Source organism: Paenibacillus sp. FSL R5-0914 (assembly GCF_038004525.1).
GTDB lineage: Bacteria > Bacillota > Bacilli > Paenibacillales > Paenibacillaceae > Paenibacillus_AQ.
The window spans coordinates 230,686-461,371 of the sequence record NZ_JBBORH010000001.1; the positions used below are offsets into that span (position 1 = coordinate 230,686).

204 protein-coding genes, 1 tRNA gene, 1 pseudogene and 5 riboswitches (1 of these 211 cut by a window edge) are annotated in these 230,686 nt (G+C 45.3%); of the genes and pseudogenes, 61 read left to right on the forward strand and 145 right to left on the reverse strand.

What is annotated here, in order from left to right:
• Positions 1-25 precede the first annotated feature (25 nt).
• Together MKX60_RS00905 and MKX60_RS00910 are read right to left on the reverse strand one after the other, a co-directional pair.
• Positions 26-1,117 (reverse strand): D-alanine--D-alanine ligase, encoded by a 1,092-nt coding sequence (locus MKX60_RS00905; RefSeq protein ID WP_076285873.1) that lies wholly within the window; start codon positions 1,115-1,117, stop codon positions 26-28.
• 22 nt (positions 1,118-1,139) lie between these two features.
• On the reverse strand, positions 1,140-2,171 hold the full coding sequence (locus tag MKX60_RS00910) for an amidase domain-containing protein (protein WP_445667148.1): 1,032 nt from the start codon (positions 2,169-2,171) through the stop codon (positions 1,140-1,142).
• A gap of 270 nt (positions 2,172-2,441) precedes the next feature.
• On the opposite strand from MKX60_RS00910, the gene acnA reads away from it, so the two are divergent.
• Positions 2,442-5,183, forward strand: a complete 2,742-nt coding sequence (gene acnA, locus MKX60_RS00915; protein WP_076285875.1) for an aconitate hydratase AcnA — start codon at positions 2,442-2,444, stop codon at positions 5,181-5,183.
• 132 nt (positions 5,184-5,315) lie between these two features.
• Here acnA and MKX60_RS00920 read toward each other — a convergent pair whose 3' ends face one another.
• Positions 5,316-6,059, reverse strand: a complete 744-nt coding sequence (locus tag MKX60_RS00920; RefSeq protein WP_042184662.1) for an IclR family transcriptional regulator — start codon at positions 6,057-6,059, stop codon at positions 5,316-5,318.
• 271 nt (positions 6,060-6,330) lie between these two features.
• Between MKX60_RS00920 and MKX60_RS00925 the strand changes: the two genes are divergently transcribed.
• Positions 6,331-7,371, forward strand: coding sequence for an alpha/beta hydrolase (locus MKX60_RS00925; protein WP_341058883.1), 1,041 nt, complete (start codon positions 6,331-6,333; stop codon positions 7,369-7,371).
• Between the two features lie 188 nt (positions 7,372-7,559).
• Entirely contained in the window at positions 7,560-8,738 is a 1,179-nt protein-coding gene (locus MKX60_RS00930) for a Fe-Mn family superoxide dismutase (RefSeq protein WP_341058884.1), read from the forward strand.
• A gap of 121 nt (positions 8,739-8,859) precedes the next feature.
• Here the strand turns inward: MKX60_RS00930 and folE are convergent, their stop codons facing one another.
• The 5 genes and pseudogenes from folE to MKX60_RS00955 form a co-directional block, all read right to left on the reverse strand.
• Positions 8,860-9,453 carry a GTP cyclohydrolase I FolE gene (folE, locus tag MKX60_RS00935; protein ID WP_341058885.1) on the reverse strand — a complete coding sequence of 198 codons (594 nt, stop codon included), beginning with the start codon at positions 9,451-9,453 and terminating at the stop codon, positions 8,860-8,862.
• A 45-nt stretch (positions 9,454-9,498) separates the two neighbouring features.
• Positions 9,499-9,750 (reverse strand): YneF family protein, encoded by a 252-nt coding sequence (locus tag MKX60_RS00940; RefSeq protein ID WP_042123938.1) that lies wholly within the window; start codon positions 9,748-9,750, stop codon positions 9,499-9,501.
• A 130-nt stretch (positions 9,751-9,880) separates the two neighbouring features.
• Positions 9,881-11,077, reverse strand: a pseudogene (gene queG / locus MKX60_RS00945) (tRNA epoxyqueuosine(34) reductase QueG); the annotation flags it as partial.
• A gap of 36 nt (positions 11,078-11,113) precedes the next feature.
• A complete protein-coding gene (gene lepB, locus MKX60_RS00950) occupies positions 11,114-11,722 on the reverse strand; it encodes a signal peptidase I (protein ID WP_076285881.1) in 609 nt (202 codons plus the stop codon).
• A gap of 190 nt (positions 11,723-11,912) precedes the next feature.
• Positions 11,913-12,332 carry a GNAT family N-acetyltransferase gene (locus MKX60_RS00955; protein WP_036676822.1) on the reverse strand — a complete coding sequence of 140 codons (420 nt, stop codon included), beginning with the start codon at positions 12,330-12,332 and terminating at the stop codon, positions 11,913-11,915.
• A gap of 479 nt (positions 12,333-12,811) precedes the next feature.
• Between MKX60_RS00955 and MKX60_RS00960 the strand changes: the two genes are divergently transcribed.
• Positions 12,812-13,420: a superoxide dismutase gene (locus tag MKX60_RS00960; RefSeq protein WP_076285882.1), complete on the forward strand. Its 609-nt coding sequence runs from the start codon at positions 12,812-12,814 to the stop codon at positions 13,418-13,420.
• Positions 13,421-13,847: 427 nt separating this feature from the next.
• Here the strand turns inward: MKX60_RS00960 and mutY are convergent, their stop codons facing one another.
• Positions 13,848-15,167: an A/G-specific adenine glycosylase gene (mutY, locus tag MKX60_RS00965; RefSeq protein ID WP_341058887.1), complete on the reverse strand. Its 1,320-nt coding sequence runs from the start codon at positions 15,165-15,167 to the stop codon at positions 13,848-13,850.
• A gap of 37 nt (positions 15,168-15,204) precedes the next feature.
• Positions 15,205-15,603 (reverse strand): holo-ACP synthase, encoded by a 399-nt coding sequence (gene acpS, locus MKX60_RS00970; protein WP_341058889.1) that lies wholly within the window; start codon positions 15,601-15,603, stop codon positions 15,205-15,207.
• A gap of 207 nt (positions 15,604-15,810) precedes the next feature.
• Between acpS and MKX60_RS00975 the strand changes: the two genes are divergently transcribed.
• The gene (locus MKX60_RS00975) at positions 15,811-16,632 is read left to right on the forward strand and encodes an alpha/beta hydrolase (protein WP_341058891.1); all 822 of its coding nucleotides are present in this window, start codon (positions 15,811-15,813) and stop codon (positions 16,630-16,632) included.
• 86 nt (positions 16,633-16,718) lie between these two features.
• Here the strand turns inward: MKX60_RS00975 and nadE are convergent, their stop codons facing one another.
• The 3 genes from nadE to MKX60_RS00990 form a co-directional block, all read right to left on the reverse strand.
• A complete protein-coding gene (gene nadE, locus MKX60_RS00980) occupies positions 16,719-17,528 on the reverse strand; it encodes an ammonia-dependent NAD(+) synthetase (RefSeq protein ID WP_042184646.1) in 810 nt (269 codons plus the stop codon).
• Between the two features lie 168 nt (positions 17,529-17,696).
• Complete coding sequence (locus MKX60_RS00985; protein ID WP_042184644.1) at positions 17,697-18,131, reverse strand: BrxA/BrxB family bacilliredoxin; 435 nt, start codon at positions 18,129-18,131, stop codon at positions 17,697-17,699.
• Between the two features lie 116 nt (positions 18,132-18,247).
• Positions 18,248-19,870, reverse strand: a complete 1,623-nt coding sequence (locus MKX60_RS00990; protein WP_143764114.1) for a two-component system sensor histidine kinase NtrB — start codon at positions 19,868-19,870, stop codon at positions 18,248-18,250.
• Positions 19,871-20,147: 277 nt separating this feature from the next.
• Between MKX60_RS00990 and MKX60_RS00995 the strand changes: the two genes are divergently transcribed.
• Complete coding sequence (locus MKX60_RS00995) at positions 20,148-21,416, forward strand: BaiN/RdsA family NAD(P)/FAD-dependent oxidoreductase (protein WP_076285885.1); 1,269 nt, start codon at positions 20,148-20,150, stop codon at positions 21,414-21,416.
• Between the two features lie 66 nt (positions 21,417-21,482).
• On the opposite strand, the gene MKX60_RS01000 is transcribed toward MKX60_RS00995, so the two are convergent.
• The 3 genes from MKX60_RS01000 to MKX60_RS01010 form a co-directional block, all read right to left on the reverse strand.
• Complete coding sequence (locus tag MKX60_RS01000; protein ID WP_042184640.1) at positions 21,483-22,745, reverse strand: ABC transporter permease; 1,263 nt, start codon at positions 22,743-22,745, stop codon at positions 21,483-21,485.
• Entirely contained in the window at positions 22,742-23,482 is a 741-nt protein-coding gene (locus MKX60_RS01005; RefSeq protein ID WP_042184638.1) for an ABC transporter ATP-binding protein, read from the reverse strand. Before MKX60_RS01005 ends, MKX60_RS01000 begins: the two co-directional genes overlap by 4 nt.
• Before the next feature lie 201 nt (positions 23,483-23,683).
• Positions 23,684-25,027 (reverse strand): MFS transporter, encoded by a 1,344-nt coding sequence (locus MKX60_RS01010; RefSeq protein ID WP_076285886.1) that lies wholly within the window; start codon positions 25,025-25,027, stop codon positions 23,684-23,686.
• 343 nt (positions 25,028-25,370) lie between these two features.
• On the opposite strand from MKX60_RS01010, the gene MKX60_RS01015 reads away from it, so the two are divergent.
• Complete coding sequence (locus MKX60_RS01015) at positions 25,371-25,838, forward strand: MarR family winged helix-turn-helix transcriptional regulator (protein WP_042123913.1); 468 nt, start codon at positions 25,371-25,373, stop codon at positions 25,836-25,838.
• Positions 25,839-25,952: 114 nt separating this feature from the next.
• Here MKX60_RS01015 and MKX60_RS01020 read toward each other — a convergent pair whose 3' ends face one another.
• From MKX60_RS01020 to MKX60_RS01030, 3 genes are all read right to left on the reverse strand, one after another.
• A complete protein-coding gene (locus tag MKX60_RS01020; RefSeq protein ID WP_076285887.1) occupies positions 25,953-27,461 on the reverse strand; it encodes an MDR family MFS transporter in 1,509 nt (502 codons plus the stop codon).
• Between the two features lie 24 nt (positions 27,462-27,485).
• On the reverse strand, positions 27,486-28,046 hold the full coding sequence (locus MKX60_RS01025; protein WP_341058895.1) for a GNAT family N-acetyltransferase: 561 nt from the start codon (positions 28,044-28,046) through the stop codon (positions 27,486-27,488).
• A gap of 184 nt (positions 28,047-28,230) precedes the next feature.
• Entirely contained in the window at positions 28,231-28,512 is a 282-nt protein-coding gene (locus MKX60_RS01030; protein ID WP_076285888.1) for a hypothetical protein, read from the reverse strand.
• 227 nt (positions 28,513-28,739) lie between these two features.
• Here MKX60_RS01030 and MKX60_RS01035 point away from each other — a divergent pair, with 227 nt between their 5' ends.
• Complete coding sequence (locus tag MKX60_RS01035; RefSeq protein WP_042184630.1) at positions 28,740-29,219, forward strand: GAF domain-containing protein; 480 nt, start codon at positions 28,740-28,742, stop codon at positions 29,217-29,219.
• A gap of 87 nt (positions 29,220-29,306) precedes the next feature.
• On the opposite strand, the gene MKX60_RS01040 is transcribed toward MKX60_RS01035, so the two are convergent.
• From MKX60_RS01040 to MKX60_RS01050, 3 genes are all read right to left on the reverse strand, one after another.
• Positions 29,307-31,739 (reverse strand): glycogen/starch/alpha-glucan phosphorylase, encoded by a 2,433-nt coding sequence (locus MKX60_RS01040; protein WP_076285889.1) that lies wholly within the window; start codon positions 31,737-31,739, stop codon positions 29,307-29,309.
• A gap of 98 nt (positions 31,740-31,837) precedes the next feature.
• Positions 31,838-32,941, reverse strand: coding sequence for a glucose-1-phosphate adenylyltransferase subunit GlgD (gene glgD, locus MKX60_RS01045; protein WP_042184625.1), 1,104 nt, complete (start codon positions 32,939-32,941; stop codon positions 31,838-31,840).
• Positions 32,942-33,063: 122 nt separating this feature from the next.
• A complete protein-coding gene (locus tag MKX60_RS01050; protein WP_042184623.1) occupies positions 33,064-34,227 on the reverse strand; it encodes a glucose-1-phosphate adenylyltransferase in 1,164 nt (387 codons plus the stop codon).
• A 463-nt stretch (positions 34,228-34,690) separates the two neighbouring features.
• On the opposite strand from MKX60_RS01050, the gene MKX60_RS01055 reads away from it, so the two are divergent.
• The 3 genes from MKX60_RS01055 to MKX60_RS01065 all read left to right on the forward strand — a co-directional run bounded on the left by MKX60_RS01055 (position 34,691) and on the right by MKX60_RS01065 (position 37,669).
• A complete protein-coding gene (locus MKX60_RS01055; RefSeq protein WP_076116779.1) occupies positions 34,691-35,374 on the forward strand; it encodes a response regulator transcription factor in 684 nt (227 codons plus the stop codon).
• A complete protein-coding gene (locus tag MKX60_RS01060; RefSeq protein WP_341058896.1) occupies positions 35,371-36,954 on the forward strand; it encodes a sensor histidine kinase in 1,584 nt (527 codons plus the stop codon). Before MKX60_RS01055 ends, MKX60_RS01060 begins: the two co-directional genes overlap by 4 nt.
• Before the next feature lie 148 nt (positions 36,955-37,102).
• Entirely contained in the window at positions 37,103-37,669 is a 567-nt protein-coding gene (locus MKX60_RS01065; RefSeq protein WP_076116777.1) for an FAD-dependent oxidoreductase, read from the forward strand.
• 374 nt (positions 37,670-38,043) lie between these two features.
• On the opposite strand, the gene galU is transcribed toward MKX60_RS01065, so the two are convergent.
• The 11 genes from galU to MKX60_RS01120 all read right to left on the reverse strand — a co-directional run bounded on the left by galU (position 38,044) and on the right by MKX60_RS01120 (position 48,940).
• Positions 38,044-38,955, reverse strand: a complete 912-nt coding sequence (galU, locus tag MKX60_RS01070) for a UTP--glucose-1-phosphate uridylyltransferase GalU (RefSeq protein WP_076300159.1) — start codon at positions 38,953-38,955, stop codon at positions 38,044-38,046.
• A gap of 20 nt (positions 38,956-38,975) precedes the next feature.
• On the reverse strand, positions 38,976-39,956 hold the full coding sequence (locus MKX60_RS01075; RefSeq protein ID WP_339800147.1) for a glycosyltransferase family 2 protein: 981 nt from the start codon (positions 39,954-39,956) through the stop codon (positions 38,976-38,978).
• Positions 39,957-40,034: 78 nt separating this feature from the next.
• Entirely contained in the window at positions 40,035-42,197 is a 2,163-nt protein-coding gene (locus MKX60_RS01080; protein ID WP_341058897.1) for a glycosyltransferase family 39 protein, read from the reverse strand.
• Positions 42,198-42,415: 218 nt separating this feature from the next.
• Positions 42,416-42,961: a DUF1697 domain-containing protein gene (locus MKX60_RS01085; protein WP_076285894.1), complete on the reverse strand. Its 546-nt coding sequence runs from the start codon at positions 42,959-42,961 to the stop codon at positions 42,416-42,418.
• A 28-nt stretch (positions 42,962-42,989) separates the two neighbouring features.
• Positions 42,990-43,808, reverse strand: coding sequence for a phosphotransferase family protein (locus MKX60_RS01090; protein ID WP_341058899.1), 819 nt, complete (start codon positions 43,806-43,808; stop codon positions 42,990-42,992).
• Between the two features lie 14 nt (positions 43,809-43,822).
• Positions 43,823-44,119, reverse strand: a complete 297-nt coding sequence (locus tag MKX60_RS01095; protein ID WP_042184604.1) for an antibiotic biosynthesis monooxygenase family protein — start codon at positions 44,117-44,119, stop codon at positions 43,823-43,825.
• A gap of 19 nt (positions 44,120-44,138) precedes the next feature.
• Entirely contained in the window at positions 44,139-44,765 is a 627-nt protein-coding gene (locus MKX60_RS01100; RefSeq protein WP_076285896.1) for a hypothetical protein, read from the reverse strand.
• Between the two features lie 126 nt (positions 44,766-44,891).
• Positions 44,892-45,998, reverse strand: a complete 1,107-nt coding sequence (locus MKX60_RS01105; RefSeq protein WP_076285897.1) for a GerAB/ArcD/ProY family transporter — start codon at positions 45,996-45,998, stop codon at positions 44,892-44,894.
• Between the two features lie 26 nt (positions 45,999-46,024).
• The gene (locus MKX60_RS01110) at positions 46,025-46,237 is read right to left on the reverse strand and encodes a hypothetical protein (protein WP_341058901.1); all 213 of its coding nucleotides are present in this window, start codon (positions 46,235-46,237) and stop codon (positions 46,025-46,027) included.
• Positions 46,230-47,393 (reverse strand): Ger(x)C family spore germination protein, encoded by a 1,164-nt coding sequence (locus MKX60_RS01115; RefSeq protein WP_341058904.1) that lies wholly within the window; start codon positions 47,391-47,393, stop codon positions 46,230-46,232. Before MKX60_RS01115 ends, MKX60_RS01110 begins: the two co-directional genes overlap by 8 nt.
• Positions 47,390-48,940: a spore germination protein gene (locus tag MKX60_RS01120; protein WP_341058905.1), complete on the reverse strand. Its 1,551-nt coding sequence runs from the start codon at positions 48,938-48,940 to the stop codon at positions 47,390-47,392. The genes MKX60_RS01115 and MKX60_RS01120 overlap by 4 nt, the downstream gene beginning before the upstream one ends.
• Before the next feature lie 222 nt (positions 48,941-49,162).
• Between MKX60_RS01120 and MKX60_RS01125 the strand changes: the two genes are divergently transcribed.
• Positions 49,163-49,480, forward strand: coding sequence for an MGMT family protein (locus MKX60_RS01125; protein WP_341058907.1), 318 nt, complete (start codon positions 49,163-49,165; stop codon positions 49,478-49,480).
• Here the strand turns inward: MKX60_RS01125 and MKX60_RS01130 are convergent.
• The 8 genes from MKX60_RS01130 to MKX60_RS01165 all read right to left on the reverse strand — a co-directional run bounded on the left by MKX60_RS01130 (position 49,477) and on the right by MKX60_RS01165 (position 56,296).
• Positions 49,477-50,178 (reverse strand): DUF1361 domain-containing protein, encoded by a 702-nt coding sequence (locus tag MKX60_RS01130; protein WP_341058909.1) that lies wholly within the window; start codon positions 50,176-50,178, stop codon positions 49,477-49,479. The genes MKX60_RS01125 and MKX60_RS01130 overlap by 4 nt on opposite strands.
• A gap of 231 nt (positions 50,179-50,409) precedes the next feature.
• Positions 50,410-52,188, reverse strand: a complete 1,779-nt coding sequence (locus MKX60_RS01135; RefSeq protein ID WP_076300154.1) for a SulP family inorganic anion transporter — start codon at positions 52,186-52,188, stop codon at positions 50,410-50,412.
• Between the two features lie 99 nt (positions 52,189-52,287).
• A complete protein-coding gene (locus MKX60_RS01140; protein ID WP_042123860.1) occupies positions 52,288-52,614 on the reverse strand; it encodes an ArsR/SmtB family transcription factor in 327 nt (108 codons plus the stop codon).
• A gap of 73 nt (positions 52,615-52,687) precedes the next feature.
• The gene (locus MKX60_RS01145; RefSeq protein WP_341058911.1) at positions 52,688-53,065 is read right to left on the reverse strand and encodes a hypothetical protein; all 378 of its coding nucleotides are present in this window, start codon (positions 53,063-53,065) and stop codon (positions 52,688-52,690) included.
• Positions 53,066-53,126: 61 nt separating this feature from the next.
• Positions 53,127-54,695: a phospholipase D-like domain-containing protein gene (locus MKX60_RS01150; RefSeq protein ID WP_341058913.1), complete on the reverse strand. Its 1,569-nt coding sequence runs from the start codon at positions 54,693-54,695 to the stop codon at positions 53,127-53,129.
• A 173-nt stretch (positions 54,696-54,868) separates the two neighbouring features.
• Positions 54,869-55,162, reverse strand: a complete 294-nt coding sequence (locus MKX60_RS01155; RefSeq protein ID WP_076300151.1) for a putative quinol monooxygenase — start codon at positions 55,160-55,162, stop codon at positions 54,869-54,871.
• A gap of 27 nt (positions 55,163-55,189) precedes the next feature.
• The gene (locus tag MKX60_RS01160; protein ID WP_042184583.1) at positions 55,190-55,831 is read right to left on the reverse strand and encodes a nitroreductase family protein; all 642 of its coding nucleotides are present in this window, start codon (positions 55,829-55,831) and stop codon (positions 55,190-55,192) included.
• Between the two features lie 36 nt (positions 55,832-55,867).
• On the reverse strand, positions 55,868-56,296 hold the full coding sequence (locus MKX60_RS01165; protein ID WP_042184581.1) for a MarR family winged helix-turn-helix transcriptional regulator: 429 nt from the start codon (positions 56,294-56,296) through the stop codon (positions 55,868-55,870).
• Between the two features lie 163 nt (positions 56,297-56,459).
• On the opposite strand from MKX60_RS01165, the gene MKX60_RS01170 reads away from it, so the two are divergent.
• Complete coding sequence (locus MKX60_RS01170; RefSeq protein ID WP_341058915.1) at positions 56,460-57,239, forward strand: carbon-nitrogen family hydrolase; 780 nt, start codon at positions 56,460-56,462, stop codon at positions 57,237-57,239.
• Between the two features lie 71 nt (positions 57,240-57,310).
• On the opposite strand, the gene MKX60_RS01175 is transcribed toward MKX60_RS01170, so the two are convergent.
• Positions 57,311-58,240 carry a lipoate--protein ligase family protein gene (locus tag MKX60_RS01175; RefSeq protein WP_341058917.1) on the reverse strand — a complete coding sequence of 310 codons (930 nt, stop codon included), beginning with the start codon at positions 58,238-58,240 and terminating at the stop codon, positions 57,311-57,313.
• A gap of 177 nt (positions 58,241-58,417) precedes the next feature.
• Between MKX60_RS01175 and MKX60_RS01180 the strand changes: the two genes are divergently transcribed.
• On the forward strand, positions 58,418-59,302 hold the full coding sequence (locus MKX60_RS01180) for a CHAD domain-containing protein (protein ID WP_341058918.1): 885 nt from the start codon (positions 58,418-58,420) through the stop codon (positions 59,300-59,302).
• Between the two features lie 22 nt (positions 59,303-59,324).
• Here MKX60_RS01180 and MKX60_RS01185 read toward each other — a convergent pair whose 3' ends face one another.
• The 9 genes from MKX60_RS01185 to MKX60_RS01230 form a co-directional block, all read right to left on the reverse strand.
• Entirely contained in the window at positions 59,325-60,530 is a 1,206-nt protein-coding gene (locus tag MKX60_RS01185; RefSeq protein ID WP_341058920.1) for a Ger(x)C family spore germination protein, read from the reverse strand.
• Positions 60,527-61,618 carry a GerAB/ArcD/ProY family transporter gene (locus MKX60_RS01190; RefSeq protein WP_341058921.1) on the reverse strand — a complete coding sequence of 364 codons (1,092 nt, stop codon included), beginning with the start codon at positions 61,616-61,618 and terminating at the stop codon, positions 60,527-60,529. Before MKX60_RS01190 ends, MKX60_RS01185 begins: the two co-directional genes overlap by 4 nt.
• Before the next feature lie 27 nt (positions 61,619-61,645).
• Positions 61,646-63,388 carry a spore germination protein gene (locus tag MKX60_RS01195; RefSeq protein WP_341058922.1) on the reverse strand — a complete coding sequence of 581 codons (1,743 nt, stop codon included), beginning with the start codon at positions 63,386-63,388 and terminating at the stop codon, positions 61,646-61,648.
• 181 nt (positions 63,389-63,569) lie between these two features.
• Positions 63,570-64,007, reverse strand: coding sequence for a carboxymuconolactone decarboxylase family protein (locus MKX60_RS01200; RefSeq protein WP_076285910.1), 438 nt, complete (start codon positions 64,005-64,007; stop codon positions 63,570-63,572).
• 85 nt (positions 64,008-64,092) lie between these two features.
• Complete coding sequence (gene sigJ, locus MKX60_RS01205) at positions 64,093-64,968, reverse strand: RNA polymerase sigma factor SigJ (RefSeq protein ID WP_076300146.1); 876 nt, start codon at positions 64,966-64,968, stop codon at positions 64,093-64,095.
• 215 nt (positions 64,969-65,183) lie between these two features.
• Positions 65,184-65,510, reverse strand: a complete 327-nt coding sequence (locus MKX60_RS01215; protein WP_042184566.1) for a thioredoxin family protein — start codon at positions 65,508-65,510, stop codon at positions 65,184-65,186.
• A gap of 38 nt (positions 65,511-65,548) precedes the next feature.
• Positions 65,549-65,941: a MerR family transcriptional regulator gene (locus tag MKX60_RS01220; protein ID WP_076285912.1), complete on the reverse strand. Its 393-nt coding sequence runs from the start codon at positions 65,939-65,941 to the stop codon at positions 65,549-65,551.
• Between the two features lie 148 nt (positions 65,942-66,089).
• A complete protein-coding gene (locus MKX60_RS01225) occupies positions 66,090-66,725 on the reverse strand; it encodes a ThuA domain-containing protein (protein ID WP_076285913.1) in 636 nt (211 codons plus the stop codon).
• A 42-nt stretch (positions 66,726-66,767) separates the two neighbouring features.
• Complete coding sequence (locus tag MKX60_RS01230) at positions 66,768-67,490, reverse strand: SDR family NAD(P)-dependent oxidoreductase (protein WP_076300144.1); 723 nt, start codon at positions 67,488-67,490, stop codon at positions 66,768-66,770.
• A 227-nt stretch (positions 67,491-67,717) separates the two neighbouring features.
• On the opposite strand from MKX60_RS01230, the gene ytxJ reads away from it, so the two are divergent.
• Positions 67,718-68,044, forward strand: a complete 327-nt coding sequence (gene ytxJ / locus MKX60_RS01235) for a bacillithiol system redox-active protein YtxJ (protein WP_042123836.1) — start codon at positions 67,718-67,720, stop codon at positions 68,042-68,044.
• Complete coding sequence (locus MKX60_RS01240) at positions 68,041-68,280, forward strand: glutaredoxin family protein (RefSeq protein ID WP_042184561.1); 240 nt, start codon at positions 68,041-68,043, stop codon at positions 68,278-68,280. Before ytxJ ends, MKX60_RS01240 begins: the two co-directional genes overlap by 4 nt.
• A gap of 201 nt (positions 68,281-68,481) precedes the next feature.
• Here MKX60_RS01240 and MKX60_RS01245 read toward each other — a convergent pair whose 3' ends face one another.
• The 6 genes from MKX60_RS01245 to MKX60_RS01265 all read right to left on the reverse strand — a co-directional run bounded on the left by MKX60_RS01245 (position 68,482) and on the right by MKX60_RS01265 (position 76,032).
• A complete protein-coding gene (locus MKX60_RS01245) occupies positions 68,482-70,806 on the reverse strand; it encodes a histidine kinase (protein WP_341058923.1) in 2,325 nt (774 codons plus the stop codon).
• A 202-nt stretch (positions 70,807-71,008) separates the two neighbouring features.
• Positions 71,009-71,617 carry a potassium-transporting ATPase subunit KdpC gene (gene kdpC, locus MKX60_RS01250; protein ID WP_076300181.1) on the reverse strand — a complete coding sequence of 203 codons (609 nt, stop codon included), beginning with the start codon at positions 71,615-71,617 and terminating at the stop codon, positions 71,009-71,011.
• 55 nt (positions 71,618-71,672) lie between these two features.
• Positions 71,673-73,706: a potassium-transporting ATPase subunit KdpB gene (kdpB, locus tag MKX60_RS01255; protein WP_341058924.1), complete on the reverse strand. Its 2,034-nt coding sequence runs from the start codon at positions 73,704-73,706 to the stop codon at positions 71,673-71,675.
• Positions 73,707-73,722: 16 nt separating this feature from the next.
• Positions 73,723-75,399 carry a potassium-transporting ATPase subunit KdpA gene (gene kdpA / locus MKX60_RS01260; RefSeq protein ID WP_341058925.1) on the reverse strand — a complete coding sequence of 559 codons (1,677 nt, stop codon included), beginning with the start codon at positions 75,397-75,399 and terminating at the stop codon, positions 73,723-73,725.
• A gap of 12 nt (positions 75,400-75,411) precedes the next feature.
• Positions 75,412-75,489 (reverse strand): K(+)-transporting ATPase subunit F, encoded by a 78-nt coding sequence (gene kdpF, locus MKX60_RS31620; RefSeq protein ID WP_076285959.1) that lies wholly within the window; start codon positions 75,487-75,489, stop codon positions 75,412-75,414.
• Between the two features lie 126 nt (positions 75,490-75,615).
• The gene (locus MKX60_RS01265) at positions 75,616-76,032 is read right to left on the reverse strand and encodes a hypothetical protein (RefSeq protein ID WP_076285918.1); all 417 of its coding nucleotides are present in this window, start codon (positions 76,030-76,032) and stop codon (positions 75,616-75,618) included.
• 190 nt (positions 76,033-76,222) lie between these two features.
• Positions 76,223-76,412, reverse strand: a riboswitch (cyclic di-AMP (ydaO/yuaA leader).
• Between the two features lie 420 nt (positions 76,413-76,832).
• Positions 76,833-76,998: riboswitch (cyclic di-AMP (ydaO/yuaA leader) on the forward strand.
• Positions 76,999-77,131: 133 nt separating this feature from the next.
• On the opposite strand from MKX60_RS01265, the gene MKX60_RS01270 reads away from it, so the two are divergent.
• The 3 genes from MKX60_RS01270 to MKX60_RS01280 are packed head-to-tail and all read left to right on the forward strand — an operon-like array spanning position 77,132 to position 78,641.
• A complete protein-coding gene (locus MKX60_RS01270; RefSeq protein ID WP_339268511.1) occupies positions 77,132-77,623 on the forward strand; it encodes a hypothetical protein in 492 nt (163 codons plus the stop codon).
• 16 nt (positions 77,624-77,639) lie between these two features.
• On the forward strand, positions 77,640-78,149 hold the full coding sequence (locus tag MKX60_RS01275) for a hypothetical protein (RefSeq protein WP_094877483.1): 510 nt from the start codon (positions 77,640-77,642) through the stop codon (positions 78,147-78,149).
• Positions 78,150-78,188: 39 nt separating this feature from the next.
• On the forward strand, positions 78,189-78,641 hold the full coding sequence (locus MKX60_RS01280; RefSeq protein ID WP_341058926.1) for a hypothetical protein: 453 nt from the start codon (positions 78,189-78,191) through the stop codon (positions 78,639-78,641).
• 151 nt (positions 78,642-78,792) lie between these two features.
• Here the strand turns inward: MKX60_RS01280 and MKX60_RS01285 are convergent, their stop codons facing one another.
• The 13 genes from MKX60_RS01285 to MKX60_RS01345 form a co-directional block, all read right to left on the reverse strand.
• A complete protein-coding gene (locus MKX60_RS01285) occupies positions 78,793-78,984 on the reverse strand; it encodes a hypothetical protein (protein ID WP_042123819.1) in 192 nt (63 codons plus the stop codon).
• A gap of 34 nt (positions 78,985-79,018) precedes the next feature.
• Positions 79,019-80,308, reverse strand: coding sequence for an ABC transporter permease (locus tag MKX60_RS01290; protein WP_076285923.1), 1,290 nt, complete (start codon positions 80,306-80,308; stop codon positions 79,019-79,021).
• Positions 80,301-81,203 (reverse strand): ABC transporter ATP-binding protein, encoded by a 903-nt coding sequence (locus MKX60_RS01295; protein ID WP_341058927.1) that lies wholly within the window; start codon positions 81,201-81,203, stop codon positions 80,301-80,303. The genes MKX60_RS01290 and MKX60_RS01295 overlap by 8 nt, the downstream gene beginning before the upstream one ends.
• Positions 81,204-81,207: 4 nt before the next feature.
• A complete protein-coding gene (locus tag MKX60_RS01300; RefSeq protein ID WP_410477456.1) occupies positions 81,208-82,065 on the reverse strand; it encodes an ATP-binding cassette domain-containing protein in 858 nt (285 codons plus the stop codon).
• Between the two features lie 91 nt (positions 82,066-82,156).
• Positions 82,157-82,552 carry a GntR family transcriptional regulator gene (locus MKX60_RS01305; RefSeq protein ID WP_341050498.1) on the reverse strand — a complete coding sequence of 132 codons (396 nt, stop codon included), beginning with the start codon at positions 82,550-82,552 and terminating at the stop codon, positions 82,157-82,159.
• 60 nt (positions 82,553-82,612) lie between these two features.
• Entirely contained in the window at positions 82,613-83,341 is a 729-nt protein-coding gene (locus tag MKX60_RS01310) for a hypothetical protein (protein ID WP_076285927.1), read from the reverse strand.
• 841 nt (positions 83,342-84,182) lie between these two features.
• Positions 84,183-84,647, reverse strand: coding sequence for a DUF420 domain-containing protein (locus MKX60_RS01315; protein WP_042123812.1), 465 nt, complete (start codon positions 84,645-84,647; stop codon positions 84,183-84,185).
• A 26-nt stretch (positions 84,648-84,673) separates the two neighbouring features.
• The gene (gene ctaG, locus MKX60_RS01320) at positions 84,674-85,594 is read right to left on the reverse strand and encodes a cytochrome c oxidase assembly factor CtaG (protein WP_341050502.1); all 921 of its coding nucleotides are present in this window, start codon (positions 85,592-85,594) and stop codon (positions 84,674-84,676) included.
• An 82-nt stretch (positions 85,595-85,676) separates the two neighbouring features.
• On the reverse strand, positions 85,677-86,003 hold the full coding sequence (locus tag MKX60_RS01325; protein ID WP_042184535.1) for a cytochrome C oxidase subunit IV family protein: 327 nt from the start codon (positions 86,001-86,003) through the stop codon (positions 85,677-85,679).
• Between the two features lie 5 nt (positions 86,004-86,008).
• On the reverse strand, positions 86,009-86,635 hold the full coding sequence (locus tag MKX60_RS01330; RefSeq protein ID WP_042184533.1) for a cytochrome (ubi)quinol oxidase subunit III: 627 nt from the start codon (positions 86,633-86,635) through the stop codon (positions 86,009-86,011).
• Positions 86,632-88,479 carry a cytochrome c oxidase subunit I gene (ctaD, locus tag MKX60_RS01335; RefSeq protein ID WP_076285960.1) on the reverse strand — a complete coding sequence of 616 codons (1,848 nt, stop codon included), beginning with the start codon at positions 88,477-88,479 and terminating at the stop codon, positions 86,632-86,634. The genes MKX60_RS01330 and ctaD overlap by 4 nt, the downstream gene beginning before the upstream one ends.
• A gap of 127 nt (positions 88,480-88,606) precedes the next feature.
• Positions 88,607-89,653, reverse strand: a complete 1,047-nt coding sequence (gene coxB / locus MKX60_RS01340) for a cytochrome c oxidase subunit II (RefSeq protein WP_076285929.1) — start codon at positions 89,651-89,653, stop codon at positions 88,607-88,609.
• A 398-nt stretch (positions 89,654-90,051) separates the two neighbouring features.
• On the reverse strand, positions 90,052-90,240 hold the full coding sequence (locus tag MKX60_RS01345; RefSeq protein WP_042123803.1) for a hypothetical protein: 189 nt from the start codon (positions 90,238-90,240) through the stop codon (positions 90,052-90,054).
• A 470-nt stretch (positions 90,241-90,710) separates the two neighbouring features.
• Here MKX60_RS01345 and MKX60_RS01350 point away from each other — a divergent pair, with 470 nt between their 5' ends.
• From MKX60_RS01350 to MKX60_RS01360, 3 genes are all read left to right on the forward strand, one after another.
• Positions 90,711-91,727: a serine hydrolase domain-containing protein gene (locus tag MKX60_RS01350; protein WP_341058928.1), complete on the forward strand. Its 1,017-nt coding sequence runs from the start codon at positions 90,711-90,713 to the stop codon at positions 91,725-91,727.
• 92 nt (positions 91,728-91,819) lie between these two features.
• On the forward strand, positions 91,820-92,158 hold the full coding sequence (locus MKX60_RS01355; RefSeq protein ID WP_060626766.1) for a DUF4870 domain-containing protein: 339 nt from the start codon (positions 91,820-91,822) through the stop codon (positions 92,156-92,158).
• A 111-nt stretch (positions 92,159-92,269) separates the two neighbouring features.
• The gene (locus tag MKX60_RS01360; protein WP_339244546.1) at positions 92,270-93,226 is read left to right on the forward strand and encodes a diacylglycerol/lipid kinase family protein; all 957 of its coding nucleotides are present in this window, start codon (positions 92,270-92,272) and stop codon (positions 93,224-93,226) included.
• 101 nt (positions 93,227-93,327) lie between these two features.
• Here MKX60_RS01360 and MKX60_RS01365 read toward each other — a convergent pair whose 3' ends face one another.
• The 4 genes from MKX60_RS01365 to MKX60_RS01380 are packed head-to-tail and all read right to left on the reverse strand — an operon-like array spanning position 93,328 to position 95,923.
• Positions 93,328-93,921 carry a xanthine phosphoribosyltransferase gene (locus MKX60_RS01365; protein ID WP_042123794.1) on the reverse strand — a complete coding sequence of 198 codons (594 nt, stop codon included), beginning with the start codon at positions 93,919-93,921 and terminating at the stop codon, positions 93,328-93,330.
• A 42-nt stretch (positions 93,922-93,963) separates the two neighbouring features.
• Positions 93,964-94,266 carry a hypothetical protein gene (locus tag MKX60_RS01370; protein ID WP_042184527.1) on the reverse strand — a complete coding sequence of 101 codons (303 nt, stop codon included), beginning with the start codon at positions 94,264-94,266 and terminating at the stop codon, positions 93,964-93,966.
• Between the two features lie 22 nt (positions 94,267-94,288).
• On the reverse strand, positions 94,289-95,107 hold the full coding sequence (locus tag MKX60_RS01375; RefSeq protein ID WP_341058929.1) for a TrmB family transcriptional regulator: 819 nt from the start codon (positions 95,105-95,107) through the stop codon (positions 94,289-94,291).
• 33 nt (positions 95,108-95,140) lie between these two features.
• Positions 95,141-95,923, reverse strand: a complete 783-nt coding sequence (locus MKX60_RS01380) for a zinc ribbon domain-containing protein (RefSeq protein ID WP_341058931.1) — start codon at positions 95,921-95,923, stop codon at positions 95,141-95,143.
• A gap of 305 nt (positions 95,924-96,228) precedes the next feature.
• Here MKX60_RS01380 and MKX60_RS01385 point away from each other — a divergent pair, with 305 nt between their 5' ends.
• Positions 96,229-96,903 (forward strand): GTP pyrophosphokinase, encoded by a 675-nt coding sequence (locus MKX60_RS01385; RefSeq protein WP_042193221.1) that lies wholly within the window; start codon positions 96,229-96,231, stop codon positions 96,901-96,903.
• Positions 96,904-97,003: 100 nt separating this feature from the next.
• Here MKX60_RS01385 and MKX60_RS01390 read toward each other — a convergent pair whose 3' ends face one another.
• Positions 97,004-97,807, reverse strand: coding sequence for a hypothetical protein (locus tag MKX60_RS01390; protein WP_149644614.1), 804 nt, complete (start codon positions 97,805-97,807; stop codon positions 97,004-97,006).
• Between the two features lie 32 nt (positions 97,808-97,839).
• Positions 97,840-100,926 carry a DEAD/DEAH box helicase gene (locus tag MKX60_RS01395; protein ID WP_076285936.1) on the reverse strand — a complete coding sequence of 1,029 codons (3,087 nt, stop codon included), beginning with the start codon at positions 100,924-100,926 and terminating at the stop codon, positions 97,840-97,842.
• A 499-nt stretch (positions 100,927-101,425) separates the two neighbouring features.
• Between MKX60_RS01395 and MKX60_RS01400 the strand changes: the two genes are divergently transcribed.
• Positions 101,426-102,202: a tryptophan-rich sensory protein gene (locus MKX60_RS01400; RefSeq protein ID WP_341058932.1), complete on the forward strand. Its 777-nt coding sequence runs from the start codon at positions 101,426-101,428 to the stop codon at positions 102,200-102,202.
• A gap of 83 nt (positions 102,203-102,285) precedes the next feature.
• Here MKX60_RS01400 and MKX60_RS01405 read toward each other — a convergent pair whose 3' ends face one another.
• The 5 genes from MKX60_RS01405 to MKX60_RS01425 all read right to left on the reverse strand — a co-directional run bounded on the left by MKX60_RS01405 (position 102,286) and on the right by MKX60_RS01425 (position 106,601).
• The gene (locus MKX60_RS01405) at positions 102,286-102,666 is read right to left on the reverse strand and encodes a RidA family protein (protein WP_042184517.1); all 381 of its coding nucleotides are present in this window, start codon (positions 102,664-102,666) and stop codon (positions 102,286-102,288) included.
• 93 nt (positions 102,667-102,759) lie between these two features.
• Positions 102,760-103,425, reverse strand: coding sequence for an oxidoreductase (locus MKX60_RS01410; protein WP_341058933.1), 666 nt, complete (start codon positions 103,423-103,425; stop codon positions 102,760-102,762).
• Positions 103,426-103,445: 20 nt separating this feature from the next.
• Positions 103,446-104,720 (reverse strand): MFS transporter, encoded by a 1,275-nt coding sequence (locus MKX60_RS01415; protein WP_081382976.1) that lies wholly within the window; start codon positions 104,718-104,720, stop codon positions 103,446-103,448.
• 95 nt (positions 104,721-104,815) lie between these two features.
• Positions 104,816-106,228: an ATP-binding protein gene (locus MKX60_RS01420; RefSeq protein WP_341058934.1), complete on the reverse strand. Its 1,413-nt coding sequence runs from the start codon at positions 106,226-106,228 to the stop codon at positions 104,816-104,818.
• 169 nt (positions 106,229-106,397) lie between these two features.
• Positions 106,398-106,601, reverse strand: coding sequence for a CsbD family protein (locus MKX60_RS01425; protein WP_042184513.1), 204 nt, complete (start codon positions 106,599-106,601; stop codon positions 106,398-106,400).
• Positions 106,602-107,048: 447 nt separating this feature from the next.
• Here MKX60_RS01425 and MKX60_RS01430 point away from each other — a divergent pair, with 447 nt between their 5' ends.
• The 4 genes from MKX60_RS01430 (at position 107,049) to MKX60_RS01445 (ending at position 111,560) form a co-directional block, all read left to right on the forward strand.
• Positions 107,049-107,939, forward strand: a complete 891-nt coding sequence (locus MKX60_RS01430) for an FMN-binding protein (RefSeq protein WP_076285940.1) — start codon at positions 107,049-107,051, stop codon at positions 107,937-107,939.
• 48 nt (positions 107,940-107,987) lie between these two features.
• Positions 107,988-109,868 carry an FAD-dependent oxidoreductase gene (locus tag MKX60_RS01435; RefSeq protein WP_042184509.1) on the forward strand — a complete coding sequence of 627 codons (1,881 nt, stop codon included), beginning with the start codon at positions 107,988-107,990 and terminating at the stop codon, positions 109,866-109,868.
• Between the two features lie 244 nt (positions 109,869-110,112).
• Positions 110,113-110,562: a hypothetical protein gene (locus tag MKX60_RS01440; protein ID WP_042184507.1), complete on the forward strand. Its 450-nt coding sequence runs from the start codon at positions 110,113-110,115 to the stop codon at positions 110,560-110,562.
• Positions 110,563-110,579: 17 nt separating this feature from the next.
• Positions 110,580-111,560, forward strand: a complete 981-nt coding sequence (locus tag MKX60_RS01445) for a polyprenyl synthetase family protein (protein WP_076285941.1) — start codon at positions 110,580-110,582, stop codon at positions 111,558-111,560.
• 682 nt (positions 111,561-112,242) lie between these two features.
• Here the strand turns inward: MKX60_RS01445 and MKX60_RS01450 are convergent.
• The 10 genes from MKX60_RS01450 to MKX60_RS01495 all read right to left on the reverse strand — a co-directional run bounded on the left by MKX60_RS01450 (position 112,243) and on the right by MKX60_RS01495 (position 123,588).
• The gene (locus tag MKX60_RS01450; RefSeq protein ID WP_341058935.1) at positions 112,243-113,127 is read right to left on the reverse strand and encodes a UbiA-like polyprenyltransferase; all 885 of its coding nucleotides are present in this window, start codon (positions 113,125-113,127) and stop codon (positions 112,243-112,245) included.
• 39 nt (positions 113,128-113,166) lie between these two features.
• The gene (locus tag MKX60_RS01455; protein ID WP_341058936.1) at positions 113,167-114,453 is read right to left on the reverse strand and encodes an aspartate aminotransferase family protein; all 1,287 of its coding nucleotides are present in this window, start codon (positions 114,451-114,453) and stop codon (positions 113,167-113,169) included.
• Positions 114,454-114,550: 97 nt separating this feature from the next.
• Positions 114,551-116,476, reverse strand: coding sequence for a peptidase U32 family protein (locus tag MKX60_RS01460; protein WP_341058937.1), 1,926 nt, complete (start codon positions 116,474-116,476; stop codon positions 114,551-114,553).
• A gap of 49 nt (positions 116,477-116,525) precedes the next feature.
• Positions 116,526-117,317, reverse strand: coding sequence for an energy-coupling factor transporter transmembrane component T family protein (locus tag MKX60_RS01465; RefSeq protein ID WP_341050531.1), 792 nt, complete (start codon positions 117,315-117,317; stop codon positions 116,526-116,528).
• A complete protein-coding gene (locus MKX60_RS01470) occupies positions 117,310-118,215 on the reverse strand; it encodes an ATP-binding cassette domain-containing protein (RefSeq protein ID WP_042184495.1) in 906 nt (301 codons plus the stop codon). Before MKX60_RS01470 ends, MKX60_RS01465 begins: the two co-directional genes overlap by 8 nt.
• The gene (locus MKX60_RS01475) at positions 118,206-119,060 is read right to left on the reverse strand and encodes an ATP-binding cassette domain-containing protein (protein ID WP_341058938.1); all 855 of its coding nucleotides are present in this window, start codon (positions 119,058-119,060) and stop codon (positions 118,206-118,208) included. Before MKX60_RS01475 ends, MKX60_RS01470 begins: the two co-directional genes overlap by 10 nt.
• 29 nt (positions 119,061-119,089) lie before the next feature.
• Entirely contained in the window at positions 119,090-119,647 is a 558-nt protein-coding gene (locus MKX60_RS01480; protein WP_042123757.1) for a Gx transporter family protein, read from the reverse strand.
• Entirely contained in the window at positions 119,631-120,020 is a 390-nt protein-coding gene (locus tag MKX60_RS01485; RefSeq protein WP_042184493.1) for a NusG domain II-containing protein, read from the reverse strand. The genes MKX60_RS01480 and MKX60_RS01485 overlap by 17 nt, the downstream gene beginning before the upstream one ends.
• A gap of 729 nt (positions 120,021-120,749) precedes the next feature.
• On the reverse strand, positions 120,750-121,685 hold the full coding sequence (locus MKX60_RS01490; protein ID WP_076300179.1) for an alpha/beta hydrolase: 936 nt from the start codon (positions 121,683-121,685) through the stop codon (positions 120,750-120,752).
• Between the two features lie 172 nt (positions 121,686-121,857).
• Positions 121,858-123,588: a choice-of-anchor A family protein gene (locus tag MKX60_RS01495; RefSeq protein WP_341058939.1), complete on the reverse strand. Its 1,731-nt coding sequence runs from the start codon at positions 123,586-123,588 to the stop codon at positions 121,858-121,860.
• A gap of 110 nt (positions 123,589-123,698) precedes the next feature.
• A riboswitch (cyclic di-GMP riboswitch) is annotated at positions 123,699-123,789 on the reverse strand.
• 492 nt (positions 123,790-124,281) lie between these two features.
• Here MKX60_RS01495 and MKX60_RS01500 point away from each other — a divergent pair.
• Positions 124,282-124,674 carry a hypothetical protein gene (locus MKX60_RS01500; RefSeq protein ID WP_042184484.1) on the forward strand — a complete coding sequence of 131 codons (393 nt, stop codon included), beginning with the start codon at positions 124,282-124,284 and terminating at the stop codon, positions 124,672-124,674.
• Between the two features lie 255 nt (positions 124,675-124,929).
• Here MKX60_RS01500 and MKX60_RS01505 read toward each other — a convergent pair whose 3' ends face one another.
• The gene (locus MKX60_RS01505; protein ID WP_341058940.1) at positions 124,930-125,166 is read right to left on the reverse strand and encodes a hypothetical protein; all 237 of its coding nucleotides are present in this window, start codon (positions 125,164-125,166) and stop codon (positions 124,930-124,932) included.
• 115 nt (positions 125,167-125,281) lie between these two features.
• A complete protein-coding gene (locus tag MKX60_RS01510) occupies positions 125,282-125,404 on the reverse strand; it encodes a hypothetical protein (protein WP_256716360.1) in 123 nt (40 codons plus the stop codon).
• Between the two features lie 230 nt (positions 125,405-125,634).
• Here MKX60_RS01510 and MKX60_RS01515 point away from each other — a divergent pair, with 230 nt between their 5' ends.
• On the forward strand, positions 125,635-127,668 hold the full coding sequence (locus tag MKX60_RS01515) for a peptidase G2 autoproteolytic cleavage domain-containing protein (protein ID WP_081393191.1): 2,034 nt from the start codon (positions 125,635-125,637) through the stop codon (positions 127,666-127,668).
• A 513-nt stretch (positions 127,669-128,181) separates the two neighbouring features.
• Here the strand turns inward: MKX60_RS01515 and MKX60_RS01520 are convergent.
• Positions 128,182-128,253 (reverse strand) — tRNA-Thr (locus tag MKX60_RS01520).
• 95 nt (positions 128,254-128,348) lie between these two features.
• The gene (locus tag MKX60_RS01525) at positions 128,349-128,657 is read right to left on the reverse strand and encodes an MTH1187 family thiamine-binding protein (protein ID WP_076285946.1); all 309 of its coding nucleotides are present in this window, start codon (positions 128,655-128,657) and stop codon (positions 128,349-128,351) included.
• Between the two features lie 374 nt (positions 128,658-129,031).
• Positions 129,032-129,266: riboswitch (cobalamin riboswitch) on the forward strand.
• Between the two features lie 217 nt (positions 129,267-129,483).
• On the opposite strand from MKX60_RS01525, the gene MKX60_RS01530 reads away from it, so the two are divergent.
• The 4 genes from MKX60_RS01530 to MKX60_RS01545 all read left to right on the forward strand — a co-directional run bounded on the left by MKX60_RS01530 (position 129,484) and on the right by MKX60_RS01545 (position 135,643).
• Positions 129,484-131,469, forward strand: a complete 1,986-nt coding sequence (locus tag MKX60_RS01530) for an anaerobic ribonucleoside triphosphate reductase (RefSeq protein ID WP_341058941.1) — start codon at positions 129,484-129,486, stop codon at positions 131,467-131,469.
• Positions 131,466-131,981: an anaerobic ribonucleoside-triphosphate reductase activating protein gene (nrdG, locus tag MKX60_RS01535; RefSeq protein ID WP_076285948.1), complete on the forward strand. Its 516-nt coding sequence runs from the start codon at positions 131,466-131,468 to the stop codon at positions 131,979-131,981. Before MKX60_RS01530 ends, nrdG begins: the two co-directional genes overlap by 4 nt.
• Positions 131,982-132,036: 55 nt before the next feature.
• On the forward strand, positions 132,037-134,370 hold the full coding sequence (locus MKX60_RS01540) for a ribonucleoside-diphosphate reductase subunit alpha (protein WP_042184468.1): 2,334 nt from the start codon (positions 132,037-132,039) through the stop codon (positions 134,368-134,370).
• Between the two features lie 241 nt (positions 134,371-134,611).
• Positions 134,612-135,643 (forward strand): ribonucleotide-diphosphate reductase subunit beta, encoded by a 1,032-nt coding sequence (locus MKX60_RS01545; protein ID WP_036682584.1) that lies wholly within the window; start codon positions 134,612-134,614, stop codon positions 135,641-135,643.
• A 171-nt stretch (positions 135,644-135,814) separates the two neighbouring features.
• Here MKX60_RS01545 and ssuE read toward each other — a convergent pair whose 3' ends face one another.
• Positions 135,815-136,363, reverse strand: coding sequence for an NADPH-dependent FMN reductase (gene ssuE, locus MKX60_RS01550; protein WP_042184465.1), 549 nt, complete (start codon positions 136,361-136,363; stop codon positions 135,815-135,817).
• 497 nt (positions 136,364-136,860) lie between these two features.
• Between ssuE and serS the strand changes: the two genes are divergently transcribed.
• Together serS and MKX60_RS01560 are read left to right on the forward strand one after the other, a co-directional pair.
• Positions 136,861-138,147, forward strand: coding sequence for a serine--tRNA ligase (gene serS / locus MKX60_RS01555; RefSeq protein ID WP_341058944.1), 1,287 nt, complete (start codon positions 136,861-136,863; stop codon positions 138,145-138,147).
• Between the two features lie 434 nt (positions 138,148-138,581).
• Positions 138,582-146,390, forward strand: a complete 7,809-nt coding sequence (locus MKX60_RS01560) for a 5'-nucleotidase C-terminal domain-containing protein (RefSeq protein ID WP_341058945.1) — start codon at positions 138,582-138,584, stop codon at positions 146,388-146,390.
• 84 nt (positions 146,391-146,474) lie between these two features.
• Here MKX60_RS01560 and MKX60_RS01565 read toward each other — a convergent pair whose 3' ends face one another.
• From MKX60_RS01565 to MKX60_RS01615, 11 genes are all read right to left on the reverse strand, one after another.
• Positions 146,475-147,113: a histidine phosphatase family protein gene (locus MKX60_RS01565; RefSeq protein WP_076285207.1), complete on the reverse strand. Its 639-nt coding sequence runs from the start codon at positions 147,111-147,113 to the stop codon at positions 146,475-146,477.
• Positions 147,114-147,149: 36 nt separating this feature from the next.
• Positions 147,150-147,953, reverse strand: coding sequence for an aminoglycoside N(3)-acetyltransferase (locus tag MKX60_RS01570; protein ID WP_076285206.1), 804 nt, complete (start codon positions 147,951-147,953; stop codon positions 147,150-147,152).
• Positions 147,954-148,101: 148 nt separating this feature from the next.
• Complete coding sequence (locus MKX60_RS01575) at positions 148,102-149,664, reverse strand: response regulator (protein WP_341058946.1); 1,563 nt, start codon at positions 149,662-149,664, stop codon at positions 148,102-148,104.
• Positions 149,661-151,562, reverse strand: coding sequence for a cache domain-containing sensor histidine kinase (locus MKX60_RS01580; RefSeq protein WP_341050569.1), 1,902 nt, complete (start codon positions 151,560-151,562; stop codon positions 149,661-149,663). The genes MKX60_RS01575 and MKX60_RS01580 overlap by 4 nt, the downstream gene beginning before the upstream one ends.
• 127 nt (positions 151,563-151,689) lie before the next feature.
• Entirely contained in the window at positions 151,690-153,390 is a 1,701-nt protein-coding gene (locus tag MKX60_RS01585) for an extracellular solute-binding protein (RefSeq protein WP_076285203.1), read from the reverse strand.
• 110 nt (positions 153,391-153,500) lie between these two features.
• Positions 153,501-154,391 carry a carbohydrate ABC transporter permease gene (locus MKX60_RS01590; RefSeq protein WP_076285202.1) on the reverse strand — a complete coding sequence of 297 codons (891 nt, stop codon included), beginning with the start codon at positions 154,389-154,391 and terminating at the stop codon, positions 153,501-153,503.
• Between the two features lie 18 nt (positions 154,392-154,409).
• Positions 154,410-155,396, reverse strand: coding sequence for an ABC transporter permease (locus MKX60_RS01595; RefSeq protein ID WP_081382970.1), 987 nt, complete (start codon positions 155,394-155,396; stop codon positions 154,410-154,412).
• 217 nt (positions 155,397-155,613) lie between these two features.
• Positions 155,614-158,841, reverse strand: coding sequence for a cellobiose phosphorylase (locus MKX60_RS01600; RefSeq protein WP_341058947.1), 3,228 nt, complete (start codon positions 158,839-158,841; stop codon positions 155,614-155,616).
• Positions 158,842-158,869: 28 nt separating this feature from the next.
• On the reverse strand, positions 158,870-160,207 hold the full coding sequence (locus tag MKX60_RS01605) for a glycoside hydrolase family 30 protein (protein ID WP_339244500.1): 1,338 nt from the start codon (positions 160,205-160,207) through the stop codon (positions 158,870-158,872).
• 305 nt (positions 160,208-160,512) lie between these two features.
• On the reverse strand, positions 160,513-161,532 hold the full coding sequence (locus MKX60_RS01610; RefSeq protein ID WP_042184444.1) for a LacI family DNA-binding transcriptional regulator: 1,020 nt from the start codon (positions 161,530-161,532) through the stop codon (positions 160,513-160,515).
• Between the two features lie 52 nt (positions 161,533-161,584).
• The gene (locus MKX60_RS01615) at positions 161,585-162,067 is read right to left on the reverse strand and encodes a hypothetical protein (protein ID WP_341058948.1); all 483 of its coding nucleotides are present in this window, start codon (positions 162,065-162,067) and stop codon (positions 161,585-161,587) included.
• A gap of 362 nt (positions 162,068-162,429) precedes the next feature.
• Here MKX60_RS01615 and MKX60_RS01620 point away from each other — a divergent pair, with 362 nt between their 5' ends.
• Entirely contained in the window at positions 162,430-163,155 is a 726-nt protein-coding gene (locus MKX60_RS01620) for an HNH endonuclease (RefSeq protein ID WP_341058949.1), read from the forward strand.
• Between the two features lie 104 nt (positions 163,156-163,259).
• Here MKX60_RS01620 and MKX60_RS01625 read toward each other — a convergent pair whose 3' ends face one another.
• The gene (locus MKX60_RS01625; RefSeq protein ID WP_042184438.1) at positions 163,260-163,457 is read right to left on the reverse strand and encodes a YwbE family protein; all 198 of its coding nucleotides are present in this window, start codon (positions 163,455-163,457) and stop codon (positions 163,260-163,262) included.
• A gap of 61 nt (positions 163,458-163,518) precedes the next feature.
• Between MKX60_RS01625 and MKX60_RS01630 the strand changes: the two genes are divergently transcribed.
• Positions 163,519-163,821, forward strand: coding sequence for a hypothetical protein (locus MKX60_RS01630; protein WP_339244493.1), 303 nt, complete (start codon positions 163,519-163,521; stop codon positions 163,819-163,821).
• Positions 163,822-163,849: 28 nt separating this feature from the next.
• Here MKX60_RS01630 and sdaAA read toward each other — a convergent pair whose 3' ends face one another.
• The 3 genes from sdaAA to MKX60_RS01645 all read right to left on the reverse strand — a co-directional run bounded on the left by sdaAA (position 163,850) and on the right by MKX60_RS01645 (position 166,317).
• Complete coding sequence (gene sdaAA / locus MKX60_RS01635) at positions 163,850-164,728, reverse strand: L-serine ammonia-lyase, iron-sulfur-dependent, subunit alpha (RefSeq protein WP_042184434.1); 879 nt, start codon at positions 164,726-164,728, stop codon at positions 163,850-163,852.
• Positions 164,725-165,435, reverse strand: coding sequence for an L-serine ammonia-lyase, iron-sulfur-dependent subunit beta (sdaAB, locus tag MKX60_RS01640; protein ID WP_339244491.1), 711 nt, complete (start codon positions 165,433-165,435; stop codon positions 164,725-164,727). Before sdaAB ends, sdaAA begins: the two co-directional genes overlap by 4 nt.
• Before the next feature lie 300 nt (positions 165,436-165,735).
• Complete coding sequence (locus MKX60_RS01645; RefSeq protein ID WP_340973896.1) at positions 165,736-166,317, reverse strand: DUF4269 domain-containing protein; 582 nt, start codon at positions 166,315-166,317, stop codon at positions 165,736-165,738.
• 129 nt (positions 166,318-166,446) lie between these two features.
• On the opposite strand from MKX60_RS01645, the gene MKX60_RS01650 reads away from it, so the two are divergent.
• Together MKX60_RS01650 and MKX60_RS01655 are read left to right on the forward strand one after the other, a co-directional pair.
• Complete coding sequence (locus tag MKX60_RS01650; protein WP_341058950.1) at positions 166,447-167,346, forward strand: SDR family oxidoreductase; 900 nt, start codon at positions 166,447-166,449, stop codon at positions 167,344-167,346.
• A gap of 32 nt (positions 167,347-167,378) precedes the next feature.
• A complete protein-coding gene (locus MKX60_RS01655; RefSeq protein WP_094874201.1) occupies positions 167,379-167,834 on the forward strand; it encodes a hypothetical protein in 456 nt (151 codons plus the stop codon).
• A gap of 7 nt (positions 167,835-167,841) precedes the next feature.
• On the opposite strand, the gene MKX60_RS01660 is transcribed toward MKX60_RS01655, so the two are convergent.
• The 9 genes from MKX60_RS01660 to MKX60_RS01700 all read right to left on the reverse strand — a co-directional run bounded on the left by MKX60_RS01660 (position 167,842) and on the right by MKX60_RS01700 (position 180,273).
• A complete protein-coding gene (locus tag MKX60_RS01660; protein ID WP_341058952.1) occupies positions 167,842-169,482 on the reverse strand; it encodes an NAD(P)H-hydrate dehydratase in 1,641 nt (546 codons plus the stop codon).
• Between the two features lie 46 nt (positions 169,483-169,528).
• Positions 169,529-170,161 carry an NAD(P)-dependent oxidoreductase gene (locus MKX60_RS01665; protein WP_341058953.1) on the reverse strand — a complete coding sequence of 211 codons (633 nt, stop codon included), beginning with the start codon at positions 170,159-170,161 and terminating at the stop codon, positions 169,529-169,531.
• 218 nt (positions 170,162-170,379) lie between these two features.
• Entirely contained in the window at positions 170,380-170,793 is a 414-nt protein-coding gene (locus MKX60_RS01670; RefSeq protein WP_341058954.1) for a GNAT family N-acetyltransferase, read from the reverse strand.
• A 244-nt stretch (positions 170,794-171,037) separates the two neighbouring features.
• Complete coding sequence (locus MKX60_RS01675) at positions 171,038-172,177, reverse strand: glycoside hydrolase family 88 protein (RefSeq protein ID WP_405175483.1); 1,140 nt, start codon at positions 172,175-172,177, stop codon at positions 171,038-171,040.
• Between the two features lie 42 nt (positions 172,178-172,219).
• On the reverse strand, positions 172,220-174,175 hold the full coding sequence (locus MKX60_RS01680) for an alginate lyase family protein (protein WP_076285189.1): 1,956 nt from the start codon (positions 174,173-174,175) through the stop codon (positions 172,220-172,222).
• A 79-nt stretch (positions 174,176-174,254) separates the two neighbouring features.
• Positions 174,255-175,877, reverse strand: a complete 1,623-nt coding sequence (locus tag MKX60_RS01685; RefSeq protein WP_179085801.1) for an extracellular solute-binding protein — start codon at positions 175,875-175,877, stop codon at positions 174,255-174,257.
• A 58-nt stretch (positions 175,878-175,935) separates the two neighbouring features.
• Positions 175,936-176,796: a carbohydrate ABC transporter permease gene (locus MKX60_RS01690; protein WP_076285188.1), complete on the reverse strand. Its 861-nt coding sequence runs from the start codon at positions 176,794-176,796 to the stop codon at positions 175,936-175,938.
• Positions 176,797-176,806: 10 nt separating this feature from the next.
• Positions 176,807-177,727, reverse strand: coding sequence for an ABC transporter permease (locus MKX60_RS01695; RefSeq protein WP_256716358.1), 921 nt, complete (start codon positions 177,725-177,727; stop codon positions 176,807-176,809).
• Positions 177,728-178,008: 281 nt separating this feature from the next.
• Positions 178,009-180,273, reverse strand: a complete 2,265-nt coding sequence (locus tag MKX60_RS01700; protein WP_076285186.1) for a helix-turn-helix domain-containing protein — start codon at positions 180,271-180,273, stop codon at positions 178,009-178,011.
• A 254-nt stretch (positions 180,274-180,527) separates the two neighbouring features.
• Between MKX60_RS01700 and MKX60_RS01705 the strand changes: the two genes are divergently transcribed.
• Positions 180,528-180,836, forward strand: coding sequence for a hypothetical protein (locus MKX60_RS01705; protein WP_341058955.1), 309 nt, complete (start codon positions 180,528-180,530; stop codon positions 180,834-180,836).
• 107 nt (positions 180,837-180,943) lie between these two features.
• On the opposite strand, the gene MKX60_RS01710 is transcribed toward MKX60_RS01705, so the two are convergent.
• The 4 genes from MKX60_RS01710 to MKX60_RS01725 form a co-directional block, all read right to left on the reverse strand.
• On the reverse strand, positions 180,944-181,168 hold the full coding sequence (locus tag MKX60_RS01710; RefSeq protein WP_042184406.1) for a YezD family protein: 225 nt from the start codon (positions 181,166-181,168) through the stop codon (positions 180,944-180,946).
• Positions 181,169-181,279: 111 nt separating this feature from the next.
• Positions 181,280-182,143, reverse strand: coding sequence for a sulfate ABC transporter permease subunit CysW (cysW, locus tag MKX60_RS01715; RefSeq protein ID WP_042184404.1), 864 nt, complete (start codon positions 182,141-182,143; stop codon positions 181,280-181,282).
• Between the two features lie 523 nt (positions 182,144-182,666).
• Entirely contained in the window at positions 182,667-183,521 is an 855-nt protein-coding gene (cysT, locus tag MKX60_RS01720) for a sulfate ABC transporter permease subunit CysT (RefSeq protein ID WP_076285184.1), read from the reverse strand.
• Between the two features lie 100 nt (positions 183,522-183,621).
• Positions 183,622-184,749 carry a sulfate ABC transporter substrate-binding protein gene (locus MKX60_RS01725; RefSeq protein ID WP_042184400.1) on the reverse strand — a complete coding sequence of 376 codons (1,128 nt, stop codon included), beginning with the start codon at positions 184,747-184,749 and terminating at the stop codon, positions 183,622-183,624.
• Between the two features lie 388 nt (positions 184,750-185,137).
• Here MKX60_RS01725 and MKX60_RS01730 point away from each other — a divergent pair, with 388 nt between their 5' ends.
• Positions 185,138-187,405 (forward strand): poly(ethylene terephthalate) hydrolase family protein, encoded by a 2,268-nt coding sequence (locus MKX60_RS01730; protein ID WP_341058957.1) that lies wholly within the window; start codon positions 185,138-185,140, stop codon positions 187,403-187,405.
• Between the two features lie 129 nt (positions 187,406-187,534).
• On the opposite strand, the gene MKX60_RS01735 is transcribed toward MKX60_RS01730, so the two are convergent.
• A complete protein-coding gene (locus tag MKX60_RS01735; protein ID WP_341058958.1) occupies positions 187,535-188,584 on the reverse strand; it encodes a lactonase family protein in 1,050 nt (349 codons plus the stop codon).
• A 249-nt stretch (positions 188,585-188,833) separates the two neighbouring features.
• Here MKX60_RS01735 and MKX60_RS01740 point away from each other — a divergent pair, with 249 nt between their 5' ends.
• From MKX60_RS01740 to MKX60_RS01750, 3 genes are all read left to right on the forward strand, one after another.
• A complete protein-coding gene (locus MKX60_RS01740; protein WP_042184394.1) occupies positions 188,834-189,094 on the forward strand; it encodes a GlsB/YeaQ/YmgE family stress response membrane protein in 261 nt (86 codons plus the stop codon).
• Between the two features lie 235 nt (positions 189,095-189,329).
• Positions 189,330-189,830, forward strand: coding sequence for a CcdC family protein (locus MKX60_RS01745; RefSeq protein WP_076285181.1), 501 nt, complete (start codon positions 189,330-189,332; stop codon positions 189,828-189,830).
• A gap of 172 nt (positions 189,831-190,002) precedes the next feature.
• Positions 190,003-190,965 carry an L-lactate dehydrogenase gene (locus tag MKX60_RS01750; protein ID WP_341058959.1) on the forward strand — a complete coding sequence of 321 codons (963 nt, stop codon included), beginning with the start codon at positions 190,003-190,005 and terminating at the stop codon, positions 190,963-190,965.
• 71 nt (positions 190,966-191,036) lie between these two features.
• Here MKX60_RS01750 and MKX60_RS01755 read toward each other — a convergent pair whose 3' ends face one another.
• Positions 191,037-193,283, reverse strand: a complete 2,247-nt coding sequence (locus MKX60_RS01755) for a heavy metal translocating P-type ATPase (RefSeq protein WP_341058960.1) — start codon at positions 193,281-193,283, stop codon at positions 191,037-191,039.
• Positions 193,284-193,515: 232 nt separating this feature from the next.
• Here MKX60_RS01755 and MKX60_RS01760 point away from each other — a divergent pair, with 232 nt between their 5' ends.
• Positions 193,516-194,277, forward strand: coding sequence for a CPBP family intramembrane glutamic endopeptidase (locus tag MKX60_RS01760; RefSeq protein WP_149646218.1), 762 nt, complete (start codon positions 193,516-193,518; stop codon positions 194,275-194,277).
• Between the two features lie 57 nt (positions 194,278-194,334).
• Here the strand turns inward: MKX60_RS01760 and MKX60_RS01765 are convergent, their stop codons facing one another.
• From MKX60_RS01765 to MKX60_RS01780, 4 genes are all read right to left on the reverse strand, one after another.
• Entirely contained in the window at positions 194,335-194,700 is a 366-nt protein-coding gene (locus MKX60_RS01765; protein ID WP_042184384.1) for an ArsR/SmtB family transcription factor, read from the reverse strand.
• A 109-nt stretch (positions 194,701-194,809) separates the two neighbouring features.
• Positions 194,810-195,544 (reverse strand): ABC transporter permease, encoded by a 735-nt coding sequence (locus MKX60_RS01770; protein WP_076285177.1) that lies wholly within the window; start codon positions 195,542-195,544, stop codon positions 194,810-194,812.
• Positions 195,545-195,546: 2 nt separating this feature from the next.
• A complete protein-coding gene (locus tag MKX60_RS01775; protein ID WP_076285176.1) occupies positions 195,547-196,263 on the reverse strand; it encodes an ABC transporter permease in 717 nt (238 codons plus the stop codon).
• Positions 196,260-197,171 carry an ABC transporter ATP-binding protein gene (locus tag MKX60_RS01780; RefSeq protein ID WP_341058961.1) on the reverse strand — a complete coding sequence of 304 codons (912 nt, stop codon included), beginning with the start codon at positions 197,169-197,171 and terminating at the stop codon, positions 196,260-196,262. The genes MKX60_RS01775 and MKX60_RS01780 overlap by 4 nt, the downstream gene beginning before the upstream one ends.
• A 454-nt stretch (positions 197,172-197,625) precedes the next feature.
• On the opposite strand from MKX60_RS01780, the gene MKX60_RS31625 reads away from it, so the two are divergent.
• A complete protein-coding gene (locus MKX60_RS31625; protein WP_445670735.1) occupies positions 197,626-197,772 on the forward strand; it encodes a hypothetical protein in 147 nt (48 codons plus the stop codon).
• Between the two features lie 374 nt (positions 197,773-198,146).
• Here the strand turns inward: MKX60_RS31625 and MKX60_RS01790 are convergent, their stop codons facing one another.
• The 5 genes from MKX60_RS01790 to MKX60_RS01815 all read right to left on the reverse strand — a co-directional run bounded on the left by MKX60_RS01790 (position 198,147) and on the right by MKX60_RS01815 (position 203,223).
• A complete protein-coding gene (locus MKX60_RS01790; RefSeq protein ID WP_341058962.1) occupies positions 198,147-199,202 on the reverse strand; it encodes a hypothetical protein in 1,056 nt (351 codons plus the stop codon).
• The gene (locus tag MKX60_RS01795; RefSeq protein WP_339799955.1) at positions 199,192-199,767 is read right to left on the reverse strand and encodes a sigma-70 family RNA polymerase sigma factor; all 576 of its coding nucleotides are present in this window, start codon (positions 199,765-199,767) and stop codon (positions 199,192-199,194) included. Before MKX60_RS01795 ends, MKX60_RS01790 begins: the two co-directional genes overlap by 11 nt.
• 801 nt (positions 199,768-200,568) lie before the next feature.
• Complete coding sequence (locus MKX60_RS01805) at positions 200,569-201,984, reverse strand: HAMP domain-containing sensor histidine kinase (RefSeq protein WP_341058963.1); 1,416 nt, start codon at positions 201,982-201,984, stop codon at positions 200,569-200,571.
• Positions 201,981-202,655, reverse strand: coding sequence for a response regulator transcription factor (locus MKX60_RS01810; RefSeq protein WP_341058964.1), 675 nt, complete (start codon positions 202,653-202,655; stop codon positions 201,981-201,983). The genes MKX60_RS01805 and MKX60_RS01810 overlap by 4 nt, the downstream gene beginning before the upstream one ends.
• Before the next feature lie 148 nt (positions 202,656-202,803).
• Positions 202,804-203,223: a pyridoxamine 5'-phosphate oxidase family protein gene (locus tag MKX60_RS01815; protein WP_076300096.1), complete on the reverse strand. Its 420-nt coding sequence runs from the start codon at positions 203,221-203,223 to the stop codon at positions 202,804-202,806.
• Positions 203,224-203,384: 161 nt separating this feature from the next.
• Here MKX60_RS01815 and MKX60_RS01820 point away from each other — a divergent pair, with 161 nt between their 5' ends.
• The 6 genes from MKX60_RS01820 (at position 203,385) to MKX60_RS01845 (ending at position 209,776) form a co-directional block, all read left to right on the forward strand.
• Positions 203,385-204,599 (forward strand): MFS transporter, encoded by a 1,215-nt coding sequence (locus tag MKX60_RS01820; RefSeq protein ID WP_341058965.1) that lies wholly within the window; start codon positions 203,385-203,387, stop codon positions 204,597-204,599.
• 80 nt (positions 204,600-204,679) lie between these two features.
• Positions 204,680-206,131 (forward strand): hypothetical protein, encoded by a 1,452-nt coding sequence (locus tag MKX60_RS01825; protein WP_341058966.1) that lies wholly within the window; start codon positions 204,680-204,682, stop codon positions 206,129-206,131.
• Positions 206,132-206,280: 149 nt separating this feature from the next.
• A riboswitch (TPP riboswitch) is annotated at positions 206,281-206,391 on the forward strand.
• A gap of 160 nt (positions 206,392-206,551) precedes the next feature.
• Positions 206,552-207,601, forward strand: a complete 1,050-nt coding sequence (locus MKX60_RS01830) for an ABC transporter substrate-binding protein (protein WP_076285169.1) — start codon at positions 206,552-206,554, stop codon at positions 207,599-207,601.
• A 264-nt stretch (positions 207,602-207,865) separates the two neighbouring features.
• Complete coding sequence (locus MKX60_RS01835) at positions 207,866-208,159, forward strand: thiamine-binding protein (protein WP_036682688.1); 294 nt, start codon at positions 207,866-207,868, stop codon at positions 208,157-208,159.
• Entirely contained in the window at positions 208,156-208,917 is a 762-nt protein-coding gene (locus MKX60_RS01840; RefSeq protein ID WP_076300092.1) for an ABC transporter permease, read from the forward strand. Before MKX60_RS01835 ends, MKX60_RS01840 begins: the two co-directional genes overlap by 4 nt.
• 16 nt (positions 208,918-208,933) lie before the next feature.
• Complete coding sequence (locus MKX60_RS01845) at positions 208,934-209,776, forward strand: ABC transporter ATP-binding protein (protein WP_081382967.1); 843 nt, start codon at positions 208,934-208,936, stop codon at positions 209,774-209,776.
• A gap of 114 nt (positions 209,777-209,890) precedes the next feature.
• Here MKX60_RS01845 and MKX60_RS01850 read toward each other — a convergent pair whose 3' ends face one another.
• From MKX60_RS01850 to MKX60_RS01860, 3 genes are all read right to left on the reverse strand, one after another.
• Positions 209,891-211,441 carry a flavocytochrome c gene (locus MKX60_RS01850; RefSeq protein ID WP_076285167.1) on the reverse strand — a complete coding sequence of 517 codons (1,551 nt, stop codon included), beginning with the start codon at positions 211,439-211,441 and terminating at the stop codon, positions 209,891-209,893.
• 203 nt (positions 211,442-211,644) lie between these two features.
• Positions 211,645-212,394 (reverse strand): WecB/TagA/CpsF family glycosyltransferase, encoded by a 750-nt coding sequence (locus tag MKX60_RS01855; RefSeq protein ID WP_341058967.1) that lies wholly within the window; start codon positions 212,392-212,394, stop codon positions 211,645-211,647.
• 78 nt (positions 212,395-212,472) lie between these two features.
• Complete coding sequence (locus tag MKX60_RS01860; RefSeq protein ID WP_076285165.1) at positions 212,473-213,357, reverse strand: nucleotidyltransferase domain-containing protein; 885 nt, start codon at positions 213,355-213,357, stop codon at positions 212,473-212,475.
• Between the two features lie 183 nt (positions 213,358-213,540).
• Between MKX60_RS01860 and MKX60_RS01865 the strand changes: the two genes are divergently transcribed.
• A complete protein-coding gene (locus tag MKX60_RS01865; RefSeq protein WP_341058968.1) occupies positions 213,541-214,590 on the forward strand; it encodes a YncE family protein in 1,050 nt (349 codons plus the stop codon).
• 34 nt (positions 214,591-214,624) lie between these two features.
• Here the strand turns inward: MKX60_RS01865 and MKX60_RS01870 are convergent, their stop codons facing one another.
• Positions 214,625-216,148: a DHA2 family efflux MFS transporter permease subunit gene (locus MKX60_RS01870; RefSeq protein ID WP_042184348.1), complete on the reverse strand. Its 1,524-nt coding sequence runs from the start codon at positions 216,146-216,148 to the stop codon at positions 214,625-214,627.
• 193 nt (positions 216,149-216,341) lie between these two features.
• Here MKX60_RS01870 and MKX60_RS01875 point away from each other — a divergent pair, with 193 nt between their 5' ends.
• The 5 genes from MKX60_RS01875 (at position 216,342) to MKX60_RS01895 (ending at position 221,761) form a co-directional block, all read left to right on the forward strand.
• Positions 216,342-217,232, forward strand: a complete 891-nt coding sequence (locus tag MKX60_RS01875; protein WP_341058969.1) for a TetR/AcrR family transcriptional regulator — start codon at positions 216,342-216,344, stop codon at positions 217,230-217,232.
• 26 nt (positions 217,233-217,258) lie between these two features.
• The gene (locus MKX60_RS01880; RefSeq protein ID WP_042193184.1) at positions 217,259-217,948 is read left to right on the forward strand and encodes a response regulator transcription factor; all 690 of its coding nucleotides are present in this window, start codon (positions 217,259-217,261) and stop codon (positions 217,946-217,948) included.
• Complete coding sequence (locus MKX60_RS01885; protein ID WP_076285162.1) at positions 217,945-218,949, forward strand: sensor histidine kinase; 1,005 nt, start codon at positions 217,945-217,947, stop codon at positions 218,947-218,949. Before MKX60_RS01880 ends, MKX60_RS01885 begins: the two co-directional genes overlap by 4 nt.
• Before the next feature lie 114 nt (positions 218,950-219,063).
• The gene (locus tag MKX60_RS01890) at positions 219,064-219,825 is read left to right on the forward strand and encodes an ABC transporter ATP-binding protein (RefSeq protein ID WP_076285161.1); all 762 of its coding nucleotides are present in this window, start codon (positions 219,064-219,066) and stop codon (positions 219,823-219,825) included.
• A complete protein-coding gene (locus tag MKX60_RS01895) occupies positions 219,815-221,761 on the forward strand; it encodes an ABC transporter permease (protein ID WP_341058970.1) in 1,947 nt (648 codons plus the stop codon). Before MKX60_RS01890 ends, MKX60_RS01895 begins: the two co-directional genes overlap by 11 nt.
• Positions 221,762-221,819: 58 nt before the next feature.
• Here MKX60_RS01895 and MKX60_RS01900 read toward each other — a convergent pair whose 3' ends face one another.
• On the reverse strand, positions 221,820-222,365 hold the full coding sequence (locus MKX60_RS01900) for a GNAT family N-acetyltransferase (RefSeq protein WP_341058971.1): 546 nt from the start codon (positions 222,363-222,365) through the stop codon (positions 221,820-221,822).
• 69 nt (positions 222,366-222,434) lie between these two features.
• Complete coding sequence (locus tag MKX60_RS01905) at positions 222,435-223,106, reverse strand: O-methyltransferase (protein WP_076285158.1); 672 nt, start codon at positions 223,104-223,106, stop codon at positions 222,435-222,437.
• Between the two features lie 377 nt (positions 223,107-223,483).
• Here MKX60_RS01905 and MKX60_RS01910 point away from each other — a divergent pair, with 377 nt between their 5' ends.
• Positions 223,484-224,380, forward strand: coding sequence for a LysR family transcriptional regulator (locus MKX60_RS01910; protein WP_076285157.1), 897 nt, complete (start codon positions 223,484-223,486; stop codon positions 224,378-224,380).
• An 86-nt stretch (positions 224,381-224,466) separates the two neighbouring features.
• Here MKX60_RS01910 and MKX60_RS01915 read toward each other — a convergent pair whose 3' ends face one another.
• Positions 224,467-225,717 (reverse strand): MFS transporter, encoded by a 1,251-nt coding sequence (locus tag MKX60_RS01915; protein ID WP_341058972.1) that lies wholly within the window; start codon positions 225,715-225,717, stop codon positions 224,467-224,469.
• Positions 225,718-225,903: 186 nt separating this feature from the next.
• On the opposite strand from MKX60_RS01915, the gene MKX60_RS01920 reads away from it, so the two are divergent.
• The gene (locus tag MKX60_RS01920) at positions 225,904-226,479 is read left to right on the forward strand and encodes a TetR/AcrR family transcriptional regulator (protein ID WP_339244459.1); all 576 of its coding nucleotides are present in this window, start codon (positions 225,904-225,906) and stop codon (positions 226,477-226,479) included.
• 82 nt (positions 226,480-226,561) lie between these two features.
• On the opposite strand, the gene MKX60_RS01925 is transcribed toward MKX60_RS01920, so the two are convergent.
• The 3 genes from MKX60_RS01925 to MKX60_RS01935 form a co-directional block, all read right to left on the reverse strand.
• Positions 226,562-227,044: an NUDIX hydrolase gene (locus MKX60_RS01925; RefSeq protein ID WP_341058974.1), complete on the reverse strand. Its 483-nt coding sequence runs from the start codon at positions 227,042-227,044 to the stop codon at positions 226,562-226,564.
• Positions 227,045-227,077: 33 nt separating this feature from the next.
• A complete protein-coding gene (locus tag MKX60_RS01930; RefSeq protein ID WP_341058976.1) occupies positions 227,078-228,793 on the reverse strand; it encodes an ABC transporter ATP-binding protein in 1,716 nt (571 codons plus the stop codon).
• Positions 228,794-229,102: 309 nt separating this feature from the next.
• On the reverse strand, positions 229,103-230,686 hold the 3' portion of the coding sequence (locus tag MKX60_RS01935; protein WP_341058977.1) for a beta-L-arabinofuranosidase domain-containing protein. The gene runs 669 nt beyond the window's last position; only the last 1,584 of its 2,253 coding nucleotides appear in the window; its start codon lies beyond the right edge, outside the window — the gene reads right to left on this strand; the stop codon is at positions 229,103-229,105.

Below are 230,686 nucleotides of genomic sequence, written 5' to 3' on the forward strand. Positions count from 1 at the left end.
GGGATGAACCCGCTAGTAGCTTCAATTACTCGTTGTCATACTTAAGACCTTGTTTGAAATTATAGCGCTCTAAGGCTAACTCAATCATACGGTCTAACAGAGCTCTATAGGATACACCTGTCTCACGCCACAATAGCGGATACATGCTGTAAGGAGTGAAGCCAGGCATCGTATTCACTTCGTTAATTAGAATTTTACCATCCGATCTCCGCAGGAAGAAGTCCGCCCGGGTAATCCCGCTACCCTCAATCGCTCTAAAAGCGGTTATCGCGGACTCCCGCAAACGATCAGCAACTTCAGAATCTACTGGCGCAGGAATCATCATTTGCGATTTACCGTCCGTATATTTAGCTGCGTAGTCATAATATTCTCCAGAAGAAACGATTTCACCCGGAACAGAGGCCTCTGGCTCATCATTTCCGAGCACACCGACCTCTACCTCACGAGCATCCACGAATTCCTCAATAATGACTTTGGTGTCATAACGGAAGGCGAAATCTATAGCTTTTACAAGACTTTCCTTATCAGAAGCCTTAGAAATACCTACACTTGAGCCCAGATTAGCAGGCTTTACGAATACTGGATATCCCAGTTTATCCTCTACACCCACAATCAACTCATGGCTTTTTCTTTTCCAAGCGCTGATGTTAAAATAACAATATTCACACTGATCCAGACCTGCATCAGCGAATAGCTTCTTCATAACAACCTTATCCATCCCTGCCGAAGAGGCAAGAACACCAGCCCCAATGTAAGGAATATTCGCCATTTCGAACAACCCTTGAATTGTTCCGTCCTCGCCATACGTGCCGTGCAGCAGTGGGAACATAACGTCTACCGCTTTATCCGCACCGGATAGTCCACTAAATACTACATTCAGGGCTGTGCCCATATCTTCCGTTGCATCTGAAAGCTTGAGCTGCTCTACCTCACTATAAGGTGCCGATAACGTCTCTCCGACTTTCCACAAGCCCTGTTTTGAAATATAAAAAGGGATAATCTCATATTTATCGTAATCAAATGAGTTCATCACGGCAAAAGCCGTCTGTAGCGATACCTCATGTTCTCCGGATTTGCCCCCGTACACCAGCCCTACGGTTAGTTTTGCGTTCCCCATACCTTTACAACCTCTTTCTGTCTTATAAATAGTCGTTAATATGAAAAAAACGGTATTTCGTTTGTTCCGTCCATGCGTAGGAATCACGATAGTCCCAGAAGCGATGACGACTGCTAACTGTACGTGCATTCACAAGCGGCATGCCACCAGCATCAAAGGCTGTGACGATCGTGCTGTGCTGATATTGCCCGTTACCATCCCAGTCATATTGAATGATATCGCCCAGCATCAATTGCTCCGGCCGCTCCATGACTTCCGCACGCAAGCCACTGCTCCGGCTAACGCTCAAATAGCGCTGCAGACTGTCTGATACAGCCCAGCTATAACTCCACCATTCTTGTTTTCCTTGGTAGCCTTTGTACCACCAACCCGTTTCTCTTTTACCAGTATAGTTGATAGGCGCGCCCCCTGCAAAGAGGCATTGGGAGACATAATTCGTACAATCTACCTCAAATGTTTCGAACTCCGGATTCCCGTCTTTCCACCAACGATCAGCATAAGCCACCGCTTCTTCACGGTTGTAGCGAACCTCTCTTGAGCCCGAGATCTCACCAAGAATATTCCGGTTTAGAAGGGGCTGTGATGGCAGCGGAGCAGGCAAAGCTTCCCCCCATTTGGACAACCTGCCTGATAACTCCGCCTCAGCTCTATGAACTGTATTCCTTTCGGGAATGGTTCGTTCTATAGCAGCGATTTCCCAACCCCCTCCGTCCCGCACAAAGGTCAACCGCTCCAGCTCAACCCTATCCTCGCGGTGGTTAACGCCTCCTTTTTCATAATAGAGTGCACTATGCAGCGTAACCTCTGCTACCACCTCAGTCGGAGTCTGCCGGACGGTCCGTAAAGTCTTTACACCTGTTTCCCCACGCAGCGGAGTGATCCCACGAGCGGTATACCATTCAGCGATACGGCGTGAACGTTCCCCTTGCTCCACCAGAAAACGTGGATCTTTAACGGATACGGAAACTGTTTGCGATGAGGACTTAGGTTCCACCCTGGCCTTATTCACTTGATCTACATATACATATAGACTCTGCTTCCACTGTTGTTCCATTATACTCGCACCCCTTCATTCCCTTTTAACTACTGCTCTATGTATATGAAAGGAAACAGGCCGCTATACAGATCGCTTCAATTTACATGGTAGGGCATATGCTTTGCTTATAGCTTACGTTTTAGAGGTAACTCTAAATGGTTTCAGAGATGCGATATTCGGGCTTTATATATAGGAAAAAAAACTTTACTCCCCTCTTTGTAACCGTTATAATTAAATAACATGCAATGTGAAATTGAGTTTCAATAGATGAAACAAGGAGGCGCACATATGCCAAGCAAGGATCATTTCTCGTTGGCCCGCACCCTGGAATCAGGTGGCAAATCTTATCGCTATTATGATCTTAACTCCCTTGAGGAACAAGGATTGGGCTCTATCTCTTCCCTTCCTTTCTCGATCAAAGTATTACTTGAGGCGGCTGTTCGTCAATTTGACGGACGGGCGATTACAGAAGAACATGTGAAACAATTGGCTGATTGGTCAGGCGACATTGATCGCAATAAAGAAATTCCGTTTATCCCTGCTCGTATCGTACTTCAGGACTTTACCGGTGTTCCGGTAGTCGTAGATCTGGCAGCTATGCGTGACACCGTAAAGAAAGCCGGCGGAGATCCTAAACAGATCAACCCGCTCGTTCCCGTTGACCTTGTAATTGACCACTCTGTTATGGTTGATGCTTTCGGTACGGCAGACGCTTTGGAATACAATATGAACGTGGAGTTTGAGCGCAACGAGGAACGCTACCGTTTCCTTCGCTGGGCACAGACCGCTTTCAATAATTTCCGTGCAGTTCCTCCAGCTACCGGTATCGTGCATCAGGTGAATTTGGAGTATTTGGCTTCCGTAGCCACCACTAAAACTATCGATGGTGAAACTGTCGTTTATCCAGATTCCCTTGTTGGAACGGACTCCCACACTACGATGATCAATGGACTTGGTGTTGTGGGCTGGGGTGTAGGCGGTATTGAAGCTGAAGCAGGTATGCTCGGACAACCGCTCTATTTTGTTACACCAGATGTAGTGGGCTTCAAGCTTACAGGTAGTCTTATCGAAGGGGCTACAGCAACAGACTTGGCACTGACAGTGACTGAAATGTTGCGTAAAAAGGGCGTAGTCGGCAAATTCGTCGAATTCTACGGTCCTGGTCTTGCTAACATCAGTCTCGCTGACCGGGCAACGGTTGCTAACATGGCGCCAGAATACGGAGCAACGATCGGTTTCTTCCCTGTAGATGAAGAGACACTTGCTTATCTTCGCAGCACAGGTCGTCCAGATGATCTGGTAGAGCTCGTTGAATCTTATTACAAAGCACAAGGCATGTTCCGCACTTCGAATACGCCAGATCCTGAGTTCAGCGATGTAATTGAACTTGACCTAGCTTCTGTCGTTCCAAGCTTGGCTGGACCAAAACGTCCGCAAGACCGGATCGAACTTACGCATATGAAAGAAAATTTCGAAGGTATTATCCGTACACCTGTAGACAAAGGCGGTTACGGTCTCAGCGATGAGAAAATCGCCCAAGTTGTAGAAATAGAACATAAAAATGGCACCAAAAGCAAGCTGAGCACAGGCGCGGTCGTGATCGCAGCGATTACAAGCTGTACGAATACTTCCAACCCTAGCGTTATGCTTGGTGCAGGTCTTTTGGCGAAAAAAGCTGTGGAACGTGGTCTGACCAAACCAGCATACGTTAAGAGCAGCTTGACTCCAGGATCATTGGTAGTTACTGAATATTTGGAAAAAGCAGACTTGCTGAAGCCACTTGAAGCACTGGGCTTCTACTTGGCGGGATATGGCTGTGCTACTTGTATCGGTAACTCCGGTCCATTGCCTGAAGAGGTTAGCCAAGCCATCACTGATAACGATATGACCGTAGCTGCTGTAATCTCCGGTAACCGTAACTTTGAAGGCCGCGTACATGCTCAGGTCAAAGCCAACTACTTGGCTTCACCGCCGCTCGTAGTTGCTTACGCACTGGCTGGCACTGTAAATATCGATTTGCAGACTGAACCGCTTGGATTTGATCCACAAGGTGAGCCAGTATTCCTGAAGGATATTTGGCCAACTACTGCTGAAATTCGTGAAGCTATCGGTCTCTCCCTTAGTCCGGAGATGTTCCGTCGTAAATACGAGAATGTATTCACTGCTAATGAACGTTGGAATTCTATCCCTGTTCCACAAGGCGAGCTGTATGAGTGGGATGATAATTCCACGTATATTCAGAATCCGCCATTCTTTGAGCATCTGGCAGACGGTCTAGGAGACATCAAGGATATCAAGGATGCACGCGTTCTGGCGTTGCTTGCTGATTCCGTAACCACCGACCATATCTCACCTGCAGGTAATATCTCTACCTCTGGTCCTGCCGGCGAATATTTACGCGATCATGGTGTAGAACGTGCAGACTTCAACTCCTACGGCTCACGCCGCGGAAATCATGAAGTCATGATGCGTGGTACATTCGCTAATATTCGGATTCGTAACGCAGTAGCTCCAGGTACAGAAGGCGGAGTTACAACCTTCCTACCAAGCGATGAAGTCATGTCCATCTATGACGCTTCCATGCTGTATCAGGACGCTGGACAGAATCTCATCGTTATCGCCGGTAAAGAATACGGCACAGGAAGCTCACGTGACTGGGCTGCCAAGGGCACGCTTCTGTTGGGTGTTAAAGCTGTTATCGCTGAGAGCTTTGAGCGGATTCACCGCAGCAATCTGGTTGGTATGGGTGTGCTTCCACTGCAATTCCAGGAAGGCCACGGCTGGAGCAGCTTGGGACTGACCGGACGCGAGACCTTCAACATTACCGGTCTCGATAACGAGGTGACGCCAAGCCAAGATCTAACTGTTACCGCTACCCGTGAAGACGGTACTCAGTTCGATTTCCCTGTCACAGCACGCCTCGACAGTACGGTTGATATTGATTACTATCGCAATGGTGGTATTCTACAAACTGTACTTCGCCAAATGCTGGCGGATGCCACAGATTCTTCGGCTGTATCTGTAGAATAGGTTTATCGCATGACGCACAAGGGAGTGCCCTCTGGCCATTAAGGCTAGAGACACTCCCTTGTCTTATTATATTTGGATATTAAACGGCCAGCCTCCGATCATCCGGAGACTGGCCGTTTTTCTCATGTTGGGCTATGGAATCATCATGCCCATTTCACTTGCTGCTTCCTTCAAGATGGCGGCATACTCCACTAACGTATCCCTAGACAGGCGGCTGACCGGCCCTGACAGTGATAACGCCGCAATCACATTTCCACTACGGCCTGTGACAGGTACCGCCACAGCGGCCGCACCAGACTCACGTTCTTCGAAACTCGTGGCATACCCCAGCCGGATGATCTCATTAAGCTGATCTTTGTATACACTCTTCTCAACGTAATCCGGCCACTCCGAACTCTCCAGTAGCTCTCTCAACACCTCAGGTGGTGCATACGCTGCTAACACCTTACTCGACGCCCCTACAGATAATGGCAGCCTCGCACCGATCTGTGCGACTCTACGGATCGCCTGCTGGCTCTGTACCGCCTGAATACGTACGCGTTCAATACCATCCCTTAAGTAAAGACTTACCGTCTCACCGAGTCGATCTCTCAGCCGTTCCATAGATGGCAGCAATACCGCTGCCGACTCGTCAAAAGCAGGCAGATGCGTAGACAACTCCCAGATTCGTATACCCAACCTATATTTTTCTGTCGCCGGATTGCGAATAAGAAAGCCCTTTTCCTCTAGTGTTGCCAGCAATCTGTGGACTGTACTCTTATGTAAGTCAATCTTTGATGCGATCTCCGTTAACCCTAAATCTCTGTCCTGCGTAAAACAAAGTAATATATCAAGCGCACGTTCTACCGCGCGTACCGTTAGCTTTCGGTCCTCCACAGTAATCCCCCTTCGTGTTTCATCAAATGAAACGCGGTTACATTATAACTAACTCTATCTTAGTGCAAAACTCTACGGAAAGTCCAGTATATTCACTGAGCCGAAAAAGACTGGTCCGCACTTTACAGTTACATTACAAAACGGTCCAATTCATTGACTTTGTAAGTGCTTCAACTTACGATAAACATATTAAATATACTAATGCTTTAGTATCATTTTCGACAAATTATCCTAGGCACTAGTACTCACATCATACTTAGGAGGGGACCTTATGGATCTGACAACCAGCCGAGCCGGCACGTCAGTCTCCCGTCGTCCTAAACTACCTAAACAGGGCAGTTCATCACGACTATCGCTGCGGATGATCCGTGTTAAGCATATTATCGTTGCATTGCTATTATCTATATTTTTCTTTTTAGCATTTTGTTTTGTCTCGCTCCATGGCTACATCGCTTGGGTACTATCCAATCCAACCGTCGCGCCACTGTACTCCAATCCTATGATGGCCAAAGGCCTCGCCTACGAGGATGTATCCTTCCCAGCTAAGGATGGCAGTCGCCTGATGAACGGCTGGTATATTCCAGCCAAGGATGCCACTAAGACTATCGTGTTCAGTCATGGCTATGGTGCCAACCGCGAAGAGTCTTGGGTACCTATGTACGATCTCGCTCACTATGCACACAGTCTGAATTTCAATGTCGTAATGTTTGATTACGGATTTGCTGCCCAAGGTAATAAGGATATTGCAACCGGCGGCAAAAAAGAATCCCAGCAGCTTCTAGGCGCCATTGATTTCGCAAAGGAACGCGGGGCTAAAGAGCTCGTTGTTTGGGGCTTCTCCATGGGTGCTGGCACAGCACTGCAAGCAGGATTAGTATCTGAGGACATCGACGCGATGATTCTGGACAGCACCTTTTTGTTAGAACCAGACACGCTGTATCATAATATCAAGCAGAATATCGATCTGCCGCGCCAACCTTCCCTGGCGATCATGGAAATGCTGTTCCCGGTACTGAACGGTACGGGACTAGATCAGATTCCTTATGCAAAGGTTAAATCCAAAGATTATCCTTTCCCAATCCTTTTCATGCATGGAACCAAAGACGATAAAGCCCCTTATCCTATTGCCGAAGAACTAGCAGCAAATCAGAACAATCCGTTCTCTGATTCCTGGATCATTGAAGGTAGTCATCATGAGCTGTTGTTCCGCGAGCATCCCCGTGAGTATTTGCGGCGGGTCTCCGCTTTTTTAGGGAATGTCCATCTGGCCAAAAATAATAATGGCGATCAGCCGGCGATGGCAAGTAATTAACTAAGCGCTAATAACCATACGAACAGCCTCTTCCAGGGACAGAAAGAAATGTATCCTAGGAAGAGGCTGTTTTCATCCCCTGGAAAGAAAGAAGCCAAAGAGGCACTCTAAGTTTATGTTCTTCATAACCTTCCAAGACCGTTCATATAATGGACTGATAAAGACATATCACGGGAGGTTTTCTTGGCATGCTATATGTATACGGGCCGATGCTGCCAGTACGTATCCTGGAAGAAATCGTATTTTGGAAAACACAAGAGAAAGAGCATACCGAAGTCATCAAAGCGATCGTACCTAAATTAGAGGATCCTTATGTGAAACTCCTCGATGAATGGGCCGTTGTTTTTGGTGCAACTGAGCAGGCGGCACAGCAGCTATTGAATGCTGCCCTTTCCTCTTCTCCTCCGCCACAGGCAGAACTCACTGCGGAAACGGAGAAACTGCTACATATCTCCTGCAATCAATCCCAAGAGTTCGTCCGGCAGCTCTTTGCCATCATGGAGAGTAGCGCAGCGGTCAAAGCCGTCCCCCTTGCAACTACTGTGATTCTGCATATTATTCGCGAATCAGAATACTTCCTAGCCGTACTGCAGACACTCAGCTCGCCCGGAAAGCTATCACAAGTCATGCGCGATTACACAGAGGATTATGTCGTAAACATCGATACAGACGATACCATGCGGAATGATGGATTTTCTACTTTTACTGACACTGTTCCTGATATCCGCGATAAAAACGACGCGGTACCCATTGGCGGCCATACGCTACCTCCCTTGCCTTACGCCTATAATGCACTAGAACCTTATATTGACGAAAAGACGATGAGAATTCATCACGATAAGCACCATCAAAGTTATGTAGATGGATTAAACAAGGCTGAAGTTAAATTAGCAGATTCCCGTAAGAACGGTGACTTCGATCTCGTTAAACATTGGGAGAGAGAATTAGCCTTTAATGGTGCAGGCCACTATCTTCACACGATCTTTTGGAACGTGATGTCTCCGCAAGGTGGGGGCCGCCCAACAGGTGCTTTACTAGAAGCTATAGAACAAAGCTTTGGAAGCTATGAAAGCTTCAAGAAACAGTTCACTGAAGCTGCGAATAAAGTAGAAGGTGGCGGATGGGCCATTCTCGTCTGGAGCCCACGTAGCCATAGACTAGAAATTCTCACTGCGGAAAAACATCAAAATTTATCGCAATGGGACGTTGTTCCGCTCTTGGCCTTGGATGTATGGGAACATGCCTACTATCTGAAACATCAGAATAATCGTGCGGATTATATTAACGATTGGTGGAAGGTCGTCAACTGGCCATATGTGTCAGAGCGTTATGCCGCTGCCAGTAAACTTGCATGGAAGCCTTACTGATCTCTTACCACTTCGTAGAAGACATCACTTCTATTCGCTTATATTGACCCAAAAGGACCCATCGTTCACAAAAAGTGAATGATGGGTCCTTCTAATTTCGAGGCATAGACACCTCTATATACTATTCTTTAATCAAGTTCAGAAACTCCGCACGAGCGGCGACATCCTCCCGGAAGACCCCTCTAGTAGACATGGTTACCGTCTTACTTCCTGGCTTCTTCACTCCACGTGCGCACATACAAAGATGTTCACCTTCCACAACGACCATAACGCCGTGAGGGCTTAGTACCTCCGTCATAATATCCGCAATTTGCGTCGTAATGCGCTCTTGAACCTGCAAACGCCGACTCACTGCTTCAACTAGGCGAGCTAATTTGCTGAGTCCAGCAATCCGTCCGCTCGGAATGTATCCAATATGCACTTTACCGAAGAATGGAGCCATGTGATGCTCACATTGGCTGTAATAGACGATATCCTTCACGATCACTAGCTCTTCATGAGACTCATCAAAAGTAACACCGAGCGCCTCGCGGGGATCTATCGAATAACCGCCGAATATCTCCTCGTACATCCGCGTAACACGTGCTGGTGTTTCAAGCAGTCCCTCGCGGCCGGTATCTTCACCGATTAATTCTAATATTTTCTCAACGTGATACTCGATTTGCTCACGGTTCTCTGATACTTTACCGTTCACGTATTCATTGATGTTCCCCATGATGTCTCCCCCTTCCGCACCCGTATAATTTCTATCCGGACCCGGTTACTTACTTCTACGTTTATTCCCTTTAGCTGCTCCTGGTCGGGCGCCTGTCTGGTTCTGATTCTTCATCATCTGTTGGGCACGTTGCATTTGTTTCCCATTCAGGTTATAACCCATTTGTTTCGCAACCTTTTGCAGCATTTCAGGATCATTCTGCATAGTTGTCATTTGTCTGCGCAGATAATACACACCGATAAAAAATCCACCGATGAGACCTACGACCAATGTAATAATAGGTAATGCGATATTCATCTAAAGCCCACCTCTACACTCTATTGTCTGCATCGCCATATGGCACGCGAATCTATCATAGCATTTCGAGAACTGGACAGCAATTGGGAAAATGCAACCTGTCTATGATCTTTTTCCTTCATTAAACATCGCTGTCCTCTCGTGCCTGCTTCGCAGTAAGGAGCACATCCTGTGCCCGGCTCAGCATTTCTTTTACCGTGTCATGCTCTTCGCGCTCTAAAGCCGATTCAACAGCAGCTAGAGCCTCCTCACCACCGATGCGTCCCAGCGCCCAAGCAGCAGTGCCTCGCATCTCAGGCCGCGACTCTTTCAGAACAATTTCTGTTAGCTTTGGCACCGCTTCTACTTCCTTGAAATTACCGAGAGCGATGATCGCATTTCGTTGCATCGGCTTTTTGCCTCTCCAGGCAGCAGAGCTATTTCCGAATCTCTCTTTGAATTCACGGTTGCTAAGATCCAGGATTGGCATTAACAATGGCTTCACGATCTCAGGATCAGGCAGCATCTGAGGGCGATGATTCCAGTTCTTCCCTCGATTCTTGGGACATACAATCTGGCAGGTGTCACAGCCGTATAGACGGTTGCCAATCTTGGTCATGTATTCATCACTCAGAAATCCTTTGGTCTGCGTCAGAAAAGAAATACAAGCCTGCGCGTTAAGTTGACCCGGACCCACCAGCGCGCCGGTTGGACAAGCATCAATACACTTGGTACATTCCCCACAGCCTTCTTCAACAGGCTCATCCGGAGCAAAAGGAATGTTCGTAACCATCTCCCCTAGATAAATCCAAGATCCCCATTTGGGCGAGATGATGGAACAGTTTTTGCCGCTGAAGCCTATTCCTGCTCTTTCCGCAACCGCTCTATCTACCAGCACACCGGTATCGACCATACTTTCCAGCACAGCCTCCGGCACACGCTCATGAATAAAGTCCTCCAGCTTACTCAAGGCCTCCCTCAGCACATGATGATAATCCCTGCCCCATGATGCTCTGGCGAGAATACCTCTTCGTGCACCTGGCTCAGACTTCGGAGGATTCTCCATTTTGGAAGGATAGGCCACAGCAATTGAAATAATAGATAAGGGCTTGTCCCCAGAGCTCAGAGCGGGGATTGTCCTTTTATCCAGATCCGGTTCCTCGAAACCAGATTCATATCCTTTGTCTCGGTGGTCTTGCAAAATATTTTTCAGATATAAAAAAGGCTCTGCTGTAGTAAACCCGATATCATCAATACCGAGTGACGTCGCAGCCTCCTGAATCTCCGCTTTAAGCTGTGCCCACTTGGAAGGCGGGGGTGCATACGGTGACTGAAATGTATTGTTCATTTCCGCCTTCTCCTTTTCATGTTATCGATAAAATTCTTATAACCCTTTCAGTTTAGACAGCGGCCACCAGATATAATCCGCCCTGCCTACAATCATGTCCTGTGGGATGGAGCCGAAATAACGACTATCTTTGCTTGCTGAAGCATGACGGTTATCTCCCATGACAAAATAGTTTCCGCTCTCCACAGTTAACGCCGCGAAATCCGGGTCTTCAATCTCGGTATCTATATACGGCTCATTCACTATTTTTCCATTCACATATAACTGGTGATCCTTCACTTCTATGATATCTCCAGGTATGCCAATGACTCGTTTTACTAAAAAGTCCTTCCGACTCGGTCCAGTGCTAGGATCATGAAGAATGACGACATCCCCGTGTTTTGGGTTTACAAACATCAATGAAAGCTTATTAATAAAGAGCCTCTCACCTTCCACAAGCGTTGGCTGCATAGACTGACCTTTAACCGTTGATATATTGAACACAAAAATATTAAGAACCGACATTACCGCAAATACAACTACCGCTGTAAGCAACCAATCCTTCAATTCCGCGGCCAAACGACCACCAAAGCCTTTCTTTGATCTGGAGGATCTATGTCTTTGCTTCCGATTACGCATGAACTCTACTTGGGACTCCTGACTCAATATGTCACCTCTTATTCTCAATTATTGATGTCTATACTTGCAGATATTATAACAATAAAAAAGCATATCTCCCAGCCATTAGTAATGGACTTCTGGAAAATACGCTTGAGTATGAGTGAAACAGACTATATCATCAACTATAGTTCTATATTTAGTAAATGTTTCCGCTTACGCAGCTGAGTGATCAAAATTACCCAACAATGCTCAGCTTCCGGACAGATTTAAAAATTTGATTCTCGCTATATCCCATAGCTTCATACAATGGCAATGCAAAAGAATTATGCTCATCGACGGCTACGTAGATACCACTAACCTTACGAGCTTGAAACCTGGATTCCATAGCCGATACCAGACTCCTACCGACTCCTCTGCGGCGATAATCAGGATGTACAGCAATCCGGAAATAACAACCGTGGTTTTTCTCAATCGTACCAATCAGTGCTCCAACAATTTCTTCTTCATCTTCCGCAACTACAATGAGATCTGAATCCCATGAAAGCTGCCTGGAGAAAGGCTCGATAGTGTTCTCGAAACATTCTTCCGATAATGCTGTTTGCAGCAAATCAGTCACAGGGCTAACGTCGCTTAATTGAAAGGAACGAACGTGCATTCTTTAAAATCTCCCTTGTCTATGGCTTATGAATTTAACAAAAAGAAGGGGTTCCCTTAACATTGAGAAAATAAAAAAAAGCATCAAATACCGAGGAATACCTGCTTTTAAATCTATTAAAGCACACTTTTCTCGTGATATCATCATTTTTCTTTTGAAAGCGCTTAATATCAAGCGTTTACATTTTGGTTGAGATTCATTGTTTCATTATAAGGGTAATTATACAGAGTTATGTCTATGGGGTGACGGCTCTTTATTTTAACATTTTAAATACAATTGATGATCCTGTTTACACTCCCAACATACTTTATAAACATTTATGTTTGTTTAGTGTTGCATTATTGATCCAGATACTGTTTAATTAAAGTATCCTATTGGGAGATACCCTATAGTACATATCAACAATAAAGAATTTTGACGATAAACCGCCGAAGTTCTTTATCTATACAAATTCTAATATACTCAGGAGGGATTTTTCCATGGCATTTCAATTACCAGCACTTCCTTATGCAAACAACGCACTCGAACCACACATCGACGCTTTGACGATGGAAATTCACCATGATAGACACCATAACACATATGTGACTAATCTGAACGCAGCTTTGGAAAAGGCACCTGAATTGCAAAGCAAAAGCATCGAAGAACTTCTTACAGATCTGAACGCTGTACCAGAAGCTATCCGCACTGCTGTTCGTAACAATGGTGGCGGACACGCTAACCACACCTTGTTCTGGGAAGTTATCGGACCAAACGGCGGCGGCGCACCAACTGGCGCACTTGCAGCAGCTATTGACAGCGAACTGGGCGGATTCGAAAAATTCAAAGAAGATTTCGCAGCAGCAGCAACCACTCGTTTCGGCAGTGGCTGGGCTTGGCTAGTTGTTAAAGATGGCAAACTGGCAGTAACAAGCACACCTAACCAAGACAACCCAATCAGCGAAGGCGCTACTCCAATCCTCGGACTTGATGTATGGGAGCACGCTTACTACCTGAACTACCAAAACAAACGCCCTGATTACATCAAAGCGTTCTGGAACGTAGTAAACTGGGAAGAAGTTGGCAAACGTTACGAAAGCTCGAAATAAGGAATTAAATTCGGCTTGAGCTTATAGCTTAATAGCCAATTTAAAAAGGTATCCCCTGGCCTAATAGGCTGCGGGATACCTTTTTTTATGTTGCTCTACTGGGCAGAGTCCCCAAATAGCCTTCGTCTTACTATAATTAGGGAAAAACTCCCTAAAATTCAGCGATATTCTCCATAAACACTAGTAATAAGGGAAAACTTCCCTAAAAACCAGCGGTTCTGGAGCATAAATAAGATATTCACCGAATTTTTAGGGAGGTTTTCCCTAAAATGATTAAAAATAGGCGGAAAGGGCATAATTTCAGGGAATAATTCCCTAAAAACAATTTTGATCACTCTTGAGGTCATAAAACAACAGAAGCAATTAGATGTAAGCATAGTACATTCCATACTTTGCTTACATCCCATACTTCTACATCAAACATTCTCTACTTCCCCGCCTTCGCCAGCTCTTCCTGCTCATCGAAATAAAGATTCAGCAGCTTCAAGAAGACATTAGGGAACGCATAATTAGCCATGTCCTCACGGCTGATCCAGCGAACAGCTCCGCCATCCTCTGGACTAGCATTACCGTCCTCAAATCTCTCGACGGGCACGTTGCTGTCCATCTCTGGGAACAGGCCTGCATCCGCGGTGTAGGCTGCCCGTCCTTCTGCCGCTATTGGCAGCGGAAGGGCGTCCTCCTCCCTGCAGCGATACACCTGCAGGGTCCACACAATATGGCTGAAGATATGCTCAGCAGCCATCCAGTGCTCCTCAGGCCGGGCGGAGATCCCGGCCTGCCGCAGTGACCGGCGCAGCCGGTCCAGCGCCGCGGCCTCCGGCAGCCGCGCGCTCTTGGCGCCGCCTTCCGCTGGCGGCGCCTGCCAGTGCGGCAGCTCCCACATGCGGGCTAACAGCCCGCTTTGTGGCCGCTGCCGGATGAGCACTTGGCCCGCGTGGGCACCGCGGCCCTCGATTAAGGCCGCCAGCCGCTCCTCTGGGCGCGGCGGCTTGGCCTTGGTCTTGACGGGCAGCGAAGTCTCGCAGCCCGCCAGGCGCGCAGCACAATGCTCCATCACCGGGCAGGTTAAGCAGCTCGGTGATTTCGGGGTGCATACGAGCGCCCCGAGCTCCATAAGCGCCTGATTAAATGAGGCAGCTTCCCCCTCCGGGATCAGCTCAGCCGCCAGGCGCTCCATTTTCACGCGGGTGGGTCCCTTAGCTATATCATCCTCGATGAGGAAGTATCGGGACAACACCCGCATTACATTACCATCTACCGCTGGCTCTGGCCGATTAAACGCGATACTGAGAATAGCCCCTGCTGTGTAAGGACCCACTCCCTTTAAGCTGAACACCGCCTCACGGTCATTCGGTACCTGTCCCCCATAAAGCTCCTTTACCTGCTTGGCTGCATGCTGTATATTACGTGCGCGGGAATAATACCCTAAGCCTTCCCAACACTTAAGCACGTCTTCTTCAGGGGCGTCAGCGAGTGACTCTACCGTCGGAAAGCGCTCAATAAAACGATTAAAATAAGGGATTACCGTATCTACCCTTGTCTGTTGCAGCATAATTTCAGAAATCCAAATATAATAAGGATTGCGGTGCCTGCGCCAAGGCAAATCCCGCTTCTGCCCTTGATACCACTCCAGCAAATAATAACTGAAATATTGCTTGGCCTCCCGCAGCTCCTGATCTTTTTTATCTTGGTCTTCTCGTCCTTCTTCTCGTTCCTGCAAATCCTGTCGTTCTTGTTGTTTCATTGTAACTCTCCTTGCCCTTCTATAATCACGGTTCAATTCATGAACCTAGCTCCTCCACCACCGCAAAAGCTGAAGCCAAATCACGGCCATGCGTTATCGTAAGATGAATGGTATACTTCTGTCCTTCAGGTAGATCTAGTCTGCTCCAGGCTTCGCATGATAAGGTTACTTCCGGCTTACCTTTACGGTCAGGTAATATCTCAATATCCTGAAAACCAACCACATTACCAATGCCACAACCTAAAGCCTTCACAACGGCTTCCTTGGCAGCAAAACGCCCGGCTACGAACTCAGCCAACCTTCCACCTCGTTGCTCAGCAAGCTGGTACTCTTGCTTCGTTAGGATGCGCTGGTTGAATTTCTTGCCCTGTCCCCTGCGCATTACCTCTGAGATTCGCTCAATTTCTAACACATCATGTCCGATTCCGTAAATCAAAATTTCACGCTCCTTATGGACGTGTATCCTATACTACTTCAATAATGGTATGATCATTATACAGGTCATTCATTTCAATTTTAAATTATAGTCCTATAAGATTCTTTCTGCTATCTTAAAAGAAAATGGTTTGGAAGTCTATCTAGGCGCCTTCGTGATGGACTTGCTGATTTACTTCATTTATATATAGAGAGAGGGGATTACCCTATGCAGCATCGTAATTTCGAAATACCCGCAGGTGAAGACGCTGTTCTCCGCTGCTCACACTTTCCTGCCCAAGAAGCACCTAAGAGCCTTATCGTTATTGCACACGGCTACAAGGGCTTCAAAGATTGGGGGATGTTTCCTTACATAGCCACTACTCTCAGCCAAGATCATGAAGTGATCACCTTCAACTTCTCTCATGCTGGAATCGGAGAGGATCTGCTGCATTTTACCGAGCTTGAGAAATTCGCCCGCAACACCTTTCGTCGCGAGCTGAAGGACATGGAAATACTGTTGTCCTACCTTAGCCAGCACCCGAAATTCGGCAGCTTACCCTTATTCCTTCTAGGACATAGTCTTGGAGGGGGAATTTGTCTGGTCTACACGCTTGACCATCCCAGTGAAGTTAGCGGGGTCATCTCCTGGAACGGGGTTACGAAGCTCGATTTGTTGACGGAAGAACAAAAGCAGGAGATGAAGCAAACAGGACGAACCCATGTCCTTAATGCACGCACGGGCCAACAAATGCCGCTGGATGCTGTTATTTTAGAAGATATGGAGAACCAACAAGAACGTTATAACATCCTTGAACGCATGAAGACAGCGTCCTTCCCAGTTGTTCTTATTCAAGGCAGTCTGGATGGAGTACACCTCCGGCTAGGATCTGAGCAGCTCATTGAGCTCCGACCCGATATTAACTGGGTTCATATTCCTGAGGGTAATCATACCTTTGGTACTGTGCATCCTTTTTCCGGTACTACCCCACAATTGGAGCTTGCGATTGCTTCGACCACTAATTTTATCGATCAAACGCTGGCTAACTAAGATTCTTGTAGCTTATCCATCTCACAAAAAACCGCCACGAGAGCTGCTACAACGCAGACCCGTGGCGGTTTCTACTTCTACCTATTCTAAATTCCAGGAATGACATTGCGCTTATGCGCCGTTCTCCGGTAATAATTCTCGAGTTTCTCGGCTACCTCAGGGTTAACCTGTTTGCCTTCCAAATAATCGCTATTATCGTCATAAGTAATGCCCAGCTCGGTTTCATCCGTCTGCCCCGGCCATAAGCCTGCCGTAGGTGCTTTAGTAACAATATCCGCAGGCACACCAATATGAGCAGCTAATTGACGAACCTGACGTTTGTTAAGTGTGGATAGAGGTGTAATATCTACAGCACCATCCCCCCACTTGGTGTAGAAACCCGTAATGGCTTCTGAAGCATGATCCGTCCCTACTACAATCAGATTGTTCTCAAAAGAGAGCGCATATTGCATAACCATACGTGTTCTCGCTTTAACATTCCCCTTGCCTTGATGGGTCATATGACGATGTTGGCCCAAGGACTTCAGGCTATGCTCAACTTCAAGCGCAATCTCATTTACAGCTTCCTCAATGTTTGTCTCCACGGTATGGGTCAGATTAAAAGCTTTTGCGACATCATAACTGTGCTGGATATCCTCTTGAACACCATATGGCTGGTATACGCCAAGCGTAATATACTCTGTGCCTTCTTGAGCCGACAGCTCGTCCGTAGCCTGCTTACACAGACCCGCAGCTACCGCGCTGTCCACCCCGCCGCTAATGGCGATCAATAATCCTTTGGCACCTGCCTTCAGCACGTACGACTTTAAGAAATCAACCCGTTTGCGTACCTCTGCTTCTACATCAATCGTTGGCTTCACACCAAGATCTGCAATAATTTCTTCCTGTAAACTCACAAACCACACCCCGTTCCATCAGAAATGGTTCCATATCCATCAAAATATCCATACCAAGTGAAGCTCTATGCTTCTAAGTATATTCTATCCCATTATCGCTCTTATATTTTGAAAAATCCCGCAACAGCCGAATTACCGACTAATGCGAGATTATATGGAATAACTTTTTTACTTGCAAAAACGATCAAAAACTTCTTTCAACTCAGCAGCAATTTCAGCAGCCGAACGATTCTCAACACTATGGCGTTCAATAAAATGAACGAGCTCTCCATCCTTCATCAATGCGATGGAAGGGGAAGATGGCGGATAAGGAGCAAAATATTCACGCGCTTTAGCAGTAGCTTCTTTCTCTTGACCTGCAAACACTGTGAACAAGTGATCCGGAGCGATCTCATTTTGCAATGCCTGAGCTACACCAGGACGGCATTGTCCAGCGGCACAACCACAGACCGAATTCACGACTACAAGCGCCGTACCTTTTGCGGTAGGAAGAGTGGCTTCCACCTCTTCTGGAGTCATAAGCTCCTGAAACCCAATGCTTGTAAGGTCATCACGCATAGGCTGAATCGAATCTCTCATATATTGATTAAAAGACATGGACATTTCTCTGCACTCTCCTTCACTGATTACTGTTTTGTCAGATAACATTACAGCAGTACTTACTAACTTTATTATACATTCATACTCTGTGAAAGCAAGAGATGCTACAGTAACCTGATTCAATCCGCAAGCATGGCTTCGCTATATTCTTCCTTTACTAAAGGGAATGAGATGGTAAATACTGTACCCTCTCCTTCTACAGAATCTACAGTTATTTTACCGTTATGCCGTTCCACAATACTGAGACACAAGGATAACCCTAGACCCGTTCCCTCCCTTTTTGTTGTGAAGAACGGGGAAAACAACTTCTCTCGTTGACTGTCCGACATACCGATTCCCCTATCCCTTACAATCAGCTCCACTTGTTCCTGAGTACTATGTGTTTCCAGTGTCAGAATCCCCTTGGATCCCATAGCCTCCATGCCGTTTCGGCCTAAATTAAGGATAAGCTGCTTGATTTCCCGAACGTTTAACTCCAATTCATGGATGGATGCGTTCAGCTTTAGCTCAACACTTTGACCACGAAGATTAGCATCCGCCCACAGCAGCGGACTGACTTCTTCTATAACTCGGTGTAATAGCACTTTCTCCTTATCGGATATCCGGCTTTGCGCCAGCGATAGAAAATCATTAATAATGCTATTCGCCCGATCCAGCTCCTCTAATACGATCTGATAATAAGAATCCAAATCATCCGAGCTCTTTTCTCTCATTAGCTGTAAAAATCCGCGAACTACCGCCATAGGATTACGAATCTCATGGGTAATTCCGGCAGCCATCTGCCCTACTAAGCTCAAACGTTCCACATGATCCAGCTCTGAGCGGAGTTTCACTTCATCCGTAATATCCTGTGCAATGAGTACCACTCCACTCGTTAATCCTGAGTTCTTATGCATTAGTGGTGCTGAATAAATTTGATAGATCCGCGTTCCATGAATCATTCGCTCATGGGAACGCCGTTTATGCTGAATGTTATCCCGTACCCTCATATATGCATCAACATCCGCTGAACCATTAAAAAATTCCCTAACCGGCTTGCCAATAATATCTTCCCTTCTCAAATTGGGATAATGAATTCGTGTCATTCCCAACATACAATCATTGAGATCGGTCACAACTCCGTGATCATCCAGGGACATAATACTCAGAGGTACTACATTTGTAATCTGCTGCAGCTTCTCAGACTCCAACTGGAAATTATCACTTATACTTTCCATATGTACTTTAGCCCGCCAACTACTCCAGACCATTTCAACAAAATAAACAAAAATACCACCTAGTGCGATGCTGAAAAATAGATACAAAGTAATCAAAAGTGACTCGCCAGAATGAGCCTCATATATATTTTTTCCACCTATAATAGGCACAAGTGCAATGAACAACATATTCGGACAAAGAACCATCCATAACATACCTATCTTCTCTACCACTGTGCCTTTCTTAAAAGGCTTAGCTAGCCCAAACAGCAACGGATATAATAATATTCCTGAATTTAATATCATATTACTTATTCCTGCTGGCTCTGCAATGAATATATTACAGACAAGCAAAAAGATGGACAGCAGAATGCCTGAACGTACAGTTCCATATAAAATACCGATATAAGCAGGAATCATTCCTAAATTCAAATAAGCAATACCGAATAAAGTCGTCGAAAGAATAGAGCATAGCATAAGACTTAACGCACACGCCAAAACCAAAAAAGTTTGATTATCCGGGAAACTACCTTTTTTTCGAGCCACAAGCCCTCGGTCCACCCACCACTGAATCAGAAAAAGAAAGGAGCATGCTGCCGATATTTGCAATAATATATCCTTAATTGCGCCAATAATTACAATCACACCCCAAAATGGACAAATTCCCCTACATGACTAGATTAAAGCACAGGATTACTCTCCTGACAACGATTATAACCAAGTGAGCGGACAAGACTGGTTACATGACAGTCAGAATGGTATGATTCCGTTAGGAAAACACGAAGTAACACCCGTGTCTTAACATGTAAAGGAGTAAAATTTCATGAGCAACTTCGATGTGATCGTCATAGGTGGCGGCCCTTCGGGATTAATGGCAAGCGTGGCCGCAGCAGAACACGGGGCATCCGTACTACTGATCGACAAGGGAGCTAAGCTAGGACGAAAGCTCGGGATATCTGGTGGCGGACGCTGCAATGTAACGAACGTCAAGGAGAGAGATGAGTTAATCTCCCATATCCCGGGAAACGGGCGGTTTTTGTATAGCGCCTTCGACCATTTTAATAATCAAGATATCATTGCCTTTTTTGAAGGCTTAGGCATTGCATTAAAGGAAGAAGACAACGGACGGATGTTTCCCGTCTCCGATAAGGCCTCCAGCGTCGTCTCCGCCTTAATTAACAAAGTACGGGGTCTAGGTGTGCAGATTATGACGGATAGTCCTGTTTCACATGTAATATATGAAGAAGGGGCCGTTAAGGGCGTTCAGCTGGGCTCGGGCAAAACGATTTCCAGTGCTGCCGTAATCATCGCCACCGGAGGAAAGTCCGTTCCTCAGACCGGCTCTACTGGAGATGGGTACCCATGGGCTGAAGCCGCAGGCCACACCATTACTGAGCTATTTCCGACAGAGGTACCGATTATTTCACGGGAAGAGTGGATTAAATCCGGTGAGCTGCAAGGATTGTCGCTACGCGATGTGACACTTACTGTATGGAATCCAAAAGGAAAGAAGGTCATTTCTCATCGCGGAGATATGATCTTCACCCATTTTGGATTATCCGGGCCAATTGCGCTGCGCTGCAGCCAATTTCTGAGACAGGTCCAGCGTAAATCAGGGAATGACACGGTTGAGATGTCCATCGATCTCTTCCCTGATCTGAACTTGCAAGAAGTGGAATCATCGCTGCAGGACAAGCTGGACCAGGAGCCGAAGAAAGCGATCCGCAATTCACTAAAGGGGCTGCTGCCAGAACGTCTCATTCCCCTCTTGTTAGCTAAAGCTGACCTGGATGGAGATATTACGGGTCATCATGTATCCAAGAATGGATTGCATGCGCTAGCAGGTATCTTGAAAAGGATGCCCGTTAATGTTCATGGTACCCGCTCCCTGTCCGAAGCCTTTGTTACGGGTGGCGGCGTAAATCTGAAAGAGATCGATCCCAAAAGAATGGAATCTAAGCTTATGCAAGGGTTATTCTTCTGTGGAGAGGTACTCGATATCCATGGCTACACTGGTGGCTACAATATAACAGCAGCGTTCTCTACTGGATATACAGCAGGCAAACATGCCGCTGACCTTCGCCTTAGTTAATGCGTTGCAACTAAAAACAGCGTGACTTGAGAGGTTTCTCAAGTCACGCTGTTTTTTATCTATCTATCAATCTTTGCCCAGTCGGAACGTACCAAATATTCTGCTGATAAAGAGTCCAACCATGTATCCAACCGGTACGAACAAGATGATCCCCCACCATCCATATAAAGAGAGACAGATTAGTGCGGAGGTAATCATTGTAAAGGGAAGTAATAAAATAGGGACCGCATGCATACCCGCTTCAGCCTTTTGTTCTTTCGTAAATGGAAGTATCCCAATGTAATCATCTCCAACAAACAAAGACCAGAACGAAAACAGCCAAAAAGTCATAAGCGATGTTAATACTACAAATCCTAGCCATTTAAATCCCGATGGAATGATAAGGATCGCTACCGCGGACACGGCAGTGAAAGCCAAGTAAAGCTTTAAATGGGCCGGATTCCGTATGAGTGCCTTAATCGCTGCCGCAGAGAAACGGCTCTCGGCAGTCTTTGATTTAAGCAAAGGCTGCGACTTCCGGAAAATCCATGGCTTATGGCGAGTCGGGCGAGGTTTATCCAGAACATGGCGGAGCAGTATGGCCGCTATCTTCATTCGCTGCTTGTAGTCCTCGCGCACATCGTTCATAAATGTCCCACGCATCAATAGGCGCCACCGGAAAGCAAATATTGCAACGACTGTAAATACAACCGCACTCAGCAATATGATGAGCGGGCGATCATTCCAAAGGCTAGCTACTCTGAAATAAATAGCGTTCGGGACGGAGATCGCCAGAAATAGCCATAACCAGCGACGCCAACCTTGCTTCTGTACTTTTACAAGATGTCCAAGTAACTTAACACACCAACTGCACGCCAAGGTCAGAGCGAACAGCGCCCATACCTCCGATGACGTCATCTCAAATCCCCGAATCAGAAAAGGCAGTAACAGTGCAAAAGCTACACAGAACTTCAGCGAGGTTACAATCAGGCTGTAGAGCAACCCGCGAAATAGGATCGTATTCATCCATCGTTGCCGTTGTCTAAGAAATAATAGATCGCCTTCCTGCAATAATAGCACCAAGCCCCCGTTGCAGATCAAGAGCACTAATAATGAAGGAATGAGCATAAACGGCAAATTCACACTCCAAGCCGGTAGCGCCTCATTCCAGAACCCGTAATACAAACGCCCTCCCAATAATCCCCCGGGAATAAGAATATATAATAGAACGGTCCAATCAGCCGCCGTACGGATAATAGCGGATTGCTCACGCCAATGAGAGAATAGCCGCCGTCTGAATAGTTGTTTAGCGTTAGAAAAAGCAAACGCCCGCTGTCCCTGCTTACTCATGTTAGTTCGTCGAAGCAATCAAACAACGACGCCTCCGGCAGTCCAGCATAATCACGTATATCTTCGAGTGTTCCTGAGGCGGCAACCTTTCCCCCGGAGATCAATACGAAATCATCGCATATCTTCTCTGCTGTATCCAGTACATGCGTAGACATTAATACACCAGCTCCGCGCTTCCGCTCCGCTTCTAGCAGCCGCAGGAAATCTTTAGTGGCGCGCGGATCTAAACCAATAAATGGCTCGTCCACAATATAAACATCCGGCTGTACCAAGAAGCCAAGCATTAGCATCATTTTTTGTTTCATGCCCTTAGAGAATCCAGCTGGAAGATCATTGCGCACATGGCCCATACCAAACTGCTTCAACAGTCTTTCTGCAGTTTCTTCGAACTGTTCGTACTTCAGTCCATAGGCAGCGGCCGCTAAATCCAAGTGCTCCCACAATGTCAAATCCTCATAAAACACAGGTTGCTCCGGTACATAAGCGTAAGATTTATTAACTCCACTAAAAGACACCTTAGCCTTGGTATTCTTCAACAAACCAAGCAGGGTCTTAATGGTTGTACTTTTCCCAGCACCATTAGGTCCGATCAGTCCGAGCAGTTGACCTCGCTTCACTTGAAAAGAAATATCGAATATGCAAGGATCTCCCGCTTCATAGCCAGCTTCATCGATCTCAACATCGAGCACAATGTCGTCATAGCTCTCGGTATCCACTGTAGTTTCTTCTTTTTCCATACTCTCCATCTCCTAGTACTTCTAATAAATACTATTATAAATTGCATTCCCTATTGCGTATATGAATGATATTCAAATGATCAACAGAGGCAATCGCAACTTATCTAATCGTACTATATATTTTTCCTGAAAATAATCAAGCTGCTTTTTTCACAATAATAACTTAAGCCCTGCGCAATAGCGAATAAAAGAAACCTCCCATCAAAGGGAGGTCTGTCCTACAAGGTCCATGTTATTCGTAGCAGCTATTCCTTCCTGCTTCTTGATCGCCGCTTCATCCCTGCGCTCGATTTTACCACGCAGCATTAACAGCCCTAGTCCTAGCAATCCTGTAAGCAAACCAGATAGAATAAAGGCAGATACCGGCCCCGATGCTGTCACTAAGGCTCCACCGGCTACAGGTCCTAGAATAACAGCTGCGCTTGTCAGGCTGCCTATGGTTCCAAATACACGACCGGTGTATTCCGCAGGTGTCCGCTGCTGGAGCATTGAATTGAAGGGGATAAACGCTAGTCCTGCACCCACACCAGCAAACATGAAGGACCCAAACAAAGCAATGTTCATCCAGATTCCGGCTTGACCATGAGCAGTTACGATCCCTGCACTTGAGAAGACAATGCCCATGATTATAGCCCCTAATCCCATAAAAATAAGCGGATGCTTACCACTGCCTAATCGGCTTACAAGCAGCGCAGATAGCAAGGTTCCAAAGCCACTGGCTGCTACACACCACCCCAGCAGATCTCCGTTCACACCTGGAATCTCCCGGAATAACGTTACAATCTGAGAGTCTCCGATCTGTAGCATTAGCAGCACCAGTACCAGCATAACAATGCCACACAGTACTACAGGCATTCCTGCAATCACATGCAGACCTGCCGACATTTCTTGGCGGAAGGAGTTACGCACCTCCGTATCCCCCCTGCTTGTTTCCGTATCTTTCTTCTTAATCGCAGCTGTACGCGGTAATCCAAGCAAAATAATCGCCGATAAAACGAACGTAGCAGAATCGATCATATAACAAACAGATATGCCGAAGGCTGCAACTAGCAATCCACCAAGAGCTGGACCCACAATTTTAGTTATCTGCTCTATAGATGAGCTAAGCGCCATTGCTTTATCCATCTGAGCCACAGGAACAAGTTCCTTAATCTTTCCGCTTTTGGCCGGAGAGAACAACACATCCATACATCCCTTAGCCAGCAGGAGCACATAAACCTGCCACAGCGAGCCTGCAAATACCAAGCAAATAACAACCGCTGCACGGGCTATATCCGAACCAATCATTAGTGCCTTGCGGTTAAATCGATCACTTAAGTAACCTGCAAACGGTCCTCCTAAGAGCAAAGGCACTGCCATACATAAAGATATAGCCGTAATTTCCCACGGTGTGGCATTCCATTTAAACCCTACCATTGTCAGTAGCGCTAGTATATGCAACCAGTCTCCTACATTCGATACAAGCTGTGCCGCAATAAGCAGCATGAATGGTTTATTTGCGGTTAGCTTACTTTCTTTTAAATCATCAATATGATGTTCTTCCATCCTTCCTTCACTCCCCGTTACTATTTCTCAATGAAATAATAGTAAAATATTGGGGATTGTCATTCATCCGTCTGGAGGCGTAAATAACACTGAACCGGGGGATGAAATTGATATCCTTTCAGAGACTGAAGTAAAAAAACATTCAATTTCAGCATCTTCAAAAAATTGTTTGATTTTTAATAATTAAAAGTTGCTCATTGTGACAAATCACATGTTCTTCATTCGATCTTTCACGTATTCTATTGTTATCTCAAAGTTCGTTGCACAGGTAAACCGTGCACTAATTAATATGATTACAGACGTGCGACGAGTTCACATGATTAACGATAGAGGGTGGAGAAGCATGATACAATCTTATGAACGTGATACACAATTAACACTACATTTGTACCGGGTATTTGCCAAATCATTCAAGAGTATTAATGAGCATGCTGTTACCGGCAGCAAAATTGAAGGTTTTAACCCTACTGCCTTTGCCGTCATGGAAGTGTTGTACTATAAGGGACCACAGCCCATTCAACAAATTGGTGCCAAACTACTGCTACAGAGCGGCAACGTCACTTACGTTATCGACAAGCTTGAAGAACGCGGCTATTTGCAACGCAAGCCTTGTCCAAGTGATCGTCGTGTGATTTTCGCAGAGTTGACCGCGGAAGGCGAACGTCTCATGAATGAGATGTATCCGAAATACTCAGAGCGTCTTCATCTTGCTTTCAGCGGACTGAATGATGAAGAGAAGGAACAAATGATCACTCTGCTCAAGAAGATGGGTCTGCAAGCTGAGAAGCTTTCTCCTCTTCCCCGTAAGTAGAGCTAGAGGCTAGGCTGCTTTTTACTTCATATGTGTTAGACAAGCTGTTATTGAACGAAGAAGCCCGACCGGTAAATACCCGGTCGGGCTTCTTTATGTGATTTAGAAAATGAGTTATGCCTTTTTCAAAGACGACGTAGCATCCTCTACCGAAGGTACACCCTTGCGCAAACCCCAAGATATAACTAGTGACAAGACTGCGAAAACTGCCATCACAATAAATAGTGAATGAAGTCCCCCTTCTAGTGCACCACGTAAACTGTTTGATACTTCGCCGGAGAGGTTAGTGCCTGTATGCGAGCCTAGCAGCTTATTAATATCATCACCTGTAACGTTTGAATCCGGTTGTTTTCGCAACAGCTGATCAATATTCAAGTTCAGCCAGGAACCGAAAATAGCCACCCCAATGGTCTGACCTAGTGACCTTGTAAATGCATTAAGTGCTGTGGACGCACCGCGTTGATCATATGCAACCGACGACTGAGCGATAATCGTGAAGACCGTAGAGGAGTATCCGAAACCTACCCCACAGACCAGCATCAGGCATAAAAGGATTACCTGTGAAGACTCTCCAGTCAAGAAAACCAGACCAATAGCTCCAGCAGCAATCATCATTAATCCAAGCATTGCCGTTCGGCGAGAACCCGCTCGCAGAATCATCCGTCCGCCTGCGATTGACCCAAACATCCAGCCTACAGACATTGGCGCAAGCAGCAAGCCTGAGATCGCAGCGCTTTTTCCAGAAACGCCCTGAACCCATAAAGGGATATACGTAGAAAGTCCAATAATTAATGTGCTTACAAGCAGGTTAGCGCCCGTTGATACTGCGATATTACGATTTGAGAATAGGTTCAGCGGAAGCATTGGCTCTGGTGCACGGCGCTCCACAAACAGAAATAGGATTAGCAGGATAACCGCTGCACCCAGTGTTGCGAGTAGTAACGGAGAGGTCCATGCCAGGTTCTGCCCTCCCGTGGAGAGTCCAAAGAGTAGAGCACCCATGCCTGCTGCGAACAGAAGAACGCCTGGCACATCGATCTGTGTCTTCCGACGCACCTTTTCTTCCTTCAGGTAGCGCGCAATAAATACCATTGCCAACACGCCAAATGGCAGATTGAATACAAACACCCAGCGCCAGCTTAAGTAATCTACCACATAGCCACCAAGCAGTGGCCCTACCAAAGAGGAAATCCCCCATACAGAGCTTAGCAACCCTTGTGTCTTTGCTCTTTCTTCAATGCTGTAAATATCACCGATAATGGTAAAGGTCATTGGAATAAGTGCACCCGCACCGATCCCCTGTATCGCGCGAAACAGGATCAGCTGTTCCATACTTTGAGATATGCCGCATAATAATGAGCCTAGTAAAAAAACAGCCGCTCCCCACATGAATACAGGCTTGCGTCCGAACAGATCACTGATTTTGCCGAAAATAGGTGTAGTAATAGCCATTGCCAGTAAATATGAAGTAAATATCCAGCTCAGCCACTGCATTCCCTGAAAGTCGCCTACAATCGCCGGTCCGGCTGGTCCTGTTACAGTTCCCTCAATAGCCGCCAGAAACGTGGCCAGCAGTACCCCTGTTAATATAAGCTTACGTTCTAAATCCCCTGTTGACTTCAATGTTCCAAACCCTCTCTTTATGTATTAAGTGGATTGCCACTTCTCGCGCAGTAGAGCATGGAGAGCTGTATCCTGAAAGCCGGAAGCGATCTGCCTGTATTGACGCAATACGCCTTCCTTCTGAAATCCAAGCGTATGAACCAGCCTCTCCGCACGGATATTATCAGGATGACAGAGCGCTTCAATCCGATTCAAGCCCATAATATTGAAACCAAAATCGAGTACAAGCCCAAGCGCTTCTTTCATATATCCAAGCCCCCAAAAGGCAGGCGACAGATCACAGCCTATTTCACCACGGTAAGCTCCCTGAAGCTGCCAATGGTTATATCCACAGCTACCTATGACTTCCTCCCCAGGTCCAATAATACTCCAACGTAAGCTCTCCTCTTCCTGAGCCATCTGTGATAGAAGGTCGATAAGCTGCTTCGTCTCTTCAATAGAGGATAATGCCGGTGCACCCAGCCAGAGAGAAACTTCCGGATGTGACCAAACCTGAAATAACGCTGAAGCATGTTCAGTAGTCATAGCACATAATTTTAATCTTCTACCGATCAGTGTAGGTGTCACTCCATTGCATAGATACAATTCTCCGCTCCCCCTTCAACTTATCAATTATACATCATTCAAGAGTATATCCTTAAGCTAAAAGTTCTAATTTCTTTAACTTTGAAAAGAACAAATTGTATCCTCTCACGTAAAAAGCGCCTGCATCAGAAGGTTAATTCTCCCTTGATACAGACGCTTTTATGGAACTTTGCTTTAAATGATTTCAATCTGCTCCCTGAATAACTTCACTACACAGCACCTGAAGTTTGGCTCGAATATCCTTGAACTCTTCAATACCCGTGCCAGTAATACTGTACCCTTCACTATGTGCAGTCAGAAAGTTGTCCAGCGTCAGCTTTTCCAATTCCTGTTTCACTTCGCGTTCTCCTACACGATACCCCATGTCTTCCAGTCCGAGCAGCATCTCCGAGATCGTCACATCTTTATCATGAGCACAATAAAGCATGTGAATTCCTATGAACAAGTTCTGTACATCAGCGCGCATATTCCACTCCTTCTGGCAACAAAGCCTTCGGTATTTACTCTTGCATTACCCTATGACAGTTCATTGGAAACATCATCACAAGGGTTCAGTGCTACAGAGGGATCATAGCCCATCCTAAAATATTACAAAACAATGTTGTGTCTTGACGTACCCCTCATAGCTGTACTATGTTGTTAGTTACAGTTATGGTTTCATATTGAATTTAAAGTACAGGAAGGTGATGCTTCATGTTTCAAGCTATGCCATATGATGGAACGCGCAGCGAGCAGTTTGAAGCCGTTCTAATCCAACTCGAAGCATTGATAAAGGACGAACCAAGTGCTACAGCCAATCTGGCTAATGCTTCGGCACTACTTAAACACGCTCTACCGGATACGAATTGGGCCGGTTTTTATTTATTTGACGGCAAGGAGCTAGTACTTGGACCTTTTCAAGGCCTCCCTGCATGCATTCGAATTCCGCTATCTCGCGGGGTGTGCGGAACGGCAGCCGCCGAGCGGCGCACACTTGTAGTAGGTGATGTGCATGCATTCCCAGGTCATATCGCCTGTGATGCAGCCTCCAACAGCGAGATTGTTGTTCCTTTAATAAAGGATGATCGCTTGCTTGGCGTACTTGATATCGACAGTCCGCTCAAGGATCGCTTTGATGATGAAGAACGCCGGTTTCTGGAGCGGTTCGCAGCTTTAGTATCGGAAGCTATCTAAAAATTTCTTCGTTTTATATCCCATAAAAAAAAGGCTGTCTTATTTGTAGGGGTTACCTACTTATAAGACAGCCTTTTTATGTTGATCCTACAGTCGAACTGGACTAATGTTCCAAATCTCAGCTGCATAGCGACTAATTGTGTTATCGCTGGAGAATTTACCGGAATGACCAATATTAATAATGGACTTCTTCAGCCATTCTTGCCGGTTGCGATATGCCCGATCAATTTCGACGTGCGTCTCAACGTAACTAGCGAAATCCTTCAGGACAAAAAACTCATCGTTATTATCCAGAAGTGAGTGGAAAATGCTCTCAAACTCCGTAGCGTGACAACATATAGGTCCTGGTTTGATTAACTGATCCAGCACTTCTTTCACACGACTATCCCCGTTGTAAATATCACGCGCATGATAACCGCCATGCTGGTAGTAATCCATGACCTGCTCAGCACGAAGTCCGAACAGAAACATATTGTTGTCTCCCACCATTTCATGCATTTCTACATTTGCGCCATCCATCGTTCCTACCGTCAATGCACCGTTCATCATAAACTTCATATTCCCGGTACCGGATGCTTCTTTGCTGGCTGTAGAAATCTGCTCACTGATGTCCGCTGCAGGAATGATCTTTTCTGCTAGGGATACCGAATAATTTTCAAGGAAAAAGATACGAATCTTCCCTTTAACATCCGGATCTTTATTGACTACCTCCGCTACTGTATTAATCAGTTTGATAATCCGCTTCGCCAGATGATAACTTGGCGCTGCCTTTGCTCCGAATATAAACGTGCGTGGAACCATATCCATCGAAGGATTATCTTTGATTTGATTGTACAAATGCAGAATATGCAAAATATTAAGCAACTGGCGCTTGTAGGCATGTAGACGTTTCACCTGTACATCAAAGATAGAGTCAGGATCGACATGTACTGAATGCTTACTGTAGATGTACTCTGCAAGACGAAGCTTATTCTGGCGCTTAATACTGGCTACTTGTTCCTGGAAGGAAGCATCCTCACAATATTTAATCAAGCCAATCATTTCTTGAGGATGGCTCACCCAACGGGTTCCTATCGATTGATTGATCAAATTAGCCAGATCTGGATTGGCATGCAGTAACCATCGCCGATGGGTAATTCCGTTCGTCTTATTATTGAAACGGTGTGGATACATTTCATTAAAAAGTCGCATCTCGCGCTTCATTAATATTTCTGTATGCAGCGCCGCTACTCCATTGACACTATGGCTCGCTACAATCGCCAGATGAGCCATCCGAACCTGATCATCATGAATAATCGCCATCTGCGCAATTCGATCCTGATCCCCCGGATAACGACTCATAAGCTCGCCACAGAAACGCGCATTGATCTCTTCAATGATAAGAAAAATACGTGGCAGTAGCTCCCTAACCATTTGAATAGGCCATTTCTCAAGCGCCTCGCTCAGAATAGTGTGATTAGTGTAAGAGACCATACGCGTCGTGATACTCCATGCCTCATCCCATCCTAAACCATGTACATCCATCAGAATCCTCATCAATTCAGGAATCACCAACGTTGGATGTGTATCATTAATATGAAGAGCAACCTTGTCTGGCAGCGATTCTATAGGAATCCCAAGCTTGGCATAGGTACGCAGAATACTTTGCAGCCCCGCGCTACAGAGGAAATACTGTTGCTTCAGGCGAAGCAGCTTGCCTTCGTATTGAGAGTCATCTGGGTAAAGGAACTCCGAAATGGATTCTACTGAACGCTTATACTCCAGAAACTTATGATAGTCCGTCCCGGCAAAAGAACCAAAGGTTCTTGAGGGCTGGGTGATGGATTCTGCACTCCAATTACGCAGTGTATTCACATGCCGGCGATCAGCACCAATGATAGGGACATCGTAAGGCACTGCACGAACAGCCTCATATTGCGTATGATCAAATATGAGCCGTCCGTTCTCTTCGCGGGTCTCAATAGTCCCCCAGAACCTAACTTCAACCTGCTTGTCTTCGCGGCGCACTTCCCATACATTATCATTCTGCAGCCAGTAATCAGGAAGTTCCACTTGATACCCATCAACGATCTTCTGCTCGAACAGGCCATATTTATACCGTATACCACAGCCATGTCCCGCATATTGCAGGGAAGCGAGTGAGTCCAGGAAGCAGGCGGCCAAACGACCGAGACCTCCATTCCCTAACCCAGCGTCCGATTCCTCCTCTTCTATATCCTGCAAACAAAAGCCAAGGTCCGCTAAACCTTCACGTACTACTTCCAGTACCCCCATATTCAACAGATTGTTCCCCAGAAGCCTACCGATCAAGAACTCCATTGAAAAATAGTAAACCTGCTTATCTTTATCGAGCTTATATTTCTGGTTCGTTTCCGCCCAATTTTTCCCGGCGTTCTCACGAATCATGTTGCCCAGTATTTTATAGACATCGGCATTCGAGGCTTCCTCAAGCGGTTTACCTAATTTACCAATGAGGGTCTCACGGAATGCCTGTTTGAAAGATTCTTTATCGTTAAACAACAGTAGGTCCTCCTGACAAATGCTTTTATTAGAAGTGCAGCAGACTGTGCCCATTAGATCAGATAGGTTAATACTGCTTTGTTCATCTAATCCAGTCGTTAGATCTTGCTGCTCTTGGCGATGACGAATGGACGTTTGCTATCTCCAACAAGAATTCGATTCTTACTCAAATGTACGTCTTTATCCATGATTACATTCTCAATGACCGCATTTTCTTCGATGACGCATTTTTGCATAATTACTGAGTTGATGATCTTCGCTCCCTTACGTACCTGAACCCCCCGAAAGATCACGCTGTTCTCTACCGTTCCAGCTATAATGCAGCCATTAGCCACCAACGAATTACTGACATTAGCACTTTCCAAGTATCGGGTCGGAGCCTCATATTTAATCTTCGTCTGTACCGGGCTTTCTTTGAACAAACTGAAGTAATTCTCCTGCTGGAGCAGTTCCAAACTGTTCTTATAATAACTCTCTAATGAATTAATTACGGCATGATAGCCATGATATTCGTATGCGGCGATATTAAATTTGTGTCGGTTCTTCTGAACTACATCTCGGAAAAAATAACTCTCTCCATGCGCAATGCAATGCTCCACCTGCTCCAAGAACAGTTTTTTCTCCATAATGAAGATATCCAGATATAAATTAGGATGGTCTTTCTCATGATGGATATTAGTCACCTTATTCTCTTCGTCTACTTCAATACGCTGGCATAGATCATGTTCTGGCTGCAGTTCTTCAATCTTTTTATACACTACTGTAACGTCGGCACCCTTCTCCAGATGGTAACTGTACAAATCCTGAAGATCGATCGTATTGATATGCTGGCTGCCGGAAAACACGATATATTTAGCAGATCCCCGTTTAAAAAGATCCAGATTGTTATGATAATGCTGTAAGTCCCCGAGAGAAGTATCCGTTGGATCGTTCCAGTCTGGAGGCAAAATGAATAATCCCCCATGCTTGCGGTTCATATCCCACGATTTCCCGTCACCCAAATGGTCCATTAGAGAACGGTATTTACGGCGGACGAACAGGCCAACGCTCTCCAGGTCTGCACGCATCATATTAGAAAGCACGAAATCAATCAACCGATAACGACTGGCAAAAGGTACGGCTGCACCACAGCGGAAATAAGTGAGTTCATTTAGTTTGTCGAGTTCATGATCCAGATTAATTACACCCATGAGTTGCTTCATCGGAATCCACCGTCCTCTTATAATTTATAAGAAAGTATAAGTTTCACGATATACTTTATCCTTATAAATCTCGCATAAACGCTTACCGTCCCTTGAAGGACGCCGAAGGCGTTTTAGCTTGATTATATGGTTTTGGCCACAGCTGATTTACGTTTTTTGCTTTTATTGTCGATCAGCAGAATTTCGTTCTCGTTCTCCCGTTCGATGCCTATTTCCATATAATCGTCGATTACCGTATTCTCACTAATAATCGCTTTATGAATGCGTACGTTCTTGCCAATCTTGACCTTAGGCATAATCACGGAGTCCGTAATTACACTTCCTTCACCCACTTCTACCCCATAAAAGAGAACCGAATGATTCACTTCTCCGTGCACTATGCAGCCTTCATTAATAATGCAGCCTGACACTTTCGCCCCAGGGGCAACATATTGGGCAGGTTGATTCGGATTACGTGTAAAAATGCGCCAGCTGGGATCATTTAGATTAAGTGGCGGAGTATCGCTTAGCAAATCCATATTTGCTTCCCATAAGCTAGTTACTGTACCTACATCTCTCCAGTATCCTTCAAAAGGGTACGCAAATAAGGAGTTTCCGTCCTCCAGCATCAAAGGAATGATATCCTTGCCGAAATCGTGGGATGATCCTACATTCTCCCCATCCTCTAGTAAATGCTTGCGGAGAACCTCCCATTTGAAGATATACACACCCATAGAAGCTAATGTGCTTTTTGGCTGAGCGGGCTTTTCCTCAAATTCGTAAATTTTTAGATCGTCCTCCGTATTCAAAATTCCAAATCGGCTTGCTTCCTCCAGCGGAACGTCAATGACAGAAATTGTGCAATCAGCGTTTCTTTCCTTGTGGTATTGAAGCATAGCGTGATAATCCATTTTATAAATGTGATCACCGGACAGAATAAGAACATGCTCTGGATCAAACTGATCCACAAACTTAAGATTCCGATAAATCGCATCGGCTGTTCCCCGATACCAGCTGCTTCCATTCTCACGTTCATGCGGTGGCAACACGAATACCCCACCGTTCTTACGGTTCAAATCCCAATCACTGCCTACTCCGATGTAAGAATGCAGTATGAGTGGCTCATATTGAGTCAGCACACCAACTGTATCAATACCTGAATTGGAGCAGTTACTTAAAGGGAAGTCGATGATCCGATAGGTCCCTCCAAAATAAACAGCGGGCTTGGCAAGCGATTTGGTTAAACCTTTCAATCTTTTGCCTTGGCCTCCAGCCAATAGCATGGCTACCATTTCCTTTTTCTTCATGGAAAAGCCTCCCTTGACTTATGGGTAATATGAAGTTCAGCAAGCACAGGTTGAATGAACAGAAGTTCCAAAAAGAAATGAATGAACAAGAAATACACTTGAAAGAAATGAGCCTTGATAGGAAGATGGACAAAGATGAGAAAAACGTGGAAGGAAATGTAACACGGTCGAATGATCTTTCCTAAAATGGGTAACTTTCACCAAAATCAGGAGATTATCCTTATTGTAAAGTGTTCTATATCCGCCGTCAAAACCCTTTATCACATTTTCGAAAATCCGAATTTTTTAACCTTGTTTGTTATTAAACACATTAATATTACTTATAACTAAATTAACCGCTTTGAATCATCATGAAATAAGAAAAGGCTCCTTTAATCGTAAAGCAAAGGGACTCATCTTCAGCAAACATTCAACCGAATATGTCATAATGTAGCTATCTAACACTGATTTGGAGGTACCTATGATGAAAGCAGCTCAAGGCGTTCGACTACTGCTCGTAGATGATGAGCCTCATATATTACAATTTCTAGAGTTGGGTCTCCTTAACGAAGGATTTGAAGTCAGAACCGCACCCGACGGAATCACAGCCATCTCGGTCGCTGCTGAGTTCAAGCCACATGTAGCCATCCTAGATGTCATGATGCCTGGCATGGATGGATTCGAGTTATGTCATTACCTTCGCTCGGAAGAGACGGAACTAGCCGTTATCATGCTAACTGCAAAGGATGAAGTGGACGATCGAGTCAAGGGTCTCACTATTGGTGCTGACGATTATATGGTCAAGCCCTTCAGCTTCGACGAATTGCTTGCCCGAATTCAAGCGCGGCTACGCAATCAGTTTCCAGGTCTGCTCGGCGAGGTACGCTGCGGTCCATTCCGAATTGATAGCCGTAGAAAAGAAATTCGCTTCAAGGAAGAAGTCCTTGAACTCTCACCCACGGAATACGAGTTATTACAGTATCTCGTTATTAATCACGGCCTTGTACTAAGTAAACCCATGATTCTTGATAAAGTGTGGGGCTATGACTTTGGTGGTGAGGAAAATATCGTTGAGGTCTATATCCGTTCGCTTCGCGAGAAGCTCGGGGATAAGGAGCACCGTATTATCCGTACCCTGCGGGGAGCAGGCTACCGGGTAGATCTATGAGTACGCGCTTCTCTAAATGGTTTCGTAAGCTGCCCGCACCACGTTCTCTACGCAAACAGCTGCTAGCCATTTCGCTGCTCATTCTATCAGGATTGCTTCTTCTAATCGGAGTATTACAATATATACTCATGCGGGATTTCATATATAGCAATAGAGCAGAGTCTATGGAAGCGCAAATACGTTCAGTTCCCCGTGAGATGTTTTTCAACTTTTTCAATTCCTATGACGAGGACACCACAACTCCGAATGAGGGAAACACCGAGTATAACGGCAATTTGCCGGGGGAAAGAAACGGCGAGAATAAAATCCCAAATGGTCAAAGAACCGGTGAGAATAGGCGTCCACTCCTGCTGGATGCCCATACAACCCTCGCTATTTATAGCTCAGATGGCACCTTCAGGGACTTACAGCAAATGACTTTATCTGATTCAGCCGCGCCTAGATTAACGAATGAGCAATACAATAATCTGCTCATTCATACCACGGATAGAGCAACAGGAAATTACAAGCTCATAGAGGCCGATGACGGCACTGAACATCTGGCTATATTCGTGAATCTCTATAGACCTGGAAATACTCGATTGCTTCTCCAAATGAGCGTGAATACCGGACCTCTTACGGATGTAATCTTACAGCAATTGATGATCTACGCAGGTTTGTCAGTGATTGCTTTATTGGCTGGCTTCTTCCTATACTTGCCTGCCCTTCGAAAGACGCTGGTCCCTCTTTCAAATATGGGAGAGTCCGCCGAGATCATTGATGCCGGTAATCTGGATATCCGATTTCCAATTAACCAAGGCCAAACTGAGATCGACAAGCTGGCCCATTCATTCAATGGTATGCTCGAGCGTCTCGAAATATCCTTTCATAATGAACGGGAAGCCAAGGAACAGATGCGCCGCTTCGCTGCCGATGCTTCTCACGAGCTGCGAACGCCGCTGACCTCAATCCACGGTTTTTTGGAGGTCTTACTGCGTGGCGCTGCGGACAACAAAGAACAGTTATACAATTCATTGCGAAGCATGCATGGCGAATCGAAACGGATCAATAAGCTGGTGGAGGATTTGCTGCTGCTCGCTCGGATGGACGGCGCCCCTCAACTGAGGATGACGGATCTGCTGCTCGGTGAGGTCATTTCCGAAATGAAGCCGCATCTGCTCTTGTTAGCGGATCAGCGTAAGGTTACTTTTGATATCTCGTATGGCATCCATGGTAAATATGAACCCAATAAAATCAAACAGGTGATTCTGAATCTATTCCACAATGCAGTTCAGCATACGGATACAGAATTTGGCACCATTCATCTCTCTTTACATGCTAGAGGAAATGAGGCCATTCTAACGGTGCAAGACAACGGCTGCGGGATTTCTCCAGAGCATATCCCACATATCTTCGATCGCTTCTACCGGAGCGATTCTTCTCGTACACGAAAATATGGTGGATCTGGACTCGGCCTTTCTATTACCAAGTCTATCGTGGAGGCACATCACGGTAAGATAAGTGTAAGCAGCACTCTCGGTGAGGGAACAACGTTCAGGGTTACCCTTCCTTGCGAGGAAGGATTAGCCAAGAGAGAGTAACAACCGTTATAATAGATGATAGACTTAAGCCTATGTCTACGATGCCAGTTTTGCTATGTTGTCCATTCTAAGGAGCATCGCTCCGCAAAACTTAAGCCTATGCTTTCGATGCGAGTTTTGCTTCACAAAACTTTTAGGAGGTCAAAAAATGTACGAAATCGCCGTAATTGGAGCCGGTCCTGCCGGTGCAAGCGCAGCCCTGTTCGCCGCCAAGGCGGGCAAAAAAACGCTGCTGATCGACAATGATAAAGGCATGACCCGTAGAGGATGGTTTGAAAACTTTTATGGAATTTCCGAAGTAGGCGGTCCTGATCTCGTAGAAACCGGACATAAGCAAGCCGTCAAATTCGGCGCTGAGCTGGTAGCAGAACAAGCTATTAACCTCACTTCCAGCGGCAATGGATTTGTCATTGAGACCGAAGACGGAATTATTTATGAAGCCAAACATGTTATTCTTGCAACAGGCGCCCTTACCGATCTAGCCGCCAAAGCAGGCGTGGAAACTAAGGATGGTACAGAGCCGAGAATCAAGACAGTAGTCGCTGTTAATCCAGAAGGCAAAACAAATATTGAAGGCATTTGGGCTGCAGGTACCGTTGCCGGAGTAAGTGTACATGCCATTATTACGGCAGGCGATGGCGCGAAGGTAGCCATTAATGTGATTAGCGAGTTAAATGGTACGCGTTACGTGGATCATGATGTACTAAAGGCTTAATCAATGACTGAAAATATAGATCCGGAGACGATTCTTAGGAATCTGTCCTCCGGATTTTTTATATCGCAAAAAATAACTGCACTTGGTGCAGTTATTTCATACTTCATCCCCTCTATGACTCTTTTAAGTGTAGTTTATGCAACTAAAAACAGATGGAAAGAGTATTTCCATTGGATTATGAAGAAATAAGTGTATCAAGTGCAACTAAGTCGATACATAGCAGTCTGATGCGCTTTTTAATTGTATAAAGTACACTTATTTATTCATCCTCACCTCCCCTGTAAACGCCCCACGCGCAAAAAAACTGCCCCAAACATCATCCCACCGCCGCCGAAGACGATGTTAGGATCGTTTGAAACAGTCTACTTTAATCACTAGCGTGTACCCCAAGGTAACGCCCCCACTTCTTCACTTTCCTTCAGACTCGCAGCCAGCTTTTGCAAATACGGAACCAGTAATGGACGCAACTCCTCCCGCATCAATCCGACCTCCAGCGTAGCCTGAATGTAGCCGAATTTATCACCAATATCATAACGTTTGCCGATCAAATCCAGGGCCAGCAAACCTTCATTACGACATACCTCATGCAATGCATCAGTCAGTTGATATTCACCACCTGCTCCCCGTTCAAGATTAGCCAGCACTGAAAATATCGAAGACTCCAAAATGTAACGTCCCATAATCGCATGCTCTGAAGGTGCCGTATCCGGGGAGGGCTTCTCCACCAAACCTTTAACTTCATGGACGCCTTGTAGAGAACCGCTTGATGAAATAATTCCGTATTTATGAACATCCTGCCGTGGTACCGACTGAACACCGACGATGGTCTTCTCCTCTTGTTCATATAATCGCATCATTTGCAGCAGCGCCGGGTCCTCCGAGACCATGATATCGTCACCGAGCAGAACAGCGAAGGGCTCATCGCCAACGAACTGTTCCGCACAAAGGATGGCGTGACCTAGTCCTAGCGGCTCTTTTTGCCTAATGTAATGAATGCTGGCCAGTTCGCTAATCGCTTGGACTTCACGAAGCAGCTCCTCTTTTCCTTTTTCCAAAAGCGTCTGTTCCAGTTCCACTGATTTATCAAAATGATCTTCAATCGACTTCTTGTTGCGGCCCGTCACGATAATGATGCTTTCAATACCGGATTGAACAGCTTCTTCTACGATATATTGAATCGCCGGCTTATCCACAATGGGCAGCATTTCCTTGGGCTGAGCCTTTGTTGCAGGCAGGAAACGAGTGCCTAAACCCGCGGCGGGAATAACCGCTTTTCTAATCTTCACAACGAATCCCTCCCTTGCATTTATTGACGATGTAGAACTTGCTGCTCACGAACATCCTGCTGTTTCTTACCTTCATAGAACTCTTGAACAATATAGAGCGGACGTCCCTTGGTCTCATCATAAATCCGACCGACATACTCACCCAGAATCCCTAACATAATGAGCACAAAGCCATTAAAGGTCAGCGTGATTCCGATCATCGATGCCCAGCCCTTAACGACTGAATCCGTAAAAATCACCAGATATAGCACATACATCAGATATAGAAAACCAGAGGCCGACAGCAGCATACCAAGGTATCCTGCCAGCTTCAGCGGCTTATAAGAGAAGGAAGTAATTCCATCCAGAGAGAGCTTGATCATCCGTTTCAGCGGATATTTAGTTTCTCCAGCCAGACGTTCATCGCGTTCATATTCAATGGCTTTTTGCCGAAAACCGACCCAGCTGACTAGCCCGCGTACGAACCGATTTTTCTCCGGCAGGCGTTTGAGCTCCTCACAGACTTTACGATCGATAAGGCGGAAATCCCCCGTATCGACAGGAATAGAAATATCGGTTGAATAACGTAGCACTCTATAAAAGAGGCTGGCCGTCCACTTTTTGAATAAGGATTCTCCGTTTCGCTTTATCCTTTTGGCATATACAACTTCATACCCCTGCTTCCATTCCGCAATCATGTCCAGAATCAGTTCCGGCGGATCTTGCAAATCGGCATCAATAATGACAACTGCATCCCCTAGGGCGTAATCCATTCCGGCAGTAATAGCGATCTGATGTCCAAAGTTACGAGACAAGTCGATCAGCTTCACACTCTCATCCCAGTAGCTATATTCCTCAATCATCTGGGCGCAATTATCTGTGCTGCCGTCATTCACAAAGATCAGCTCATACACTTCATTAGTTAAACCCATTACTTTTTTGATACGTCGATACGTCTCTTGAATGACCGCCTCTTCGTTAAACATCGGTATAATAATGGAATAGCGCACGTTGGTACTCATGAGCAGCTCCTCCTTAAATTTGAATAATGAAGCGTGCCTGATTTATCTCATAACACGCCTCATAGGATTAACATTTGCCTAGTTTACAGTAACTTTGTATAATGTCCCGCTGTTTCCTCCATCGCTTCCTGCCCAATCGGCTGCTGGAACTTCTGTACCATTCTCTGTGATCCAAGTCGTCAACTCGGAGCTTCCCCCGCGTCCACCACCCATACCACCGCTATTGATCAGGAAGTACTTCACCTTTCCGCTCTCTACAGACGCCTTTAGGGTATCTGGGGTATACACGGTGTCTGAGTTAGAAAATCCGTTCAAAATAACAACCGATGCACCCTTGTCAACGATATAAGGAGCTGCTGTGCCATAATCCAATGTAGCAAAAAGATAAGGCTCCCCAGTATTGTTCTCCTCCAAATAGGACAACAGACTCTCATTCGCACTTGCGGCGCTATTACGTCCAAAATTGCTTGGACTTCCTCCCATTCCCCCTCTAGCCTCAGTACTGCTTGGGCCCGCCTCAGGGGTTTGACTGTTCAAGCCATAAGTAATGGGAGTAGCTGCCCAGTAGAGCGGCCCAATTAACAATACTAATACGGCTGCAATGCCTGTCGTATAAATAAAGGATTTCTTCATGCCTTTAAGAACTACCAGTACCAGCGAAACCACTATGCCTGCAGCTAAAATCCCAATGGACCAGCCACTGCCAATCGTATCGTTATAAGGATGAACAATGTACCACTGGAAACCTGCTGTAACCAGCGTTGCGGCTGGCAATAGCCAAGACAGCCAACCAGAGTGCTCGCGATATAGCGTCCAGAGCTTTGACCATCCTGCACCGACTAACGCTGCAACTGGTGGAGCCATCATCACCAGATAATATTGATGGAAGAACCCTGCGATACTGAAGAACCCCATAACGGGCACCAGCCACGCTAACCAGAAGAGAGCTTCTTTATGAGCCTGGGTAAAGTTCTTTCTCCGCAGATTGGCGAATAATCCAATGATGCCTAGCAATACAAAAGGCAGCATCCAGCTAGCTTGACCTGACAGTTCTGATTGGAACAGGCGCAGTGGGCCTGCTGTTCCTGTATTGAACATTCCGCCTCCGCTTCCACCGCCATTCATGCCGCCGCGATTTCCTCGCCCGCCGTCGTCGCCACCAAATTGCCGACCTTGACTGTTTGTTCCACTAGGAGGCTGACCTGGTGCACCTCCATCATCGTCACCAGTCTGGCTATTCGAGGTCGAATTTGTGCCTTGCCGGCCCGAAAATGCTGCACGTCCACCATCAGTGCCACTATTACTGCCTGACCCATTCATAGCTGGCGTCTCGCCGTTCATGTTCGGCATCTCACCATTCATAGCGGGCATTTCACCGTTCATGTTTGGCATCTCACCGCCATTTATTCCTGGCATTCCACCACCACCACCACCACCACCACCTGCCCCACGATCCCCCGTTAATCGGGCAACGCCATTGTACCCAAAAGCAAGATTCAGCACTGAATTGGTACCACTGCTGCCGATATAAGGCCGTTTGCTGGCGGGAATCGAATCCACGATCACTGCCCAGGATAAGGAGACTACAAGCAATATTGCTGTGGAGGCGGCCAATACTCCCGTCTTCCGCTTCCAGTTCACTTTGGCAGCTAAGACATAAAAGAGATAAAAAGCCGGTAGAACCATGTACGCCTGCAGCATCTTCTCGTTAAACCCAACACCGATTAACGCAAATGCGGTAAGAAGGCTACCCATCTTGTTGCTCTTCGTCCCTTTAAATAGAAACCATGCCGCGAGCAGAAGGGTGAATACAAGCAGCGCATCAATATTGTTCGTCCGGCTGACTGCCGCTGCTACCGGAGTAGTCGCCATGACTAGAGCTGCTATACGTGCTGCCGCTCTGCCAAAGGTAGGCTTCACCAGCAGGTATACAAGTAACACGGAGCCCACGCCGCCGAGTGCCTGTGGCAAAATCACACTCCAACCATGCAGCCCGAAGATAAGCGCGCTAAGTGTCTGAATCCAAAAGGTAACTGGTGGTTTATCCACCGTTACTGAACCCGCGGAATCCAGTGAAGCGAAGAAGAAATTATGAAAGTTCTGCAGCATACTTCCCACCGCGGTGGTGTAGTATGTATTCACATAGTGGTCATTCCAAACTCCATAACCATACAAAAAAGCGGCAAGTAATAAAATGAGCCAAAGTATAAGATCCGAGCTTATTTTTTTGAACCTACTCATCTCCATCCACTCCTATCCTTTGATCGTCTATATTCCGGCAGTTCTGTGCCCCCGGTTCAATCTTTCTGTAGGTGTATTATTTCACCCTTACCTTAACTCTCAATGAGTCCAAGCTGAATGTTTGCTGAATATACAAGGCCGCCAGAACGCAAAAAAAGCCCCACAACTGTGGAGGCTTTCTGTTCAAATCCCAACCCAAGCAAATATTTTAAAATAGACTATTCCATCCTGCCCATAGTAACGAGCTTATTCACCGTATTCCAATTACGTGCTGTAATCGTCATACCCAATATTCTGTCAAAAGGAACCTTGAAAAGCGGCGACTGGCTCACACTGACCTCATATAATATATACATCTCTCTGCCGACAAAACGCACTTTATCCGGTCCATTCTCATAAGTGCGCAGTTTATCCAATGCTTCCGCTGAAGGCTCGGCTGGTAAAAAAGTAACATACCATCTTTTGAATTCCTCTGGCTCGGAGAGCTGAAAGGGATCGTTAGCGATCACGTTCTCCATTTCTGCTAAGGTACGGATAATAACAGAGACCTCGAATCCAAAAACCTCATGAATCTTACGTTCAATGACTCCAGTAAGCAGACTCTTCGAACCTTCATCACTCTCAAACACAACATTTCCGCTCTGAATATACGTTCGTACATTTTCAAATCCAAGAGTCTGAAACATCGCCTTCAGGTCCAACATTTTAATAATTTTGTTCCCGCCGACGTTAATTCCACGCAGCAGCGCAATATATGTAGTCATAGAATACGCCTCCGTTTTTGTGCCATGATCAGCTTACCTCTGCGGCTAAGATTTGTAGACGTTTACGAACTTCTTTTACCAGCAGCTCCTTCTCTGGAGGCGAAAGCCCCTCCACCAGACGCGCGGCAGCGATCGGCAAAATCCAGCGGTCTACGTCCTCATAAGTATGTCCTGATAATCTGAGATACTCTTGAATATATCCCTTAGTCAATTTTTTTCGGATAAAACCAAGCATTAATTTGGAGAATGCAGAAGCTCCCGGAGGCATAGCCCCCAAACTGAACATCACTACGGAACGCGCAGCATCTCCAGCAGGTTCTCCCACTACACCTGTCATCCAGTCGATCACCCAGAGCTGTTCATCCATAAGCACATTGTCGGGATGAAAATCCCCATGACATAAACGAGTGCCTTCCGGCAGCTTCTCCAGATACTTCAGAATGACGGATTTCTCCTCTTCGCTCAGCATAGGCGCTTCCAATATCTGACTTTTCAACATATCCTTTTGCTGCCCGATTTCCTCTGTAGTTTCAAGCTTATGCAAATCACAATGAAGCCCCGCCATCAGCCTGGCATATTGGGTAACTTTCCAAGGCTTCTCACCCATCACCTTTAGCAGGGAGGGGCCTTTAATTTGTTGAAATACAATACCTTGTCTTGATTGTTCAAAAATAAGCTCAAAAGGCTGAGGGGTCCGAACACCCCGAGCATGTACAAACTGGCTGATTTTATATTCCCTGCTGACGTGTTGCTCTGCTATATCCTCCCGGTACAATTTAAGAATCCTCTGATCGTCATGCTGCCAGATCTCCGCAGTTCTGCCTTCCCCAACAAGCTTCGCCTTCATTCGCCAGCCTCCATTTAGTCCAGATTAATGCGGGTAAAATGCTCAACAACCGGAAATGGATCGTAGTAATGGTGAAGTAGCGCCTTCCATTCCTGATACTGGCTGGATTCTCTGAATCCTATGGTGTGATCTTCAAGCGTTCTCCACTTCACAAGCAGCAGATACTTATGATCATCCTCCAAGCAATGTTGCAATTCATGCCCTATGTAGCCTTCGATCGAAGAAATTAAGCTTGATGCCTCCTTGAAGCTTTTTTCAAATTCAGTAGTTAAACCAGGCTTCACTTGCAGCATCGCAGCTTCCAAAATCATAATCAGCATCCTCCAAAGGTTATGTATTTAAAGCATCACGGAAAAATTCATGATAAAAATTAATAATAACAAGCAGAATGGCTAGTGACTCGTTGACCAGCTCTACCTCAAGGCTATGATTAGCATCATCGATTCTATACACTTTTAAATGATGAAGCCCACTAATTTCACCAGAAAGCTGTTCGCTAAATAAAGGGTCGCTTCCGCCATAAATTACAGTCCCACGACTCTGCTGTATCAAAGGGATCGCCTCAGGTAATGGTGTTATATATAGATGAGACGTCTTTTTCTGTATTTCTAGCTCTTCTGCAATTCTCCCTGCTATGACCGAACCCACGCTTTTGCTAATGAATAGAATCTTTTTGTATTCAGGAAGAGATGCAATGGCCGCCTTACATTCCTGAATGAGAATAATCATTTCATCACGCTTAAAACCTACTCTAGCACTCTGGTAGCCATATTCAAGCAGCAGGACATCGCAATTATGTTCCCGAGCTGCTTTGGCCGCATAATCTAGCAGAGGGCGTTCAGCCGAGTAATTTTTACCTGGAAAAATAACAGCCAATGCCTTAGATCCTTGAGTAATATATTTATGTCTAACCTCTCTACCCCAATAAGAGGACATAATGATGTTGCTGACGTTCATACCTGTTTCCCTCTTTTCTAAAACAAACATTCTATATATATCTATCATTATAGCTAACTTATGTTTAGTTTTAAAATCAAAGAATTCCTAATCTTTACTAGAGATCAGGAATGTTCGAAAGTAGGTCTATTGCTGTGATGCCACCTGCTTATTTTTACTTTTACTAACCTTAATTTCAGCACAAATCCACAATACCAACGGAATAATTACCTGAAAAGGAAAGGCGTAGATTTTATAAATATGGTAAGAAAAATACTGCATCTCCATGATATCCTTGTACACAAAATCCGCAAGATAAATCATTAACAGTCCTATTTGGAGTACAACAGATCGATAACTCTTTAACTTGAATACTTTAGCTAATCCTATGCTTGCTACGTACAGACATACACTCGCTTTTATGAATGTTGTGATTACAAATGCAACCGCCGATGAAGCTTCAATTCGCGTCAGAAAATCGCCTACATTAATACGCCCTGCAGACACATAAGAGGGAAAATATTGACCGGACAGTACTTCAGGACCAAGCATTAGCAGATTGCGCAGTGTAACTATAAGAATAACCACCCCAGAAATCAACACATTTCCTAATAAAATTTTCTTCGCTGAGCTCTTGCCCGATAAACTACTGAATGCTCCTAGAAATATTACAATCTCTGCAAATGGAAAAGAAAACAGACCCAGCGTATCGCTAACTACCGGATGCCAACCTTTATCGAACAAAGGAAGAAAGTGATGATATTCCAGTTTGGAAATGGCTAGTGTAAGAATTACTATCTCCACAGCGACGGTGAACAGAAGCAGAAGTTTGGCACTTCTCCCCAGCACCTCAATCCCCGACTTAACCACCCAAACGCCCAGTAGGCCAAGACATAACATAGGAGCAAGCATTGGAGTTTCGGTCAAGGCAACCGTCTTACTGAATTCTCCAAAGACATTGAGAACTAGCGCCCCCAGATGAAAAGCATACCAAATGTAGAGACAGGAGATGAATCGCCCGATGACTTTTCCAAACACAGCGATTAGCATATCAAATAAATCCTTACCTGGAAAAATAAGATGAAGTCTGGCATAGATCAATAGAAGAGGAACAACTAGCACCATGGCAAGAAGGACGGAAATCCAATTGCTGTTACCGGATTCCTCCGGAACTCCCATAAATATCGAAGTACCCACAGTAAACAGGACAGCAATACTGATAGCATGGCCTGTAGGTATCATCTCTTTGTTCATCATCTATCTCCTTTTAGTCTTTTCCTCTAAAATAGCTTTTTGATCCAGAATTCCAGCAACGGTGAAGGACTAGGGATCGACCACTTCATTGCCAAAGCAAAAGCAATGCAAAATGAAATTAGACATAATGCGGAACAGACATAAAAATCCCGTTTCATTCCCTGTTTTAACAGTCCGTAAGGATCAATCAATACGATAACCACATAAATAAACACCACCACAACAACCAATTTAATCACCTTTTTGATGGATCTTGATAGATCTTGACGTCTGCGCACTACTGTCAATAATCACTTCGGAATTCACAACGACTTCCACTTCAGAGAATTCCTTTCCCCAGTCTTTCTCAATCTTCTTCCAGGTCTGTGGCATTTGCTCATGGAGAAGCTCACCAAACCCAAAAATATCAGCATGATAATCTTTCTGTACTCTATGGATAACAGAAAGGATAGCCTTCTGCAATTCCTCCCCAGCCCGCTTCTCTATAACTTTCTTGCTATCACGGTTAGTGAATTCCTCCGGAACCTTCACCTCATCCAGTCCGGTATGCGTTAGCGTATTTATTTGCATTTGGAGCTTACCCTCTACCCAAACCGGCTTTACTTTTGTTCTATTGGACAGAATTTCAAGGGAAAAGGCGGGCTTCCCGTTTTTGTCATTTACGGCTAAAACCCCTCCCTTGATTTGATTATTGGCAAACAGCATGTATTTCGTTTCTTCACCGCTGATCGTGCCGATCATTTTATCCATGGAGAATATCGCTGCTCCACTTACCCGAGCATTTTTTATCTTGTTTGTTTCATGAATATAAATAAGTGGTGCTATAGCATATTCGCCAGAGGCCTCTAACTTATCAATGAAATCCCAAATTTCCACGACGGGAGCAGTACTAACACTATTCTCAAATCTCATCTGTTGTGCAAGTGCATAGGCCATAATACTTTCCGTTAAACTACTTAGATTGATGATTTCCTGGGCCGTCTTCTCTTTGGAGACAAATATATATACATCCGATCTAGTTTCTGTATCTCTGTTATACCAATCAATAATATTGATAACCCCTTCTCGGGCGATCTCCTCACTGAGGATAATCGCCTTAGAATGGCTCCAAAATAATTTTTTCCCTGTGATAGAGATCATTCCTCGCACAATATCAAACATCGTCTCCCCCGTGAGAGAAAGCATCTTAAAGCCAGCCTGACTTGATTTGGAGCCTTCCTTCGTGTCCACAATTTCAGCAGTTACTAACAGCTTTCCATCAGATGCCCCTTTATCAATCGCCACCCCGGCTACAATTGACATGTCTTCAATTTCAATGTAGTTCCAACAACCCACAGTACTCATAAGCACGATCAAAGATACAATGGCAGGAACCATCCTTTTCCACTTGTTCATGGTCGTCTCCCTATTTTGTTGGACCCTTTTCTCTTCATATTTCGTGCCCCGATCATTGCCGGTCGTAGATACATATGCCACCACGGCGCTCTGATAGCTGTATCCTTAATGTCCTGCGGACGGATGGAACCTATCCCTAGCATATAAGGAACCCCAAAGGAGCGAAGGCTCATCAAATGAACCACTAAACCGAGCATTCCAAGAAAATATCCATAAATCCCTAGAAAAAAAACTGCAAATAACAGAACTGCTCTTACTATGATTAACGGACCCGTCAGCCTTGGATTGAGCAGCGTCATGATCCCTGTTAGACCGACTACAATAATCATTGGGGCACTCACTAATCTTGCCTCCACAGCCGCCTGCCCCAACACAAGCGCCCCCACGATACTGATCGCCTGCCCAATATAGGTAGGAATCCGTTCGCCCGCCTCTCTTAGGATTTCAAATATGGTTAGCATGAATATGGCCTCCACTACTGTAGGAAAGGGGACTGCTACTCTCGCAGTAGAAATGCTGAGCAATAACTGGGTGGGTATCATCTCCTGACTATAAGTTACCAAGGCCACATATAGAGCCGGAATACTAACAGACAGCAAAGCTCCAACCATTCTTAGCATTCGGTTGAATGAACCAAAATAAAAGTTAATATAATAGTCCGAACTCGCTTGAAAATTCTCCACAAATACATAGGGTACAGTCATCGCATACGGGCTACCTTCCATAAGTAAGGCGACTCTGCCCTCCATTATTTTACTGACTACGGAATCCGGGCGTTCTGTACTTCCTGTCATCTCAAAAGGTGAATATGGCTCGTCTCTTATTAATTCCGAAAGAAATGACGTATCGAGAACAACATCTATATCTACCTGCCCAAGCCGATCCTGCAATTCTTTAACAATATTTGGTGATACTAGGCTTTCCATATAGCAAATGCATATCTGTGTGTTAGAACGTGATCCGATCTTGCTAAAAATAAACTTCAAGTCGGAATCTTGTACTCTTCGGCGGATTTGGGTCAGGTTAACTATCAGCGATTCTGTAAATCCTTCCCGCGGGCCATAAACACTTTTCTCGGTCACTGGCTCCGTAATAGCCTTTTTATCCCAGCCTTGTGCATTAATATTGAGAATACCCGCATAGCCATCCAGCAGTAATAAGGTCTTGCCAGCTATAATCGCACTGATCATTTCATTTAAATCTGTAGAGGCAACTACATCCGAAATGTTAATGACCTGCGTCCTAATTTTCTCCATTAGCTCCGCTGGGTTGCCATAATCCATTCTGGTGAAGTCAAAAGCCATCAATGGCTTAATAACACCCTCCTGAATCATATGCTTATCAACCATCCCGTCAACGTTAACTAACCCAAAACGAAGAGTTTCACTGCCCTCATTATTTATCACCCTTATTCTAAGTGTCCCATCATCCTTGAATATTTGCCGAAATAGGTTCATCATTTCATCTAGTGACGTACTCGGAGTCTGCCCAGACGTCGTATTTTGTTGAGAATCTTTGCGGTTACCTCCTGCTGTCTGTTCCTCCACAGTAGTCACTCCTGTCACAATAGTTTCCTAGAAATTATCCCCCATCTCACTAAATACTATCCGCCAAAATTATACTGTAAAGGGATCAACTTCTTCGCAAAGGAGAGTAAACTCCATACGTTTAAAATAAAAAAAAGCCGCTTTAGCAGCGGCATGTTGAATGTTTATGATTGTAGTGATCATCTGGTATAATTTGATAAAAATAAGAGATAGGAGCTCCCTATGACACCATTTACAGAACAAGTGATTCGTATCATACAATCTATACCTGAAGGAAAAGTGATGACTTACGGAGGCGTTGCTCGTGCGGCAGGAAGCCCAAGAGGCGCAAGGCAGGTAGTTCGTATCCTTCACTCCATGAGTAGAAAATATAAGCTTCCCTGGCATCGGGTTATCAACGCCAAAGGAATGATCGCCTTGACTGAAGATGAATCCAACTCCCTCCAGAAGCTTTATTTGCAGGAGGAAGGGATTATTTTTAATGAAAAAGATGTGGTAGATCTGAAGCAATACCAATTTGATCCCGAATTTATGGATTAACCACGTATGCGCTTAGCGCCCCTTCCTCTTTCACTGGTTCCAAGACCATTCAGCAAACAGTACATCGTAGCGTAGATAACCAGCAATACAAACGCTATGAACAAGCTAAAAAATACCGACTGTCGATTCAAGCTGTCCATAACCAGTTGGTACAACTGATGCCGGTCCGTCAGTACGTCCCAGCTATTCAGCCTGTAGACTCGGCCAAGCAGGACACCATACCCCCCAAGTACACATGCTGCGAATACGAATATCCAAGAGAACAGCAGGCTGCTCTTGCGATAAACAACCGTCTGGAACTGGTATAAAGAGAAGAAACCAGTCAACCATCCGCTCCAAGTGAACAATAAGAGGGTAACCAGATCATACCAATACCGATTCTGAATGGTGCCATCCACGATATATCTGCTTTTTCTTATCGTCAGATGCACCAGATCCGTCATGAGATAAGGCGCGTTCGGAAAGAACAGCAGCCAAGCGACGCCTAGCGGAACAAGCAGCAATCCACCTATCTTCCTTTTATCCAGTTCATAAGCAGCCATAGAGAACAGGAACGGAATCCAAGCCAGGAATAAATTCCAGAGTAAAAATGCATAAAACGAATCCGTCTGTAGTGACACTACACGATATACGGCCAATGTCGCCACAGACAGACCTGCCAAGAGCATAAACACCTTCGGATAATTCAATTCCTTCATGAGCTTATATTCTCCTTATCGAGATAGTTTACATTTAACTTATACCCAATTGTACAAATTTGGCATTCCCAAGTCCAATCTCAAGCATAAACGCCTTTGTCGTCCTTATTAGGACGATAAGCGTTTAAGCGAGAAATATAAGGATAATATATGATGTGAAACTTAAATTCTTATATTTGAACAGAAAAACCCGGACGCAGAAACGTCCGGGCTGACTCTTATCTATTTCACTCAAAGACCACTATTTAGTTCAGGTGCAATTACAGGTTTCTTACGCCCTTTCAGACCGCGCACACTTCCCGCCTCTTCCAGACAGGAGAACGCTGTACACTCCCTAAAAGCGGCATGGCTACATCCAATACACTTGTTGTAATCGATGCTGTTAAGTGCGTCATTAATGGCTTCCCCGGTGTGCGGATAAAACTGAGCCTCACCTATGGTACTATACAGTCCAGTTCTCTTGAGTAGCTCAAGCGGCTGTGGCTGAATACCTGAGATCATAAGTTTCCCTCCAACAGCTTGTAAATGCCGCACCAGCTCTGCTAAATTGGATTCTCCAGTGGTATCCATGAAGGGTACTTTCCCCATCCGCATTAATATAATTCTAGGTTGATCTGAACCATAGCTTGGCATAGTGTCATCGAATCGATAAGCAGCGCCAAAAAACAGCGGACCTTCCACCGTGTAAATTCCAATTTGCGGACAGTCATGACTCTCCGTAACCATATGTGCCTCTACCTTAACGGACTTCGGATCAGGCAGCACTTTGGCTACCAAATGAACCTCTCCCATTCGTTTCACAAACAGAATAACCGCAAGAATTAATCCCACCTCTACAGCCAGCGTTAAATCTGCAAATATCGTTAACAAGAAGGTGATGAATAACACCAAGGAATCGCCGGTCTTGATCTTAAGCAGATGAAGGAACTCTTTGCGCTCACTCATATTCCAAGCTACTACCATTAAGATCGGTGCCATCGCAGCTAAAGGAATACTGGAAGCATAGGGTGCGAGCAACAGGAGAATTAGAAACACCACAACACCGTGAACGATCCCCGAGATCGGAGAAACAGCGCCACTCTTGATGTTCGTCGCTGTTCTAGCAATTGCTCCTGTCGCTGGTATGCCCCCGAACAATGGAGCAGCAATATTTGCGATCCCCTGACCGATCAGCTCTCGGTTACTATTATGGCGGCTGCCTGTCATTCCATCCGCTACAACAGCGGATAACAATGACTCTATAGCACCTAGCATTGCAATGATAAATGCCGGACGAATTAGCAGGGTAATTCGTTCCCAAGTAATGTCCGGAAATCGAAAGCTCGGTAAGGTATTAGGGATTTCTCCGTAAGCAGAGCCAATCGTAGTCACTTTGCCGCTAAAGAATAACGCAGCAATCACAGTCGCGCACAGAAGACCTACCAATGATCCAGGCACCTTCGGAGCGAATCGAATCGCTAGGATAACGACGGCAAGACAAATCACGGCGGTCAGAATACTGTATCCATTCATCGTCGATATATGAAGCCCTATTTCTTTCATGTTATTTACAAAGCTCTCATGCCGTTCTATATTCCTTAATCCAAGGAAATTAGCAATCTGCCCGGTGAAGATAATGACCGCTATCCCTGCTGTGAAACCAATCGTTACTGGCCTCGGAATAAACTTAATCAATACACCCAGCTTTAATAATCCCATGAGAACTAGAATAACCCCTGCCATCATCCCAGCGATAAGTAAGTTCTCATAACCATACTCCATCGCAATGGCAAACAAGATAGGAATAAAAGCACCTGTTGGCCCACCAATTTGAAATTTTGATCCTCCGAACAATGAAATACATATTCCGGCAACGATTGTCGTGTAAATGCCATACTCCGGTTTTACACCAGATGCAATAGCAAATGCCATCCCCAAAGGAATGGCAATAACACCAACGATTGTTCCCGAAATCAAATCCTTGCGAAATGCATTCATGTTGTAGCCTTTATATCGGCCCCACCCTGTCATGATCAAACCTTCTTTTCTTTAAATATCTGATTATTTGAATATAAGAAGAACATTACTCTAGGACGCAACTGTTGTCAACGCCAAAATAATGTTATTCCTTTATTCTCCGCGCATACCTTCGAGCAATGAAATGGTATTCACCAGATGGTTATCAAATATTTGTTTAGCTACGACCAGAAGATCTTTAATTAGAGGATCACGTAACGAATAGATCACAGTGGTACCTTCTTTTACACTGGCTACTACATTCTTAGCGCGTAAAACAGCTAACTGCTGGGATACAGCAGAACCTTCTGATCCTAGAATGGCTTGTAGCTCATTCACATTCTTCTCACCTTCGCTGAGCAGTTCCAGTATACGAATTCGCATTGGATGAGCCAGCGCCTTGAAGAATTCGGTCTTAAATTGCTGAATTTCGGTGTTCATAGATTTCTACTCCTCATAGCTTACTTCTGATTCTAATGTCATCTTTGTATGTTATCTTAGTCCCTGATAAGCGTCAAATACTCAAGGGGTAGATGCTCACATTACGAACCTGTACTTCTACAAACACACCAAGCGCCATAGGCTCACCGAGACACTCGAACATCACTAAACTTTCACCTATTCGCAAAAATCCTGTTCCGTCCTCTTCAATATTCTCCAGCACACCGGTAAAAACAACCTGATCTCCCTCTAACCTTGTATTGAACTCACTAGCAGGTGCAGGCAGAATATCCACCCATCTCATCAGCAGCTCCGAAAGCTCGAATTCCACATCTGTTTCCGTATCTGGCTCCACAGGAGCTCCGCACCAGATCCCCCGACCCTCGCCAAACTCTGTGCGAAAGAATACCTCATCCTTTTTCATGCCACTCTTTGTAATTTTGATTTTCATAGCTATTATTCCACCTTGATAATTTATAACGATCATTATACATGACAATGAACCGATATTATCAAGTGTAATTCTGAGTAATTTTATTCAGATACATACTAGGATGCAGCCAAGGATGCTTAAAGAACTCACTTTTCTTCGTAATTCTCCGTGAGACACCCAGATCATAATCGATCATAGACTTTATCCGCGCTGCGAAGGCCTCCCCTTTCACCAGTATTCCCAGCTCGAAATCGTGGCAGGCGCTTCTCTCATTGATGTTGTAGGAGCCATGAAATACCGCCCGTGATCTATGGTCATAGGTTATTTTCCAATGTGAAAAACGACCTGTGAAGCTGTAATCATAAAAGGAAACCCCATTGAGAAACGGCTTATACATATTGCCTCGTACCGCCGCAGTATTGGTAGGATGATCATTAACCTTCAGCGGATTGCAGATGCTCAGATGACAGGAACAGTCTGGCCCCAGCTCCCCCAGCCGATCCCAAAACTCTTGATCAATCAAATAAGGATTTACAATCACCGTCTCCTCAGTCGCATAGGTAATTAAATTCAAATAGTATTGCTGAATTAAGTTAACTGGATTACCCGGAAAGCTTGCAAACAGTGTACATTCTTCCTCCCCAAAATGATAATTTACATTCGGATGGTAGAAGGCATCATCCACGTCAAAATGATCACCTCCCAGAAGTAACCAACGGGAATGAAACTTAGCATTTAAAGGCTGCGCCGCCGCGCCACGGATCCGGAAGCAGCCATCATGCCACTCCTCTTTTTTACTAGGAATCCCCTGTAGATGTCCTTCTATACTGATCGAGGAAGATGCCTGAACAGGCGTCACGTACGTGTATTGATCTCCAATATTCAGGCTGCCAATAATAGAGGTTACCCCATCAATGACCATAAATTTCCGATGATCAATGACATTCAGCCCAGTGAATTCAACGTCCTCTTGTACTTTATCCTGTAAGAACAGGATACTTTCCGGTACGCCTTGTTGCTTCAGCGCTTTCCGCTTCACACGCCATTCTACGGCTGTATAATAAGAATTGAAGGTATTCAACAGCTTAGCTCCTGCATTCTCGAGCCTTTCAGAAATCTTGGAAAATTGACCAAACGCCAGATTGTTCTCATACCCTAAAGCTGTCAGCGTGTAATTGACCATGATCCGTACCTTCACCCCCCGTTTAAGGGCGTGAAATAATTCATCTGCAACCAGATTGCCTGAACGGTCATTAAAGAAGAGCATCACGGACAGGTGAATATAATGCTGTGCCTTCTTTATTTCTTCTAGTATCATCCCTAGGCACTCGGGTCCATTCACGTAAGGATCTACTTGGTTATTCCATGTGGTTTGCGGGGCCAGAACTTTTAGCTTGTCTGAATCTAATCTGCCTAATACTTCAATAAGTTGCCCCAGCAATCTTGGGCTAAAGCCAGGAACCTGAAATAGCTGCTGAGCCTCCGTAATGACTCCGCCAATGGACTGTCGGTATGCTCTAGCCGCCTCCAGATCGATCCCCATTAGTCTGCGCTCTGCCTCTTCTCCTGCTTCGCCCATAATGCAGACAAGTGAACCGCCTGATAAATAATAGTTCACGATATCGATCATATTTTTCTGTATTTCCATATGTAAGATCCCCTATCTTTATTGTGAGTGCACATGTATCAAGGTAAGGATAGATACCCTTGAACTCCTCCTTATAAACGGGGAACATAAAAAACAGGGATGCCCCGCAGCCATTATGGCTATGGAACATCCCTGTTTAAGATCAACCAGGATTCACTAAGAATCGAGATAACTTATTTCACTTGCTCTGCGCTAAATACTTTTACGTCTAGTGGCGCAGCCAAGAATTCACCAGCTTTAGCTGAGAACGCGGTAAAGTGAGCGCTCGTATTGTGGCTGGATACGGCTTCAGCGTCGCGCCAAGTCTCCACCATAATAAATGAGTTCGCTTCTCCAGCATTCTCATACAGCTCGTAAGAGAGATTTCCTTCTTCAGTGTGAGTAGCTGTGAGAAGTGTTTTGGACTCCGCCAAAAACTGCTCGCGACGTTCCGGATTCACTTTAAGTACTGCATGGATAATGATCATTGCATTTTCCTCCTAAGGTATAAAGTATTATTTCCACTCAGCAATCTTATCGATAGGCAAACGGACAGATGGGTAACCTGCATCAACAGCTTTACCGATGGAAAGCAACATTACAGGAACATAACGATCTTTTTCCATGCCAAACGCTTCTGCGATTTGATCTTTTTCATAACCGCCAATTGGGTTTGTATCGTATCCATGTGCACGGGCAACCAGCATCAATTGCATTGCAACAAGAGCACCATCAATAAGCACAGTATCTTTGTTAACTTCACGTGGCAAGGTAGCAAAGTGAGCAGATAATCTAGTTAATTGGTTTTCTTTTACTTCAGCAGGCATTAGTCCACGTTCAACAGCTGTACCATAAATCTCCTCAGCGTAGTCGAAATTGTTCAAATCACCAAAGATGGCAATCATAGCTGCAGAGGTTTCAACTTGTACGCCATTAAAGCGAGCAAGAGGAGCTAAAGTAGCTTTTGCTTCGTCACTTTCAATGACAAGAAACCGCCAAGGCTGCATATTTACAGAAGAAGGTGCAAGAGTCGCTTCCGTAAGAATCTGAGTCATCTCTTCTTTACTGATCTTAACGGATGGATCATATTTGCGGATAGAGCGGCGACCCGTAATAATTTCTTTAAAATCATTGGTTTGTGTTTGTGTAGCGTTCATATGTGTATTTCTCCTTTGAGTGTGTAATTTTGGTAGTTACAACAGATTGATATTAGATTGCAGACGATTAAGCATATCTATGAGCACTTTTCGCTCCTGATCGTTAAATCCAGTAAGCAGAGTAGCGACAAATCGTCTCTTCTCTTCGCCATATTGAATCATTCTTTCCCGCCCTTGATCCGTTAATGAGACCAATGTAACCCTGTTATCTGCTGGGTTGTTGCGGCGAGTGATCGTACCACTCTCTTCCATCCCTTTCAAGTGCCGAGTGACGGCGGCCGCATCTATATCCATGCCCTTTTGCAGCGTAATTTGGCTGACTTCATCCACCTGGAATAGTTCATGCAGGAGGCGAAGCCGTGTGGGACTAATGCCAGCACATCGTTCGAATTTCGGACAGATTCCCTTGTTTAATGCCTGCAGCAGTTCAAATATGCGGTCTTCCTCAGGATAGTGCTCCGTCAAAATATACCTCCTTTATAAATTTAATTGTATGCAATTGTTTTGTATAAAATTATACTAACTGATAATCATTGACCCGTCAACTAATATATCAAATCATTTTTTAAAAATCAATATTGCTTATCCTCTTATGGTGCTATAGTCTTGAACAAAAAGGAGGAATCCTATGAGAATCTCCCTGATTCAGCTGGATATAGCATTTGGCAAACCCGATATGAATTATGCTGCTGTAGCAAATAAAATTAGTGTAGCGGCCGCCACAGCCCCCGACTGTCTTATTCTCCCTGAGCTTTGGACCACTGGCTATGATCTTACCCGACTAGAAGATATTGGCGATCCAGAAGGAGAAATTACCAAGGAATTCATCTCCAGCTTAGCAAGACAATACAACATCAATATCGTCGCTGGTTCAGTCGCTAGCAAGAACGCCTCCGGTGTAACTAATCATATGTTTGTATTTAATCGAACTGGCGAACTCGTTGGCGAATACAGTAAGCTACATTTGTTTCAGCTAATGGATGAACATCTATATTTGCAGCCTGGAGAAGACAAAGGCCTCTTCACATTGGAGGGCACGTTATGTGCCGGATTAATCTGTTATGATATCCGATTTCCAGAATGGGTTCGTGCCCATACCGCACAAGGCGCAGAAATCTTGTTTGTCAGTGCAGAATGGCCATTATCCAGGCTATCACATTGGCGTGCACTACTGATCAGCCGAGCGATCGAGAACCAATGTTATGTAGTAGCCTGCAACCGTGCAGGAAGCGATCCTAACAATACCTTTGCTGGGCATTCTATGATAATTGATCCTTGGGGAGATATTTTATGTGAAGCTTCTGAAGGGGAAGAAATCCTAACGGGGGATATCGATTTACATATGGTGCGTGAAATTCGAGCACAAATCCCGATTTTTGCAGACAGACGTCCGGACTTATATGATTAAAAAGAACGTAACAGATGCTGGCCTCTCGCCAGATTTCCGTTACGTCCTTCTTAACGATGCTCAATATCCATTTATCCTTGGGCATAACGTTCATGCAGAACTCGCGCAGCATCCAGAACACGCGGATCTTCATAGTCTAGGAAATATCCGGTCTCCTGCTGTAGCCTGTCAGAGGATTTAAGCGCCACTCCACGGTGGGCTAATGCTTGTCTAATACCTTCGGCAAATACTTCAGTCGCATTCGGTCCACCTAGTTCGCCAAGCCCAGCGATCGTCTCTGGACGAACCCGTGGATAAGATAATGCTGAGTCTCCTCCAGAGGCTTGCTCATAGAATTTATGAATAAGTTCACCACGTTCCTGTCCCGAACCCGAAACCACTACAAATGCATGTACAAAATAGGCATTATTTTGTCTGCGCTGAGCAATGCCGCAAAATTTCCGCCCACCGATCGCCAAATCGAAGTCCCCCGGGCAGTAAGAACCAACAATTTCACCAGCCTCAATTTGAGCCGCAGCCTGTGGATGACTCATAGCAACTGCCTCAGTGATCAGAGAAGCCAGAAGCCTAAAGTCATCATGAAAGTCCAGCTTTCCGCGTCCTTTGGGGAGAACTAGCGAAACATTAACAATTCCATCATCCAGAGGCACCGCAGCACCACCGGAATGTCTCACCGCTGTACGAATGCCTCGCTGCTCCAACTTAGCCATCGCTTGGGCCGCGTTCGGAAGCTTGCTGTCCCGTAGGCCGAGCACAACACCCCCAGAATGACTCCATAGGTGCAGACTAGGAGGAACAAGTCCCGCTCCGACATCCCTACAAAGGGTCTCTTCAAAGGCGAACGGGATCAACATCTCCCCAATGCCCCCTGTTTCCTCACCTATCCTGTCATCCTTTAAGATTAGATGCTGAAAAAGTCCCATTTCTGCAGGAAGTCCGATGACTTCTTTACTTCTATCAACAGATCCATTGATCATTGCATCGTACTCCCGAGTATCCACCGATTCCCCTCTTTCCCGTATTATCCGTGATATTGTAATCGTTCTGCCTCGCTAGTCGAAATCAGAATTGAAATGAGGTTATGATAACGCTATCCTTATAGTATACGAACATGCCCCAGCTCGAATAGGGGGTAGCCTTAGGTTCATGCTATACACAACGTTAAGGAGTGATGCCGCATGACAGTGGAAGTGATGAAGGAACGACAGTTAACCAAGACAAGACAATGGGAACAGGCACTTAACCTGCTGTATATTGATTTCTGGGATTACTGCCATGATGCAATTAGCAAATTCGATGACGAGGACATTCACCAAGCAAGAGTGAACTGCCGTAAGCTGTTAACACTGCTTTCCATTCTCGACCCTGGTCATACTCTAGGGCTATACCCCCTATTTGAAAAAGCCCAAAAGAGATTAGGCAAGGTCAGAGATGCAGACGTTCTGATTGAATCGTTCAAGACTAAACGTAAACACGCCAAGGAAAACGGCGATACAAAGACAGCAGAACTGTTGAAGGCTGTGATCGACCACCAAAAGGACAAGCGCAAAACTTATCGTAAAAAGCTGGCCGATGAGCTACCTAAGCTAATCAATGAGGATCTGGATGAGAAGTGGAAAGCTTTCCTAAGTGAACAGCTAGAGGCCCTGGTAGCGAAAAAAGATGCCAACGTTGTCATGCGCGAACTTGAGGTAGCTTACGAGCAGAAGAAAAAAGCTTGCAAGGCTATATTTCGTGGACAAGATGCCGAATCAGAAGCAGCCTTCGACTCACTGCATGAGCTGAGGATGGCTGCTAAGGAACTGCGATATACCGCTAGTGCAGCCTCTTTTGCGTTAAATCAGAAATTTCATGCCCATGAGGAAATATATAAGCAGATTCAAGATCAACTCGGGCTAATTAACGATAAACGCCTATGGCTGGAAACACTAAATGCTATTGGGCGAGAAGAGCTGAATGTCGGCAAAAAAACATGGAATACCTTTACTGAAGAATTAAAAACCGAGGTACTCGATGCACTGCACCAAAATGATGTCATACCGCTCACACATCAAATAAAGTAACTCTGAATCTTTTATAACCTCTTTATTCAGCCGTTGTATCTGATGCGCCGTATTCTTCTATATTCACATTTACTTCATAGGTAATCGGAATTTGGCTGAAGGTTTCGTCCCAGTTATCCTTGACGCTCCGCCATACGGCTGGATGCTGATTATGTAGACTGGTGCCGAAACCGGCAGCTTCGGTATGCAGTTCCTTCTGCATCTTTGTTACAGTAGTTTGCACTATTTCTAGGACACGCTTCTGCAGCAAGGCTTTATCCTTCTTTACAATTCCGTCGTGTAATTTCTTCGCTTTCTCGGCAAAGACCTCAGCATATCTACCTGTAGATGTTATTTTCACGTTAAAAGAGATCTGACCATTATTCACATTGGCTTTGATCTTGCTATGCATGGTTTTAACCTCATAGGTTAAGAGGTCATTGTTATCCGGATTATACGTCTTAAGCACTCCTCCTAGCCCCTTCCCGGTCAGCCAGGCCATCCCCTCCAACTCCGACTCATCCAAAAAGCCAACAAGCTTTCCCGTTTCCCCGTTGATTACACCTGCTCCTGATAGCTTTGTCTCATGATCTATAGGAATAACATTTTGCAATAAGAAGCTTTTCTTTGCTTGCAACGGACCAACTACTTTGGCCAAAGTTACCGGCTCCCATATCCCCATATTACGGTCTCTGTTATTGAATATCCCTTCAAGTACAAATGCAGGAGTCTGACCCGGCAGTGCATTTTCCAATACATCCTTGGCCATTCCCTTGCTGACAAATAACATAACACTCGGACGGATATCATTATCCCGAGTAAAGAAATCTATGAGTTTAGTAAGATTATTGGAACGCGCGAGTTTTTCACTAATCACAATAACCTTTAAATGATGACCAATCGGAGTGCGTCTAGTACGCAGTGAAAGCTGCCGCATCGCTTCAAAGATAGAATCGCTAGTTTCACTCATATTATAGTAATTCTTAAAGGAAGAGGAACTGGCAGAAGACTTCATGACGGCGCCTCCCGATCCTTGTGGAATCGTAAATTGATAGGTACTTATTATTTTTTCAGGCTTCTTATGGCTCCCACCTTCCGGATTAGCTACTTCCTCGCCTCCTGACTCCTCCGCACTGTCCAGTGCAACACCAATCTGCATGTTTAATTCCTCGATCGGTACGCTGCTCCAGCAGCCTGATAACAGAGAACATAGTACAGTGAGTACGATCCACAACCTCCATTTTTTCATGAAGCAGCCCTCCGGAAGTATGTGATGATTAATAATGGTAAAGGAAGCACTCCGAATAAAATAAGCATAAAATCACCAATGCCTGATCCTAAAGCAAACAAAGCATTCACATTGGGAGGAATCCTAGAAACTATATAAACAACCGGAAGTAATGCCAATAAACAGCTTTTGAAGCTTCTATGAATGATTTGAGACAAACCTAACGCCGCTGCATAAATCGCAACACAAAAGGTACAAAAGATCTGCATAATCCAGATCACCAGCAACAACGACTCAAACCTTTCAAAGATGAGATAGTTCACCTCAAAGCTACGTACAAGATCGAGAAACGGCCAGGTTCTTGTGAGAACTCCATCTATAGAAAAGGCACCTAAGGTTGCTACAACTGCCAGGACATAAAATATCGTCGATATACAGGTTCCGGCTATAATTACCTTTACTGCTTTTTGGGGCTTGTCCATAAAAGCAACAACGAACAGCATCGCTTCACCAGCTGTAAAGGTCAGGATGGTTGGCCTGATCCCTTTCCATACGGGTTCCATTCCCTCTCCCAGTACTGGAAGTAGATTATTGAGGTCAAAAACTTCGAAACTTAGCAGACAAACCCCCAGAAACACTGTCCAGGTAATCGGAACAATAAGTCTGCACATGCTAGTGATCGCATTAATTCCTCCTCTGCATAAATAGAAGGCGATCCATATAAAAGCAGCCACTATCGCCCAAGGAGGTGTTCCTTCCAGTAGAAAAAAAGAGGTCACTTCCTGCACCGAACGTATCTCAAAGCCGGCAATACTGAGAAAATACCCAATGACTCCTATTGAGAGAACCACTCCGAGTGGTTTGCCGATGATCTTCCCGATATATTGAAAAAAAGTTTGGCCTGGAAACCTTTGACTAAGTTTCACAATGATCAAGCCTAACAGAAAGGAGATTAATCCCCCTAAAAAAATACTTATCCATACATCTGGACTACCACTGGCCTCTACAATGGTCCGAGGAAGCGTAAGTACCCCTGCCGCAATCGTATAATTGGCTAGAATGATCGTCGCTTGAACAGCAGTTATTCGATCCTTTACCTCGGCGCTCATGTTCTCTTCCTCCTTCACCTAGACTTTTCACCCTTTACGCAAAGGGTCCTTGGGTTTCAACAATGTAGGCCGCCCGGTTAAAAATTGCAAAGGCATACGGAATATAAAATCTTTCCAATTGACTGTTCTATTCGGGACTGCCAGACCAAGATAGGGAACACCAAAACTCTTCAGCTTAATTAAATGACTACTAAGCAAAAGAAAAAAAAGTACCACTCCGTATAATCCAAAGATTGCTGCAAAAAACATAGCCGCAAACCGGAGCATACGAAGCGTCATCCCAGCACTATACATTGGCATAGAGAAGGAAGAAACAGCAGTAATTGATACTACAATGACTAGGATTGGACTCACGATTCCTGCTTCTACCGCGGCCTGGCCGATGATCAAACCGCCGACAATCCCCATCGCCGGACCGATAGGTTTAGGCAAACGAAGTCCAGCCTCCCGTAAAATTTCAATCGAGGTTTCCATAATCAATGCTTCGATTAATACAGTGAAGGGAACGCCTTGCCTGGAGGCAATAATGGAAATGGCCAGCTTCGTTGGAATCAATCCGGGTTGGAACGAGAGAAAGGAGATATATAGTGCCGGCGCAAACAGTGATATCGTTGCCGCAAAAAAACGTAACAGACGTAGCAGCGACCCTACCATCCAGCGATCGTTATAATCCTCTGGAGATTGCAGTAACATCCCGAAGGTAACCGGCATAATCAACGCGAAGGGAGTACCATCAATTAAGATAGCTACTCTTCCTTCCAGGAGTGCTGCCATTACGCGGTCTGGTCTTTCTGTATTCTGAATCTGCTGGAAGGGACTATAACTATTATCTTCAATCAATTGTTCGACATAACCAGATTCTTGAACATCATCTATATCTATCGTTTTAATTCTTCGTTTAACCTCTTCTACAAGCTCATCATTCGCAATATCCTTGATATAGGTTAAGATGAGTTCCTTCTGCATTCTCTTTCCTAGAGTAAAAGAAATCATCGCTAGCTCCGTACTCTGCCCGTGTCTACGCAGCATTGCCGTGTTGTCGCTTAAAGTTTCATTAAATCCGCTCCGTGAGCCCCGTAAGACTGCTTCAGATTCTGGCTCTTGAATCCCTCTTGTAGCCCCCTTTGGACTACTAAGCACAAAAACTTCTGATATCCCCTCCACGAGCAGCACGGCAGATCCAAATAACACCTTCTGAAGGGAGAGGTATGCATTATCCGTAAGCTCAACTTCCGAGATAAGCAGGATCTCGTGGATGAGAATATCTTGTAGATCTTTCGCAGCCGGTACGGAATTCATATCCTTAAAAGGCTGATACGCATTCATTAACGGCTTCAATATATTCTGATCCATTTTGTCTTTGTCCGTTAGCCCGTCTACGTAAAAAAGTGCTGCTCTTGTCTTTATGCTTCCGATTCGCAACTCCCTTACATTCACATCATGCATATCGGCGCTGATCTCTCTGAATTTCTGCAAATCATCCTCAAAATGGCCACTATAAGTTATTCTTTTCCCCTTATCCTTAGTTACTACATTCGAGCTAGACTGCTTCACCGGCCCTTCTAAAATGCTTGTTTCTCCAGAGTTTTCTACGGAAGAAACACCTCCACCTTTGCTGCCAGTAGCTTTTTCCGCTCTAGTCGTTATCCTGTCTTCTTTAGCTTTAGCCCAGCTTATTGTACGAAGCAGGAAGAAAGGGACACAGAAAATCATAATCCCTTGGAAAACCACACCCCAACTTGGAATTAATTCTATTACCTCATTCCACACCCCTAACACCTCCTTTATAGCTGTGACCGTATTTTTTACCGAAGATGGATAATTCATGCATACAAAAAAGACCCCACAGTATGGGGTCTCCCTAAGTTAAACTTCATATGTTCTTATACCTCTATTGTATCTGTAAAGTGTCGGATGCTAGCTTTGGACGTTCGGCTGACGTAATTAAAGTTTATTGCGGCATCATGCGAGTGGTGATCGCGATGCGATTCCATGCATTGATTGTAACAATTGCCATGATGATCTCGCCAAGTCGCTTAGTATCGAAATGGCGCTCCGCTTCCGAATAGACATCGTCCGGTACATGTCCTTGCGTCACGAGTGTAACTGATTCGGTCAGCGCAAGCACTGCACGCTCCTCGTCGCTGTAGAACGGCGCTTCACGCCATGCGTTCAGCATGTAGATGCGCTGTTCCGACTCGCCTGCCTTGCGGGCATCCTTCGTATGCATATCGATGCAGAAGGCGCAGCCATTAATTTGTGATGCTCTGATTTTGATTAACTCCAATAACGACTTCTCCATGCCTGTCGATTGTACGAACGCTTCAAGACCCATCATCGCTTTGTATGCGGCTGGAATTTCACCGGCCAGATCCATTCTTTGTTCCATGGGGATAGCTCCTCTCCGGCTGTAGACCGGTTATCTTTTGATTGTTTCACTAATAAGACAATGCAAAAGCTCCGTTTGTGACAGGTTACCCCATTCGTTGTAATTTATCGGGATTGAGTACGATATAAATATGCTCGATCCGCTCCCCGGCCGCATCAAGCTGGAAGCTGATTGTCTTAAGCGGCCGGCCATCCCGATAGATGACGATGCCCAGCTGGCCGTTAAGTAGCACCATCCTTTGCGAATCTCCGAGGAATCCCTTCGTAATGACGCCTCCAATGAAAGCTTGAACACGATCTCTGCCCGTAATAGTGAAGATCGCTGCGCGAACTTTACCGCCGCCGTCCGACGTAAGCAGCGCGTCCTCGGTCAGCAGGCTGACAAGCGCATCGACGTTCCCGCCTCGAGCAGCTGCGAGGAATGCTGTCGCAAGAGGTGTTGCCTGAGCCGTGTTGTTTGGCAGAACTGGCGATTGTTGATGCAGCTTATCATTAGCGCGGCTAAATATTTTTCGACAGTTGGCTTCTGATTTTCCTAATACATCGGCAATTTCGCTATATTCGAAAGCGAAGGATTGGCGCAAGATGAAGACGGCTCTCTCGACAGCCGATAAATGTTCCAGCATGACGAGCAGGGCGTAGGATACATTTTCATCGTGATCGAAAAGATCAGCAGGATTATCGCCGCCTCCATTCGTAAAGCTGACGAGCGGTTCCGGCAGCCATGTGCCGACATATTGCTCTCTCCTTATACGAGCGGATTGCATATAGTTGATGCAACGATTTGTTGTCATACGGATTAAGTAAGCTTTCGGATGGGTGATATCTATTGTTTGTAGCTTGCTGTACTCGATGAATACGTCTTGAACGAGGTCCTCTGCATCTGCTATAGAGCCGGTCATACGGTAAGCGATTGCTTTCAGCAGAGAGTGATAGTTGGTATATGCGACCTGAAAATCCATACGTGCTAGACTCCTTCCAAAGCTGTGCCTTTCATACCGTCACGGCTCACCGCGGCGTCTACATCGTTCAGCGGATGATCAACAATGTAGACGCTCTCCTAGGGCTTCATGTCTAGCCTATTTAGTGCACGCAGGAAAATATCCGGATGAGGCTTCTTAATGCCTTCTCAGCTTGAGATTAATATAGCATCAAAATACAACTAAATTCCAATTCCCTATGCTAGAATAACCTTGTTCAATATCCCTTGGTAGGCTGCTATCGGACGTAAGCCAACCAACTTTTCCATTGGCTGCCCATCTTTATATACAATGACTGTAGGCATCCCCATAACACCAGCTTCCCCAGCCAGATCCGGCAATTCGTCACAATTCACCTTCACAATAGAGACATCGTCTCCATATTCCTGATGAAGATCTTCCAAAAGAGGCAACAGCACCTTGCAAGGGGGACACCATGGCGCACCGTAATCTACCAAAACCGTTCCACCACCGCGAATCTCTGCTCGTACCCAATCAGCGCTATCTGCATTTGTAATAGCCATTTGTCATTCCTCCTCAAAGTTTTCAACTCCAGCAGTACCTACTCCAAACTCTCCAGTGTACATGCCTCTAAACTACTCTCGTTCTGCTCTTGCAAGATAGAGGCCATTCTTTCTTCCAAATTGCGTTTGATCTGATTCAGTTCTACAAGCTGACGTTCAATATCCTCAAGCTTGCTACGGTATAGTGGCATCACTTCTGCGCAGAAAGCTTCTTTGTTCTTCAAAACACAATGTAGAAAGCCCGCGATCTGCTCTGTGGACAGACCCAGGTTCAAATATAATTTTATCGTTTCTACCGTCTCCACAGCGAGCGGAGAGTACTCCCGATATCCGTTGGCCTGACGGATCGGCGAAATTAATCCCTGACTCTCATAATAACGAATTGAACGGACGCTTACGCCCGTCAGTTTAGCAAGCTCACCTATTTTCATAGCAATCTCCCCGGGGTTCATGAGAATTGTTCTACACCAGTATAAACCCTGACATCAATGTAAGAGTCAACAAAAAAAATCCAACCGTAGTTATCCCACAGTTGGACTCATTTATAATCTTACAACAAGTATATCCGCCGCTTATATTCTACAATAATCCTGCTGCCCAAAGCCCACCTCTACGAATCATTTCGCGGAATGGTTCTACTGAGAATGATGGTAAATGATGCCCTGGCATTAAATAAACAACCCGGCCCAAGCCAAATTCGTGACACCAAGCCGCTTGGCGCATAGCTCCCTCATGAGAATATTCAGCGAGCACCGTTGTTTCGAAATAAGGATGCATCTCAAAATAATACGGCTCATCCTCAATTACAAATTCTTCAATTCCCTGCATAATGGGATGCTCTCGTGCGGGTATGGACATCTGCAGCGAAGTATACTCTGGATGATGGGTGAAATGTGCGCCCAGCATAGCACCAAGCTCCTGATTGCGCTGTAAGGAAATTCCGTTATGTACCACTAGTAGTCCGCCCCCGCCAGCCACATAAGATAGCAAAGCACCACTTTGTTCCGCGGGGATTTTGTCATCAGAAAATTCAGTGTAGGAGATTACCAGCTTGTAGTCAGACAACGTTTCTTTATTGAGAAGTGCATAATCCTCTGAAGAGAAAACCTGTAAGTCATTCGCAAGGATTTGTTCGATCTCCCGGTCCACGCCAGCAAAGGGGTGATATTTAACCTCCGAGTAGCTTCCGAGTGCGAGTGCTTTTAGTGTAGACATGTTATCAGCGCCTTTCTTCTTATCTATTTTGAAATATCCGTTCTACCACGGCCATGAGCTGCCATCCGTATCCAGATAGGCTGGTTCCTCGCCCATATATTTTTTATAATCCAGAACAAGGTCGATAATCTGCTCCGCGGACTGTTCAGGAGTCATTTCCGCTTGCTCATCCTTCTTACCATGCATATAAGTCTGCAGCCAGCCAGGATGGAACACCATTACTTGACCGCCAAGCGTTCTCAGATGATTGTGCATCAAGGAGGATTGCATATTCAGTGCTGCCTTCGACATACAATAGCCATACATGTTGATACGCTTATTTCGGGCAATACTGCCTGCCTCCGATGAAATATTGACGATTAATTTATCCTCACTTTGTAGTAATAGTCCCATCAGTGCATTGCTGACTCTTAACGCGCCAAGCGTATTTACATTATATATTTCTGCCATGCCTTCATCATCCAGCTCCACCAGCACAGTAGCATTATCAGCAGAACGAATAATACCTGCATTATTAATAATCATATCGACATATCCAGTTTTACTGGCTATCACTCTTGCAGCCTGCTTCACACTATCTTTATTGCTGATATCTAGGGGGATAAGCTCCAACTGTTCAGGATATTGCTCTTTAAGCGCTTTCAAATCTTCCGATTCTTTTAAAAACTGTCCTGCAAATACTGAGAACTGTTTGGCCAGCAACGAACGTACAAGCGACAGTCCGAGCCCCCGATCAGCTCCAGTTACACATGCAACTCTCTTCATTCTTCTGAACACTCCTATCTCGTAGCGATATGGTTAGGCATGTTGCTTCTTTTCACCTTAGCATGCTGTACTCTTTTTTTCAACGCGATTGGTTTCAGGTATATCGCCTCTTGTGCAAGCCTTTTAGAATCCTTTTTGTTTTAATTTTGATATATGTTACAATCATGATTACAGGTTGTTAACAACACAATTGTTAGCAAAATAACGATCCCAGGAGGGTGATATCTATGTCTATTCAACAACTCCATACGCTGGAGGATCTTGAGCAATATGTAGCTAAGCCTGGCAAGAAGCTGCTGTTCAAACACAGCACGACCTGCCCGATTAGTGCTAAAGCTAATGAAGAGTTTCAGGCTTATCTAAAGGATGCGGATACTGCCGCTGCAGTGGTCTTAGTCATCGAGGATCGTCCCGTTTCCAATCAAATTGCTGAGGATTTTGGCATCAAACATGAATCTCCACAACTCTTCCTGCTTGAGGACAATGAGGTTCGCTGGAACACTTCCCACTGGAAAATTACAAGAGATGCTATCAAAGAGGCTGTGAACCAATGAGTGAGCCAGTGATTGTCTATTCAACCGCAGGGTGCAGTGACTGTAATTTGGTTAAAAATTATCTTACGGAGCAGGGTGTCCCTTTTGAAGTAAGAGATGTTATGACCAGCACAGTCTATCAAGAGGAAGTTGAGAAGCTTGGATTCATGGGTGTTCCTGTCACTGTAGCAGGGGATCAAGCGATCAAGGGATTTAATCTTCCTGCGCTCAAAGCACTCATCGAAGCTGCCCAATAATTAAGCCATTAAACTATTCAGTACATGATGTAATTCATAGCTGCAAAAAAGGGTATCCTCATAGCCAATCGGCTTGAAGGTACCCTTTTTCAAAATATAAGAATCTATAATTTTCATGCTATACATTATCCTTATATTTCTCGCATAAACGCTTACCGTCCTTTAGGGACGCCGAAGGCGTTTTTACTTGTTAGTCATAGTCTATGCTTCCTCACGTATGAGATCTGCCACGACCAGCACATCCACGTTTCTGGCAGAACGCAGAATCTGCTTGGTAACATCGCCGCGAATACTTTTTCGCAGCCATGAGCGTTGTGATTGACCGATAATAATCTGAGTGCTCTGCAAAGCTTGAGATCTTTCAAGCAGCAAGGACGCCACTCGGGCGGGGAGCCCACTCTCAATCATCTTAAACGTTCCACCCAGTCGTTCCGTCAATTCCTTTAAATCATTTATACGTTTATCATATACGGGTCCATTTTGTTTAAATTCCTGCACATACGTAACATACCAGCAAGCTTTTAGACGATATGCAATCCGAAAACCACGCCGAATTAAACGCTCCGCATGATCCCCCAAGGTGATACACACATATATAACTTCCTGACGCCGCCAAGGTCCCCGTAACGAACCAACACGTTCCCAAGATTCTAGCCTTTCATCAACATCATCAGCAATTTCCCGCAACGCCAGCTCCCGAAGGGCGATCAAATTCCCGATTTTGAAAAAAGCCCCCAGCGCCTGATCCACCTTGGCCATGGCATATATTTTTCCGTCCTTCATTCGCTCTTGAAGCGTCTTGGGTGATACATCGATAAGCTCTACCTCATTTGCCCGCTGTAGAATGCTGTCCGGAAAAGTCTCCCTTACTCTAACTCCTGTAATTTGCTCTACGGCGTCATTCAGACTTTCTAAATGCTGCACATTCACGGTAGAGATCACAGATATTCCCGCATCCAGCAGCTCCATAACATCCATATACCGCTTCTTATGTTTGCTGCCTGGCATATTGGTATGAGCAAGTTCATCCACAAGCACAACTTCTGGATTACGCTTAATAATTGCTGCCGTATCCATCTCCTCAAGGACAGTCCCGCGGTACTCCATACGTAGACGCGGAAGGGTCTCCAATTCGCCGATTTGTTCAAGGGTTTCTTTGCGGCCATGTGTCTCCAGGAGTCCGATCACGACATCGATCCCTCTCTTCAAGAGATCGTTCCCTTCACGCAGCATCTTGTAAGTCTTGCCCACACCGGGAGCAGCCCCAATGTATACCTTAAAGGTTCCTCCGCGAATCGCATCGATTTTATCCTTTACTTCCTGACTGCTTAACCTGTGATAGGCATCCGCTTTCCGTTCATTACGAGTCTGCCGGGTTGGAAGTACACGTTCTCCCTCACGGTCTGCGCGATCCGCCACGAAGAACACATCCACACCTCGGATTTGCTTCAGTAACGAATTAGCGATTGAGCCTTTCCATAATTCCTGCCAAGCGGTCTGCTTGGAGTGTCCCATAACGATTCGGGTAATATTGTGTTCGATCGCGTATTTTACCAACAGACGTGGGATCTCCCGCTTCGAGCGAAAGGTGATCTCCTCCATAGAGGCACCAATCTTCTCGGTCAGCTTCCAGAGGGAACGCTTAAAGGTAGCTGCTTCCTTAGAAAGGGTGAGACCCTGCTTCCAGAATGACACCACTGACAGATCCCCATTTAACCGCTTGGCAATCTGCTGTCCACGTCGGATATGGATCGAGCCGTTCCAATAATACTGCGCAGATACCAACACCTTTTCTGCGATCCCCGAAGCTCCCTGCAACCCTTGTTCTTCCCGGTGTTTCTCCAGCGAATCATTAACATCCTCAGCAACCATCCGAAGTGCCAGCTCCCGCAGCTTGCTTAAATTACCCTTGTTAAAAAGCGATCTCTGCTGGTGCTTCCCTAAATGTCCATCGGACAAGCGCTGAAGTATCTTTTCTGGAGTCACATCAATTAGAACGATATCATCGGCAAGGGTAAGCACCTCTGCAGGAAGGGAATGCTCTACCTCAATCCCGGTCCACTTCCGCACTAAATCCGCAGCACCCTCCAGTTCGTATACATTTACAGTTGTAATGACACTAATCCCATTGCTCAATAAATATTTGATATCTTCCAGTCTTCCAGACCTCTCCGCACCCTCGCGATTCTGGTGAGCCAAGCCATCGGTTAGCACAACTTCTGGATTACGTGCCACAATAGCAGCTACATCAAGATCCTTCTTCTCTATATCTTTCTGAAACCAATGAATACTTGGTATCCGTTCCAAATCGCCCAGCTGATCCTTAGTTTCTGGACTCTGATTCGTCGAAACCGCACAGATCACAACATCGATTCCCTGCGCTTTTAGCGCCTGGCCCTCACGCAGCATCTGATACGTTTTGCCCGACCCACTGACCGGACCGATATAGATCTTCAGACGTCCCCGATGCAGCTCATAGATAGAGAGCAGCAGCTCCTCCGGCGTCTTCCTCCGGTATGTTCCCATCAAGACCACTCCTTAATAACCCCGATCATGCATGTACCCTTCTGTTCCAAGAAGAAACGACGTTGTCGTCCTTCAAAGATGACAGCCGTTTCTCGTAGAAATATAAGGATGATGTATAATGTGAAACTTATACTTTCTTATATTTTAGAAAGCAAGATATCCCTGCCCGATTCTAGTAATCTGGCAGGGACATTTACTATATTTATTTGTTCGCTAGTTTCAGTAGATCCATGTTCAGCTTCAACACATTGACCCGTTCTTCACCAAACAACCCTAAGTCACGACCCTCGGTATGCTTATTTACGAGCTCTTCCAGCTGTGATGCAGGAATACCGGTTAAATTGCTAATCCGAGGAATCTGCACCATAGCTGAAGCTGGTGTGATATGCGGATCAAGCCCCGAACCCGAGTTGGTGACCAAATCAACTGGCAATTTGTTCACGGGCACATCCGGATTATCGAGCTTCCACTGCGTAATGAAATCCTTTGTCCGCTGCAGCATATCCGGATTGGATGGAGCGTAGTTATTGGACCCTGAGGCTTCTGCTTTATACTCAATACTAGACACACGACCATGAAATAGTCCTGGGTTCGTAAAGTTCTGCCCAATGAGTTCCGAGCCTACAACTACTCCAGCATCATTCTTAAGCAAGCTGCCGTTCGCTTGCGACGGCATTAGAACCTGGGCAAGCGCTGTAGTTGTCAGAGGATAGATCACTCCGCAGAGAACAATAAATACTAAACTTAGTCGCACAATAATAAAGAAATAAGCACCTTTCGATGATGATAACTGCTCTTCAGTGTCCTCCATGGAGTTTCCGTTATTCACGATGCTCTCACCCTTTCAATGATTAGTCAACACGTCGTTAAATCCATACACTTACGATCATATCAATGAGCTTGATGCCCGCAAAAGGAACTACCACTCCGCCTAGCCCATAGATAAATATATTGCGTCCAAGCAGCTTCGTAGAGCTCATAGCTTTATACGACACACCCTTCATAGCCAGTGGGATGAGCAGCGGAATAATAATCGCATTAAATATTAAGGCGGATATTATAGCCGAGCTTGGCGAGCCTAGTCCCATTACATTCAGGGCTTCCATTTCAGGAATAGCGAGCATGAACATCGCCGGAATAATGGCGAAATACTTCGCGATATCATTCGCGATACTAAAGGTTGTTAACGCACCCCGCGTCATCAGCAGCTGTTTACCAATCGCCACGACCTCAATAATCTTCGAAGGGTCAGAGTCCAAATCGACCATATTTGCTGCTTCCTTAGCAGCTGTAGTGCCGCTATTCATGGCTAAGCCCACATCAGCTTGTGCAAGGGCAGGGGCATCATTTGTACCATCCCCAGTCATCGCAACCAGCTTACCCTCGTTCTGTTCGCGGCGAATGACTGCTATTTTATCCTCAGGTGTACTTTCCGCGATGAAATCATCTACCCCCGCTTCACGGGCAATCGTAGCTGCGGTCAGCGGATTGTCACCCGTACACATGATGGTCTTGATCCCCATTTTCCGCAGCTCATCAAACCGCTCTTTCATGCCTGGCTTAACGGTATCCTTCAAGTAAATAAGTCCATAGATCCGATTGTCTACCGCAACCGCTAACGGGGTCCCCCCCATCCGGGCGATGGCATCAGAATTACTGTCGAGGTTCGCGGGAATGACACCGCCTTTCGACTGTACCCATTTCTTCACGGAGTCTACCGCACCTTTGCGTACGCAGCGTCCATCTTGCAGGTCAATACCACTCATCCGAGTTTCGGCCTTAAACTCTACGAATTCGCCACCTTCAGCAAGCTTGCTGTCATAGCTGCGTTCCAGCTTTTTGGACAGCTCAATTACAGAACGTCCCTCAGGCGTCTCATCCTTTAGGGAACTGATGGCCGCCCATGCCGTAAGCTCCGCTTCGGATTCATTTCCGACTGGTACAAATTCACTCGCCATCCGGTTCCCAAAGGTAATCGTACCGGTCTTATCTAGGATCATCGTATTAATATCGCCGGCAGCCTCAACTGCCTTACCCGACATGGCGAGTACATTAAACTGGGTCACCCGGTCCATACCCGCTATTCCGATTGCGGAGAGTAGCCCCCCGATTGTTGTCGGAATCAGACAGACCAACAAGGCGATCATGACGGGAATATCAAGATCAACACCTAGATAAGTTGCAATCGGCCGCAAAGTCACTACTACAATCAAGAAAATCAGCGTCAGACTGATCAAAAGCGTATTTAGCGCGATTTCATTAGGTGTCTTCTGACGTTTCGCCCCTTCAACGAGGGAAATCATCCGATCTAGAAACGACTCACCAGGATCACTAGTAATTCTGACTTTGATCTCATCACTGACGACCCGTGTACCGCCTGTAACGGAGCCAAAGTCCCCACCAGCCTCCTTGATTACAGGTGCGGATTCACCTGTAATCGCTGATTCATCTACGGAAGCTAGCCCTTCAATCACCTCACCGTCACCAGGGATGAGTTCTCCCTGACTGATAATGACGATATCTCCTTTACGCAGCTCGGAGGAAGAGACTGTCTTCACCGACCCTCCAACCAGTTTGTTGGCAGTGATATCTTGTTTCGTTTTCTTAAGCGAATCAGCTTGGGCTTTACCGCGGCCTTCCGCCAGTGCTTCAGCGAAGTTCGCAAACAGCACTGTAAATAGCAGAATGAACAACACTGTGATATTGAACCCTATCGATTGCTCTGCATTAAAATATCCAGGAGCCAGCACCATGAGGAGGACAATGATCGTACCGACCTCTACCACGAACATGACTGGATTTTTGATTAGCGTTACTGGGTTAAGCTTTATAAAGCTATCCTTTACAGCGCTTAGGAGTATGGGTCCCGTCAGCAGCTTTTTTCTTTTTACAGTACTCATCTTATTCTCCCTCTTCCTACCGTAAGGTTAGATATTCTGCAATGGGGCCGAGTACAATGACCGGCAGGAACGTCAACGCACCGATAATCACTACTGTACCAATCAGAATTCCCGTAAACAGTCCATTGTCTGTGCGGAACGTGCCAATCGTCTCAGGAACCGGCTTCTTCTGAAGCAAAGAACCTGCTACCGCCAACATTGCGATAATAGAAACATAACGACCTAGCAGCATGACAATCCCGGTTGTAACATTCCAGAAGGTTGTGTTGTCCGCAAGTCCTTCAAATCCTGAGCCATTGTTCGCGGCAGAAGAGACATATTCATATAACACTTGGCTGAGTCCATGGAATCCAGTGTTCGTAATCGCCCCTTGCCCCAAATCGGTCAGGAACGCAGCTGCAGTTGGCACAAGGATAATGAACGGATGCACAAGGATCGCAATGGCAATCAGCTTCATCTCCTTGGCCTCTATCTTCCGTCCGAGGAACTCCGGTGTCCTCCCGACCATCAGACCGCACAGGAAGACACCCAGAATCGCATACATCAGCATATTGATCAGTCCGACACCTTTACCACCGAAGACATTGTTGAGCATCATCAGTGCAAGAGGCGTAATGCCTCCCAGCGGCGTCAGCGTATCATGCATATTGTTAACACTACCTGTCGTAGCTGCGGTTGTTACTGAAGTAAACAAGGAAGACTGCGGTATGCCGAAGCGCACCTCTTTACCTTCCATGCTACCTTGTGAAGATTCGATTCCTAGTGCATTGATCGCCGGATTACCTTTTGATTCAGCATAGAAGTTTAGGCTTAATAGCAGAACAAACAAGGTCATCATTGCGGTAAAAATTACCCAGCCCTGACGTTTGTTCTTGGCAAACAATCCGTACATATAAGGGAGCGAAGCTGGCAGCATCCACATAGAGAGAATCTCCAGAACGTTCGTAAGTGGATTAGGGTTCTCAAAAGGATGGGATGAATTGGCCCCGAAGAAGCCGCCACCATTCGTGCCCAGATGTTTGATCGATTCCAAAGAAGCTACTGGACCGATAGCAATTTGTTGTGTTTGGCCCTCTAGTGTAGTGACTTCAAGTGATGGCTTGAGCGTTTGTGGCACATGCAGTCCTACCAGCACCAATGAAACTAACAAAGCTAGCGGAATGAACACACGAATATGTGCTTTGACGAAATCCTCGAAGAAGTTCCCGACTGATTTCCGTCCCGTGATTCCTCTGACAAAGGCAACCGCAACAGAAAATCCGCTCGCTGCAGATGTGAACATCATCATCGTGATGACAGCCATTTGTGAAAAATACGAAAGCCCCGTCTCCCCGCTATAATGCTGCAGGTTCGTATTGGTCATAAAGCTGATCACTGTATTAAATGAAAGCGTCTGTTCCATATCCGCAATTCCATTCGGATTTAGCGGTAAACCCCGCTGCAATCGAAGAAAGATATAGCTGAAAGTAACCAGTACGATATTCGTTAAAACAAAGCTGAGCGCGTACTTCTTCCAGGACATACCGTCCCGTTTTTTCAGGCCGATCAGCTTATAAATTCCTTTTTCCATGCCTCCAAACCATCGATCCGTACGGTTCGGTTCATTAGAAAATACATAATATAAATACGTGCCCATCGGCTTAACCAGCAAGATAAGAATTACGATTACAGCAACTATTTGCAAAATGCCCATGAATGCCCCTCCTTAAAATTTCTCCGGATGAATCAATGCGTAAACCAGATATACAAACAACAGTAGGGTAACAGCGATTACTAGAATCACAACTTATCCCTCCCTGTATCCTCAACTACACCTGCGCACCAGCGCATAAATCCATAAAACAACCCGTAAATTACAGCTAACGAAGCTACCATATACAGATCCATCATATCTCCCGCACTCCTTCTTTTATCCTTGATGAGGTGATTTATCGATTAGAAAATCAGCATCACCACTGTGGGAATAGATTACATAACTTGCACCAAGTCTTTTATAGACCAATCTAGGATTTATTGAGCTTGTGATTACAAAAATCGGCTGCGTCGTCCAAGTGCGGCACATCTGAATGTAGCGGCAGCATAACGTAAAGCTGCTCTCGAACAGATATACCCGTCCTACCGGGAACGGCGGGCGAAACCAAGTATTCTGATGGCGGGTATCAACTAGAACGACTTGTTCAATCCCCATCTCTTCGAGTAGGGCCTTCTCAGGCAAGTTGTTGGTCAATCCGGCCATCTTAATGCCTCTGAATTTTAGAAGCTTAATAAAATGTTCGCCTGCCTTCGTTGGCGCACATACCAGTACATATTCATTCTGATCTGTCATCTCTTATTCTCCTCAAATGCTTTGCTTGTAAGATCAGAGCTTGATCACCCTGATCTTGAAAGAAAAGCTACCGCTAATGATGAATATAACGACCTCTTCGTGAGGTTTTCCATAAATGCTTTGCTTAAAAAAGCACAGCAAAAAGCCACAAAGGATTCTCCTCTGTGGCTCGCTAGCGGTCACATTGCACTCATCCTCTCTCCATACGCTTACGAGGTTAGCTGTCGGATTCGGGCGGTGAGAGTCGCCCTACCTGTATAGATGCGAGCTCACTCGCACCTTCTACAGGATTCACCCCATAACCGGCTTCCGACTCTCACATCGTCTGCCGATTGTTGGTTCCCCCGCTTTCCTTATCGGAAATTAAGCGGATCAAATATTCGATTGTTGTTGAAACAGGAGTAATCATACCCTTATGCAGGAAGAATTGTAAAACCTGATTGATGCCAAAATAATGCAAATTAAAAACTATTTTCGCGTTGGATAGCGCTTACTTGATATCCAATCTCTCTATATCTCTTGTTTACTCGAGTTTTAATCCATTAGCGAAAAGCGGGCATACCATGTGATTTTATTCACCACAAATGTAGAAATCTCAAAAAATCGCCTTTATAGGTAAGAAAACAAGAAGTCGAGATTAAGCGAGGAAGAAGCCCGATAACTCGCAATAAATACCTATTTGGTTCCCTTTTCCGTCGTAGTAGGCAGGATTTGGTTTAAATTGCGCTCAAAAGAACACTTTCTGTTTTTACAGAAACACCTTGAAAAGAGTATGATTCGGGTTGAATCTATTTCACGAAATACATTCAACGCTGAGTTCCTGCATTTGCAGGGAACGGGGGAACCATCAGGCCACATGGCCTACTTGGGGTGAATCCGAAGGAGACTGTTCAAGTCTCACATAGGTAGGGCGACTCTCACCGTCCGAATCCGACAGCTAACCTCGTAAGCGTAAAGAGAGAGACCCTTGATCCGCCACGCTTTGGCACAGGTGTGTGTATACCTGTATTCCAAAACCGCAGCAGAGGTCCTCCTCTTGCTGCGGTTTTTGCGTTACCTGAATCTATAGGGTGATAGCATGCTGGACGGGGTGAAAGGAATGAAACACTATTATTGGGGAACTCAGCAAGGGCTACTTGAGCCGATAAGTCTAAATTATGTTTGCTTTGGAGCGTTGTGGTTCGAAGAGGATCATCACAGAACTATTGTCGGCTATGCTTTTGGTCAGAAGCAGATTGAATCACTTCGCCATTTCAGCAGCCCATCTACCTGTGAATACTGTATGGACCGAACAATTATATACGAAATATATAAAAGTATCCGAGAAAAGCAACAGCTGCAGGATTGGTCAGCACACCAACGTTTTCCGTGGCTCACCGCTTTTAAGGAACCGTGGAAAGATGTTGCAGTCGGTTGGTACGTAATGAGATCCCGCAACACCTTTCCCTTACATTTATCCGTTATACGCAAACAGAAATTCAGACTATGGCTGGAGCATGCCGCAGTCTGTGAGAATGAAGCTGAAATGCTCGCCTGTATAGAGAAGGCTAATGACATTCACCATGTAGATCTTAAGCTTTTGGAAACCTAAGGAGGAGAAAACTGTCATGGACCAGCGAAGACTATCTCGCATAGAAGTATTCGTCTTTGATTCACCTGAGCCTATTCATTATGGAATGGAGGCTGATCAAGGCAGCCGTTATGGCATCCTGAAACTTACCTGTAAAGGAGGTAGCAGCTGGGGGGCATGTCTTATCTCTGCCAATACCAAAACTTTCGATCTTATTAAATGGAGTTCTTTTCTCAGAATGATATACCATTGCCGGCTAGAGGAAGCGATAGATAAAGTACGTACCCATGGTTCAGAGTGGGATCAGACTCAGTTTGAGCTAGTACAAGGTGCTTTACAGGATTTAAAAGCCAAGCTGCAGGGCAAATCCTTGGCAGGGCACATTGAACAAGGTCGTCTGTACAGAGCTGTCGCTGGTGGGAGAGATTCCAAAGGAGGGCGGCTATATTATAAACCATCCAGTGTTGCGCTTCAAAAACATAGTTATCCAGAACCTGATACCGCCGAGCTTATCAACAAATCCATTTCTTACTTTTCTATATTATAGGTTCATCCCATAAACAATTCTGAAAGGATCGTGTTTATCATGCCTGACCCCTTACCTGCCGAATCCCCCCGTAGAACTATATTTGCAGAGTGTGTTCAGAAGTGTACGAATGATATCTATATGCTCAGTTCCATGTTGTTACAACAATCAGCAGAAGCTGAGGAGGTTACTATCCGTACTTTTAAAGAGCTTCATAAAATATTCCGTCAAAAAAGCTTCGACAGCCAGCTATTCTCTGTCGAAGCTTACCGCTCTTGTATCCGACAATGCGCCGATTATTACGCACGCCGCTCTCTCCTGTCTGCCAAGGCATTGCCTTGGGAGGAACAGCTTATAAAAACGATGTGGTATGGCCTAAAGCTATCTTTACCTCAAATAAGCATCATCCTGCAAAAGAGTGTTCCTGTACTAAAAGCGCAGCTTAGGCGTGTGCGGGAGCAACTGACTGCTCCAGAGGATTTGCTGCCTAGTGGTAATCTATCCGTTGTCTAATCCCTCAAAAGGAAAGACATTTGAGTGTACGGAGCATATATTGGACTCAGGAGCCCTGGAGTCCGCAACTATCTTCCAAATAACTTTTACGATACGTACACAAAAAATAAAAAAGCCACGGCATCTGCCGCGGCTTCCTTATCTCCTACTATTACGCTTTACTCTTACGCGCCTTACCGTACATCCACAATCCCGCAATCATCCCCACCATGGCAATCCCAGTCAATACACCCTGAGTGAAATCCATTAAAGCGGACCCATTGGTCGAGAGCATTCTACTAACCGTAGCCAGAGATACCGAACTCATTAAAAGCATCATATTGTATTGTTCACTTTTAGTCATGATTACCACTCCTTAAAAGTTTATATGAAGCCACTTAGATCTTGTAAGCCTTCATCGCTTTTCTGATCTCTTTAATACTTGGACGTTTGCCGTACATCAATACGCCTGTGCGATAGATCTTGGCAGCCAACCATCCAAAGATGAACGTGGTAACAAGCAGGATGGCTAATGATACAATAACTTGCCAGATCGCTACTTCACCAACACCAATTCGGAGCAGCATGGTCAATGGAGAGGTGAAAGGCACATAACTCGCTACCTTAACCAGCAGAGTATCCGCATTAGAAATACTGAACAGTGGAACATAGAATGCTACGAAGCCTAACATCATAATCGGCATAACCGCTTGGCCAAGATCCTCTGTACGGCTGACAATCGAACCTACAGCTGCATACATCAAGGCATAGAGGAAATAACCTAGTACATAAAGAACAATTCCATAAAGCAACAAGTTAATATTAAGCTGGCCTAAATCCAGGTCTAAATCTTTCAAAATCGTTGCATTATGCGGAAGCTTAAGATTGACAACTACCGCTGCGATAATGACGCCAATTTGTAATAATCCTACTAAGAAGACACCGATAACTTTACCAAACATTTGCGCTAAAGGTGAGGCACTTGTAATCAGAATCTCCATGATCCGTGAGCTCTTCTCTGAAGTAATCTCAGCTGCGATCATATTACCGGTCATCATGATAGACATGAAGAACAGCATAAGCATGGCGTATACAATGACGTAATTAATAGGTGGAGCGGATTCCTGCGACGCATCCTTATCTCCCGCAGTCCCATCAGGGTTGAGCTGCTGAGTAGCTATCTGTACCGGTGTTGACATAGCAGCAATCTGCTCCTGCGTCAGCTTGTCGCCAACGATGAACTGGGTGTTGGCCTGCTGAAGGGCATTTTGGAGATAGATTTGCACATCGCCCTTCAATTCACCATTTTCACTATGATAAGTAACGGGTGGAAGTCCTTCGCCAGTAGGTTCTGCAAAAGTAACGTACCCCTCTACAGTCCCTTCATCTAAAGCTTTCTTTAGCTCCGCATCGTCGGCAGAAGTATATTGCACAACTTTTGCCTGCGGCATTCCCTCAGGTGAAGTATATGCCTTCAACAACTCTGCAGCCTGATTTCCCTCTTCCGCGATCACAGCAATTTGAGTCTCTGCGTTTGTTTTAGAATCACCCTTAAACTGATCGATGATGTACGGAAGATTCATCCCAATGCTGAGCAGCAACACTAGAATTAACGTAGTAATCATGAATGATTTCGTTCTTACTTTATTTTTAAAGGTAAAGCCAATAATTGTTCCCATCTTATTCATGAGATTCACCCACCGCTCTGATAAAGATTTGATTTAACGTTGGTTCCTTAATTTCAAAATGCTCCACTTCACCCTGCGCCATCGCCTGCTGTAGGATACGTTGTGCTGCGCCGATCTCACTGATGGACAACAGATAACCTCGCTCCTGTCGCTGTACTGCTGTTACACCTGCAATTGATTCTAGACCGGTCACTTCGTTATCCGTACGCAACAATACTTGTTCACGAGGATATCCACTCTTAATCGTACGAATATCGCCCTGCACGACAGTATTGGAACGATCCAAAATCGTAATATTACGGCAAAGCTCTTCAACATGCTCCATCCGGTGAGTAGAGAATAAGATACTCGTTCCTTGATCACGTAATTCTTTTACCGTATCTTTCAGTAGTTCCACGTTAACAGGGTCCAAGCCACTGAAGGCTTCATCAAGGATGAGAATTTGCGGTTTATGAACGACTGCGGCGATAAAGCCCATTTTCTGCTGATTCCCTTTGGAGAGCTCTTCAATCTTCTTATTGTAATAATCTGGAACCTCAAACCGATCAAGCCAATAGCGGAGGCTCTTATCTGCATCACTAGCTGACATCCCCCGCAGACGTGCCAAGTAGACGATTTGATCGCTTACCTTTACCTTTGGATATAATCCTCTTTCTTCGGGCAGATAGCCCATGATTTGCTGAAGTTCGCTGTTATACGGCTTTCCATTATACAAAATATTCCCGCCATCAGGGTAAATTAGGCCAAGCACCATGCGCATGGTGGTTGTTTTTCCTGCACCATTTGCCCCAAGTAATCCGTAAATTTCCCCCTTGTCTACCGTTAGGTTAATTCCGTTTACAGCGGTTTTTTCTCCATATTGCTTCATTACACTTTCCAGCTTTAAGGCTTCCATTTCTCTAGTCCCCTCTCTTGTGATCAATCAGGATAGGACGGTGTCCCTGTGTCCATAAACCCAGTATTTCGTCCAATTCTAAACTGCGACTCTTGATAACCTTTACGCCCAAGTCCTGAATGCGTTTCTCGTTCTTAGAAAATTGTTCTATGATAAAAGAAGCTACACCCGGTGTATCCATGGTAAAGTTTATACCTCCCGGTAATTCCGCTGATAACTCAGCAAGCTCCTCTTCACCTGCAACCTGTACCCATACCTCGGTCCAAGTACCGAATAAACTGTCTTTCTCGGCCATACCCAGCAGTTCACCTCTATGCATAAGCACGATATAATCTGCCAACCGCCGTACCTCTTCCACAATGTGTGTCGAGATGATGATCGTAGCGTTGTTCTCATCCATATATTTAAGCAGCGTCTCGATCATAATCTTCCAGGCAAAGGGATCAAGACCTGATGAAGGTTCATCCAATAGCAGCAGACTTGGGCGTGACGCAAGTGCTGCGGCAATTTCGAATTTCCGACGCTCACCCTTTGACATCTTAGAAAGCCTCATATGATATGGAACCTCAAAGCGATCCATTAGATCCTGAAAATACGACTCATCCCAGTTCGGATACCAATGCTGTCGAAATTGAGCTGCCTCTTCTGCATTCCAGTGGTTCTCCTCAGTAATCGATGTCTCAGGAACATAGGCAATGGTCTGCCGCAGCTCCAGAGGCAACCCGCTATTATACCTGTTCTCAAACCAATATATCTCGCCTTCCTCTGGATTGGTCAGCTGCATTAGTAGATTCAGTAGCGTGCTTTTGCCAGATCCATTCTGACCTACCAGGGCTGTAATATATCCTTTAGGCAGATTCATGGTCAGCGGTCCTATCGTCTTGTTTCGCCGTTGTTTAAGTACATTCCGCAATTCTATAGCCATCTGTACCATATGAGTATGCGCCCCCCTTTCATTCCTGTGCTCTATACTTGCGTTCTACAATCTCCATAAAAATCTGCTCAAGTTCATCCTTGCTGCAATGTATCGATCGGCCGATATCCACAGCACTTTCAAGTGCTTTGCCTACCGTGTCCCGTTTGTATTCTTCCATTGCTCCGTCGCCTACATGGGATACAAAGGTACCTGTTCCTTGTCTCGTTCGTAGCAAACCTTCATTCTCCAGATCCTGATATACGCGCCGCACTGTAATTACACTACATTTCAGATCTCCTGCGAACTCACGAATCGAGGGCAGTAGCGTACCTTCTGTAATGACTCCGCTAATGATTAAGGATCTAAGCTGAGTCTCTATCTGATGATAGAGGGGCTCTGCACTATTTTCGTTGATTTGTACCGGTATCCACATTATTTACACCTCGCCTTCCACTCTAGCGTGCTAGAGCGCAGTCCTTGCCATTCCGATTTTTTATACGAGATTGCGACTCTTCAGTCGATGTATAGTCCATTTAGAGAATAACTGCACAGATATTGTCCCCAGCAGAAGTGACCCCCACATGATCGGAGATAACAGCCCCCACTCCTTGGAATAGGAGATACTGTATAAAAACAAATTGCCTCCCCCAAGTGTAACTAGGAATGATATTCCCCACGATAACACTACGATAAGCAATGTTAGCCATAGATAAGCTTTGCCGCTAAAAAGATACTCAATAAAAATATATAGACCTGAGACCATGAAGCCGAAGCCGAGCCATGTAATGGCAAAAGCTATATACGAGGGAACCGCCAGCTCTGTCCGGAAATTTTCCCCTAACAAGTAAACAATACCGAAGAATAACGTACCATTTAGAATAAAGGAGCCTACCCCCTGAAGTTTTCTCCGCGATAGTATTACTGCAGCTGGAATTGGTAAGGTTCTTAAGTAAACCAACATTTTTGTGTAAGAGTCTTCACTCCAATATTTCATAGAACGGCGAGAGAATGTTAATCCCAATAAGGGTATAAAGGAAAGAAATAAGAAATCCGTTATCATCGTCCGATCCTGCTCACCTAGTACGTCATTTGCTACTAGGCTAGTCATTCCACCAAGATAACACATAAAAATAACTGTTATTACGAGGGTCCCTAATATCTTTAATTTGTCTCCGCGAAAATCAGAGCGCAACATAAACCATGAATCTTTTAATGTTCTCATTAAAACTAACCTCGCTTTACAATGTCTTCAGCGTCTAGCAGAAGCAGGTGTTCATATCCCTGTGCTTACTGTATATATCTATATACACAGTATATGTCCTTAATTTACCATTGTCAATCCTGTAAATGGAAAACATTCAAGTTGATTAGGAGGTATGCGTTCCCCCCCTTTGGAGAAGGCTTTGCACGTATGGGAAACTGATCATTATCGGGATTAACTAATCAGAGGATTAAACATAACTTATGGAGAGGTTGAATGTGAGCGAGGGACGCGGAGTGAGGTCAGCCTCATTGTTACTTCGCCAACGGGTTGTAGGTGTAGGGCCAGTTGTTGCGGCTCGGTGGGGTGATTGAAGGGCGGTTGCGACTCCTCGGTGGTTGTGACCACTAATGGATGCGACCGCTCAATCGATGCGAAGGCTCGACGGGTGCTACTGCGAGTGGATGTGATCGCTAGGTGGGTGTAACTGCTAGTAGAAGCAACAATTAGTGAAAACCTCCCTCTAATTACTTGGATTTAGCCTGAAATCAACGTTTTTAGGGAATTCCTCCCTATAAATTCAGCCATTTCTACGTTTTAGAGCTTAAACGGTTAAAATACAGGGAGGAATTCCCTAATTACCGATTTTCGAGCTCAAAACTTATCTTTTTCAGGGAGGTTTTCCCTAAACACTCCCCAACTCCATAAACTAAAATAAGCCCGCCATCCATCATCCCTATTTAGGAACGAGCAGATGCACAGGCTTATTTCATTACTATTCACACAAATTCACGTACGATTCGCACGCATATTCACATGCTCTTTTCACATGCCAATCACAAGCTCTTTTCATGCAACTATCTTACGCGCCCAAAATAACTTCCCACACTGGCTTGGTGTGTCCACCTGGATACAGAACATAAAGCAGCACATACACCATAACGCCAGTAATCGCAGTAATGAACCAGATTATAGATGTTACTCTGCCCCACTTACGGTGCTTGGAGTACTTCGCCTTAAAACCAAGAGTTAACGTAGTAAGTCCGAATACCGCAGCTACCGTTGCCAGCACGATATGGAAGATCAGAAACACTTGATAAATCGTCTGAAGTTCATCCGGTCCGCCCCATGAGGTGTTTCCCACGAACAACGTTCTAGATACATAAACAATAAAAAACAGGAGCGCAGCGATTGCGGCAGCAATCATCGTCTTCTTGTGCGCCTCGCGTTTGCCCTTAATGATGAGCCACCAGCCAATAGCTACGAGCACCGCACTGAGCACGATGAACGATGTGCTAATAGTTGGAAACACCGTAAAAATATCCATGATTCTCCTCCTTGGCAGTCTACCAGTTATGCACGGGTCAAGGTGCTCTCCTCGAGTGCTGAGGAAGGCGTCGATAATTCATCGCCCTCTTGTCCGTTCTCTTTTTTATACCAATGATAGAACACATAAGCAAGCATAGAGGCAAAAATAAATTCCTGAATGAACTTCATCGCGATACCTCCCACCTGCTGATCCACTTTTGGTGACAACAATGAAAAGAACGCAGGACCCCCAAAATTCTGAAGTAAGGCAGAAGGATCACCCGATATACAATAGCCCATGGCAAGTGCCCAAGTCTCCGGATCACTGTAAGTAGCATAGAGCGGTTGATCTGCAAAAATAATCAGTCCGCAGGCTGGTGTCAGCAATACCATGTTTAGAAAAATAAACCCAATCTTGCCCAGTCCACTCGCCATTCGGCGCTCCGGTAGCGGATTGATCAAAGTCCACCACATTAAGGCAGCTGTTAGGAATAAAACAATATAGTAGATTCGGTGAACGGTAAAATGCAGCATCACATAATCATGGATAACAGGAATATGGTACAAAGAAAATAGTCCATTAAACAGTAAAGCAGCTACCACCGGTCGAGCTAAAAAAGACAGCCGGCGAAATGGATTTACTCTCAATATGCTGCGCCAGATAAAATCTGGAATCCCCAGCATAATCAGCGGCACCGCCACTAGGTATGACAAGGCCATACTAACCATGTGGAATGAAAACATCATATGTCCTAATAGACTAACAGGACCGCCTTGTGCCAGATAAAGCGCAAGCATTCCGCACACAAATAGTGCTCTTCGCCAGATCGGAACCGTAACTGAATCGGCATGACGTCCAGCAATCGGACCAATCCAAACGAAATAACCCGCCGTCAGCAGCAGCATGACCGCCAGAAAAAGCGGGCTCCATAGTTCTGCAAAGCTAAAATATTGTAATCCGAGCATAACCCTAACCCCTCCTAGCGCAGGATCTAGTTAAACACCAAAAAGAGGGGGCATCTCAGCCCGCCTCTTTCTTTATAGTCCGTTAATTCCACCAAACCCAATACAGCGACATAATAATACAGGTACCGGCGGTAAAAAAACCACCCAGCATGAAAATAATCGGTATTAGATGTCCTTTATCTTTCAGGTGCATCCAGAAGCCCATCTGTACAATGACCTGAATGACTGCCATCACCAGTAGTAGAATAACCGCAAAGGTGGCATTCACACCTCCAGCCGCAACAGCGGCGAAAGCAATTAAGGTCAAGACAATGGACAGTATAAAGACAACAATATGCCTCTGTGGCCCTTCATGCCGATGACGATGCTTATACCCGTCGTTCTCTGGCACATGCTGATCTGTCGTCATAGTGTCTAGCCCACCTTTCCAAGTAGGTATACAACCGTAAAGATGAAGACCCATACCACATCAATAAAATGCCAGTACATGGCTGACACATACACTTTTGGTGCAGTAACTACGGTTAATCCTTTACGCATGAGTTGCCCAATCAGGATGGCGATCCATGCAATCCCGAAAGCTACGTGCGCACCGTGGAATCCTACTAATGTATAGAATGCCGAACTAAATGCACTTGTAGTCATTCCGAAGTCTTCGTGTCTCACATATTGAGTAAACTCATAGATCTCCAGAATCAGGAAGCCAAGCCCTAAGGCTACAGTTACCAAAAGCCAGTTACGAAGCACTGCCGGACGGTTTCTATGCATCGCTTGGATAGCGAACACACTCGTCAAACTGCTTACCAAAAGAATGAATGTCGCAGCAGCTACAAGCGGTAAGTGAAACAATTCATTCGCCGATGGCCCCTCATTCGTCTGATTACGCAATGCGAGGAACGTAGCGAACAACGTACCGAACAATACCGCTTCCCCACCTAGAAACAACCAAAAGGCAAGAACCTTGTTTCGTCCTTCGAGCGTAGCTTTTTCCGGCTCGTGAGGAAATTCTTCCTTAGAAGCTTCTGCATGTGCCGTTGTCATGTCCGCTCACTTCCTTCCAGCTCTTCAGGTTCAATATGCCATCCATGATCATCATACAGCGAACGCAACAGCATAGATCCAAACGTAATGATAAGACCGATGGCTGTAACGATATAATTATTAAACATAAAGCTCATAAAGGCGTTGCCGAAGTCATCCCGACTAAACATAAAGCCCAGTCCAGCGATGAAAATCCCAACAGACATTGTGAACGGCAATATGGTTGCAGACGGCATATGAATCGAACCAACGGGTTCAGCCGGAGTCATGCCTTTATTTCCTGCCATCTTTTCTTTCCAGAATGCATCAATTCCACGGATAAGCGGGGTTTGCTTGAAGTTATATTCTGGCGGTGGCGAAGAAATCGTCCATTCTAGTGTACGTCCATCCTCCCACGGATCATCAGCTGCATCCATTGGCTTTCTTGAAGTTAGGAAGACATTGACTAAGAAAATAATCGTACCGACAGCCATCAGCCCAGCACCAATTGTACTGACTAAATTCAGCAAATCGAATTGCTGATTCGGCAAATACGTAAATACCCGACGTTGCATCCCCATGAGTCCAAGAAAATGCTGTACAAAGAATGTCAGATGGAATCCGATAATAAACGTCCAGAAAGTCCATTTGCCCAGCTTCTCACTTAGCATCCGACCAAACATCTTCGGCCACCAGTAATGCAGACCTGCAAACAGGCCAAGCACCAAGCCGCCCACAATAACGTAGTGAAAATGCGCTACAACAAAATACGTATCATGGAACTGAAAGTCAGCAGGCGCAGAAGCCAGCATGACGCCAGTGACGCCACCCATCGTAAAGGTAGGAATGAATCCTGCCGCGAACAGGTTTGGTGTCGTGAAACGTACTTGCCCGCCCCACATCGTGAACAACCAGTTAAAAATCTTGATTCCTGTCGGAACCGCAATCAACATCGTTGATACAGAGAACAATGCGTTAGCTACCGGCCCAAGTCCGGTAGTGAACATATGGTGAGCCCAAACCATGAAGCCCAAGAAGGCAATCAGGATGGTAGCGAACACCATTGAGCTATATCCGAACAATCGCTTCCGTGAAAAAGTCGGGATAACCTCCGATATAATTCCGAAGGCAGGCAGAATGAGGATATATACTTCTGGATGACCAAATATCCAGAAGATATGTTGCCAGAGCACCGGATTACCCCCAGCCCCAACCTCGAAGAAATTGGCTCCAAGTATCCGGTCGAATGTCAGCAGTACTAAACCTACTGTAACTGCTGGAAATGCAAACAAAATAATTGCGGAAGTAATAAATGTAGTCCAAGCAAACATCGGCATCCGCATGTAGGTCATTCCCGGCGCGCGCATCGTAATGATCGTGGCTAGAAAGTTAATCCCCCCGATGAGGGTACCTAATCCGGCAATTTGAAGACCAATCGTATAAAAGTCTACACCGTGTGTAGTGCTGTATGTACTCGTAGATAGTGGGGTGTAGGAGGTCCATCCGGCATCAGGAGCGCCACCCATTATCCAGCTGAGATTCAGTAGAATTCCGCCGAACAGGAAGGTCCAGAAGCCAAGTGCATTTAGAAAAGGAAAGGCTACGTCACGTGCACCGATTTGTAGCGGTATGACGGCATTCATTAAGGCGAAGATGATTGGCATGACGCCGAGGAATATCATCGTCGTACCATGCATGGTAATAAGTTCATTAAACGTTTGGGCATCCAAAAAATTATTCATTGGCTTGATGAGTTGCCAGCGAATCAGAAGTGCTTCAATTCCGCCGATACCAAAAAATAATCCTCCGGCCCATAGGTACAAAATTGCGATTTTTTTATGATCGACGGTTGTTAGCCAATCCATAAGTCCTGTATGGCGCTTCACACTGTGGCCATGCCCCAGAGGCTTGGATGAATTCAAGGTATGCGCTGCTTGAGCCAAAGTTCGTACCCCCTTTTTCGAAAGTTCCGCCCGCCTTTAGGCTAAGGCATTAGTCCAGCTTATAGTTGGCCAGATACTCAGCAATGCCATCAATCTCCGCATCACTTAGGCCTAGATCTTTGGGGTTAGGCATCAGATTGCCCGGTTTTACGGATTGTGGATCATGCAGCCATGTTTTGAGATTCTCCTCAATTGGTGCACCATCCTCCCTCGTGTCGTCGTTGAGCAGGATCCCTGCAATCGACTCCCGAGAACCAATTCCGGTCAAGTTCGGCGCATTATTAATCCCTTGATCACCTACAGCGTGGCAAGTCAGACACGCCGCTTTGAACTTCTCAGCTAAAGCAGGATCCTCTGGCAGCACAGCTACGGGTGCTTTCATCGAATCTAACCACTTCTGAAAATCTTGTTCACTAACCGATTTCACCTTAAATTCCATGAATCCATGAGACGGCCCGCATAGTTCCGCACATTTACCACGGTAAACGCCTTCATTAGGTGCACTGAAGCTGAAGCGGTTAATCGTCCCGGCTGGGTTGGTGTCGATTTTACCGGAAAGGGAAGGGACCCAGAAGGAGTGCAGCACGTCTTTAGTCTCCAGTTCAAAAGCAATATCTTTGCCCACTGGAATAATCAGATCCTGCGCTGTAGTCACCTTGTAATCGGTATACTCAAATTCCCACCAATATTGGTGGCCGGTTACTTTAACCTTAATCGCATCCTTGTCATTGGCATGATCATCTCCTGCGGCGAACACTGCTTTCACCGTTGGAACTGCCAGTACCACTACGAGGATAAGCGGAATGACCGTCCAGAGAATCTCAAGCTTGATGCTACCCTCAACCTGCTCAGGGATTTCATTCTGACCCGGCTTTCGACGGAAACGGATCAGTACATAAGCTGCAATCGTAAAGACAATCAGCAACACGACGATCATAATACTGATCGACAGCTCCATTAATCCATAAGACATTTCCGCCTGAGGTCCCTGTGGTCTGAGCACTGACAAGTCCTCACGACCGCACCCGGCAAGAAAGAGACCAAACATAGCGGTCATGGGAAGGAGTCGCTTTACAGCCTGCCACGTTTTCATCATTGATCTACCCCGCTTTTCCCGATTTCGTAGGTTCCTGTTTTTTTCTGTCAATTATAACAATCACTATTAATATAAGTTTAAGGGAAAGTTTTGTCAATCGTTCACAACTAGTTCACATTGTAATTTTCGACATAATAATTCCTTGTCCCACCTGCATTTATGCGCATTTTTTGAAAACGCAATCAAATAAAAAATGATCGTTAAAGCGCATTCATTGTGAAATGTGTCTATTAATTCATTTGACTATTTTATGAGAGACAATATTTCTTATTCATAAATGTACATACAAAAAAAACCGATTCCTGCAACAAACGCTGCTCGGGCACGGTTTATAAGAATCCTCGTGGATGTTATTACTCAAAATGATGTCAAAAGTAAGTGACACTCGTATCTGTTAGCTAGGAGACGGATGAATTCATCTTTACCAGCTCATGCTCCACGACCATGGTCAGTTCTTCTTCATAGCCTCCGGTAATCCGATATTTTCGGACGTACTCCTTTACGAATTTCTTGGGATCTTTGGGCCGGAAAATACGTGTCATTTCCCGTAAACTTTCCTTGACTTCGTTATGACCTTTACTTGCCATGATCAGTTCCCTCCCAAAACATTGAAAATGAATGCTCCGTTGTAGAGAATGCATGATGAAAAGTACGCCGTAACCTCGAATGCAAGTGAAGTAACCATTACACATACGTGGCTTGCATTATCCGCCAAAACGTAAAATTCAAAGCTTCAAAGCCTTGAGATACTGGTTCGCCGGTGAAGCAGGTTCGTCGTGATTTGGGCTGAGAGTAAGGACGCCTGTTGAACGAAAGCTCCTTGACACTTTTATTACCCGAAGAGCCACTTACTGAATCACCCCTTTCGGGCCTTATCGTTATATTGTATCATATTCCGGTCCAACTTCCACCTTTCCTTGTAAAATGTGCTAATTGGAAAATTTTTATTTTTTTACAATGTTCTTCGTAAGTCATATTGCTCGTGTCGGGTTAAAATACAATATGCTCTATAGCAGGCCTCACCTAGCACATACCACAGCAAGAAAAGGAGAGCATTATGGGCCAACCTACACCATTACTGACTTCATCTTATAACGTAGTTCCCGCGATGACTACCGCGCTACCCGAGGAAACTGCAACGCGCCGTGAGGGTCTTGAACAAGCTGATTATGCTATTCAGAAAGAATATCCAAAGATGCATAGTATGCTTATTGCTCGCCATGGCAAGCTCATTTTTGAACGTTATTACGGCAACCATCATGCCGGGGCATTAAATGATCTTCGATCTGCGACTAAAAGCTTTATCAGCGCAATTACCGGAATCGCTATCGATCGGGGAGATATCCCTGATATCGATGTCTCGGTTTCCAAGGTACTTCGTAAACATGTTCCATACCTGCACTCCCCTCATTTATCAAAAATCACTCTCCGTCATCTGCTTACCATGACTTCCGGATTTAGCTGGATCACGGGCAAGAAGCTGGGGGAGCCTTTCGTCCGGAATCTCCATCGTAGTCGCCGCTGGGGTTCCTTTGCTCTTAGTATGAACATAATTCCGGAACATATCGGTCAATTTCAATACCGTAGTATCGACACCCATCTGATTTCGATGATCCTTAGTGAATCTACAGGTCTCGATGCATTCACCTATGCTGCTGAGCATTTATTTAGCCCTCTCCGAATGACTCACACAGCTTGGTTACCGAGTCCCGAAGGACATAGTATGGGACATATTGGTCTGTACATAAACTCAAGAGATATGGCTAAATTTGGTATATGTCTGCTTAATAACGGCGAATTTGCAAAACAGCAGATCATTCCGAAGCATTGGCTGCAAGAAGCACTAACTGCACAGACTACGGGATACCCGGCTTTTGGAGATTACGGATATCAGTTCTGGGTGGGTACGATGAGCGGCCAACCCTACAAGCTTGCCCACGGTCATGGCGGACAGCAAATCCTTCTCCTACCCAAGTTAGATGCGGTAGTGGTCTTTACAGCAGAAAGTAAGACAAACAATTGGAAGAACCCCCGCAAGCTGTTGGAAAAGTATATTATACCCACAATGAGCTAAACATACTTTTTCCTGACAAGTCATAGGCTTTTAAGGAAGAAGGAGTAGCGAACTAACCCCCTTCTTCTCCAAGTAGAAGGAGAGTGAGCCCTTTGTCCCCTTTCAAATCATCCACCGGATTGCCCGATAATATTGCGGGCGCGCTGTGCTATTTTTTCCCTTTTATCGGCGGCGTGGTCTTTCTCGCTCTGGAGAAACGCAACCGCTTCGTGCTGTTCCACGCGTTGCAATCACTGCTTACGTTCGGCGTGCTGATGATTCTCCATGTCCTAACCGGATTTATCCCTTTTCTCGGTTCCCTGTTGAGTGCAATCCTTTCTCTTTGCAGCTTTGCTATATGGTTGCTTATGATCTATCAAGCTTTAAGCAGCAGATGGTATAAGCTCCCTTGGGTTGGGGATATCGCAGAAAGTCAGATTCGGCATCTATAAACACCGCTGAACTAACACCTCTTATCGCTGAAAAGTATTCCCTTTTGCCCATCCACTCCTTACAATGGAAAGACGGGCATCAACGGAATTCTACAGGCTGGAGGAATTTAAATGTATCTATTCATCATAAACCCGCGTTCCGGCGGGGGCGCAGGCGGGCGGACCTGGCATACTGTAGAGGCGCTCATGAAAGAGCGGATGCTGCCATATATGACCTTGTTTACGCATAGCGCAGAGGGTGCAGAAGCCCTCGTTCTAAATACAATTAAACACCGTGAGGACTGGAAAGCCGCGATCGTAATCGGCGGCGATGGCACGCTGCACAGCATTTTGGGTGCCCTTCGTGGCAAAGATATTCCTATGGCAATCATCCCTGCCGGCTCCGGTAACGACTCCGCACGCGGCTTCGGCATTCCGCTTTCGACTGAAGCCGCGCTGGAAGCTGCACTTAGCGAACGGTATATCGAAGCCGATCTGATCTCAGGCGCAAACGGACTGACTTTAACAGCCGTTGCCAACGGCTTCGATGCTCAGGTGGCCGAGAATGTGAATGCAAGCCGTTACAAACGGCTGTGCAATGCAATTGGCGCAGGCCAACTGGCTTATATCATCGGCATATTGCATACGCTGATGACGTTTAAGCCATGCCGGGTGAGTGTTGCGTGCGACGGGACGGAGCACGTCTTTGAGAAGGCATGGCTGGTCTCGGTCTGCAACCTGCCCAGCTACGGCGGTGGGCTCTTGATCTGCCCGCAGGCGAAGGCCGATGACGGCCAGCTCGACGTCTGCGTCGTGCACGGGTGCAGCCGCGGGCAGCTGCTGCGGCTGTTCCCAACGGTACTGAAGGGCAAGCATGTAGCGTTGCCCTTCGTGTCGATGCTGCGTGGACGTAGCGTAGCCGTCAACTTCGCAGAGGCCCGGCCGGCGATCGGCGATGGCGAGAGCTTCGGCAAAGGGCCGCTTGCCGTGCGCTGCGAGCCTGGATCGCTGCGGGTGCTCTCGCCGCTGGCGGCGGTTAGCGCGCAGCGCCACGCCGATCCTGCAGCGGCATGCGGTAGCAACGGGTAATCCATACCCGTGCATCACAACAAAAAACAGCAAGAGACAGGCTTATAAACCTGTCTCTTGCTGTTTTTTGTTAACTTCATCCGAATCTACACCAAAGAGACTTAGCTAAGTAGCCCTTCCTCTTCTTCCACGAAAGAGATTCTTCCGTCCTCCAGTGAAGCGATTCGCACGAGTGATTCTACCCGGTAACCAGCTTCCTGCAGTAACCGATTTCCTGGCTGGAACGCTTTTTCGATCACGATACCAATCCCAACCACACTTCCTCCTGCCTGCTCAACAATACGAGCAAGTCCGAAGGCGGCTTCGCCATTCGCCAAAAAATCATCGACAATCAGAACTCGCTCACCCGGAGCAATGAACTTCTTGGAAACGGTAATTTCATTCGTTTCTTTCTTCGTGAAGGAGTAAACCTTTTCTACATAAATATCCTCTGTCAGCGTCAACGATTTCTGCTTACGGGCAAAAATCAGCGGAACCTCCAGCTCTAATGCCGTCATAATCCCCGGAGCAATTCCCGAAGATTCAATCGTCAGTACCTTCGTAATCTCTTCGCCGGAAAAACGGCGGGTAAACTCACGGCCAACCTCACGCATTAGAAAGGGGTCCATCTGATGATTCAGAAAAGAATCTACCTTGAGCACGCCTTGCCCGAGTACAATACCTTCTTTTAACACCTTTTGTCTCAACAGCTCCATTGTGCTCCTCCTTCTCCCATCAATGAATCCTTTCTCCCCACTTTATAGACCTGTCGGTTTTTGTGGCAATAAATTTCCAACGATAGATTTTAAATTATGGTCATCCTTGCTCTTTTCTTGCCCATTATCATAACCCGTAATTCGGATCTCCACGAAATCGCCCGGATTTACCGGTTTAAAGATCAATTTCTCGCGATCTTCCAGTCTCACGTTAAATTTCATGTCCTTGAACATTTCAACTAGCTCTGCTTCTCCGGGACTTGCTCCTTTATCCAGAAACAGCAGTCCACGCAATTTTTTAGGACCATCCTCATGCACCACTTCAAAATGTACGATACATTCCATGCTTTTCACCTCCCTGTAATAGCTACTGCGCCTGTTCTTCCCCATCATCGCCTAGATCATGCATCACATATTTGCTGTGAATTTTGCTGTAACGCTCACCATAACGTTCTTCTAATTCTGCGCCCATATCCTGCTCCAGCTCGAACAGCACCATTTCCTGTGCAAAATGATTCAATAGCAGATCTACTAACACCGGGTGCTCGGTTACAACCGCTTGCGCCGATCCATCTTCATAGCGCATCCCGAGCATACACCAGCTCCGATCGATTACGAATGAGAACTTCCGTCCATCTGTTCGCTGAGAATCTCTTCCGAGAGGCGGCCATACCGGATAGGCGGCAGGAGCAGCATTGCCACCATCAAACGCCCACAAGAGTCTAACGCCACGCAACTCCGCCTGTTCAAGTTCACTCCGTAGAAGTGACGCTTCCTCACGCCACATATCCACTACGATCTCTTGCTCAGCCATATTAAGTTGGCGAATAAGAGCGCCCAATACATTGCGGTCACCTTCCACATTATAAAACGAAGGGCTAACAGGTCCACCGCGAGGCATCTCACTTTCCATATAAGCCAGTGAAGCTTGAACCCGTCCCGAGATCATGGTCGCAAGCTCCTCTGGATTGAGAACACTGTACCGCGCAGGTTCTCCTTCGCCACATCGTACATATCCCTGCTGCGTAAGGCGTTGTAACGCCGCATACACATTCGATCTTGAAACTCCGAGCTGTTTGGCAACCTCATAGCCAGAAGCCTGACCTTTTGTCGCAAGCTCTACCATAATTTTGGACTCCATCTCTGTGAAGCCCAGATTGCGCAGATGCAGCAGCAGCTGTTCCATCTTGTTGTCCCCCTAAGCTGACTGAAATCCGTACTATATTTGCTCTGACCCACATCGCGGACACCATAAGGAGCCCTTAGGTAATTCGTTCCGACAGATTTGGCACTGGATCATATCTCGTACACCATTGTCCTCAGTGACCGCAGATTCCTCCTGGTGCTCATTCTTGTGCCATTCGCCGAAGCGACGGTCTAGTTCAAGTTGTCTTTTTCTTTCCCGTTCCAGCTGCTCGGCTTGTTTACGTTCCCGCTCAATCTCTTGCTCGCTCGCCTTATATTCTTCAAGTGGCAGCTCATCATCCGGATGCTGAACTTCAGCATATACAACACTCTGCGGGTGCAGCTTCATTGCAATTTCCTTCTCTTCATCCGTAAGCTCATCTGCACCATAATATTGATCTTCGTCATCTTCATTCACAGATTGAACAAATACCGGTGTAGAAGGTACCCTTCTCGAAGCGGACAATGGCTCCAGCTTACTTCCGCATTTCGGACAAAAGTTTGCATCAAGCGCCACAATATGACCACATGAACATAACCGCTCATTTTTCAGCTCAGCAATTCGTGTCCGCAGGACTTCGATTTTTTCCTGAAGTTTGGAACAGTTACGGGACAGCTCCACCATTTTACCTTCAGCTACCGACATATCCTTTGAACGATATCCTTCATAAAAAAGTCTGCCCATTTTCGTAAATTCAACTTCCATCTCTTGTTCAACATCGGAAATAAGTCCGTTCAGCTTGCCGATCTCTACTGAGTTTTGGGCTTTTTCGGTAACCCGGCTCGCGCTATCTTTAATTTTTTTGATAAAACTCATTACAGTTCCTCCCTCTCCAGCGATACGTGTTTCTATCATACCAAATGTATCGAGTAGATTCATTAATGTGCTTTAATACGCGATTTAGAGGAGAATGTTCCTATAAAATCCATACTAATTGATTTAAGCCACTTCCCCCTTACACTTATGGGTTATATTTCCTAATTTTGAATGTAATTTTGCGTCAGGGGTTCTACATCGGTTAAAATAGAATTATCACAAATAACGAAATCGGGAGAGTTTCAGTGGAAGAACATGAGAGCACACAGCTTACGCTTAGTCAGCTACAGGTACACGTAAAGGATCTGCAACAGTGGCAAGGTAACAGCAACGAGGATTTCGCCAAACTGGTTAACGAATTCGAAGCCTTACCGGCACTCTATCGCCACGCGTTAAATGATCTTCAGAATAAAATTGATGTAATCAAGACGGAATGGCAATCCCGCGACGGCTTCAGTCCCATCGAACATGTCAAATGCCGGATCAAAGAACCAAAGAGCATTCTTCAAAAGATGGAGCGCAAAGGCTACGGTTTCAGCTTGGAAAATATGGAGCAATACATTCACGATATTGCCGGAATGCGGATTGTATGTGCCTTCGTTAAAGATATATACCGTTTAGTAGATCATCTTAGTACACGCGAAGACATCCGCGTGCTTGAGATTAAAGATTATATAGCTCATCCTAAACCAAACGGATATCAAAGCCTTCATCTTATAGTCGGTATCCCACTCGTCCTGCTGGAAGGAACACGCTGGGTCAAGGCTGAGATCCAGCTGCGCACCCTAGCTATGGACTTTTGGGCAAGCATGGAACATATTCTGTATTATAAATTCGATAAGCAGTTGCCTTCGCATGTCGCTGAGGAACTAAAAGAAGCCGCGCGCGCTGCTGATGAACTAGATCAAAAAATGCTTCGTCTTCGCCGCGAAATTCTAGAGCTTTCAGAAGGAGAATTGCCTCCTGCTGGTCAGCATTAGAATAACTAACCAGAAACTCTGTTAGATAATTAGGCAAAACAAGAGGCTGTTTCAAGAGTAGCATTCACTACTTTTGAGACAGCCTCTTTCGTATTTTCACTTACCGCTTAATCGGACCCTTAGTCGCTCGACGTGCAGACGCTTCTGCAACCCGCTGCATAATCAAAGTTAATCCCTCAATGGCTTTAGGTGTCTGCGGTAGCAATGTTCCCCAGTCTTCTGTAACTTCAGCTACTACTACCGGCGAAGGAAACGGTCTAGCCGCAATCTCATGGAACTGTGGCCCAGGCTGATGTAGCGAACCTTCAGCAGCCGCTTCTGCCAACCATTCGCCAGAGGAAATGGCCGGACCCTTGCGTTCAAGCCGAGCCAATTCCGTAGAAAGTTCACTAACCGAGGCTTCTTCTTCCTCTGTTTCAGCTTCGTCGCTAGAAATATTCCCTTCAGCCCAAAGGGCAAAAATTCCGTCCAAGAGCTCTCCTTTAGTAAATCCTCTCAGCGAAAGTGCCAGCAGTGGCTCTTCAGCAAGACGTTCTTTAATAAGCTTCAAAGTTTCCGCCTTATACTCCACACCTTCACCCTCAAAAAGGGCTTGCTCCAGCTCACTATCCGTAGGTAGAAGCTCAAGCTCTGCCAGTTCACCCGTCAAACGCCCTTGCAGCAAGGCAAATACTTCCCCGGGACTTAGTGCCAGACTTCGTAATATTTCTTTTCTTCGGGAAGCATGCCATACCGGAACCTTCAGAGAGAGAGGTCGATCCGCTTGTTGTTCCTGAGCAGGCGCGCTGGCGTTCAATTCACCCTTCGACCGAGACCCTCCCGTCACTTTCCCAGGTAGCACCGTCCATGCTGCTTTTACTAATCCAGGCACAACTTCCAGCTGCATCTCTAACCGTTCACTCATTGTTCGATCCCTCCGTAACACTCATATCTGTCTTACATCCAGTCCTGATCCTGCAGTTCAATAAGTTCCTTCAGCTCATGATTGGACATCTCAGTCAACCATGTTTCGCCAGAGCCAACAACCTGCTCGGAAAGATTTTTCTTACGCTCAATCAATTCATCAATACGTTCTTCCAACGTTCCTTGGCAAATCAACTTATGCACTTGAACATTTTTATCCTGACCAATTCGGAACGCCCGGTCTGTCGCCTGATTCTCAACTGCCGGATTCCACCAACGGTCGTAATGGATGACATGATTAGCTCTTGTAAGGTTCAACCCTACGCCACCCGCTTTTAAAGAAAGTACGAAGAAGGATGGGCCTTTTCCCTCTTGAAAATCATGAACCATCTCGTCGCGCTCTCGTTTTGGAATTCCGCCGTGCAAGAACAGCGGCGCTGTTCCATAACGCTTAGTCAGCTTGCTAACCAAGAGCTCACCCATCGCTACATATTGAGTAAAGATCAACACAGATTCTCCGACCTCCGCAATGCTATCCAGAATCTCGAACATGACTTCCATTTTACCGGAATGCTCACTTCGCGGACCCCTGCCTTCTTCTTTGCGGAATAGCTGAGGATGATTACAAATCTGCTTCAATTTCGTAAGAGAAGACAGCACGAGTCCTCTGCGAGCCATCCCGCTACTCTCTCCAATCACGCCAAGCATTTCATCCACGACACCCTGATATAGGACTGCCTGTGTTTCCGTCAGCGGACAATAAGACTTCAGCTCCAGCTTCTCCGGTAAATCTTTAGAGATATCGGGATCGCTTTTCAAGCGGCGCAACAAGAATGGAGATACCAAGCGATGTAATTCCCTTAGTCGTTCTCCACCCTCTCCAGATACATAACGCTGCCGGAAGGAATGGTAGGTTCCTAGATAACCCGGGTTTAAAAAGTGAAAAATAGACCATAACTCACCTAGTCTGTTCTCTACAGGTGTCCCCGTCATAGCTATGCGATGCGGCGCTGATAGCTTCATCACACTTTGCGCCTGTTTCGTCCGATGATTCTTAATATACTGAGCTTCATCCAGCACCACAGTGGACCACTGAACATTCGCTAAATCCTCGCTGTCACGACCTGCTAAATGATAGGTCGTCAATACAATATCATGACTGGCAGCCAGTTCTAAAAAGCTATCTCCCCGCACTCGGCGTCCACCATGATGAATGTGAACTTTAAGAGAAGGCGCAAAGCGCTGCAATTCCCGCTGCCAGTTCCCCAAAAGTGAGGTTGGGCATAGAATCAAGACAGGCTCCTGCTTCTCTTCAGGTGGAGCACTTAAAGCGCGGTCCAGCAGGCAGGTAATGACCTGCACCGTCTTACCGAGACCCATGTCATCGGCCAGACACACCCCAAATCCCAGACCACTGAGAACGGAGAGCCATTGATAGCCTCGCTCCTGATAAGGTCTCAGGGTGCCGTGCAGACCTTCAGGTACGGCACGCACTGGAAGATTACGCAATATGTCGCCCCGCATCAGCGATGACAATAGTCCGGATGTTTCCATCCCCGTGACCGACATCCCTTTCCAGAGCCGCTCTTCACCATCCTCAGCCTCTAGGCGCATCCAATCGGCTGCGGTCATTTCCCCATTTTCATGGCGTTTCATATATCTAAGAACCTGGCGAATTTCTTTAGGATCTACCTCAATCCATTCTCCGCGGAAACGTACAAAGGGTACGCCTGCCTCCACTAGTGCGTTTAGTTCTTCTTCACTGATTGTACTCTCCCCAAGTGAGGCTTCAATGCGAAATGAAATCAGTTCTTCCATCCCAAGAGCCACTGGAGCAGGACTATCAATCCCACTCACTACCGGCTGCATTTTCATTTTCATGCCAATCCGGCGGCGTCCCTCACGGCTCCAGCGCGATGGCATCTGCACGGTTATTCCACGCTCACGCAGCTGCTGCACCGTCTCCTTCAAAAAGAAATAAAGACGCTCTGGTTCCAAATCTGCTCCCGTAGGTGCAGGCATAGATAGAGCGCGCTCTATATCTGGAGAGATTCTTGCCGCTCGGCCCAGCGCTATAAGAAGCTGCTGCTGTATATTACGATAGCGTTTCCCCCATAACGTAAACTCTCGTTCCTTACTGCTCCAAATCGATTTTGCCGGAATCCAGAATTCCCCTTCTTCCTTGTTCTCCGCCCAGAAGGTTAAGCGCCAGATTTCGTCATTATCTCCAGGGGGCTCAAGACGTAGCCCAAGACCCAGCTGTCCACTCCGCGCTTCTTCAGGTTCCGATTGCGGCACATCGCTACCAGCTGTCTCATTCACAGTAGCCAGAAGATCTGTCACCTCTGCTTGAGTTCCCTGCACGGGTATATCCCGGCTGCCTGTAAGAAGACTATTCCACCACAGCTCAGTTAAAGGGGAGTAACCCCGGCGATAATTGGCTTTGTAAGGGGTAAGTTCACTTTCAATACCCGCAATCACTTTCTTTATCTCTGCAGTCATTACCGCCTGCATAAAGGAGTAAAGCACATAGGCGCCCGCCTCTTCCCTCGAAGATAAATCCCCCGCTTCAGCAATATGCGTCCCTAAGGCCAATACCGGCATGGACGACGCCAGCTGCAGAAAGATCTCCTTATCCTCCTGCTTTCGAAAAGCTGGAGACCAGCAGACCGTTGCTGCTTGTTCACCACCACGACGGCGTGAACCTACCGGACGTGGGGGCAAGGCTCCTGGTGTAACGCCGCCAGTACCCATCAATTCCAGCGCAAAGCGAGCTGCTGCCGCCCAATAGCGCAATTCGCCTCCAGGTTCTACTCCCTGATCTCGGCATAACGTCTCATCCCATGCCAGAAGCAGTTCAAATGCATCGCTAGGGACTAAGGCAAGCCCTTCGAAAGTTCTTCCGGGCAATCCACGGCGTGCTGGCTTCCCCTCTACAGGAGGAGCCGGATATTTCACTTCTGCGAGCCGCAGAGCAGCACTCGCAAAAGGGCGAACTCCTCCCTGCAGCTCCAGCCGCTTCACCACTCGGGTCCAAGCGTCAACCTTCGGCTCCGAAGTTTCGCCAGAGAAGCAAAATAACACATCCCCCAACCATATTGCATAAAGATGCTTAGTCATCGGTGATCTCCTGTCTTTTAAGCAAGCAAAAAAAGAACCAGTCCGCCACCATCAGGTGGTAACTGCAACCTTTTCCGCGAGAAATAAATTTTGAAGCTATACAAGTAGAAGTAGTTTCTCCATCCTTTTAGAGATGAGATACACTCCTGTAAGAAATATAAGGATAAAGAACTAGGATAAAACTTATCTGCTCTTGAATCTTCATCTCTTCATCTTATACGAAAAAGCGCTGATTTAAAAACGTTTCTGCATATTTTCTGTAGATTTTTATACAAATAAAGTTGAAGTACGTAGAAACACCCATGAATTTGATTCATTTCAGCATATTTTTAATAAATGTTCTAGCCACTATCGTAAAATACCCTTCACCACTACCATACTATCCATGAACATTATGACTCACTAGTCACTTCTTTTCTTGTTTATAGTCTTAATTGTGCCGAAAGCGGGTATATTCTAAGTAAGCATCACCCTATTAAAAAGCTAGGGAGTGAATTCTTTGAGACGTTATAATCCTTATAAATGGTGGAATCTTCTGTTCTTTTTAGGTGTGATTATCGTGAATGTGCTCTCCGTCACCTTACCATTAGGCGGGCACAGCACTGGAGAAATCTCTGATAAATATCAGACCTACATCACACCTGCCGGTTACGCGTTTTCCATCTGGTCATTGATTTATCTACTGTTAGCCGGCTTCGTTATTTATCAATTCCGCTCCTATACAGCCTCTAGAGATTCTGTGCGGGCGATTCAGTTCTGGTTTGTTCTGAGCTGTATTTTTAATATGAGTTGGCTCTTCCTTTGGCAATACTTATACATTGAGCTCTCTCTGGTTGCTATGGTGCTGATGTTAATCACACTGATTGTCATTTACCGAAAAACACGTTTGATCGCTAATCCTACCTCAGGCGAGAAATGGCTGATGAAGCTACCCTTTAGTATATACCTTGGATGGATCTCTGTGGCTACTATCGTGAACATCAGCGTTGTTCTAGAAAAGAATCATTGGGGAGGTTGGGGTCTTAGCGGCAGCACTTGGGGCGTTATTATGCTCTGCGTGGGAACTCTACTTGCAATTGTGGTCAGCTATCCTTACCGAGATAGCATTTATCCACTCGTATTCGTGTGGGCCTTCATTGCGATTGCCTTGGAACACAAAGAGACCAGCGATGTCTATTTAACGGGACTGATTACAGCAGGCCTCCTGCTTCTTTACAGCATCTGGTTATTTTTCAAACCCCGCCGTAGCAGGTATCGGAGATACAGAAGTTACTAATTCTAATATAAAAAATGGCAGGCTAGGTTTTCCACCTTAGCCTGCCATTTTGGTAAAATAATAAAAGTGCAAAGGATAACTCCTTATTTCTTACGAGCTACCGCTTCAATCTCAACAAGTCCGTCTTTAGGTAGACGCGCAACCTCAATAGCACTGCGGGCAGGATAAGGTTCTTTAAAGAAGGTGCTATAAACCTCATTAACGGCCGCGAAATCATTCATATCCTTTAAGAATACAGTTGTCTTTACTACATGGTCTAATGTTGCACCAGCTTCCTCAAGAATGGCTTGTACATTGTTAAGCGCTTGACGCGCTTGTTCTTGTACACCCTCAACCAAATTACCCGTTTCCGGATTCAGACCAAGTTGTCCTGAAGTGTATACCCAGCTACCCGTGGTTATAGCTTGACTATAAGGACCGATTGCTCCGGGTGCTTTTGTTGTAGCTACTTGTTTTTTGCTCATCTTACTACCCCTCTCCATTATGCGCTGATCATTTATTGTCCATTGTAAGTCCTGTTCTCATCTTAATGCAAATTTATTAGAGACTCAAAAAGCTTAGCGTTTCCCAATCACATGTATCACTTCATTCGTATAAATATGTAATCCATGGGTATCCGCAGACGCAATGTTAACCATAGCTCTTGCGACTGTCGTACCAGGTATCGCACGATATTTAGCCGCCTTACCCACCATTACAAAATCCAGCGCTTTCATCAAACTGGCTCCGACTCTCTCCCCTAATCTGAATTCTTCACGTTGGCCTAGTAGCAAGGAGGGGCGAAATATATGCATACCTTGAAATCCAATAGCGGTTAAACCTTCTTCCGCTCTTCCCTTAGTCCGACTGTAGAAATTACGCGACTTCGCATTTGCCCCTATTGAAGAGACGACCAAAAACTGTTTAACACCCTGTTCTCTCGCTATGGCTGCAGCATCAAGCGGATAGTGTAGATCGACTCGTTCAAACTTTTCTTGTGAACCCGCCTTTTTTATCGTAGTTCCTAAACAACAGAAGATGGAATGTACCCCTTCGAACGACTCTGTATAGTTTCTTAGGTTCTCCCAATCTACAACGATTTGTTTAAGCTTAGGATGTTCTATGGCTAACGGTGTCCGTACAAGCACCCTTACTTCTTCCCAGCTATCACGATTTAACAATTCCTCCGTAACCGCTTTGCCTACCAATCCGGTGGCACCTAATACCATCGCTATTCTTAACAAGGAATAACCCCCTTTTACTTCTATTCGTCCTTTAGAATACGACGACCTAGCAGAAACGCAAGTGCAATCATCAGCGTCCCTACCACTAGCTGCATACCGTATACCTGAGTCCATTGCGGCCAGTGCGCAATTTTTTCATAGAGCTGACCGCCAATAAGCGGACCAAAAAAGGATGATAACCCGGTAAGCGCCGCATATGTGGCCATATACATCGGCCGTTCTTTTTTCGGCGTGTCTCCAATAATAAAGTTAAAGGCCAGCTGGTTGAAACCGCCTACACCAACACCAAAAACGATATGGGCCGCAAATAAGACCACCAGCATCGGCATCACAGACAAGAGTCCCCACATCAATGAGGACAGCGCAATAATCGGCAAAGTAAAGAATAACAGTCGCTTATTGCTGTATTTCGCATTTAGATTGCCCCAAACGTAGAAGCTAGCCATCATAAACACGGTCTGGGACACATTAAGCAATGACAACGTTTCATAATTAATATGAAGTAACTGCAACATGACATAAGAGTATAGCGGAACCGTTAGGTTCTGCAACAACAGCCAAGCAGCCAGAAACAAGGTTGACTTCATAAATAATGTATCTTTAAGCGGTTTCTTAAACATGGGCAAAAATTTATGCTCTTCTGATTTCTCGAACGGTACATCCGGATAAAAAAAGAATACTACGACATTCGATATCGAGAAGATCCACACAACAATATATAAAATCAGAAAACCATGACCCCCGGGATAACGGTCCAGAATAATACCTCCGCCATACATAACCAAACTTCCAAGCGCATTCAGGACCGTGTTACGAATCCCAAAATAACGTCCACGTACCCGTGCGGGAACCAGATCACTAATCACAGAGCTCCACAGCACACCACCAGCAGTATTGGCAATAAAAGCAGTAGTATATAAAGCAATAAATGCGATGACCCAATATTCTTTAGGAAAAATAAACGGGATTAGTCCCGTAGAACCCCAAAGTATCCTATGCAGACCGATAAAAGTAACCATGGCCCATTTGCGACTTGGCAGCTTCTGAATCAGAAAAGCTACCCCAATCTGTGCCACATTAACTAATGTAGTAAGCGCTAGCACAAATCCAATTTGACTAGAGGAAGCTCCTAAATATAGTAGAAATCCTGTTAGGAACTGCCCTTGCAGCAGTACCTGAAAAATAGTTGACGGCACACCTTCCAGCGTAGCTATACGCAAATTTCTGCGATGCACTGAAGGTTTACGAACACGTTTTGAAACCGTAACCTTATGCTTATTTTCCATGTTGTCCATAGAGGCGGTAACACTCCTTTGATGCGGCATTGGCTTCATTCTACTCCGCATCAATCTACTGTCAATACGCCAAATCACCAAATAATATTGGAGCTTTACTCACTATCCACTTCAAGGGGCAAATAAAGCGAAAATCGACTCCCCTTCTCTTCCTTACTCTCCATAGAAATGAACCCGCCGAGCAATCTGGCCAAGTCATTACTAATAGAAAGTCCTAGTCCTGTTCCACCATATTTCCGGCTAGTCGTTCTGTCTGCCTGTTGAAAGGCTTCAAAGATCATGGCATGCTTCTCCGGTGCGATTCCTATGCCACTATCCTCCACATCAAATACAAGCCAATGTTGCACGGCATCCCCTTCCCCACCTTCCTGCTCGTGGATATGCAGCGATACGTAACCTGTCTTTGTAAACTTAAAAGCATTTGAGAGCAAATTACGCAAAATCTGCTGTACGCGATGTGGATCGGAATGAATCATTGGAGGGACATTCTCATCCATGGAGATATTAAAATCCAGTCCTTTTTGTTTGGCCGTCACAGCGAACTGCATTGCCAGCAAATCTGGGATCTCGCTAACATTTAATTCTTCATTTATAATATCTAATCGACCTGCCTCCACCTTGGATAAATCCAGAATGTCGCTGATGATCATCAATAATTCATCACCCGAACGATGGATAATGGCTGCATACTCTCTTATTTCTGCTTCCGTAAGCAAATCATCATTTTCTTCAATTAATTGCGATAAATTAATAATGCTATTCAGTGGAGTTCTAAGCTCATGTGACATATTGGCGAGAAATTCCGATTTGAATTGAGATGCCATCATTAACTGATTAGCACGCTCTTCAAGATCAAGCTTGTTCTTATGTAATTCTTCAGTCTGAGCAGACAACTGTTCGTTAGCATGCTGGATCTGCTCATTCCTTAGAAGACCGAGTTGAAAATCACGGATAATTAATGAGAACAAAATACTTAAAATTAGCCCCGCAGGGAACGTAATTGGCATGATCTCTCTTATGTACTCTTCCACAGGGATAACGCCTAAAGCCATAATGTTTATGGCATTCATAAGATTAACGATTAGAATAACGATCAGACCTTGATTCACAATACTGAGGGTTGAGCGTCTGACCCAGTAGCTAAGCGCCGCGCAAATAACTCCCAAAATAAAAAGATTTAGCATTCCTGCAACCGCTGCCTCTGTCACTCCAAAAGTTAACCTTGTAAGCCCCGTCCCTATACCGATCAATATAAGAGTGATGGGTCTAGGATACGCCAGCGTCGAGATGATTAGGGGTACAAACCGCAAATCAAAGATCACATGGTCGTCCAGATTATAACCAAAAAGAGTACTGATCCAACCAGCAAAGATCGCCAGGATCACCCAGCTCGCCTTCTTTATTCCTATACTTGCATTTGATATGGTATGTTTATAGATCAGATTAGCCAAATAGGCCACGGCAATAAGAATTGCGGTATTCCCGAAAAATATTTTAAGATACCCCATAGTTTTGCTCCTACCTGCACAAGATAAATTACAGATTTCATCTCACAATAATACCATAGCTTACCCTTCGCACACCTAATTGTTGCATAGGAAGAGCGCAAATCGTATACGATTTGCGCTCTTCCTATGCATTTTATATTTGGGTACTTAGCGTATAAGCTAATTTGAATTAATCACGGTAGGAACGTCCCCAGCTTTGATACTCTTTTTCCGCGTCTTCTTTCGAATGACCATAACGCTCTTGTAGTTTACCTACCAACTTATCCTTTTCACCATCAATCACATCAAGATCGTCATCTGTAAGCTTGCCCCATTGCTTTTTGGCCTCGCCTTTGAGCTGTTTCCATTTTCCTTTAAACACATTGTTGTCCATTATATGCTCATCTCCTTAGCTGAATTAAGTAGGGTAGAATACTATCCTGTGTTATCGTTACATTACCCTGTCCTATTCGCCATGAATCTTACCTAATCTATAGAAAGTCACAATTTGTCAAATAATAGTTTAAAAAAAGGTATTCAAATCCTTTAAAATTTGATACAATCAATGTATAAATTAAACATTTAATTTTTTAAGTGATTTTTTTCACATGAGTTATTTGCTCTATGTGCTAGAATGCCCTCGGAGATGAAACAACATCATTAAATTTTTTTCTATTGTATGCCGATATATGTCATGATACTGTTAGAGTTTGGCTCTTCACCCCAAGATTAAAGTGACAAATATCATTTATAAAGTGATTTTTATCACTTCGCATTACTATTAAAATGTTTTACATTTTAATATATATATTTTAAACTATATTTTTGGAGGTCATAACAAATGAAAAAAACAACAGTAATCTTGTCGACTGCCCTTATCTTAGGTAGTTTGCTTGCAGGTTGTGGTAACAACACAGACAACACACCGGCGGCTACTAATGCTCCAACAGAAAACAGTACAGCAACTAATTCCACTAACACTGGAACTGAAGCGGCTAAGTACAAAGACGGAAATTACTACTCTGCTGCTGAAGTCGACGCTAAAACTGGCTGGCAGTATTATGCGCTTCTGACTGTAGAAGGCGGTAAGATTACTAAGGCTGACTGGGACGCTTTTAACGTAAATACTGCTGGTGACTCTAAGAAAAAACTTTCTGAAGATGGTAAATATGGCATGAAAGCTGGTGGTGCTTCTTCTGAATGGCACGAGCAAGCAGCAAAAGCTGAAGCTTTCCTGATTGAAAAACAAGATCCAGCAGCTATAACTTTAGACGCTGAGGGGAAAACTGATGCTATCTCCGGTGTATCTGTACACGTATCTGACTTTGTAAAAGCTGCTCAAGCTGCTCTGGCTGCTGGACCTGTTGAAGCTGGTCAATACAAAGACGGAGGTTACCATGCTGAAGGCGAAATGGATAAAGACTCCGGTTGGAAATCCACTGTTGACTTGACTGTTGCTAACGGTAATGTTGTTGCTGTTAAATTCAGTGGCGTAAATGCTGCTGGCGACGACAAGAAACAATTCTCCGTCGATGGTAAATACGGTATGAAAGCTGGCGGCGCTTCTGCTGAATGGCATGAAGAGATCGCAAAAGTTGAGCAATACTATCTTGAAAAAGGTACTGCTCCAGAACTTACAGCTGAAGGTAAAACTGATGCAATTTCCGGCGTGAGTATTCATGTTGGTGAATATTTTACACTTGCTGAAAAAGCACTCGAAGGCGCGAAATAATTTCGCATAACCTTCTGCAGTTAATCAGACGAATGAGGTGAATTTCTTTTGAAAAAAATAGTCATTTTGGGCGGCGGCTACGGCGGCGTACTCACGGCTAAGAAACTGGCAAAGAAATTTAAGAAAAACAAAGATGTTGAAATCACACTGATCGACCGGAATCCATATCACACTCTATTGACTGAGCTGCATGAGGTTGCCGCGAACCGTGCTCCAGAGGATTCAATCAAGATCGATCTAAAGAAAATCTTTGCTGGACTTAAAGTGAATGTTGTTCTTGACGAAATCAGCAATATTGATTTCAAGGGTAAGAAACTCAAATCCAATAAAACTACCTATGCGTACGATTACCTTGTAATCGGTACAGGTAGCAAACCAACCTTCTTCGGCATTCCAGGTGCAGAAGAGAATACCTTCTCCTTCTGGTCTTACGATGATGCGGTAGCATTGAAACGTCAAATCCGCGACATGTATACCAAAGCCGCTATGGAGAAAAATCCAACTGTACGCCGTGCAATGTTAACTTTCGTTATCATTGGTGCCGGCTTTACAGGTGTCGAGCTTGTTGGGGAAATGGCTGAGCAACGCGAGGAATTATGCAAGGAGTTCTATATCGACCCATCCGAAGTAAGATTGATTGTGGCTGATATGGCTCCGAAGATTCTGCCTATCCTTCCAGATAAGCTGATTCAAAAAGCTGAAGCTCACCTTCGCAAGCTGAACGTGGAAATTGTAACAGGCGCCAAAATCACTGAAGTAGGCGAAGGTAGTGTTGCCCTTGGTGAGAAAAACGTCGTTGCTTCACAAACCATCGTTTGGACTGCAGGTGTTGAAGGTTCTGAAATCGTGGGTGGACTTGAAGTACAACAACAAGGACGCAAACGGATTGTTACGAATGAGAACCTTGAAAGTGTAGATCATAAGAACGTATATGTAGTAGGGGACAACATTTTCTTCATTCCTGAAGGTGAAACTCGTCCTGTACCACAAATGGTTGAGAATGCTGAACAAGCAGCTCCGATCGTTGCTGGTAACATTGCAGCTGACATTCAGAACACTGCTAAAAAAGCATACAAACCAGGTTTCCACGGTACCATGGTATCCATCGGTAGCCGCTACGGTGTAGCAAACGTTGGTTTGCCAGGCAAGTTCTTTATGCTTACTGGTTTTATGGCAATGTTATCCAAACACTTTATCAATATGTTCTACCTGTCTCAGGTTGTAGGCTTCAATAAGGTTTGGACTTACATGATGCATGAGTTCTTCCATGTTGAGAACCGTAAGAGCTTCTTGGGCGGACACTTCTCCAAGCGTTCACCTAACTTCTGGCTCGTTCCGCTTCGCATGCTGCTTGGTGGAATGTGGTTATATGAAGGTATAGATAAGCTACGCAAAATTTGGGTAGATCCTAACAAGATATTCCTAATTCCAGCCGCTCCTTTTGCAACGGATGCTTCATCAGCAGCCAGCGTAGCGGTGGATGCAGTTAAAACAACAGTAGATGCACAATCTGCAGCTTCAGCAGTATCCACTGCAAAAGAAGCGGTTGAAGCATTGCCAGTTCCTGGCTTCGTATATAATATTACAAACTGGTTCATGGATTTGATGTTCTACAACAACGACGGAAGTTATACTTTCCTCGCAAAATGGTTCCAAATCGGTATGGTATGTGCAGAAATCGTGTTCGGTATTATGCTCATCGTTGGTCTGTTCACAGCTATTGCTTCTATAGCGACGATAGCCATGTCCGTCATGATCTGGTCGACCAAAATGGCTTCTACAGAAATGTTATGGTATGTTGGTGCGGGTATCGCCTGCATCGGCGGATCGGGCAGCACATTTGGCCTTGATTACTATGTACTTCCTTGGCTTAAGAAACATTGGAAGAGAGTTCCGATCGTCAGACGATGGTATCTATACACCGACTGATTATAAAGCCCTGAATTCGTGTAATTTATTTTAAAGAAAATATGTAGATTGCATGTCAGTAAGCTAAATATGGATGTACTTCAGAGTAATGTGTCCCTAGGACACATTACTCTCCTTATTTACAAGAAGAAAATAATTTTCCTAATATCAGGAAATGGTCAATTTATTCTTTAATGAATGGTTTTGTAGGGATGATCAGGGGTATGGTTTCTTCCGGCAAAACCGACAAGAAGGAGAGAATCTTGTGAACAAACAACTCATAGAAGATACCCTCCGGTTGTTGCATACTGAAATGTCACCTATTGCCGGAATTGAGCTTAATCCCTCTCCGGCTGCATGTGAGCAGCTAATCTCGGTACTAGAACGCCATGATCTGGAATACAACCGCAAAGTCAATTTGCTGGGTATTTACACTATTCTCACTTTGGCAGCTGAGCGCCATATGGAATGTATCCCACATCATCCCGACCTTACACGCAACATTTTGGATGGAGATTATTTGTACAGCTTTTACCTTCAGTTTGCGGTGAAATGCCGTGAGCTCGACCTAGTTGCTTATCTAGCTCCTTCGATCAAAAAAATGCAAATTAGACGGTCAAATGGAGACTTCGCGGAACATGATCCAGCGGCTGGAATCGAACAGTTCTTGATTCAAGAGTGCAGACAGCGCAGTCGCACAAGCAAAGCCATTTGACAGGTGGGATCTATAAGATGAAGCTGCATGAGGCCTTAAACATAGACATAGATGAAATTAATCGTGAAATCGTAAATCTTGTGGCACGAGATAAGGATGTTCCTAAGAAATCACAACTCGGGCAGAGTATTCTTGAGCTTATAAATTCTGGAGGTAAACGCCTCCGTCCTCTTATGGTCATTGTTGGCAGTCGTTTTGGCCGAAAGGATACGGGTCGAAGAGCGCTTCAATTAGCTGCTGCCGCTGAATTTATTCATGTTGCCTCATTAATTCATGATGATATCATTGACGATTCTGAGTTACGGCGGGGCAAACCCGCCCTACATACTAAGACGGGCACTCTATCAGCAGTGCATATTGGCAATTATATGTCCGCTCGGGTTATCGAACTGTTAAGCAAATATACCGGAGACAAAAACAAATATGTTCATGACTTATCTTCTGTAGCTACTGCTCAGCTCTGTCTAGGTGAGTATCAGCAAATGGAACATGCTTTTGATTATGAGATTACAATGGAGCAGTATCTGGAGAAGTCCTTAAACAAAACAGCTCTTCTTATGGCCACCTGCTTACGTGTGGGTGCATTATCCACCGAAAGCTCAGAGGAAGTGGCCAACCTTCTGTATACCTTTGGCGAAGCCTTAGGCATGTCTTTTCAAATACAAGATGACCTGCTGGATTTCACGCAGTCTGAGGCTGTGCTGGGTAAGCCCGCCGGCAGCGATCTGCGTCATGGTCAGGTTACCCTGCCAGTGCTTTATGCATTACAGGATCCAAAGCTTTCGCCTGTGATTCGTTCAATCGGCCCTGATTCTTCCGATGCTGAGGTGGCACATGTGCTTGCCCTTATTAAGAGAAGCGATGCCTTAGCTCGTGCAGAACAGTTCAGCCAGAACTACCTGGATAAGGCTGGAGCGATTGTGCAGCAGCTCTCCTCCTATCCGGCGCATGCCGATCTGGATACACTGCTGCAATATTTTGCCGACCGTGATCGCTAAGGACCTGCTCTCGGAGCAATCAAAAACGGATACCCCCATTTACTTGGGTTGGTATCCGTTTTTTTGTGTGCTTGCTAAACAAGCCGAACGTAGCGCAGCGCCCGTGAGCGTGTTTAGCTCTCGGAGATTAGTCCCTCAGGAATTAGCGTTACTATATAGGGAATTCCTCCCTATAATTAGCTAATAATCGCTTGAAATCCACGATTATAAGGAATTCCTCCCTCTAAAAACCTAAATTCGCATGGTTTATAGACCAATCAGCCAATTTAGAGGGAGACTTTCCCTATAACAAGATCGAAAGTCACTTAAGCTCGGAAATATAGGGAGTTTTCCCCTATAAGTCTACCTTAGATTAGTTCAGCCCTCTCACACTGCTCTAGCCCCCCTCGCAGATGTCCACAAAAACAAAAAAGGAAAGCCGCGTAGCCAGCTTTCCGATCCCATTGCCTACCCTCTTTTGGGTAGGCTGTTGTCTTTTGTTGTTAGCTTGGAGGCAATGCGCCATTGGTTAGGACGGAACGGAGTGGAATTTTGGAACTGTAGAAGCGTAGCGCTCGCCTTTATTCTCGGATTTCTACCGCAGACAGCCGGTTCAAATCAAAGAAATCCGAGAATAACAGCGATCGAAAGTCCAACATTCCACGCAGTGCAGCTTCCTAACCACACTCAACGATCAACGCTCCTAGCTAACATAAAAAAAATCAATCAGCGTACACATTAAAATCACTATGCTGATCACCTGATTCAGATTATAAGAAGCCACCTTCATCAGCTTACGATTCGATGGTTTTATAATCTTATGCTCGGTCATCAGGAGCAGCGTCGCGATGCCAATCCCTACCAGATACATCCAGCCGAGATCACGCCATAAATATAGGAACAATAGCAGCATAATCATGATGAAATGTAGTCCTTTTGCAATGCGCAGCGCGTTCTCTAGACCGAAAAAGCTAGGAATAGACCATAGACCATGCCGCCGGTCAAAGTCGATATCCTGAGTGCCGTAAATAATATCAAATCCGGCAATCCACAGCATAACCACAGTACCGATAACAAACGGTGTAAATGCGATATTTCCGGTTACAGCGAACCATGCGCCAATCGGTGCAGAAGCAATAACAAATCCTAAATATAAATGACTGAGAAAGGTAAACCGCTTCGTGTAGGAATAGGTTGATATCAATACGATAGCCACCGGTGACAAGATCAAGCAGAGCAAATTAAGCATGCCTGAAGCCACAATGAAAATGGCATAGTTGACAATAACAAAGACAACAACTTCTTTTTCCGCCAGTAAGCGTTGAGGCAGATGTCGATGTGCCGTACGAGGATTCTGTTCATCGAACGTACGGTCCGCCAGCCGATTGAATGCATTGGCGCCATTACGGGCGCCTATCAATGCAATCAATCCCCAGATCATCACATGTCCCGATGGCCAGCCCCCTGCGGCCCATACCATCGATATAATAGCAAATGGTAGCGAAAAAAGCGTATGAGAGAACATTACCAATTCGCTGAACATTTTAAGTTTTAGACCTGCAGTTTTACATATGTTTAGAATCGCCATTCGTGCATTCCTCTTTCTTCACTACTGTGTTTATGTCCATTAATGATTATGGTCTGCAAGAACTTCGTTCAGGACGTTAAGCATCCCGTCGATATCTTCTTCCGTAATAATCATCGGTGGCTGGAAGGCTAGTACATTGCGTCCTATGCCATTTTTACCGATTAGATAACCTCGGTCCTTCATCGCCTCCAGCACTTGATCTGTAAGTGCCGCTGCACCCTCAGCATCTACACCCGTTAGCTCCGCACCCAGCATTAGTCCAGTTCCCCGCACATCAACCATCAACGAAGGATAACGAGCTTGCAAAGCCTTCAGACCTGCCTTCAATCGTTCTCCTAGCTGTACCGAGCGTTCAGGAAGCCGTTCATCTCGAATATAATCAAGCACAGCCAGCGCTGTTGCAGCAGATACCGGATTCCCACCAAATGTGGAAGCTGAAGGACGGTTTAGAGCAAGGGCAATCTCATCGGTTGTAGCGAAGGCTGCAACTGGAATTCCGTTACCGAGTGCTTTGGCCATACTTATAATATCGGGTACAACGTCAAAATGCTCCATAGCAAACATCTTACCAGTACGTCCAAATCCAGTTTGGATTTCATCAGCGATTAGGAGTATACCGTATCTCTCTAACAATGCTTTTACATCACGGAAGTAGGTTCGGGTTGGCATAGTCATTCCGCCGTTGCCTTGGATTGGCTCTACGATCATGGCAGCGATAGTATTCCCCTTCTCTTCAAGCACCCGCTCTAGCGATTCCAGGGATAACGATGCCGCTTCCTCCAGCGATAAATCCGGATGATAAGGGCGAGGAATAAACTCAACGTCATGATCCAAGTATTTATCGGTACGCCACATAGGCAGGCCTGTCACACTCATAGTTAGATTGGTACGGCCATGCAGGCCACTCTCCAGCGCTATAAACCCTTTACGTCCCGTATACATCCGAGCGAGCAGCAGAGCTCCCTCATTAGCCTCAGAACCACTGTTAACAAAGAAGGTCCGTCGTAGTCCACCCGGCATAACCTCTTCCAAACGCTCTGCCAAATCTACACTCGGTTGAGTTAGATAGATGGTTGTCGTGTGCTGCAGCTGCTGCAGTTGTTCAATCGTGCGTACTGTTATAGCCGGATTACAGTGACCACATGCGACTACGGATACGCCAGCGAAGAAATCCGTATAGGACTTTCCTTTTTCATCATAAACAAACTGCATTGAACCACGAACAAGCTGAGGTGCATCACGGTAAAAATGCTGTGTACAAGGATAGAAATATTGCTTACGTTTGGCTGCTACTGTTTCTCTTCCGATGAAGTCTTGTTGTTCCATGAAGGGTTCTCTCCTTTTTGTGAAAATAGTAACTTATTCATAGAGTCCTGTGCACCGCCCTATCACTAGGCGATATTTAGTTCCCATTAAAATACAATTAGTTGAACTGTAGCGAGCCCAAAGTATAACCAGCATAGACTGGCTTAAGGCCGCCCAGCATGTCATCCCTGCTATCAGATCCGTTGATTGCCTGTTGATAAGAAACAATAATTTCACGTAGCTGTTCGACGCTATAGGTTGCTCCTTCAATACGGAAGCTTGATATCCCTAGTCCACTCATCTCACTCAACAAAGGTAAATAGCAAAGCTCTTTTGCGAATAAAAGATGGCAACGGCCGTGCTGATCACGATATACCGGATTCTCGCCTTGATCTGTCTTTAGTACCAATACATTATTGTGCACATATTGATTATCCTCTTCAGCAATAGGCTCCATTAACTCCGTATTCTCATAAAGATCATGTTCCATATACATTAGTGCAGGTGTACCATGAACAACAACTTCCAAAGGCGTTTTGCAACGAGAGGCAAAGGTAGCAAAATGCTCTAGCGTCATTTCTGGCGATACCGAAAGCTGAGTTAAACCTAAGTTAGCATATAATTGCGCTGAAAGATGATTGTATACATTTAAGTTACTGTCCCCAATTAGCGGATAGCCTGTATTGTTATAACGACGAATAGCTCCTAAATTTGTAACGATAATACCGTCAATCGGCAAGCGTTCTCCGCCAAGCAATTGATCATATTGGTCAAAATGCAGCTCAGTCATCATCCGTGGTAAACCCAAGTAGATTTTGCTATCGCCCTTTAGCTCACCCAGTTCCTTGATGTCACGCTTTGTAAAAGGTTTATCTGGTTCAAATACATCCCCTGGCAAGTACAGGCTATCTACACCAAGCTCTAAGACCATCCGTGCCTGTTCCATATTATTCACACGTACAGCTAACTTAGCTTTTGTCTTTTTCGGTTGCTCGACCTCAGCCAATCTTTCCCGCAACTGCTCAACTCGTTTCTCAGACAGCTCACGCTCTGCAGTTGGTGTACTGAATACTTTTCCAGTGCTATAAAATTTACCAGTTCCTTCATAACGGCGGTTAATGTTAGTCAGTCCTGGTTTGCCGAAGGCATACGCCGTCGAAAAGTCACGTTTACGGTTGTTATGAAGCTCTTTCGTATCTACCGTACGATCAAAGCCAATCGGATCATCGATATACCGGTCAATGGCTTCGCCGTAGCTATTCGCCAGCATCACCATAAACTCCTTATCCCGCATGCGGCCCTCTATTTTGAAGGAGGTAATCCCTGATTCAATCAATTCCGGAAGATGTTCATACATGAACATATCTTTTACAGCTAGGGGGTATTCGGCCGGATATACATACCCGTCTTTTTTAACCCTATAATCCCAGCGGCAAGGCTTCATACATTTCCCACGGTTACTGCTCATACCGAATACATGGGAGCTGAAATAACAATTCGCGCCGTGAACGGAGCACATATCCCCGTGAATAAAATACTCCAGTTCCATCCCACTCCGCTGACCTAGCAGCTGAGCTGTCTGCAGATCCATTTCCCGCGAAGTAACCACACGACTTACACCCAGATCACGCAATGCGTAGATCATTTCCAGATTGTGAACATTCATCATGACCGAAGAGTGAACAGGAAGATTAAGCTCCATCTCGCGAATTAGCCCCAGCACTGCCATATCCTGAACAATCAAGGCATCCGGGCGAGCACCGTCAAGGAAACGCAAATATTCTCTAGCCTCTTCCACATCTTCTTCACTAAATAGGTTATTCACTGTGATATACACTTTTTTGTCTAGACGGTGAGCGATATCTAGCGCCTCTACGATCTCCTCATGAGACAGATTATATCCTTTACGCATCATTCTCATATTCAGTACTGGTCCACCAAAATAAACTGCATCACATCGTGCCTGGATCACTTCCTTGAAAATCTCAAACGTTCCTGCGGGTGCTAATAATTCAACTTCTCTACCGTTAAAATAACGTGCCATTCAAGTTCCCTCCCAAGTTGATACTCTTCATACAAGTTGAACTTCTACTTTACACCAAAGCTACTGCAATCCCCATTACAATAAACATAGTAATAAAAATAGTATCGAATATGCCCCACCTTAGGCGGTGATACTGGCTACGCGGAGCATCCATACGAAAACCACGAGCTTCCATGGAATATACCAGATCCTGCGCACGCCTAAACGCACTAGCGATAATCGGAACCAGCAAGGACACTAACATTCGTCCCTTTTCCTTTAAAGGTAGCTCCTTCAGATCAGCACCCCGTGAGGCCTGCGCTTTCATGATAATCTGCGACTCATCTAGAATCGTAGGAATGAAACGAAGGGAAATGCTGATCATCAGCGTGATACGGTCGGGCTTCAAGCCAAACTTTTTGAAAGGAGCCAAAATCCCCTCCAGCCCTTGATTCAGCTTACCCGGCGTTGTGGTGAATGTAAGTAACGCCGTGAAAGTGATCAGAAAGAACATGCGGATGACCGAAAATGCGCCTAATCTTAGCCCTCCCTCATAAATAGACCACGAACCAAGCGTCAGAACCGCATCACCCGTCTTCACAGACAGCAGCTGTACGATAAAGATAAATAGCATTAAATACCGTAAAGGCTTAGCTGCTTTCAGGAAATATTTAAGCGGAATCCGAGTGGAAGCCATAACCGCTATTGAGAAAATAGCCAGCAGCGCCATAGCCATCCACGAACGGGAGAGCAGGATAACAGCTACGTATAATAGCATTCCGGTGATTTTGGCACGAGCATCTAGCTTATGCACCCATGAACCGGTCTCAATACTGCGCCCTATGATTAGCTTCTCATTCATGGCCATCCCTCTTTCCTTCATGCTGCTCGCTAGAGTTGCCTGATCCAGATGGCAGCGAAGCGATTAGCTCTGCTAAGCTCTCTGCCGTTAAGCGAGGAGCTTCATCCGTAAGACCAAAGCGATCAGCTACTGCACGCCAGTAACGAAGGGACTGCGGAACCGTCAAGCCACACTGCTCCAGAATCGAAGGGTCATCTGCCAGCGCCTTTACGCTGCCTTGAAATGCCGTACTGCCCTCTTTAAGGACAAGCCAGTTGTCCGCGTAAGGCAATAACTCATCCATCCGATGCGTGACGACGATGATCGTTCTCCCCTGCTCACGGCATAAACGCTCCAGCAAGTGGATTAGTTCTGCACGGCTGATGGGATCAAGCGTAGCCGTCGGTTCATCCAGAACGATGACTTCAGGGTCCATAGCTAGTACGGAGGCGATAGCTGCCTTACGCATTTGCCCACCGCTCAATTTAAAAGGATTCCGCTCTAGCAGCGCCAGATCCAGCCCCATATCCAACATGGCCTGTCTTGCGCGTGCCTTTGCCTCTTCGAGGCTCATGCCAAAGTTAAGAGGACCGAAGATAAGATCCTTTTCGACCGTATCTTCAAACATTTGCTGCTCTGGAAATTGAAATACCAATCCGACTCTACGGCGCAGCGGCATCAGCTTAGGTGATTTCTCCCCCGCCTGGATGGTTACATCGAGTACTTTTACCGTACCCTCCGTTGGTTTCAGTATCCCGTTAAACAACTGCAGCAGTGTCGATTTACCAGAGCCTGTCGCCCCAGCAATACCAACCATAGAGCCTGTTGGAACACTGAGGTTAATGTCGCGGAGCGCCGTCAGCTTCCATAGGCTTCGGTCAGCATAGGAATAACTTACTTGCTGTAATTCTATGGCCATAACGTGTCTATAAGCTCCTTTTCACTGGCGGGAACATCCACATGGATGCCATGATTCTGCAGCTCGCGTGCAAGACGCCAAGGATACGGCTCACACAGATGGCATTTTTGCAGAAGCTCCTCGTTCCGGAACAGCTCCGCCGGTGTAACATCAGCAGCTAAACCACCTCCATGCAGCGCAAGCACCCGATCCGATGCCAAAATTTCATCTGCATCATGCGTAATCATAAGGATCGTATACTTTCCTTCCGCTCGCATATCCTGCAAAATACCAAGAAGATCATTTCTGCTTCCTTCATCCAACATAGAAGAGGCCTCGTCAAAAATGACGATGCCTGGTTCCATAGCAAGAATGGAGGCGATAGCGACACGCTGCTTTTGGCCTCCAGACAGCTCACCTGGGTGTTTGGACAGCAGATGATTTATTCCCAGCCTCGTCGTATAAGAGTGCAGCCGCTCAGCCATCTCTGCGTACGACAAACAAAGCCCTTCCAGGCCGAATAAGATATCTTCCTCTACAGTGGCTCCAATAAACTGATTATCTGGATTTTGGAACACCATACCGATGCATTGCCGAATGCTTCCGATCGTTTCCTCACTCAGTTGCATACCACTAACCACAATCTCGCCAGCACTCTTAGGCAGCAAAGCATTTAGTAGCTTAACTAGCGTAGACTTCCCGCAGCCATTGGGACCAACCAAGCTAACCCATTGTCCCTGAGAAATAGATAACGTTATATTTTGAAGAATCGGATGCTCAGGATCATAACCAAACGATACCCCATCCAGAGAGATGATAGCTTGTCCTTCTCCCTCTAATTCTTGACCTTCATATGATTCATTCATGTTAGTCATCCTTCCGCTGATGTGACTAATCAGTCCAAAAACTCTTCAAACAACGATATTTTTGACAATGAAGCCACCAAATAACGGACTGCATAGCCCACGGCAATTCCTGTTACTACTCCAGTGATTAGCAGCATGGGAAGATAATAAAAAATACTAAGGGATGAGAATACCATAGAAGCTGCCAGCAGCTGACCGATATTATGTGCAATCCCACCAGCTATACTAATGCCGATCAAGCTTATACTCTTGCCTTTGCCACTAATCAGCATTAACACGAACATTACAACAAAGCTAAACAGCGAACCGAATAAACTGAATAGTAAGCTTGAAAAAGTACCTAGCAAAAATGCAGTAAGCAACGTTTTGAGGATGACAAGCAGGAATGCGTCCCGTCCACGTAAAAAGTAAATACAAGTCAAAATCATAATGTTAGCTAATCCTAGTTTAGCACCCGGCACCAGTCCCATTCCTGACAACGGAATCTGCGCTTCTATTAGACTAAGCACTACTGCCACTGCGGCGAAAATCGCAATAATTACCGTTCTTTTTAAAGCTGTTGCAGATTCACTACTGGACATAGGCATCTATATCATCCTCCCCCGACGCACTTGTGATTTCCACTAATACTCTATGCGGTAGACAGACAATCGTCTGTTTGGGCAGGGTAATAAAACCAAAACCTAGGCATACTTGATCCGGGCAGTCGGCATCGTACATTTCAATCCCGTAATCATGCACCTTCAAGAGGTTATAGCCACGTTCGGTACGAACCTCAATGGTTTGTTCTTCTTTTGTAAGCTTTACCGTTTTAAATAACTCGCCGTCCACCGTTACATTGGCTACGAGATTTTTACCGGCCCCACCTTTATCATCATTGTCCGAAAACCATCTCGGTGCGAGAAAAGCGAGCGCAGCAATCAACACGATGGAAATCAACCACACATCTGCGCGTTTCATAAAAATCTCCCTTATTTTTTAATTAAAATCCAGACTTATTAATTATAACGGTCTACCCTCAATCCTTCAATCAATGTTGGGGTTTAATGTAAGTTTTAGAGGCCAGTTCACAAAATAGGCACGCAAAATAACCCCCACAGCCCCATTTACTCTGGCTTTCTAGCTTTTCCGAATTAATCCACAAATAATCCAGCATACGATATATTCAAATCAAACGCTCTCTCTTGCTCTGCTTGTTCCCCTTCCAAATCAAACAACCCTTATCTTGGAATTCATTATTATATTTGCCTTTTAAACAATACTGTGTTATATTTATATCGTATTTGTTTTCGATATATTGTATATCCCCATCAAGAAGATGTCAGGCCGACTATTTTACACTTCGGCAATTTGGACACAGAGGCTTCATGTTTTCTTGCAGAAACTTTCCTTTTTATGAGACTAAATTCGAAATATAGCATTCCGATTCACACTGGCGCGGTCAATGGAGCCGCAAGGGCAAAAGAGAGGTAGGGCTTTTGTCGTATTGGAAGGATTATTCTCGCCACACGGCTGCTGGAAATAACAAGGAATTAAGACACCCGTTACTCACGAACGGCGGGGGATGAATATAACGAAAAAGCATGGCTGTACGAACCTTACATAAGGACACATGCCATGTGTGGAAAAATATAGGCGCCCGATAACCGCTACCTAGCGGATATCGGGCGCTGTCTACGTTCAGGGCATCTAATTTACATACTGATTCACAAAAGCTGTTACTACGTTTATATACCCCGTCTTATCCATATCATAAGCTAACCCATGCCCTGCTTGTGGCACTACGAACTTCTCTTTGGGACTCTGACATGCCTCATACAATTCATTCATCATACTATATGGTACAAAATTATCGGCATCCCCATGAATAAAAAGAATCGGCACCTTCGCCTTCCTCACCTGTTTCAAGGCAGACGCTTCACTAAAACCATACCCTGCTTTCAAACGAGTAATTAGACTCGCACTTTGAATAAAAGGGAAACTTGGCAAGCGATACATACGCCGTAGTTGGTAGGCTAATTGTGCTTTAACTGAGCTGTAAGCACAGTCCGAGACAATAGCTTTGACCTGCGGCGGGAGATTTTCACCTGAGGTCATTAGCACTGTAGCACCACCCATAGATACCCCATGAAGCACAACTTGAGCACTGGGCCCAGTCTTTTCTATTATATATTCAATCCACTGCAAATAATCCTTGCGCTCATGCCATCCAAAACCAATATAATTCCCAGCGCTTTCCCCATGTCCCCTGGCATCGGGAATCAGGATATTAAAGCCCAGTCTCTCGTAATAGATTTTGGCGTACGCCCCCATATCCTTCCCTTTTCCAGAATAACCATGAGCTAGAATCGCCGTACGACCTTCAGCACGATCCGAAAGGAGCAAGTACCCTCTTAGTTGTAGCCCGTCCTCAGATGTAATCTCCACATTCTCAAAGCTCTGACTGGAGATCCAATCCTTCCCCTCACCCCAAGAAGCCCCGGCAACCGGGGGATCAACCTTCAAATCACGATTATTACTCAGGAATTCCTTCGGTGCTCGTTTAATAGCAATTCCATAAAAGAAAAAGCCCGCATAGATCAGAGCTCCTATGACGATGACAGCGCTAATGAAGAACCATACCAATTCATCTTCCCCGTCCTTTCCTCATATCCGTTGTAAATCAGTATAACATCTACTTAGAATGCGCCAAAATATAACAATCACAACAAAAGAAAACCGCCATCGGAATATGTCCCGAAAGCGGCTTTACTATTCTTCACGGCATAACTTGTATTCAAGCTACAATCACCGTTTATTATTTCTTGCTCGAGAATCTATTTCTCATTAGTAATCCAATAAGTGCAAAACCTAGACCAGTTACATAATAAGGGACTGAACTTGATTCTCCCGTTTTTGGAAGTTCATCCACAGGTGGATTACCTAGCGGGATTGTATCATCCACTACAGCAATATCCTCTGGTGACGGCGTTGGTGTTACTGTCAATACTGGTCCTAATGGAATCTCCTCCTCATCAACAAGTACCTCTGTGTTGCTCGACGGTGTTGGTGTTGATGTTGGTACTGGTGCTGGAGTCGACGAAGCTACAGGGCCCAGCGGCACAGGATCATCATTAACAACGACAGTGCCAATTACAAATGATGGTGTTGGTGTCGGGAACACCGGAGGCTCAGATGTTGGCGTTACTTCTGACGACGGTGTCGGTGTTGGCGTCACTTCCGACGACGGTGTCGGTGTTGGCGTTACTTCCGGCGACGGAGTTGGTGTTGGCGTCACGGTCGGCGTTGGTGTTGGTGTCACGATCGGCGTTGATGTTGGCGTCACGGTCGGCGTTGGTGTTGGCGTCACGATCGGCGTTGGTGTTGGCGTCACGATCGGCGTTGGTGTTGGCGTCACGGTCGGCGTTGGTGTTGGCGTCACGATCGGCGTTGGTGTTGGCGTCACGGTCGGCGTCGGTGTTGGCGTCACGGTCGGCGTTGGTGTTGGCGTCACGATCGGCGTTGGTGTTGGCGTCACGGTCGGCGTTGGTGTTGGCGTCACGGTCGGCGTTGGTGTTGGCGTCACGGTCGGCGTTGGTGTTGGCGTCACGATCGGCGTTGGTGTTGGTGTCACGGTCGGCGTCGGTGTTGGTGTCACGGTCGGCGTCGGTGTTGGTGTCACGGTCGGCGTTGGTGTCGGAGGTGGTTCTTCCCCTCCATATGGATACCAATGCATCTGCACCCCACCAGCAAATCCCTTTGCAATCAGCGTCCCATGCAGTTCACCGGAATTATAAGTTACTTTTGCAAGCGGAGCTAGGATAGTTCCTTCTATTGTTAAACTTCCAATATCAACAGTGCTAGCTTCATAAAAATTAAATAATACCTTGTTAGGGCTACCTCCCCAGATTTGAAAGCTTGGAATGTTAACTGAACTTCCGCTAACGTTAATGATAACTGTGGCGCTATTTGCAATATTAAACTGTAAGCCATTAGCACCAGCGAAATCGGCAGCACTAAGATTAAGAACGTTAAATGGTTCCGGAGCATCAATCGTTATTTTCCCATATTCCTTTTTGAAAGTTCCTATTGTAGCAAGCGAAGAGAATTCATTAGAACGTCCAATAAGAAATTGCTCTTCAGCATCAAAATCAATAGGAGTCCCTTTTCTCGCTGGTTCTTTAAGATCTACACCGTTGCTGGAAAAAACACCACCATAAACGGATGCTCCATGAACAGTCCCATTAGTAAAACTGATGTCATTACCAGCAATAAGAACATCTCCACCTGGATTATCCTTGGATACGCCGTAATTCTGCAAAGTAATATTACCTTTGGCCGCAAGGCGCCCATGAACCTGATCATTAGATTGTTTGAAATCGCCAAAAATAAAAGTATTAAAATTCCCTGCAATACCTAACACAGGTGTAGGAGTATAGGGAAGCACCTCCCCAGCCGCATTTACCAAATGACCTCCAGAAAGACCACTACCTACTGTCAAAATCCCCGCTAATATTAGTGCTAGCAGCGGTTTCATTCTTCTTTTCAAAAAGCACACCTCCTAAATCTATGATTTATATTCAATCAGAATAATTACCAGAAACTCTAAAGGACCTAACAACAAAAAAGACCGCCAAAAAAGAAGTGGAATTCCCTTCTCATGGCAGTCGGACGGTCATAGCGCATTTAAGACACTTTAGACTCCTGGACTTTGCGTCCCACCCTTTCAGGCGGTTTGCTATTATCATGATAATATATGTATTGACTTGCAGATTAGAACTAGCATTTTAAGCATCCTATTAAATAATCGTCTATGACTTTTAATACTTTTGAACTAATAATAGTTTAGCGCTCCATCCCCACAATTGTCAATCAATTCCTTTTGATATTCATACGCGTAAGCAAGCACAAAAAAAAGCGCCTAAAGGCGCTTCACACAAAGGTTTCCCTTTAATTTTAAAGTAACTTTATCCAACCTAATATCGATATCCATAATGGAATACTTAGAATCAAACCAAATACCATTCCACGGCGGAGACTTCCTTCCTCATTCATCCTAATTCTCCCTTTATATAAGTCTGAAGCATTATTTTTTATTATTACAATTTTAATATATTTTATTCTTTCTAATTTAGTTGTGAATTCAATCACATTGGACTAGCTGTTTAGAAATACCATTGATTATTTTTGGAATATCGGGGTAGAATACGAATATACGTTCCCATTAGAGGTGATGAGATTCATGAATAGAGCTGAAAGCAGGGACAACATGCTGGTGAAATCTTATTTATTGCTTCCGATGATTTTATCAGCTTTCGAACGGGACTCCGCCATTCTATCTGCACATTTACGAACACCCACCCCCTATCTGGAGGTTCTTGAAACAGCCGCAGCAGTTGCTACAACAGATCTAAGAGATGTTCGTTCGGAGATGAGAAAACGGGGAATCAAGGTTTATGAGCAGAACAGACTTAACACGGGGATAGAAGCCAAATTTATATGTCGTGGCTACCATGAACGAATGCTGCTGTTAAACGACATTGTCGCTGCCCAAGCTGCCATTCATATGCGCAGATATCTCGGTCTGGATATTTCATCTTTTAAGAGCTATGAAGAGCAGTATCAGATTAAGTGAAGTAGCGAAGAAGCTGCCCCCCTCCCCCATTTAATTAGCGAACAAAAAAATAGGCCTTACCATGGGAGTTGGCAAGACCTGAGAGATTTATACCACAAAACACTGGGGGGTGTTTGGTGTCTTCAATATATACCTTGAACCTGAAAATAAGATGATGCTCACATGAAAATTACATTAAAAAACTTCAATTCGTCGCTTAGGCTAGATCCGGATGCTCCCATAAGCTTAATCTACCTTTAGCCGGGATAGGATAACTCAGCGAAAGATCATTCTCAAGTTTCCAAGCAAAGCGGCCATCACTATAGTCACCAAAATCATATTCGTTCCCCTTATCCATTCCCTCAGGTCCAGTACCGGTGGAACCTCATAACACCCCGTGAGCTGACCTGTCGCAATAATAGCTCCTGTCGGCAAATTATTCGCTGTATGACCATGCTTCGCCAATATCGATTTGAACGGTTCCTGTTCCCATATTTTCTTATCTATACTCATCTGGCATGAATCCCCGACGCTCCACGGTAGGCTAATCTCCTTGACCGAGCTTCGAATTGTTTTTCACCAAGAGCAATCAACTTTGCCCAAGGCTGTCGTATCGTTAAACATCGCATCATACCCATCCCTTCAATCCATCCAGAAGATACAGAAAAGCGCGGTCTCCGAATTCCCGGAATACCGGCTGTATAAGCATTGTAAGAATGCCGGTGAATGGAATTGCCCCCGGACTACGCATTACGAGTGTTCCCCCAGCATATTCTACAAAGTTCTGTATGGTACAGTTTTGTTGCTCATTATAAGGTTCTATAAGGTTTTGTAAAGTTCCTCATGATGGTAGAAGAAATGGTGGAATGATATTCATTCTATCAAACTATTGCGTATATATAAAAATTTAGCAGTATGTCCCTTTCTTAGAAACTATTTCATCCATAATATAGTGATGTATCCAAGGAGAGGAGATGGAACATGTCAAACGGTTGTAATACAAATGCTTACGCTCCCTGTTCAACAGCTGAAGGCAATTCAACTGCAGCAACGGGAGTGGCGTCACACGCAGAAGGCTTTAGAACGCAGGCTGTCGGCGATACTTCCCACACTGAAGGAACATTGACTATATCAAGAGGGTTTGCTTCCCATGCCGAAGGCTTACTCACTCAGGCAAATGGTCACCTGTCACATACAGAAGGAGCAGATACTTCCGCATACGGTCCGGCTTCTCATGCGGAAGGAAGCTCTACTGTAGCTATCGGCGGCGCCGCTCATGCCGAGGGCTTCCGCACTCAGGCAGTAAACGAAGCTTCTCATGTGGAAGGGTCGCTGACCATCGCACGAGGTGCTTCAGCCCATGCGGAGGGTATACAAACTCAGGCGAACGGTCCAGCATCGCACAGTGAAGGATTCAATACATTTTCCGGTATTGATACCGCCCATGCCGAGGGCAACTCGACCGCCGCTACCGGATCCGCCTCTCATGCGGAAGGCTATCGCACTCAGGCAGCGAACGATGCCGCCCATGCCGAGGGCACACTCTCGATCGCAAGAGGTCCATCCTCCCATGCCGAAGGAAAGGAAACCCAGGCAAATGAGAACGCCGCCCATGCGGAAGGGATTGAGAGTATTGCCAGCGGTATCGGTTCACATGCCGAGGGCAGCAGAACCACCGCTACCGGAGGCGCCGCCCATGCGGAAGGCTTTTTAACCGAGGCAAGCGAGGACGCCGCGCATGCAGAAGGGATTGAGAGTATTGCCAGCGGTGTCGGTTCACATGCTGAAGGCAACTTCACCGCCGCTACCAAAACCGCTGCCCATGCGGAAGGCTTTAGCACTCAGGCAAACGATAGCGCCGCGCATGCAGAAGGGATTGGGAGTATTGCTGATGGTTTCGGTTCACATGCCGAGGGTAATTCGACCACCGCTATCGGATCCGCCTCTCATGCGGAAGGTCGTCGCACTCGGGCGGCGAACGATTCCGCCCATGCGGAGGGGATGGACTCGATCGCGAGTGGTCCATCTTCCCATGCCGAAGGCCAAGGTACTGAAGCATCGGGACTAAATTCACATGCGGAAGGCTTTCGAACCCGAGCCACCAATAACATGACCCATGCTGAAGGGGCGATTAATGTTGCCAGCGGTCCCATTTCGCATGCCGAAGGACAATTAAATACAGCCAACGGAAATATATCTCACGTGGAAGGAAGCAACAATACAGCAGGTGGTGCCGTCTCACACGTTGAAGGCCAGCAGAATATCTCTGTTGCTGATTTATCTCATGTCGAAGGATTAAACAATGTGGCGAACCATTTCGGGTCACATATCATGGGCACGAACGGGGCTACCCGGTTCCCCTTATCCTGGCATCTGGCCAACGGCCTAGTTGTCGGTCCAACGCTTAATGCCGCTGTGCTTCAAGGATCGACCGGAAATCTGTTTCTCGATGGTGCAGTGATATCTCCTGCAGCTGCGGATTATGCAGAAATGTTCGAGACTTCTGACGGACTTCCGATTGACGTCGGATATTTCGTAACTTTCCATGGCGAAGGAGAGATGATCCGCAAGGCTACCGCTGAAGATGAATACATTCTTGGTGTCGTAAGCGCAACGCCGGCAATGATCGCAGATGCAAGTGATTTGCGCTGGCACGATCTGTTCCTTAAAGATGAATGGGGGAGAATCCAATACCACGAGGTGGTTATCCCAGAACTGAAGGAGCCTGATGGCACCGTAACCCGTTTGGCCTTCACCAAATCGGAGCCGGTCCTCAATCCGGCCTGGGATCCTACAGCTGAATATGTGTCACGCCTTGACCGTCCAGAATGGGTGCCTGTTGGAATAGTTGGGAAACTGCGAGTTCGGGACGACGGAACTTGCAGTCCCGGCGGATACTGTTTTCCGAACGCTCAAGGCATAGGGACCGTTTCCACAACGGGCTTTAGAGTGATGAAGAGAACTGGCCCCAACCAAGTGCTTATTTTCATAAATGAGGCCTGGAGCAAAAAGTAATCACGTCATTGTCGCGAGAAAGAAGCCTGCTCCATTGATCTTTTGTTTCCCCCTTCGGCATGCGAGAAACTGGCTGTTGCTTGGGGGCCTGAAAGAAGGTAAGAACGGAAAGCTGGACCAAATCACCGGTATGCTCTAGAGTCCAGTGTGTAGAGAGTTTTCAAATGAAGCAGCAATAATCCGCCAAGCTCATGCTCGGCGGATTATTTTATGTATGCTCTAAATTCAAATCTCTGCCGGACGAAAGCGCCGTCTTCAATCTTGATGAAATTCGGCGTGTACCCCTGCACAATGCCGCCGTAATCCATCATATGGCCGATTAAGTCCGGCTCTTCCCTGTACCATACCGAGTCCTTGGATTGGACGAGTGCGTCAGTCAGGAAGTCCGCACCACTCTTCAGAATTTTATACTTATCCCCCAGAAAACTCTTTATTCAAATAAAGGGTAGAACAATTAAAAAAAGCGCGCCCCTCGAAATTCCAAGAATCCGCGCCACGTATGTTTTTTTTGGATGCTGGTGAAGGGAATTGAACCCCCGGCCTACGCATTACGAGTGCGTTGCTCTACCCCTGAGCTACACCAGCTTAAGGCTGATTTTTCTGTCAAACAAAAAATATTATACAACTTTCAGCCAGAAACGCAAGCCTATTTCTCCCTATTTCCCTACTCTCCCAAACTGCTATTCCACCTGTAGTTTACGCTCCACAGACTCCAGCTTTCCACGGCTAGTGGAGGGTTTATCGCGGCGGTCGTCTATTTTAAGTGAGGTAGAGACACGCTCTGCACCTGCGGCAAAAGGAGACTCGTGCAGCGCTTCGACTGCAGCAAAAATACGCTGAAGAGGCCCTTCGATGATTGTACCCATGGATGTAAGCTCATAAGTAATCCCTTCTACCGTCTTCAGCACTCGCTGCATATCCGCAACATAGCTGCTAAGGCTCGTACTACCTGTTCCAATCGGAATAACGGTTACTTCAGCAATAGGCATGAGAATACCTCCTCGGAATTTTAAAGTATGTGTCTCCTTCTATTGTAACAACTCCACCGCTCTCCCACAAATGATCTCATCTTTATTATGCCCCTTCTTCTTTCCCCAAAATTCTCCGAAATATGACTTTCGCCACAAGTATTTTTTCTAACATGAATTCTAGGGTCATCTGCACTACATTTATGGACTCTTTGTGGCATCTTTTCGGACAATTTATGAATCATTTTTTATATGCCTGTGGATCAATTGTGGATTACTTATGGACAGCCTGTGGATCATTTGTGGAGTACTTTTGAAGAACCCGCTCCCCGCGCGGGTTTTCTAAAAAACTGTTTACAAACACAACATCTTGGGTTATTTTTATCTAACGACAACAAAATATAGTGGAGACAGGCGCTTTGATCCTTTATCGGAATTAGAGCTTAATAGGGAAGTACGGTGAAAATCCGCTGCGGTCCCGCCACTGTAACCGGATGCCCCTTACAAGCTTTTAGAAGCTTAAGATGGGCAGATCTCCTGGCAGAAGCCACTGAGGGGTAAGAGCCCCCTTGGGAAGGCGCTGAGAGGTCCTACGGAAGCCAGGAGACCTGCCTGTTTCGACGACACCAACTATGAGTGCCTGCGAGGAACAGGAACGGTGTCCGCATGCGGTCATCTTCTTAGAGGCCACTACAAATATCTGTGTGGATATTTACATAACGCATCGGGCATTTTCTGCCATCCTCGCTAGAGGATGCTTTTTTTATGAGATCACAATGAATATACGGCCGCTTTTGCGGCCCCACTTCTTAATGATAGGACGATAGACTGAGAGGAGAGCTATACAATGACGTTGTTGGAGAGACAATTTAACGGTACAACAAATGCACGAGAAGTTCTTTTAGAAGAGCTCATTGATTTAGGACGCGATATTATCGACAGCCGGGATTTGGACTTGCTGCGCGAGAATGCCAATTTGAACGGAGAGAGTTTCTCCGGTAAAATGAGCAAGTTCGGCAGTGAATATTCAAAATGGTACGCCCGCAACTTTACGATGCCACCGCAGCTAGTGCAAGCCATTGATGACAATGTCGTCTATGTGCATGATCTGGATCAATACGCAATCGGAACGACTAACTGCATTTTTATCCCGTTTGATAAGCTTCTCCGCGAAGGCTTCAACACCGGCAACGGCAGTGTTCGTCCTCCGAACTCCATAATGACAGCTATGTCACTGGTAGCAATTATTTTTCAATCCCAGCAAAATGCTCAATATGGCGGCGTATCCGCCAATAAGCTCGACTATGATCTAGCACCTTATGTAACCAAATCCTTCGCTAAGCTGTTCCGCAAGGGTCTGGATTATTTTGATGAGGGACAAGCTAATGATTCTTTGGGCGAGATTACAATGAGTCGGACCGATCTGGCGGAGTTATATCCAAAAGCGTTTCGTTTTGCACTAAAGGAAACCGAAATCGAAACCCTGCAAGCGGCTGAAAGTATGGTACATAATCTCAACACCATGTCCAGCCGATCCGGTGGGCAAATTCCGTTTACCAGCATCAATTATGGTACTTGTACTTCACCAGAAGGTCAGCTTGTGATCAGCTCCCTGCTAACAGCAACGATGAACGGACTTGGCAGCGGAGAAACACCTGTGTTCCCGATTCAAATCTTCAAATGCAAGCAAGGAGTCAATCAACAGCAAGGTGATCCTAACTATGAATTGTTCCTAAAAGCGGCGGAATGTTCTGCACGCAGACTATATCCGAACTTCGCTAATCTGGACGCTCCGCTCAACTTGCAGTATTATGATCCAAGTGATCCTGATACGGAATTTGCTACAATGGGCTGCCGCACCCGAGTGCTCGGTGACCGTTTTGGGCGTAATCATTGCTCCGGGAAGGGCAACCTTTCCTTTAATACACTGAATCTGGTTCGTCTCGGTCTGGCACACGGCACAGTAACAGGCCGACGTACCGTCGCAGACGAAGCTGGCTTCTATGAGGATCTAAATCACTATATGGATATTGCGCTGGAAGGACTTCTTCATCGGTTCCACATCCAAAGCGCGCAAAAAGCTAAAGCATCCGATTTCATGATGCGAGAAGGCGTCTGGGAAGGCGGCGAAAATCTCGCTCCTGAAGACTCTGTAGGCGAACTACTTAAGCATGGTAGTCTGTCGCTTGGCTTCATCGGTATCGCGGAATGCATGAAAGCCATGTACGGCAAACACCATGGCGAGGATATGGAAGCCCATGCCAAGGCTGTGGCTATCGTGCGTCACATGCGGGAGTATTGCGACCTTAAAAGTGAGGAACTTAATCTCAACATTACCTTGTTCGCAACACCAGCAGAGGGCCTGTCCGGCAAATTCACCAAGATTGATCGCAAGGTACTGGGTTCTATTCCGGGCGTAACTGACCGTGAGTATTATACGAACTCTTTCCACATCCCTGTATACTACGATCTAGGTGCTGCTCAGAAGATCAGCTTGGAAGCTCCTTTCCATGAATACTGCAATGCCGGGGCTATTTCTTATGTCGAATTAAATGGCAATGCCCGCAGCAATCCATCTGCTTTTATCAAAATCATTAAATATGCACTAGAACAACAGGTCAGCTACTTCAGCATTAACCATCCGATTGACCGCTGCTCCAGCTGCGGATACGAAGGCGTAATTGGGACAAACTGTCCTTCCTGCAACGCACATGAGAATGACGTGCACATCCGTCGTTTGCGCAGAGTTACAGGTTATTTAACTGGCGACTATCAGACCCGCTTCAATGCCGCCAAACAAGCCGAAGTACGGGATCGCGTTAAGCATCTATGAATATTTGCGGATACTATCCGGAGTCGATTAACGAGGGAGAGGGCATGCGGGCCGTCCTCTTCATCAGCGGCTGCCGTCATCGTTGCCCGGGATGCTTTAATCCCGAGACATGGAACTTTAAATATGGAGAAGTCTTCACCTTAGAACGTCAACATGAAATCATTGCAGAAATCGCCGCTAACCCTTTGCTGGATGGTCTAACACTGGCAGGCGGCGATCCTTTTTTCTCGGCAGAAGAGGTACTTGGGTTCATTCATGAGCTTCGCGCCGTGCTCCCTGGCTTCCCCATCTGGATTTACAGTGGTTATACGTATGAGGAACTAACCGCCCTTCCCGGTTCGCCGGAGTGGAATCTACTTACACAGTGTCAGGTATTAATAGATGGACGTTTTATAGAAGAATTGAAAGATACTACACTTCCTTACCGAGGAAGCTCTAACCAACGCATAATCGACATTCCGGCCAGTACGAACGGCTCGGAGGTCTTTCTGTGGCAGCCTACTGCGCTATAATATATCAATTTTTGATATTCAAAATTAACCCAAAATAAGAAGGGATGAAATAACCATGCCACAATTCGTAGTAAAACCAGATAATCGCCAACTGGCTTTTGATGAGAAGCGCCTTTCCGTATACGCCGACCGTATCTTAGAAGGTCTTGATCAACTAAATAAAGAAACATTGCTGCGGGGAGTAATTTCCAAACTGCGTCGTGACTCCGTAAGCGGAGAAGAAATTAGCAATGCCTTCACCATGAGTGCTCTAGAGCTTGTAACGAAAGAAGAGCCTACTTGGAAGTTTGCAGCTGCCCGTGCCCTTCTGACTACCCTTTATAAAAAAGCAGCCGTTCATCGCCGCTATAAAGCTTATCCAGAAGAGCCTTACGGTGAGCTGTACCCGCTAATTACGGATCTCGTAAAAAAAGGAATCTATCGTGAAGAGCTTCTAAGTCATTACACCAAAGAACAAATTATCGAACTAGGTGGGTGTATCGATTATACACGCGATCTTTTGTTTGACTATATCGGTCTGCTTACGCTATCCGACCGTTATTTGGCGCATGATTTTGACGGCCGTGTAATGGAGCTTCCGCAAGAACGTTACATGATTATCGCCATGTACCTCATGCACCGTGAGCCAGCTGAGAAACGTCTTGAGCTTGTAAAAGAAGCTTACTGGGCTATGAGCAACATCTACATGACAGCTGCTACCCCTACAATGTCCAATGCCGGCAAAAAGGTCGCTGGACAGCTCTCCAGCTGCTTCATCGATACGGTGGACGATTCCCTAGAGGGTATCTTTGATTCTAATACAGACGTAGCGCGCCTTAGCAAAATGGGCGGCGGTATCGGCGTCTACCTTGGTAAAGTACGGGCACGGGGTTCGGATATCCGTGGCCATAAGAACACTAGCTCCGGCGTAATTCCTTGGATTCGCCAATTGAACAATACAGCAGTCAGTGTAGACCAGCTCGGAACACGTAAAGGTGCTGTCGCTGTCTACCTTGATGTATTCCATAAAGATATTCTCGCTTTCCTCGATCTTAAACTAAATAATGGTGACGAGCGTATGCGTGCACATGACGTATTCCACGGTGTAACCCTGCCGGACTTGTTCATGGAAGCCGTTGAATCACGCAGCCACTGGAACCTCTTCTGCCCACATGAAGTGAAGAAGGTTATGGGCTGGACGGATGAGAACGGTCGTCCGCTTGGTCTGGAAGACTTCTACGATGAAGAGCTTGGTAAAGGCACTTTCCGTGAAAAATATGCTGAAGCTACAGCCAATTTGGAATTGTCCCGTATTACCGTTCCTGCGATTGACATCATGAAACGGATTATGAAATCACAGCTTGAAACAGGTACTCCATATATGTTCTACCGTGATACGGTTAACCGGACGAACCCGAACCGTCACCAAGGTATGGTCTTCTCTTCCAACCTGTGCACAGAAATTATGCAGAATCAATCCGCTACCGTTATTGAACAGGAAGAATTAGTAACCAAAGATGGCAAGACCCGGATTGTTATCTCCAAAATCCCTGGCGATTTCGTAGTCTGCAACCTGAATTCGATTCACTTGGCACGTGCGATTCCAGCTGGTGTGCTGGAAAGACTTGTACCTATCCAAGTACGTATGCTGGACAACGTAATCGACATTAATAATATTGAAGTTCTGCAAGCACAATACACGAACAGCCAATACCGCGCAGTGGGTCTCGGCACATTCGGCTTGCATCACCTATTGGCACTCAAGGGCATTCGTTGGGAATCTGATGAAGCCGTAGAATATAACAACCATTTGTATGAACACATCAACTACCTGTTGGTACGTTCGAGCATGGAGCTTGCCCGTGAAAAAGGCCGTTATCCGAAGTTCGCCGGTTCCGATTGGGAGACAGGTGCATACTTTACTTCACGTGGCTACGTTAGCGGTGAACAAGAAGGTAAATATGTAACCACTGAACAATGGCGCGAGCTGCAAGAAGAAGTGGCTAAAGACGGTGTTCGTAACGCATGGATGTTCGCGATTGCACCGAACGGCTCCACATCGATTATTGCCGGCTCCACAGCCAGCATTGATCCTTTGTATGAATTGCTTTCCTATGAAGAGAAAACAACTTACAAGATCGCTAACCCAGCACCGGATCTGTCCGACAAGACGATTTGGTACTATAAAACTGCGTTTACAATTGACCAAAACTGGTCGATCCGCATGGCTTCTGCTCGTCAGCGTCACGTCGATCAAGGCCAAAGCTTTAACCTGTATGTTCGTCCTGACATCAAGGCTACCGAGTTCCTTGAGCTGCATCTGAACGCCTGGAAGGGCGGATTGAAATCAACTTATTATGTGCGTAGCCGTGCTTTGACAATAGAAGAGTGTGATTCTTGCGCTAGCTAAGAGTCTTACTGCTTTAAAAAATTCGGTGATTTAATCGTAACTGCGAGCAATGTTTGGGCTTCCGGTCGCTGTTATCCTCAGATTTCTTGATCTATACCGTCTTCGCGGTAGAAATCCGAGGATAAAGGCGAACGCTATCGCTCCTACAGCTCCAAACTTTCTCTCCGTTACTTCATCAACCTCATTTAATTAAAGATCAGACAAGACGAATTACCCGCGCAAAAAAATGGAGGGAAAATAAATGCAACTACAAAAGATTTTTAACACTGAAGCACCCAACCAATCCACACGCATCATCGACGGTGAGTGCTCCGGTATTCTGAACTGGAACGATATCCGCATGCCGCATATGTACAAGCTGTACAAGGTGCTGCTGCTGAATCACTGGATCGCGGATGAAATCCCAATGTCCAAAGATGCGCAACAATTCCCTATGCTCGATGCAGAGGAGCAACGCGTATTTAAGATCAACATCTCTCTACTCGCCGTGTTAGACTCGATGCAGACGATGTTCGTAAGCGACGTGAAGCGTTATTTTACTGACTCTTCTCTAGAAGCTATCTCTGCCATTATCGGACAACAAGAAGTGGTGCATAACCAATCCTATTCCTATGTTCTTTCCTCAATCGTGTCGGAAAGTGAGCAGAAAGAAATTTTTGAATATTGGAAAAAAGACCCTGTCCTGCTGGAACGCAATCAGTTTATCTCTGATATTTATCAAGAGTTCCGTGATAACCCTACGAGACAGACCTTTTTCCATGCGCTGGTAGCGGATCTCATCTTGGAAGGAATTTTCTTCTACAGCACCTTCGCCTTCTTCTACAATCTGGCCCGTGACCAGAAGATGATGGCGACCAGCCAAATGATCTCTTATATCCAACGTGACGAGAACCAGCACTGCTATTTCTTCGCAGAAGTATTTAAGCAGCTGCTTGTAGATTTCCCTGAGTTGAACACTAAAGAGAACATGGATTACGTGTATCGTACGATCGACCGCGCGGTAGAGCTTGAAACCAACTGGGCTTACTACACCCTTACTAATGTCCGCGGTATTGATCTTAACGAGCTTAGTGACTACATCAAATATACAGCGAACAAGCGCTTAACCTTGATGGGTATGGAAAAAGCCTACCAAGGCGTTGATGTTAACTGCATGCCTTGGATCAAACCTTTCTCCGATGATGCGCTTAATGCCACCAAAACCGACTTCTTCGAAGCAAAATCCCGTAACTACGGTAAGGTTGGCGACGATAACGGATTCGACGATTTGTAAGACCGGATTATAACGAACCCTATATAAAAAAGAGGCCATTCTCTACTTTCATAGTGAGATGGCCTTTTTGCTATAGCAAAAAGCGTCCCTTCACCCCTTGGATCAGGTATGAATGAGACGCTTATATAGTTGGTATGAATCCATCCGAAACAGAATGCTTGCTACTTAGTCTTAAGCCTTGCGTTCCACACGATGTGTAGTTTCTTCTGCCAGCTCAGCTAAAGCATCATTCAGTCGCAGCTTCAGCTCCTCAGCAAGCTCTACCACTCCGTGATCATTACGAACCACCTGAGAATCCACGGCATACACTCCACCAAGAATGTAGCGTGCACCGAGTACAGACAACACAGGTTTCAAAGCATAATCAATCGTAAGTAGATGTGCAAGACTGCCACCCATGAAGAGCGGGAGTACGATTTTGCCGGCCAATCCCTTTTGTGGAACTAGATCCAAGAAGGTCTTGAGCACGCCTGTATAAGAGGCTTTATAAACCGGGCTAACCACGATTACCGCATCCGCTTCGGCTACAAGGCCGTTCGCTTTGACGATAGAATCACTCTCAAACTTGGTATGAATCAAATCTTCCGCTGGCAGCTCTGCTACGTTAATACGCTCAACCTCAAAGCCCTGATCCGTTAAGCTTGCCTCCGCATACTCTATAACTGCATTGATGCGCGATACCAAGGAAGGCGTTCCGTTAATCACAACAATTTTAGCCACTTCTCCACCTCTTTCATCCTATTAAGCAGCTCACACTGCAAGTATTTATCCCGACAGGAATACTTTAAATTAATATTAATCCTATCGCAGATTAGATATTATTGTCAAACCATAAACGCTTGCGCTCATCCCACTCTTGCGATATACTAAGCAACAATATTAAATCCAACAATCAGGCCAATGATCGGCATCCAACCGTGAGGCGTCTGCGACCGGAGCCTATAATGACTCCCTAAGTTCACCGGGTTTCGCCCGTTACCGCGAAGACCAAAGAGGGTCGAATTCTTTCCTGCTGTTAAGGAGATTCGATCAACCTGGGTGGCACCGCGAGCTGACGCTCCTCGTCCCATGGATGAGGGCGTTTTTTGCGTTTTTTCAAGCATAAATACCTTCGGCGTCCTTATAAGGACGGTAAGTGTTTGTGCGAGAACTAGAAGGATAAAGTGAAGTGTGAAACTTACACTTTCTTATCTTTTAAACAAAAAGGAGCGAGCGAGATGCTGGAAATGAACTGGATCAAGGATAATCAAGAGCTTGTAAGAAACACTGCTACCTGGAAAAGAATCGACTTCCCACTGGATGAATTGCTGGATTGGGATGAGAAGCGCCGGGGCCTGCGACAAGAAACAGAACAAATGAGAGCCGAACGTAATGGGCTAACCAAAGAGGTTGAACGATTATTACGGCAGGGTGACCGCCCTGCTGGAGAGATCGTCAAAGCACAGGTACGAGAACTCAATCATCGGCTGAGCCTGCTGGAAGCAGATCTGAACGAGGCTGAACGCCGCTGTAGAGAGCTCATGCTGCTCGCACCGAATCCGGTGTCGCAGGATACACCCATCGGCCACGATGATAACGATAATGTAGAACTGCGGTTGAACGGAGCGGTGCCGGAATTCGGCTTTGCGCCTCGTGATCATGTGGAGCTAGGTGAACTCCACGATATTATTGATATTCCCCGTGGCGTCAAAGCAGGCGGTCCTCGCAGCTATGTGCTCAAAGGAGCCGGCCTGATGTTACATCTCGCTGTACAAAGACTTGCCCTAGATGTGCTCACTGCACGCGGATTCACCGTGATGGATGTTCCTGTGATTGTCCGCCCTGAAGCGTTGGAGCGAACCGGATTCTTCCCGGGTGGGATGGATCAGACGTACGAGCTCAGCGGAGATAATCGCTGGCTGGTAGGCACATCTGAAGTGTCGCTAGTTTCACTCTACAGTGATGAGATTGTAAAGCTTGACACACCCATGCGACTAGCCGGAATGTCGACTTGCTTCCGCCGTGAAGTTGGATCAGCGGGGCGAGATGTGCGCGGGCTGTACCGCGTACATCAGTTCTCGAAGATTGAGCAAGTCATCTTATGCCGAAATGACGAAGGTGTCTCGGACCATATGCTTCACGAGATCCTCGCGAATGCCGAGCACATTCTTCAGCTCTTAGAGCTCCCCTATCGAGTCATGGCTGTCTGCACAGGGGATATGTCCCTGAAGACGCATAAGCAGTATGACATCGAGACATGGATGCCTAGCAGAGGCGCATACGGTGAGACCCATTCGGCTTCTAATCTACTCGATTTCCAAGCTCGCCGTTCGGGCATCCGTTATCGGGATGCGGACGGTCGCTTACAATACTGCCACACCTTAAATAACACCGCAGTGGCTACGCCAAGAATTCTGATCCCGCTGCTGGAGAATCACCAGCAAGAGGATGGTTCTATCTACATTCCTCAGGCGCTGCGCAAATATATGGACGGATTAGAGCGGCTAGAACTTCCACAACAGTAGTCTGTTTTATCCAAGTAAATTTAAAATAAATAATGCCTATTCACTTCTCAACAAGAAGCTGAATGGGCATTTTTTTGTTCTAAGACCTCCCAAATAGTCGAGCCCAATAACTCCTTCTCTATTGTTATTCAAATGTAAAATTTAACAGAAGTATAGAATACATTTGTTGTAATCCTTTGATAATTCAACTATAAAAATTAATTCATATATGGGACTATTCATCATCCAATAAACACTAGATTTTAAGGATTATTGTATTTATGCACTATTTTCAGCCCCTATTCTTATGCGAAAACAATAACTTTTTATTTTTTTTATTTTAATTTATAGAACCTTTAATTTATATTGATGCAAACCAACCTTTCATTTTACATTTGAATGATAAGATTTAGTAGGTTTCTAATAAAAGATTTGAGGGGAGAATACTTATCCAAATGATTATTTCTTCAAGAGTAAGGAAATGGTGGGCTAGTGGACTGGCAATGTTAATGCTTGTCGGCAGTGTGCTACCAGCTATTCAGACTGCCGAGGCAGCACCGGATAATAGCAATATTGTTATCTCACAAGTCTATGGCGGTGGTGGAAACAGCGGAGCAGAGTTTAAGAATGATTTTATTGAATTATACAATCCTACCAACAAACCAGTAGTCTTGACTGGATGGAAAGTTCGGTATACTTCCGCAACTGGAACCTTTAGCAGCGGAACAGAATTAACAGGAACTATTCCTGCAAATGGATACTACCTCGTCCAAGAGGCTGCAGGAACAGGAGGAACTGCTGCACTACCTACTCCTGATGCCGCAGGTATCCTAGCTATGAGTGGGACAAACGGTAAAGTCGACTTGGTTGACCCATCGAATAATACGATAGATTTAGTTGGCTATGGTACAGCTACAGGTGTTGAGGGAACTCCAACCCCTGCTCTCACCAACGCGACAGCCGCTATTCGTAAAGCCGCAGCTGGTGCACCAGCTGATAGCCGTGGTCTAGATACGGATAACAACGTTGCGGATTTTGTTGTTCAAGCAGCAAGTCCACGCAATAGTAGTTATGGTAAAGCACCAGAGACAGCTAGCTCCGTAGTAGCTTCACCAGCCGCTAATGCCTGGCCGGTAGGCACTGAAATTTCTCTGAACTCTCCGACAGTTGGAGCATCCGTCTATTCAGCTGTTTATGGATCAGGTGGTTCAACTGATTTCCAACCTTACACAGGGCCTATTACCTTAACTGAGGACACTACGATTAAAGCGTATGCTTCAGAATCGAATATGCCAAACAGCGCAATAACGACTTTTGACTACACGATTTTGACCAAAACAGACGTCGCAACAGCACGCCTTGGTAATAAAGGTCAGAATATTTCAACAGAAGGTATCGTAACTCACATTAACGCAGCAAAAATGTATATTCAGGATGGAACCGGCGGGATCGTACTTTATGGATTCCCAGAGTTCGCAAACGTTGGAGATCGTGTTGCAGTTAGTGGCGAGATGGATATCTACAGCAACCTGCAAGAGCTCAAACTCCAAAGCGGACTTCAATACTCTGTCGTTGCGAGTGATGTAGGTGTACCCGCACCTAAATTGATTACAGCAACCGACTTGTCTGCAGCGAACGGAGAAAACCATGAAGCTCAGCTGGTAACTATGAATAATGTCACTATAGATAATGTAAATGGAAATACAGTGACTGCAAGTCAAGGCGGACAACAATTCACAATTTTCTCAACCCTGCCTAAACTAGTAAAGGGTGCAACCTTTGATAGTATCACTGGGGTTATCGAGCAATATAATACAACTTATCAATTCATTCCACTTAACGAAAACGCTTTGGTGGAAGAAACCTTTTCCGTAATGGCGAGCCCTGGTGCAGGTCGCATCATTAAAGGAAGTGCTGTGACCCTATCCAGCCCTACCCTTGGAGCACAAATTCATTACACGACCGATGGAACTGAACCGACAGCAGCAAGCAAGCTTTATTCAGATCCAATTACAGTTAGTAAAGATCTTACCATTAATGCAATTGTCGTAGCAGATGGTAAGACAAGTAAGGTGTATACCTTTGCTTATAAAGCTTCCGATCTCCCTCGTATACATGATATTCAAGGAGAATCTCATGCCTCTGAGTATGTAGGTCAGAACGTTACTGACGTAGAAGGTATCGTTACCCAATACGGATACACATTCGCAACTGGCGCTTATAGAGGTTTCTTTATGCAGGACCCTCAGCCGGACAATAATGTGAACACATCGGAAGGTATTTTCGTTTACAGCACAAATGCATCCCTTAAACCTAAAGTTGGAGATTTAGTGCGCGTTAATGGAGTCGTTTCCGAGTATAACGAAGGAAGTGCGAGCAATCTAACCTCCACTCAAATTAATATGACATCACTAACAGTAGATTCCTCTTCTAGTTATACTGTGCCTGAACCTATCGTACTTGGCAAAGGTGGAAGAGCTATTCCTTCTTCCATCATTGATAATGACAGCATGGCTGATTTTGAACCTAGTGAAGATGCCATAGATTTTTATGAATCGTTAGAAGGTATGCTTGTAAAACTCCCTACCCCTACGATTATTAGTCCTTACTGGACAAGTGGTAGCGGAAATTCCATGCTTTATAACATCCCTACAAGAGTAGAAAATGATACTCCTGATGTCATCACACCAGCTGGTGGACTAGTTCTAAAAGAATATAACCAATTCAATCCTCAGCGCCTTATCATTGCTTATGGAAATCCGGGTCAAGAAGTCATCACCGGAGATAAGTTCGCTGGAGATGTTACAGGGGTCATCGGATACAACAATGGCAATTTCAAAGTAATTCCGGAGAACGGTAAGCTGCCAACCATTACCCCAAGTACTTTTAAACAAGAAACAACTACTCTTGAGGTTAATGAGGACAAGCTATTAATCGCTTCATACAACATTGAGAACTTCTACCCAGGCGTCGGAACAACAAAAATCCAGAAACTTGCCGACTCCATCACGAATAATATGAAAAAGCCTGACATTATCGGCGTGGTCGAAATGCAGGATAGCAATGGTGAAACCAACAATGGAATCACTGAAGCAAGTGCTGACGAACTGATTAAGGCTATTGAAACTGCAGGCGGTCCTGTATATAAATACACAGACATCGCTCCAGTCAACAATCAGGATGGCGGAGCTCCAGGCGGAAACATTCGCGTAGGCTTCTTGTACAATCCAGCAAGAGTACAGCTTGCGGATAGTGTAAACGGTCAAAAAGGTACATCTACGCAATCCGTTGCTTATGATGCAGCGACAGACAAGCTGACTTACAATCCGGGACGAATTGATCCAACGAATGCTGCATTTGCTAGTTCACGTAAACCACTTGCTGCACAATTTATTTTCGGTGGCGAAAAAGTGATCGTGATCGCAAACCATTTCAATTCAAAAGGCGGCGATAATGGTCCTTTCGGGAACGTTCAGCCACCGGTATTGTCCAGTGAAACACAACGTCATAAAATTGCGGCGGTCGTAAACGGATTTGTCAAAGAGGTTCTGACTGCTAATCCTGAAGCCAACGTCGTAGCTCTTGGCGATTTGAATGATTTCCAATTCACTAAAACTGCAACTATTTTAAAAGGTACAGAGCTGGACAATTTGATCGACACATTGCCTTTAAATGAGCAGTATACGTACACCTATGACGGAAACTCTCAAGTACTGGATCATATTCTTGTCAATAAAAATCTAACGGCTTCTTCCAAAGTAGATGTCGTCCATCTAAATGCCGACTTCTCTCCATCGAAAGGTCGGGTATCCGATCATGATGCGGTTGTAGCACAGATTGATTTTAGTACTGCTGAAGATTTTCCATTAACAGTTCTACACACCAACGATACGCATGCAGGATTAGATACTGTAAGCTCACCAAACAACATCTTGCGCCGTGTAACAGCAATCAAAACTGCTAAGGCGACTACAGAAAACCCTATTCTTCTCGATGCGGGTGATGTGTTCTCCGGAACACTCTACTTCAACAAGTATCTGGGTCAAGCAGATCTGGCCTTTATGAATCTGGTCAAATATGACGCTATGACTTTCGGTAATCATGAATTTGATAAAGATTCTGATACGCTTTCCAAATTTATCGGCAACGCTAAGTTCCCTTTTGTCTCATCCAATGTGAATTTCTCTGCAGATGATACGCTAAGCAAAATGTTTACCAATGAAATCGGTCGTTCGGGTAATGCGGCAACCATCTACCCTGCTCTAATCAAAGAAATTGACGGAGAACAGGTTGGTATCATTGGTCTGACGACAGAAGATACTGCCAACATTGCTTCACCAGGTAAAGTAACTTTTGAGAATGCTGTAGTGAAGGCAACAGAAACTGTCGCTATGCTGCAAAAAGAAAAGATTAACAAGATTATTGTTCTCTCACACCTTGGCTACGAAGAGGATCTCAAGTTAGCCAAAGCGGTTAACGGTATTGATATTATTGTCGGTGGTCACAGCCATACGCAATTAGATCAAGCGGTTGTAGATAACAGCGATCCTAATGCACCGAAGCTTATTGTACAAACTGGTGAAAAAGGACTCTTCCTTGGTCAGCTTGAAGTTAAATTTAACAAAGATGGCGTACTGACAGATTGGAAAGACCAATTAATCTCCATCGACGCTAAGAACGGCGCTAACTATGTTATCGCAGAGGATCCTGAAGCTAAAAAGATCCTGGATACCGACTATAAGCCAGGTATTCTAGAACTGAGCAATGAGGTAGTAGGAAACTCAGAGGTTGTTCTAAACGGCGTTCGTGATAATGTTCGTACAAAGGAAACTAACCTTGGTAATCTGATTGCCGATGGTATGCTTTTTGCAGCCAAGAAAGCTGGCACTAATGCGGTAATCGCCCTGCAAAATGGTGGCGGTATTCGCGAATCCATTAATGAAGGACCGATTACACAAGGTGAAGTACTCGGAGTACTTCCTTTCAACAACGATCTGGTTACGATCACTTTGACCGGACAAGAAATTAAGGATGCAATGGAGAATGGGGTTTCCAAAACTCCAGCAGCAGACGGACGTTTCCCGCATGTTGCAGGGTTGAAATTCTATTATGACTCCACGAAGCCTGTGAACGAACGTGTATTACGTATCGAAGTGAAGAACGGAGACAAATACGTTCCTCTAGATCTAAAAGCATCTTATGAAGTAGCTACTAATGCTTTCACAGCTAAAGGTGGAGATTTTTATACTTCCCTTGAGAAGGCCTATAAAGAAGGCCGTGTGAATCTGCTGTACCTGCCGGACTTTGATGTATTTACGAAGTATCTTAAAGAAGTTGGAACTGTCACTGCGAACACTTCCGCTGTTGAGGGCCGGATTGTGGATCTGAAAGGTGCACCACTGCCGGAGACAACTGAAGACTTCCCATTAACAGTTCTACACACCAACGATACGCATGCAGGATTAGATACTGTAAGCTCACCAAACAACATCTTGCGCCGTGTAACAGCAATCAAAACTGCTAAGGCGACTACAGAAAACCCTATTCTTCTCGATGCGGGTGATGTGTTCTCCGGAACACTCTACTTCAACAAGTATCTGGGTCAAGCAGATCTGACCTTTATGAATCTGGTTCAATATGATGCTATGACTTTCGGGAACCATGAATTTGATAAAAATGGTGAAAGTTCTGAAGTGCTTTCCAAATTCATCGGCAACGCTAAGTTCCCTTTTGTCTCATCCAATGTGAATTTCTCTGCAGATGATACGCTAAGCAAAATGTTTACCAATGAAATCGGTCGTTCGGGTAATGCGGCAACCATCTACCCTGCTCTAATCAAAGAAGTTGACGGAGAACAGGTTGGTATCATTGGTCTGACGACAGAAGATACTGCCAACATTGCTTCACCAGGTAAAGTAACTTTTGAGAATGCTGTAGTGAAGGCAACAGAAACTGTCGCTATGCTGCAAAAAGAAAAGATTAACAAGATTATTGTTCTCTCACACCTTGGCTACGAAGAGGATCTCAAGTTAGCCAAAGCGGTTAACGGTATTGATATTATTGTCGGTGGTCACAGCCATACGCAATTAGATCAAGCGGTTGTAGATAACAGCGATCCTAATGCACCGAAGCTTATTGTACAAACTGGTGAAAAAGGACTCTTCCTTGGTCAGCTTGAAGTTAAATTTAACAAAGATGGCGTACTGACAGATTGGAAAGACCAATTAATCTCCATCGACGCTAAGAACGGCGCTAACTATGTTATCGCAGAGGATCCTGAAGCTAAAAAGATCCTGGATACCGACTATAAGCCAGGTATTCTAGAACTGAGCAATGAGGTAGTAGGAAACTCAGAGGTTGTTCTAAACGGCGTTCGTGATAATGTTCGTACAAAGGAAACTAACCTTGGTAATCTGATTGCCGATGGTATGCTTTTTGCAGCCAAGAAAGCTGGCACTAATGCGGTAATCGCCCTGCAAAATGGTGGCGGTATTCGCGAATCCATTAATGAAGGACCCATTACACAAGGTGAAGTACTCGGAGTACTACCATTCAATAACGATCTGGTTACGATCACTTTGACCGGACAAGAAATTAAGGATGCAATGGAGAATGGGGTTTCCAAAACTCCAGCAGCAGACGGACGTTTCCCACACGTTGCAGGGTTGAAATTCTACTATGACTCTACGAAGCCTGTGAACGAACGCGTATTACGTATTGAAGTGAAGAACGGAGATAAATATGTTCCTCTAGATCTAAAAGCATCTTATGAAGTAGCTACTAATGCTTTCACAGCTAAGGGTGGAGATTTCTACACTTCACTTGAAAAGGCCTATAAAGAAGGTCGCGTGAATCTACTGTACCTGCCGGACTTTGATGTATTTACGAAGTATCTTCAGAAGATTGGAAATGTCACTGCGAACACTTCCGCTGTTGAGGGCCGGATTGTGGATCTGAAGGGTGCACCATTGCCGGAGATAACCCCAACACCGGTGCCAACATCACCAACAGTTCCAACATCACCAACAGTTCCAACATCAACAGCAACAGTAGCACCAACACCTACTGCAACAACAGCACCAACGGCTGCACCGCAAGTAACAACAATTGATGCTGCTGATCTGACCAAACAACTTGCTGAACTGCCAACTGGTAAACATGAACTGGTTATTCCGGTTAAAGCGACTACTGGCGGCGCTCAAGTAGAACTCCCAGGCAGTGTGCTTGTAAAACAAGCTGCTGCACAGCCTAACACCATTCTTACCCTTACTACTGATGGCGCTTCGTATTCCTTGCCGCTCAGTGTTGTAAACAGTGTATCGCTTGCCGCTCAATTAGGCACCAGCGACTTTACAATTACAGTATCCATTCTATTAGCGGATTCGAAAACGCTAAGCAGCACAAACCAAGCTATCGCTTCACAGCTAGGTAATGCTACTTTAGCTGCTCCAGTAATCGAATTTAGTGTTTCAGCAGTAGCCGGATCTAAGCGTGTACCGCTGAACAACTTCGGCAGTACTTATGTTAATCGGACGATCAATGTACCTACTTCCTTAAATTCAAATAACGCAACGGCAGTCGTCTTCGATCCTGCTACAGGCAAGATTTCCTTCGTGCCTGCGATATTTGCCCCTAAGGCTAATGGAACAACAGATGTTACGATTAAACGGAACAGCAACAGCTATTACACCGTTGTTAAATCTTCCAAAACGTTCGGAGATATTAGCGGACACTGGGCTAAAGCGTCCATTGATCTGTTAGCTTCCAAACTGATCGTTAGTGGAACCAATAGCGATACATTCTCTCCTTCACAGTCGATCACACGGGCTGAGTTCGCAGCATTAATTACGCGTTCTCTTGGACTTGTGACAACGGGTGGCGAGACAACTTTTAAGGATGTAAATCCAAACGCATGGTATGCTGATGCTATTCGCACTGCTGCAGAAGCCGAATTGATTTCTGGTTATACCGATGGCAGCTTTAAGCCAGGTAGCCCGATCACTCGGCAAGAAATGGCCTCTGTATTAGCTAAAGCCATCAAGTACACGGGCAAAACCTTAAATGCCGATCCTGCAGCACTAGCTAAATTCAGTGACGCAACAAGCATTCCTGCTTGGTCCCAAGCAGCAGTAGCAGAAATCGCTGCTGAGGGCATCATTCAAGGAGCGAAAGACGGTTCCTTTGCTCCACAAAAGCTGGCAACTCGTGCTGAAGCCGTTACGATGCTGGAGAAGACCTTGAAATCTCTTCAGTTCATCAATTAATAAAGGCCCACAGCTCTGAGGACAAAAAGGCGGTTCCTAGGGTGCATAATGCACTCGAGGAACCGCCTCTTTTTCATATAACCTCTAGGATTCCATCCCAGCCTCATTCTCTTCATAATGACTTGTATCCCCGTGCAGCAGGATCTCCGGCACGCCATCCGTAAAATCAATCCTGGATAAGCAGGTTGGATATATGTAAGGCAGATCCCATAGCTTAGGCAACTCTCTGCCCTCAAAATAAGCCATCAAGAGCTTGATCACTACCGTATGCGTTACGATAAGAATCGTCTCACCCTGATGGGCAGTGAGAATTTCCTGAAGCTTCTCCAGTGTTCTTGTCTGCACCTCTGCGAAGGTCTCGCTGCCCTCCACTTTAAACCGGTCGGGTTCCTTCCAGAAATAACGATGCTGGTCTGAATACTGGGCTGCCAGTTCAGCAGAATCTCTACCTTCCCATACGCCCATGCCAATTTCTTTAAATGCATCGGAAATCTTCAGCGGAACATCCCGCTCTCCGCGTATAATTTCAGCTGTACGCAGCGCCCTTGGGCTAGAGCTTGCATAAATGACATCCAGATTTGTAGCCTGCATTCCCCGACTCAACCATTCCGCCTGTTGTACGCCAAGCGTCGTCAGCGCAGAATCCATATGACCTTGCATACGATTCTGCACATTCCATTCTGTCTGTCCATGACGCGTTAGATATATCGTTGTAGTACTCATCCGTTGCCTCTCCTCCTAATCCCAAATCCAGATAGTCTACTTCCTGTTTCGCTCCATCCAGTTCACCGCATAGTCAACAATTTCACGCTGTGGAATCAATTGAGCTGCAGCTGAGGCGATACGACCATTTGTAATGAGCCCTGTCTCTTGCCCGAATTGCTCAGCAAGTTCAACGAAATCGTCAGAGTTCCAATCTAGCTCCTTGAATTCCACCCACTCTCTATGACCATCCACTAGTATAGGTGCCCCGCCAATGACTTCCTTCTTTCCTTCATAGAAGGCCCGGCATTCAGCAAGATGTAATGAAGTATTATTCAGATTTCCAACGCCTAGCAGCAGCACACTTCCCCCCAGATCATAAATACGAGCTAATGGAGAGTCATCCCCCAAACCGTTTTCAAGGGAGTGACCATATATAATCTCATCCCTATGCTTGCCCCAAGCCGCAAATGAATGAATGGGGTGATCGCTGCGCTTTACCTCTTTTTGTCTACGGAAGCAATCCGGAATAACCCCCATTCCCCTCAGTGGGGTCAGGTCTGGATCATAAGCCGGCATCTGCTCACGGATACTTTGCCACCAAGATTCGGGCACCGGTGGGTTACTCCAGCCAGCAGGGTCCGTCAGATCACTAGAATGCGTGGGCATCACAAGTGTACCTGACTCTCCGAGGACCTCCTCAAGCGCCAAAATAACGGCAACCGGGCCACCTGCCACCCATTGGCCTAGTGATTTGAAGGACGAATGCAGTATAATCGTCATCCCCGCCTGTACACCCAGTCGCCGAAAGTCCTCTGCCAACGTCTGAACTGTAATCAAATTGCCTTGAATTTCTTCCACCCTTCATTCCTCCAAACTCTCTTGCTGCTAATCCTAGCAAAGCTTCTCACTGCCATTATATAGGAGGATCACTTCTAACGACACCCTTAACACCCATCAAGGTACAGTACAGCAATGATATTTATACTAAAGCTACTTATCCTGCCGTTTACGAAAAATCTTCAGACAGCATTTTGGCTCTATAATCCCCTGGAGAGATCCCTTCCAACTCTTTGAATACACGGGCAAATTGCTTACTGTTCTCAAAACCTACTTTCTCCGAAACCTCAGCAAGCTTGCCACAGTCTTTCGCTAGCAGTTCTTTAGCATGACGGATGCGTACCCTTTTTAAATAAATGACAAAATTCTCACCAGTATATGCTTTGAAGGCTTCGCTAAAATAAGAATAATTCAAAGAAACATGGTTACTAACCATAGCCATATTTAGTGGACGAGCATAGTTGGCTTCAATATAGTGCAGCGCTTCCTCCATGTCAGCATGCTCCGTATGAGCAGAGCGTACCCCTACAATGTAATTACTCACACTCAGGAGCAAATTCTCAAGCGCACGATAATAATCATGAAAATGACGATAATTGTACATATTGCCCACTGTGCGATACAGCTTCAACACCTCTACCGAGGCCTCGCCATGCACCCGAAATACTTCATCCAGCACCAATTCATTGATATTCTGTCCCACCGACTCCAAATAAGACAGGTCAAGCGCCTTCAAATGCTCAGTCTGAAAAATCACAGCCAGAAGATGCTTCATCTCCTTCTCGCGTTCTGTTCCAAGCATATTGAGCAGCTTGCGAATTTCCTCCTTTGGTAAGGGGGAATTAGACCGTTCTTGACTCACATCCTCGTAATTCAACAAGTTCACTTGAGGATATACAAAAGTATACTGTAATGCCCGACAAGCTTCCTTATAACAGGAACGAAGGTCTGCAAGACTTCCTCCTTCGCTACTTATCCCAATCGACAATCCCATTATTTCTTTGGCTTCAGCTTGTCTGGACAGCTCAATAAAGTCCTGTTTTCTGGTTCCGAGCAATACTAGCTTACCGTCCCAGTCCGTTGTGATTTCCGAAAAACATTTTTCAAGTGGTCCCATCAATCGTTCAACCAGCCCCTGAACATCCCCAGGCTTCATTCTTGTTCCGTCATTACAATAGTAATTCAACACACCTACTGTAAAAGGAACCTCCAAGTCATCTAGGCTCTCCTGCTGCCCTCGCTCCAACTGAACTTCCTGCTGCATAAACAGCTCGCGTAAACGGCTAGAACGCAGCTCTCGGCGAAAACGTTCTGCTTCCTGTTCCTGCTGCCTTGCGCTGAGATTCTGCTCCTCCTGCTCCTTATCTATACACTTCAAGATTTCGAATAATTCATCTCTACGAATCGGTTTAAGTAAATAATCCTTCACGCGATAACGGATCGCACTTTTGGCATATTCAAAATCGTCATACCCGCTTAAAATTAACACTGCCGGACTTTTCTCACCTCCTGTCGCCGAAGACAACCGCTCCAACAACGTAATTCCATCCATTACTGGCATACGAATATCTGTAATAATAATATCTGCACCTTCGGTCTTAAAGATATCTAACCCCTCTGCGCCATTACTCGCCATTGTGATGGTATACACGGACGGAAATTCTCTTTCAATCATAGTTTTGAGACCGTAACGGATATTCTTCTCATCATCAATGATCAGTAGCTTCTTCATAGTTGTTTATCTCCCGTCAAAAGAACTTTCGGCAAGGTCAGACGTACCATTGTCCAACTTCCTGCTTCACTCTGTACTACAAGCCCATATTCATCGCCATAAAAAATTTGCAGACGCTGATGCACATTTCTCAGTCCGATGCCACCTGTTCGGCGGTCAGCCTCCCTCAGTTCAGCAGTGCTCTCACAGCGTTCATCTTTTGCATAAATCGCCTCGTTTAAAGCATGCAGACGCTCTGGTGTCAGCCCCATGCCATTATCACGAAGCTCTATGAAAATATCGCCTTCCGTTTCCGAAATATGAATATGAATGCTCGGGTCCTGTAAATTTTCTTTCTCACCACACCAAGCATGCTTAACACTGTTCTCCACAATAGGCTGCAGTGACATTTTAAGCACCTCCAGCTCCAAATATCGAGGCTCAATATGAAGCACCAGCTTAACCGGATATTCAAAACGAATATTCATCACTTCAATGTAGTTCTCAATATGACGAATTTCATCTCGCAGCTTCACATACTCTCCGGACCATTTGAAATTATAACGCATCATCCCCCCCAGTGAGGTTAATGCATCCGAGATCGTTCGTTGGTTCTCAATTTCAGCCAGCATTTTAATATTTTCCAGCGTATTATACAAAAAATGTGCGTCAATCTGGTTATGCAGCGTACGTAACTCAGCCTCTTTTGACAATGCCTGCTTACTCACTGCTTGAGCCACCAATGTATTGATCGTGTTCATCAGTTTTGAGAAATGATGGGCAAGCTCACCGACTTCCCCTCCACCCCGAATCATAATTCCACTGTAGGCTTCACCTCTGCGCACTTTTTTCATTGTTTCGGTCAATCTACGTAGATTTTTTAGAATAAAGGCATTTGTCACATAAGCAATCAGCGTTAGCAAGGTAATAAACCCGACATTGGCGCCAATGATTAAGTTGCGCGTTCGGGAGATATCCTTCATAACTCCCTCCATGGACACTACATTTAACAAATAAGCATCAATACGTTCTAGCGGAGTGTTAATCAACAAAAACGATCGACCATTCTCCGAGTATTCACTGTCCCATGCTCCAGTTTCCCGAAAATGCTTATACCGTTCTGCAATCATATCGGACATCTTCAGATTATCCTGCAAAAAAGAATGGTCCGGTCTGGTGAAAACCTGCAGCTCACTATCCACAAGGAACATCTGGGTCTGATTATCCCGGACGTCTGTATACGTCTTGGGTGTAAAACGACTCAGCAGCATATCCACCTGCACCATACCGATATGATTGTCTGCTGGACGACTCTTCTCACGCAACAACGAAACCTTTGGCAGACTTTCCGCCGGTGCTTCCAAGTATCTCTGCATCAGATCAGGATCACTTTTCTGAAAAGACCAGTATTCCTGTCCCTTCAATTGAAGCGCTTTCTGAAACCATGGCTTGGAAGAAACCCGCTCTTCCCGAAAGATAATCGGCCAAATTTCATGCACTTTATTGCTTTTCGAATACAGCCTCAAATGCTCAATATTCGGATTATTAAATTGAATACGAGTCATATTCACATAGGCATTTGTATTGAAATTAATCAAATCTACTAGCTGGGGTTCAGTTTCATTCGCAAGGAATTCTTCTACATCGGTATCAGAATAAGCCATCTGCGCCGCACGTTCCATCGCCTCAATTTGATTATAGATATGTAATTTTTCCATTTGCAGCAAATAATCATTTTTCTCGACGGCATCTCTGAGATAGGTGTTATTGATAGACTCATAGAAGTAGACGGATACCAGCAAGCACGGGCCTAAAATAATAAAAACATAGGCTGCAATTAAACGACTCTGGAGAGATCTTCTTCCCCACCAATAACTAAAAGAATGCCATAATGCTCTAGCTCGCTCACGCCTGTTCACACTATACACTTCTGTTCTGTCCACCTCGCTAAATAGTGAATATTTAACCTATTTAATATCTATACCATATTATAGATTGAAAATAACCCAATCGCCCGCATTAGCGGGCGATTGGGTCTTGTTTATTTTATTTTTTTGCGAGTTTTTGCTTATTCTCTTCATATTTTGTTTGTTGGAAGGCTTGCACTTTAGCCAGCCCCAGATCCTCTTGCTTCTTGATGTAATCTGTCCAGATGGAATCAAATTCAGCATCGGATGGAGCCATCAAAAGCTTCGGTAGCGTTTTGCTGCGCAAATCTTTGATTTTAGATAAGATGACGCCCTCAGGGGAGCTTGCCAACGGATCGATTTGATCAAACTCGGAAATACTCTTTGTTTTTCCGCGAGTCCAGTCTTCAAGCTGTTTGAAAGGCTCTACAGCTTTTGGTGTCCATTGAGCTGTAATATTGGTATTCATCAGCATCCAGAACGTAAAGGAAGAACCATATTGCTTGTCGAATGCCGCACGGTCTTTATTCATCAGATCAAAGACTTCTGGTTTAAATTGGTCTTTGCCGTCAATGGTATCATAGCTGACGCCTTTTTCGCCAAGATAGAGGTCTTTATTACCTTCTTCACTGTTCAGGTAACTGAGGAATTTAATGGCGCGTGCTTTATCTTTAACATCTTTGGAGATCAGCGTTACTGTCCAGCCAGAAATAGCAGGGCCGTTCAGAGTAGGCGCATCCAGGTTGGTATTAGCCGGACCATCAACTGCGATATAAATTTTGTTTGGGTCTTGCTGGTACAGAGTTCCCAGTTGGGTTCCAAAGTCAGTACGTTGGTACAGCATCGCGAAGTAACGGCCTTGAGCGATTTTTTCTTCCATTTGAGGACGTTTGTCAATAAAGATATCTTTAGAAAGCAAGCCGTCTTGGTTCGCTTGACGCAAAGTTTTCATCCAGCGGATATATTCAGGGTCAGTCTCACGATTATATAACTTGCCGTCTTTTTCTCTTGGAATAGCTAAGAAGTTCTGAATGTATTGTTCCAGAGAATCGTTACCGGTTGCGGTAAATTCGTGCAGACCGAGCGGAATTATCGGTTGACCATCGATTGCAGGGAATTTCTCTTTAGCGGCCTTCAGCGCTGCCACGAATCCTTCCGGTGTGCGCATATCAGGACTGCCAATCGCTTCATAAATATCTTTGCGGACTACGAAGGTTTGGTTGGATACATAAGTGTCGCCATATTTCTCGTAATCTTTAGGAGAGGAAGAAGCATTCGGATAACCGTATACATTGCCGTCAGCTTGTGTGTACCAGCCCAGTTTGTCAGGGTCGGATACTTTGAAGAAGTAAGGATCATATTCTTCGGCCAGTTTGTTAAGAGGAAGCACGAGATTGCCTTCAATCATTTTCTTAACGGCATCTTCATACCATCCCAGTGTAATGAAGTCCGGCAGTTTACCGGAAGCAATCAGTGTGTTCAGCTTTTCATTTTCATTACCAGCTGGAACGATAAAGTTAATGTCAACACCGGTTTTCTTAGTGATATATTGGGAAGTTGGATCCACACCCCATTTATTAGGGAACCAGGCAAAGTTCAGGTACCAGTCAAACGTAATTGGTGATGTGTCGGATTTCCAACCCGGCTCATCAGCGGACAGTGCTGTAGCTTCTGGCGCTGTTGTAGCTGTTGCCTCTGCTGTGTTACCTTCAGTCTTCGTTGCGGTATTACCTTTGTTTGCGGCGTTCCCATTATTGCCGGAACAGCCCGCTACGGACAGAACCATGATTGTTGCCATAAGCAGCAGCATTATTTTCTTTGGCTTTCTTTTCATGTCCATGCTTGTTTACCCCTTTTCTGAGATTGATTAATAATTATAATTTGCAACTCCAAGACTGCGGGAGCAGTCTGGAGGAGATACCACTAGTTCGGATGAACTGCGACCGGCACTTAGCCCTTGATGGAGCCAATCATCATCCCTTTGACGAAATAACGTTGCAGGAACGGGTAAGCAAAGACAATCGGAAGTGTTGTAACCACCATGGTAGCCAGCTTGATGGACTGCGAGGTCACCGTCCTAGTCACGGCGCTTCCCTGTACGGCAGTCATCATCAAATTGGAACTAGACTGAGCAACAACCCGGTACAGGAATGTTTGAATCGGTTGCATGCTTTCATTGTTCATATAAATCATTCCGGTAAAATAATCATTCCATTGGTAAACGCCATGGAATAGCGCAATGGTAGCCAGTACGGGCAAGGATACCGGTAGGACAACCCGCAGGAAGATGGACCAGTCATTAGCTCCGTCAATACGCGCCGCTTCCTCCAGACCATCAGGAATATCCCGGAAGAAGGTCATGAAGATGATTAGATCGAAGAAGCTGAACATGACCGGAATAATATAGACCAGGAAATTTTCTAGCAGATGAAGATCTCTGATGAGTAGGTACGTCGGAATAAGTCCTCCTGCGAAGATCATGGTTATCGTGCCTAACAGGATGTAGAATTTGCCCCCAATCAGTTCCCTGCGGGAAAACGCATAAGCAACCATCGCTGTAAAGAACACATGCAGACCTACGCCGAGAAGTGTTTTGGCTACGGTAAGCCACATCGCCCTCATAATACCCGGGCTATTGAATACAGCACTAAAGTTCTCCAATGAAAACTTGCGCGGAAACCAGTAAATCCCACCCAGCATAGCATCTTTTCCGTCATTAAAAGCATTAATCAGCACGTACCAGATCGGATACAGCGTAACGAAGCAAATACAAAGCATTCCAATATTGTTGACTATATCAAAGACGACTTCGCCCTTGGTTCTGCGATTCAGTGTAATCATATACAGGTCCTCCTTGGCCTAAAACAACGAGGTATCGTTGAGTTTTTTGGATACTTGGTTGGCAATCAGCAACAGAATGAGCGAGATAACCGATTTGAACATCCCAATTGCTGTTGAATACGAGAAGCGGGCTGAAAGCAGACCGGTATAGTAAACATAATAGTCAATCACATTGCTCGCGCTGTCATTCAGCGAATTGCGCAGTACCAGAATCTGGTCAAAATTGGAGTTCAGTACACCGCTGACTGCCAGAATAAACAAGATGCTGATCGTTCCTTTAATGGTCGGTACGGTAACATACCACATTTTCTGGAATCTTCCGGCACCATCGATGGTGGCCGCTTCATACATTTCGGGAGATATGCTGGTAATGGCAGCCAGATAGATGATCGCTGACCAGCCCAGCTCCTTCCATAAATCCGAGGTAATAATAATAGTCCAAAAATATTTTGGTTCAGCCAGGAACGAAATTGGCTGGTCGATCACATGCAGCGCCATCAGAATATTGTTGATGATGCCTATATCTGCCAGCCAAGTGGCAAGAATCCCGCCAAGGACGACCCAGGACAAAAAGTGGGGCAGATACGATATCGTCTGAATACTCTTCTTAAAGCGAACGGATCGGATTTCATTCAGAAAGAGAGCGAATATGATTGGCAGCGGAAAGATCAATAGTTTGATTAAGCTGATGCCCAGCGTATTCTTCATTACATACACAAAATTATCGTCCGCCAGGAACTCTTTGAAATTCGCGAGACCGACCCAAGGAGCTTCTGAGATTGGCTTGACGATGTTGTACTCCTTGAAGGCGATAATAATGCCATACATCGGAATGTAGTTAAAAATAATCATCCATACTACACCGAGCAGTGCCATTGTCTGCAAATGACGTTGGGTAATGAACTTCTTCCAAAGCGGGGTACGATTTACTTTACCGGTTTCGAAATTGCCCGAAAATTGAGGCTTCATCGCTGGGCTTAATTCCCCATTTGTTTTTTTCTCCATCATATGGACCTCCAGAATCTCTATATCCGCTCTTGTATAAAGCGCTTACAAATATTATATATTCATTGTATTTGCTTTTGCCTGTCTCCGTAAGGTATTGAATTTCGGATTATAGGTTCCATTTTTCGGGTTCAAGCTAAAACGCCTTCGGTATCCTGTAAGGACTTTCTTATATTTGGAGAAAAAATAAGGGAGGGCCTAGGCCCTCCCTTATTTTCTATGCCATTATTGCTCGAATTTGCTTGATCTCTCCACGCCGCAGAGCCTCTGCCTCATCGCCACGAACGAGTGCTCCTGAAATTTCGGTCACTGTTCCATCGTGATAGACGAGCGTCATGCTCTGAATAACAACCTTCCTCTCCCCAAATGTATTCTCACATTGTGGGTTCGAATAAGTTACTTCCGTGCCACCTAGAAATGTGAAAGAGAGATTGCCTTGTTCATCAAATAGCCAGCCTGGTAGAACCGGATCCAAAGATAATGTAAGCTGTCCATCTTCTACTCTAAAAACATGGCTACCGGCCATCATCGTTCTCCACATACTCAAGAACTCAGCAGTCGACCCACTTAATCTTGCAACGAACCCTCTACCATGATTGTTCGGATCAGGATTACCTCCGGTAGCGATAAAGGATGAATTTTCAAGCGTGCTGCGTCCATAGACAGCCGGATCTAGGAACGGAACTAGCGAGGTCTTCAGTTCTCCGTAGAACTCCTCATAAAGCCCGCCCTTCAACAGCTCAAGCAAATATTTGTAGGACATATGCAGGAAGTTGGACTCCCGCTCTAGCCAGCCTGGCGTAAAGGCTCTCATTCGTCCGATCTCATGAGACTCACCCTCTAGACTAACCGAAGTTTGATACATAGACGTAGTCGGATCATATAGCTCTGTTTGCTTAATCAGATTATAGATTTCTTTGGCTTGCACCGGATCCTTCAGCGTCTTCAACAGGCGAGTAGGCCCCTCAAGGAAGTATGGCAATGCATAGACCTCAAACTCCTCTACCACAGCTTTTGGCAGGCCGTATCCGCTAAGTACTGGTTGACCTTCAGCATCTGTTACCTGCTGGAATTTCTTCGCCTCAAAGCGGAAATAGGTTGGGGTAAGTCCGTTACCAAGTTCTACTGCCTTGTTGATTCCCTCGTCGATTTTGACCAAGAACTTGGAGAGGGCCTCACGAATGTATTCTAAGGTTACTTCAGACTCAGTTCCAGTAATACCGAAACGGATACGTGCTCTATAAGCCTCACGCGCCGAAGCTACAGTATCCCAATAATTAAATTGTTCCAAGTCTCCCGACAGAACCGCCGTGACCGCATGATATACCTCTTCAAGCAACTGGGCAATTTCTTCTGGCAGGTCTACAGCTCCTTGGACGTTCTCTTTGCCGTTCAGAGCATCTAACAAAAAGACTACGGTACGTTTCAGCTCAAAAGTCTCACTCATTCCGGAGCCGAACAATCCAGGCAGTCCATTCATAGCATCGTTCCAGCCCGGCTTATTGCCTTCCATTTCTACACCCATACCATAAGGATCAAGCGTAGCAAATTTATTCAAGGCAAGAGACAACATCTTCACGAACAGATTGGTGTGGTAAATGGCGCCGAGACCGCCTTCAGTACGCAGCCAATGGGTATCTCCAGCTTTCCATTTCAGCTTGTGCAGCTTCTCCTCATCCTCAAGGAGTGCACCATATTGCCGGGCCTTTCCGTCACTGATTACATATTTCTCACTGCGTGGCAGCACATACGCTGGGCTGTCATAGAACGCATAGGTGTTATCCCCAAATAGAAGCTCCTGCTTTTTGTCAGGGAAGATATCCAAGTAACCTACTACCAGATCCATATTATATGTCCAGTGATCCGACCAGAAGCCTTCGCCAAAAGCTGCCTCAATGTTTTGCTGTGACAGGGCAAGTAATCCCGACAAAAATTGTTGCTCGCTTACCTTCAAGGCAACGTTATGATCCGCAATATAGTTCACTAAGCTACCTGGTGTGAACCGAGTGCTACACAGCTTTACAAGCTCAGCTTGATGATCTGCCGCAGCTTCTCCAATCCACTCCGCAGCTTGTGCCTTACTATCCGGTTTCACTTCAAAGGTTGTTCCTTGCACGCTCAGTGGATTGTAACCATCCGCCTGAATCAAGCTATAGAACATTTTGATGTTAAAGCTACCCACCTTCGGATTAAAAAACACATCATTTCGACGATTCTGATTCATATCACGGAAGTTTCCGTTCCCCTGTGAATAATATTCTGGGGCGAGTGAGAAGAAATTGTAGTCACGCTCCAAGTCACCGTGCTTACGCGAGTATAAGTGAACTACAAAGCCATCACCACCATTGTCAAAGACAAAAGGATAGCCTCCACGCAGGAAGTTATCGAGATAGGATTGACGGCAATACGCATCAAACACAGCCGATGAAGTGTGAGTAGCAATGTCTTCCGTTAAATCCTCCGTCAGACCTGCGGCCTCTTGAGATTTAGACAGGATATATTCATCGCGGCATAACTGCTCCGCCTTCTTATTGATTTTGTCGATGTCATTTACATGTCCAACCAGAGTGTTCAGGATCAGATTGCTACCTGGCGCTAAACGTCTTGCCACTCCGCTAAAACCGCACGGAACCTTGTTGACCGGGTATTGCGGAAGCTCGCCCAGTTCGGCAAGGGTTAATCCTGCAAAGCGGTCTGGGTAAGTAAGAGAGGTATTGCCACCAAAGACTAGCTCGAAATCGACGATTGGCGAGACTTTTTCTCCTTCACCAGTGAACGACAGGTAGAAATGACCATTCGTAATTTCGCTAACCTGTGCATCATCATTGGTGCTGGAACGCAGCTTATAGAACGGAATACCATTCTCTAAGTTGTATACGTCCATCCAGCTGCGCAGTAGATTCCCTATTTCCTTGTACCCACTGTTCTCTACGCCATAAGGCAAGATTTCAGGCAGACCATCCATCAGCTCCAGCTCGATCTCTTTACCGCCGATGTTCTCAATCTCTACCCGACGTACCAACGCTGCATAATCATCATTAGGCAAATTAAAATAGTGTACGGTCGTCTTCAGACCATGTCCGGCATGGCTTTCTTCAATGGTAAGCCCATTAGGCAAAATGGTCATGAGGCGCTTTGCAGCAGGATCTGGACGCGCAGATTGAAACGGTTCATAAATCTCTTGCTCGCCTTTAATTTTGATAAAGGTTCTGAAACCGGTCGTCCCTACGTTCTTATAAGAGATATTTGCAGGAGAGAATTCCATGATTGGCGAATTCTTATCGCGTACCCCGAAGCTGCAAATGGCCTGCCCCCGATTCACATAAAAAGTCCACATCGGAATTCCCTTCAGTCCGGCAAGACCCGGTAAGAAACTGGAAAAAGGCTTTCCTTCATCAAATTGCTCCATTACAAATGTACCTGATTCGAAATAATAGTTGCTCATACTTATGTCCTCCTAGGTTGTAGATTATTTATGAAATCAAATGCGTTACGATGGAATGAGGCGATAGCTCGCAGCTTGCAATCTCTTCGCCTAGACCTAGCGTTACACTGTGCACTTCTTCACTTTCATTCATCAGTACGACAGCAATGCTACCGTCAGGATTGCGGAATGCTGTGGTTAAGATACCTTCCGCTTCAGAGGTAAATCCGATCCGTACCGCACCTGGCACAATGAATTTACTGAAATGCCCAATGTAATAATAGGAGCTGTTATAGTGCACTTCATCCGTTGTAGTATCTGCAATAATCGGCGCATCGCAGAGATTGCCTACATGGTTAGGACCTCCAGTCTCATCCAGTACCAGGTTCCAATCCAGGTATCCTTCTGTCCACGCATTGAGATCTCCAATCATGTTTCTGCCGTAACGTTCGCCTGTAAACCATTCTCCCAGCTTAACGCCGCCCTCTTGGCAGCCCTCTGTGAACAACAAATGCTTGTCAGGAAATAAATCATGTACCTTTTCTACTTTGTCGAACTCCTCGCCTCCGTACCAGTGAATACCTGTACCCCACACATACTTTGCAGCCTCAGGATCAGATAATACTGCCGAAGCACGCTCGACCATAATATCGCGGTTATGATCCCAGATTACAATGTTCACATCTGAATGGCCGGTCTGATGCATCACCGGTCCAAGATAATTTTTAACAAAATCCCGTTCCTCTTCCGCACTATAAATACATGAATCCCAGATCTGAACGGCAGCCGGCTCATTTTGCACGGAAACTGCCCAAATCGGTACTCCCTCTTTTCCATAAGCTTCAATGAATTTCGTATAGTAGCGTGCCCAAACTTCTGCGTATTCCGGCTTCAGTGATCCACCGTTATTCATTTCCCCATTTGTTTTCATCCATGCCGGAGGGCTCCAAGGAGAAGCTAGCATCGTGAATGCACCGCCTCTTACTTCCATGGCGTCTTTTATCAGCGGAAGTACCCACTTATGGTCATGTGAGATATCAAAAGTAGCTAGCTCTGTGTCATGATCAGCAACATAAGTATAATTGCCGAGGGCAAAATCACAGCTGTGAATATGAACACGCCCCATGCTATAACCTAATCCCTCTACTGGATGGAAGTACCGATGAATAACCTCTGCTCGTTTCTCGGAGCTCAGACGTGACAACGTATAAGCAGCAGCTTCAGTGAAAGCGCCGCCAAATCCAATCATCTTTTGAAACTCCTGCTCTGGCTTAATCTCCACATCGGCAGACCCAGATCCTACTCTTGCGCTAAAAACAATTGCATCTTTTGGAGTTAAGCGTTCCCCTGTATCTTTTGCAGTTACCACAGTTTGAACTTTTGCCATTTCATCCATCTCCTCTGAATTGTTTTCTTACCAAAGCACTAGTCTTTACTGGATCATCTTCCGATGTTATAGATTCGGAGCAATGAGCCATCAAATCGAAACAATCGAAACCGGTTTCGATTGTTTCGAAAAAAAATGATCTTCCAAATCAATTGAAAGAGCATTTATAACAATGGGTCTATTATAGCTCCATCTCACTACATAAGATGTGCCAAATACCACTATCTCATCTCATAAGAACAATTGAAAGCTATACTGTCTTTTACTTTAGCAGGACTCTTTTCAGTTCGTCAAGATTTATCAGACTACTTTCCGCTAATCGGAGGTGCACAGGATTCCCGTTCAACCACTTCCACCGGAACTAAAATCGCTTCCTTATCTAATACTTTACCTTCAATTGAGGTTAAAAGAATGTCCGCCGCTTGGCTTCCAAGAAGCTCCGTATCCTGACGCACCGTTGTCAATGCAGGTGTAACGTACTCGGCAAGATCGATGTCATCGTAACCCATAACTGAAATATCCATCGGTACGGAAAGTCCACTATCTTTAGCGGCCATAATAGCCCCTAAGGCTAGTAAGTCACCGGAAGCAAAGACGGCGGTTGGACGTTCAGGGAGCTTAAGAAGCTCCAGCATCGCGTTATAGCCGCTTTCCCGAGAATAAAAGGCTCCGTTTACAACATAGGACTTAGGTACTTTAAACCCTCGCTGCTTCATAGCGGTCTTGTAACCCAACTCCCGCATTTTACCTGGAAATGTGTTCATGCCGCCGGATATATGGGCAATCTTGCGATGCCCCAAAGAGGCTAGATACTCCACTGCCAGCTGGGCTCCAGAAGTATTATCTGAGCATACCGTATGCGTCTCAGAAGTCTCGAAATCCATAATAACGGTAGGAATATCACTCTCAAGCAGTTCACGGAAATACGGATCCTCATAATCGGACAAGAAGACAACAACGCCGTCTACGCCACGAATCCTGCAATTCTCTAAATAACCGCTTTGCTTACCACCGACATCTTTGGAGATAAACATGAGGGCATAACCCTTTTCAACAGCAACCTTCTTAAAGCTTTCGATCACAGCGCTGAAAAAAGGATGGCGAATACCAAATCCCGTATTCTCTACGAACAGCACGCCGATGGTCCACGATTTCTTAGTGGTCAATGTACGGGCATGTGAATTTGGCAAATACCCCATTTCTTGGGCAACCCGGAATATTTCCTGACGAGTTTTCTCACGTACATCGGAATAATTATTAAACGCCTTAGAAACCGTTGTTGGAGAGTAACCGGTTCTTTTGGCAATATCGTATATCGTTGTCAAATCGGCTCGCTCCTTGCCCTGACAAATGAAATGCCTTTTGTTCACTGCAATTTTAACGTCTTTCCGTACCGCCGTCCAGCGAAAAGTAACTTTGTACAGAGGGGAGTAGTGTAACGGTCTGAATCAACAGCCCTAGACTCATATAGATCAGATGTATCATTGCAACACTATTCAGCATGTACGTCTGCACCGTTATCCAAATGATTTGCCCAAACCCGATATACAGAGACAAAGCCCAGAAGCTATATAATTGCTTGAACGGATTTAATCGTTCCACCAAGTGCCACTGAGGTCTCTTGACCAGACCATAAACAACGAGGAGGGGCAGTAATCCAAATACGATAAATAGCAGAATACCCGGGAATAAAAAATCAGAGAATGGCGATCTTTCCAGCATAGAAGTCGGCATTTTCATTAGATTCCCGCTTGGATCTATTACAAGAGCACCGCCCCCTCCTAACGCTCCAACCCCTAAAAAAATAAGAAGAATATAAAGCCATGTTACTGTACCCGGCCTTCCCTTCGTTAATTCCATTTCACTTCCCCATTTCCAAATAAGAATTAGAGCAACCCTATCTAGATAACGAATCTGCCCTTTTTTCTATTTTACAAGTTTTCCCTGTTTATCACCGAGATGCATATCACAAATTTGGCTGTGTTTACGGTTTTTTTACGTACGATGTGAACAGCAGCGCTTTACGTTATACTAAGTTTAGAAGCTAACATTTCAATTAACGGAACTCATAAATGAACATCATTGAATCCAAAGCATAAACAATTTCTACGTCCTTATAAGCGAGAATCCCAAGACATAAAGTATGGTGTGGAACTTATAGTTTATATTACAAAAACAAGGAGACAGGACATGCGTACACATGCGCTGCACCTAACATACCTATGAACGATACCGACCTTCTATCTACCAAGCAGTGTGCTTATTGCCATAAGCTAAAGCCGCTCACAGAATTTCGCAGACGTACAGGCAAACGTTCCAAGGGGCAGTCACGCCGTGGTGCCTGCCGTGAATGTCGCAAACAACGGGAAACACTAAATATAAAACTCACAGCAAACCCCTTACTGGTGAAGCTTGATACGATCCAAACCCATCAGATTACTCTATTGGAGCGTCCCAAAGAGGGAAAGCCGTCTTCCGCTGCTGCTTCTTCAGGACAATCTAATCCGAACCGACGCGTACGAGGTTTGGAACAGCGAAGAAAACGGCCGCATTCGCAAGGCACAAAGCTAAATCCCGAAGATCCAACCCAATTGATTCCTTCTACCAAAGGGATGATTCTAATGCGCGGTCATAGCGACAAGGGACGGCGCTGGCATCAGGAGATTGATCTAGCGCTTGCAATTATCCTGGTCAGGGAACATGCCGCTATCGTTGTAAACCGTCGAACGATTCGACGATTGTATAGTAATAAGGATTTTCGCGCTTATATACTAGCCAGAGACAATTACACCTGCTACTTCTGCGGCGCTTATGGGGACACCATTGATCATTTACTACCTCGTGCTAAAGGTGGTCATACAACCCCAGATAATTGCGTCTGCGCTTGCACGTTATGTAATCAGACTAAAGCTGATAAATCTGTTGAGGATTTTATGGGCCGAATATAACAACTTAAATCAAAAAGCCCTAATCTCGTAGGTTGTTCTGTTTCCGTGAACAGAATAACCTACGAGATTAGGGTCGCTTTTTAATGTGGAGAAGTGTAGTTTATTTAGTTGCCTGTAATATTCTTAACTCGTCCTACCTGTCCGCTAGTCAATCTGACCTTAATGCCATGCGGATGCCGAGGCGAGTTCGTGAGAATATCTTTCACCGTACCGTGTGTTAGCTTGCCTGTAGGCTGATCCTGTTTAAGTACAATATCCACTTCAAGCCCAGGACGAATATCCGCTCTTACTTGTCCGTTCATAATGTAATCCCCTTTCATGGGTTATAATGTTGTCAACTACAATAGATAAGGATGAGACGTTATGGCCTTCGGCATCAATAGAGAAGAATTAACCCGGTGGAAAAAAGCGGTCTCCGCAGGAGAGATCGCCTTCTTGACTCATTATTGGCTGGATCCACGCTTTCCCGGCATCACTACCGTCACCAAGGTGGGCTGTAGTGATCTTACCACACTGAAACACTGGTGCGAGGAGAATGGATTGCCTGCCCAATATATTCATAATCGTTCATCGTTTCCCCACTTTGACCTCATTGGACCTAGGCAGGCAGAAATCCTTCGACAAGAAGGTCAATGGGATCAGCTGGAACGTTTCAAACTGCTCTAAATACAAATTGTGATTTGAGACGTATTAATTACTTCTTTTTGCGTAAATCCTGCATGATTTTACGGCCGGTAGGTGTCTGTGCTAAACCGCCCCCTGCAGTCTCGCGGTGTTTCTCTGGCATAGCTGAGCCTACCTCGAGCATGACCTTGATAACTTCATCTGAAGGAATCACACTACGAACACCAGCCAGTGCCATATCTGCGGCGGCAAGTGCAGTAACTGCACCGAATCCGTTTCTAACAATACAAGGAATCTCAACAAGTCCGCCAACCGGATCACAAATCAGGCCTAAAGTGTTCTTAAGTGCTAACCCGACAGCATGCACTGCTTGTGCAGGCGTTCCGCCGCGTAGCTCGGTTAACGCGCCTGCTGCCATCCCAATGGCAGAACCTACCTCAGCTTGACAGCCGCCTTCCGCACCCGATACAAAGGAGTTATTGGCGATGACATAACCGATGGCCCCGGCTGCGAACAATCCGGATACCATGTAGTCATCATCCCAGCCAAACCGTTCCTGACAGCTGAGAAATACACCCGGAATAATCCCGCATGAACCAGCAGTAGGCGTCGCAATGATCCGGCCCATAGAAGCATTCACTTCGGATACAGCCAGCGCGTAAGCCATAGCTTGACCTGCAGGTCCACCTAGGCATGGCTCATCAGCCGCGTTGTATGCTCCTACACGCTGGGCATCCATGCCTGTAAGGCCGCTGCGCGAAGTTGTATCTTCATGCATCCCGCGATGAACAGCCTCTTTCATCACGCCATAATATTCACGCATCGTGGAAAATTCATGATCACTGGAACGTCCAGATTCCGCACTTTGCTCTTCGAGCATAAGTGCTCCAATCGTGAGACCACGTTCCTCACACAATACAGCCAGCTCGCTAAGTGTTTGAAAATTCATGTTAAACTTTCCTTCCCCTTCTCATCTTGCTTACCTTCGTTTAAATTAACCAGCTTCACGGATTTCACAGCAGTGAGCGCTTTAAGCGCTTCAAGAAGCTCCGGTGTAGCCGCTTCATCCAGCTCCAGCACCGTTAAGGCTGCACCACTACGATTCTTACGATCGAGAGACATATGCCCTATATTAAACTGTCCGTTACGCATCACTTCCGTAACACTTGCCAGAACACCTAAATAATCCATATGATTAATCAGAACCGTCGGATAGATCCCCGTAAGCTTCACTCCAAAACCGTCGATATCAACAATCTCGATGTTTCCGCCACCAATAGATGTCCCTGTTAGCGTCAGTTCGCTTCCTGTTTCTTGTCCGATGAGATGCAGCTTAACGGTGTTTGGATGTGGGAACAGACCTGTTCCTTGCTTAAAAGAAACTTCCATCCCGGATTCGACCGCCAGTTCTAGGGAATCTGGAAGCCGATGATCGTCGGTAGTGAAATCAAGTAACCCTCCAACAATCGCTCGATCTGTGCCATGTCCCTGATAAGTTGCTGCAAAAGAACCAAAAAACGTTACTTCAGCCACACGCGGTACTTCACCCAACACCTGCCTTGCAGCCCTCCCGATCCGTGCCGCCCCAGCGGTATGTGAGCTTGAAGGACCGACCATCGCCGGACCAATAATTGAAAATACATCCTTAAAACGCATAAAAGACCTCCTGCCTGCAAGAATAGGCAATTATCGTACTCCTATATAGTATACTGCACTAGCAGTCGGAGTTCACCGTGACATTTGCTGTGATATCCAAATGCCTGACTTTGCGTATTCAAAGGCTAGTATTTCTATTTCATGTCCTGAGTATCACAAGATATCCTGGGAGCACAGCATAATTCCACCTCTATACTGCCAGCCCATCCCTTCCCAGAACCCTCTTCCATGTTCATTGGTTTCAATAACTATCAGGTGGCACTTGGTAATACCGGCTGCGCGGAGATTCTCAAGACAAGATCATACTTGTTCCCTCGCTTGAACAGAATGGCATAAAGCATGAAGAGCGCTCCGAGGAAGCTTTTCCAGCTCCAGCAGCGCTTCGTAAGGATCGCCCTCTAATCCCATAGCTTTCGCAAAGGCAGGCTCTGTCTTCCATCCGCTTGATTTTAAAAGAATGATCCGTTCGCGAAAATCATCATCCATCTGAGCTAAAATTTCAGCTTCAACGATCATATGCAAATAACCATTCTGGAGCTCCGTTCGCCTCGGCTGTCCAAACAGTTCGATAGGCCAGCCCTTTACCATAAAGTTAATTTTCGTTCGAGGAATCCCTTGAACCACTCGTGATTCGCTAACAAACCCCTCCATGGCTCCAAAATACCGAACAACTAGCGCCTTAAAATCCGCAGGATCATGAACCTCACATATGATATCCAAATCGCTGCCCTCCACTTGAATTCCAAGCGGTATTGTCCCAACCAACAAAGGGTTATAGTCCTTTAGCAAATTCATAATATCGAGCTCTAAAAGAAGGTTATAGACCTCTTTCTGAACCGCGGTTCCATGAATCAAATCATCGATATTTCGCCAATCATTCATTTTGAACAAGCGCCTCCTCCGACTCGGGTTTATAAACGCATATGTATGTATTGATGACAGCGCACGCTTTTCTGGGCGCATGCATAGAAATATACGGAAGGAAGAACGCAAGGAGGTTATTTAAAAAAAATGAATCCCATCTACCCCTATTATGGGGAGCGGACAGTATGTAAAGAGCAGCCTATTGCTTTTCCTCCACAGCATCAAGATCGTCAGCCGGGCCTGGAGAGTCTGATGAATCCTCGTCCCATCAGTGAAAACCCGGAAATTATCGGCAGTGGAAAACTGAAGGGAAAGGTTGCACTCATCACCGGAGGCGACAGCGGGATTGGTAAAGCCACAGCCATTGCTTTTGCAAAAGAAGGTGCAGACATTGCTATAGCTTATTTATACGAAGCCTCAGATGCGGAAGTCACTCAAAAGCGGATCGAAGAATTAGGGCAACGCTGTCTAAGGATTGAAGTTGATTTACGCCATAAGGAGAATTGCTTCAGGGCTGTGGAGCATACGATTCGCACCTTCGGCAAGCTGGACATTCTGGTCAATAATCACGGGGTCCAATATCCACAAAAAAGTATTTTGGATATAACAGAAGAGCAATTGTACCAGACGTTCCAGACGAATATCTTTTCATTCTTTTACCTCACTCAGGCCGCACTTCCACATCTTAAAAAAGGTGCATCCATCATTAATACCGCTTCCATTACTGCCTATCAAGGAAATAAAGAGCTCATAGATTATTCCTCCACCAAAGGGGCGGTGGTCTCTTTTACCCGCTCTTTAGCCTTATCTCTCGTAGACGCTGGCGTCCGAGTCAACAGTGTAGCTCCCGGTCCGGTATGGACCCCACTGATTCCCTCAAGCTACTCTGCAGAGGAAGTTAGTATCTTTGGTACAGATACACCCTTTAAACGTGCTGCACAGCCTTATGAGCTAGCAGGAGCATATCTATTTTTAGCGGGCCCTGATTCTTCATATGTTACCGGGACATGTATGCATGTCAACGGTGGAGATATGGTCACCAGCTGATACACAACACACCACGAGAGGAATGTATACCTATGAATAAGATGCCCGATTATGATATTCCTTCAGTCCGTTTAACAAGCGGCATGTATGCCTTAACAAAATTAGCCTGCGCAGGGCTAACGTACGTCCTTATCTCTTTACTTATGCTTGGGTTTCCACAACATAACGGCATACCAGAGGGTTGGCCACTTTCGATCCCCTATGCGATTTACGCTTATGGACTACCAGCCGCACTAGTAGCCGATGTTCTGCTGCGCCTCCTGCGTTCCACTTCCCACATCGTTTCCCTTGTTGTATACGTAGCCGCAGGTTTCGGTGCAGGTCTATGGCTGGCAGCAGAACAAGGTGCAGAGCTACTGCTGTGGGGCTTGGCTGGAATTTTGGGACTGTTGCTGCTACGAGTGACGCAACTGGGTGTAGAGCGTTCCCCTCTGTTACTGCCTGTGTTTGCACTATTTCTTCCGCTGCTCTGCTTGCTGCTGCTATAAGCTGCACTCAGAGTGCTTCTATGATATCACCGGCAATGATAGCCGCTGGATTATTCCGCTGACGGGCGGCTCTCTCCCCTGCTAATCCGTGTAGATATACACCAAAAGCTGCTGACTGCGCCTCATTCAGTCCCTGAGCCAGCAGGCTGGAAATGATGCCCGTTAGCACATCACCGGCTCCACCAGTACCCATGCCGGGATGGCCTGTGGTGTTTACATAAGCTTGCCCTTCAGGCGTTGCTATAACCGTATGTGCTCCTTTTAATACAAGCGTAACCTTATGCTCTTTCGCATATCCCATAGCCAGACTGATGCGGTCCCGTTGTACCTCAGCTGTTGTTATACTAGCAAGACGGGCCATCTCACCTGGATGAGGCGTCAGAATCACCGGATGGCGTCTACTTGCCCAGCTCTTGTAATCAGCGTCAGCTAATATATTTAAAGCATCCGCATCGATCACCAGAGGACAATCCGTCCCTTCCCAGAGATTGCGAAGCCATTCTGTATCAGCCTCGAACCGACCAAGACCGGGACCAATGGCAAGAACATCTCGTTCTTTACTTAGCTTCAGTAGCTCTGAAACGCTCCCTGCTTGCCAGGTTCCATCTTCATTGCCCCCAACATCGGCTAACATGAGTTCAGGGGCAGAACCGATGATACAGGGCAGCAGCTTCTGAGGAAGCGCCCATGTCACTAATCCGCAGCCTGCCCGGAGCGCAGCACGGGCAGAGAGCAGTCCGGCGCCGCTCATTCTTAAGGTGCCGGCAGCAAGAAGGACATGCCCATAAGTACCCTTATGGCCTTCAGGCGAACGCCGGCGGGCCAGATCTACGCCCAGATGGGCATGCAGCACTTCCGGTGTCAGCAGGTGAACCTGCACACCGCTTTCAGGGGCCAAAGAAGACGGAATGCCGATGGCCCGGACCTTCACATGCCCCGCTGCGCCTGCACCGGGGTATTGCAGGAGACCTCGCTTGAGAAACGCGAGGCAAACCGTCACCGACGCATGAATGCAAGGCTCATGCGTCTCACCGGTGTCCGCGTTCAGACCACTCGGGATGTCCGCGGACACGATCACTTTGCCGCTGCTATTCGCTGCGGCAATCAGCTCCGCATAGGCACCGCGAGGGGCTCCCGCGGCGCCGGTGCCGAGCAGCGCATCCAAGATGCCGCTGCACTCGGCAAGGTCCAGCCGATCCCTGCCGTATACCACGGCAGGAAGGCCCATGGCTGCAGCCGCATCGCGCTGCAGGGCGGCCTCGCCGGAGAGCGATTCCGGCGGCACCGCATAAACGAGCGTGACGGCGATGCCGGTCTCGCGAAGATACCGTGCGGCGGCGAGGCCATCGCCGCCGTTGTTGCCTTTGCCGACGAGGATGAACCATCGCTCGGTGGCGGCATTGTCCAAGGTCAGCGCATGATCTGCGCTGACCTGAAATGCCGCGCTGGCTGGCGCGGCATCCTTTCCTGCGTCTTCCCATCCGGCTGCATTTCTGCAGCCCTCTCCACCTCTCCGCCGGCACAGCGCAATGATCTCCTCTGCGATCACTCTTCCCGCATTCTCCATCAGCGCAATAGCTGGAATCCCCAGCCGCTGGATTGTTTCTCCGTCCAGCCGCCGCATTTGCTCAGCAGTTACCAGATACATGGTTCGGCCCCTTTCCGCTACACTTCAATCCACAACTAGCTTGATATCAATAAGCTACAGTAAATCTCGTCCGGCTAAAATTCCCTTCCTCCAGCTCGTCCACCATAGCTACAGCAAAATCCTCTACACTGATTATACTTTCGCCATTTTCATCAAAAACGAGACGGTCGAGTCCAATGCGAAATTGACCTGTACGTCGACCGGAATGAACTACCGCAGCAGGACTGGCATACGTATAATCCAGTTCTGTGTTTTTGTAAATTTCATAAGCTTCCGCATGTGCCTCTGCCAGTGGTCTAATCTGAGCAGGGAAATCTGCCGTATCCATCAACAGCTCTCCTGATTCAGTCTTCAAACTCCCTGCACCACCCACAACTAACAGTCGATTTAGCCCAGCTTCTTGCATTCCCTCTACAATTGCCTTAGCTGCTGTTATCAAATCCTTCTCTTGGCCGAGTGCTGGACCGTATGCACTGATTACCTCTTCATGTCCACGGACTGCAGCTGCGACTGAAGCAGGATCTAGAACATCTACAGTCGTGATGTGCAGACGTTCATGTTCAAGAGTTGCTGATTCTGGATTCCGTACCGCAGCTGTTACCTCATGTTTTCTTTTTAAAGCCTCCTGTACAATCGCCTTTCCAATCGTTCCTGATGCACCCAATACTACAACATCCATCTGTTTTTTCCTCACTTTTTCCGGGTAAGGCCAGCGTGCGGCCTTCCTGCTTTATTTATATTTTTCAATACTGGTCTCAATAGCCTTTCCCTTACAACCTTTAATCATTATTTATCCCCTGAGGTCCATTTGAAATCAAAACGCATCCGTTAACTTCCAAACGAAAAACCCCTTCACCAATACAAGGGGCACTCTCTACTAAGTAGCATGTCCTCACATTAAGGGCGCAAAAACATTCCCTGAGAACGTGGCATGACCGATTCAAAGCCATATTGTGCATATAATTTAGAGGCTTCCCCATCTGCAATCAAACTTACATAAGCCTTCTCCGGTACAGTATGAAGGAACTCTCTGATTTCTCGCATAATCAATTTCCCTAAACCCCGTCCTTGATGTGAAGGCTTAACCGCGATATCCGTAACCTGAAAAAAGCATCCCCCATCGCCAATCACCCTGCCCATCCCGACCAAGGAATCCTCCTCATACAAAGTTACCGCAAAAATAGAACGAGGTAGCCCTATTGCAGCACCTTCCGCGCTCATTGCACTCAATCCAGCCTCTTTTCTCAGCGCTAAATACTGTTCCACTGAAGGACATTCATGACGTATATCCAGCTTTCCTGTTGTCCCCATACCGTTCCCCTCCTAGCATCTTACAATAAAATAGAATTAGCGCCGTTCAGCATTGCTGTTCCAACTATATACGACTCAATGGTGCACAGGCAAGACTCGCCTCCGTCGAATATACAAAAGCCGCCTGGCACATAGGCTAGGCGGCTTTTTTTATCAACGATTTTCATTATTATGAAGTATTATCTTCTTATTAAATAGGCGATTACTCCCAATAATCTGGTTAACTGATCTGGTATATCGTTTACTACCACAAGAACAAGTCGTTCCCCTTTAACTTAAAAATAGCTTCCATAAAGTAATAATCGCCATAAATGATTGAAACATGAATGTCTTTATGATGATACGCTGCAGAACCGCCCATTAAAAGATGATCAAAATCTTTCGTCCAGTCGCAGCGAGTAGCGTCCACTGTTTTCAGGAGCTTCAGCGCAGCGTTCAGATAGACCTCCTTTTCGAGCTCGCCAACAACTTGGGCGATCTCGATCAGTCCGCAAGCTGCGATCACCGCTGCCGTGGAGTCTTCGTAAGCGGGCTCCTTCGGTTGCCGGAAATCGATTGGAATAACCCCGTTATCCGGAATATTAGCCATAAAATAATGCGCCACCCGTTTGGCCGCCTGCAAATACTCCGGCTTTCCCGTATGCGTATAACTGATCATAAAGCCGTATAAAGCCCAGGTCTGCCCACGTGTCCAGGACGAGCCATCCTCGTAGCCTTGGCCGCCGTAAGTTCGGACCACGCCTCCATGGAACGGATCGAACTCCACGATATGATTCACGGAACCGTCCGGCCTGATAAAAGCTTCTAGAGCAGTGTCCGCATGCCTCATTGCGATTTGCGCATATCGCGGATCTTTAGTCTCTTCGCTCGCCCAATAGAGAAGCGGGAGATTCATCATGCAGTCCACAATCGCCCACCCTCTTGTATCTTCGCTGGCCGTATCATCGTTCCAAGCGCGGATAAATCCGCCTGCCAGATTAAATCGTCCAGCAAGTAAGTTGGCGGCATGCATTGCCCTCTTACGAGATTCCGGATTTCCGGTAACTTTATAATTGGCCAAGCTCGTAGGCAACCACATAAATCCGACATCATGATGCAGACCGTAGAATTGATGGAAGCAGGCATCCAATGCATCCTCCGTGAAATTGGCGATTTCCTTGTACTTCTGAGCACCGGTTTCATGGTGCATGAGCCACATCATACCGCCCCAAAATCCATTCGTCCACCAGTTGATATCTTTTTCGATCTGATTGTCGTGCGTGCCATTTCTTGTCGTGTATGGAATTTTGTTTCTTGATCGTTCACATACGGCGTCCATTTTGTCCGTTAGTTTAGAAATGACATTATCTACCCAAATTTGATCATCAGCCTGAAGGTTCAACAATCTGCTCACTCCTATTTTTAACTTTCTAAGGGTCCCCCCTTTTCAAGCCCGTTTGCTTATGTGCATATCTCTTTCGTTTATCGAAACCAAGTACTGATCTCCAAGCTCGAAGCTAAATACACCTTCCTCTTCTTCAATAATCTGAACGGCAGGCTGTTGCCCCCCTTGAAAAGGAATAAGCACGGTCAAGAAAGTCATAGTACCGCTGTATCTATCCTGAAAGCGGACCCTTGTCGAAGGCCTTGAGAGATCGGTCTCATCGGATAATCTTCCCTCCAAGAGATTCAATTCTCCCGTATGGCTTGTCGCTATCGCCAGATTCGCAATATCACTTGTCGCGACCACACCGTTCTTGTTCTCCTCCACCTCGACAAAATCTAGATGGAAATAGCGCTGAACGCTATGGTCATTCAGCCCTTCTACCCGATCGGCAATAAGCACGAATCGATTATCCACTAGCGAAATATGCCGGTAATGAACAACCGGATCGTAGTTGGTATGACAAGCACTGGCGAGCCGGTAGAAGCCTCTATCTTCTACATTGTAGATTCCACCGGGCTTTTGCGGCCCGAATTTAAACGGAGAAATATACTCGAAATGATCTCGCTCATCGATCAGCAGTGTGGAGTGATAATTTGAGCTCTTAAACTGTTTGCGGTCTTCATCATCCCGATAACAAAAAAATCCGGGATCGCAAATCATGTCTTTTCCAAGCGCCGTAAAATCAAAGCTCATCAAATCGATATGGGCATGGGCATTCTGTATTGGGCTTTTACATGTAAATAAAAAGCTAAGAGCCTTCGAATCCCAGCCGCTGCGGATAATCGCTTGATCTAGCGTACGATTCCAGAATGTCGTCTGCTTATCTAATACAAATTGTCTGCCCTGCAGAGAATGCAGCTCTTCCACGAATTGGCGAACATCGAGTGCTCTCCATACATGCTTGCTTGCTTCCCGTACCACCTCAGTCACATCGATCAAGTTCGTTGCTAGCCCCAGCCAGGAAACATCATCCAACGCAAAATACCCATAAACACCGGACATTACAGCAAGCGGGTTCGCATAGGAATCACCTACAGGTACACATTTCCCGGTTGGTCTTAACGAGTAAATGGAGTAATCCAGATTTTTTCTAAACCGTTCCATGTACGCTGGGGAGAACTGAAACTGGAAACGCTTAGCCAGAACCACAGCCAGCCCAAACCAGAACATACAGCCATTATGATACGATGGGCAGCCCTCGATTTGACCGCCGTCCTCTGTCAGTTGCGCCATGCTGCACTTTTCGATGCCCTCGATCGCAAAAGCCTTCCATTCCTCAGCTTCTTTCAGCTCGGGAAAGTAAAGGGCAGTCGTCAGAAGGCCCAAACATTCCATTAAATAATGGTTATGATCTGCTTTAGGCCACAGCTGAGGCGACACGTTACGCAAAGCTTTTACTTGCTTGTAAATGACCGTTAAATACTGCTCTAATACTACCTCCGTAAACAGCTCCGAGCGGCCTAGATGCTCCAAGACAAGCGGCCAAATTTTGTAGCCCCGGATACCAATCTCCAAAACCCTCAGCGGATGGCATTCCGTAAAATAGCCAATCGGCTTATCCAGTAAGTCCTCAGGAATAGTGACCGTTTCGATCCAGTCCAGCATTTCGTCGATGACCTTTAGTCCGTATTTCGCGTCCTTGGTGAGCGAGTAGGCTTCCAGTAAATCCTGCCAATGAGTCATGCGGTTCAGCTGCCATAAATATTCATTGTCATTATGTCTGCGCTCTAGCCAGCTAGGCGGATTCCCGACAAACTCCCTGACTCCCCCTGTGCCAGGAAGCATGATCATTCCTTGATAGGCGAATTCAGCATTCGCGATCGTCTCACGCACGTGATCAGGCATATGTGCTGCGATATAGGCGGCCTTCTCATCCATCGGCTCCAGCCGCGAACGCAAGTTAGCTAATAGCTCCGTCGTAGTCATCTGCTCTTTCAGCAATGATTGCAGATTCATTTATCCATCTCCGTTATGTTATTTTCGATTATGAATGCTCCCTCCGAAATCATCTAGACTCCGGAAGGAGCGATGCCAACTATTTCATGTAACGGTCGTATGCAACTTGCTCTAACGCAAGCAAATCCTTGATGCCTAAGTCTTCCAATTCCTTGATATACTTACTGAATGTCTCATCGTTGACCGGTTCCACACCTAGCACCCATCTCTGCAGCTTTTCCTCAACATAAGTCAGTACGCCAGCATTTAACTCTTCAAATTCGCTCCGTTCCTCATCCGTATACGAAATCGGCGGATAAGCCTCCATAATATAGCCATTATCAATGTATTCCTTGATGCCTTTCAATGCAGTCGCGTTTGTCCATTGTTCTTCGTAAGCATAGTCTTGATGGAAGGCGAGCTCAATTTGTCCTCCCTCTTCCTGAAGCTGTTGAATCACTGTCTTTTCTTTATTTTCCAATATGGATTCTTTAAACTTCGGCTTGCCGTCCACGAGATCGTAGTGTTTTCCTTCGATACCAAAGTTCATCAATCTCCGGCCCTCCTCTGAGAACCAGAAATCCATATATTTGATCGCTTCGACGGGATGCTTAGTTGCCGCCGAGATTCCCCACCCGCTCGCATGCGTCTGCTTACGGGAGCTCTCTTCGACGACTTTGCCCTCGGTATTCGCTGGAGGCGTCATCGGACCAAAGGAGAAGCCAGGAATCTTAGTCGCAAGAATGTCATTGAAGTTAGCCGTGCTGGCGAACCAGTCGTGCGTTATGCCACCTATATTGTCTCCGAGCAAAATGTCACGCGCTTTCGCTCCGCGGGTGAAGATTTCTTTATCGATTAGGCCTTCCTTGTACCACTTCGCAATATTCTCGATTGCTGTCTTATAGCCCGGCTCATACATGCCGTACTTGACGACACCGTTGTCCGCGTAAAATCCGCGTTTTGCCGCATCGGCCCCGCCCCGCACGCCCCACTGGATCAACAAATCGTAAATCCCATCCAGCTTGGTTCGGCTAAAGTATGGAATTTCATCGTTTACTCCGTTACCGTTCGGATCTTTTTCTTTGAATGCTTTTAATAGTGCATGCAGCTCATCTACCGTTTTCGGCTGCTCAAGTCCCAACTTATCCAGCCAATCCTGGCGTACAAACCAGCCCTTGGCAGCCGGTCCATCTGGAGTAAAGTTTAGAAAATACGTCTTGCCGTTATAAGCCTTCATAAATTTGGCTGCATCTGGATGTTCGGACAAGAACTTTTTAATGTTCGGTGCATGTTCTTCGATCAATCCATCTAGCTCGAGAAAGGCTCCTTCAATCCCAAGGCTGTCGTACTGCTCTTTAATTTGATGATGAACCAGATCCGGAATTTTCCCTGAAGCCATCATTGTATTGAACAGTTCTTTACTATTCGTTGAGGCCTTAGATGCGGTTCCCTTCAGCTTAATATTGGTCATAGCTTCCGCTTCTTTAAAGATAGGCCAGTTATCATCGTATATAAACGTATCTGTGTAGTGCATGTGGATCGTCAGTTCAAGCGGGTCTTTGACGATCAGGTGCCCAGACAACTGGGTTGTGTCTGACTCTTTTGAATCATTCGCCGCACTTCCGCTATTTTGCGGAGCGTTATTATTACTACAGCCTGCCAGCAGCATACCGACTGTCATCATGATTATTGCAGATGATTTCATCCATTTTTTGTTACCCACATTCATGACCTCCCAATATTGGTTTCTTGCTTTCATAATAAAAAGTTGGAAACAGCCACTAGCCTTTGACGGAGCCGATCATGGTCCCTTTGACGAAATATTTCTGAATGAAGGGATAAGCTGCAACAATCGGAATAATGGAAATGATGATAGTCGCATAGATGATCGTTTCCTTTGAATATACCGCCATATTGCCCATCTCGTCATTCACGTTCATCTCAACAATCAGCTTCTTTAGCAGGACTTGTAGCGGCACCTTGCTCTCGTCGCTCAGTAGGATCATCGTCCAGAAATATCCATTCCAGCGGTGCACCGCATAGAACAATCCGATCGTCACAAGAGCGGCTTTGGACAGCGGCAGATACACCTTCCATAAGATCGTCAGATCATTTGCTCCGTCAACCTTCGCCGCTTCCTCGAGTTCCTCCGGAATGCCCTGGAAGAACGTTCTCATGAGGAACACATAGAAGGTCGTAATCGCGAATCCGATAACAATTGTGAACCTGCTATCGAGCATGTTCAAATCTCGGAAATTAAGATACATCGGAATCATGCCCGGTTGGAACCACATCGTCAGCGCGATAAAGAAGCTGATGGCCGTGCGCCCCATAATCCGTTTCTTAGACAAGGCATACGCACCGCAAATGGTGAGAATCAAGTTGGCCATTACGCCGAATATGGTGTAATAGAACGTGTTTAAGTAGGCAATCCAAATTCCCTTTTCCGATAATACCTTTGCATAGGAGTCAAAGTTAATATCTTTCGGCAACAAGATCACTTTGCCGGTAACGACCGCGTCGGAGGAGCTGATGGATGCGGATAAGACATACACAAAAGGGTACAACGCAAGCAAAGCAATAATCCCAAGAAATACGCAGTTAAAGATATAAAACAGCTTTTCGCCTCTGGTTTTTTTCATCTTCCATCACCTACCATAATCCAGTATCCGTTAACTTCTTGCTCATCTTATTGGCAAATACGACGAGAATAAATCCAACGACGGCATTAAACAGTCCCACCGCTGTAGCCAGATCGTAACGTGCATCCTGCAGACCAGCCCGATATACGTAGGTGTTAATAACGTCGGCCGCCTCATAGGTGGCTGGTTGATACAGAAGAATGATCGCCTCATAGCCAACTTCCAGCATGGAACCCACCTTCATGACAAGCATGATTGCGATCGTTGGAATGATGGCGGGAAGTGTGATATGCCACATTTGCTTCCATTTGTTAGCTCCATCGATAACCGCCGCTTCGTACAAGGCCGGATTGACGCCGGACAAAGCGGCTATATAGATGATGGTACCAAATCCCGCTTCCTTCCAAATATCCATGGACCCGATAAAAATAGTTCGGAAATAATCGGGATTGGTCAGAAAGTATTGCTTCTCGCCACCCATCATCTCAATCAGGATATTGATAATACCGTTACTAGGAGCCAAGAAGTTGGTAACAATCCCAGCTACGACAACGACCGAAATAAAATGGGGCAAATACGTAAAGGTCTGCACCGTTGTCTTGAAAATTCCATTCTTCAATTCGTTAAATAACAAAGCGAGGATAATCGGCACAGGAAACGCGAACAGCAATTGATACAAACTGAGCAATACTGTGTTTTTTAATAGCCGCCAGAAATATGGACTTTTAAAAAAGCTCTCGAAGTGTTCAAACCCCACCCAGGGACTCGCTTCAATTCCTTTATATACACTGAAATCCTTAAAGGCGATCTGCAGGCCGTACATCGGCTTATACGCAAAGATGATATACCAAGCCAGAAACGGTATCAGGAGCAGGTAAAGATAACGGTCCCTGATCAGGTTGGTTTTTATTTCTTTAAAGTTAAGCAGCACCCTCTTCTCCTCTCGCAACGATGTTTAGCTGATCCCTTCAGGAGCGCTCCTATTTGAAAGGTCAGCGTTGCAATTTAAACTATAGGAATGAATGTAAGCGCTGTCTATCGCCATTATTTCATCTAGCAGCAACTCTTTATGTCTGGGTTCATAATGTGCATTATTTTATGTATCAACAATTTCTCGTATATAGAGAAACGCCCGTCGAACATACAATAGCCGCCTGGCAATTAAGCTAGGCGGCTTTGTTTTTGAATCAACGGTTCTCATTACTTGAAGCCTCATTCCTTCTCGTTAAGCTTCTTTGCGTATTGGCCAGGAGCTAATCCTTCATACTTGCGGAACATGCGAATAAACGTATTCGCATTGTTGCACCCAACCATTAGTGCTAAATCTCCAATTTTGATATCTTTCTGCTGGCGCATAATTTCTTTAGCTTGCTGCACACGATAAAAATTCAAGTAATCTTTAAAGTTTTCTCCGGAATGATTTTTGAACGCGATGCTGACATAACCGGGAGAGAAGTTAAACTCCTCCGCTATCATGCTAAGCGATAAATCCCTATTGTAGTTGTCATGAATATATTCAATCATCCGCTTTACCGTACTGTTATCCATCATTTCATTCTGCTGATCAATCGTATCCATCATGGCGCCAAACAAGGAAGTAATGGCGGAAACCATTAGCTCCTTTGATTCGCCGTGCTGTACGATGTCCAGAGATTCCTTATGAGCTTGAACGAACTCTTCGAAAGGCATATTCAACTGCTGGATAATTCGACTCAGCGTAGCCAACACAAGCAGGCTGAACTGGTCGAGCTGCTGCCTGGTTAACTGCCTTTGCTCCAGATTTTCCGATAGCAGGCGATTTAGCGTATTTAAAGCATTCTCCCGCTTGCCGCGAATCACATAGCTGATCAGCTCTCGTTCCGTATCGATAGGATAATAATAGCTCACCATCTGAACTTGACTGAGTTGTTTATACGTAATGACGGAAGTCTTATCCACTGCCGATCTCCTCTTCAGAATATCAAGGGCCTGGATAAAGGAGCGGTCAATTTCGCCAGCAGAGGCTACGGGCTGGCCTACTGCTGCAGTCAATCCGTATGCATGTGCGTCCTCGATTTGAGCCATCGCTTTCATGAGCTTCTTCTGAATGGATTCCGTATCGGATTCACTGATTATGAAGACAAATTTGGTGAAATCGTGATCAAGCAACTCACAAGGAAAATGAACTTTCAACTGCTCATGAATAATCAAGGAAGTCTTTAATTTTATCGTAAGAATCGCATCTTTCGAATATTGCTCCTCCAATTCCTTAGCGTTCGAGAATGAAATCACACAAACGCTCAAGTTGCTAGAAAGGCTTTGCAGTTGATGTGCATTTAGCAGGTCATCCACCTTCTCAGGTGGAACGAGTCCATGGAGCAAATCCCGCAGGAACTTGTCTCTCATCGAAAGCTTGTGCTCATGTAGCGCGGATTTCATCTGTTCATTGGCTTTACTTATACTCGTCGCTGTCTCGTTCAAGAAAGCGAATTCGTCTGCTCCCGCAGGCTCACCGTAGCTCTTGAACAATCCAACGAGATGACCCACAGGCCGGTACATGCGCCTGGAAACTGTATAGGCGAACGCAAGTCCCACAAAGATAAGAATGGCTAATAAAAGTACAGTCCCTTTTAAATTGGGGGAAAAGGAGTCCACCAAAGAGTAGTTCTGTGTAACATACATATACGACCATTGCGGCATTGTATTCGAGCGGATTAAATGGAAATCGAATTCATCATTGGATAGCTTCTTATAATCCACGGTTGCCTGTTCATCCAGTTGTGCCAGTGGATAGGCAAGCAATTGCTTTTCCCGTTTATCGTCAAAGCTTGATTTAAGCGTCACGTATCTACCATTCTCGATAATGGCAAAAGCTTCTTGCGTATCAGGGGATAGGGGCGGTAGCAGCAATTGTTCAAAGAAGGAGACCACAAAAAATAATGAATTCCCTATTCCTACCCGTTCCGGATTAACGATAATTATGGATGCGCTTTCATTATCTGTCGAAGTTGTCTTTTGGCGGCTCGATAGCGTTATGGTTGGACTCGTGCTGTCTGTGCCTAATTGTGCCAAATCCTCATTCGTCATTCCCATATCTTCCATATAGCGTCTTCTATCCGACGAAATTTGCGGCGTTATGACCAGATCGTCGTTAGTCTTCATTAAATCAATGCTATATCCGAATTCAGAGAATGCGTCTATATGATTTTGCAGTGCATAAGAGGTTTGTGTAATCTCATAGTAATTGCGTTCTTTTTCAGCGAATTTAACAACATGATCATTACGTCTCAATTGCGCAATTAAATTGAAAGAAACGCCGAGTTTCGTGTCAATTTTGTCGCGCGATTGCATGAGAAAATTCTGCTGGTTTTGACTCAATTCCGATCGCACTCTTTGACCGTCTTTAAAAAAAGAAAGGCAGACCGCAATCATCGTGTAAGCGAATACAATAATAAGATAAGCTATAAGTAGTTTTGTGAAAAAGGACTTTCTAAGCACTGTGATCTCCCCTTGATGATTCCTTTATAAATTGAAATTCACCCAATAGTAAAATTTGTATCCTTATTGGGTGAGCGTATATCTTTACACTCTTTTGGAAATATCTAACTCACACTATATATGAATATGAAAATGCCGTCCATTCCCAAAATTCATACACATCCACCAAAGTGGTAAGTATTATATTCTTGAATCCTATTACTCACTGTGTGGAATAGTATTTATAACAATATTCTAAAAAGGTTGGTGGCATAATGTCTCCTGTAGCAAAGCTGTTTAAATGGGGAACGTGTGTGTATGAGGCTTTTCTGGCTCTGCCTGTCCTCGGCGGTCTCTTTATTATAGCGAATGGTTGGGTCCCTCTTGCCGTTGCCTTTTTGCTCCACGCTGTAGCCATTGTAATCCTGCAAAGAGAGCGGAAACCCATCGTAGGGAATGTTCTAGGCACTATCACCTCGATTTTAGCGTTTATCCCACTCTTAGGTTGGATTATGCATGGCATCACTGCGCTCGTACTGTTGGTTGAAGGGATTTCCTCTTCACGTCAGGCAAATCGTTATTAATAAGAGCACCTAAATCGTCAGAAAAATAACCCGCCCCTATTCAGGAGTGGGTTATTAGCGTTTATTCTTAAATATGATATATACCTTTATGATTGCCCGAGATTGTATCAACGTCCTGCCGATTGGGAATCGGCCCGCCGGGTTCCACTCTCATTAATGTAACGCCCGTTTGCGTTGCCATTGCCATTCTCAAAACGTTTGCGTTCCGTACGCTCCATCTGAACAATCTGACCTTCATGCACTACGATGTGCAAGGAGCCAAATTCCATATCATCCAGAAGCCCTGCAATCCGCGTAAGCCATAAATCATCCACTTTCAGCGGTTTAGCCATTCTCTAGCCTCCCTTTCCCCATCCAAAGGATTATATCCGCCTAATCTCCATAATTCCGTTATTACCAACCAGTATACTATGAATTAACTTAGCACGGAACCAAAAGTACTGTCAATGGGCATTTTTTCGTGATAACCAGCTTTTAATAATCATCGTCACCAAAGCCAACAACAGGAGCAGAGATGCTACTGCAAAAGAGGCTGAAAATTGATATTCATTGTACAAAATCTCAACATGCAGCGGCAGTGTATTTGTCTCCCCACGTATATGCCCGGATACCACAGAAACTGCGCCGAACTCGCCCATGGCCCGCGCATTACACAAAATAATACCGTACAATAAGCCCCATTTAATATTAGGAAGCGTGACTCTGAAAAAGATTTGCCACCCATGTGCTCCGAGGGTAATCGCTGCCTCTTCCTCCTGTGTCCCTTGATCCTCCATCAGTGGAATCAACTCACGTGCCACAAAGGGAAAGGTCACAAACAGCGTGGCCAACACGATGCCTGGAAGTGCAAATACGATCTTGATATCATGGGCGCTCAGCCAAGGGCCAAACCAACCGTTAGCGCCGAAGACGAGCACAAAGATCAGACCGCCGATGACAGGCGATACTGCAAAGGGGAGATCAATCAAGGTAATGAGAAACCCTTTGCCGCGAAAACGAAACTTGGTTACTGCCCATGCAGCCGCTACGCCAAAAAAGGTATTCAGTGGTACAGTGATCGCTGCAACAAGCAACGTCAGCCGCAAAGCGGAACGGGCATCTGGATCGGTCAGAGCAGCTATATATACGTCCCAGCCCTTTTTCAGCGCCTCTGTCAGCACAACAATCAAAGGCAAGGCAATCAGCCAAAAAAGGACTAGTCCAGCAGCTCCGATCAACACCCATTTTACAGCCTTGGTTTCCGTTGTCGCTGGCGAGGACGTATTCTTCTGTAGCCGGGGGGCTTGGAGTGGGATGGTGCCTGCCACAAGTTATTCCTCCTTTAAAGGGTTTTACGAAAGCATGATTAGCTTTTGAAAAATACTGAATCGACGGTAGATATGAAGTGTCTTCGAGTAAATTTGGGAGTTATCGGATGGTCTGCTATCTCCGAATTTGTTGACCCTAATTACTGGTAATGAGTCACTCCAAGGAATATTGGACTTCCGATCGCTGTTATCCTCAGATTTCCTGATTTGAACCGCTCCTCGCGGTAGAAATCCGAGGATAAAGGCGAACGCTAGCGCTTCTCCAGTTCCAAAATTCCTCTCCGCTCCTTTTTACCAGTCATCTGGTTTCAAAACTCGAGATCGCTATCGCTCCTCCAACTACAAAGCAAATTTACTCTGCAACTCCTCAATTCGCCTAAAGATTCTACATTTTACGGAAGCAAGTATGCTTCGTAAAATAAAGTCGTCATTTACCTGTTCGGTTATAGCTTCGCTAAGAATCGCGCAGCAAACAAAACTTCCAAATTAAATACTTGCAATATAGAGAGTCAAAACCTAAAACCTACCGAGAAGTCTTACGCACCCAACGCTGGAGCGTATTAATGACTAACAGCATTAAGAAGGAAATGAGCAGCAGGAGCAACGCAACGGCGGTAGCACCAGCGTAATCATACTGCTCCAGTTTGGACATAATAAGCAAAGGCGCAATCTCCGTTCTCATCGGCATATTACCGGAGATGAACACGACAGAGCCGAATTCACCAATACCACGGGCAAATGCCAAAGCAAAGCCTGTTAACAACGGCGGGAATAGCTCAGGCAGTACTACTGAACGAAAGGTTCTCCAGCGGCCTGCACCGAGGGTTGCCGAGGCTTCCTCCATATCTCGGTCCAAATCCTCCAGCACCGGCTGTACCGTTCGCACGACGAACGGTATCCCGATGAACATTAAGGCAAGGGTAATGCCAAGCGGAGTAAATGCCACCTTTAATCCTAGTGGCTCAAGCCACGCTCCGATCCAGCCATTTGTGGCATAAAGAGCCGTCAAGGAGACACCAGCTACAGCTGTCGGTAAAGCAAACGGAAGATCGATCAGCGCATCAAATATTCTTTTGCCCGGAAATTCGTAACGCACTAGTACCCACGCCAGCAAGAGACCTAGAATAGCATCCACAAAAGCAGCAGCCGCTGCCGTAGACAGGCTGACACGATACGAAGCCAATACACGCGGATCGGTAGCTACATCCCAGAATTTCGCCCAGCTCAGCCCAGTAGAATTGAACAACAATGCTGAAAGTGGCAAGAGTACCACGAGACTCAGGTAAAGTACGCTGTACCCCATCGTTATCCCAAAACCGGGTAGTATCTTTCGCCGCGTTGTCGCCGATACAGCTGTAGTCGTTGCGGTGACATTCATCCCCTATTCATCCTTTCTCGCCTTCGGCAGGTTAGCCGATCAGCCCCTTACTAGGGACAAATCTCTTAAAGAAAAATATAATTTTCGTTTTATTAATCTGTTATTTAGCACCCGGCACATAGATCTTGTCAAAGATCCCGCCATCGTTAAAATGCTTCTCTTGCGTTTCTTTCCAGGTTCCGAATTTATCAGCCAATGTGAAGAGCTTTATTTCCGGAAACTTATCTTTATATTGTTCTTTCACGCTTTCTAGCGTTGGACGGTAGTAGTTCTCAGCCGCGATTTTTTGTCCTTCTTCCGTATAGAGATACTTCAAGTAAGCCTCGGACACTTCACGCGTATTTCTTTTATCCACAACCTTATCTACTATTGCTACCGGCGGTTCAGCCAGAATGCTCTCAGATGGATTTACGATATCGAATTTATCTGGACCAAGCTCTTCTACAGAAAGGTAAGCTTCATTCTCCCATGCAATCAGCACATCGCCAATTCCACGCTCTACAAAAGTGGTCGTAGAACCGCGCGCACCCGTATCCAGCACCGGAACATGTTTGAACAATTCTTTTACAAATTCCTCAGCCTTAGCTTCGTCGTTATTGTTGTGGTCTAGCGCGTAACCCCACGCCGCCAAGTAGTTCCAACGTGCGCCACCTGATGTTTTCGGATTCGGTGTAATCACTTCTACGCCTTCCTTAAGCAAATCCGGCCAATCTTTGATTCCTTTTGGATTTCCTTTGCGTACTAAAAATACGATCGTCGAGGTGTACGGTGAACTGTTATGATCAAATTTACTTTGCCAGCCTTCATTAATAAGTCCCTTTTCCTGCAAGGCATCAATATCATAACCAAGTGCTAAGGTCACAACATCCGCTTCCAGACCATCAAGTACAGCACGGCTTTGTTTCCCCGATCCACCGTGGGATTGTTTAATGGTGACCTTCTGTCCTGTTTCTTTCTCCCAATAGGCAGCAAAGGCTTTATTATAATTCTCGTACAATTCGCGAGTAGGGTCATAAGATACGTTCAGTAGTTCTACTGGATCTTTAGATGGAGTTTTTGTTGCTTCAGCCGCATTTGTGGCCTCCGCAGAATTGGTTGTTGCTGGTGCGTCTGTTGCCGAACTAGCACTATTGCCGTTGTTGTTATTGCTGCCGCAAGCAGCAGTAAGCCCTGCCGTCAGCAACAAGCTAAACCCTACAAGAAGCCCTTTATTCATCTTTTTCTTCATCTTTTCCACTCCCCCATGTTTTTCTTGCCTTCATTTCTTTCCTGTGGATAACAAAAAGAACGGAGGAAAGCCCACGTATGGCAGGTCAAACCGGTCCTATGACACGTGTCTGCGAGCCTAATGCAGGCGTTCCTCCGTCTGTACGGTAAGAACTTTCTTCAATTATTCCTATCTACTTAGTTGGTTTATATGGATATAATACTGAAACCCTTTAACCGTGTCAAACCTTTTTTTCCAACCAATGACAAAGGAATCTTTCAAATCCCACGCTATACAGGCAATGGTGTGGGTTCCTGTAAGATCCACTTGTTATTGATGCTATAAAGTAATATTATTGCTACAGCTTATGGTCTAGAGAAATTACCGCTTAATGTCGGGAGTGAGAATCATGGGTATGGATTTAGAGTACGTCCCTGCGCCGATAAGACCACGGCTTCATAGGAGAATGACTCAAGAAATTAGTCGAAGGATTAGGGGAACTTACCGTTATGATACAACGGTCTGGAGGACAGCAATCGCTGGTCTTTGGATCGTTTGCTTTTTGGCCTTCACCACTGCCGTATTAGGTATACCCACTGGATTAGGGGTGCCAACTGATATTGCACTTGCTGCAGGTACGAGTACCATTCTGCTGGCCATTGCCAGTAATATCATTGCTGTACTGATCGCGTTGACCGGACTGCGCATTCCACGACTATTCGCAGGCTGTGTATTGAGCGATGTTGGAGCGATTCTACTAATCTTATATTACGCAGATTTTGAGATTGAAGCTGCGGCTCTCATTGCTGTTCTACTATCCGTATTAGGTGCATTGGGCGGATTAGCAATCGGTCTGCTGCGCAGTAAAAGAATAACCATGGGAATTCTGCTTACCATTACGGTGACTTTTTCCCAACTTGCTCTGGCAAACGGAGTGCAGGAAATACCTACTTTGGAACCCATTGATATCAGTGATTCCGATGTGATTCCATTGACAGCCGCAAGTCCATCACAACCTGGCAATCAAGCCTATCAGACCTTCACTTATGCCAGCGGTAAGGATCTGCATCGGACCGAATACGGCAAGGATACCAATGTGATCTCTTCTACAGTAGATGCTTCTGCTTATATTAAGGATTGGTCAAAACTCCGCACTTTATTCTGGGGTTTCGATTATAATGCACTTCCACTGAACGGCCGAGTATGGATGCCTGAGGGCGATGGTCCCTATCCGGTAGTTCTGATGGTGCACGGAAATCATATGATGGAAGATTACTCTGACGGAGGGTACGCTTATCTCGGTGAACTCTTGGCCAGCCGGGGGTTTATCGCAATTTCCCTGGATGAGAATTTCCTGAACTATTCTGCTTGGTCCGGTATTCCGGACAATGATTTCAAAGTACGGACCTGGATCATTCTGAAACACCTGGAACAGCTAGCAGCTTTCTCGGATGAACCAGACAATCCTTTTTATCAAAAAATAGATTTCACAAAAACCGCCCTGCTCGGCCATAGCCGTGGAGGACAAGCTGTTGCTATGGCAGCAGACGCCGAACGTTGGTTCAAAAATGATCCCGTTATGAAGGCAGTAGATCGTTTTAATATAGCCTCTGTGGTCGCCCTTGCCCCTACGGACAAAACGATAGACGATCAGCAAGCCCGTCTCAAGGATGTCAACTATTTGACTCTGCAAGGGGCTCGTGATGGGGATGTACATGATTTCTATGGTGACCGGCAGTATATACGTACTTCATATTCTCCAGGATCCTCCGCTTTCAAAAGCTCGCTGTATATTGCGGACGCCAATCACAGTCAATTCAACAGCGATTGGGGCGCGTATGATCAGACATTACCTGCTGGCCTCTTTTTAAATCGAGCGCAAATTATGGATGCAGAGAAGCAGCGGCAAATCGCTAAAGTGTATGTGTCAGCTTTTCTGGAGACCACTTTGCATGGAAAAGACGAATACCAGAGCTTGTTCCGGGATTACCGCAGCGGACTGAAATGGCTACCGGAGACCACTTACTACAATCGATTCCAGGATGGGGGATATCGGCCAGTAGCCACATTTGACGAGGACCGCAACAAGAATACCGTTAATCTCGGAACAGCAGAAGCATCCGGATTATCCTGGTCGGAAGAGCTCGCGAAGGATCGTGAATCGAAGAGCAAAGCCACATATGGTGTCGTTCTTGAACGCACAGCCAAAAAAGACGAGGAAGCTTATTACAACATTAAGCTTAAAGACAGTGTTGTTACTGAAATGGCCCTTTCAGACGCAGATGGCCTTACATTTTCCTTAGCAAACCTCAATGGTGATATCAAAGATGAACTAAGTATTCCGCTACCTCCCAATGTAGAGGTTGAGTTAACCGACAAAAATGATACCTCGGCACGCTTGCCGTTAAGTGAGGTAATGGATATTCTTCCACTTCCGCAAACTCAGTTCACGTTATTCCCATGGCTTGAAGAACGGATTAATGATGGGAAGTACGGTGATCTGTCCGAAGCTGTATTTCAGACCTATGAGATGCCGTTCGAACAGTTTCAAGAGGAAGAACCTGAGCTAGAGCCTGAGAACCTGACGGAAATCACCTTCTACCTTGAAGCCGAAGGAGATAAAATCATGCTAGATGACATCGGCTTTTACGATCTAGGAATTCGAAATATGTTTTAAGGTAACTTGCAATTATACCATTTAAGGCCCTCCCCTCAGCACATGTACAGCTGATTGGAAGGCCTTTTATTTTGATGAATTTGGGGGAATAGCCTCTAATATTGAAACATACAATAGCCTATTCCCAGCCTACACGGCTTGAATACAGACCGGTGTCTTTATCTTCAGCTCGTTCCCTGTAGGAATTAATCTGCCACTGTCACTATCGATGGAGAACGAAGTAATAATATCACTATTTTGATTCGCAGCGAGCAGCTTGCCACCAATAATGGCGAAATTACGCGGAGTACGTCCGCCTGTAACCTGCCAATCTACCGCTTCAAGATGACCTGTTGAACCCTCAATATGGAACAAGGCGATACTATCTTGTCCCCGGTTTGAGACATACAAGAATTTACCACATGGCGATACATGAATATCGGAAGCTGTATCATCACTACCCGCATTATATTGCTCTGGAAGCGTGCTGACATGCTGCAAAATGCTGAGGTTTCCATTCTGCTCATCATTAGCAAATACCGTTACGGTACAGTTTAGTTCATTCGCCAGATAAATCCATTGTCCTGAAGGGTGTACCGCCAAATGGCGTGGGCCTGAACCTGGTGGAAGATTAATCTCCCGATGCTTAGACAGCTTACCTTCTTCAAGGCGATAAATCAGGATTTGATCCAGTCCCAAGTCGCAAACCAGTATATGCTTGCCGCTTCCATCCGGAATGACGGAGTGTGGATGCGGAGCTTCCTGACGGTCTTCACGAATTCCTGAACCTACATGTTTCACTTGATCAGACATGACCTGAAGCGAACCATCCTCATTTACTGGAAATACGTTGGCATTGCCACCGGAATAATTAGAGACGAATATGTAATCTTGCTTAGGACTGATCGAGACATAACAAGGAGCGCCACCTTCCGTAGGACGACTTCCAAGTGGACTCAACGCTTTAGTAACAGGATCAATAGCAAAAGCATAGACCTTGCCCTCATCCTTCTCACTAACCGCATAGAGCACGCTGCCTGTGCTGTTTACTGCTAAAAACGATGGATTCTCAATGCCCTTAGTACCCTCAAGAATCTTCATTTCCCCTGATGAAGGACTAAGTGAGCAGAGTAGAATAGCTTCCTCACCTTCAGGGTTGTACGTTCCCACATAAAACAATACCTCATTAAGCCGTTCCATAGTAGCGACTCCTTTGTTTGTATAAATTGTATTTACTTCTTAATTACCCTTTACTGATAGCAACTCACTCAGTATTTTATAATATTTTTTCACTATAGCATGTTTATAGTTGTAATACATTATCGAGTTCAATTTTGAAGCCATTTCCTAACTCTCCCGGCAGTAGTAAGTTTTTACAAGTGGTTTAAACATGATTGGCAAGGTTAATAGTAGACATCGAAAACAACAAAACGAAGGAGTTGAAGTAACATGAGTTTTTTATGGATGTTAATTGTTGGTGGGATCATTGGTTGGTTAGCAGGTCTGATTATGGGCAGAGATATTCCAGGCGGGGTAATTGGTAACATTATCGCAGGTATTATCGGTTCATGGCTTGGTGGCGTGCTTCTGGGAAGCTGGGGACCTAAAGTAAGTGATTTCTATTTCTTCCCTTCTTTGATCGGGGCCGTTGTTCTGATCTTTATCGTCAGCCTTATTCTTCGCTCAACAAATGGGCGTAGCCGTTCATAAGCTTAGGCTGAACCAATAATTGTTGGACTACTTATATTATTAAAAAAATAGCAGGTCAAGGTTAACTACCTTGACCTGCTATTTGGTGTTTTCGGCCTCTTTCTACTTAATGTAGTATGCAGTGCTTTTCACGGAGCTACTACCTCCATACAGCGGCTACACTTCAATGTTCTGCCATCGTTTTTCTGTTATAATGGAGATAAAAGTGACTCAAATCATAGAGAGGTCGTGAATCATGGGTAGCATTAACCCCTCACTCCTACATATCGGCTCCACTATAGGGACCTTGCTCATGGCGCTAATGGTTATTTTTATTCGTCTAAAAGCTAGCGCACGTCCGGTTACCATTCGAAAAATATGGATTCCACCTCTCGGGATGTCGACTGGCTTTGCCATGTTCGTTGTACCTGAAGTTAGGTTTCCTTTATGGTGGGCAGCACTCGCCTTTTTGATTGGCTGGTTCATCTTCGCGTATCCTCTAATGCGCAGCACAAACTTCGAACAACGGGATGGACAAATTTATGCTCAGCGTTCTAAGAGCTTTGCTTTCATTCTGCTCGGACTCCTTTTAGTTCGCACCTTACTTCATGAATTTATTAATAGTTATGTCAGTATCCCTCAGTCCGGTGGGTTATTCTTCATCTTAGCCTTCGGAATGATTCTTCACTGGAGATTCTTTATGTACAAACGTTATAAAGCTATGACCTCCTCGGAGGCACAGTCCTTACAGACATAAGTATATATTGTTATTCTAAGAAGCCATTTCAATTCATACGATTGAGATGGCTTCTTACGTGGATGAATACCTTGTAGGAAAAAACATTTTTCTGTGTCCGATGTTAGGTAACTTGTGGAGGGATACGTTAAAATATATGCATACCTAACAATAGAAAGCGAGGTCAAGGCAATTGAAAAGTAAATCAAGAAAAGTTGCCATCGTCGGTGCCGGGATGGTCGGTTCCAGCTGCGCCTACTCCATGGTCAATCAGGCAATTTGCGACGAGATCATGATGATCGACCGCACCTATGACCGCGCTATGGCACAAGCACTTGATCTCTCACACTGCATGGATTTCACAAACACACGCACCAAGGTGTACGCCGGAACCCATAGCGACTGCGCAGGAATGGATGTAGTTATCTTAACAGCCGGCGCTAATCCAAAGGCAGGGCAGACAAGACTTGACGTCCTGGAAGCTTCTGCAGTCATTACTAGAGAAATTATTACCAACATTATGGCTGGGGGATTCGATGGAATATTCGTAGTCGCCGCTAATCCAGTCGATATTGTCACTTATATGGTATGGAAAATATCAGGGCTGCCTCGCCACAGAATTATTGGTACAGGAACCTCCATTGACTCCTCGCGCCTAAAGACACTACTATCTGATGTTTTCTCCATCGATCCACGCAGCGTAAACGGCTACGCACTTGGAGAACATGGTGAATCCCAGTTTGTAGCTTGGTCACATGTGACGATTGGCGGCAAGCCCATCCTGCAAATTATGGATCAGCATCGTGAGCGGTTCCAGCATCTGGATCTGGAGGATATCTCCCGCAAGACCAAAGATGCGGGCTGGGAGATATTCACTAAAAAAGGCTCCACACATTTCGGTATTGGCAGCGCACTGGCTTACATTACTCGTTCCATTCTGAATGATGAGCATAAGATCATTGCCGTATCCGCAATTCTGGATGGAGAGTACGGGAAAAGTGGTATATGTACCGGCGTACCTGCCATTATTGGCAACACTGGAATTCAAGAACTACTGGAGCTTAACCTAAATACCGAAGAAGCGGAGAAATTCAACGCCTCCTGCAGCATTGTTCGCTCAGGCATTGAGAGCCTACACTTGGAAGACAGCATTTAATCTCCTGCAAACAGAAAAAATCGCTCTTTGGGGATCGGTAGATAACACCAATACCCTATAGAGCGATTTTTTTATCCTTGATCTTTAACTTTTAATGCTCGGATACTGTTCAGTACAGCCAGCACGGTTACCCCAACATCTGAGAATACAGCCTCCCACATCGTGGCAATCCCAAATGCGCCGAGAATAAGAAATACAGCTTTAACACCTAAAGCGAAAATAATATTTTGCCATACGATCATCCGTGTACGCTTGGCAATTCCGATAGCAACAGGAATCTTCGAAGGTTCATCGGTCATAATTACAATATCTGCCGCTTCAATCGCAGCATCGGAGCCCAGTCCGCCCATTGCGATCCCAACATCTGCTCTAGCTAGTACTGGGGTATCGTTAATTCCATCACCGACAAAAATAATTTTCTCGCGATGTGACTTTTCACGATCCAGCTTCTCGATGGCCTCTACCTTATGCTGCGGCAAAAGCTCCGCGTGAACCTCATCTACACCTAACTGCTTCCCAACATCTTCAGCTACAGAAGAAGCATCGCCAGTTAACATCACCGTTTTACGGATGCCAAGCTTCTTGAGGCTCTGAATAGCCTGCTGCGAGTCCTCCTTCACTTCATCAGCAATCACCAGATAACCCCCATACTGATGATCCACCGCGATGTGAACAACTGTACCGCTTTGCGCTGGCACGTCATAAGTTATGCCCTCTCGCTCCATCAGACGCGCGTTACCTGCAAGTACGGTCTTGCCTTCAATCGAAACCTCGATTCCATGACCGGAGATTTCGTTGTAATTCGAGATCGTTTCCTTAGAAATCTGTTCTCCATAAGCCGCCCTAATCGATTCGGCAATCGGATGGTTCGAATGGCTCTCCGCATAAGCAGCTGTCTGCAGCAATTCATCCTTAGACTTGCCACCTGACGGATAAATTCCTGTAACCTTAAATTGCCCCTTAGTCAACGTTCCGGTCTTATCAAAGACAACTACTTTCACATCATTTAACGCTTCAAGATAGTTGCTTCCTTTAATCAGAATACCACTGCGTGAAGCTGCTCCAATCCCTCCGAAGAAACCAAGTGGAATCGAGACCACAAGCGCACATGGACAGGAGATTACGAGGAATACAAGCGCCCGGTAAATCCAATCTGAGAAGGTTGCCCCGCTAATCACTAACGGAGGAACGACAGCTAGCAGCACAGCTGTGATCACTACTATAGGTGTGTAAGCCCGTGCAAACTTAGTAATAAAGTTCTCTGTTTTGGCTTTGTTGCTTGAAGCATTCTGTACCAACTCCAGAATTTTGGATACGGCTGATTCACCAAAGGTCTGTGTGACTTGCATCGTAATAACGCCGTTTCGATTAATAAATCCACTTAATACTGTGCTTCCCGGTCCAGCCGAACGCGGTACAGACTCCCCGGTAAGTGCTGATGTATCCATCATGGCGCTTCCCTCAAGGATCGTTCCGTCCAGAGGTACCTTCTCACCCGGTTTCACAACAATCACATCACCGATCGACACTTCCTCAGGAGAGACTCGTTTTAGATCATTTCCAAGCTTAAGGTAAGCAAATTCGGGACGGATATCCATAAGTGCCGTGATAGATCGACGTGAACGGTTTACTGCTAGACCTTGGAACAACTCTCCGATTTGGTAAAAGAGCATAACCGCTACGCCCTCTGGATACTCACCAATCGCAAAAGCACCGATGGTTGCAAGAGCCATCAAGAAATTCTCATCAAATACCTGACCCCGGATAATGTTCTTAACCGCCTGCCAGACAACTTCACTACCCACGATGAGATAGGCTGCTAAGAAAATCAGCAGTTCTACTACACCCTCCACCGGTAAGAACATTCCTGCAAGCGCGAGTATCCCACCGCCACCTAACCGCAGTAGAATCTTACGGGTATCGCCTTCTCCATGCTCGTGGCTGTGGCCATGGCTGTGACCATCCGCATCATCATGCTTATGTCCGTCTGCAGCCTGATGATCGTGTTCATGGCCATGTTTGTGATCCTCTCCATGCGTATGACTACTGTTATTCTGCAGCTTGCGACTGCCCTGAGTCTTCTCTCTTACATTTACATGGGGCTCAAGTGCCTTCACCGTTTTCTTTGCTTCTACAATCGCCGATTCCTCATAACCTGCGGCGGTTTCCATCGTCATTGTCTTCGTAACAAAATTAACGGAACAAGACGATACGCCCTCAATTTTCTTCACTTTATCTTCGATTTTCCTTGCGCAATTGGCGCAATCTAAGCCTTCTAATTCCCACTGACGTTTTACTTTTCCTTGCATCGTATCCATACGGCACATCTCCTCAAATAAAAACCATATATGAGCACTTGTTCATATGTTTTCTTATTGCTATTATATTCTCTTTATTTTTGAAGGTCAATACGTCATATACACCATTTTTCTCCGCTCTCATAAAAATTAAATAAATTGATCTTTTCGTGAAAATATGGTAAATCATGTATGATCACACCCGAGATGAATTGGCAACTAAATCACACAGAAGGAAGGATGAATGTAGATCATGTCAAAGCTAGCCAAGACGTCTTCTTTTTCACAGAAACACCCTGTTTGGACCGTTGTTATTATTGAGGTGCTGTTACTTCTAGCTGTATCTGCCGCCGGGACTTACGCTACAATTAAAGAGCTTTCGTACACCGCCCCTGTACTGATCTCCTTTATTCCAATCGCGCTTGTACTGATCATCTACTTCACGGTTAAGAACAAATGGAGTGATCTTGGCTTCCGTCCTCTGAATACCATTTCCTCTGGGAAGTGGATCTATTACGCACCTCTAGCTGTCGTCCTGATCACCATATCCTTTAAAGGTTTTCGTGAGATCAGTACGTCTGAGGTGTTGTTCTTTATCTTCTTCACCCTGCTTGTAGCCTTTGTGGAAGAAAGTATTTACCGCGGATTGATTTTCAAGACTTTACTCACTAAGGGCGCTAAAACGGCTGTGATTACTTCAAGCATACTCTTCTCTATTACCCACTTGCTTAATGCTTTATCCGGTACAGACATGACGCAAATCCTCCTACAGCTCGTATATTCTCTTCTGATCGGTTTTGTGCTTACCTTGTTGATGCTGAAAAATAATAATATTCTACCGCTGATATTGTTTCATTTTGTACATAATCTAATTCAGTTTGTTGGTAACGATAATACAAGCGAATATATGGGGATCGATCTATTCATCCTTCTCGTACTCGCTGTGCATTGTCTCTGGCTGGCTCTATCCTTTAGAAAACCAACCCTATCGAGCAACCTAAATCAATCTAGTTAACGCAAAAGAGCGGTTCTCCAATAATCGGAGAACCGCTCTTTTTTTTGAAAAGTACAGCTATTCATGACGGACATGTTCATGCGTCTGCAGAAAAATCTGCTCTACATGCGCATCGTTGAGCGAATAGAATACCGTCTTTCCTTCTTTACGACGCTTCACAATTCGTAAATTCCGTAAATAACGGAGCTGATGGGATATCGCAGATTGTCCCATATCAAGGATCACGGACAAATCGTGTACACATAATTCTTTCTGGGACAAAGCGTAAATGAGCCGCACTCGTGTGGGATCACCCAACGCTTTGAACATCTCTGCCATTTTATCCGTTATTTCTCGGTCAGGCAGAATCAATGCAATGGATTCCGGTTCAAGCTCCGAACCCTTGCATGTGTTATCGCAATCTTCTAATGCCGTTGGCTCCATGCTATCGCCTCCTCCACCAGCTAGTCAGCTTTGCTGATTGTTTTCCTCAATTATATGAAAACCAGCTCTGGATGTCCATGGAGAAGGCTTTTATAAGAATCGCTGTAAATCAGACCGCTTTACGATAAAAGGAGAATAGTCCTGCCGCAAAAAACACAATAAAACTACCGCCCACTACCATCATCAGCGTTTCGAACGGTAAATTAAAAGCCCCAAACGTGTCATCACCATACGGCATCATAGCCAACATCGGTTGTACCCAAGGATAATAGGGGCCATAGGTTGAAGAATTGGCGATCAGCATATTAGGAATGGTCAGACTCACATTCAGCGCCAGCGGTGCGCCAAAACTGCTCCAGCCTTGAGAGATAGCCAGTTGCAGTGCAGCGAGTGGCAGACAGGCAATAAAGCCGCCAAATACCGAGCTAAGCAGCAGCGACCAAGGGATCGAATCCGGAATATTTCGGAAAAAACCCATTCCCAGCACCATCACCAGGAACGTTAGTTGAACCGCAGCCAGCAATCCGATAATCATCACATATTTTGAGAGGTACACTGATAACCGAGTCACAGGCAGAGACAGCAACATCTTCCAGCCTCCGTCATGATGCTCATAACGACAGATCAGCGCTGCGAAAATACCCGAGAGCACAGGTAGAAACAGCAAGGCATGCATCATGGACATCACATTTAACAACAGTTCCCAACTCATCTTCTCCCCTTGATTATCCGCCAATGCCCCGGGAAGTAATGCTAAAATCGGACTGCCTATAACTAAAAGCCAGACATATGATTTAGACATTTTTAATCGTTCTGCCGACAACACTCTCCAAAATGAATTCATCGTTAATCCACATCCTTTCGTGCGAAGTGCAGTGCACCCGGCAAAAGAATCAGCAGCCCCAGCAGCAACCCTGCACCGCTAAATAAGAGACGATGCGAAGATTCCCAAGCCATATATGGCCATGTTAAAGGAACCCACTCCGAAAGTAACATGGAGAAGATAGACACCAGAGATAAGGTTATTCCAAGAGCAACTGGCAATGTCTGATTACGGTTAGCCAGAGAAAGCCACAGCTGCAAAGCGATAACCGGCAATGCTGCAATATAGGACATAAAGCCAATTCGTAACACATCCAAATACGGAATCAGTTCGACCTTGAAGCCCAAAACAAGCCCTAAACCAACTGTACCCACCGAGAGCAACAAACAAGAAACCGCCACTAGCACCAAACATAACACCAGCTTAGCCATAAATACTGAAGTACGTGAGATAGGTAGTGCCAAGAGCTGCTTCCACGAGCTCATCTGATGTTCTACATTTGCAATCAACGAGCATACTAAGGTCCCTCCAAGAAAGAGAGCAATGGGCACAAATGCAGCCACATTGTTCAGAAGCCCACCCCATAAATCCGCACTATACTGCTCGCGAAGATAATCATAACGAAGGCCGAAATTCAAGCCTTGCATGGCTACAAGTCCAAGCGGTCCAAGAAACACTAGAAACCAGAGTCCCTTGCCACGGATTTTGAGCCAATCCGCCGACAGTGCCCGCCACATCATGATTCCTCTCCTCCTACAACCTGCAGGAAGAAGTCCTCAAGTGATTGTCTCCGCTCCTCTACACGATAAATAGCATACCCATTCTCTACCAACGCTTTGACTAGCAAGGCAACTCTTGCATCGATCATCCGGGAGAAGACTAGCTTTTGGTCTTGAAGTATCCCTGTGTACCCCCGTTCTTCAGCAAGACGCAGCGCGGCCTCCGGGTCCGAGACTGCTAACCGCATTTCTCCCCCGGCTTGCCGCTGCAGATTCGTTATACTATCTTGGTACACCATTTGCCCTTGACGAATGATCCCTACGGTATCCGCCATTTGCTCAATTTCACTAAGCAAGTGACTGGATACTACGACGGTAATCCCTTGCTCCTGCGGCAATCGTTTAATCAGTCCGCGAATTTCCTGAATCCCTGACGGGTCAAGTCCGTTCGTCGGCTCATCCAGAATAAGCAGCTCCGGTTCCCCGAGCAAGGCAGCAGCAATACCTAGTCTCTGCTTCATCCCAAGGGAGAACCCTTTAACTGGACGCTTCTCTTCCCCTGTTAAGGAAACAATATCTAGCACCTCAGCAATCCGTGACTTCGGAGCACCAAGGATACGCCGGATGGCTTCAAGATTATCCACAGCGCTTAAGTGCCCGTAATAGGATGGAGACTCGACAAGCGACCCTACCTTCCGCAAAATTTGCAGTTTATGCTTGCGAAGATCCTGGCCGAAGACTTCAATCCTTCCTGATGTTGGAGTGATCAGTCCAAGCAGCATACGAATTGTTGTTGTTTTCCCTGCCCCGTTCGGGCCAAGAAAGCCATAGATCTCTCCCTTGCAGATGTTCAAATTTAAATTTTCCACCGCAGCCCGGCCACGGTATTTTTTTAATAAATCCTTCGTTTCAATCACTGTTTCTTTCATGTTCCTCACCTCGGTAATTAGCATAACGTCCCAAGGTTAAGAACAAGGCGGCACGAAGTTTAAGTTTTGTTTAAATTTGACGATATGGATGTTCAATGAAAATAAAGTCCTAGACCGCCGCTGTTTAATCAGCAAGATTTCTTAGAACAACGGCATAAGGGCAAGGCTTGGACTTGGTAGCCACTCCGTCCTTCTGTAGTCTGCGGCTTCTCACAAAGGCAACAGTATGGGCGGCGATCGACGAGCGCTGTGCGAATCAGGCATTCAACATTACGAACGGCGACCTGTTTCGTTGGAATGAGTTATAGCCGAAAATCGCTCAATACTTTGGCATGGAAACAGCGCCTCCGTTGCAGATGTCTCTAGACGTTGTCATGGCGGACAAGGAGCAGCTTTGGAACAAAATGATTGAGAAGCATAGGCTTGCTCGGCATTCCTATAAAGACGTATCCTCTTGGCTATTCGGCGATTTGCATGGGACTACGATTTTTTTGCCGACGGAACTACGGCTCGACGTTTAGGCTTTCACGAATTCGTCGATACCGAAGAAATGTTTATGAACATCTTTGACGACTTCCGCAAGCGTAAAGTCATCCCGTAAATTACCGTATAAATTAAGAATGCCTACCTTATACGTGCTCAACATTTGGTTTTGTTTTATGTGGTTTTAAGCTTTGCAGCGTTTCTAATTTTACGCCTAAGAATCTCCGTTCTGTCCATTCGTGCTTTTGATTAAACACAAATGACCCGCAGGAGGGGACACTTTTTAAAAGTGTTCCATCTTACGGGTCACCATTCAGAATCGAGGTTTTTGTACTCCTATTCTCCGACCAACCCAACACTGATTGTATTGCCTCGAACAAATACCTGGAAGAACAGTTTAGTTCAGTCCTTGTCCTTTTTAGTGTAATTCAACATGATCGTTTTTGGCTCTGGATTATCCATTGGGTTCTATACCTCATGCGCCTTGACTTGTTATTTCTTCGATGGTGTTTCATTTTTGTGTTCAATAATTTGTAATACTTTTGGTTCAATAGCTTTTAACTGTTGTTCATTTGAACGATTACTTTTAGGAACTTTACCATTAATTTCACCTTGAATTTGTCCATCAACCTGTGTTTTTGCAATGACATCAATTACTTGTTGTTTAGAGACATTTTTAGATGCTGCAATCTCCACAACAGATTTACCTTTTGCTAATTCTTGTTTTAATTCTTCTGGGCTAATTTTTAGTAAAGAAAACAGTTTTGCATCATTTAGATAGGCATCAGCAGAATAATCAGGCTTACCATTTCTAGAGAAAAAACCTTCTACTTTAATGTTTGAAGGTGTAGTCTCACCTCCGATCAGAGAAACACTGATTGTATTGCTCTGAACAAATACCTGATAGAACGGTGTTTTTGATCCCTTTTTGGTGTAATTCAACATAAACGTTTTTTGATCCGGGTTCTCCATTTTCTCCATAGCAAATTCGTACTCTTCGATGTTGCCATACATTTTATCAATTAGATAATCTACCTTCGACTTGATTTCCTGATCGGATAAAGTAGTGATTGGCTTCTCTTTAGGCTCCCAGTTCTCTTGAATCACGTGTTCAATCGCACCCGTAATACTGTTTGTATGAAGGGTAATCTTTTTACCGGTTCCTTCTTTTTCCTGCAGTATGATGCTTGTTTGGACACCTTGAACGCTGCTTGCATCGATTATCTCAAAAGATTTTGTTTCGGGAAATGTGCTATACAGCTTCTCAAGTGTTGCTTTGCCAACCTCATCCACCTTGACTTGTTCAGCAGTCATTGGTGTTCTAGTAAACATTTCAATCAGGGTAGGGGCCGCATATGCTGCGGTTGGAATTAAAATCGCAGCAGCAACTATTCCACCAATTAATCGTTTTTTCATGGTTATTCCGCTCCTTTTTGGTTGCAAATATTGAGAATAGGATTGTTCTATTCGTTTGGAAATAGCCGGAGGGCACTCCATAGTTTCTGCCTCTTTGTGCAGATGTTCACGGATTTTGCGTTCAGTTAGCATTGATCTTTTCCATCCTTTCTGGGGGGAGATTCCATAAGTTTTTTCGAAGCGCCTGAAGGCCAGCATGATATCTGGACTTGACTGTACCCAGCGGAATATCAAGCAATGTCGCGATTTCCTCAAGAGTATAGTCGTGAAAAAAGCGGAGGATAATCACCGTTCGCTGTTTGTCGGTCAGTTTTTGGATTGCCTTCGATATCATTTGATTCGTCCCATCCATCAACACAGCAGGTTGATCCCAATGAGACTCTTCCCGAGAGAAGGCACGAATGCGTTCAAAAATTCGGAATCTCCGCCAGCTCTTGACCCGAAATCTCTGCACTTGACGGATTACCAAGCCGTGTAGCCAGAAGTGGAAAGGTCGGTTCGTATCGTAGTTAGCAAGTGATGTCCACATTTGCATATAGATCTCATTCATGACATCTTCCCGATCCTGCTGATGATCCACCAGAAAGGAGACTGTCCGGTAGACGTCCTGATAGGTGGCATCATACATCGTATGAAACGCCTGTTGATCACCATCTTTCATTTTTATGAGTAACTGGTACATGTATTCACTTTGCATTCAGAGGGCCCTCCTAAGTAAGCTGCTTACACACTATATTGCCTCTCTATTAAAAAAAGGTTCGGTTTTCTTTGTTTTTTTTTGCAAAAGGCTGAGTGTCGACGACCATCGATCAGGAAGACTACCAGGAGTGCAACGACCCTTATGGCAGCCGTGGCCTGTCTAGTGCTTTATTTTTCAGTCTAATCACACTGATCACTGGCTGTCGTAAAGGGGTATCAAGTATTAAACATTACGTCCACTACGAGAATAAAACAAAAGCCGGATTCCTTAGAGTAGGAAAACCCGGCTTTTGTTTTATTGGATAGTCCTTAGCGTATATTTTCGTTAAAATGTTGGCGGGGCCCCTGTAAGCATTGAATTAGCCAAAACGGTAGCCTTTCCCTCGTACTTTCTCTCTATATGCGAATCCCCCCAACGGCACATCAGATGTAGGAGTTCCTTTAGACTCCAGCTCTTAAATTCATTATTACGTTTCTTACCGAATGTCAGATGAAAGAGAATAACAGGTTTCCATTTCCCACCATCACCTCTAAAGTTGCCTCTACTGCAGTGTTGTATATTTTTTCAGTCTTTTTCACACAACTTGCCCTTTTTCGAAATATTTCAACACAGGTCATTGGTAACTCCTAAGAATTGGAACCATTAAATGGCCCTATTAAACATTATAACTACAACCAAATATATTACGCTATTCTGCTCGTTAGTTGTTAAAACAGATGCCGTTGAGCTCGTTTTTATTGACTATTTTTTCCCGTGAGAGCTTAATGACGATGGTAAGTCTAAGATATTATTTTCTTTCTACAGCGGATTAAAGATTACTACGGAAGTTCCATCTCCTGTACTCTCCATATCCCACTCTAACTCCATATGCTTCATTAACAGATCCACGATGGACAGCCCTAATCCTGCCCCTTTGTAATCGGATGGACTCTGGATACCTCTGCCGTGATCCGTAATCAAAATAACACGTTGCCCATTACGGGACTCCGTAGAAATCCCTACATAAAGACCACTGCTGGCATGACGTACAATATTCTGAAACAGATTATCAAGAATACGGCGGAACCAGACCTCATCCACCATCCAGAACAGCGGATCAGCCTCCAAGTCAATATCGATCTCTAAGTTCTCTTTTTCCCATACGGGGTACCAAGCAGCAGCACTTTCCCGCAACAAGCGCAAGACATCTTTACGCTCCTTCTTCAAAGTGATCCGTCCGCTGTTGAGGAGATTGTAGGATAAAAGATTCTCGATCAAGACGCTAAGATCTGCTATACGCTTATCCATTAGCTCTAAGGACTGTTGTCCTTGCGGGGTTAAGCTCTCTTTAGTCATTACATGGATGTGACTGCGAATAACCGTTAGTGGTGTACGCAAATCATGAGATAGGTTAGATACTAGACGTTTACGCAGCTCTTCCTCTTCGATTTCCCTCTTTCGACTTTCGTCAAGCTTCGCCACCATCGTGTTAAAAGCTTCCTCCAGTCTGCCAATCTCATCCAGCTTGCCCGTCATAATAGACTTAGGCATTCTATCCGGTCCCGTAATCGTCATCGCGGTTTGCAGCTGTAGTAGCCGTTTGCGTATTTTTCTAAAGAACAGCAAAGAAACCAGTGCGAACCCTCCAAAAAGTACAAAGAGCACAAAGTAATACAAAGCCCAAGCCCCGACTCCCCCATAAGCCCCTTTGTTGAGCAGCTTGTTTGGAATTTGCATTACCATAAACCCTTTACCCGCATCCACTCGGTCTCCCATGAAGGCGACGATGGCTAAAGGATCACGTTTTGTACTTTCTTTCATAAAAAAAATAGCCTCAGCCGCCGTCCACTGCTCCGGAACTCCGCTGCCATGATCCGGATTGCCTTCATCAGGTGTGAGAATCAACTGGGTCATTCCCTGCCCATCTACCCAAAACATAGTAGCCTCAGTGTATTTCCGGCTCATTTCATGTAGCCGCTCATTTATGCCTTCTGAAGAAGCATCTTCCAATTGAAGCGCCTCTTTATGCCACATGGTCTCCAGCGCTGCAACACTCGAATACAGAGAGGTGTCTACAGTTGGAGCCCCTTTAGTCACTTCATTAACCATATTGTAGAGAACAAAAGATAACGGCAGGACCACAGGGATAAAAAGCAGTGCAGAAACAATAATAAGCAAATATCCCGATAGCAAAGAGGAGTTACGCTGCTTGCGAATGCGCCCTAACCCCCTCATGCTCTTACCCGATATCCGATCCCCCGGACAGTTTCTATAATTTCGGGATTGCCCGGATCAAGTTCTAACTTTTCGCGCAAATATCGTATATGTACCATTAAAGTTTTATCCCCTTCGAGATAGGCTTCTCCCCAGACGGCTTCATAAATCTGCTCCTTCGTCATAATCTGGCCGAGATGACGCAGCAAATAAGAAAAAATCTGAAATTGCTTACCCGTAAGCATGACTTCTTCCTGTGTCTGAGCATTTATTACTCGGTTATCCTCTTCATATACGACTAGGTGTTTAAGCGTGAGCGAATCCTGAACAGATGCCCCATTCCGCCTGAGCAACACTTCAATTCTGGCAGCCAATTCATCCGGATGAAAAGGCTTCGTCAAATAATCATCGGCGAATTCAAGCCCCTGCAGTTTATCATCAATAGAGGTTCGCGCAGAGAGCATCAAGATCGGAATCTTAGGGTACGCCCGCTTCAATCGTTGTCCGACAGTAAAGCCATCCAGGCCCGGAAGCATTACATCCAGAATGGCCAATTGACAAGGCGCCGCTTCCTCCGTCGCTCCCTCCCCGCTCCGCAGCCAACGCACACTATAACCACGCTCACTTAAATCCGCAGACACGACGCTGCCGATTTCATGATCATCTTCAATATATAACAGAGTAACGGTCATGTATTTTAAGTCCTCCCCTGAGAAATTACGTAAAAAGTTGAAGTCATTATAACATGTTTTAACAGGTCACTCAGGGACTTATCTTTTAAAAAAGCCCTCCTAAACCCGTGGGGGATAGGAAGGCTTTCGGAATCGATTTTAAATTGGTTTAGGGAGTCCACACGCCGTGCTCTTTATCACTGCCAACATACTCAATACGCGTTGGAGTAAGTTCAAGAATCACATAATTAGGGTCATCAGGCCCTGTAAACCATGGCTCCAGCTCTTTGTTCCACACCTTTGTGCGCAGCCCTTCATCCTTAGAAACGGTAGCGGTGGCTTCAATCTCCAGCACGTCTTTGCTTCCGCCTGACTCATATCCAAGCAGCAAAAAAGCATTCGGATTATTCGATAATTCCTCCACCTTATGAGTTTTGCGATTCGTAGCTAAATAAATCTTCAAATCCTCATGGAAAATGGCCATGTAACGTACTTTCGGCTTATTTCCTTCTTCGATCGTACCAAAGGAACCAAACTTGTTGTCATCCAATGCTCTAATAATGAGTTGCTCCAGTTGTTTGTTATCCATTACGTAAATCTCTCCCTTCAAGCATGTAAACAAAAGTTTATATATCCAAGCTCACCGTTTGGATTTATCATAACAATGGTGCTTATTATAATGTACCCTTCAGGTTCACATTGAATCCGACCTTACTCCATAAACTACTTTCAATATAAGGGGCTTACTTCGTGAAAAAACTGATCTGGATCGGCTGTCTTTCCTACTTTGTCATTGGCCTTGCTCATGTAGTGCTGGGATCTATTCTTCCCGTTCTGCTACAGCATTATGACCAAAATTATAGTGCCGGCGGGCAATTAATCTTTAGTCAATTTGCTGGTTTTCTGGCTGGTGTGCTTGTCTCTCCCCTACTCAATCGCCGTTTTGGGAAACGAGGAGGCATCATTATCGCCACCGCTCTTCTCCTGACTGCTGAGATTGCGTATGCTTTTCTACCCCCTTGGGAGTGGATGTATGTCATTGCTGTTGCGGCTGGCTTTGGTTTCGGTATGATCGAAGCCGTCATCGGCACCATCATTATCGGAGCTGTGACAGAAGGAACCGCGATTGCGATGAGCCGACTTGAAGTCCTATTTGGGATAGGAGCACTTGTAATGCCTCTTATCGCCAGTCCGCTCATTGCTAACGGAGCATGGAGATTGGCATTCCTAATTGTCGCTGGCTTCTCATTACTTTCTCTCATCCTCTGGGGAAGAGGCCATTTTGGGAATCTGCAGCGTATACTAGACGAGCGAGCACCTCGCAAAGTCTCAGCATCCGCACATTCCTCGCAGTCCAGCACACAGCTTCCGTATAAAGGGAAACAATGGATTCTGCTGGGCATCTTCATTTTTTTCTTCTTTCTTTATGTAGGTACGGAGATGAGTCTGGTCAACTTTATGCCCGCCATCTTTATCGCCAAGCTAGGGATGACAGAATCTGCGGCGGCGCTGACAGTCACTTTCTTTTGGCTAGCTATGTCTACGGGAAGATTGTTTGCTGGAGTGATTGCAGAGAAAATTTCTTACCGTGTATACATTTTAAGTAGCAGTTTACTAACCCTGTTACTGCTGGCTCTTTTTCCGTTCACAGATAATCGATTAGCTGCATTCATCGTAATTATGCTACTTGGGCTATTTATGTCCGGTATTTTCTCCATAGCTCTAGTCTTCTCCAGCAAGATGCTGCCAGGAGCCGAAGAATCAACACCCAGCATAATGATCGCTGCTGGAGGTGTCGGTGGAGCTCTGCTGCCCCTATTCATGGGCTGGTCTATGGACCATCTAAAAGTGGCACAAACTGCTGGATTACTTGCTGGTTTTGCCGCCTTCTTGTTCTTGCTGAGCATTGCCGCATGGAGGTTCCAATCCAGGCAAGCAGTCCAAAGAAAGAGTTCCAGTATTTAGAATGTTAGAATGGTATCAACCTAATCCTTTTAGGGTAATGTCATCTATAAGCATATTCTGAGCACAAGGATGGACGATGAATGGATAAGCTTTCAACTGAGCCTTTATTACATACTGCGCTTATGCAGTTTATTTTTCCCTTTTCAATAAAAAAGGGCGATTCTAAGAAGCTTATCCAACAATTGCAGGATGATGGCTTCACACGTTTTTTTCTGGATAATAAAGAGTTAGAAAATGCCTATTACGGAGAAGATCACTGTGTTTCCCATGAACGGATGGAGCGCACCTATTTACCGTTTGCTGCACACATTCTTTTTCCACGCAAGAAGGACGTAGACTCTTTCTGCCGCTTTTCCAGAGTCAATAATCTGGACTGTATTCTAGAGATTCCTCAGCAGTCTATATTTTTTAAAATTCTTTCGACGGATATATTCATATGTCCTTTTCAGCTTGGATTTGTGACGATACGTGTCCAGCTTGAGGGGGATTCGATTCCCTTTAGTATTGCACTGGAATTCGCGGACCGCTTCCGGACGCTTGAGAATACCTTCGTACAGGATGACTACACCTATATCCATTGCGGGGAACAGACCTATGAGATGGTAGAGGATTTTGTCTTCCGAAATCTGGTGGATGGACTGGAGCCTTTTCTGGATCACTCGGATATCAATGGGGCTTATTTCGAGACCCTTCCCTTTTTCGTAGATGAAAGAATGCAGGTGCAAGCCTTTTATGGCTTTCAAAGTGAAGGAGATTCTGATGAGATTAGTATAAATATGCGCTATCGCGCCTCTCAGCTTGATGGAATTGATCTGAACGGGAAGCCCTATGCCAGTGCCAGCGATCCAGCGTATATTGCGAACTACTGTCATGAGCATTCCTATAATCGATGGGGCCCAGACTCGTATTATATGATGAATGAGCAGACCTTTTGCTGTCTAACCCGAGCTGAACCAAAGATCGCCGTTAGCCTCGCCAACCAGATGTACGGGCAATATTATTACGGATTTCTACTCAATATTTTCCACAAAATCGTTCTGCTAAAGCTGGCAAATATGCATTCCCGACTACGCATAAACCACGATTATGATGAGATCGATAATTTAATCTACTCGATTAATAAATTCTCGGCAAAGTTCTATTTCTTGGAGCTGATTTCACAGTCGCAAGGACGGGAGATTTTTCTTCAGCTGCGTAAAGTATACGGGAACGACGCTCTGTTCGAGGAAGTAAAAGAAACCTTGACTGACCTTTTTCAGTATCAAGATAAGTTCCAGTCGAAGCGCCGGGATAATCTGCTGATGATCCTCACTGTATTTACGGTGGTAAGTGGGATTTATGGCATGAATCAAGTCATTGACGATCTGGATGGAAAGATTCAATGGAGTAAGATGGTTAGCTATTCCCCCTTTGAGTTTCTTGCTCTTTTCGTGATTATGAGCGGGATAATGATCAGTGTTGTCCTTACGCTAGGTGCTCTGGTTACTGAGCTTAAGCGGCGTCATCGCAAGAAACATAAAGATCTGGATTAATGAAAACGGACGGAGAGATTTGAAAAATTTAGGAGCATGCTACTAGACATTCCGAGAACAGCCGTCTATAATACACCGTATGCAAGCATAAACGCCTTCAGCGTCCTTATAAAGACGATTAGCGTTTAAGCGAGAAATACCCGTTAACTTCATAGAACCAGGGGTGCTGGAATTGGCCGGCTGAGATTGTATCCCACAAGATACTGACCCTTATACCTGATCTGGATAATGCCAGCGTAGGAATCGCCAATTGGTTTTGGTCCCTGTGACCTTTACTAACCTTGCGCCAAGCCAGCGTCCCGATCACTCGGGGCGCTTTTTTTGTGTAGATCACAAAAGATGTAGAAGAAATGTACATACTACACTTTATGGTTCATGTTGGATGACGGGATCTGGCAACCTTAAAGGAGAGAAGAAGACATGCAAGTCAAAAAAGTACTTATGCTTAGCCTCACCTGTATGCTCATTCTTGCGATTGCCGGATGCGGCAGCAACAATGGGAATACAGCCGGAAACAAAGGAAATGCTGCGGAATCGAATGCAGCGACCGGATCAAATGCTCCAAAAGAGCTTACCAAAGTTAAGGTTGCACTGGATTGGACACCGAATACGAACCACACCGGTCTATACGTAGCCAAGGATCTTGGTTATTACGCGGAAGAAGGTCTGGATGTAGAAATCGTTCAACCTGGCGCAGCGGGTTCTGATACTATGGTTACCTCTGGCGAAGCTGCTTTTGGAATCAGCGCTCAGGAAGGATTGACTCTAGCTCGTCTACAAGGCGTTCCCCTTGTCTCGATTGCAGCCATTATTCAGCATAATACTTCGGGATTCGCCGCTCCAGTGGATCGCAATATTAAATCACCAAAAGATTTTGAGGGTAAAACTTACGGAGGTTGGGGCTCTCCCGCTGAGGAAGCAGCCATGAAGGCGATCATGGACCCTGTTGGTGGCGATGTGAAAAAGGTGAAGCTAATCAGTATTGGTGAAGCTGACTATTTTACTGCAGTCAAACGTGACATTGATTTCGCTTGGATCTTCTACGCTTGGACCGGTATTGAAGCCGAACTGCGTGGTGAGCCTCTGGATATGCTCTACTTGAAGGATTATGCGCCTCAGCTCGATTATTACACACCTGTGCTGACCACGAGTGAGAAGCAGATTTCTGAGAATCCAGATTTGGTGAAAGCTTTCCTGAAAGCCACATCGAAGGGTTATCAATATGCGATTGATCATCCAGAAGAGGCTGCCGCTACATTATCCAAGGCTGTGCCTGACCTTGATGCCGAGCTTGTCCTAGCTAGCCAAAAATGGCTTAGCCCGAAATATAAGGACGACGCCCCACGCTGGGGAGAGCAAAAAACCGAGGTCTGGCAGAATTACGGCGACTGGATGTATGATTTGAAGCTGCTGGACAAACCGCTGGATGCAGCTAGTGCATTCACGAATGATTTTTTACCGGCGGAGTAAATAACAATTATAAATGAATCACTTCGTTATCAAAGTTGGCTTTTTGAACTTACCTATTTCAATGAGAGTTCAAAAAGTCGACTTTCAGAACCAAGAAGGTTGAACGTTACTTGAGGAAGGAGGAACGGAGCGTAGTGATGTGCTACGTGAGTACCGGACTTCCCAAGTTCGTTCAAGATTCGACGTCGAATCTGCTTCCTGAAAACACTTCGTTATCAAAATTGACTTTTTGAGGTTACTTATACAATGAGAGGATTGATTATTGTGGCTAACACATTATTAAGCATTCAAGTAATTCCTAAGACTCCAAACAATGAGGACTCCATCCCATACGTAGATAAAGCGATTGAAGTTATTCAAAAATCCGGCGTTAAACATCAGGTGAATCCACTGGAAACTACTATGGAAGGTGAACTGAGCGAGCTCCTGGAGGTTGTACGTCAAATGCAGGAGGCGCTGATCGAAGCAGGTAGTCCAAGCGTGATCTCCCAAATCAAAATCGCTCATAATCCTAACGGAATCAGCATGGATAAATTGACGGAGAAATATCGGCCGTGAGATCGACCTGGAAGCTAATATGGCCGCCCCTTGTGGCGGTCGTCTTCTTTTTAACCGTATGGCAGTTATCTGTTTCTCTATTCCATATCGAATCCTGGATTCTGCCGAGTCCTGCTGATATTGCTCGCGAATCCACCAGTAATGCCTCAGGTCTCTGGGCTCATACGATGGCTACGCTCCGACTCACATTAATCGGTTTTCCTATTGGTACAGGTGTAGGCTTGATCGTCGCTCTACTTTTGCATCTTTTACCTTGGGCTAGACGGGCTTTTTATCCACTCATTATTCTGAGTCAAAATGTTCCCTCTATCGCACTCGGACCACTGCTTATCATCTGGTTTGGCTTCGGTCTTTTGCCCAAAATCGTGCTGATTACACTGGTATGCTTCTTCCCGGTAGCTGTCGCTGCAATGGGCGGCTTGTCTCAAAGTGATCAGGTCATGATGAATTATATGAAAATGGCTGGCGCAAGCAAGTGGCAAATCTTCACCAAGCTGGAGCTTCCGTCTTCTATCCCGGCACTATTTTCCGGTGTGAAAATATCTGCTACTTATGCGGTTATGGGAGCCGTGGTCGCTGAGTGGATTGGCGCGGATAAAGGGATTGGCTATTATATGCTGCTGCAAAAATCGGCTTACCGTACGGATCGGATGTTTGTCGCTATTGTTATTATTGTGCTCCTTAGTCTTGTGCTTTTTGCGATTATCGCCTTGCTCGAAAAATGGTTAGTTCGCTGGAAACCGCGCCGTAACTCATAGAAAGGAAGATGCCTGTATGTCTCAAGCGACGCAAATAGAGCAAAGAACAACTGAAAACATAAGCTCTCCTGAAGCTCATACTGCACCACCTGCTCTTGAAGTAAGCGGCATCTCCAAGTCCTTCACCCATCGTCGCCGCGAGACGAACGTGCTTAACAACGTCTCTCTTAAGGTAGAGCAGCAAGAGTTCGTTTCGATCGTCGGTCCTTCCGGCTGCGGAAAAAGCACCTTATTCCATATGATCGGCGGACTAGTGAAGCCCGATGCAGGAACGATCCGCATGAACGGCAGAGCCGTTACGGGTCAACGTGGTGAAATCAGTTATATGCCGCAGCAGCCTGCGCTTTTTCCTTGGCGAACGATTGAAGATAATGTACTTCTAGCCGGGGAAATTAAAGGCGCTCTGCAGGATGGAGCTCGTGAAGAAGCGCGCCAGTGGCTCGCCAAGGTTGGCTTGAATGGATTCGAACAGGCTTATCCGCATATGCTGTCTGGTGGGATGCAGCAGCGTGCTGCTTTTCTCAGAGCATTGCTGGCTCCGCAAGAGTTGATGCTGCTCGATGAACCTTTCAGCGCATTGGATGCACTAACTCGCAGTGAAATGCAGCGCTGGCTGCTGGAGCTGTGGGAGGAGAATCGCCGCTCCGTGCTATTCATTACCCATAACATCGAAGAAGCGTTGCTGCTCTCGAATCGTATTTATGTATTCTCGGGTCGCCCCGGCTCCATCCTACATACTGTTGATGTGCCATTTCCACGGCCACGCCGCGATGAGATTACGGATTCCCCGGAATTCCTTAAACTCAAACGCCAGCTGTCACAGTGGATGCGAGAAGAACAAGCTAAAAGCGAGAAGTAGCTTTTTGAATAGAGGTCACTCCACTCACTTTAAACGAGAGATTAAACAAAGAACCGCCCGGGCTTCAATTAGCCCAAGCGGTTCTTTTGTTTTAACCAGAATAGCAGTTAAATCTTATTGTGCTTGTACAAACTCAGCAGATTTAATCCCTGCTTGACGGCCGAAAATAATGATTTCAGCTACAGAGTTACCACCGATCCGGTTTTGACCGTGCAATCCACCTGTAACTTCACCAGCCGCATACAGGCCAGGAATAGCAGCGCCGTCTTTATTTAATACTTCTGTGTTCGTATTGATCTTCACACCGCCCATGGTGTAATGAATCCCTGGGGCGATCTTAATAGCGTAGTAAGGACCCGCGGATAAATCGTTGTCCATCCCTGTTGTTCTGCCGAATTCAGCATCGTTCTTGTTCTTTACCGCGCTGTTCCAAGTATCAAGTGTCGCTTTTAGCTTATCGGCTGGAACACCGATTTCTTTCGCCAATGCTTCGATGGTATCCGCTTGGATCACGAAGCCCATTTTGTCATATTGTTCAATTGCTTTCACGCGTGATTTGACGCCGGAATCAAAGACAAGCGTTGCCGCTTTTTCAGGAAGTGCATTGATCGCTTCGGTAACTTTATCACGTGTAGTCAATTCGTTTACGAACCGTGTGCCTTCGCTATTCACGAGGATAGAACCTTCGCCGCGTACAGCTTCCCCGATCAGATAAGATTTTTCTTGTTGAACTGTTGGGTGAACCTGGATTTGATCCATATCAACGGTGGTTCCGCCAAGTGCCTCAATCATCTTGATGCCGTCGCCGGTACTGCCGATTTGGTTAGTCGTTACGTATCCTTCCAGATCAGGTCTAACTTTTGATATCATATCCATGTTGGATCCAAAACCACCTGTTGTTACAACAACTGCCTTCGCTGTAATGGTTTTTTCATCAGCTTGGTTAAAGAGTACTTTGACGCCGTTAGCCTTACCGTCTTTTTGAGTAATTTCTTTAACATCCGCGTTCACAAACAGTGGAATTTCTTTTTCTTGTACGTTTCTAACCAATCCTTTGACAAGGTATTGGCCTACCGCAGAGCCGTCTTCTGGACGGTGGGTGCGTTTTTCGCTCATGCCGCCTGTGATCGTAATATTGTTCAGCTTGATTCCGATCGAATCCAACCAATCGATTGCACTTGCGGAATTGTCAACGAAGAAACGAAGCATCTCTTTATCGTTCGTGTCATGGCCGCCCTTTAGTGTCTCTTCATAAAACTTATCATTGCTATCTTCAATGCTTTGCTCTTTTTGAAATTTCGTTTGGGAAGCGTTCATTCCTGAGGAGGATTTACTTGTATTCCCACCTGCAACCGGCATTTTTTCTAAAATAACAGGGTTCAAGCCTTTGGCCTTAGCTTCCAGTGCAGCAGACATTCCTGCACCACCAGCACCAACAATAACGATATCATAATTATCTTTTAATTGATCCAGTGGTGTGTAACTAGCTTCTGATGCACCTGATACGGCTTCAGCTTTATCATTTTTGGCCGTCTCATTTACCTTACTTTTGTTCTCGTTGCCATTACTATTACCTGCGCTGTTGCTATTACTGTTACCGCAGCCTGCGATTACGAGCATGACAGAGAGAATGAGAATGAGAGCAGTACTTGTTGTCTTCTTCATCTTTATAACGCCCCTTTGTGAATGTTTTCACATTAATGATAACGCAAAGATGCTGTTTTGGGAAGTTTTTTATGTAATTAGTTATGGTTACTGTTACATTTCCATGAATATTTTCATTTAAATTTTCATAAAAATTCTTAATTTCAATATTTCCTCAGCTTACTACTCAAAAAAAGCCACCCTTTCCAGGGCGGCCATCTGCCTTATTTCCTAATCATAGCTCGATACACGAATTTAGGAAGAACTGCTTGCCTGCGCCTGCGCGACTTTTGTCCTTTGGCCACAGGTGCGAATAAGAGTCGATGCAGCCACTCCAAATTGAGCTTCTTCCATATCGCAGGGGCTGGAGTCACTTTTCCCGCTATAACATCCAAGCTTCCCCCCACGCCAAACACAACCTTAACCTGAGAAAGCGCCTGTTTATGCTTATAAACCCACTTGTCAGAGTATGGAGCCCCCATCGCGACAATCAGGAAATCTGGCTGTGCGTGCTGAATCTCTGCCACAATGGCCGGTTCCTCTTCTTTAGCAAGAAAACCATTATGTCTTCCGGCAATTTTCACATTCGGATATAGCTCTGTAATCTTTTCGACCGCTTTACAGCTGGTATGCTCATCCGTGCCTAAGAAATAAAAGCTCCAGCCCAGCTTATTCCCTTGTGCGAGCAGCTCAAGAAGTAGTTCATACCCCGTAACTCGTTCAGCTATAGGGTCACCTTTTCTTCTCGATGCCAGCACAATGCCAATCCCATCAGGAGTAATCAAATCTGCCTCATGGAGTATGGTTCGAAGCAGCTCATCCGATTGGCTTGTTATCGTAATTTCCGGGTTCGCCGTAATCAAATGAAATAGCTTCGGTTCTCCGGATTGAATATGTTTTGTTAGATGAAGTGTTGTCTCGTTTAGTGTTAGTTTTGAAAAAGGAACGCCTAATATAGAGACTGTCCCAGCCATTTAATCACCTCTTACTGAAAAGTTCATTCCAGTATACCTTACCGTAATCAAGAAGGATAGTCAGCGTCATTACTCCGTTTATTCATCCAAAAACTTCCACCACTCTATTAACCAAGGTTCATCGATCCCCCGCAGGCGGAATTCCTCCAAAAGTATCTTTCGAAATTGTTTTTCCATTTTGACAAAATTATTGTCCTCCTGGTACATGGGAGCAAAGGATTCATCCTCTCTAAGATAACTCCAAAAATCGCCTGCACACTCCAAAATCTTTCGACCTACGACCGTTTGCTGCGCTACGGGAACAAGCCATTTGTCATAGGGATACGGATAACCTTCAATAGTGATTGCACAGCGTAAAGCCTCTTTATAAAGGGAAACCGCTAAGAACAAGATTGGAAAGGCGTCGCCACGAACTACAGGATTATCTAGACTTCTGGCATAGCTTCTTAGCTGTATGTATGAATTCTTACGAATTTTCATTAGTACTTCAGGTTGGAGTGGAACATAGGAATGGAAAAGTGACTTCAGATCCAGCAGATCGTAGTAAATATAGGACACTGATGCATTCCACAGCCATTCCATATCCCCGCTCATTAAAGCTTCTTTGATATCAGATATTTTATGGAGTGTATAATGCCCTGTCTTCCCACTTGGAAGCCTTAAATCCATAAAAAAACTACTGTGCTCCGGAATCAGCCCTTTTTCCTCGAACCGATGATTAATACTGTTGTAAGACTCATCCTCACAAATAATGATTATATCTACATCCGACTGCCCATCTACCACCCCGAGTGCGGTCGATCCATCTAGGATAATGCTTACCCTCTGACGATCTTCTTGCAATAACGGATGATTCAGGATCTCTTGCGTAATGAACTTTCCAATCTCCTCTAGTAATTCGCGATGAAGTAGCAACTTATCAGGTGTTAGTAAAATATCCGACAATACTGATTTCATCATCATATCCATTAGCCTCCAATCGATCTCAACCCCACTATTAATATAGCGCTTACATTTAATCTCAAATGTAGATTCGGGAATATTATTCTACACTCCGAAGATACATCTTGCAACGATATATGTAGTACCCTTTTGCCTAAGCCTAAATATAATGAAGTATCTATTTACTTGAAAAGGGGTATAAGCATGGCGCAGCCAAAAGTGATTGCTACAGTCCGCTCTGCCGGACCGATCGGAGATATCGAAGTAAATGTCAGCACAAATAGGGTATACTTTGTTAACCCAGACACTGAGGCTGGAACTATCGGGGTACTCGATGGCATAACGAATCGAATTATCGCACGCATCAATGTTGGAAGACTGCCAACACAGCTTGGGATTAACCCCCAAACTAACCGAATCTATGTAACAAATTTTCGTGACGATACGGTTTCTGTTATTAACGGGCGGACAAACCAGGCGATAAAGACTGTGAAAGTGGGCCGCATGCCTGATAATATCGGAGTAAATGTTCGAAAAAATTTGATTTATGTAACTAGCATAGCAGGAATTATATTCGTCATCGATGGGAAAACAAACCAGATCAAAACGAAGATTGAAGTCGGCGGTCGCCCTTCCAGAATCGTTATTAATGAGCTTACAAATCGTATATATGTGACCAATACAATAAAAAATTCCGTCTCCGTCATTAATGGAAATACACAGGCTATCATTGCCACCATAAAAGTCGGTAATAACCCTGTGATACCACCCGCACTTAATGTAATCACAGGCCGCATTTATGTCGCTAATAACTTAAGTCGGTTTCTCTCGGTAATCAACGGCCGCAACAATAAATTGCTGCAAAATGTACAGCTGGGGCGTCTGCAAAGTGAGGTCGTTATCAATCCGCTGACAAACCGTATCTATGTCTCAAGTGCACAAGTTGAAGGTAAAGGAAAGCTATTCGTCATCAATGGAAGTAACAACAAAATCATCACTACAAAGGTTCTGCCTACCTCCTCCAACATAACCATTAATCCGAATACAAATCATTTGTTTGTTGGTAATTTCGATAAGAACCACATGTCCGTTTATAACGCCACCACGTTTAAAAGGCTCGTAAGATTCCCTTTAGTGTCAGGCAGTACTGTGCTAAACCCAGTCACCAATAGAGTTTATGTTGGAGGAAATGATTCCATCACAGTCATTCAGGATGTATCAGAACTTATATTTAAAAAAGGCGCCCACCATTAGGTGGGCGCCTTTCTATATAACAAATCTCGTAGAACTAATGCGTTGTAACCTGCTTAGCAGCTACTTTCTTTGCAGTCACTTTCTCTTCTGCCGTTTCCTTAGGCTGTACACCTCTTTTAATAAAGAAGGCTAGAATAAATGCAATAATCGCTACGCCTACAGATACTAAGAATGCATCATTGATTCCTTCAATAGTAGCTTTCGCAATGACTTGATTTTGTATACCAAGCAATTGGTCTGCCGAAGGTTTAGTCGTTAATTTACTTACAGCATCAGCGACCATATCTTTCACATGTGAAGTGGTACTGTTAGACATAATGGTTACGAGCAGTGCCCCACCTATCGCCCCTGATACTTGCTGAATCGTACTGTTCATCGCTGTACCATGCGGCGTATATTTGGCTGGGATAGAATTCAAACCATTGGTCATAACTGGCATCATCACCATAGAGATCCCGAACATTCTCACAGAATATAGAATCATGAGTGTCGAATATTTAGTCGTTTCAGTCAGATCACTAAAGAAATACGTACTAATCACTACAATCGCTAGACCGATTAGCGCTAATACCTTACCGCCGAATTTGTCGAACAATTTACCTGTGATTGGTGACATAACACCCATAATTAACGCACCAGGCAACATTAGAAGTCCCGAATCCAGTGGTGAAATCCCTCTAATATTTTGCAGGTAAATCGGCATTAGCATCATCGCCGAGAACATTGCCATATTCAGTGTAATCGAAATCGCTGAGGATAAAGCGAACATCGGATATTTGTACACTCTGAAGTTAAGCATAGGCTCCTTCATCTTCATTTGGCGCATAATGAAGATCACTAATCCAATCGCTCCGATAATAAGCGCGGAGTAGACCATTGGATCATCCCATCCTTTGTTCCCAGCAGAACTGAAGCCGTATAGGAGGCCCCCGAAACCAATCGCTGATAGAACTACAGATAAGAAATCAATCTTAATAGCCACATCTTTTTTAGGATCATGCAATTTGAAGAAGGCCAGAATGAACACCAATACGGCGATTGGGGCAATCATAAAGAATAGTACAGGCCATTCATAGTGCTGAATAATCCATCCAGATAATGTAGGTCCGATAGCTGGTGCAAAAATCATAACCAGCCCGAACATCCCCATAGCTGAACCACGTTTCTCAGGTGGAAATGTAGTGAACAATACATTCATTAATAATGGCATCATGATCGCAGCCCCTGAAGCCTGAACCATTCTGGCGATCAGCAACACAGGGAAGCTTGGTGCTAATCCGCCGATAAAGGTTCCTATCGCAAATAATCCAATCGCGATTAAGAACAACCGTCTCGCGGTATACTTTTGAATCAAAAAAGCTGTTGAAGGAATCATGATCCCGTTCACCAGCATATAGCCCGTTGATAGCCACTGTACCGTTGAGGCACTGACATTAAAATCCTTCATAATCGATGGTAAAGCTATATTGAGTAGGGTATTACTCAGTAAAGCAACAAATGCACCAATCATGAGGATTGCCAATATCCCGTAAGACGCTTTACTTTCTTTTGCTTTCATTTTGGAATCCTCCATTCTATAATCATACTAACGGTTCAATTTTGAACTCGTGTTATAATCCAGTGTAGAATATATTACTCCCTTATTTCTCGCTTGGCAAGACAAAAATCATTTAAAATTGAAATTGTATTAAGTGGAAATATACGCTAGTCTATTATTGGAACAAAGAGTTCAGCTTAAAGGGGAACCTCAGATGATAAATAAACGAAAAGAGCAAGTGGTTCATAAAGCGCATGAATTATTTATTGAAAAAGGCTACCACGCCACATCCATTCAGGATATTTTGAATCATAGTCGGATCTCCAAAGGGTCTTTTTATAACTATTTTCCTTCCAAGGGGGATCTTTTTAAGGCTGTATTCACTTCTATTCACATTCAGCTGGAAGAAGGGCGAAATTCACTGCTCATTGGTCAAGATCCTTCTGACATTAAGATATTTGCCGAGCAGATTCAGCTGGTCATGAAAATCAACAAGAAAAATAAATTGTTACAGCTCGTAGAAGATGCTTTGGTCTCCAATGACCCAGACTTAATAACGTTTATCAAAAAAACAAAGTTCAACCTCCTTACCTGGGTACATGAACGTTTCCTTCATATTTTCCCTGAGGATAAGAAACCCTATTTACTGGACGGAGCCATCATTTTTACCGGAATTCTGCAAAATATGCTACAAATCAACAGTGCTATGAATGAAGTCATCACCTCTAAGCAAATCATTGATTATTGCACTACGCTTATCCAAACCATTGTTGAAGAAGTAAGTCAAATGGGCATTCAACTCATCTCACCAGAGCATGTGGGCAAATTATTACCCGCAGCGGAATACAGTGATTTTTTCAATAATGATTTATCCTTTGCGACCATCAGCTTAAAAAAAGTAATAGAGAGATCATTTACAACTGGTGATGCGAACCTCACTAATTATCTAAAGCTGTTATACTTTATCCAGGAAGAAATCATGAACAACAAGGAACCGAGACAGTTCTTAATCGAAAGTGCTCTACTATCCTTAAGGACATGTCCTAATCTAAATGAAGCCAAAGAGTTTAAGCATTATCAGGATGTATTATCTAAAATGCTGTAAAGCTAACTAAAAGTGTGGTGAAGCATTTGTTCAAGCTATTATTAATCGAAGACGATTCAACGCTGTTTAATGAGATCAAGGAGCGACTTACCCAGTGGTCTTATGATGTGTATGGCATTCAGGATTTCAGCAATGTCACGCAGGAATTTATAGAGATCAAACCTGATTTAGTCATCATCGACATCCAATTACCTAAATTTGATGGGTTTCATTGGTGCCGAATGATTCGTTCCCACTCTAACCTTCCGATTATCTTCTTATCATCCCGGGATCACCCTACGGATATGGTAATGTCGATGCAGCTTGGAGCCGATGACTATATTCAAAAGCCCTTCCATTTCGATGTACTCATTGCCAAAGTACAAGCGATTCTTCGGCGCGTCTACAATTACAACACGGATAACCTTGAGCTCAAGACATGGTGTGGAGCAACCGTGGATTATGAGAGAAATGTATTGACGCATGATATGGGATCGATTGAGCTTACGAAAAACGAGATCTTTATATTGAAATTGCTTATTGAGAAAAAAAATAAAATCGTCACCCGCGAGGAATTAATCAATAGCTTGTGGGATGATAAACGTTTTATAAGTGACAACACCCTTACCGTCAACGTAAACCGGCTGCGAAAAAAGCTGGATGAGATAGGCTTGGGTAGTTTCATTGAAACGAAAGTAGGACAAGGGTATATGGCCATCGAAGAGGAAGCACTATGATTAAAAAGTATCTCTTGGAAAGAAGTAGCTGGATCCTACTAGTCCTCTTTACCAATCTTTTTATACTTTTTGTCACCTATATGGATTCATCAATCCCATTCTCTTCAGTTCTCTATCTGGTCTCCTTGTCGATGCTTTTTTTTGTGATGTTCTTAATCCTTCGCTATCCCAGAGAAACCAGGTTCTATAAAAGCTTGGTTGAGCGAGATGATGATCTGGATGTAACGAGTATCGCCACCCCCGAAAGCCCGTTTGAGCATATTATTGAAGAGAGTATTATCAATCAAGCTAAATGGTTAAAACAGGCTGCCTCGAACAATCAAATGACGTTAGAACAGGAAAAAGATGAACTATTATCGTGGATTCATGAAGTGAAGACCCCTCTGACAGCGATGCATCTAATGATGGAGCGAATCGAAGATGATGTAATGAGGAAACATCTGACCTATGAATGGCTGCGTATACATCTTCTGCTGGATCAACAGCTACATCAAAGGCGAATTCCCTTTATCGAAAATGATCTGTATATAGAACATATCGATTTAGAAACGCTTATTTTCGGGGAGATTAAGACGTTGCAATCCTGGTGTATTCAGAAGGGAATCGGCTTTGAGCTGAACTTGGAAGTAGCTGAAGTGCTTAGTGATGCCAAATGGCTGGCTTTTATTATCCGACAACTACTAACCAACGCCGTAAAATATAGTGAGGCTTCAGATATTACAGTGAGTAGCTATCAGCAAGCTGAGCATATCGTTCTTGAGGTGAAGGATGGTGGGCGCGGGATAGATCCAAAGGATCTGCCTCGGATATTTGATAGAGGATTTACTTCCACCACCGTGCATCGCGACAATGCCGCCACAGGTATGGGATTATATTTAGCCAAAAAAGCGGCGCAATCCTTGTTGATCGTCATCGGAGTTGAATCGAGGCCCGGATCAGGGACGACGTTCACTTTAACCTTTCCGCTTAAAAATGAATTCGTGAAGCTCTCAAGCGTGTGACAACAATGTCACATGCTTTTTTATTTTGTTCGGGCAATCGAAGGATAAGAACGGCAAAGCCTTTTATAATAAAGCTATACAAAAAGAACGAGTATAAAAAGGGAGTGAATCATTATGGCAATTCTTGAAGCCACTAAAATTCATAAAAGCTACGGAAATAAATTAAACAAACAATCCGTGTTGAGTGGACTGGATATTTCTATAGAAGAAGGCGAATTTGTTGGGATCATGGGCTCTTCCGGTTCAGGAAAGACCACCCTGCTTAACGTTCTCTCGTCAATTGATCAGATTAGCAACGGATCGATTACCATTGAGGGTACTGAAATTTCTAATATGAAAGAAAAGCAATTAGCTGAATTTCGGAAAAATCATTTAGGATTTATTTTTCAAGAATACAATCTCTTAGATACGCTGACGGTGAAGGAAAACATCCTGTTACCTCTATCCATTACCAACACCCCTAAGAAAATTGCCAATGAGAAATTCGAAAACGTCGCGAGGGAGCTGGGGATTTTAGAGTTGAAAAATAAGTACCCGAATGAAATCTCTGGGGGTCAAAAACAACGCACCTCTGCAGCTAGAGCCTTCATTCATGATCCAAGCATTATTTTTGCTGATGAGCCTACTGGTGCCTTGGATTCTAAATCTGCTTCTGATTTGTTAAACAAGCTGAGTGAACTAAATCAAAGACGAAAAGCAACGATCGTTATGGTTACACATGATCCAGTGGCAGCTAGCTATTGCAGTAGAGTTATTTTTATAAAGGATGGTACGATCTATACGCAATTAAATAAAGGAGAACAATCAAGACAAGTCTTCTTCAACGACATCATAAAAACACAAGGTGTATTGGGTGGTGTGCAGAATGAGCATTAATGTACTGATGCTTCGAAATCTGCGAAAAAACATCAGAAATTACTATCTGTATGTATTTGCTCTCGTTTTTAGCGTGGCCTTATATTTCGCCTTTGTTACGTTGCAATACGATCCCTCGATGGATGCAGTAGAAGGCTCGATCAAAGGTGGCGCAGCAATCAAGGCTGCCTCGGTCTTACTGGTCGCGATTGTATCCATTTTCCTGTTATATGCAAACACTATCTTCATCAAACGCCGGGGAAAAGAAATTGGTCTGTTCCAGTTAATAGGGATGACCAAAAGTAAAATATTCCGAATCCTTTCGGCAGAGAATTTCATCCTATATTTTGGTTCTTTAATTCTAGGAATAGCCGTGGGCTTTTCTATTTCCAAATTAATTCTTATGATTCTTTTTAAAATAATGGGGATCGATGCGATAGCATCCCTTCGTTTTTCTACCCCAGCCCTGGTTCAAACGCTGATCGTATTCTTTGTAATCTATCTTTTGATCATGCTGATGAATTATGGATTTATTAAAAGACAAAGCATTCTATCCTTATTCCGGGTGACCTCAACCACAGAAGGCAACGTGAAAAAGCTGTCCTTCTTTGAAATGATTATAGGGATCGTTGGGATTGGATTGATTCTGCTTGGCTATTCGATTTCATCCCGATTATTTAGCGGAGACTTAACATCAATGACTGAGCTATCTATATCCATGATCACTATTCTGGCTTCAGTTATCATCGGGACTTATCTTTTTTATAAAGGCTCGGTAAGCTTTATCTTTCATCTCATTCGTAAAAAGAAAAACGGGTATCTGAATATTAAAGAGGTGTTGTCTCTCTCCTCCATTATGTTCCGAATGAAATCAAATGCCGTACTGTTAACCATCATTACAACGGTATCAGCTCTGGCGCTGGGTTTATTATCCTTGAGTTATATTTCGTTCTACTCTGCTGAGAAAAGTGCGAAGCTCTATGTTCCGTCAGATTTTATTCTTACGGATATCCAGGATGCTAAACAATTTAAAGAGGCATTAACGACTGAAAATTTGCTGTTTACGGAAAAAATAACCGAAGTCATTCAAGTGGATGTAAATATAGAGAAGCTTCTGGCAGAAAATTCCAAGGCGCTCGGTATGATGTCGAATAATATGACTCTTCCCGTCATCAGTGAAAATTCGCTGGAGGGCATTGATCTATCCCCTGATGAGGCCTATTTTACGAAGACAAGTAGTGCAATGGAGAATCTGATTTCTATGAAGGACCAGGGTGGCATTGAATTCAAGGGACAACATGAAGTCATTCCGCAGTTTTATAAAAGAATTGATATGGAAGCCCCCGTTTTATACAATTTCACAGGTGGTGGCTTACCCCTTGCTATTGTAGACGACACAACCTTTGAACGCTTAAAGAAGGATCTAGATCCAGCCCTTCAAAGAAAGTCCTCTCTTAATATCGGCATCGATATGAAAGAACGGGCAAGCGTTGAGCAGGCTAATGAGCTTTTTCAGAACATGAAATTTGCAAAAGGCCACATAACCGACTCTCAACTGGAGACGATGAACAATCAAAAGCAAACTATGGGACTTATCATGTTTATCGTGGCCTTTCTGGGGTTAACGTTCCTGATTACCTCTGGATGCATTCTTTACTTTAAACAAATGGATGAAAGTGAGAATGAAAAGCCCAACTACACGATCCTCAGAAAGCTTGGTTTCACGCAAGGGGATCTGCTTAGAGGGATTCAGGCGAAACAATTATTTAATTTTGGGATTCCATTAGTCATTGGATTGCTTCACAGTTACTTCGCCGTAAAATCAGGATGGTTCTTCTTCGGTACAGAGCTCATGACACCGATGATTCTGGTGATGCTGCTATACACCGCTTTGTATTCGATTTTTGCAGTGCTATCCGTGTTCTATTATAAAAAGGTAATTAAAGAGTCACTTTAAAAAAAGAGGGGTTCCACAAGCCAGCATGGCTTAGGAACCCCTTGTTGTTATCATACCTCTATCTCCTATCTTCATATTCAATTCTAGTTAACCCGTAGAAGACTATATCCTCGAATTTATCCCATTTTAAAATATGCCGTTTAAATTCCCCTTCAAATCTCATTCCAGCTTTTTTCATAACGTTAGAGGAGGCAGGATTTCTAGTCATTGCCGCTGCCCATATTTTATTTAATGCGAGGTCTTCAAATCCAAAATCAATTAATCGCTTAGCTGCTTCAGTCGCATAGCCATTTCCCCAAAAAGGTCCTCCTACCCAATAAGCAAGCTCACCTCTTTGATGCGATTTGTCTATATTTAGACTCATACAGCCTATTAAGGTATTACTCTCTTTACTAATTAAAGCAAAAGGAAATCCTTCCCCTTCGTCTGCGCTTTTCCTACAGGCACCAATCCAAGATTCAGCCGCTCCATCAGGGTATGGATGAGGAATAGACAGCGTTGTTCTAGCTACTTCTATATCCCCAGCAAGCTCTTGAACTTTACTTGCATCTGTGGATTGAAACGGTCTTAGTATTAACCTTTGTGTTGCAAATGTAGGTTGCATAGAAAGTACCTCTCACTATTGGATTTTCAATAGATTATATTACAATTGTTGGATATTGCAATACATATATCAGCTATTCACAATCCCCAATACGAAACCATCATACCCTTTACTTCCCACTGTCTGAATGGCAGTAGCCGAAATCTTAGGCTCTTCAGCCAACAGATCATAAAATTCCCGTACGCCTACTACACGAGGATCTTTGCTATTCTTGTTAATGATCTCGCCTTCACGAATCACATTATCGCCTATAATCACCGTACCGGGTCGAGAAAATTGAAGCGCCCACTGTAAATAGTTAGGGTTGTTAGGTTTATCAGCATCAATGAATATAAAGTCAAAGGGCTCCACACCCTCCTGTTTCATCTGAGACAATTGCCCCAAAGCATCGCCTATACGAAGTTCTATCAGATCATCTACCTGAGCAAGCGCGAAATTGGCCCCAGCCACCTGAGCATGAGATGGATCTAGCTCTAAGGTAACGATATGTCCGTCAGACGGGAGCGCCCTTGCCATCCAAATTGTACTGTACCCACCCAAAGTGCCAATCTCCAGAATCCGGCGTGCACCTTTCATTTGAACCAATAGGTTAAGGAATTTGCCCTGACTAGGTGAGACATCAAAGGGCGGCAGCCCTGCCTGTTGATTAGCGGACAACACTTCCTCCAGCACGGAGTCCTGCGGAATTAAGCGCTCTGTAATGTACTGATCGACTTTATCCCATGTAGTCGTTTGATTCATATTTATCACTTCTCCTTTGGTTTTAATTACTTTACTGAAAAGAACACTCCAACCCACAATTAGGGATCGTTCGTACCTACGAGGAGTGTTTGGACTTCCGGCCGCTGTTGTCTTCAGATTTCTTTAATTTACTAATTGATAGTGGGTGAAATCCAAAGACAAAGGCGGTCGCTAACGCTCCTACAGTTCCAAACCTCCTCTTCGTTACTCCTTTCCCTAACTAAAGATTTAAGTCCAAAATATAAGTTCATATTCAACTTCAAGTTCAACTTTATACCTGTATTGTAAATCAGTTATAATCATAAATATAATATATCTTTAAAACTAAACTATATATTAAATATATGAATTAAACGATAGCAGATAGGAGCTTAACCATGAATCTACACGCCTTGCGCTTATTCCATGTAATCGCATCGACAGGAAGTGTGACACGCGCCTCCGAAACTTTAAATATCAGTCAGCCTGCGATTACGGCTCAGATCAAGAAATTCGAAAAGGAACTATCCTTCGCCCTATTCAAGCCTCAAGGTAGAGGAATTGCTTTAACGGATGCGGGTGAAGAGCTTGCCCTACTCGCGAAAAGACTGTTCGCTGTCGAACAGCAGATCGAACAATTCACTCAGGATTATGTTAACGGCACGAATGGAAGTATCCGCCTAGCCGCGACGTATTTACCTGCTCATTTCCTTATTCCTACCTGGATCGCAAAGTTCAAGCAACAATATGAGCAAGTGGAAATGGTGATTACTACCACCAATTCAAGCGATGCCCTGAAGCAGCTGTTAAATGTAGACGTGGATATGGCGATTTACGGAGGGATTACCGAAGCCTATCCAGATACGATCCGGACAGAAGAGTTATTTCAGGATGAGTTATGGTTTGTGGTCGCACCCCATCACCCCTATGCGAATCTGCAAATTTCTTTATCCGAAATGATGAAGGAGCCCTTTGTCATGCGTGAGGAAGGGAGTTCGACGAGAGAGAGATTATTATCGTTATGCCGTACATATAATACGCCAGCTCCCACGATCTCTTTGCAATTTAACGGACTTCATGAAGCGATTCAAGCCGTTATCGCCGGGTATGGCGCCAACTTCGTCTCTTCACTCGTTGTTCGCGAATATGTTGAACGTGGAGAGTTATGCCGAGTTTATGTTGAAGGCATACATCTGAAGAACAGCATTGCGATCTGTACGCGAAAAAATGAACCATTATCCGCCTCAGCGGCAAACCTTATTCAAATGATTCGCCAAAATCCTTATACGATGTAGCATTTTTTAAAAAAAGACTGCTTACTAGGCTGACTATATCCAGCCCGGAGAGCAGTCCTTGTAAGTACCGGCTTTATTGGAACGCCTTACGCTTGCTTCTTCTCCGTTAAATAGTACAGAAAAGCCAAGATCGGCAGCGCCAGACCGATCAAGCTGGTCAGACTCCAGCCCCCGTACGCATATGCCCAGCCGCCTAGTGAAGAGCCAACGGCTCCGCCTACGAAAAATATCGCCATAAATAATCCGTTTAAACGTCCTCTCGCCTCGTTGCCAAGGGAATAAATTGCCCTTTGTCCAAGCACCAGATTACCCGATACCCCCATATCCAGGATAATAGCTGCTGCAACCAGCAATCCGAGCGTCACTCTTGAATCATTCTGAAACAAGTAAGCAAGAAGAAAAGCCACAGCTGCCAGCACAAACGCAAGTCCGGTCAAAGGGCGGGTCCAGCCCCGGTCAGCCAATCTCCCAGCGATGGGAGAAGCGATAGCCCCAGCCACTCCGGCTAGCGCAAACAAGGCAATGCCTTGCTGACTTAAATGATACGTATCGGCCAGATGCAAAGAGACCGTCGTCCAGAACAGGCTGAAAGCTCCAAACAGGCTAGCCTGATAAATCGCCCGGCGGCGTAACACTGGCGTACTCTTCAGTAAAGTACCTAGAGAACGGATCAATCCGCCATAATTCATTGTAGGCACAGGCTGACGCTGCGGCAGCACACGGGACAATAGAAGTGTTAATAAGGCAATCACTACGGCGGATATGGCATAAATCGCATGCCAACCCCACAATCCAGAGACAAAGCTGGCCAGTGGCCGGGCGAACATAATACCGAGCAGCAGCCCACTCATTACATTACCGACCACCCGGCCGCGCTGCTCTTCAGCAGCCAGAAAAGACGCATACGGCACAAGAATCTGGGCAGCTACGGAACCGAGACCAATGAACAGGGATGCTCCCAAAAAGATCGCTGCATTCGGAGCTAGTGTGGCTGCTACCAGTGATACCACCACCACAGCCAGCGACACCACTGTCAGGCGGCGATTCTCAATAATATCGCTAAGCGGTACTACGAACAAAAGTCCAAGAACGTATCCTACCTGGGTCAAAGTTACAATCAGACCCGCTGCCCCAGAAGAAAGCTGCGTAGCTTGGGCGATCTGTCCGATCAGGGTTTGGGCGTAATACAGATTGGCCACAATTAGTCCGCAGGAGGCCGCTAATAGAAATGTAATCCATCCAGGGATCGTCTTTCCTTCCGCATGCTCCTTGACTGGATTCACTGAACTTACTGAACTTACTGAACTTACAGGATTCATTCGTCTTCCTTGATTCATAAGATCTCCACCCTTCGATTCTAAATACTGAACGCAACGTTCATTAATTGATTTAAATATATACTGAACGTTCAGTTTTGTAAATAGGCGATTGGCTACTTCGTTCAACCTTTTGTATAATGAACGTATAGTTTCTTTTTAGATCGCAAGTTAAATAAAGGATAGATTAATCGGGAGGGATCTCTGATGGATAAAAAAAGAGGACGGCCGCGCAATAGCGAAGCCGAGGCTTCTATTCTGGCAGCATCGTATGATCTACTACTAGAGACTGGATTTGGTGCGGTGACCGTAGAGAAAATCGCGGAACGGGCCAAGGTAAGTAAAGCGACCATTTATAAATGGTGGCCTAACAAAGCAGCTGTGGTCATGGACGGCTACCTCTCAGCAGCATCCGCAAGATTGCCAGTGCCGGACACCGGTTCGGTCATGGACGATATTATGATGCATGCCACAAACCTGGCTAATTTTCTTCGCAGCCGAGAAGGAAAGATCATTACCGAGTTGATCGGCGAAGGTCAATTTGATGCCGGCCTTGCTGAGGCCTATCGTGCGAGGTTTTTCGCTCCCCGCCGCCAAGAGGCGCGACAGTTGTTGGAGCGTGGGGTGACCCGAGGCCAATTAAAAGCGGATCTGGATATTGGGATCACGATTGATCTGCTCTATGGACCGATATTTTATCGGCTTTTGATCACAGGGGATGAGCTGGACGAAGCTTTTGTGAAATATATGATCACCTCTGCCTTTGAAGGCATCAAAGCATAACGAGCATAAACGCCTTTGGCGAAACTTATACTTTCTTATATTTTAAAAAGCCATCCTTTGCAGGATGGCCTATCACTTATATTTACACCGTTCGATCCAAATTAACTTCAAACGTGTCTCCAGTTACATAATCCATATACCTCGTATTCCCATCGTAATCCAAATAAGCTTGATAGCGGGTACGAATAGCCGGTTGTGTAATCCAATCAAGTACTTTCTCTTTTGCCACCCACATCACTTCAGAGGTTTCCTCCGAGGTACATAATTCCCCACCCACGGGCTTGCAGATAAAATCAAACATGACCTTGGTAGGAACATCGGTTACACCGTCATACCATTTATGAATGCCTGTATTGGAATACACACCAATCAATTGAGATACCGTGACATCTATTCCACTTTCCTCTTTAATCTCTCGAATTAATGCATCCACCAGGTTCTCTCCGACCTCTACTTGTCCACCAGGAAATACCCATCCACCATCATGCGTCTTTACTAAAAGGACACCTCCTTGTTCATTTTCTGCGAATCCACCTGCAGCTACAATATGTGTTGGCCAAGCCATAGACTGCACCTCTTTTTAGAAGAGGTTAACAATTTAATCAGCATTTGTAAACGATATTTTTCTATTCCATAACGCTTTAAAAGCTTCGCAATGCTCTATTAAATCATCAAACTTTCCTTCACCCACGACCGAGCCTTGGTCCACTACCAGTATCTTATCAACGTCTTTTATAAAATTTAGTCGGTGGGCAACAATAATGATGGTTTTGTCCTTAAATTCCTGCAAAATCGTCTCCATAAGGCTTTGCTCCGTAATATTATCAAGTGCAGAAACAGGTTCATCTAGAATTAGAATGTTTCTTTTCTGAGCAATGATTCTGGCAAAAGCTAATCGCTGTCTCTCCCCGCCTGATAATTTAACCCCTTTTTCACCTACCAAAGTGTCTAAACGATCCGGTAATTGGCTTACCTTTTCCTGCAGATGAACCTTTTCCAAAATCTCATACAACTCTTCATCGGACAAGGAATGCTCATCAAATATAATATTGTCCCTAATCGTAGCGTCAAAAATCGGCGTGTCTTGTGATAAGTAAGAGATATGATCATAGTAGCTATCCAGATGGATCTCATCGATATCCTTACCGTCCAATAAGAGTTCACCTTTGTCCTTTTTTAATAAGCCTACGATCAGTTTAATCAAGGTAGATTTCCCGCCCCCACTTAATCCGACAATAGCAACCGACGTTCCTCGTGCAATCGAAAAGGATAGATTATTCAAGATCTTCACTTGCCCATAATCAAAAGATACATCCCTAAATTCAATATTACCGTGGATCTCAGTGATAACTTCTCCTCGTTCTAGATTCTTATCTTCTGGGGCATGAATAAACTCTTCAAATCTCTTGTAGGTCACTCTATTCAGTCTGTAATCTACAAAGAGGACATTGAAGATAGCAATCGGCGAATAAATCTTATCAATAAACATAAACAAAGCGACCACAACACCAAGTGACGTCTCACCTGCGACAATGCTTTTCACACCGTAAATTAAGACAACGACTTTAATAATCGTGACAAACAACTCGAATATCGCGAAAAAAGCTTCATGGATCATTTGTAACTGAGCATTTTTTTGAATGATAGTGCGTGCAGTCTGGCTTAATTTATCGATCTCTTTCTCATATCTTTTGTTCGTTCGGAAAACGACTAATTCCATAAATCCACGGATAGAGAATCTGGACATCTTTTCTTGTTCCTGTAGAATGGCCGCCTTCCTCGCATACAGAAATTTCAACAGCAGATTCGTTATCAAAAAGACGACCACGTAGCCTACAGCAATCACTACCATGATCCTTAAATCATAGAAGCTGATAAAGATAAGACTGAACAGAAGAGTGGGCAATAACTCATGTAATGTTTTGAGGAAAAAGGAGAAAATCATGCTGTTTCCAGCTGCTGCTCCATTCTCGATCACTTTAATCATCTGACCTGTGCCCATATCCTGATAGGCTTGATAGTCGATTTTGGATATTTTAGATAGTGCAAGTATCTTTAACCTCTCCGTTATACTGTTCGATAAATACACACTAGGGTATTCATCCACATAATTTAGGATCACCACCCCAGCCAGCAAAACGCCGTACACCAAGATTAAATTAAATATCTCACCAAAGCTGTTGATCACCGTGACCTTGTCTAATATTTTTTGAAACACTACAATGCCTAAACTACTCAGCAGTTGAATAGTAAAACCCAATAAAATATAACCGCATATCCACCATTTCAGGTGAGCTAGACTCTTTTTCAACATATCGTTAATCCCCTATCTTTTAATTGAATGCAAAAAAGCCAGGCAACCCCACCATCCAACTATTAAAACCATCCACAATTAAACGGTTCTCAAAGTTAAATAGGTTACGTGCCTGGCTCTATACAAAAAGCTGCCTATGGCACCGTTCAAAGCTCTAGTTAATGTAATCAAAAAGGTAGACTCCCCCCTTGATAGCTGGTACGCGTTTGACCCAGCCCGATAACTAGTTACTTCGAACGATACGGAAAGACATCCATTTCACCCCAATTAAAAGAATTGTTCCTATTATAATTCTCTAATCCATATATTTCAAGAATTACGTTTGACGATACGTAGTCCTGCGACTTGGCCCACCTTATGTCCTTCATGCGAAGCGAACTTGATCGTAACCGCTGAGTTGCTGCTCGTGATCGTCTGCGGAAGCTCGTAACGAATGGTCTCCAGTTTGTTCATCTCTTCAGACTCAAGGACGCCTAGCCCAAGTTGTTCCCCATCTGCCGTAATATCGAAAGCCACCGAAGTATCATTGGACTTCAAATACGTTACCACCAGATCCACTTGCTCCTCTGGCAAGACTTCCATCGTGAAGGAGAACCAGCCATTGATCCAGCTATCGCGATACTTGCGGTTGTAGATTTTGCCTAAGCCTACATACTCTCCTTCGAAGTTATGGTCACGTTCAGGTTGCATTTCAGCAGGTTGTACCGAATCGACGGTTAGCTGTTCAAGCAGCAAGTTATTCTCCACGGCTTCGCGATATTCAACTTCTATCAGCTTCCATTCCTCCGGCGTGAACAAATCCCAATACACGGAATAACGATGATCATGCATAGGGTAGAATGGACGAAGCTCATGGTCTCCTGGATATCCTAAACCTTTCATCCGGAACACATTTTTGCTAACGTTAGATTGAATCAGGCTGTCCGTTAGCATCTCGCGATCTCCAATTAATACAGAAGCAAGGGCGCGATCACTGCCTAGCTCAGCATTTATAGGTCCAAAATCACCTGCAAGCACAAGCGGTCCATAGAGGAATGCAATTCGGTTTGGATTATCCGGCATGGACTCGATTCTTACCGACATCGGAATATCATATTCGACAACGTCTCCATCCTGCCATACTCTATCCAAAGCTAGGTAGCTGGATTTGCCCACATTCACTTGAATGTCTTCACCATTTACTTTAACGCTCATGCCTTGCTCAGCCCAGTAGGGGTATCTTAGCTTCAATGTGAATTTTTTTGGTTTCTCCGTGCTGATACGCAGGGTGCCTTGTCCCTCTTCAGGGAACTTGGTCTCTTGCTTCAAACTAATGCCTTGCTCTTTCCAAGTCACTGTTGAGGGTACGTACTGATTCACATACAGCTCATCTTCACTATGGAAGTAAATCGCCGAGCCATACATAGAATGGCTTTCCATTCCTGAGCCTACACAGCATGTAAAGCTCTCAAACTGGGAGTTGAACGACTTATGCCCACCCATTTCAAGGGATACAAAATAACACACACGTCCATCTACCGGCTCCTGAGAAGCTAGGATATGGTTATACATCGCACGTTCGTAGTAATCCGCATATGCGGCATAACCATCCCACTGGAACATATGCTTGGTCAGCTTCAGCATATTGTAGGTATTACACGTCTCACATGAACCCTCTCCCAATCGGTCGTTCAGCTTATCCGGTTCACCAAAATGCTCATTATAGCTGTTGCCGCCAATCACGTATGAATGATGATTCACGACCCGATCCCAGAAGAAGCGAGAGATGCCTGCGTAATGCTCCTGTCCCGTTACCTCATACTGTCTTGCCGCTCCAATAATCTTCGGAATCTGAGTATTGGCATGTCTTCCTGCTAATGTGTCTTTTTCTTCGGCAAGATCATTAAGGACTTC

Bases quoted from the DNA above. Each gene is read 5' to 3' on its own strand.
- MKX60_RS00905 (WP_076285873.1), bottom strand. From the start codon at position 1,117: ATGGGGAACGCAAAACTAACCGTAGGGCTGGTGTACGGGGGCAAATCC.
- MKX60_RS00910 (WP_445667148.1), bottom strand. From the start codon at position 2,171: ATGGAACAACAGTGGAAGCAGAGTCTATATGTATATGTAGATCAAGTG.
- acnA (WP_076285875.1), top strand. From the start codon at position 2,442: ATGCCAAGCAAGGATCATTTCTCGTTGGCCCGCACCCTGGAATCAGGT.
- MKX60_RS00925 (WP_341058883.1), top strand. From the start codon at position 6,331: ATGGATCTGACAACCAGCCGAGCCGGCACGTCAGTCTCCCGTCGTCCT.
- MKX60_RS00930 (WP_341058884.1), top strand. From the start codon at position 7,560: ATGCTATATGTATACGGGCCGATGCTGCCAGTACGTATCCTGGAAGAA.
- folE (WP_341058885.1), bottom strand. From the start codon at position 9,453: ATGGGGAACATCAATGAATACGTGAACGGTAAAGTATCAGAGAACCGT.
- MKX60_RS00940 (WP_042123938.1), bottom strand. From the start codon at position 9,750: ATGAATATCGCATTACCTATTATTACATTGGTCGTAGGTCTCATCGGT.
- MKX60_RS00955 (WP_036676822.1), bottom strand. From the start codon at position 12,332: ATGCACGTTCGTTCCTTTCAATTAAGCGACGTTAGCCCTGTGACTGAT.
- MKX60_RS00960 (WP_076285882.1), top strand. From the start codon at position 12,812: ATGGCATTTCAATTACCAGCACTTCCTTATGCAAACAACGCACTCGAA.
- mutY (WP_341058887.1), bottom strand. From the start codon at position 15,167: ATGAAACAACAAGAACGACAGGATTTGCAGGAACGAGAAGAAGGACGA.
- MKX60_RS00975 (WP_341058891.1), top strand. From the start codon at position 15,811: ATGCAGCATCGTAATTTCGAAATACCCGCAGGTGAAGACGCTGTTCTC.
- MKX60_RS00985 (WP_042184644.1), bottom strand. From the start codon at position 18,131: ATGTCCATGTCTTTTAATCAATATATGAGAGATTCGATTCAGCCTATG.
- MKX60_RS00995 (WP_076285885.1), top strand. From the start codon at position 20,148: ATGAGCAACTTCGATGTGATCGTCATAGGTGGCGGCCCTTCGGGATTA.
- MKX60_RS01000 (WP_042184640.1), bottom strand. From the start codon at position 22,745: ATGAGTAAGCAGGGACAGCGGGCGTTTGCTTTTTCTAACGCTAAACAA.
- MKX60_RS01005 (WP_042184638.1), bottom strand. From the start codon at position 23,482: ATGGAAAAAGAAGAAACTACAGTGGATACCGAGAGCTATGACGACATT.
- MKX60_RS01010 (WP_076285886.1), bottom strand. From the start codon at position 25,027: ATGGAAGAACATCATATTGATGATTTAAAAGAAAGTAAGCTAACCGCA.
- MKX60_RS01015 (WP_042123913.1), top strand. From the start codon at position 25,371: ATGATACAATCTTATGAACGTGATACACAATTAACACTACATTTGTAC.
- MKX60_RS01030 (WP_076285888.1), bottom strand. From the start codon at position 28,512: ATGCGCGCTGATGTACAGAACTTGTTCATAGGAATTCACATGCTTTAT.
- MKX60_RS01035 (WP_042184630.1), top strand. From the start codon at position 28,740: ATGTTTCAAGCTATGCCATATGATGGAACGCGCAGCGAGCAGTTTGAA.
- glgD (WP_042184625.1), bottom strand. From the start codon at position 32,941: ATGAAGCAACTCATGGGTGTAATTAATCTGGATCATGAACTCGACAAA.
- MKX60_RS01050 (WP_042184623.1), bottom strand. From the start codon at position 34,227: ATGAAGAAAAAGGAAATGGTAGCCATGCTATTGGCTGGAGGCCAAGGC.
- MKX60_RS01055 (WP_076116779.1), top strand. From the start codon at position 34,691: ATGAAAGCAGCTCAAGGCGTTCGACTACTGCTCGTAGATGATGAGCCT.
- MKX60_RS01060 (WP_341058896.1), top strand. From the start codon at position 35,371: ATGAGTACGCGCTTCTCTAAATGGTTTCGTAAGCTGCCCGCACCACGT.
- MKX60_RS01065 (WP_076116777.1), top strand. From the start codon at position 37,103: ATGTACGAAATCGCCGTAATTGGAGCCGGTCCTGCCGGTGCAAGCGCA.
- MKX60_RS01075 (WP_339800147.1), bottom strand. From the start codon at position 39,956: ATGAGTACCAACGTGCGCTATTCCATTATTATACCGATGTTTAACGAA.
- MKX60_RS01080 (WP_341058897.1), bottom strand. From the start codon at position 42,197: ATGAGTAGGTTCAAAAAAATAAGCTCGGATCTTATACTTTGGCTCATT.
- MKX60_RS01085 (WP_076285894.1), bottom strand. From the start codon at position 42,961: ATGACTACATATATTGCGCTGCTGCGTGGAATTAACGTCGGCGGGAAC.
- MKX60_RS01090 (WP_341058899.1), bottom strand. From the start codon at position 43,808: ATGAAGGCGAAGCTTGTTGGGGAAGGCAGAACTGCGGAGATCTGGCAG.
- MKX60_RS01095 (WP_042184604.1), bottom strand. From the start codon at position 44,119: ATGATTTTGGAAGCTGCGATGCTGCAAGTGAAGCCTGGTTTAACTACT.
- MKX60_RS01100 (WP_076285896.1), bottom strand. From the start codon at position 44,765: ATGAACGTCAGCAACATCATTATGTCCTCTTATTGGGGTAGAGAGGTT.
- MKX60_RS01105 (WP_076285897.1), bottom strand. From the start codon at position 45,998: ATGAACAAAGAGATGATACCTACAGGCCATGCTATCAGTATTGCTGTC.
- MKX60_RS01115 (WP_341058904.1), bottom strand. From the start codon at position 47,393: ATGAACAAGTGGAAAAGGATGGTTCCTGCCATTGTATCTTTGATCGTG.
- MKX60_RS01125 (WP_341058907.1), top strand. From the start codon at position 49,163: ATGACACCATTTACAGAACAAGTGATTCGTATCATACAATCTATACCT.
- MKX60_RS01130 (WP_341058909.1), bottom strand. From the start codon at position 50,178: ATGAAGGAATTGAATTATCCGAAGGTGTTTATGCTCTTGGCAGGTCTG.
- MKX60_RS01135 (WP_076300154.1), bottom strand. From the start codon at position 52,188: ATGACAGGGTGGGGCCGATATAAAGGCTACAACATGAATGCATTTCGC.
- MKX60_RS01140 (WP_042123860.1), bottom strand. From the start codon at position 52,614: ATGAACACCGAAATTCAGCAATTTAAGACCGAATTCTTCAAGGCGCTG.
- MKX60_RS01145 (WP_341058911.1), bottom strand. From the start codon at position 53,065: ATGAAAATCAAAATTACAAAGAGTGGCATGAAAAAGGATGAGGTATTC.
- MKX60_RS01150 (WP_341058913.1), bottom strand. From the start codon at position 54,695: ATGGAAATACAGAAAAATATGATCGATATCGTGAACTATTATTTATCA.
- MKX60_RS01155 (WP_076300151.1), bottom strand. From the start codon at position 55,162: ATGATCATTATCCATGCAGTACTTAAAGTGAATCCGGAACGTCGCGAG.
- MKX60_RS01160 (WP_042184583.1), bottom strand. From the start codon at position 55,831: ATGAACGCTACACAAACACAAACCAATGATTTTAAAGAAATTATTACG.
- MKX60_RS01170 (WP_341058915.1), top strand. From the start codon at position 56,460: ATGAGAATCTCCCTGATTCAGCTGGATATAGCATTTGGCAAACCCGAT.
- MKX60_RS01180 (WP_341058918.1), top strand. From the start codon at position 58,418: ATGACAGTGGAAGTGATGAAGGAACGACAGTTAACCAAGACAAGACAA.
- MKX60_RS01185 (WP_341058920.1), bottom strand. From the start codon at position 60,530: ATGAAAAAATGGAGGTTGTGGATCGTACTCACTGTACTATGTTCTCTG.
- MKX60_RS01190 (WP_341058921.1), bottom strand. From the start codon at position 61,618: ATGAGCGCCGAGGTAAAGGATCGAATAACTGCTGTTCAAGCGACGATC.
- MKX60_RS01200 (WP_076285910.1), bottom strand. From the start codon at position 64,007: ATGGAACAAAGAATGGATCTGGCCGGTGAAATTCCAGCCGCATACAAA.
- sigJ (WP_076300146.1), bottom strand. From the start codon at position 64,968: ATGGATTTTCAGGTCGCATATACCAACTATCACTCTCTGCTGAAAGCA.
- MKX60_RS01215 (WP_042184566.1), bottom strand. From the start codon at position 65,510: ATGGCTATTACAAATGCAGATAGCGCTGATTGGGTACGAGCAGAGATT.
- MKX60_RS01220 (WP_076285912.1), bottom strand. From the start codon at position 65,941: ATGAAAATAGGTGAGCTTGCTAAACTGACGGGCGTAAGCGTCCGTTCA.
- MKX60_RS01225 (WP_076285913.1), bottom strand. From the start codon at position 66,725: ATGTCTACACTAAAAGCACTCGCACTCGGAAGCTACTCGGAGGTTAAA.
- MKX60_RS01230 (WP_076300144.1), bottom strand. From the start codon at position 67,490: ATGAAGAGAGTTGCATGTGTAACTGGAGCTGATCGGGGGCTCGGACTG.
- ytxJ (WP_042123836.1), top strand. From the start codon at position 67,718: ATGTCTATTCAACAACTCCATACGCTGGAGGATCTTGAGCAATATGTA.
- MKX60_RS01240 (WP_042184561.1), top strand. From the start codon at position 68,041: ATGAGTGAGCCAGTGATTGTCTATTCAACCGCAGGGTGCAGTGACTGT.
- MKX60_RS01245 (WP_341058923.1), bottom strand. From the start codon at position 70,806: ATGGGAACATACCGGAGGAAGACGCCGGAGGAGCTGCTGCTCTCTATC.
- kdpC (WP_076300181.1), bottom strand. From the start codon at position 71,617: ATGGAGGACACTGAAGAGCAGTTATCATCATCGAAAGGTGCTTATTTC.
- kdpB (WP_341058924.1), bottom strand. From the start codon at position 73,706: ATGAGTACTGTAAAAAGAAAAAAGCTGCTGACGGGACCCATACTCCTA.
- kdpA (WP_341058925.1), bottom strand. From the start codon at position 75,399: ATGGGCATTTTGCAAATAGTTGCTGTAATCGTAATTCTTATCTTGCTG.
- MKX60_RS01265 (WP_076285918.1), bottom strand. From the start codon at position 76,032: ATGACAGATCAGAATGAATATGTACTGGTATGTGCGCCAACGAAGGCA.
- MKX60_RS01270 (WP_339268511.1), top strand. From the start codon at position 77,132: ATGAAACACTATTATTGGGGAACTCAGCAAGGGCTACTTGAGCCGATA.
- MKX60_RS01275 (WP_094877483.1), top strand. From the start codon at position 77,640: ATGGACCAGCGAAGACTATCTCGCATAGAAGTATTCGTCTTTGATTCA.
- MKX60_RS01280 (WP_341058926.1), top strand. From the start codon at position 78,189: ATGCCTGACCCCTTACCTGCCGAATCCCCCCGTAGAACTATATTTGCA.
- MKX60_RS01285 (WP_042123819.1), bottom strand. From the start codon at position 78,984: ATGACTAAAAGTGAACAATACAATATGATGCTTTTAATGAGTTCGGTA.
- MKX60_RS01290 (WP_076285923.1), bottom strand. From the start codon at position 80,308: ATGAATAAGATGGGAACAATTATTGGCTTTACCTTTAAAAATAAAGTA.
- MKX60_RS01295 (WP_341058927.1), bottom strand. From the start codon at position 81,203: ATGGAAGCCTTAAAGCTGGAAAGTGTAATGAAGCAATATGGAGAAAAA.
- MKX60_RS01300 (WP_410477456.1), bottom strand. From the start codon at position 82,065: ATGAATCTGCCTAAAGGATATATTACAGCCCTGGTAGGTCAGAATGGA.
- MKX60_RS01305 (WP_341050498.1), bottom strand. From the start codon at position 82,552: ATGTGGATACCGGTACAAATCAACGAAAATAGTGCAGAGCCCCTCTAT.
- MKX60_RS01310 (WP_076285927.1), bottom strand. From the start codon at position 83,341: ATGAGAACATTAAAAGATTCATGGTTTATGTTGCGCTCTGATTTTCGC.
- MKX60_RS01315 (WP_042123812.1), bottom strand. From the start codon at position 84,647: ATGGATATTTTTACGGTGTTTCCAACTATTAGCACATCGTTCATCGTG.
- ctaG (WP_341050502.1), bottom strand. From the start codon at position 85,594: ATGCTCGGATTACAATATTTTAGCTTTGCAGAACTATGGAGCCCGCTT.
- MKX60_RS01325 (WP_042184535.1), bottom strand. From the start codon at position 86,003: ATGACGACAGATCAGCATGTGCCAGAGAACGACGGGTATAAGCATCGT.
- MKX60_RS01330 (WP_042184533.1), bottom strand. From the start codon at position 86,635: ATGACAACGGCACATGCAGAAGCTTCTAAGGAAGAATTTCCTCACGAG.
- ctaD (WP_076285960.1), bottom strand. From the start codon at position 88,479: ATGGATTGGCTAACAACCGTCGATCATAAAAAAATCGCAATTTTGTAC.
- coxB (WP_076285929.1), bottom strand. From the start codon at position 89,653: ATGATGAAAACGTGGCAGGCTGTAAAGCGACTCCTTCCCATGACCGCT.
- MKX60_RS01345 (WP_042123803.1), bottom strand. From the start codon at position 90,240: ATGGCAAGTAAAGGTCATAACGAAGTCAAGGAAAGTTTACGGGAAATG.
- MKX60_RS01350 (WP_341058928.1), top strand. From the start codon at position 90,711: ATGGGCCAACCTACACCATTACTGACTTCATCTTATAACGTAGTTCCC.
- MKX60_RS01360 (WP_339244546.1), top strand. From the start codon at position 92,270: ATGTATCTATTCATCATAAACCCGCGTTCCGGCGGGGGCGCAGGCGGG.
- MKX60_RS01365 (WP_042123794.1), bottom strand. From the start codon at position 93,921: ATGGAGCTGTTGAGACAAAAGGTGTTAAAAGAAGGTATTGTACTCGGG.
- MKX60_RS01370 (WP_042184527.1), bottom strand. From the start codon at position 94,266: ATGGAATGTATCGTACATTTTGAAGTGGTGCATGAGGATGGTCCTAAA.
- MKX60_RS01375 (WP_341058929.1), bottom strand. From the start codon at position 95,107: ATGGAACAGCTGCTGCTGCATCTGCGCAATCTGGGCTTCACAGAGATG.
- MKX60_RS01380 (WP_341058931.1), bottom strand. From the start codon at position 95,923: ATGAGTTTTATCAAAAAAATTAAAGATAGCGCGAGCCGGGTTACCGAA.
- MKX60_RS01390 (WP_149644614.1), bottom strand. From the start codon at position 97,807: ATGAGTGAACGGTTAGAGATGCAGCTGGAAGTTGTGCCTGGATTAGTA.
- MKX60_RS01395 (WP_076285936.1), bottom strand. From the start codon at position 100,926: ATGACTAAGCATCTTTATGCAATATGGTTGGGGGATGTGTTATTTTGC.
- MKX60_RS01405 (WP_042184517.1), bottom strand. From the start codon at position 102,666: ATGAGCAAAAAACAAGTAGCTACAACAAAAGCACCCGGAGCAATCGGT.
- MKX60_RS01415 (WP_081382976.1), bottom strand. From the start codon at position 104,720: ATGGACAACATGGAAAATAAGCATAAGGTTACGGTTTCAAAACGTGTT.
- MKX60_RS01420 (WP_341058934.1), bottom strand. From the start codon at position 106,228: ATGGGGTATCTTAAAATATTTTTCGGGAATACCGCAATTCTTATTGCC.
- MKX60_RS01425 (WP_042184513.1), bottom strand. From the start codon at position 106,601: ATGGACAACAATGTGTTTAAAGGAAAATGGAAACAGCTCAAAGGCGAG.
- MKX60_RS01430 (WP_076285940.1), top strand. From the start codon at position 107,049: ATGAAAAAAACAACAGTAATCTTGTCGACTGCCCTTATCTTAGGTAGT.
- MKX60_RS01445 (WP_076285941.1), top strand. From the start codon at position 110,580: ATGAAGCTGCATGAGGCCTTAAACATAGACATAGATGAAATTAATCGT.
- MKX60_RS01450 (WP_341058935.1), bottom strand. From the start codon at position 113,127: ATGGCGATTCTAAACATATGTAAAACTGCAGGTCTAAAACTTAAAATG.
- MKX60_RS01455 (WP_341058936.1), bottom strand. From the start codon at position 114,453: ATGGAACAACAAGACTTCATCGGAAGAGAAACAGTAGCAGCCAAACGT.
- MKX60_RS01460 (WP_341058937.1), bottom strand. From the start codon at position 116,476: ATGGCACGTTATTTTAACGGTAGAGAAGTTGAATTATTAGCACCCGCA.
- MKX60_RS01465 (WP_341050531.1), bottom strand. From the start codon at position 117,317: ATGAATGAGAAGCTAATCATAGGGCGCAGTATTGAGACCGGTTCATGG.
- MKX60_RS01470 (WP_042184495.1), bottom strand. From the start codon at position 118,215: ATGGCCATAGAATTACAGCAAGTAAGTTATTCCTATGCTGACCGAAGC.
- MKX60_RS01475 (WP_341058938.1), bottom strand. From the start codon at position 119,060: ATGAATGAATCATATGAAGGTCAAGAATTAGAGGGAGAAGGACAAGCT.
- MKX60_RS01480 (WP_042123757.1), bottom strand. From the start codon at position 119,647: ATGCCTATGTCCAGTAGTGAATCTGCAACAGCTTTAAAAAGAACGGTA.
- MKX60_RS01485 (WP_042184493.1), bottom strand. From the start codon at position 120,020: ATGAAACGCGCAGATGTGTGGTTGATTTCCATCGTGTTGATTGCTGCG.
- MKX60_RS01500 (WP_042184484.1), top strand. From the start codon at position 124,282: ATGAATAGAGCTGAAAGCAGGGACAACATGCTGGTGAAATCTTATTTA.
- MKX60_RS01505 (WP_341058940.1), bottom strand. From the start codon at position 125,166: ATGAGTATAGATAAGAAAATATGGGAACAGGAACCGTTCAAATCGATA.
- MKX60_RS01510 (WP_256716360.1), bottom strand. From the start codon at position 125,404: ATGCGTAGTCCGGGGGCAATTCCATTCACCGGCATTCTTACAATGCTT.
- MKX60_RS01515 (WP_081393191.1), top strand. From the start codon at position 125,635: ATGTCAAACGGTTGTAATACAAATGCTTACGCTCCCTGTTCAACAGCT.
- MKX60_RS01525 (WP_076285946.1), bottom strand. From the start codon at position 128,657: ATGCCTATTGCTGAAGTAACCGTTATTCCGATTGGAACAGGTAGTACG.
- MKX60_RS01530 (WP_341058941.1), top strand. From the start codon at position 129,484: ATGACGTTGTTGGAGAGACAATTTAACGGTACAACAAATGCACGAGAA.
- nrdG (WP_076285948.1), top strand. From the start codon at position 131,466: ATGAATATTTGCGGATACTATCCGGAGTCGATTAACGAGGGAGAGGGC.
- MKX60_RS01540 (WP_042184468.1), top strand. From the start codon at position 132,037: ATGCCACAATTCGTAGTAAAACCAGATAATCGCCAACTGGCTTTTGAT.
- MKX60_RS01545 (WP_036682584.1), top strand. From the start codon at position 134,612: ATGCAACTACAAAAGATTTTTAACACTGAAGCACCCAACCAATCCACA.
- serS (WP_341058944.1), top strand. From the start codon at position 136,861: ATGCTGGAAATGAACTGGATCAAGGATAATCAAGAGCTTGTAAGAAAC.
- MKX60_RS01560 (WP_341058945.1), top strand. From the start codon at position 138,582: ATGATTATTTCTTCAAGAGTAAGGAAATGGTGGGCTAGTGGACTGGCA.
- MKX60_RS01565 (WP_076285207.1), bottom strand. From the start codon at position 147,113: ATGAGTACTACAACGATATATCTAACGCGTCATGGACAGACAGAATGG.
- MKX60_RS01575 (WP_341058946.1), bottom strand. From the start codon at position 149,664: ATGAAGAAGCTACTGATCATTGATGATGAGAAGAATATCCGTTACGGT.
- MKX60_RS01585 (WP_076285203.1), bottom strand. From the start codon at position 153,390: ATGGACATGAAAAGAAAGCCAAAGAAAATAATGCTGCTGCTTATGGCA.
- MKX60_RS01590 (WP_076285202.1), bottom strand. From the start codon at position 154,391: ATGATTACACTGAATCGCAGAACCAAGGGCGAAGTCGTCTTTGATATA.
- MKX60_RS01595 (WP_081382970.1), bottom strand. From the start codon at position 155,396: ATGGAGAAAAAAACAAATGGGGAATTAAGCCCAGCGATGAAGCCTCAA.
- MKX60_RS01600 (WP_341058947.1), bottom strand. From the start codon at position 158,841: ATGAGCAACTATTATTTCGAATCAGGTACATTTGTAATGGAGCAATTT.
- MKX60_RS01605 (WP_339244500.1), bottom strand. From the start codon at position 160,207: ATGGCAAAAGTTCAAACTGTGGTAACTGCAAAAGATACAGGGGAACGC.
- MKX60_RS01615 (WP_341058948.1), bottom strand. From the start codon at position 162,067: ATGGAATTAACGAAGGGAAGGCCGGGTACAGTAACATGGCTTTATATT.
- MKX60_RS01620 (WP_341058949.1), top strand. From the start codon at position 162,430: ATGAACGATACCGACCTTCTATCTACCAAGCAGTGTGCTTATTGCCAT.
- MKX60_RS01625 (WP_042184438.1), bottom strand. From the start codon at position 163,457: ATGAACGGACAAGTAAGAGCGGATATTCGTCCTGGGCTTGAAGTGGAT.
- MKX60_RS01630 (WP_339244493.1), top strand. From the start codon at position 163,519: ATGGCCTTCGGCATCAATAGAGAAGAATTAACCCGGTGGAAAAAAGCG.
- sdaAA (WP_042184434.1), bottom strand. From the start codon at position 164,728: ATGAATTTTCAAACACTTAGCGAGCTGGCTGTATTGTGTGAGGAACGT.
- sdaAB (WP_339244491.1), bottom strand. From the start codon at position 165,435: ATGCGTTTTAAGGATGTATTTTCAATTATTGGTCCGGCGATGGTCGGT.
- MKX60_RS01645 (WP_340973896.1), bottom strand. From the start codon at position 166,317: ATGAATGATTGGCGAAATATCGATGATTTGATTCATGGAACCGCGGTT.
- MKX60_RS01650 (WP_341058950.1), top strand. From the start codon at position 166,447: ATGAATCCCATCTACCCCTATTATGGGGAGCGGACAGTATGTAAAGAG.
- MKX60_RS01655 (WP_094874201.1), top strand. From the start codon at position 167,379: ATGAATAAGATGCCCGATTATGATATTCCTTCAGTCCGTTTAACAAGC.
- MKX60_RS01660 (WP_341058952.1), bottom strand. From the start codon at position 169,482: ATGTATCTGGTAACTGCTGAGCAAATGCGGCGGCTGGACGGAGAAACA.
- MKX60_RS01665 (WP_341058953.1), bottom strand. From the start codon at position 170,161: ATGGATGTTGTAGTATTGGGTGCATCAGGAACGATTGGAAAGGCGATT.
- MKX60_RS01670 (WP_341058954.1), bottom strand. From the start codon at position 170,793: ATGGGGACAACAGGAAAGCTGGATATACGTCATGAATGTCCTTCAGTG.
- MKX60_RS01680 (WP_076285189.1), bottom strand. From the start codon at position 174,175: ATGAATCTGCAATCATTGCTGAAAGAGCAGATGACTACGACGGAGCTA.
- MKX60_RS01690 (WP_076285188.1), bottom strand. From the start codon at position 176,796: ATGAAAAAAACCAGAGGCGAAAAGCTGTTTTATATCTTTAACTGCGTA.
- MKX60_RS01705 (WP_341058955.1), top strand. From the start codon at position 180,528: ATGTCTCCTGTAGCAAAGCTGTTTAAATGGGGAACGTGTGTGTATGAG.
- MKX60_RS01710 (WP_042184406.1), bottom strand. From the start codon at position 181,168: ATGGCTAAACCGCTGAAAGTGGATGATTTATGGCTTACGCGGATTGCA.
- cysT (WP_076285184.1), bottom strand. From the start codon at position 183,521: ATGAATGTCACCGCAACGACTACAGCTGTATCGGCGACAACGCGGCGA.
- MKX60_RS01725 (WP_042184400.1), bottom strand. From the start codon at position 184,749: ATGAAGAAAAAGATGAATAAAGGGCTTCTTGTAGGGTTTAGCTTGTTG.
- MKX60_RS01730 (WP_341058957.1), top strand. From the start codon at position 185,138: ATGGGTATGGATTTAGAGTACGTCCCTGCGCCGATAAGACCACGGCTT.
- MKX60_RS01735 (WP_341058958.1), bottom strand. From the start codon at position 188,584: ATGGAACGGCTTAATGAGGTATTGTTTTATGTGGGAACGTACAACCCT.
- MKX60_RS01740 (WP_042184394.1), top strand. From the start codon at position 188,834: ATGAGTTTTTTATGGATGTTAATTGTTGGTGGGATCATTGGTTGGTTA.
- MKX60_RS01745 (WP_076285181.1), top strand. From the start codon at position 189,330: ATGGGTAGCATTAACCCCTCACTCCTACATATCGGCTCCACTATAGGG.
- MKX60_RS01755 (WP_341058960.1), bottom strand. From the start codon at position 193,283: ATGGATACGATGCAAGGAAAAGTAAAACGTCAGTGGGAATTAGAAGGC.
- MKX60_RS01760 (WP_149646218.1), top strand. From the start codon at position 193,516: ATGTCAAAGCTAGCCAAGACGTCTTCTTTTTCACAGAAACACCCTGTT.
- MKX60_RS01765 (WP_042184384.1), bottom strand. From the start codon at position 194,700: ATGGAGCCAACGGCATTAGAAGATTGCGATAACACATGCAAGGGTTCG.
- MKX60_RS01770 (WP_076285177.1), bottom strand. From the start codon at position 195,544: ATGAATTCATTTTGGAGAGTGTTGTCGGCAGAACGATTAAAAATGTCT.
- MKX60_RS01775 (WP_076285176.1), bottom strand. From the start codon at position 196,263: ATGATGTGGCGGGCACTGTCGGCGGATTGGCTCAAAATCCGTGGCAAG.
- MKX60_RS01780 (WP_341058961.1), bottom strand. From the start codon at position 197,171: ATGAAAGAAACAGTGATTGAAACGAAGGATTTATTAAAAAAATACCGT.
- MKX60_RS01790 (WP_341058962.1), bottom strand. From the start codon at position 199,202: ATGCTAACTGAACGCAAAATCCGTGAACATCTGCACAAAGAGGCAGAA.
- MKX60_RS01795 (WP_339799955.1), bottom strand. From the start codon at position 199,767: ATGCAAAGTGAATACATGTACCAGTTACTCATAAAAATGAAAGATGGT.
- MKX60_RS01805 (WP_341058963.1), bottom strand. From the start codon at position 201,984: ATGAGGGGGTTAGGGCGCATTCGCAAGCAGCGTAACTCCTCTTTGCTA.
- MKX60_RS01810 (WP_341058964.1), bottom strand. From the start codon at position 202,655: ATGACCGTTACTCTGTTATATATTGAAGATGATCATGAAATCGGCAGC.
- MKX60_RS01815 (WP_076300096.1), bottom strand. From the start codon at position 203,223: ATGGATAACAAACAACTGGAGCAACTCATTATTAGAGCATTGGATGAC.
- MKX60_RS01825 (WP_341058966.1), top strand. From the start codon at position 204,680: ATGGATAAGCTTTCAACTGAGCCTTTATTACATACTGCGCTTATGCAG.
- MKX60_RS01830 (WP_076285169.1), top strand. From the start codon at position 206,552: ATGCAAGTCAAAAAAGTACTTATGCTTAGCCTCACCTGTATGCTCATT.
- MKX60_RS01845 (WP_081382967.1), top strand. From the start codon at position 208,934: ATGTCTCAAGCGACGCAAATAGAGCAAAGAACAACTGAAAACATAAGC.
- MKX60_RS01850 (WP_076285167.1), bottom strand. From the start codon at position 211,441: ATGAAGAAGACAACAAGTACTGCTCTCATTCTCATTCTCTCTGTCATG.
- MKX60_RS01855 (WP_341058967.1), bottom strand. From the start codon at position 212,394: ATGGCTGGGACAGTCTCTATATTAGGCGTTCCTTTTTCAAAACTAACA.
- MKX60_RS01860 (WP_076285165.1), bottom strand. From the start codon at position 213,357: ATGATGATGAAATCAGTATTGTCGGATATTTTACTAACACCTGATAAG.
- MKX60_RS01865 (WP_341058968.1), top strand. From the start codon at position 213,541: ATGGCGCAGCCAAAAGTGATTGCTACAGTCCGCTCTGCCGGACCGATC.
- MKX60_RS01870 (WP_042184348.1), bottom strand. From the start codon at position 216,148: ATGAAAGCAAAAGAAAGTAAAGCGTCTTACGGGATATTGGCAATCCTC.
- MKX60_RS01875 (WP_341058969.1), top strand. From the start codon at position 216,342: ATGATAAATAAACGAAAAGAGCAAGTGGTTCATAAAGCGCATGAATTA.
- MKX60_RS01885 (WP_076285162.1), top strand. From the start codon at position 217,945: ATGATTAAAAAGTATCTCTTGGAAAGAAGTAGCTGGATCCTACTAGTC.
- MKX60_RS01890 (WP_076285161.1), top strand. From the start codon at position 219,064: ATGGCAATTCTTGAAGCCACTAAAATTCATAAAAGCTACGGAAATAAA.
- MKX60_RS01895 (WP_341058970.1), top strand. From the start codon at position 219,815: ATGAGCATTAATGTACTGATGCTTCGAAATCTGCGAAAAAACATCAGA.
- MKX60_RS01900 (WP_341058971.1), bottom strand. From the start codon at position 222,365: ATGCAACCTACATTTGCAACACAAAGGTTAATACTAAGACCGTTTCAA.
- MKX60_RS01905 (WP_076285158.1), bottom strand. From the start codon at position 223,106: ATGAATCAAACGACTACATGGGATAAAGTCGATCAGTACATTACAGAG.
- MKX60_RS01910 (WP_076285157.1), top strand. From the start codon at position 223,484: ATGAATCTACACGCCTTGCGCTTATTCCATGTAATCGCATCGACAGGA.
- MKX60_RS01915 (WP_341058972.1), bottom strand. From the start codon at position 225,717: ATGAATCAAGGAAGACGAATGAATCCTGTAAGTTCAGTAAGTTCAGTA.
- MKX60_RS01920 (WP_339244459.1), top strand. From the start codon at position 225,904: ATGGATAAAAAAAGAGGACGGCCGCGCAATAGCGAAGCCGAGGCTTCT.
- MKX60_RS01925 (WP_341058974.1), bottom strand. From the start codon at position 227,044: ATGGCTTGGCCAACACATATTGTAGCTGCAGGTGGATTCGCAGAAAAT.
- MKX60_RS01930 (WP_341058976.1), bottom strand. From the start codon at position 228,793: ATGTTGAAAAAGAGTCTAGCTCACCTGAAATGGTGGATATGCGGTTAT.